167 protein-coding genes, 4 tRNA genes and 3 pseudogenes (2 of these 174 running past the window's edge) are annotated in these 230,686 nt (G+C 41.8%); 93 read left to right on the top strand and 81 right to left on the bottom strand.

What is annotated here, in order from left to right:
- From F8N35_RS01905 to aroA, 4 genes are all read left to right on the top strand, one after another.
- Positions 1–207, top strand: partial view of a radical SAM protein gene (locus F8N35_RS01905; RefSeq protein ID WP_293049656.1) — the 3' portion only. Its footprint begins 570 nt before the window's first position; only the last 207 of its 777 coding nucleotides appear in the window; the start codon falls outside the window, past its left edge; its stop codon occupies positions 205–207.
- 182 nt (positions 208–389) lie between these two features.
- On the top strand, positions 390–2,531 hold the full coding sequence (locus tag F8N35_RS01900) for a peptidylprolyl isomerase (RefSeq protein ID WP_293049655.1): 2,142 nt from the start codon (positions 390–392) through the stop codon (positions 2,529–2,531).
- A gap of 316 nt (positions 2,532–2,847) precedes the next feature.
- Positions 2,848–4,245, top strand: coding sequence for a DUF6242 domain-containing protein (locus F8N35_RS01895; protein WP_293049654.1), 1,398 nt, complete (start codon positions 2,848–2,850; stop codon positions 4,243–4,245).
- A 65-nt stretch (positions 4,246–4,310) separates the two neighbouring features.
- Positions 4,311–5,528 (top strand): 3-phosphoshikimate 1-carboxyvinyltransferase, encoded by a 1,218-nt coding sequence (gene aroA / locus F8N35_RS01890; protein WP_293049653.1) that lies wholly within the window; start codon positions 4,311–4,313, stop codon positions 5,526–5,528.
- 57 nt (positions 5,529–5,585) lie between these two features.
- Here the strand turns inward: aroA and gyrB are convergent, their stop codons facing one another.
- The 3 genes from gyrB to F8N35_RS01875 all read right to left on the bottom strand — a co-directional run bounded on the left by gyrB (position 5,586) and on the right by F8N35_RS01875 (position 9,465).
- On the bottom strand, positions 5,586–7,544 hold the full coding sequence (gene gyrB / locus F8N35_RS01885; RefSeq protein WP_293049652.1) for a DNA topoisomerase (ATP-hydrolyzing) subunit B: 1,959 nt from the start codon (positions 7,542–7,544) through the stop codon (positions 5,586–5,588).
- A 174-nt stretch (positions 7,545–7,718) separates the two neighbouring features.
- The gene (locus F8N35_RS01880) at positions 7,719–8,138 is read right to left on the bottom strand and encodes a SufE family protein (protein ID WP_293049651.1); all 420 of its coding nucleotides are present in this window, start codon (positions 8,136–8,138) and stop codon (positions 7,719–7,721) included.
- A gap of 103 nt (positions 8,139–8,241) precedes the next feature.
- Complete coding sequence (locus F8N35_RS01875; protein ID WP_293049650.1) at positions 8,242–9,465, bottom strand: cysteine desulfurase; 1,224 nt, start codon at positions 9,463–9,465, stop codon at positions 8,242–8,244.
- A gap of 290 nt (positions 9,466–9,755) precedes the next feature.
- On the opposite strand from F8N35_RS01875, the gene F8N35_RS01870 reads away from it, so the two are divergent.
- From F8N35_RS01870 to F8N35_RS01855, 4 genes are all read left to right on the top strand, one after another.
- Entirely contained in the window at positions 9,756–10,655 is a 900-nt protein-coding gene (locus tag F8N35_RS01870) for a DUF4835 family protein (RefSeq protein WP_293049649.1), read from the top strand.
- A gap of 18 nt (positions 10,656–10,673) precedes the next feature.
- The gene (gene recN, locus F8N35_RS01865; RefSeq protein WP_293049648.1) at positions 10,674–12,335 is read left to right on the top strand and encodes a DNA repair protein RecN; all 1,662 of its coding nucleotides are present in this window, start codon (positions 10,674–10,676) and stop codon (positions 12,333–12,335) included.
- 68 nt (positions 12,336–12,403) lie between these two features.
- Positions 12,404–12,712 (top strand): hypothetical protein, encoded by a 309-nt coding sequence (locus F8N35_RS01860; RefSeq protein ID WP_293049647.1) that lies wholly within the window; start codon positions 12,404–12,406, stop codon positions 12,710–12,712.
- A 176-nt stretch (positions 12,713–12,888) separates the two neighbouring features.
- On the top strand, positions 12,889–13,461 hold the full coding sequence (locus F8N35_RS01855) for a YceI family protein (protein WP_293049646.1): 573 nt from the start codon (positions 12,889–12,891) through the stop codon (positions 13,459–13,461).
- 69 nt (positions 13,462–13,530) lie between these two features.
- Here F8N35_RS01855 and F8N35_RS01850 read toward each other — a convergent pair whose 3' ends face one another.
- Positions 13,531–14,775, bottom strand: coding sequence for a DUF1015 domain-containing protein (locus F8N35_RS01850; RefSeq protein ID WP_293049645.1), 1,245 nt, complete (start codon positions 14,773–14,775; stop codon positions 13,531–13,533).
- Between the two features lie 258 nt (positions 14,776–15,033).
- Here F8N35_RS01850 and rplU point away from each other — a divergent pair, with 258 nt between their 5' ends.
- The 3 genes from rplU (at position 15,034) to serS (ending at position 17,147) form a co-directional block, all read left to right on the top strand.
- Entirely contained in the window at positions 15,034–15,348 is a 315-nt protein-coding gene (rplU, locus tag F8N35_RS01845) for a 50S ribosomal protein L21 (RefSeq protein ID WP_068701217.1), read from the top strand.
- Positions 15,349–15,369: 21 nt separating this feature from the next.
- On the top strand, positions 15,370–15,633 hold the full coding sequence (gene rpmA / locus F8N35_RS01840; protein ID WP_068701219.1) for a 50S ribosomal protein L27: 264 nt from the start codon (positions 15,370–15,372) through the stop codon (positions 15,631–15,633).
- A 245-nt stretch (positions 15,634–15,878) separates the two neighbouring features.
- Positions 15,879–17,147, top strand: coding sequence for a serine--tRNA ligase (serS, locus tag F8N35_RS01835; RefSeq protein ID WP_293049644.1), 1,269 nt, complete (start codon positions 15,879–15,881; stop codon positions 17,145–17,147).
- Between the two features lie 647 nt (positions 17,148–17,794).
- Here serS and F8N35_RS01830 read toward each other — a convergent pair.
- The 3 genes from F8N35_RS01830 to F8N35_RS01820 are packed head-to-tail and all read right to left on the bottom strand — an operon-like array spanning position 17,795 to position 22,569.
- A complete protein-coding gene (locus F8N35_RS01830; RefSeq protein ID WP_293049643.1) occupies positions 17,795–18,343 on the bottom strand; it encodes a 3'-5' exonuclease in 549 nt (182 codons plus the stop codon).
- Between the two features lie 54 nt (positions 18,344–18,397).
- Positions 18,398–19,969: a S41 family peptidase gene (locus F8N35_RS01825; RefSeq protein ID WP_293049642.1), complete on the bottom strand. Its 1,572-nt coding sequence runs from the start codon at positions 19,967–19,969 to the stop codon at positions 18,398–18,400.
- Between the two features lie 23 nt (positions 19,970–19,992).
- The gene (locus F8N35_RS01820) at positions 19,993–22,569 is read right to left on the bottom strand and encodes a lamin tail domain-containing protein (protein ID WP_293049641.1); all 2,577 of its coding nucleotides are present in this window, start codon (positions 22,567–22,569) and stop codon (positions 19,993–19,995) included.
- Positions 22,570–22,691: 122 nt separating this feature from the next.
- On the opposite strand from F8N35_RS01820, the gene F8N35_RS01815 reads away from it, so the two are divergent.
- The 3 genes from F8N35_RS01815 to F8N35_RS01805 all read left to right on the top strand — a co-directional run bounded on the left by F8N35_RS01815 (position 22,692) and on the right by F8N35_RS01805 (position 25,296).
- Positions 22,692–23,702 carry an aspartate-semialdehyde dehydrogenase gene (locus F8N35_RS01815; RefSeq protein WP_293049640.1) on the top strand — a complete coding sequence of 337 codons (1,011 nt, stop codon included), beginning with the start codon at positions 22,692–22,694 and terminating at the stop codon, positions 23,700–23,702.
- 170 nt (positions 23,703–23,872) lie between these two features.
- Positions 23,873–24,514 (top strand): 7-cyano-7-deazaguanine synthase QueC, encoded by a 642-nt coding sequence (gene queC / locus F8N35_RS01810; RefSeq protein WP_293049639.1) that lies wholly within the window; start codon positions 23,873–23,875, stop codon positions 24,512–24,514.
- 11 nt (positions 24,515–24,525) lie between these two features.
- Positions 24,526–25,296, top strand: coding sequence for a sulfite exporter TauE/SafE family protein (locus F8N35_RS01805; protein ID WP_293049638.1), 771 nt, complete (start codon positions 24,526–24,528; stop codon positions 25,294–25,296).
- A 56-nt stretch (positions 25,297–25,352) separates the two neighbouring features.
- Here F8N35_RS01805 and tyrS read toward each other — a convergent pair whose 3' ends face one another.
- On the bottom strand, positions 25,353–26,645 hold the full coding sequence (tyrS, locus tag F8N35_RS01800) for a tyrosine--tRNA ligase (RefSeq protein WP_293049637.1): 1,293 nt from the start codon (positions 26,643–26,645) through the stop codon (positions 25,353–25,355).
- Positions 26,646–26,861: 216 nt separating this feature from the next.
- Positions 26,862–27,290: a hypothetical protein gene (locus F8N35_RS01795; RefSeq protein ID WP_293049636.1), complete on the bottom strand. Its 429-nt coding sequence runs from the start codon at positions 27,288–27,290 to the stop codon at positions 26,862–26,864.
- A gap of 438 nt (positions 27,291–27,728) precedes the next feature.
- Here F8N35_RS01795 and F8N35_RS01790 point away from each other — a divergent pair, with 438 nt between their 5' ends.
- From F8N35_RS01790 to F8N35_RS01775, 4 genes are all read left to right on the top strand, one after another.
- Positions 27,729–29,111, top strand: coding sequence for an FAD-dependent oxidoreductase (locus F8N35_RS01790; protein WP_293049635.1), 1,383 nt, complete (start codon positions 27,729–27,731; stop codon positions 29,109–29,111).
- Positions 29,108–29,878, top strand: a complete 771-nt coding sequence (locus tag F8N35_RS01785) for an ATP-binding cassette domain-containing protein (RefSeq protein ID WP_293049634.1) — start codon at positions 29,108–29,110, stop codon at positions 29,876–29,878. The genes F8N35_RS01790 and F8N35_RS01785 overlap by 4 nt, the downstream gene beginning before the upstream one ends.
- Before the next feature lie 110 nt (positions 29,879–29,988).
- Entirely contained in the window at positions 29,989–30,390 is a 402-nt protein-coding gene (locus F8N35_RS01780) for a Fur family transcriptional regulator (RefSeq protein ID WP_293049633.1), read from the top strand.
- Positions 30,391–30,421: 31 nt separating this feature from the next.
- Positions 30,422–30,973, top strand: a complete 552-nt coding sequence (locus F8N35_RS01775) for an NADH peroxidase (RefSeq protein WP_293049632.1) — start codon at positions 30,422–30,424, stop codon at positions 30,971–30,973.
- Positions 30,974–31,043: 70 nt separating this feature from the next.
- On the opposite strand, the gene F8N35_RS01770 is transcribed toward F8N35_RS01775, so the two are convergent.
- Positions 31,044–31,850: an SDR family oxidoreductase gene (locus F8N35_RS01770; RefSeq protein WP_293049631.1), complete on the bottom strand. Its 807-nt coding sequence runs from the start codon at positions 31,848–31,850 to the stop codon at positions 31,044–31,046.
- Between the two features lie 49 nt (positions 31,851–31,899).
- The gene (locus tag F8N35_RS01765) at positions 31,900–33,510 is read right to left on the bottom strand and encodes a S8 family serine peptidase (protein WP_293049630.1); all 1,611 of its coding nucleotides are present in this window, start codon (positions 33,508–33,510) and stop codon (positions 31,900–31,902) included.
- 238 nt (positions 33,511–33,748) lie between these two features.
- Between F8N35_RS01765 and F8N35_RS01760 the strand changes: the two genes are divergently transcribed.
- Entirely contained in the window at positions 33,749–34,948 is a 1,200-nt protein-coding gene (locus F8N35_RS01760) for an FAD-dependent oxidoreductase (protein ID WP_293049629.1), read from the top strand.
- Between the two features lie 126 nt (positions 34,949–35,074).
- The gene (locus tag F8N35_RS01755; RefSeq protein WP_293049628.1) at positions 35,075–35,722 is read left to right on the top strand and encodes a protein-L-isoaspartate(D-aspartate) O-methyltransferase; all 648 of its coding nucleotides are present in this window, start codon (positions 35,075–35,077) and stop codon (positions 35,720–35,722) included.
- Positions 35,723–35,772: 50 nt separating this feature from the next.
- Here F8N35_RS01755 and ahpF read toward each other — a convergent pair whose 3' ends face one another.
- Positions 35,773–37,323 carry an alkyl hydroperoxide reductase subunit F gene (ahpF, locus tag F8N35_RS01750; protein WP_293049627.1) on the bottom strand — a complete coding sequence of 517 codons (1,551 nt, stop codon included), beginning with the start codon at positions 37,321–37,323 and terminating at the stop codon, positions 35,773–35,775.
- Between the two features lie 66 nt (positions 37,324–37,389).
- Complete coding sequence (gene ahpC, locus F8N35_RS01745) at positions 37,390–37,953, bottom strand: alkyl hydroperoxide reductase subunit C (protein ID WP_293049626.1); 564 nt, start codon at positions 37,951–37,953, stop codon at positions 37,390–37,392.
- A gap of 238 nt (positions 37,954–38,191) precedes the next feature.
- On the opposite strand from ahpC, the gene F8N35_RS01740 reads away from it, so the two are divergent.
- Positions 38,192–39,115, top strand: coding sequence for a hydrogen peroxide-inducible genes activator (locus F8N35_RS01740; protein ID WP_293049625.1), 924 nt, complete (start codon positions 38,192–38,194; stop codon positions 39,113–39,115).
- A gap of 97 nt (positions 39,116–39,212) precedes the next feature.
- Here F8N35_RS01740 and F8N35_RS01735 read toward each other — a convergent pair whose 3' ends face one another.
- From F8N35_RS01735 to F8N35_RS01710, 6 genes are all read right to left on the bottom strand, one after another.
- Positions 39,213–39,572 carry a hypothetical protein gene (locus tag F8N35_RS01735; RefSeq protein WP_293049624.1) on the bottom strand — a complete coding sequence of 120 codons (360 nt, stop codon included), beginning with the start codon at positions 39,570–39,572 and terminating at the stop codon, positions 39,213–39,215.
- A gap of 522 nt (positions 39,573–40,094) precedes the next feature.
- The gene (locus F8N35_RS01730; RefSeq protein WP_293049623.1) at positions 40,095–41,384 is read right to left on the bottom strand and encodes a S28 family serine protease; all 1,290 of its coding nucleotides are present in this window, start codon (positions 41,382–41,384) and stop codon (positions 40,095–40,097) included.
- A 188-nt stretch (positions 41,385–41,572) separates the two neighbouring features.
- Positions 41,573–43,291, bottom strand: coding sequence for an acyl-CoA dehydrogenase family protein (locus tag F8N35_RS01725; RefSeq protein ID WP_293049622.1), 1,719 nt, complete (start codon positions 43,289–43,291; stop codon positions 41,573–41,575).
- An 89-nt stretch (positions 43,292–43,380) separates the two neighbouring features.
- Positions 43,381–44,400: an electron transfer flavoprotein subunit alpha/FixB family protein gene (locus F8N35_RS01720; protein ID WP_293049621.1), complete on the bottom strand. Its 1,020-nt coding sequence runs from the start codon at positions 44,398–44,400 to the stop codon at positions 43,381–43,383.
- 67 nt (positions 44,401–44,467) lie between these two features.
- A complete protein-coding gene (locus F8N35_RS01715) occupies positions 44,468–45,340 on the bottom strand; it encodes an electron transfer flavoprotein subunit beta/FixA family protein (RefSeq protein ID WP_293049620.1) in 873 nt (290 codons plus the stop codon).
- 291 nt (positions 45,341–45,631) lie between these two features.
- Positions 45,632–46,156: a GNAT family N-acetyltransferase gene (locus F8N35_RS01710; protein ID WP_293049619.1), complete on the bottom strand. Its 525-nt coding sequence runs from the start codon at positions 46,154–46,156 to the stop codon at positions 45,632–45,634.
- A gap of 259 nt (positions 46,157–46,415) precedes the next feature.
- On the opposite strand from F8N35_RS01710, the gene F8N35_RS01705 reads away from it, so the two are divergent.
- From F8N35_RS01705 to F8N35_RS01670, 8 genes are all read left to right on the top strand, one after another.
- A complete protein-coding gene (locus F8N35_RS01705) occupies positions 46,416–47,330 on the top strand; it encodes an arginine deiminase family protein (protein ID WP_293049618.1) in 915 nt (304 codons plus the stop codon).
- Positions 47,331–47,340: 10 nt separating this feature from the next.
- Positions 47,341–48,294, top strand: coding sequence for a citrulline utilization hydrolase CtlX (ctlX, locus tag F8N35_RS01700; RefSeq protein ID WP_293049617.1), 954 nt, complete (start codon positions 47,341–47,343; stop codon positions 48,292–48,294).
- A gap of 42 nt (positions 48,295–48,336) precedes the next feature.
- Positions 48,337–49,578, top strand: coding sequence for an ornithine--oxo-acid transaminase (rocD, locus tag F8N35_RS01695; protein WP_293049616.1), 1,242 nt, complete (start codon positions 48,337–48,339; stop codon positions 49,576–49,578).
- 263 nt (positions 49,579–49,841) lie between these two features.
- Positions 49,842–51,320, top strand: a complete 1,479-nt coding sequence (proS, locus tag F8N35_RS01690; RefSeq protein WP_293049615.1) for a proline--tRNA ligase — start codon at positions 49,842–49,844, stop codon at positions 51,318–51,320.
- A 206-nt stretch (positions 51,321–51,526) separates the two neighbouring features.
- A tRNA-Phe gene (locus F8N35_RS01685) sits at positions 51,527–51,599 on the top strand.
- A gap of 100 nt (positions 51,600–51,699) precedes the next feature.
- Positions 51,700–51,774, top strand: a tRNA-Arg gene (locus F8N35_RS01680).
- Between the two features lie 149 nt (positions 51,775–51,923).
- The gene (locus tag F8N35_RS01675; RefSeq protein WP_293049614.1) at positions 51,924–52,895 is read left to right on the top strand and encodes a hypothetical protein; all 972 of its coding nucleotides are present in this window, start codon (positions 51,924–51,926) and stop codon (positions 52,893–52,895) included.
- On the top strand, positions 52,877–54,316 hold the full coding sequence (locus F8N35_RS01670; RefSeq protein WP_293049613.1) for a hypothetical protein: 1,440 nt from the start codon (positions 52,877–52,879) through the stop codon (positions 54,314–54,316). The genes F8N35_RS01675 and F8N35_RS01670 overlap by 19 nt, the downstream gene beginning before the upstream one ends.
- A 154-nt stretch (positions 54,317–54,470) precedes the next feature.
- On the opposite strand, the gene F8N35_RS01665 is transcribed toward F8N35_RS01670, so the two are convergent.
- The 3 genes from F8N35_RS01665 to F8N35_RS01655 form a co-directional block, all read right to left on the bottom strand.
- Positions 54,471–54,544, bottom strand: a tRNA-Arg gene (locus F8N35_RS01665).
- 103 nt (positions 54,545–54,647) lie between these two features.
- Positions 54,648–55,364 carry a 4-hydroxy-tetrahydrodipicolinate reductase gene (gene dapB, locus F8N35_RS01660; RefSeq protein ID WP_293049612.1) on the bottom strand — a complete coding sequence of 239 codons (717 nt, stop codon included), beginning with the start codon at positions 55,362–55,364 and terminating at the stop codon, positions 54,648–54,650.
- A 555-nt stretch (positions 55,365–55,919) separates the two neighbouring features.
- Entirely contained in the window at positions 55,920–57,170 is a 1,251-nt protein-coding gene (locus tag F8N35_RS01655; RefSeq protein ID WP_363928358.1) for a HAMP domain-containing sensor histidine kinase, read from the bottom strand.
- Positions 57,171–57,377: 207 nt separating this feature from the next.
- Here F8N35_RS01655 and sulP point away from each other — a divergent pair, with 207 nt between their 5' ends.
- From sulP to F8N35_RS01620, 7 genes are all read left to right on the top strand, one after another.
- Positions 57,378–59,036 carry a sulfate permease gene (sulP, locus tag F8N35_RS01650; RefSeq protein WP_293049611.1) on the top strand — a complete coding sequence of 553 codons (1,659 nt, stop codon included), beginning with the start codon at positions 57,378–57,380 and terminating at the stop codon, positions 59,034–59,036.
- A 125-nt stretch (positions 59,037–59,161) separates the two neighbouring features.
- Positions 59,162–60,703 carry a sugar transferase gene (locus F8N35_RS01645; protein WP_293049610.1) on the top strand — a complete coding sequence of 514 codons (1,542 nt, stop codon included), beginning with the start codon at positions 59,162–59,164 and terminating at the stop codon, positions 60,701–60,703.
- Positions 60,704–60,756: 53 nt separating this feature from the next.
- Positions 60,757–62,517 carry a hypothetical protein gene (locus F8N35_RS01640; RefSeq protein WP_293049609.1) on the top strand — a complete coding sequence of 587 codons (1,761 nt, stop codon included), beginning with the start codon at positions 60,757–60,759 and terminating at the stop codon, positions 62,515–62,517.
- A 20-nt stretch (positions 62,518–62,537) separates the two neighbouring features.
- The gene (locus F8N35_RS01635; protein ID WP_293049608.1) at positions 62,538–63,674 is read left to right on the top strand and encodes a DegT/DnrJ/EryC1/StrS family aminotransferase; all 1,137 of its coding nucleotides are present in this window, start codon (positions 62,538–62,540) and stop codon (positions 63,672–63,674) included.
- Between the two features lie 38 nt (positions 63,675–63,712).
- Positions 63,713–64,288, top strand: coding sequence for an acyltransferase (locus F8N35_RS01630; RefSeq protein WP_293049607.1), 576 nt, complete (start codon positions 63,713–63,715; stop codon positions 64,286–64,288).
- The gene (locus tag F8N35_RS01625; RefSeq protein ID WP_293049606.1) at positions 64,288–65,322 is read left to right on the top strand and encodes a Gfo/Idh/MocA family oxidoreductase; all 1,035 of its coding nucleotides are present in this window, start codon (positions 64,288–64,290) and stop codon (positions 65,320–65,322) included. The genes F8N35_RS01630 and F8N35_RS01625 overlap by 1 nt, the downstream gene beginning before the upstream one ends.
- 19 nt (positions 65,323–65,341) lie before the next feature.
- Positions 65,342–65,806 (top strand): DUF4293 domain-containing protein, encoded by a 465-nt coding sequence (locus tag F8N35_RS01620; RefSeq protein WP_068701281.1) that lies wholly within the window; start codon positions 65,342–65,344, stop codon positions 65,804–65,806.
- 57 nt (positions 65,807–65,863) lie between these two features.
- On the opposite strand, the pseudogene F8N35_RS01615 reads toward F8N35_RS01620, so the two are convergent.
- Positions 65,864–66,544, bottom strand: a pseudogene (locus F8N35_RS01615) (ATP-binding protein); the annotation flags it as partial.
- A gap of 114 nt (positions 66,545–66,658) precedes the next feature.
- Between F8N35_RS01615 and F8N35_RS01610 the strand changes: the two are divergent.
- Genes F8N35_RS01610 through F8N35_RS14555 form a run of 4 tightly spaced genes read left to right on the top strand, consistent with a single transcriptional unit; the run spans position 66,659 to position 71,177 of the window.
- The gene (locus tag F8N35_RS01610) at positions 66,659–67,330 is read left to right on the top strand and encodes a TnsA endonuclease N-terminal domain-containing protein (RefSeq protein WP_293049605.1); all 672 of its coding nucleotides are present in this window, start codon (positions 66,659–66,661) and stop codon (positions 67,328–67,330) included.
- The gene (locus F8N35_RS01605; RefSeq protein WP_293049604.1) at positions 67,327–69,213 is read left to right on the top strand and encodes a Mu transposase C-terminal domain-containing protein; all 1,887 of its coding nucleotides are present in this window, start codon (positions 67,327–67,329) and stop codon (positions 69,211–69,213) included. The genes F8N35_RS01610 and F8N35_RS01605 overlap by 4 nt, the downstream gene beginning before the upstream one ends.
- 1 nt (position 69,214) lies before the next feature.
- A complete protein-coding gene (locus F8N35_RS01600; protein WP_293049603.1) occupies positions 69,215–70,108 on the top strand; it encodes a TniB family NTP-binding protein in 894 nt (297 codons plus the stop codon).
- Positions 70,059–71,177 (top strand): TniQ family protein, encoded by a 1,119-nt coding sequence (locus F8N35_RS14555; protein WP_363928357.1) that lies wholly within the window; start codon positions 70,059–70,061, stop codon positions 71,175–71,177. The genes F8N35_RS01600 and F8N35_RS14555 overlap by 50 nt, the downstream gene beginning before the upstream one ends.
- Positions 71,178–71,445: 268 nt before the next feature.
- On the opposite strand, the gene F8N35_RS01595 is transcribed toward F8N35_RS14555, so the two are convergent.
- The 6 genes and pseudogenes from F8N35_RS01595 to F8N35_RS01570 form a co-directional block, all read right to left on the bottom strand.
- Entirely contained in the window at positions 71,446–71,751 is a 306-nt protein-coding gene (locus F8N35_RS01595; protein WP_293049602.1) for a hypothetical protein, read from the bottom strand.
- Between the two features lie 240 nt (positions 71,752–71,991).
- On the bottom strand, positions 71,992–72,369 hold the full coding sequence (locus F8N35_RS01590) for a hypothetical protein (protein ID WP_293049601.1): 378 nt from the start codon (positions 72,367–72,369) through the stop codon (positions 71,992–71,994).
- 5 nt (positions 72,370–72,374) lie between these two features.
- Complete coding sequence (locus F8N35_RS01585; RefSeq protein WP_293049600.1) at positions 72,375–78,476, bottom strand: RHS repeat-associated core domain-containing protein; 6,102 nt, start codon at positions 78,474–78,476, stop codon at positions 72,375–72,377.
- 482 nt (positions 78,477–78,958) lie between these two features.
- Positions 78,959–79,387, bottom strand: coding sequence for a T9SS type A sorting domain-containing protein (locus F8N35_RS01580; protein ID WP_293049599.1), 429 nt, complete (start codon positions 79,385–79,387; stop codon positions 78,959–78,961).
- Positions 79,388–80,500: 1,113 nt separating this feature from the next.
- On the bottom strand, positions 80,501–82,243 hold the full coding sequence (locus F8N35_RS01575) for a hypothetical protein (protein WP_293049598.1): 1,743 nt from the start codon (positions 82,241–82,243) through the stop codon (positions 80,501–80,503).
- Positions 82,244–82,451: 208 nt separating this feature from the next.
- Positions 82,452–83,249, bottom strand: a pseudogene (locus tag F8N35_RS01570) (magnesium chelatase domain-containing protein); the annotation flags it as partial.
- Positions 83,250–83,448: 199 nt separating this feature from the next.
- Here F8N35_RS01570 and F8N35_RS01565 point away from each other — a divergent pair.
- Both F8N35_RS01565 and F8N35_RS01560 read left to right on the top strand, forming a co-directional pair.
- Positions 83,449–84,423, top strand: coding sequence for a polyprenyl synthetase family protein (locus tag F8N35_RS01565; RefSeq protein WP_293049597.1), 975 nt, complete (start codon positions 83,449–83,451; stop codon positions 84,421–84,423).
- Between the two features lie 38 nt (positions 84,424–84,461).
- Positions 84,462–85,142, top strand: a pseudogene (locus F8N35_RS01560) (hypothetical protein); the annotation flags it as partial.
- Between the two features lie 669 nt (positions 85,143–85,811).
- Here F8N35_RS01560 and trxA read toward each other — a convergent pair.
- The 15 genes from trxA to F8N35_RS01485 form a co-directional block, all read right to left on the bottom strand.
- Positions 85,812–86,126 carry a thioredoxin gene (gene trxA, locus F8N35_RS01555; protein ID WP_293049596.1) on the bottom strand — a complete coding sequence of 105 codons (315 nt, stop codon included), beginning with the start codon at positions 86,124–86,126 and terminating at the stop codon, positions 85,812–85,814.
- Between the two features lie 144 nt (positions 86,127–86,270).
- Positions 86,271–87,725 (bottom strand): NADPH-dependent glutamate synthase, encoded by a 1,455-nt coding sequence (gene gltA / locus F8N35_RS01550; RefSeq protein WP_293049595.1) that lies wholly within the window; start codon positions 87,723–87,725, stop codon positions 86,271–86,273.
- Positions 87,726–87,773: 48 nt separating this feature from the next.
- The gene (locus F8N35_RS01545; protein ID WP_293049594.1) at positions 87,774–88,604 is read right to left on the bottom strand and encodes a sulfide/dihydroorotate dehydrogenase-like FAD/NAD-binding protein; all 831 of its coding nucleotides are present in this window, start codon (positions 88,602–88,604) and stop codon (positions 87,774–87,776) included.
- Positions 88,605–88,942: 338 nt separating this feature from the next.
- On the bottom strand, positions 88,943–90,277 hold the full coding sequence (locus tag F8N35_RS01540; RefSeq protein ID WP_293049593.1) for an outer membrane beta-barrel protein: 1,335 nt from the start codon (positions 90,275–90,277) through the stop codon (positions 88,943–88,945).
- Complete coding sequence (locus tag F8N35_RS01535) at positions 90,258–90,812, bottom strand: sigma-70 family RNA polymerase sigma factor (RefSeq protein ID WP_293049592.1); 555 nt, start codon at positions 90,810–90,812, stop codon at positions 90,258–90,260. Before F8N35_RS01535 ends, F8N35_RS01540 begins: the two co-directional genes overlap by 20 nt.
- Before the next feature lie 128 nt (positions 90,813–90,940).
- The gene (lpxB, locus tag F8N35_RS01530; RefSeq protein ID WP_293049591.1) at positions 90,941–92,083 is read right to left on the bottom strand and encodes a lipid-A-disaccharide synthase; all 1,143 of its coding nucleotides are present in this window, start codon (positions 92,081–92,083) and stop codon (positions 90,941–90,943) included.
- A gap of 35 nt (positions 92,084–92,118) precedes the next feature.
- Complete coding sequence (yidC, locus tag F8N35_RS01525; protein WP_293049590.1) at positions 92,119–94,035, bottom strand: membrane protein insertase YidC; 1,917 nt, start codon at positions 94,033–94,035, stop codon at positions 92,119–92,121.
- A gap of 45 nt (positions 94,036–94,080) precedes the next feature.
- Complete coding sequence (locus tag F8N35_RS01520) at positions 94,081–95,682, bottom strand: CTP synthase (RefSeq protein WP_293049589.1); 1,602 nt, start codon at positions 95,680–95,682, stop codon at positions 94,081–94,083.
- A gap of 238 nt (positions 95,683–95,920) precedes the next feature.
- Entirely contained in the window at positions 95,921–96,832 is a 912-nt protein-coding gene (miaA, locus tag F8N35_RS01515; RefSeq protein ID WP_293049588.1) for a tRNA (adenosine(37)-N6)-dimethylallyltransferase MiaA, read from the bottom strand.
- Positions 96,833–97,465 (bottom strand): MBL fold metallo-hydrolase, encoded by a 633-nt coding sequence (locus F8N35_RS01510; protein WP_293049587.1) that lies wholly within the window; start codon positions 97,463–97,465, stop codon positions 96,833–96,835.
- 21 nt (positions 97,466–97,486) lie between these two features.
- Entirely contained in the window at positions 97,487–100,258 is a 2,772-nt protein-coding gene (locus F8N35_RS01505; protein ID WP_293049586.1) for a tetratricopeptide repeat protein, read from the bottom strand.
- Between the two features lie 143 nt (positions 100,259–100,401).
- Complete coding sequence (locus tag F8N35_RS01500; RefSeq protein ID WP_293049585.1) at positions 100,402–100,956, bottom strand: FKBP-type peptidyl-prolyl cis-trans isomerase; 555 nt, start codon at positions 100,954–100,956, stop codon at positions 100,402–100,404.
- Positions 100,957–100,965: 9 nt separating this feature from the next.
- Positions 100,966–101,382, bottom strand: a complete 417-nt coding sequence (locus tag F8N35_RS01495) for a secondary thiamine-phosphate synthase enzyme YjbQ (protein WP_293049584.1) — start codon at positions 101,380–101,382, stop codon at positions 100,966–100,968.
- Between the two features lie 14 nt (positions 101,383–101,396).
- Complete coding sequence (locus F8N35_RS01490; protein ID WP_293049583.1) at positions 101,397–102,023, bottom strand: DedA family protein; 627 nt, start codon at positions 102,021–102,023, stop codon at positions 101,397–101,399.
- 67 nt (positions 102,024–102,090) lie between these two features.
- Entirely contained in the window at positions 102,091–103,479 is a 1,389-nt protein-coding gene (locus F8N35_RS01485; RefSeq protein WP_293049582.1) for a tetratricopeptide repeat protein, read from the bottom strand.
- Between the two features lie 179 nt (positions 103,480–103,658).
- Between F8N35_RS01485 and F8N35_RS01480 the strand changes: the two genes are divergently transcribed.
- The 6 genes from F8N35_RS01480 (at position 103,659) to F8N35_RS01455 (ending at position 109,438) form a co-directional block, all read left to right on the top strand.
- Positions 103,659–105,077 (top strand): RNase adapter RapZ, encoded by a 1,419-nt coding sequence (locus F8N35_RS01480; RefSeq protein ID WP_293049581.1) that lies wholly within the window; start codon positions 103,659–103,661, stop codon positions 105,075–105,077.
- Positions 105,078–105,080: 3 nt separating this feature from the next.
- Positions 105,081–105,818 carry a nucleotidyltransferase family protein gene (locus F8N35_RS01475; RefSeq protein ID WP_293049580.1) on the top strand — a complete coding sequence of 246 codons (738 nt, stop codon included), beginning with the start codon at positions 105,081–105,083 and terminating at the stop codon, positions 105,816–105,818.
- Positions 105,815–106,762: a PhnD/SsuA/transferrin family substrate-binding protein gene (locus tag F8N35_RS01470; protein ID WP_293049579.1), complete on the top strand. Its 948-nt coding sequence runs from the start codon at positions 105,815–105,817 to the stop codon at positions 106,760–106,762. Before F8N35_RS01475 ends, F8N35_RS01470 begins: the two co-directional genes overlap by 4 nt.
- 17 nt (positions 106,763–106,779) lie before the next feature.
- Positions 106,780–107,355 (top strand): nicotinate (nicotinamide) nucleotide adenylyltransferase, encoded by a 576-nt coding sequence (gene nadD, locus F8N35_RS01465; protein ID WP_293049578.1) that lies wholly within the window; start codon positions 106,780–106,782, stop codon positions 107,353–107,355.
- A gap of 62 nt (positions 107,356–107,417) precedes the next feature.
- A complete protein-coding gene (locus F8N35_RS01460; RefSeq protein WP_293049577.1) occupies positions 107,418–108,242 on the top strand; it encodes an FKBP-type peptidyl-prolyl cis-trans isomerase in 825 nt (274 codons plus the stop codon).
- Between the two features lie 224 nt (positions 108,243–108,466).
- Entirely contained in the window at positions 108,467–109,438 is a 972-nt protein-coding gene (locus F8N35_RS01455; protein WP_293049576.1) for a glycoside hydrolase family 5 protein, read from the top strand.
- A gap of 274 nt (positions 109,439–109,712) precedes the next feature.
- Here the strand turns inward: F8N35_RS01455 and F8N35_RS01450 are convergent, their stop codons facing one another.
- From F8N35_RS01450 to F8N35_RS01430, 5 genes are all read right to left on the bottom strand, one after another.
- Positions 109,713–110,972, bottom strand: a complete 1,260-nt coding sequence (locus F8N35_RS01450; RefSeq protein WP_293049575.1) for a hypothetical protein — start codon at positions 110,970–110,972, stop codon at positions 109,713–109,715.
- 146 nt (positions 110,973–111,118) lie between these two features.
- Positions 111,119–112,186 (bottom strand): endonuclease/exonuclease/phosphatase family protein, encoded by a 1,068-nt coding sequence (locus tag F8N35_RS01445; RefSeq protein ID WP_293049574.1) that lies wholly within the window; start codon positions 112,184–112,186, stop codon positions 111,119–111,121.
- A gap of 112 nt (positions 112,187–112,298) precedes the next feature.
- Positions 112,299–113,216 carry an FKBP-type peptidyl-prolyl cis-trans isomerase gene (locus F8N35_RS01440; RefSeq protein WP_293049573.1) on the bottom strand — a complete coding sequence of 306 codons (918 nt, stop codon included), beginning with the start codon at positions 113,214–113,216 and terminating at the stop codon, positions 112,299–112,301.
- Between the two features lie 153 nt (positions 113,217–113,369).
- Positions 113,370–113,837 carry a C-GCAxxG-C-C family protein gene (locus F8N35_RS01435; protein WP_363928356.1) on the bottom strand — a complete coding sequence of 156 codons (468 nt, stop codon included), beginning with the start codon at positions 113,835–113,837 and terminating at the stop codon, positions 113,370–113,372.
- Between the two features lie 13 nt (positions 113,838–113,850).
- On the bottom strand, positions 113,851–114,987 hold the full coding sequence (locus F8N35_RS01430; protein ID WP_293049572.1) for an ABC transporter substrate-binding protein: 1,137 nt from the start codon (positions 114,985–114,987) through the stop codon (positions 113,851–113,853).
- Positions 114,988–115,191: 204 nt separating this feature from the next.
- Between F8N35_RS01430 and F8N35_RS01425 the strand changes: the two genes are divergently transcribed.
- From F8N35_RS01425 to F8N35_RS01400, 6 genes are all read left to right on the top strand, one after another.
- Positions 115,192–115,986: a thymidylate synthase gene (locus F8N35_RS01425; protein ID WP_293049571.1), complete on the top strand. Its 795-nt coding sequence runs from the start codon at positions 115,192–115,194 to the stop codon at positions 115,984–115,986.
- Positions 115,987–116,037: 51 nt separating this feature from the next.
- Positions 116,038–116,748, top strand: a complete 711-nt coding sequence (gene pssA, locus F8N35_RS01420) for a CDP-diacylglycerol--serine O-phosphatidyltransferase (RefSeq protein ID WP_068701338.1) — start codon at positions 116,038–116,040, stop codon at positions 116,746–116,748.
- A 116-nt stretch (positions 116,749–116,864) separates the two neighbouring features.
- The gene (locus F8N35_RS01415; protein WP_293049570.1) at positions 116,865–118,133 is read left to right on the top strand and encodes an MFS transporter; all 1,269 of its coding nucleotides are present in this window, start codon (positions 116,865–116,867) and stop codon (positions 118,131–118,133) included.
- Between the two features lie 23 nt (positions 118,134–118,156).
- The gene (locus F8N35_RS01410; protein WP_293049569.1) at positions 118,157–119,116 is read left to right on the top strand and encodes an ROK family protein; all 960 of its coding nucleotides are present in this window, start codon (positions 118,157–118,159) and stop codon (positions 119,114–119,116) included.
- Between the two features lie 303 nt (positions 119,117–119,419).
- A complete protein-coding gene (locus tag F8N35_RS01405; RefSeq protein ID WP_293049568.1) occupies positions 119,420–119,743 on the top strand; it encodes a DUF5668 domain-containing protein in 324 nt (107 codons plus the stop codon).
- A gap of 10 nt (positions 119,744–119,753) precedes the next feature.
- Complete coding sequence (locus F8N35_RS01400; protein WP_293049567.1) at positions 119,754–120,512, top strand: Rossmann-like and DUF2520 domain-containing protein; 759 nt, start codon at positions 119,754–119,756, stop codon at positions 120,510–120,512.
- Positions 120,513–120,820: 308 nt separating this feature from the next.
- On the opposite strand, the gene dnaE is transcribed toward F8N35_RS01400, so the two are convergent.
- A complete protein-coding gene (gene dnaE, locus F8N35_RS01395; RefSeq protein ID WP_293049566.1) occupies positions 120,821–124,624 on the bottom strand; it encodes a DNA polymerase III subunit alpha in 3,804 nt (1,267 codons plus the stop codon).
- Between the two features lie 167 nt (positions 124,625–124,791).
- Complete coding sequence (locus tag F8N35_RS01390; protein WP_293049565.1) at positions 124,792–126,981, bottom strand: cation:proton antiporter; 2,190 nt, start codon at positions 126,979–126,981, stop codon at positions 124,792–124,794.
- Between the two features lie 175 nt (positions 126,982–127,156).
- On the opposite strand from F8N35_RS01390, the gene F8N35_RS01385 reads away from it, so the two are divergent.
- Positions 127,157–127,579: an acyl-CoA thioesterase gene (locus tag F8N35_RS01385; RefSeq protein WP_293049564.1), complete on the top strand. Its 423-nt coding sequence runs from the start codon at positions 127,157–127,159 to the stop codon at positions 127,577–127,579.
- Between the two features lie 13 nt (positions 127,580–127,592).
- Here F8N35_RS01385 and F8N35_RS01380 read toward each other — a convergent pair whose 3' ends face one another.
- The gene (locus F8N35_RS01380) at positions 127,593–128,552 is read right to left on the bottom strand and encodes a GNAT family N-acetyltransferase (protein WP_293049563.1); all 960 of its coding nucleotides are present in this window, start codon (positions 128,550–128,552) and stop codon (positions 127,593–127,595) included.
- 334 nt (positions 128,553–128,886) lie between these two features.
- On the opposite strand from F8N35_RS01380, the gene F8N35_RS01375 reads away from it, so the two are divergent.
- From F8N35_RS01375 to murG, 10 genes are all read left to right on the top strand, one after another.
- On the top strand, positions 128,887–129,354 hold the full coding sequence (locus F8N35_RS01375) for a division/cell wall cluster transcriptional repressor MraZ (protein ID WP_068701354.1): 468 nt from the start codon (positions 128,887–128,889) through the stop codon (positions 129,352–129,354).
- A 17-nt stretch (positions 129,355–129,371) separates the two neighbouring features.
- Positions 129,372–130,286 carry a 16S rRNA (cytosine(1402)-N(4))-methyltransferase RsmH gene (rsmH, locus tag F8N35_RS01370; RefSeq protein ID WP_293049562.1) on the top strand — a complete coding sequence of 305 codons (915 nt, stop codon included), beginning with the start codon at positions 129,372–129,374 and terminating at the stop codon, positions 130,284–130,286.
- A gap of 7 nt (positions 130,287–130,293) precedes the next feature.
- On the top strand, positions 130,294–130,662 hold the full coding sequence (locus F8N35_RS01365) for an FtsL-like putative cell division protein (protein ID WP_293049561.1): 369 nt from the start codon (positions 130,294–130,296) through the stop codon (positions 130,660–130,662).
- A complete protein-coding gene (locus tag F8N35_RS01360) occupies positions 130,652–132,793 on the top strand; it encodes a penicillin-binding protein (protein ID WP_293049560.1) in 2,142 nt (713 codons plus the stop codon). Before F8N35_RS01365 ends, F8N35_RS01360 begins: the two co-directional genes overlap by 11 nt.
- A gap of 260 nt (positions 132,794–133,053) precedes the next feature.
- Positions 133,054–134,511 carry a UDP-N-acetylmuramoyl-L-alanyl-D-glutamate--2,6-diaminopimelate ligase gene (locus F8N35_RS01355; RefSeq protein ID WP_293049559.1) on the top strand — a complete coding sequence of 486 codons (1,458 nt, stop codon included), beginning with the start codon at positions 133,054–133,056 and terminating at the stop codon, positions 134,509–134,511.
- Between the two features lie 39 nt (positions 134,512–134,550).
- Positions 134,551–135,813, top strand: a complete 1,263-nt coding sequence (mraY, locus tag F8N35_RS01350; RefSeq protein WP_293049558.1) for a phospho-N-acetylmuramoyl-pentapeptide-transferase — start codon at positions 134,551–134,553, stop codon at positions 135,811–135,813.
- 20 nt (positions 135,814–135,833) lie between these two features.
- A complete protein-coding gene (gene murD / locus F8N35_RS01345) occupies positions 135,834–137,168 on the top strand; it encodes a UDP-N-acetylmuramoyl-L-alanine--D-glutamate ligase (RefSeq protein WP_293049557.1) in 1,335 nt (444 codons plus the stop codon).
- Between the two features lie 19 nt (positions 137,169–137,187).
- Positions 137,188–137,466: a hypothetical protein gene (locus tag F8N35_RS01340; RefSeq protein WP_293049556.1), complete on the top strand. Its 279-nt coding sequence runs from the start codon at positions 137,188–137,190 to the stop codon at positions 137,464–137,466.
- 27 nt (positions 137,467–137,493) lie between these two features.
- A complete protein-coding gene (locus F8N35_RS01335) occupies positions 137,494–138,705 on the top strand; it encodes an FtsW/RodA/SpoVE family cell cycle protein (RefSeq protein ID WP_293049555.1) in 1,212 nt (403 codons plus the stop codon).
- Positions 138,689–139,798 carry an undecaprenyldiphospho-muramoylpentapeptide beta-N-acetylglucosaminyltransferase gene (gene murG, locus F8N35_RS01330; RefSeq protein ID WP_293049554.1) on the top strand — a complete coding sequence of 370 codons (1,110 nt, stop codon included), beginning with the start codon at positions 138,689–138,691 and terminating at the stop codon, positions 139,796–139,798. The genes F8N35_RS01335 and murG overlap by 17 nt, the downstream gene beginning before the upstream one ends.
- Positions 139,799–140,169: 371 nt before the next feature.
- Here the strand turns inward: murG and F8N35_RS01325 are convergent, their stop codons facing one another.
- From F8N35_RS01325 to F8N35_RS01280, 11 genes are all read right to left on the bottom strand, one after another.
- Entirely contained in the window at positions 140,170–140,916 is a 747-nt protein-coding gene (locus F8N35_RS01325; RefSeq protein WP_293049553.1) for a hypothetical protein, read from the bottom strand.
- Positions 140,917–141,082: 166 nt separating this feature from the next.
- A complete protein-coding gene (locus tag F8N35_RS01320) occupies positions 141,083–142,360 on the bottom strand; it encodes a TolC family protein (protein ID WP_293049552.1) in 1,278 nt (425 codons plus the stop codon).
- A 93-nt stretch (positions 142,361–142,453) separates the two neighbouring features.
- Positions 142,454–143,752 (bottom strand): HlyD family efflux transporter periplasmic adaptor subunit, encoded by a 1,299-nt coding sequence (locus F8N35_RS01315; protein ID WP_293049551.1) that lies wholly within the window; start codon positions 143,750–143,752, stop codon positions 142,454–142,456.
- Between the two features lie 10 nt (positions 143,753–143,762).
- Positions 143,763–145,976, bottom strand: coding sequence for a peptidase domain-containing ABC transporter (locus tag F8N35_RS01310; protein ID WP_293049550.1), 2,214 nt, complete (start codon positions 145,974–145,976; stop codon positions 143,763–143,765).
- 60 nt (positions 145,977–146,036) lie between these two features.
- Positions 146,037–147,239, bottom strand: coding sequence for a S41 family peptidase (locus F8N35_RS01305; RefSeq protein ID WP_293049549.1), 1,203 nt, complete (start codon positions 147,237–147,239; stop codon positions 146,037–146,039).
- Positions 147,240–148,095: 856 nt separating this feature from the next.
- Positions 148,096–149,544, bottom strand: coding sequence for a S41 family peptidase (locus F8N35_RS01300; RefSeq protein ID WP_293049548.1), 1,449 nt, complete (start codon positions 149,542–149,544; stop codon positions 148,096–148,098).
- Entirely contained in the window at positions 149,541–150,863 is a 1,323-nt protein-coding gene (locus F8N35_RS01295; protein ID WP_293049547.1) for a radical SAM protein, read from the bottom strand. Before F8N35_RS01295 ends, F8N35_RS01300 begins: the two co-directional genes overlap by 4 nt.
- A 69-nt stretch (positions 150,864–150,932) precedes the next feature.
- Positions 150,933–151,106, bottom strand: coding sequence for a hypothetical protein (locus F8N35_RS01290; protein WP_293049546.1), 174 nt, complete (start codon positions 151,104–151,106; stop codon positions 150,933–150,935).
- A 449-nt stretch (positions 151,107–151,555) separates the two neighbouring features.
- The gene (locus F8N35_RS14550) at positions 151,556–151,912 is read right to left on the bottom strand and encodes a DUF3244 domain-containing protein (RefSeq protein WP_363928355.1); all 357 of its coding nucleotides are present in this window, start codon (positions 151,910–151,912) and stop codon (positions 151,556–151,558) included.
- 251 nt (positions 151,913–152,163) lie between these two features.
- Positions 152,164–153,774 carry a tetratricopeptide repeat protein gene (locus F8N35_RS01285; RefSeq protein ID WP_293049545.1) on the bottom strand — a complete coding sequence of 537 codons (1,611 nt, stop codon included), beginning with the start codon at positions 153,772–153,774 and terminating at the stop codon, positions 152,164–152,166.
- 217 nt (positions 153,775–153,991) lie between these two features.
- Positions 153,992–156,847 carry a triple tyrosine motif-containing protein gene (locus F8N35_RS01280; RefSeq protein ID WP_293049544.1) on the bottom strand — a complete coding sequence of 952 codons (2,856 nt, stop codon included), beginning with the start codon at positions 156,845–156,847 and terminating at the stop codon, positions 153,992–153,994.
- Between the two features lie 590 nt (positions 156,848–157,437).
- On the opposite strand from F8N35_RS01280, the gene F8N35_RS01275 reads away from it, so the two are divergent.
- The 9 genes from F8N35_RS01275 (at position 157,438) to F8N35_RS01235 (ending at position 172,985) form a co-directional block, all read left to right on the top strand.
- Positions 157,438–160,584 (top strand): TonB-dependent receptor, encoded by a 3,147-nt coding sequence (locus F8N35_RS01275; protein WP_293049543.1) that lies wholly within the window; start codon positions 157,438–157,440, stop codon positions 160,582–160,584.
- A 19-nt stretch (positions 160,585–160,603) separates the two neighbouring features.
- Positions 160,604–162,124, top strand: coding sequence for a RagB/SusD family nutrient uptake outer membrane protein (locus F8N35_RS01270; RefSeq protein WP_293049542.1), 1,521 nt, complete (start codon positions 160,604–160,606; stop codon positions 162,122–162,124).
- 18 nt (positions 162,125–162,142) lie between these two features.
- A complete protein-coding gene (locus F8N35_RS01265) occupies positions 162,143–163,042 on the top strand; it encodes a hypothetical protein (RefSeq protein WP_293049541.1) in 900 nt (299 codons plus the stop codon).
- A gap of 227 nt (positions 163,043–163,269) precedes the next feature.
- Positions 163,270–164,730: a glycoside hydrolase family 30 beta sandwich domain-containing protein gene (locus tag F8N35_RS01260; RefSeq protein WP_293049540.1), complete on the top strand. Its 1,461-nt coding sequence runs from the start codon at positions 163,270–163,272 to the stop codon at positions 164,728–164,730.
- Between the two features lie 44 nt (positions 164,731–164,774).
- Positions 164,775–166,229 carry a glycoside hydrolase family 30 protein gene (locus F8N35_RS01255; RefSeq protein WP_293049539.1) on the top strand — a complete coding sequence of 485 codons (1,455 nt, stop codon included), beginning with the start codon at positions 164,775–164,777 and terminating at the stop codon, positions 166,227–166,229.
- A gap of 184 nt (positions 166,230–166,413) precedes the next feature.
- A complete protein-coding gene (locus tag F8N35_RS01250) occupies positions 166,414–167,481 on the top strand; it encodes a family 16 glycosylhydrolase (RefSeq protein WP_293049538.1) in 1,068 nt (355 codons plus the stop codon).
- Between the two features lie 64 nt (positions 167,482–167,545).
- Positions 167,546–169,171: a carboxylesterase family protein gene (locus F8N35_RS01245; RefSeq protein WP_293049537.1), complete on the top strand. Its 1,626-nt coding sequence runs from the start codon at positions 167,546–167,548 to the stop codon at positions 169,169–169,171.
- Between the two features lies 1 nt (position 169,172).
- Positions 169,173–171,536: a glycoside hydrolase family 3 N-terminal domain-containing protein gene (locus tag F8N35_RS01240; RefSeq protein ID WP_293049536.1), complete on the top strand. Its 2,364-nt coding sequence runs from the start codon at positions 169,173–169,175 to the stop codon at positions 171,534–171,536.
- Positions 171,537–171,731: 195 nt separating this feature from the next.
- Complete coding sequence (locus F8N35_RS01235) at positions 171,732–172,985, top strand: cellulase family glycosylhydrolase (RefSeq protein ID WP_293049535.1); 1,254 nt, start codon at positions 171,732–171,734, stop codon at positions 172,983–172,985.
- Positions 172,986–173,045: 60 nt separating this feature from the next.
- Here the strand turns inward: F8N35_RS01235 and F8N35_RS01230 are convergent, their stop codons facing one another.
- Genes F8N35_RS01230 through F8N35_RS01220 form a run of 3 tightly spaced genes read right to left on the bottom strand, consistent with a single transcriptional unit; the run spans position 173,046 to position 175,751 of the window.
- Entirely contained in the window at positions 173,046–174,098 is a 1,053-nt protein-coding gene (locus F8N35_RS01230) for a TerC family protein (protein WP_293049534.1), read from the bottom strand.
- Positions 174,099–174,112: 14 nt separating this feature from the next.
- Positions 174,113–174,481 (bottom strand): DMT family protein, encoded by a 369-nt coding sequence (locus tag F8N35_RS01225; RefSeq protein ID WP_293049533.1) that lies wholly within the window; start codon positions 174,479–174,481, stop codon positions 174,113–174,115.
- Positions 174,482–174,491: 10 nt separating this feature from the next.
- Positions 174,492–175,751, bottom strand: coding sequence for a gliding motility-associated C-terminal domain-containing protein (locus F8N35_RS01220; protein WP_293049532.1), 1,260 nt, complete (start codon positions 175,749–175,751; stop codon positions 174,492–174,494).
- A gap of 257 nt (positions 175,752–176,008) precedes the next feature.
- Here F8N35_RS01220 and F8N35_RS01215 point away from each other — a divergent pair, with 257 nt between their 5' ends.
- The 5 genes from F8N35_RS01215 to F8N35_RS01195 all read left to right on the top strand — a co-directional run bounded on the left by F8N35_RS01215 (position 176,009) and on the right by F8N35_RS01195 (position 182,926).
- Positions 176,009–177,607: a hypothetical protein gene (locus tag F8N35_RS01215; RefSeq protein WP_293049531.1), complete on the top strand. Its 1,599-nt coding sequence runs from the start codon at positions 176,009–176,011 to the stop codon at positions 177,605–177,607.
- Positions 177,608–177,626: 19 nt separating this feature from the next.
- The gene (locus tag F8N35_RS01210) at positions 177,627–177,767 is read left to right on the top strand and encodes a hypothetical protein (RefSeq protein ID WP_293049530.1); all 141 of its coding nucleotides are present in this window, start codon (positions 177,627–177,629) and stop codon (positions 177,765–177,767) included.
- A complete protein-coding gene (locus F8N35_RS01205) occupies positions 177,767–179,266 on the top strand; it encodes a hypothetical protein (protein WP_293049529.1) in 1,500 nt (499 codons plus the stop codon). Before F8N35_RS01210 ends, F8N35_RS01205 begins: the two co-directional genes overlap by 1 nt.
- Positions 179,267–179,295: 29 nt before the next feature.
- Positions 179,296–180,933 carry a hypothetical protein gene (locus tag F8N35_RS01200; RefSeq protein WP_293049528.1) on the top strand — a complete coding sequence of 546 codons (1,638 nt, stop codon included), beginning with the start codon at positions 179,296–179,298 and terminating at the stop codon, positions 180,931–180,933.
- 394 nt (positions 180,934–181,327) lie between these two features.
- Positions 181,328–182,926 (top strand): hypothetical protein, encoded by a 1,599-nt coding sequence (locus F8N35_RS01195; protein ID WP_293049527.1) that lies wholly within the window; start codon positions 181,328–181,330, stop codon positions 182,924–182,926.
- A 1,370-nt stretch (positions 182,927–184,296) separates the two neighbouring features.
- On the opposite strand, the gene F8N35_RS01190 is transcribed toward F8N35_RS01195, so the two are convergent.
- Positions 184,297–185,334, bottom strand: a complete 1,038-nt coding sequence (locus F8N35_RS01190) for an aldose epimerase family protein (protein WP_293049526.1) — start codon at positions 185,332–185,334, stop codon at positions 184,297–184,299.
- An 11-nt stretch (positions 185,335–185,345) separates the two neighbouring features.
- The gene (locus F8N35_RS01185; protein ID WP_293049525.1) at positions 185,346–186,509 is read right to left on the bottom strand and encodes a galactokinase; all 1,164 of its coding nucleotides are present in this window, start codon (positions 186,507–186,509) and stop codon (positions 185,346–185,348) included.
- A gap of 204 nt (positions 186,510–186,713) precedes the next feature.
- Between F8N35_RS01185 and F8N35_RS01180 the strand changes: the two genes are divergently transcribed.
- The 5 genes from F8N35_RS01180 (at position 186,714) to F8N35_RS01160 (ending at position 193,058) form a co-directional block, all read left to right on the top strand.
- Positions 186,714–187,658 (top strand): glycosyltransferase family 4 protein, encoded by a 945-nt coding sequence (locus F8N35_RS01180; RefSeq protein WP_293049524.1) that lies wholly within the window; start codon positions 186,714–186,716, stop codon positions 187,656–187,658.
- Complete coding sequence (locus F8N35_RS01175) at positions 187,636–188,667, top strand: peptidoglycan bridge formation glycyltransferase FemA/FemB family protein (protein ID WP_293049523.1); 1,032 nt, start codon at positions 187,636–187,638, stop codon at positions 188,665–188,667. Before F8N35_RS01180 ends, F8N35_RS01175 begins: the two co-directional genes overlap by 23 nt.
- Positions 188,668–188,678: 11 nt before the next feature.
- Positions 188,679–189,743 carry a DUF354 domain-containing protein gene (locus tag F8N35_RS01170; RefSeq protein ID WP_293049522.1) on the top strand — a complete coding sequence of 355 codons (1,065 nt, stop codon included), beginning with the start codon at positions 188,679–188,681 and terminating at the stop codon, positions 189,741–189,743.
- On the top strand, positions 189,740–191,662 hold the full coding sequence (locus tag F8N35_RS01165; RefSeq protein ID WP_293049521.1) for a DUF354 domain-containing protein: 1,923 nt from the start codon (positions 189,740–189,742) through the stop codon (positions 191,660–191,662). The genes F8N35_RS01170 and F8N35_RS01165 overlap by 4 nt, the downstream gene beginning before the upstream one ends.
- 145 nt (positions 191,663–191,807) lie before the next feature.
- Positions 191,808–193,058, top strand: a complete 1,251-nt coding sequence (locus F8N35_RS01160; protein ID WP_293049520.1) for a glutamate-5-semialdehyde dehydrogenase — start codon at positions 191,808–191,810, stop codon at positions 193,056–193,058.
- A gap of 187 nt (positions 193,059–193,245) precedes the next feature.
- Here the strand turns inward: F8N35_RS01160 and F8N35_RS01155 are convergent, their stop codons facing one another.
- Positions 193,246–196,476, bottom strand: a complete 3,231-nt coding sequence (locus F8N35_RS01155; protein WP_293049519.1) for a DUF2723 domain-containing protein — start codon at positions 196,474–196,476, stop codon at positions 193,246–193,248.
- A 500-nt stretch (positions 196,477–196,976) separates the two neighbouring features.
- Here F8N35_RS01155 and sppA point away from each other — a divergent pair, with 500 nt between their 5' ends.
- The 4 genes from sppA (at position 196,977) to F8N35_RS01135 (ending at position 202,832) form a co-directional block, all read left to right on the top strand.
- Entirely contained in the window at positions 196,977–198,731 is a 1,755-nt protein-coding gene (gene sppA / locus F8N35_RS01150; protein ID WP_293049518.1) for a signal peptide peptidase SppA, read from the top strand.
- Between the two features lie 11 nt (positions 198,732–198,742).
- Positions 198,743–199,876 carry a tetraacyldisaccharide 4'-kinase gene (gene lpxK, locus F8N35_RS01145; RefSeq protein WP_293049517.1) on the top strand — a complete coding sequence of 378 codons (1,134 nt, stop codon included), beginning with the start codon at positions 198,743–198,745 and terminating at the stop codon, positions 199,874–199,876.
- Complete coding sequence (locus F8N35_RS01140; RefSeq protein WP_293049516.1) at positions 199,815–200,627, top strand: purine-nucleoside phosphorylase; 813 nt, start codon at positions 199,815–199,817, stop codon at positions 200,625–200,627. The genes lpxK and F8N35_RS01140 overlap by 62 nt, the downstream gene beginning before the upstream one ends.
- A 114-nt stretch (positions 200,628–200,741) precedes the next feature.
- The gene (locus F8N35_RS01135) at positions 200,742–202,832 is read left to right on the top strand and encodes an outer membrane beta-barrel family protein (protein ID WP_293049515.1); all 2,091 of its coding nucleotides are present in this window, start codon (positions 200,742–200,744) and stop codon (positions 202,830–202,832) included.
- A 150-nt stretch (positions 202,833–202,982) separates the two neighbouring features.
- Here the strand turns inward: F8N35_RS01135 and F8N35_RS01130 are convergent, their stop codons facing one another.
- The 11 genes from F8N35_RS01130 to rpmH form a co-directional block, all read right to left on the bottom strand.
- Positions 202,983–204,905, bottom strand: coding sequence for a hypothetical protein (locus F8N35_RS01130; protein WP_293049514.1), 1,923 nt, complete (start codon positions 204,903–204,905; stop codon positions 202,983–202,985).
- A gap of 425 nt (positions 204,906–205,330) precedes the next feature.
- A tRNA-Val gene (locus F8N35_RS01125) sits at positions 205,331–205,405 on the bottom strand.
- 79 nt (positions 205,406–205,484) lie between these two features.
- The gene (locus F8N35_RS01120; protein ID WP_293049513.1) at positions 205,485–206,741 is read right to left on the bottom strand and encodes a folylpolyglutamate synthase/dihydrofolate synthase family protein; all 1,257 of its coding nucleotides are present in this window, start codon (positions 206,739–206,741) and stop codon (positions 205,485–205,487) included.
- Between the two features lie 297 nt (positions 206,742–207,038).
- Complete coding sequence (locus F8N35_RS01115) at positions 207,039–207,500, bottom strand: V-type ATP synthase subunit K (protein ID WP_293049512.1); 462 nt, start codon at positions 207,498–207,500, stop codon at positions 207,039–207,041.
- Positions 207,501–207,572: 72 nt separating this feature from the next.
- A complete protein-coding gene (locus tag F8N35_RS01110; RefSeq protein ID WP_293049511.1) occupies positions 207,573–209,399 on the bottom strand; it encodes a V-type ATPase 116kDa subunit family protein in 1,827 nt (608 codons plus the stop codon).
- Between the two features lie 128 nt (positions 209,400–209,527).
- The gene (locus tag F8N35_RS01105) at positions 209,528–210,136 is read right to left on the bottom strand and encodes a V-type ATP synthase subunit D (protein ID WP_293049510.1); all 609 of its coding nucleotides are present in this window, start codon (positions 210,134–210,136) and stop codon (positions 209,528–209,530) included.
- A gap of 28 nt (positions 210,137–210,164) precedes the next feature.
- A complete protein-coding gene (locus F8N35_RS01100) occupies positions 210,165–211,484 on the bottom strand; it encodes a V-type ATP synthase subunit B (RefSeq protein ID WP_293049509.1) in 1,320 nt (439 codons plus the stop codon).
- A gap of 53 nt (positions 211,485–211,537) precedes the next feature.
- Complete coding sequence (locus tag F8N35_RS01095) at positions 211,538–213,298, bottom strand: V-type ATP synthase subunit A (protein ID WP_293049508.1); 1,761 nt, start codon at positions 213,296–213,298, stop codon at positions 211,538–211,540.
- 47 nt (positions 213,299–213,345) lie between these two features.
- Positions 213,346–214,185 (bottom strand): DUF2764 family protein, encoded by an 840-nt coding sequence (locus F8N35_RS01090; protein ID WP_293049507.1) that lies wholly within the window; start codon positions 214,183–214,185, stop codon positions 213,346–213,348.
- 44 nt (positions 214,186–214,229) lie between these two features.
- Positions 214,230–214,820 (bottom strand): hypothetical protein, encoded by a 591-nt coding sequence (locus tag F8N35_RS01085; RefSeq protein WP_293049506.1) that lies wholly within the window; start codon positions 214,818–214,820, stop codon positions 214,230–214,232.
- A 434-nt stretch (positions 214,821–215,254) separates the two neighbouring features.
- Positions 215,255–215,410 carry a 50S ribosomal protein L34 gene (gene rpmH / locus F8N35_RS01080; protein ID WP_084252212.1) on the bottom strand — a complete coding sequence of 52 codons (156 nt, stop codon included), beginning with the start codon at positions 215,408–215,410 and terminating at the stop codon, positions 215,255–215,257.
- Between the two features lie 277 nt (positions 215,411–215,687).
- Here rpmH and F8N35_RS01075 point away from each other — a divergent pair, with 277 nt between their 5' ends.
- Positions 215,688–216,629 carry a malate dehydrogenase gene (locus tag F8N35_RS01075; protein ID WP_068701446.1) on the top strand — a complete coding sequence of 314 codons (942 nt, stop codon included), beginning with the start codon at positions 215,688–215,690 and terminating at the stop codon, positions 216,627–216,629.
- A gap of 1,566 nt (positions 216,630–218,195) precedes the next feature.
- On the opposite strand, the gene secDF is transcribed toward F8N35_RS01075, so the two are convergent.
- Complete coding sequence (secDF, locus tag F8N35_RS01070) at positions 218,196–221,222, bottom strand: protein translocase subunit SecDF (protein ID WP_293049505.1); 3,027 nt, start codon at positions 221,220–221,222, stop codon at positions 218,196–218,198.
- Between the two features lie 436 nt (positions 221,223–221,658).
- On the opposite strand from secDF, the gene F8N35_RS01065 reads away from it, so the two are divergent.
- The 4 genes from F8N35_RS01065 to F8N35_RS01050 all read left to right on the top strand — a co-directional run.
- Positions 221,659–223,845: a glutamine synthetase III gene (locus F8N35_RS01065; RefSeq protein ID WP_293049504.1), complete on the top strand. Its 2,187-nt coding sequence runs from the start codon at positions 221,659–221,661 to the stop codon at positions 223,843–223,845.
- Positions 223,846–223,995: 150 nt separating this feature from the next.
- Positions 223,996–224,808: an alpha/beta hydrolase gene (locus F8N35_RS01060; protein WP_293049503.1), complete on the top strand. Its 813-nt coding sequence runs from the start codon at positions 223,996–223,998 to the stop codon at positions 224,806–224,808.
- A gap of 240 nt (positions 224,809–225,048) precedes the next feature.
- Positions 225,049–226,410, top strand: coding sequence for a TrpB-like pyridoxal phosphate-dependent enzyme (locus F8N35_RS01055; RefSeq protein ID WP_293049502.1), 1,362 nt, complete (start codon positions 225,049–225,051; stop codon positions 226,408–226,410).
- 525 nt (positions 226,411–226,935) lie between these two features.
- On the top strand, positions 226,936–230,686 hold the 5' portion of the coding sequence (locus F8N35_RS01050; RefSeq protein ID WP_293049501.1) for an alpha-2-macroglobulin family protein. It continues 2,066 nt past the right edge of the window; the window shows 3,751 of its 5,817 coding nt (coding positions 1–3,751); it begins with the start codon at positions 226,936–226,938; the stop codon falls past the right edge of the window.

Here is a 230,686-nt window from a genome sequence, read left to right as displayed (position 1 = left end):
GAGGGGCAACAGATAGACAACACCACTGAGGAAGAGCTGAGTGCGTGGCTGGATGCCGTGAAAGAAATCAGACCAAAACAGGTTATGATCTACACATTGGCAAGAGACACTCCCGTTCAGGCGCTCAAAAAAACATCACACAAGCAACTCGCTCAAATTGCAGAAAGGATAAAGGCTCTCGGCATCGAAGTTTCTGTTTCTGAATAATACAGTTTTTGACATTTATTCTTTGAGATGGACTTTTTTTTGTATATTCGTGCCCTGATTTTAAAGTTTTAGAAAAGAGCAGCGCCGGCAAGTTCACATCCGCATTGCTACTGAATATAAAACAATTATCGGCCTTAAAATCATAATCAAAACAGAATCATATTTTTAACTGAAACAAATCAATGGCAACATTAGAGAAAATTAGAAGCAAAGGAGTATTCCTGTTGATAGTGGTGGGTTTAGCAATGTTTGCTTTCATTATCGGCGACTTTCTGAATTCAAGTAAAACCTATTTCGGCCAGCAAAAGCAAAAAATTGGGGTTGTTGACGGAGAAACTTTAAAGTATGCTGATTTCATGGAAGCTGTAGAACAATTATCAACAGTTTACAAGATTGAAACCGGACAACAAAATAACGACGAAATGAGCGAACAGATTCGTCAACAGGTTTGGGATAACAAAGTGACTGAAATCCTTTTGGGCAAACAAACCGAAAAAGTAGGCATTGCGGTTTCTAAAGATGAACTAGAAGACTTAACCATTGGTAACCATATCAGCCCCATCATTTACAGCCGTCGTACTTTTACCGATCCGAAAACAGGCACTTTCAGCAAAGAAGCTCTTCTTGGCTTTCTGACATCTCTGGATAAGGCTTCAAAAGGCAAAGACAAACAACATGCTGACGAGGTAAAAGAATACCAGCAATATTGGTCATTCCTCGAAAACATGGTAAAACAAAACACATTACAACAAAAGTACAACGCATTACTTTCAAAAACCATAACAGCCAACTCGCTCGATGCCAAGTTTGCATTTGATCGCAGCCAAACATCTGTAAATATGGTTTACACTATGCAGCCTTACTTCACCGTACCTGACGGAGCTGTAAAAGTATCTGAAAGTGAAATCAGTGATCTCTACAACAAACGCAAAGCCCGTTACAAACAAGAAGCTAATTTCGATCTTAAATATGTTCAATTTGATGTGAAACCATCAAAAGCAGACTACGCAGAAGTTGAAAAGAAAATCAACAGTCTGCAAAACGGATTTAACACAACTACGGACATCAAAGGATTTGTAAATGCCAACTCAGAAGAAAAATATATTGATATTGCTCTGACAAAGAAAGAAGTTCCTCCGTTCCTCCAGGATTTTGCATTCGGTGGTAAAACTGGCGATGTTGTTGGTCCTAAGATGGAAGGAGACACCTACTACATGGCTAAAATTGTTGAAGGTGGCATCAGCGAACCTGACTCTGTAAAAATCCGTCATATTGTTCTTGCAGATAGCGAAAGCAAGCTGGCCGACAGTCTTGTTGCAGCAATCAAAGGTGGTGCTAAATTTGCCGACTTAGCTCAAAAATTCTCTAAATTGCAACAAACCGCAGCAAACGGCGGTGAAATTGGCTGGGTACGCCAAATGAACCTCTTACAAAACGGCTTTAAACAAGATCTCGTTACAAAACTTTTCAGAGGCGGTGTAAACGAAGTTATTCTTGACAAACAAACATCTTCTATCCAGATCATTCAGGTTGAAGAAAAGACCTCAAGCATCAGCAAAGTAAAACTGGCTTTATTGGCACTGAAAGCCGTTCCAAGCGATCAGACAAGAGAAACTGTTTACAATCAGGCTAAAGAATTTGCAGCAGCAGCAACCAGCAGCGACAAATTCGATCAGGCAGCTAAATCAAAAGGTGTTACTGTTCGCCCGATGAACGGTTTAGACCCCAACGCTCCCCGACTGGGTAACGTTAAGAATACCCGTACGGTTTTCCGTTGGGCAAACGATGCGAAAGCAGGTTCTACTTCAGACGTATTTGAATGCGGCGAACGCAACGATGTTCTCATCGTAGCCAACCTGATTGCATCGCATCCGAAAGGATACCGCGATCTGAAAGATGTTACAGCTGAATTGAAAGCAGAACTCATCAACGACAAGAAAGCTGAAGTAATCACCAAAAATATGAACTCAGCAATGGCTTCAGCTAAAACTGTTCAAGCTTTGGCTGCTGCTTTGAAACAAAAAACAGACACTGCTTCTAACCTGAATTTCTTCAGCGCACAAGCCGGATCTCTTGGAATGGAACCTGCCGTTATCGGTGCAGCTTCCGCTTCTAAACCAAATCATCTTTCAGCTCCTGTTAAAGGCAAAGCTGGTGTATTTGTTTTCAGCGTTGTAAGTGAACAAAAAAGAAACGATAAGTTTAACGCCAAGGCTCAGATTGATATGCTGAATTCCCGTTATGCTTATATGCTTCCTTACATGACATTACAAGTTCTGAAAGACAAAGCTGACATAACAGATAACAGAATCAAGTTTTTCTAACTAGTCCTCCTCTCCTAACAAAAAAAAGGTTGCCAAACGGCAGCCTTTTTTTGTTTGTGAGCCTATACTAAACAAGCTTCAACAGCGGTTAAAAAAGCCTGAATCTGTCTAATTATCCTACAATATCAAAATTTGTTACTACATTTGCACTAATATAAAAAACTATCTGATAAGAATAGCCTTTAATACTTTTATTTGCCTGAATATCAGCTCACAGACTTTAATATCCGGTTAAAAGGATAACAACGAGGCAAAAGTAAAAGAAGCAAGTGCCGGCAAAAGGTTAAAAAATTTATTTCAAAAACCAATTTTCTTCATGAAACAGCTTAAATACTTGGTTATTTTTTTGTTCACCTTAGGATTGCTCGTATTTAACTCTTGCCTCAGTAACAGCGTCACAAATTACTCCGACGATGCCCGCGTATACACCTTTGCAATAAAGAGTGACAGCGTACCTGCTTTTGCAAAAGCAAAATTTACCGTTGATCAAACCGGTGGTAATGCATATAAAACCAACGGATTAATCTACAACGTAGACTCCCTCCCTTTCAAAACAAAACTGTACGGTCATTTCAGAGCCATACCTGTCATAAGCACCTATTCTTCAGCTGCCATGTTTTTCGACAAAAAGGCCTATAAGGCAGGAGACTCTATCGATTTCAGAACCAAACAGGTTTTTTTAAATTATGCAGCTAATGGAACCGATACAATGTCATATTATGTAGATGTACGCGTTCACAAAGTAGAGCCGGACTCCATCGCATGGCAATTGAGAACTTATCCTTCCTTTGGTTCTGCGGAAACAGCACAAAAAGCAGTCTATTGCAATGATTTGGTAATGTTATTCCTTAATAACGGCTCAAACATCAGTTTATACACCACAACTGACGCTAAAAGCTGGAACGGGGGCTCAACCATTTCAACCTTACCGGCTTCTGCTTCATTGCAAAACATGATCGTTCTCAACAACGTTATGTATGTGATTGGTGACGGACAAACCATCTATTCCAGTTCAAACGGCACATCCTGGAACAAAATTACGATTTCATCGCCTAACCAGTTAAAATCACTGATCGCAGGCTATGATAACAAGCTGTTTGCCGTCATGTATGACAGCAGCAACAATTACTACGTAGAAACTTCTTCTGACGGTGCCAACTGGTCGTTACAATATGCAATAGCCGATTTCGACAATAGCTATAACAACGGCAATAAGTTTAACAGCTTCCCTGTTTCTGATTTCGCAGCAACCACATTCACACCTCAGACAGGAAGTCCAAAACTGATGCTAATAGGCGGTAAAGATAAAACAGGAAATACGGTAAATTCAGTTTACACTTACATGTCCGGTACCGGACAGTGGATGGACTTCTCTACAGAAATCAAAGCCGACTCATTCCCCGCCAGTAAGAATGCTTCATTGATTTGGTATGATGATCGTTTAATGCTCTGGGGAGGTACAAATGCTTCAGGCGCTATCGCAAAAGACACCTTGCTTTGTTCAAAGACAGAGGGATACATCTGGACAAGACGCGATACACTGATCAACTTCCCCAAAGTCCTTAATTATAAACCCAGGACTAAAGCTTCTGTTGTAGTCGATAAATACAACAGAATATTTATGATTGGAGGAAAAGATGCCAGCGGTAATTTTATCAAAGAAGCCTGGGTAGGACGAAAAAACAAGCTTGGATTCGGTTTACCTGCCATGTAATTGATACCCCATATATTTATAATAAAAACTGTTCTTCCGGGAGCAGTTTTTTGTTTACACACCACATGATTCGACTTTTTCCACCGACGACACAGCCTGTTACAGGATCAATAGATCTGCCGGCCTCAAAAAGCATTAGCAACAGAGCGCTGATCCTTTCAATGCTCAGCAAAAGTACAAAAGAGATAAGCCATCTGGCCGACTGTGACGACACGAAAGTAATGTTGGAAACCCTCAAACTGGACAAAACAACTTTCGATATCGGAGCTGCCGGAACTTCTATGCGATTCCTCACTGCTTATTTATCAAACCTACAGGGGAATTGGATTTTAACTGGCAGTGAACGCATGAAAAACCGACCAATAGGGGTTCTCATTGATGCGCTCAACCACCTTGGTGCCGATATCGAATACATAGAAAAGGAAGGCTATCCCCCTCTCCGCATATCAGGAAAAGCGCTACAAGGCGGCAAAATCAGACTTGCAGGAAATATCAGCAGCCAGTATATATCAGCTTTACTGATGATTGCCCCTACAATGAAGAACGGATTGGAAATGACCTTGGAAGGTAAAATAATCTCTATTCCTTATATCCGGATGACACTTCACATGATGGAGGAATTCGGCGTATCTGCAAAATGGGAAGGCCAAACCATAACGATTCCTCATCAGGAATACCGCCCGATCGCATTTCACGTAGAATCGGACTGGTCGGCAGCTTCCTACTGGTACGCGATCGCAGCTCTTTCCGGGAACAGTTGCTTTAAGTTATACGGACTAAAACAAGACAGCACGCAAGGCGATTCTCAGGTTGCGAAGATTTTCGAATCATTGGGAATAAAAAGCGAGTTTACTCCAGAAGGAGTTATCATATCGAATGATTCCACTCCTGTTTCTGTGTTCAATTACGACTTTATCAATCAACCGGATCTTGCGCAGACGGTAGTAGTCTGCTGCTGTTTGCTTAATATCCCATTTTCTTTTTCAGGTTTACAAACGTTGAAGATTAAGGAAACAGACCGGATTGCTGCCTTAAAAAATGAGATGGTCAAGTTGGGCTATATACTCGAAGAGCCGGAAGACGGTATGTTGTCATGGAACGGACTACGCACTAACCCTGACTACAAACAGGCCATCTGCACCTATGAAGATCATCGTATGGCGATGGCTTTTGCCCCGGCAGCATTGATTCATCCAATCAAAATAGAACACCCGGAAGTAGTTTCCAAGTCTTATCCGGGCTTCTGGCAAGACTTACAAAGCGTCGGTTTCACTATCGAATAAAAAAATGAGAGGCTGTCATCATTGTGATTGACAGCCTCTCATTTTTTCTATCTCTTCTTACGCGTCAATTTTTGCGTAAGTGGCATTTTCTTCGATAAACTGACGACGAGGTCCAACATCGTCTCCCATTAACATGGAGAAAATATGATCTGCATCAGCTGCATTTTCGATGGTTACCTGACGCAGAGTACGGTTTTCCGGGTTCATGGTGGTATCCCACAACTGCTCGGGGTTCATTTCTCCCAAACCTTTGTAGCGCTGTACGTGTACCGAATTTTCATTCCCATCTGCATATCTCTCAATAAAGGCAACGCGTTGTTGTTCATTCCAGCAATACTCTTCCACTTTTCCTTTTTTGCAAAGATAGAGCGGCGGAGTAGCAATATAAAGATGCCCGCCTTCGATCAGTTCTTTCATGTGGCGGAAGAAGAAAGTCATAATAAGGGTGTCGATGTGGCTACCATCGACGTCGGCATCGGTCATCACGATGATCTTGTGGTAACGAAGCTTTGAAACATTCAACTGCTTGCTGTCATCTTCGGTACCGATGGTAACGCCCAATGCAGTGTAAATATTACGAATTTCTTCGCTTTCAAGCACTTTATGTTGCATTGCCTTCTCCACGTTCAGTATCTTACCACGAAGTGGCAGGATAGCCTGTGTGGTACGGTTACGACCCTGTTTGGCCGAGCCACCTGCCGAGTCACCCTCGACGAGGAATATTTCGCAAATTTCAGGATGCTTTTCAGAACAGTCAGCGAGTTTACCGGGCAAACCACCACCTGAAAGTGGAGATTTACGCTGTACCATTTCGCGAGCCTTGCGGGCAGCGTTACGGGCAGTCGCAGCCAAAATCACTTTTTCTACGATCATTTTGGCCTGTTTCGGATTTTCTTCAAGATAATTCCCCAAAGCTTCACCAACAGCCTGATCGACCACGCCCATCGTCTCGTTATTCCCGAGTTTTGTTTTGGTCTGTCCTTCGAATTGAGGTTCTGCTACTTTCACCGAAATGATTGCAGTAAGACCTTCACGGAAGTCGTCCCCACTGATTTCGAGTTTTACCTTTTCAAGCATTTTGCTGTCTTCGGCATATTTTTTCAGCGTACGGGTCAATCCACGACGGAAGCCGGCTACGTGAGTACCGCCTTCAATGGTGTGGATATTGTTTACATACGAGTAAACGTTCTCGTTGTACGAGGTATTGTATGTCAACGCTATTTCGACCGGAGTACCGAATTTTTCGGTAGAAATATGGATAACTTTATCAATCAGGGGTTCGCGTGAGGAGTCAACAAATTCGGCAAACTCTTCCAGCCCGCGTTCCGAATGGAAAACTTCTTTTTTAGGAGTTCCGTCTTCGTTCAACGTACGCAAATCGGTCAGAGAAATAGTAATACCGGCATTCAAATAAGCTAACTCACGCATACGGGCGGCAAGAATATCGTATTTGTAAACGGTATCTGTAAAAATGTCGCCATCGGGATGAAATCTCACCAACGTCCCGTTTTCCGTAGTCGTTCCGATTTCTTTTACCGGGAACTGAGGAGCTCCTTTCTGGTATTCCTGCATGTACACTTTACCTTCGCGGTATACCTCAACATGCAAAAGAGAAGACAGCGCATTCACACAGGATACACCCACCCCGTGAAGACCACCGGACACCTTGTAACTTCCTTTGTCGAATTTACCTCCGGCGTGCAGTACTGTCATTACAACTTCCAGAGCCGATTTTCCTTCTTTTTCGTGCATATCAACAGGAATACCACGCCCGTTATCTCTCACCGATATGGAGTTGTCTTCGTTAATAACGACACTGATGGTATCACAATAGCCTGCAAGCGCTTCGTCAATTGAGTTATCTACAACTTCATACACGAGGTGATGCAAACCTTTGATTCCGATATCGCCAATATACATGGCCGGGCGTTTACGAACTGCCTCAAGCCCTTCAAGGACCTGAATACTACTTGCTCCGTAATCATTGTTCCCGTTCAATTTTTGTTCTTCGGTCATATCTAAATTATAATATTAGAAACACGTCATTCTTTTTCAAAAAGCAAACAAAGTTACTATTTATCATCCATATTAACAAGCAATTTAAGGAGCTTCAAAGTAAAAAATCAACAAAAAAAGGGCATAAATGAAGTGATCCATCCATGCCCTTTTAAGAATAATTTTACAATTAATTCAAGACTTCGCCTTAAAGGCTAAAGCATACAATTTTATCTGTTTTACCATCGACAGGAGCCCATTGGCGCGTGTCGGAGAAAGATGCTCTTTCAACCCGATCTGATCTATAAAATAAAGCTCTGCTTCCAGAATCTCATCGGGAGTATGACCCGACATGACTCTAATGAGCAGCGAGATAATTCCTTTCACAATCACGGCATCACTTTCGGCAGTAAAAACCACCTTACCATCATTTTCTGCAGCATCGAGCCAAACACGGCTCTGGCATCCTTCAATTAAATTCTGCGGTATTTTTGCTTTCTCGTCAATAGGATCGAGCGAGTTTCCGAGATCAATCAGATAGGCATATTTATCCATCCAGTCGGAGAACTCGCTAAACTCTTCGATCACCTGATCTTGCGTTTCGTTTATTGTCATTATTTGATTTACTATTTTCCCGATAGCTATCGGGGTTACAATTTACTATTTTAATCTGCCGGCCACCTGTCTTTCTGGAAAGAAAAATGGTTGATGAAAATTGCTAGAACATTTTTTGCACACGGTCGACGGCTGCTACCAACGCATCAATTTCTTCTTTGGTATTATAAAAAGCGAACGAAGCCCGGATCGTTCCTTCAATGCCTAAGGTGTGCATCAACGGCATGGCACAATGGTGCCCGGTTCGCACCGCGATTCCAAGTTTATCGAGCAAGGTTCCCATGTCAAAATGGTGAATATCACGTACCAGAAAAGATATAACGCTTGCCTTCTCGGCTGCTGTTCCGAAAATACGCATCCCATCGATTTTCATCAACTGTTCGGTGGCATATTGCAGCAACTGGTGTTCGTAGTCTCCGATAGCTTTCAGGCCAAATTTCTGCATATAGCGGATTGCCTCCGCCAACGCGACCGACCCGACATAGTCCGGAGTTCCGGCTTCAAACTTAAACGGAAGTTCTGCATAAGTTGTTTTTTCGTAGGTAACAGTTGCAATCATCTCGCCACCACCGTGGTAAGGAGGAAGTTGTTCCAGCCATTTCTCCTTTCCGTACAATACACCGATTCCGTTAGGTCCGTACATTTTGTGTCCGGAAAAGACATAAAAATCAGCATCCAACGCCTGGACATCGACCGGCATATGCGACACCGCCTGAGCGCCATCGACCAGCACCGGAATATTGTAAGCATGAGCTTCTGCGATAATCTTTGCCACTGGATTTACAGTCCCCATTACATTAGAAATATGTGCAACGGAAACTAATTTTGTTTTAGGGGAAAGCAGTTGGGAGAAAGCCTCCATATCCAGTTCTCCGCGTTCATTAAAAGGAACAACTTTCAGCACAATACCTTTGCGGTCGCGCAGCAGTTGCCAGGGTACGATATTAGCATGGTGTTCCATGCCGGTAATCAGAATCTCGTCACCTTCATTGCAAAAAGTTTCTCCAAAAGATGTTGCAACGAGATTAATGGCTTCGGTAGTTCCGCGGGTAAAGATAATTTCGCGCGACTCGGCAGCATTGATAAAAGCCTGCACCGTTTGACGAGCCTCTTCGTGCGCTTCGGTTGCCACCTGACTCAGGTAATGAACTCCGCGGTGAATATTCGCGTTTTGGTTGTAATAAACCTTCTCGATCGCCTCCACCACACAACGTGGTTTTTGCGACGTCGCCGCATTGTCGAAATAGACCAACGGACGGTCGTAAACAGTGCGGGAAAGTATGGGAAAATCGGCCCGGATGGCCGCAATATCTAAAGTGGTATCCACAAGAAAATGTTTTATGGGTGATTGATTTTGAAACAAAACATTTCAGGTATAGAATTCAGGCAATAATTGAATTAAATGTTTCGTTATCCGTAAAAATTGGATAGTGCAAAGATAACTATTTAACCACAAAACCGGATATTCGAATTGTAAAAACACATGTTCTTAGCCAGATACTCAACGAAGGTATTTATTTTCGGTTTTTTTTTGAGTAATTTTGTGTCGCTTGAACATGAAATCAGGATACCGCAATCCAAACTGTTGCAAATAAAAAACAAGCATAAAACTTCATCATGAAACAAATCATCCTTTCTTTCATAGCTCTGACAATGACATTCTGCATTTCCGCGCAAGAATTGAGATGTCGTGTTCAGGTAAATTCCAGCTTAATTCAGGGAACAAATAAGCAAATCTTCACGACGCTTGAGAAAGAACTGAATGAATTGATGAACAACCGAAAATGGAGTAATGCAACTTACACTTCCAACGAACGCATTGAATGTTCTCTCGTTATCACCATAAAAAACTACTCTGGCGGAGACAGTTTTAACGGAGAATTGCAAGTACAGGCCCGTCGTCCGGTATATAATTCCACTTACTTCACCACATTATTCAATTTCAGAGATCAAAATTTCAATTTCAACTATATTGAATCACAACCTCTTGAAACAAACGAACGACAAACATCCAACAATTTGATTGCGATGCTCTATTTTTACGGGTATATCATTTTAGGATATGATGCCGATTCGTTTTCCCGCTTAGGAGGTTCGCCATTTTTCCATCGGGCGGAAGAGATTGCCAATGCGATGCAAAGTTCATCAGAAACAGGTTGGAAAGCTTTTGAATCGGAGCATAACCGCTACGCCCTGATCAATGGCATTCTGGACGAAAAACTACGCCCCGTCCGGGAGCTTTACTACGATTATCATCGCTTGGGACTTGATATAATGGCCGAAAACGCAGATAATGGCAGGGCAAAAATAGCCTCATCCCTCATGGTTTTGCGCCAGGCAAATAACGACCGGCTCTACAACATTGCCATCACATCGTTTCTTGACACGAAAATTGATGAAATCGCCGACATTTTCAGCAATGGGCAACCCAAGGAGAAAAGTGATGTCTATGCCTTGTTGTTAGACGTAGCGCCATCGATGCAAAAACGCTTTGAAAAAATTCAGAACGGGAAATAAACACGCTCAAACCAGACAATGATAACTTCGCTACACATAGAAAACTACGTCCTGATTTCCAATCTTGACATACAGTTCCAACCCGGATTTTCTGTTATTACCGGAGAAACCGGAGCCGGAAAGTCGATTATTCTGGGAGCTTTGGGGCTTATTCTTGGACAACGAGCCGACTCTAAAACCATAAAGAATGGCGCCTCAAAGTGCATTATTGAAGGATCGTTTCGAATAGGCGACTATAATCTGCAGGAATTTTTCACCCAAAACGATCTGGATTACGACAATGATTGTTTGATTCGCCGCGAAATATCCGGCAACGGAAAATCACGCTCATTCATTAACGACACTCCGGTTGGACTTCAACAACTAAAAGAACTGGGAGACAAACTGATAGACATTCATTCTCAACATCAGAATTTACTGCTATCCAACGACAGTTTTCAACTTCAGGTTGTTGACACCATTGCAAAAAGCGAACCAGAATCAATCACGTACCAAAAGAAATATAACGAGTACAAACGCTGCATACAGGAACTTTCCACACTAAAAGCATCTGCACTGCAACAAAAAGCAGAAAGTGATTTCCTGCAATTTCAGTTCAACCAGCTGAACGAGGCTCAACTCACAGAAGGAGAGCAGGAGCAACAGGAACAGGAATTACAGTTACTTTCTCATGCAGAAGAGATCAAGACAGAATTATCAAAAGCCGCATACCTGATCGATGACGAGAATGGATCCGCCATGCCGCCGCTCAAAGAAGCATTGCTGGCTTTGCGACGCGCAGAAAAACTTTATCCTCAAAGCTCAGAGTGGCTGCAGCGACTGGACTCCTGCATCATAGAACTGAAAGATCTGGCTACAGAAGTCCACAAAACACAGGAAAATTTTGATGTAGATCCGGCAAAAGCAGAACACATCAAACAACGACTGGACTTACTTTACACGTTGGAGCAAAAGCATCGGGTTACTTCGGTGGAAGAGCTCATTGAACTGCGCGAGAAATTTGACGAGCAGCTGCAACAAATAGAGTCACTTGATGATAAAATTGAGCAGCTCCAAAAAGAATCTACCCAACTTTACAACGAAATGCTGGAAGCCGGTGCGAAATTGACTCAAAAACGCAAGGCAGCATTTCCCCAGATTGAAAAACATCTGGTTTCACAGCTCAAGCAACTTGGAATGCCTGAAATCCGGTTCGAAGTCAGACTCACTCCCCGCTCCGATTGGTCGGTAAGCGGTAACGACGATATTCAGTTTTATTTCTCGGCAAACAAAAACAGCCAATTGCAACCTGTCGCTCAGACCGCTTCCGGAGGAGAAATTTCGCGCGTAATGATTAGTCTCAAATCATTAATCGCCAGCGCAAAGTCATTACCAACCATTATTTTCGACGAAATAGACATGGGCATTTCCGGAGAAGTTGCCAATTCGATGTCGCTCATAATGAAAAACCTGGGAACATACATGCAGGTGATCGCCATCACTCACTTACCCCAGATTGCAGCGCAAGGATCATCGCATTATAAGGTATTCAAAAGTAACCAGAATGACTCCACAGAAACGTCGATCAAGCAATTATCAAATGAAGAAAGAATCACTGAAATTGCAGGAATGCTGAGCGGCAATTCCATCTCTCAGGCTGCCATAGAAAACGCAAAACAACTATTATCAACGTTTTCTTAGGTTTTTTTTTACAAAAAGAGCATCAATCCGCGAAAAAGCAATTATTTTTGTAGAAAATACAGGTGCTTATGAGGAAATGCTTTACCATTCTATTCTTGTCATTTTTCCTGTTATCAGCCAGCCATTTAGCTGCACAAACCACCACTTATCCTGACACACAGGAGCAAACTCAACGCATCGGAGTTGTGGTTTCTGAGAAAAAAATGACCGTGTTTAATGCCCCTTACAACACCTCGTTAAAGGTTTTCAGCCTCGTAGGCGTGAAAGTCGCAGAGTTTAAGGTCACGTTAACACGACAGGACTTTTATCTGGATCTCCCAATTGGCTATTACATTGTCAAAGTTGGAGAACAGACGTTCAAAATTGCAATAAGATAAACAAAAAAGGATGCCAATCGGCATCCTTTTTTTGTGCTACTTTGTTAGCTACTACCAAAAAGTACCACTTTTTTTCCTGTTGATATTACCACATCCGGCTTTCTGCATCGTAATTTTGCATCAAAGAAATTATTGTTGTTTCAGCTGAAAGTAACACAAAACTAAAAATTACGATTATGAAAAAGATTGCTTTATCAATAGTTTTAGGCATGTTTGCCTTATTAGGTTCCGCGCAGACATGGGTTTCGGATCCTGCCCACTCCCATTTAACCTTTGCTGTCAGTCACATGACCATTTCGGAAGTAACCGGCAATTTCACTCAATTCGAGGTGAAAGTTACAGCAACAAAACCCGATCATAGCGATGCAAAAGTAGAGGTAACCGTTCAGATTGCCAGTATCAACACTGATGTGGAAGCTCGTAACAACCACCTGAAGACAGCCGACTTTTTCGATGTAGCCACTTATCCGACAATGACATTCAAAAGTACGTCAATTAAAAAAGTACAGGGAAATCATTACAAAATGGCGGGTAATCTGACCATGCACGGAGTAACCAAACCTATTGTTCTTGATGTGTATTACAAAGGCACCGTCACCAATCCGATGAATAAGAAAGAGACTTCCGGATTTTTGCTTAAAGGAAAACTCAACCGTATGGACTACGGCGTTGGCCCGAAATTTCCGGCAGCATTTGTTGGCACTGAAATTGCCATCTCCGGCAGCGTAGAATTTACCGAGAGCAAATAACGTATTACAGATTTAAACGACAAAAGGCAGCCCAAAGACTGCCTTTTGTCGTTTTTATTTATTTCGAAATTAATCCAGTTTATGAATTACCAGACCTGAACGCAATTTCGGTTCGAACCAGGTTGTCTTTGGTGGCATAATATTTCCACTATCGGCAATATCAATCAATTGTTGCATCGAAACAGGGTAAAGTGCCAGAGCAACTTTCATCTCGCCGTTATCCACGCGACGTTTCAATTCGCCCAAGCCACGAATACCGCCCACGAAGTCGATACGTTTATCGGAACGAAGATCTTTAATACCCAGAATCTCGTCCAGAATCAGGTTCGACGAGATAGTTACGTCCAGCACGCCGATAGGGTCGTTATCGTTGTAAGTGCCTGCCTTAGGTGTCAATGAGTACCATTTACCCGAAAGGTAAAGCGCAAAATTGTGTAAAGCTGTCGGTTTGTAAATGTCAGCACCTTTTTCTTCTACAACGAAATCTTTTCCCAAAGCAGACAAAAACTGTTCGTCTGTCAACCCGTTCAGATCTTTCACTACGCGATTGTAATCGATAATATTCAGCTGGTTATCAGGAAAACAAACAGCAAGGAAATAGTTGTATTCTTCGTCGCCGTTGTGATTAGGGTTTTGTTTGCGTTTTTCGTCGCCCACCAAAGCAGCAGCAGCACTACGATGATGACCGTCAGCAATATACATAGCCGGAATAGACGCAAAAATTTCGGTAATGCGGCTAATAGTAGCATCGTCATTAATCACCCAGAAATGGTGACCAAAACCATCGGGAGCCACAAAATCATATTCGGGAGCGTTTTTCGTAACATTGCTGACAATGGCATCCAATTCAGCCTGATGCGGATAGGCAAAAAATACCGGTTCGATGTTGGCATTATTCACGCGAACGTGTTTCATGCGGTCTTCTTCCTTGTCGCGACGTGTCAGCTCGTGCTTTTTGATATTGCCTTTCATGTAATCTTCTACTGCAGCAGCCACGCAAAGTCCGTACTGAGTGCGGCCGTTCATGGTTTGTGCATACACGTAGTAACGATCTTTATCGTCCTGCACCAGCCATCCTTCTTTCTGAAATTTATTGAAGTTTTCTATGGCTTTGGCATACACTTTTTCGTCGTGTTCGTCGGTACCTGCCGGAAAATCAATCTCCGGTTTGATGATATGATAAAGCGATTTTTGATTATCCCCTGCCTCGGCACGGGCTTCTTCGGAGTTCAACACGTCGTAGGGACGCGAAGCTACCTGTTCCACTAATTCTTTCGGTGGACGAACGCCCCGAAACGGTTTTATTATTGCCATAATCAAGTATAAATTTGGGTTTTCAAAGGAGCTGCAAAGGTAGCTACTTTTCCCGACTTATTAAAGCAAAAGCAGGCGATGTTTACTCCTCATTATCAAAGAAGAAAGCCACAATAAAATTTTATAGAACTCTTTGGTTTGAAAGAAAAAAATGATTACTTTTGCATCCTGATTTTCCGAAGAGGTCTTTATAAAGTAGCGCTGTTGCAGAGATGCCGCATCTCACCTCCCGGATGTAATTGAAAAACAATTTATTACATGTACGCAATTGTTGAAATTTTAGGACAACAGTTCAAGGTGGAAGCCGGACAAAAACTGTTTGTTCATCGCATGCAGGAAGCCGAAGCTGGCTCGCAGATCGAATTCGAAAAAGTATTATTGGTAGACAAAGACGGTGCTGTAACCGTTGGCGCGCCAGTTGTTGAAGGTGCTAAAATCGTAGCCGAAGTAAAAGGCCACGTAAAAGGCGACAAAGTTCTTGTTTTCAAAAAGAAAAGAAGAAACGACTATCAAAAAATGAATGGTCACCGTCAGTACTTCACTGAACTGTTTGTAAAAGAAATCGTAGCATAAACTCATTAAAACTTAACAATAATGGCACATAAAAAAGGCGTCGGTAGTTCCAAGAACGGTCGCGAATCGGAAAGTAAACGACTTGGAGTGAAAATCTTTGGCGGCCAGTTTGCTAAGGCAGGCAACATCATCGTTCGTCAACGTGGAACTGTTCACAATCCAGGCGAAAACGTTGGTTTAGGCAAAGACCACACACTGTTTGCTTTGGTTACAGGCAAAGTTGTTTTCCGCAAAAGAAAAGACAACAAATCTTTTGTATCTGTAGAACCGGTAGCTGAAGCGTAAGCTCAGACACTGCAAAACAATATAAAACCTCTCCGTTCGATAGAACGCGGGAGGTTTTTTTGTTAGGATACAGACAAAATGCCAGAAAACGAACAAAAAGACGAGCACCACAATCAATACGCTTCATTTGATTGCGTTTTATTCAAATCCATTTCAATAAACAGCGGATAAATCGTACCTTTGCTTCATCTGTAAAATACAAACCAAATATTTCAATCGAAAATTGTAAATTATAAATATACAACATGTTAACGCTAAAATTCATCACCGAAAACAAAGAAGAGGTGATTCGCCGGTTGGCAAAAAAACACTTTGATGGCGCCGAAATCATCGGGCAAGTTGTAGAACTGGATGCAAAACGCCGTAGTGTGCAAGCATCGCTGGATGCCGAATCCGCTGAAATGAACGCTCTTTCGAAAGCTATCGGAGAACTTTTCAAACAAGGCAAACAGACAGAAGCGTCCGAAGCAAAAGCCAAAACAGCAGAACTGAAAGATGCTATCAAAGCTCAGTCCACCGAATTAGACAGTATCGAAAAACAACTGATTGACATATTGGTAACCATCCCGAATCTTCCTCACGAATCAGTGCCGGAAGGACGCGTCGCCGAAGATAATGTTGTGGAGAAAATGGGAGGCACCATCCCTGAACTACCCGAAGACGCTCTTCCTCACTGGGAATTGGCAAAAAAATATGACCTGATTGATTTTGAACTGGGCGTAAAAATCACCGGAGCAGGCTTCCCGGTTTACAAAGGCAAAGGTGCCCGCTTGCAACGCGCTTTAATCAACTTTTTCCTCGACAACGCACGCGAAGCCGGTTATCTGGAAATACAACCTCCTTACGTGGTAAATCAGGCTTCCGGTTACGGAACAGGCCAGTTGCCCGACAAAGAAGGACAGATGTATCATGCCAACCTGGACGATCTTTACCTGATTCCTACAGCAGAAGTTCCCGTTACCAATATTTACCGTGATGTAATTTTACAGGAAAGCGAACTACCCGTCAAAAACACTGCTTATTCGGCCTGTTTCCGTCGCGAAGCCGGTTCATATGGCAAGGATGTTCGCGGATTGAACCGCCTGCACCAGTTCGACAAAGTAGAAATCGTCCGCATCGATAAACCGGAACATTCATACGATTCATTGAAAGAGATGGTTGCTTACGTTCAAACGTTGGTAGACAAGCTGGAACTCCCCTGGCGCATTCTGCGTCTTTGCGGTGGAGACATGAGTTTTACCTCGGCACTTACATTTGACTTCGAAGTATTTTCGGCAGCTCAAAAACGCTGGTTAGAAGTAAGTTCCGTATCCAACTTTGAGAGCTATCAGGCAAACCGTCTGAAATGCCGTTACAAAGGTGAAGACAAAAAGGCTCAGCTCTGCCATACACTGAACGGAAGTGCTTTGGCTCTGCCGCGTATTGTAGCAGCATTACTCGAAAACAACCAAACTCCTGAGGGTATTCGTATCCCAAAAGCGTTGGTTCCGTACACCGGATTTGAAATGATCTAAGACATTTTTTCCAAGAAAAAACGTCCAACCGCTCTTCCCACGAGGAGCGGTTTTTCTTTTAAATTGAAAATAAAAAGCCGATAAATATTTCAATTTAAAATACAAAGCGTTAATTTAATTGAATACACATCAATTTTTACCAAAACACCCCGTTTTATCAGTTTATTCTTTTTATCTTTGTTGTGCAAACATTCAGGCAAGGACCGGAACATTCACAACGCAACAACAGGCTTAGCCAACCAGTCATTTTCAGCCCGCTTATTCGTCCCCCAAAAGAGACATTTTGTTTGCATCCTGATGAAAGGATAATGCGACTAACCATTCGACAAACGACGGCAAAAAGTTAACTTGCCGTTATCTTTTCTTTTGTGTCAATATCTCTGACTGATGAGTCAGAGCAAGTTATCATTTCAATGATATCCACTTAGGCATACATTCTTACCTGATAAAATATAAACGCTTATGAGTATGCATAGCATCTCATTTTTTTTCTCAATTATTCACTTTTAAGTTACAGAGCGACGTGAGGTCGCTTTGTAACTACAGCAACCCCTCTTCTTAATTTTAAGGACACTTCCCAAACATCATTCACCATTACCATCAGGCGACCGTAGCAAAACAGCCAGTTTAGTTCCTTTTGACCATAGCTACAACGCTTTTACTTTCATGCCTGACAGGGTCAACAAATCCTCCAACGAAGGAGCATCCATCTCTTCCCCGGCTTTCAGCACCAGCTTTGCACACGCTTCGGCATCGGCTCCTGCCCGGTGGTGACGAAACCGAATATCAAACATATCGCACAAGCTGTTTAATTTGTACGAAGGAAGACCTTTCCATGTTTTCTTCGACAAGGAGACACTGCAAACGTAATCACTATGCGGAATCGCCAGATCATAATGACGCAAGGACGCTCGCAGCACGCCCATATCAAAAGCCGCGTTGTGAGCCACCAAAACCGTATCTTCCAACCATGGCCGCAATTCGCCCCACAAATCTTCGAATGTTTCTTCAAACTGCAAATCGGAAGCCGAGATTCCGTGCACTTTTTGACACCATGGATTCATATAGGGAAAACATGCAGGCTTAATGAGCTTCGAAAAAGTTTCCGTAATCTCTCCGTCCTCCACCCGACACAACCCTATCTCACAAGGATATTGTGCATGTGCCGTTTCAAAATCTATTGCAGTAAAAGTCATCGTATATTGAAATTGTCAGTTTTATATTATTGTTGCCTGGACATATTTTCCCAGTCACTTGGCCTGTTTGGCTACATTATCAACCACCCATTGTAACTCCGGATCCACTCCTTTTAACCGGTCATCGAGTGACGGAACAACCGGGACATCCGGCATAATACCCCTCCCATCAGGAGTAGATGCATAAGGTGTCGCGACCTCAAGCAAGCCAAACGACATCCTCAGTTTGCTTCCGGGGAGTGTAAACGATGGCATTTGACCAGCGACACAGCTATTATAAGCTCCACCTGTTTCCTCGCCCACAAACAAAGCCCGACCGGAACCTTTCAGATTGGCAGAAATAACAGACGATGCCGAAAAACTGCAACCATTAATCAGCACAAATACTTTCCCCTTGAAACGGTTGTCCTTTGGATGTTTTTGCCAAATAGGAGGATAATAAAAATAGTAGCGACCATCCTCTTTTTTATGTGTAATGAGCGTCGTCAAAGAGTTATAAACCAACCAGCCGGGAGTTCCCAAAATACGCAATGCAAACTGCGATGGTGAAGAGACATTAAAATAGTCGTCGTGCCACAAACTGGTTTTAGAAGTAACAAGCGCAGGTTTCACAAAGCGAAAATTCTTTTCGGCCAGATATGAATACAGACATTGAATATCAGAAAGGTCCCCACCTGTATTATCACGCAAATCCAGCACCAATACCCGCGACTGAACCGAATCAATCTTCCGAAAACTATCCGCATAAAACCGCTTGTATTTCCCCTTTACAAAATCCTTAACAGTCAGCACAGCGACACTGCTATCCTGCCCCATAAAACGCAGGTTCTTACTGAACTCTCCGGTCAATGCGTCATAACCCTGCACTTTTTTCTGATGTTCAAACACTCGCTTTTTCTGCTTTACTGCATCAGAAGACGATAACAAAGACTTCTCCGGTTTCTTCTTTCGCTGATCCGGAGATTTAAGCCAAACAGATCGCACAACACCACCATCGTTCACCTTGCACAACACACTATCTCTCATCCCTTTTTCGTAATAAAAGTATGATGCGAATTTTTTATTAAAAAGACGATCGTGAAAAGTCGTATTAAAACCATCGGAAGCGAATGTAGGAGCATATTTAGCGAATAATTGCTGCGGAGTAATACTGTCGAGCGATAAGATTTCCGTTCCCGGCTTCAAAGTTGAATCAGAAGCCGTTGTTTTCAATAGATAAAGCCGGTGATCAACCCATCCCAAGTGTAGTTTCATTACCGGAGAAGCGCCGTACTTTCGGGCTTTAATCATTTCATTTTTCGTTAATCGCCGTGTAAGAGGAAAAACGCGTGTGTGCCCCTGACGAACCGATGCGACGACCGGGCTTATTCTAAAAAAGAATTCATTGCTGGTCATCGGCGAAGTGATGGCAGTTTTCAGGCTATCGAATTTACGATCCAGCTCCGGCTTACTTATATATCTGTATAAAGACGGGTGAAGTTTTTCCAGTTTGTGGTGCACAAAATCGACGTCCGATCTCAATGCGCTTACACTTTTAGGAGTACAAAGTTGCCTGTTATAAGTTTCGACCGATACACAACCATACATCACCACAATAAACGAAAGCAAAACAACCCCAATTCTCATCCCCTAAAATCCTATTATTTTATTTATTTCACTGCAACAACACAGGCAATCTTTGCCTTTTCCCGTTTACCTTTGAGAGGCAAAACCGCATCTATAGATACAACATAAACACCGGGATTGGCAAGCCCACCCGCATCCGTCAATCCATTCCAAACCAGAACACCTTCTCCTCCCAGCAATGCATTGTTGGCAATCTGTCTCACCCTGCGCCCCATGGCATCGTAAATCGTCACCGTGGCAGAATACCCGTTATCAGGCATTTTATATCGCAGCAAAAGTATATCCTCCACTCCATCGTTATCCGGCGTAAAGGACTCATTATCGAGCCAAAAACTTTTCACAGCAGTTACACTGTCTGACATTTGCCTAAACTGCGAGTTCTCGTAGCCAGGCGTAGCATATCCGGCATCAGATGAGCAGGAGTGCCAGTTATCGGCATTATTACTTGACCAGTCAGGATTTACCCTCTCGAACGAAACCCCGGAAGGATCTTTAATCGTCACATCGTGCCGTTTTTCATCGTAACTCACAGAGTCGATCACAGCTCCGGCTCGGTTAACCAGCATCACATTGCCCGACACATTGGGCAACGACACAAAATTACTCATTTCGTTCCACTTGCTCTCTGTTTTACAATCATAAAAATCATTCACTCCTTTTTGTGAATCGGTTAATATCAAATAATCTCCCGGCAAGATCTGCCGCCCCTGAGGTGCAATAGGAGAACCAACATCCAAACCACCGCCTGACTTAATCCGGTTTAACCAGAGATTCTTCAGTTCAATGACTTTTTGCGAACGATTGTACAACTCGACAAAAGTAGCACCACCGTTTTTTGGATGAGACAATACTTCATTAATCACCAAATCATTATATTCGCAGCTATCCGGCACTCCAAACTTCACCTTTTCGCTCAAAAGATTTTGATTCACATCTCTCAATCCCTTCAACTGCAACTGGTATAAAGAGCCTGTTTTTGCAACCGACGATAACGCCAATTCCACCCATTTCCCCTGAGGATAATCTACCTTGGCAGATCTCACCTCAAATCCACCCTCAAAAACATAATGAGACAAAACCGACAAATCGGACAACAATATTGATTTATTAAAAACAACCAGCAATGTATCGGGCAAAATGTAAGAAACCGCCGCCACATGCGGATCAAGATTATCTTTTACAATGGCAACCGAAGAATTCTTTCGTCCGGGAGTACCTCCTGAAACATCCAAAGAAGCAACCCAGTTGAGTGATGCACCACTCATATTTTCACTATCCACACACTCAAGAGACCAGCCTCCGGAGGCTTTGAAGTCACTGTTATACCAGCTGTTGCTATAATTTACGAATGAGATCAGAGAATCCTTTTCATTGGTTAGATAGAGCAATTGACCCGTTGATGAAAGCGATGGAAAACTGCTCATTGTTGCCGTAGCGCCATAAGATGACAGGGTTGATACAGAACCGGGAGCACACAAAAGCAGATAACCGTTTGCCGGAATTTTACCTCCAGAAATTTTGTATGGTTTATCTCCATAAAAGAGTTTCCAGCCGGAAAGATCGATCGGGAAATTCTTTCTGTTATAGAGTTCGATATATTCCGTTTCTGGTAGTCCGACTTTTGGAGAAGGATCGCACATAATCTCATTAAAAACAATATCACCAAATGTGGTCGGAAAAAGGGCAAATGACAATTCGCTTTTAGGAAGAAAATTACCGGCTACATCCACGACTTTATCCAGGGTTATTATGAAGGTTTGGTAACGAGGAACCGGTTTATCGAACAGAAAAGTTAGCGTATCACCCGACAAACTTTGAGTATAGCTTCCCAAGGCAGCAGGAACCATTACTGTCGCACCCAACAAAGAGACAGGTTCTGAAAACACAATCTTCAATTTTCGATCTCCCGCAAGATTATACGACATAATAGAAGGTGGCACAGTATCAAGCGCAGCGGAACCCGTCACAACAAAGTCATCAAAAACGAATTTCTGACTATTCTTTGAAGAATATTTACAATAGATTCCGGAGAAGCTACTTTTATCAAACACGGCATCATGAGCTGTTCCTTCAAGCACAAATCCGCTTTCCGATGGCAATTTTGAATAGAGCGCCCAGTTACCGGCTGCATCACGCGTCACCCGAACCGTAATTTCGGTCACACTTCCGGAAGCCGGAAGCCGCTTACTAACCCCGGCAACCAGTTTCGTTTTTGTCGTCCCCGACTGCCGGTACAATGCCACTTCTTTATTGGTATTGCCAACCATCACATAATAACCGTTTAAAGCTTTGGAAAGATCGCTGTTATTAGCAACCAAATAAAAATTCGCATAATTACCGCTTGTCAGCAACAATCCGGCTTTCATGTAGAATTGCCAGGAAGCATTATAAATTGCACCTGACGAGGTAGCCAAATAAGCCGATGAACTCGCCGCTGGAGCCTTCAGTTGAAGTTGTTGAGAAAGGGACACCACGAATTTATCCGCAGTGCCGATCCATGAAGGATTAGAAGCAAACTCCCCGTCCGAGAAATTATCTTTATATTGCCCGAACGAACAAACCGTAAGCCAGAGAAGTGAAAAAGTGATAATCTTTCGCATAAAACAGTGTTATTTGAGTAAAATAGCGTAATTTTGCACAGAATTTCGGATAGTGTGAAAAACTAATCAAAACCGAGATAAAAGTACAAACATTTTTTTAATTTTCAATTTTTAGAAGAAAAATGAAAGTAGCAATTGTCGGCACAAGCGGCGCCGTAGGACAAGAATTCCTGAAAGTGCTTGCTGAGAGAGATTTTCCGATGGACGAACTACTACTGTTCGGCTCATCGCGCAGTGCGGGAACCTCTTACACCTTTAAGGGTAAACAGATCGTCGTCAAAGAGCTTAAACACAATGACGACTTCAAGGGTGTAGATGTTGCTTTCGTATCTGCTGGTGCAGGAATCTCAAAAGATTATGCCGAAACCATCACCAAATTCGGAGCTGTGATGATTGACAATTCAAGTGCTTTCCGTATGGACAACGATGTGCCATTGGTAGTTCCCGAAGTGAACGCCGCCGATGCAAAAGTCCGTCCGAGAGGCATTATTGCCAATCCGAACTGTACAACCATCCAGATGGTTGTCGCGTTGAAACCCCTCAACGACATCTCCAAAATAAAACGGGTGCACGTGGCTACTTATCAGGCTGCAAGCGGTGCAGGTGCTGCTGCCATGGATGAACTTCTTCAACAATACAAAGAAGCTCTCAACGGTGACCCTGTGACTGTAAAGAAATTTGTACATCAGTTGGCATTCAACATGATTCCCCAGGTAGACGTATTCACCGATAACGGCTACACAAAAGAGGAAATGAAAATGTATAACGAAACCCGCAAGATCATGCATACCGACGCTGAAGTAAGCGCCACATGTGTTCGCGTACCTTCTTTAAGAGCCCACTCAGAAGCTGTTTGGGTTGAAACCGAAAAACCGGTTTCAGTAGAAGAAGCCCGCAATGCATGGGCAAATGCCGATGGCGTTATTCTCCAGGACAATCCTGCAGAAAAAGAATACCCGATGCCTCTGTTCATTGCCGGCAAAGACCCTGTGTATGTGGGACGTATCCGAAAAGACCTCTCCAACGAAAAAGGACTCACTTTCTGGTGCGTCAGCGATCAAATCAAAAAAGGAGCGGCTCTTAACGCTGTACAAATTGCAGAATATCTGATAAAAGAAGGCGATTTGAAATAAAATCAACTTTACATCTATACTCACAACGCCGCCTGCGAACAGACGGCGTTGTTTGTTTTTAAAATACAAAATATATGCCGGTTAAAATTTGATTCGTATCTTTGCAACCGAAGCCGGTTCCGGCTTACTCTCATCGACCCTTCATCTTTTACCTCAATATTTTATTTACAATGAACGCATTAATCGTATATTCGGGAGGGTTAGACAGCTCCACTCTCTTACACCAATACAAAGACGACATTCGTTTGGCAGTATCGTTTCACTATGGATCGAAACACAACGATCGTGAAATTTCATATGCTCAGCAAAACTGCGAGGAACTGGGGATTCGCCATATTGTAATCAACCTCGGCTTTATGAATGAATACTTCAGAAGCAACCTTCTCCAGAGCGGCGGCGACATTCCCGAGGGGCATTATGAAGCCGATAATATGAGAAAGACAATCGTTCCATTTCGCAATGGCATTATGTTGAGCATTGCTGTAGGGTTAGCAGAAAGCAATGATCTTGATGCCGTGCTTATCGGCAACCACTTTGGAGATCACACCATTTATCCCGACTGCCGCCGTTCATTTATCGATGCTTTCACAGCAGCAGCCAAAGCCGGCACGGAAGTGGGCATTCAGATTCTCTCTCCGTATTGCGACATCAGCAAAAGAGAAATCGCACTAATCGGACAAACGTTAGGCATCGACTACAGCAAAACCTATTCGTGCTATAAAGGAGGAGAAATGCACTGCGGCAAATGCGGCACCTGCATCGAACGCAAGGAAGCATTGGAAGGCTTTGACCCTACTGAATACGAAGCATAAACCACAAAATAATGGAAATAGGATTCATCATTTTAGGCATAGCCGCCGGCATATTATCCGGATTATTCGGCATTGGTGGAGGAATGGTAATGGTTCCTTCGCTAATAGCAATTTTCGGATTACCCATCCTCGATGCCAACGCCACATCTTTGGCTGCCATGCTGCTACCGGTTGGTATTTTAGGAGTAATAACCTATTATAAAGCCGGATATATAAATATACGTAATTCCTTATGGATTTCCGGCGGCCTGGTCATCGGCTCATACTTTGGAGCCGAATGCGCGGTCCTTGTCAAAGAATCAATTCTGGCAAAATGTTACGCAGTGCTGCTGTTTTACATTGCCTTCAGCTACCTCGACATTCCGGCATATTTCAAGAAAGACAAAACCCCGCTACCACCATCCAACCCTGCAAGACACCTCAATTTGTGGGGCTTGATAGCCGTCGGAATAGCCGCAGGAATCATTGCCGGCCTATTTGGCAAAGGCGGGGGCATTATCATCGTTCCGGCCATGGTAAAATTCTTCAAGTACGATGCCAAAGCGGCTGCCGCAACTTCACTGGCTGCCTTACAACTACCGGTTGGACTACCCAGCGTGTTGGTATATGCCGAGAACGGGCACTTAAACCTTCTCAGTGCCGGACTAATTGCCGGAGGTATTGTTTTCGGAGCCTTTGTCGGCACCAAACTTGCCGTAAAAATGCCAAGCAAGATGTTCAAAAAAGTATATGCTGCCTTTCTGTTGCTGGTGGCATTCTACATGGCTTTCAAATATGCATAAAAAAAGCCTTTGTTCTTCGTAAAGAACAAAGGCTTTGATAAATATCGGGAGAAGAATTACTTTGCAGTAAGCAGGAAGTAGTTCTTCTTTCCTTTTTGTACCAACAGGTAACGCCCATTCAATAACTGATCGACAGTCACGACAGCATCCGGCTGAGCCAGTTTTTCTTTATTAATCGCAACTCCGCCTCCCTGAGTCATTTTGCGCATTTCACCTTTCGATGGGAACACCGCACTTTTTTCGGTTAGCAGATCAATTGCTTTAATACCGTCGTTCAATTCTGCCAGAGAAATCTCAAACTGAGGAACACCTTCAAACACCGCTAAGAATGTCTCTTCATCCAGACTTTTTAACTGATCGGAGGTTGAATTGCCAAACAGAATAGAAGATGCATCAACAGCTGCCAGATAATCAGCTTCCGAGTGAACCATCGTTGTCACCTCTTTCGCCAAAGCTTTCTGCAAAGGACGAAGATGCGGAGCCTGACGTTGTTCTTCAATTAAAGCGTCAATTTCTTCTTTTTCAAGGAAAGTAAAAATCTTAATATATTTTTCTGCATCAGTATCGCTCACATTCAACCAGAACTGATAGAATTTGTAAGGCGACGTATATCGACGATCCAGCCAAACATTACCAGATTCCGTTTTACCAAATTTACCACCATCAGCCTTTGTAATCAACGGACAAGTGAGCGCAAAAGCTTCCCCACCGGTTTTACGGCGGATCAATTCTGTCCCGGTAGTGATATTTCCCCACTGATCGGAACCACCCATCTGAATTCTGCAATTGTGATGCTGATAGAGATAAAGGAAGTCATATCCCTGAACCAACTGATAGGTAAATTCCGTAAACGACATTCCATCCGAAGTTTCTCCGTTCAGACGCTTTTTCACCGAATCCTTCGCCATCATATAGTTAACCGTAATATGCTTACCAATATCGCGAATAAATTCAAGGAATGAAAAGTTTTTCATCCAGTCGTAATTATTCACCATTTCGGCAGCATTAGGAGCATCCGATTCAAAATCAAGAAAACGGGACAACTGCGCCTTGATGCAATCCTGGTTATGACGCAGCGTTTCTTCTGTCAGCAAATTACGTTCCTGCGATTTCCCTGAAGGATCACCGATCATTCCCGTCGCACCACCTACCAACGCAATCGGTTTGTGACCGCAACGTTGGAAATGACGCAAAATCATAACCCCCACAAGGTGACCAATATGCAATGAGTCTGCTGTCGGATCAATACCCAGATAACCGGCAGTCATCTCTTTTTCAAGTTGTTCTTTTGCGCCCGGCATCACATCATGAATCATGCCTCGCCACGTCAGTTCTTCTATAAAATTCATGTTCAGATCTAATTATTTTAAGTGCAGGTTCAGACGTCTTTCCGCCAAACTATTTTCTCTTTGGCCACGCAAACCATCAAACCTCTTAAGTTATTAATTTTCGGACTGCAAAGGTCGCTTTTTTCAGCCGTAATTGCAAGAGTCTTTACCAAATACAAGAGGGCGAATCATCTTAATGATCCGCCCTCTTCGTTAATATTTTATACCTGTCAAGTATTATTTTGCAGCACTCTTCTTTGCTGTTTTTTTTGCAGGAGCCTTTGTCTCTTTGGGTTCAGCAACCTTCTTTACAGGAGCTTTGCGCGTAGCTTTCGGCTTAACTTCTTCAAACAAAGGAACAACAATATTTATCGTCCCCATTTCGTTCCTCACAAAATATGGCTCCAACCCCGCATATAATTCACCATTATCATACACTTCACACCAGCAGTCGTTGGTGTTGTCATACACTTTGAACGAGAGAAAAGTCGAGTCTGCCGGGAGTGACACCTTAACTTCTTTACCACCATTGAGAAAGGCACTTTTCGCATCCTTACTATCCCAATCATTAAAATTACCGGCAATAGTCATTCCAGAAGAATCTACATTCTCGACCGTAAAAACAACTTGCCATTTTGAACCCTTTTTGCTGTAATTTACTTTCATATCAAATATAATTTAGAGATTGATAATGATTCATACTTTTCAAAAAACATTCTTACATTTTAAGGCTATACAAATATAAGAAAAAAATTAAATTTTACTACGCCTGCATTTTTTATCCTCTCCAAAGCTAAAAAACATTTTTGACAATATCTCACTTTACACACATTTACTTAATAATAATTATTTATCCCAATAAAACAACCACAACAAGCTCATTTAATATAATATATGTATTTTTAAAAGTACCGCTCTTCTAAAAATTACGAATTAAATTTGCATTTTTTTATAATGATTAATTTATGCAAAAAAATACACAAACATCTCCTTTAAATATTTTGTCGAAACAACTATTTTCCGTATTTTTGTTAGGCATCAACGCATTTATCCGCAACAAGAAACAGACTTGTTGCTCTCTATCTTATACCAAAACCCATTGAGATGATGTTTGATTTAGCTATTATCGGAGGCGGACCCGCCGGTTTTTTCGCTGCAGAATGCGCCGGAAACCAAGGGCTTAAAGTTATCCTTTTTGAGAAAGATATATTGGGGGGAGTTTGCATAAACGAAGGATGCATACCTGCAAAAACTCTTCTTCACAGCATACAGGCTTACAACATTGTCAAAGATGCAGAAAAATACGGCATTGTCACCGACAAGAATGCCTCGTTTAGCATGGAACTTGCCCTGCAGCAAAAAGAAAAAGTTGTAAGGAACATGCAAAATATTATCAGTGACAAGTTCAACAACGACATAGCAACGCTTGTACAAGGAAAAGCCTATATAAAAGGACGTTCTGCCGATGGCAGCATCACAATTTCCTGCGATCACCAAGAATACCGCTCCAAAAATTTATTAATTTGCACCGGCTCTCGCCCGGACATGCCCGAAATACCGGGAATCGAAAATCCGCTGGTATGCACATACGACACAATGCTTAACAGCACGGAACCACAAAAAAAGCTGGTTATGATTGGTGGTGGACAAGTCAGCATTGAGTTGGCTCATATTTACAATTCTCTCGGAGCTGAGATTATCATCTTGGAAGAGAATGACGAAATATTATTAGACACCGATAATGAAATATGCTCTGTTTTGAGAGAAGAATATGCCAAAAGAGGCATTATTACGCATCTAAATACCAGAATATCAAAAATTGAAGGAAACAAAGTTTTCTTTAGCGTCAAAGGCGTGGAAATGACCGCCGAAGGAGACCGAATTATTTGTGACATTGGCCGACGCCCTAATCTTGAAGGATTTGGACTCGAAAATCTTGATGTTGAATGTTACAGAAAAGGTATCCGCATCAACAATCAAATGCAGACATCGGAACCCAATGTCTTTGCTGCTGGAGATGTCACCGGTTTCTCAAAATCCGCTCATGCCGCATACTGCGAAGCTGCTGTTGCAATCAACACTATATTAGGCATTGAAGATCATATGAATTTCAAAGCCGTGCCTACATGTGTATTCTCCAGTCCTGAAATTGCGCACGTCGGAATCACGGAAGAAACATTGAACCTCGCATGGCGACCCCATAAAATCATCCGGTTACCACTCACTCAGTCAAGCCGGTATGTAATTCAGGACAATAACTTTGAAGGGCTCTGTAAAATCATAGTAGGAGAAGACGAAACCATTTTAGGCGTACATATTATAGGGAACAATTGCAGCGAAGCCATCGTTGCTGCTGTAATGGCAGTAGAATCACAGATGACTATTTCCGAATGGAGAAAAATCGTATTCCCATACCCTACCATTGGAGAAGTGATGAAAGGAGCCTTAATATACGCCAAAATACCCTTTGAACCACGTAAATCATGATAGAAGTAATTCACGTAAATAAGTCATTCGACAACAATCCCGTTCTAAAAGACGTTTCTGCCACATTCCAACCCGGTCAAACCAACATGATCATAGGGAAGAGCGGCTCCGGGAAAACCGTGCTTATGAAATGCATCATCGGCCTGCACACGGTAGACTCGGGTAAGATATTGCTCAATGGGCAAAATCTGACGAAGATGACTTTTCAGGAAGTCAAGATTTTACGCCAAAAAGTCGGAATGCTTTTCCAGGGATCTGCACTTTTCGATTCTTCTACAGTGCTCAAAAACGTTCTCTACCCGCTGGAGATGTTTTCTTCGATGAGCAAAGCCGAGCAAATAGAGCGTGCCAGTTTTTGTTTGCACAGAGTCAATATTGATCCTAAAGCTTTTGATCTATATCCTTCCGAAATCAGCGGCGGTATGCAAAAACGCGTAGCTATTGCCCGTGCAATTTCTATGAACCCGCTATACCTGTTTTGCGATGAGCCCAATTCCGGCCTTGATCCGCAAACTTCTCTAATCATCGACCAGCTGATCCACGAGATCACCGAAGAATTTAAGATCACGACTGTTATAAATTCTCACGACATGAACTCTGTCATGGAAATCGGAGACAACATCATTTTTATCGAAAAGGGAGAAAAATCGTGGCAAGGACACCGAAGCGAAATCTTCGATACCGGCAATAAAGCACTGGAAGATTTTGTATTTGCATCCGATCTCTACAAAAAAGTAAAGCTATCCCACTCACTATTAAATGAGTAGAGTTATTATTTAATTTTAACAACCCAAGCCCTTGCCAAAATCCGTTTGAGGTTGTATATTTGCAATCGAATTACATTTGTAATCATTACAATTTTATTTCATTTTCAAATATGGATGCATTAGATATTTTAGTAAAGCACGACATTAAACCATCACTCCAACGACTGGCAGTAATGGAATACATGCTGACGCACTTTACGCATCCTACAGTTGACGAAATTTTCAGTTCGCTGTCTCCTTCAATTCCTACGCTTTCCAAAACAACTATTTATAACACACTGAGCCTTTTCGAAGAACAAGGCGTAGTTCTGTATCTCGGCATTGATAAGAAAAACGCCCGTTTTGACGGAAACACTTCCCATCATGCTCATTTCCGTTGCAAAAACTGTAACGCAATCATTGATATCTTTAACCAAAAGCCGGAAGATGTTGTTTTAGAAGGCCATCCCGAACTTGTTATTGACGATGTACAAACATATTATACAGGATATTGCAAAAATTGCAAGAAATAACAATTTAACTAACTAATTAAATTACACTATTATGAAAAAGAAATTCATTTGCACCGTTTGTGGTTATGTTCATGAAGGAACCGAAGCTCCTGAAAAATGTCCGGTTTGTAATGCTCCGACAGCAAAATTTCAGGAAGTGGTAGAAAACGAAGGTCTTACATGGGCTGACGAACACCGTATTGGCGTTGCAAAAGGTGTAGATGCAGAAGTTCTGGATGGCTTAAAAGCTCATTTCAACGGCGAATGCGCTGAAGTTGGCATGTATCTGGCAATGTCGCGTCAGGCTGATCGCGAAGGATACCCAGAAGTAGCAGAAGCTTACAAACGTATTGCTTGGGAAGAAGCAGAACATGCTTCAAAATTTGCTGAACTGCTGGGCGAAGTCGTTTGGGATACAAAAACCAACCTCAAAGCACGTATGGATGCCGAAAGCGGAGCCTGCGCCGACAAAAAACGCATTGCGACAAAAGCAAAAGAGCTTGGTTACGATGCAATTCACGATACAGTTCACGAAATGTGCAAAGATGAAGCTCGTCACGGACAAGTATTCCAGGGCTTATACAATCGCTTTTTCAAGAAATAAATATAAACCAGAATCTAGAGAGAAAGAGAGAGAAGAAAGGCGCTCCATTCGTGGAAGCGCCTTTCCCGTTTTATAACATGTTGTAGAAAATCCGAAGCAGAAACTGATAAGCCCGGGATGGAATCCAAGTTTTCGACATTGCGAAACCCACCTGAAGGATATTTCCCACTTTATACCTGAATTTGGGATGTTTACTATTTACAATACGGAATACCACTTTCGCCAAATGTTCCGGTTTCAATCCGTTTTGTTCTTCTTTCTCAATGTTTTTGAGCGTTTTTTCAAATTGCGCGCTATACTCTTTGCTTTTTTGAGTCGGCTCCGACAACATACGACTGGCAGTAAATCCTGTAGCAAAATCACCCGGTTCGATAAGGCACACCTTCACATTGAATGGTTTTACCTCCAGACTCAAAGCTTCGCTGTAACCTTCCACTGCGAATTTTGAAGCTGAATAGTAAGCCTGAAAAGGCAAACCCATTACACCTCCCAAAGAACTTACGTTGATGATCGTTCCACCACCATTTTGACGCATATGAGGCAATACGGCAGAACAAACATGTACAGTTCCCATAAAATTGGTACGCATCTGCAAACGGATTTCATCGACAGAAGCCAGCTCTGCTGCTCCACCAATGCCCATACCTGCATTATTTACAACCACATCGATGTGGCCTTGTTCTGCAATAACTTTTTCGACGGCCTGTTTTACCGAATCCGGATCCGTCACATCCATCTGAAGATGCTTCACCGACCCTGTTTCAGGCATCGCACGTCTCCCTGTGCCGTAAACAATCAAACCCCGTTCCGAAAGATATTCGGCACAGGCTTTTCCCAAACCGGAAGTTGCCCCGGTAATCAAAATGACTTTTCCCATTGTATGAAATTATTTGTTTTTTATATTCGAGATTGCAAGTTTCTTCAAATCAGTGCTTCACAAGCTTGTAAACCTCAGACGACTGAGACCCGACCACGGACAGCAAATAAAAACCGGAAGGAAGAGCTGGCGTTCCGATTTTTGCCGGCAAAGCCTGCAACTGCCATTCGGCGAGCTTCTGCCCCGTTTGCGCATATAGTATTGCTATAGCAGGCATCTTCACTTTGGCAAGACGGTCTATCTTCAGAGCCCCATCTGCAAAATAAGCAATTCCCCTATTTTTGTCAGACAACGGATTTGGACCCGGACTCACAAAATTGTTTTTATAAATAGTATAAACATCAGGAATACCATATCCAAGTATATTATCAGGAGCTGCAAACTGGGATGAATACTGCTTAAACAAATTAATAATCTGCATGTTATTACAGGACGGGAGAGCCTCCCACACGCAAGCAACCAGACCAGCCATAATGGGAGATGCAAAAGAAGTTCCATTGTTGGTTGCAATGGTATTTGCCGAAGTCGCGATCACAGCCTGATACCCTACCGCACACACATCCGGTTTAATTCTTCCATCAGCAGTAGAGCCGTAACCGCTAAAAGAAGCATGAGCCCCGCTTACATCAACAGCCCCTACAGTAAGAATTGAATCCGCATCAGCAGGAACCGAAATGTAATGCCATAATTTATTTCCTTCGTTACCGGCAGAATTCACAACTATCATTCCTTTACGAGCTGCCATGGTTGCCGCAATCGAAGCTCTTGAAGTTTTGCCGTTAAGTGACTGGTAGGTATAATCCATTCCAGAATTATCAAACTGAGTGTACCCTAATGAAGAATTAACCACATCAACGCCAACACTATCGGCAAACTCCAATCCGGCGACCCAGTTATCTGTTTCCACGAGATATTCCGAAGGAGAATATTCTGTACGGATAAGCCAGTAGGATGCATCAGGTGCGGTACCAATCATGATGTCGGGCTGGTCTGCAGCCATAGTAGAGAGAACATTCGTCCCGTGAAATTCAGTGTTTGCAAAAAACGGGACAGACGGATCGGCAAAATCTTTTACGCCCAACAGCCTACCCTGCAATCGCAAACTATCAAACACCGAGATCTGGTCGGTTTTATAGAATCCGGCATCCAGCACACCGATAACCATTCCTTTACCCCTGAATCCTTCGGCATGTAATTTCCGCCCGTTATGCATATCTATTTGCTGACTGGCGGTTCCGTAAACATCGTTGATCATCGATGGCATCTCCGGCATCTTAGAAGGTGGCGGCAATGTATATCCGACCGGAGTAAGCGTCAGTTCCACTTTTTTCACGAAAGGCAACGCCCTGAAAACTGAGAGCAAAGAGGTATCCGGTAAAATTACCGTCATGCCGTTCAACCAACGGCTGGAGGATTTCAGAACAGCTCCTTTTTGCAAAACAGACTGAATATATACGTGACTCACCGGCAAATCAGTGGAGTCTACTTCCAGATGCTGTTTGGTTCGCCGCGCAATCGCCTTAGACGATAAGTAAGCGGAAGGATTGGATAATGAACCGGAGGTCCCTTTCTTATTCGCAAACTGTATCCAGCAATTATATTGAGCTGTTACAGTTAAGAAAAAACCGAATAGCGACATAAATAGAAGAACCCGTTTCATCAGCGGCTGTTTTTGCATTTATTTGCAAAGATACACTCTTTGTGCAAAAACACCACGTCACAATCAATATTCTCTCGCTTTCAACATGCAGATATCGCCTTTCCCTATCATGCTAAATAATGTTAATAGTGATACCAAAACAATTTATGCATGCTATATTTGTTAATAATAAGTCTTTTTTCAGACAGCAATTCCGACACAACAAGACCCCCATCAACAACCATAATAACAACACATTATGCAAACAGCAATCATTGTAGGCGGTAACTTTGCCGGTATCACTACCGCTTTGGAACTAAAACGCAAAGGAGGCAAAGAGTTCAGGGTAATCGTCATTGACCGGAGCCCGGTATTCGTCTTTATGCCTTCATTGATTTGGGTACCCTTCAAACGACGTGAAATCAAAGATATCACCTTGTCGCGCGAAGAAATATTGTCACGACACAATATTGAATTTGTTTTAGCGGAAGCTCAACAAGTGGATCCGAATGCACAAATCGTAAAAACGTCCGCCGGCGACTTCAATTATGACCAGCTGGTAATTTGCACGGGGCCAAAAGTAAATTACAATATTGCGCCGGGCGTTGCTGAATTCACTCATTATATCGGCACCCCTTCGGGAGCAATGAAAACCCGTCAGGCGCTGGAAGAGTTCAAAAAAAGTCCCGGGCCGGTAGTCATTGGAACCACTCAAAGTGCCGGATGTATGGGTGCCGGCTATGAATTTCTTTTCAATTTCGAGAAATGGTGTCGCGAACAAAAAATCCGCGACAAGGTGGATATACGCTGGATCACTCCCGAACATTACCTCGGCCACTTTGGAATGGATGGGATGACCGGTGGCCAAACCATGTTCAAAGCCTTCTTCAAACTCTTCAACATGCACGTCCACACCGAAGTCGCCATTGACAAGGTAGACGCAGAAAACGTTTATCTGAACGACGGGACGGTACTTCCTTACAAATTTTCAATGCTAATGCCTCAGTTTGTAGGCGAAGATTTTGTAAGCAATAGTCCGGAACTGAAAGCGACTCCGACCGGATTCATCCCCGTAGGCAACGATTACCGTCATCCCGACTTTCCGAACATTTGGGCGGCGGGCATTGCGGTTAGCTTCCCCATTCCGTGGCATGCCGGAAAGATTCCGTTTGTTGCCCCAAAAACCGGATTTCCAAGCGACATTACCGGCAAAGTGGTTGCAGAGAATATTATGAGGGCACAAAAAGGGAAAGAGCTCAAACAAAAATACTGGGGCGACATCCCGGCGCTATGTATTATGGATGCCGGTAAAAAAGAGGTTCTCATTGTGGGAAACCGGCTTTTCAAGCCCCGCGCTATTGCCATCATGATGCCCAACCTGCTGTACGATTTCAGCAAGGTTCTGTTTGAAAAATATTTTCTCTGGAAAACAAAAAAAGGATACGCATTTTTTCCATAAAAAAAACTTCTTATGCACAAAAGGCTTCTGTACTGCCACATACAGAAGCCTTTTTCTTTCTTATACCGAAATCAATTGTTTTCAACAGTACTAATTTTGCACAAGAGAGAGAATAATCCAATCGTCATGCAGGCATCCGAAACGCATATCTACAAAGCCCTGAGGCAAATTCTTGTAGAAAGTCTCAGAAATAAAGGCATTACCGACAAACGGGTGCTGGAGGCAATCCGGCAGGTACCGCGCCATGCTTTTATGGACAGCCGTTTTATTCGTTTTGCCTATCAGGACGATGCCTTCCCTATCGCCGCCGGACAAACCATTTCGCAACCTTACACGGTAGCCTTTCAAACTCAACTTTTGGATATACAAAAAGGAGACAAGGTATTGGAAATAGGTACCGGCTCAGGATATCAATGCGCAATTTTACTGGAACTCACATCTTCTGTGTTTTCGATAGAGCGTCAGAAAATATTGTATGAATCGGCCTCCAAACGACTCAAAGAGCTGGGCTATGCGCCTCACCTCTGTTATGGCGATGGACAAGAAGGATGGCCCGAAGAGTCGCCTTTCGATAAGATTTTGATTACCGCGGCAGCTCATGAAATACCGCCACGCCTGCTGGAACAACTGAAAATCGGAGGGAAGCTGGTGATGCCGGTGGGTGGTGCCTATACACAAAAAATGACTCTGGTCGAAAAAATCTCCGACTCAGAGTCTATTTTCAGCGAACACGGAGGATTTGTGTTCGTCCCACTTCTCAAAGGTAAAGTATAAAACACACAATCTTTAACACTTAACAAACTCTCTATTTTTCTCTTTTCACTTCAACGAAGCTTATCTTTCAATTTATCCTCAAAAGCCGACAACGCAGCTTTGGATCCTTCTCCCATAGCAATAACAATCTGCTTAAACGGCACTACCGACACATCACCGGCAGCATAAACGCCCGGAATATTGGTGCGGCAATGAGCGTCCACTTCTATTTCTCCGGTCGCACTCAGCGGCACCAGATCTTTCACAACATCACTGTTCGCTTTCAGACCGATCTGAACAAAAATCCCATCAACAACCAGCGATTCCGTTTCACCGGAACCACGGTGTTTGAACGTCAAACCGGTAACTTTTGTACCATCACCCTCCACGGAGAGCGTCTGTGCTCCGGTAATAATTTTTACATTGGCAATGGCTTTCAATTTTTCCTGTAACACCTCATCGCCTTTCAACTCGTCGGCAAATTCGAGCAAAGTGACTTCTGTCGCAATAGAGGAAAGATCAATGGCCGCTTCGAGTCCGGAATTTCCGCCTCCGATAACGGCGACCTTTTTCCCTTTATAGAACGGTCCGTCGCAATGGGCGCAGAATGCCACCCCCGCGCCGATGTATTGACTCTCGCCCGGTACATTCAGTTTTCTCCAACTGGCTCCGGTAGCAATAATCAACGCCGGTGTTTTTAAAGTTTCGCCGAGGGATGTTTTGATAATTTTTTCTCCATTTTCAACAACAACTTCGGTAATTTTGCGATTCTCCAGTATATCGACCGGATAAGCAAGAAGGTGTTCCTTCAGGTTTGCCGCTAATACGTTTCCGGTTGTTTGCGGTACCGAAATAAGATTCTCAATCCCTACCGTTTCAGTCACCTGACCTCCCATGCGATCGGCAACAACAGCCACCTTCAATCCTTTCCGTGCCGAATAGATGGCTGCTGACACTCCGGCAGGCCCGCCACCGGCTATCACCACATCGTAGTCAACCTCTGCGGATGACGATTCCTGTACAGAACCGACAGCCGCCTCTATTTTCGACAAAAGCTCACCTAAATTGGAACGGCCCACATGCAATAATTCTCCATTCAGATAAACCGAAGGTACTGCCTGTATATTGAGCTTTTCCACTTCGCTTTGATGAATACCTCCGTCAATAATTTCGTGTTTGATTGCCGCATTCAATATTGCCATCACATTGAGCGCCTGCACCACATCGGGACAGTTAGTACAAGTCAACGAGATATAACTCTTTAAGTGGATTTCACCTTTAAGATTCTTAATCCGCTGTTCGATCATGGCATCAGGAAGATTTTTGCCCAAACCATCCAAATTGAGCACCGCCAACAACAACGAACTGAATTCGTGACCGTTCGGAACCGCCCTGAACACAAAAGAGGAGGGTATTCCGTTTTTCACAACGGTAAACTTCAAATCGTCGCCGGGTAGAATGTCACATTTGGTTTTATCCGAGCAGAATGCTACTTCTTCCAACAGATCGACCAGCTCATTGCGTGAAGGATGTGACGGGCTAACCTCAACACGAAAAACGAAATCCGATTTCAGGTTTCCAAAAAGGGAGCGAATCTGATCTTTTAAGCCTTGTTCTAACATAAGAGTTGAAAGTTAACGGGGAGAACCAACAAGCAGCTCTCCCCGGGAAAATATATAAAGGAATTGTCAAATTTTACCCACCAGATCAATGCTGGGCTTTAGTGTTTCATCGCCTTGTTTCCACTTTGCAGGACAAACATCGGCGGGGTGAGCGGCAACAAACTGCAAAGCCTGTAAACGGCGGAGAAGCTCATCTGCATTACGCCCGATATTGCCCGCAACCACTTCGTAAGCCACAATTTCGCCCTGAGGATTCACCACAAAGGTTCCACGCTCGGCAAGGCCAGCCTCTTCAATCATCACATCGAAGCCACGAGCCAGAACTCCGGTCGGATCGGCCAACATCGGGTATTTGATTTTCTTGATGGTTGCCGAGGCATCGTGCCATGCCTTGTGAACGAAATGAGTATCGGTTGATACGGAATAAATTTCAGCACCGGCAGCCTGAAAATCGGCATATTTACCAGCAAGATCTTCCAGTTCGGTAGGACAAACGAAGGTGAAGTCGGCAGGATAGAAGAAGAATACCGACCATTTACCCAAAACATCCTGTTTGGTTACTTCTTTGAAGCTATCGTTTACGTAAGCCTGTACTTTGAAATCTACGATTTGTTTTCCAATTTGTGACATAGTAGTAATTTTTATGTGATTGTAAATTTTGTAATGTTATTCGTTTTTGTTTCTGATGCAAAGTTAGAGCGCCAAAACTCATAAGTCAAACAGATAATTTCTATATATTTATTGATAAATTCTATATATCTTTGTAGTAACAGACAGTGAGATGGCGAGATAGTGAGAAAGCGAGATGAACCGTTGCTACGCAGCCTTACTTCTTTGCTCTTTGTTCTTTAATCTTTATTCTAACTCTATGACCCTACAACAACTTGAGTATATTCTGGCTTTAGACAAGACCCGTCATTTTGTGCGGGCCGCCGAGATGTGTTCGGTTACGCAACCTACGCTGAGCACCATGGTTCAAAAACTGGAAGATGAACTGGGCTGTCTCATTTTCGATCGTTCGGTGCAGCCCATCGAACCGACTGAAGCCGGAAAGCAGATTCTGCAACAGGCACAAATCATTCTTTTCAACATCCGGCAACTGAAAGAGCATGTCGTATCGATCAAAGGAGGATTAGCGGGCTCTCTCTCCTTGGCCATGATTCCGACGGTGGCACCCTACCTATTACCGAAGTTCATCGCTGCGTTCAAGAAAAATTTTCCGGAAATATCACTACAGGTGACTGAACTTCGCACCGAAACAATTATCGAAAAGCTGAATAATGCCGAGATCGACATGGCCATTCTGGCTACGCCCCTCAACAACCCAAAAATACTGGAGGTACCACTCTATTACGAGAAGTTTGTGGCCTACATCTCGCCCGGTGATCCGATTTACTGTAAACAAGAGCTGACACCAACCGATATGCCGACCGAAAACCTTTGGGTATTGGAAGAGGGACACTGTCTGCGCAATCAGGTACTCAACTTCTGCGATAACAAAGTGCACACCTCCACCATTGAGGCCGGCAGTATCGACACGCTGGTGAAAATTGTTGACATCAACTGCGGTTACACCATCATTCCGGAGCTGCACATTGACTTTCTGACGGAAGAGCAAAAGAAGAACCTGCGTCCGATCGTTCGCCCCGAAGCGACCCGCGAAATTTCGATAATTATCCGCCACGACTACGTACGCGAAGGAGTGATGAACGCCGTAGCCGACAGCATCAAGCAGGTAATTCCGACCCACATGCTCGACGAACGGCTGAAGAAATTTGCGATAAAGCTATAAAGCGCAAACCATTAGAATCCTTACAAATCAAGAGGCTGCCTCAAATACTATTTTGAGACAGCCTCTTTGCTCTTTAGATTAGGATTAAATATTCTTCTTATAAAGGAAGTTGATCCTGATATCTGTTTTTGATGGTCGTCCTAACGATTAAACGATACTTTGCATATTGAGACGCTGAAAGTACGTTTGCCGCACCCGCAAAATTGTAGTGCAGTGCCTTGGCATAGGCAACCTGATCTCCCGCCTTTTCGGCACGTTCCAATTGTATTTGCGTTTTTTCAATAACATTCTTCAAATCAGCAGCCTGATCGTCCGACACATTTAGATAGGCAGATAATCGCCCAAATACAGTTTCGTTATTAATCGTCTTAATAACTCCGCTTTCTACTCGGTTAATAGCTTGACTTGAAGCTACACATGCAACCATAATTGCTAAAACTAACACAATCTTTTTCATAATCAATCAAATTATAATTATTACACAATCAAAAAATTAAGTTTCAACTACACATCTTTTTTGCCTCTCTGTGTCATCAGTGCTTTTACCTTAAACATCATAGCAGTTCTGCACCTAACACCATCTTGCAATAAAAAACAATTTTGTGATTCAACACTCAAACCATCCGGAACAGCTCCCCGTTGAATTCGATGTAAAGGTATAGCGATACCTGAAACCTTAAAAATCAAATAGATGAACAGGCAAATAAGATCGACCATCAAGCGATTTGTATCGACGTATGTATTTGGCTATCTGGATTTACAGGCACAAAAACGTCCTCTATTAGCACTATAATTGCAATAAATCTTAGTATAAATCAATGATCGAAAGCCTTAAAAGCAAACTTTTCGAATAGAATAGTTGAACGAATACAACCAGCATGATCGGCTACAAAGCAATAATTTCAAACTATATTGTTCAGAAAGGTCAAAAAAAATGAGGCTACCTCATTTTGTGAGATAGCCTCATTGCTCAAAGTCATTATTTCATTTCGGGATTCGCGACCGGGATTCCCCATCGCTCCAACGTTGCTATAAAACTCTTTTTTTCGTCGGGTGTCATATTTACAAAACGGGCAGTGCGGTGATTCTTACCTTTCAGTATGAACCATTGCGCATCCACCTTATCCGATGGTAAAACTCCTGTTGCACTCCATGTATCGAACGATCCGTTGATGTAGATCATCCGGTTGCCTTCTTTTGCAATCCAATCGTTTGCTTTTTTCAGTAAGGTATCGTCAAAATGCACCGAAATTCGCTTCGGCACAATGGCGGCATAAGGATGTGGCTGCAATGGAAGAGCTTTCAGATCATTTTTAAACGGTTCGGTACGGTAACCGTAATAACCCATCTCGGTCGCTGCCTGATAATAGTGCGATAAATAATAGTCAATATGATCTTCGCTATATGATTTTATATCGCTTGTCTTCAGCAGGTATTGCGTAGCTGCCAGCAGCGAAGAGGATTCCGAAGGTATATCATCACAGGACGTATAATATTGCCAAAAGGCAAATGGAAGTTCCAAGACGCTGTATTCGAAGGCTTGTTCCAGGGTAAGGGTAGAAAACTTCAGACCGGCACCGTCGCTATACATCTGTAACAAAGGAAGAACTTCTTTGCGATGTTTCAGCATCCGTTTCTGAAAAGCAAACAGCTTTTGCCGACAAACTTTGGATCCAATGGTATCAAGAAAAGCATAGAGGCGTTTATCCTCATACTCACGATTAAGCGGCGCCACATACGGAATAGCTACATCTACATCGTTCGGAAAGAAATATTTATAAAAAATCGTTGTTGATCCGCCTTTGCTGATACCGGTACTGATCCATTTACCGGCATAAATCTTTTTGAAAATTTCATTGATATGATGCAAGTCGGCTGTAGCCTGTTCCAGATTCAGATAAGTGTAGTCGAGGCTATCCGGCAGGCTTTTACCAAAGTAGCGATGCTCTATCGATAGTTGGTTTGCATCCAATAATTTTGATAACTCATTTTTATACGGTTTGTCCTGATTATAGCCCGAAAGGTACATTACCATCGGCTTATCAAAGCTTTTATGACTCAGGAACGCCCGTTGATAGAAGTAGCCTTTCTCCGGATGCCGGTGATCCAATGGCTGCTTAATTTTCAACTCAAAAGTATCGGCTTTTCCGATCTCCTTGAAAATCACATCGGGCAAATCGTACAATGCATTTTCAATAGTCACTTTATGCGCCTGTACATTCCAGCAGACACAAAAGATCAACAACAAATTCAATACAATTCTTCTCATTATTCACTTATTAAACGTAACACAAAACGAAAGCCCGACTCAACCGGGCTTTACTGTCACAAAGATAAAGAAAACTCGCCGTTTCTCCAGTCATGACCTAAAACCGGAGAATTCATAATAACACAAAAGAGGTTGTCCGAAAACCGAACAACCTCTTCTCCTCTATTTATTAATTAACGCTCTCTTTTTTATTCCTGATCGCTGTTTTTGTACAAGCCAACGTTATCGATCTGGAAGCCATCTATGAATGCCAGATGTTTGGTGATTTCTGCAGCAGCAAAATTGCTGTAGATTTCAGCCGAACGGGCAAACATATCATCGCGCGAAGCATCGATAATCAACAGGTTGCTCATCACAAGGTGACCTGCAATTTCCACCAAACGGCGAGCCATGAAGTCGTGGTACTCGGCATTTTTAGGCTCAGTTACCTTAGCAATTGCTTTTTCGAGGCTGTCGGTAAAGCTGATCAAACGGTTACGCAATCCTTCGAAAGCAGGGTTGATTGGTTGAGCTTCGTACTGACGCAGTTTGGCTACATAAGCACCGTTGGTTACAAAACGGATAGCAGCCACTACCTGCAACTGCGATGTTCCTTCGTAAATGGTAAGAATACGTGCATCGCGATAGATACGTTCACAAGCATAATCTTTCATAAAGCCGGAACCACCATGCACCTGAATGGAGTCATACGCATTCTGGTTGGCATATTCACTGGCAAACATTTTTACCAACGGAGTCATCATGTCAGCCAATTTCTGGTATTCTTTGGCATCCATACGTTCTTCCTTGGTCAACGGACGTTCGTCGGCAATAGAGCCATATGCTTTGTAAACATCCACAAAACGGGTACATTCGTACAACAAAGCACGGGCAGCATCCACTTTGGCTTTCATGATGGCCAGCATTTCGAATACCGCAGGGAATTCGATGATAGCTTTGCCGAACTGAGCACGGTCTTTAGCATAAGCCAACGCTTCGTCGTAAGCAGCCTGAGCAACACCTACCGACTGAGCACCTACACCCAGACGAGCACCGTTCATCAGCGACATCACGTATTTAATCAAGCCCATTTTGGGTTCACCCACCATTTTGGCAGGAGTATTTGTAAACACGAGTTCGCAGGTTGGAGAACCTTTGATACCGAGTTTATTTTCGATACGACGTACTTTCATTGAGCTGTCGAACGGATTGTCAACAACAAAATAAGAAAGACCGCGACCATCTGATGTACCGGCTTCAGAGCGGGCCAACACCAATTTGATCTGAGCGTCACCGTTGGTAATGAAGCGTTTCACACCGTTGAGCAACCACATCTTTTTCTTTTCGTCGTAAGTAGCTTTCAACATCACGGCCTGAAGGTCGGAACCGGCATCCGGTTCGGTCAGGTCCATCGAACAGGTTTCACCCTGATTGATGCGGGGAAGAAACTCTTCGCGAATCTCTTTCGAAGCAAATTCATGAATCGTTTCGGCACAGTCCTGTAAACCCCAGATGTTAGCAAAACCAGCATCGGCACGCGATACGATTTCACCGGTCATCACGTAAGGCACCATCGGGAAGTTCAAGCCTCCGTATTCGCGGGGCAAAGAGATACCGTAAACGCCGGCTTTCTTCAAAGCTTCGTGATTTTCCTGTGTTCCGCGGGCATATACCACACGGTTGTCAACTACGTGAGGACCTTCATGGTCAACATCTTCGGCATTCGGAGCGATAATGTCGCCACAAATTTCACCGATGATCTCCATCACGTGGTTGTAACTATCGATAGCATCCTCAAAATCCTGAGGAGCATAATCAAATGTATCTTTTTCACGATAGTTCTGCTCTTTGAGCGCCACTATCTTTTCCATCAACGGATGAGTAAGATGGAATTTGAGTTCGGGTTTATCTAAATAGAAATTTGCCATGGCTTAGTGTTTAGCAGTGAGGTGGTAAGGATGTGAAGTTGCGAGTCAACACTCACTTTTTCACAGTCTCGCTTTCTCACCATCTGTTTTTACTTGCTGTTCTGTTTGTAATACTTGATCATTTTCGGCACTACGTCTTCCACGTTAGCAGTAATCACGTAGTCGGAAATTGCATTGATCGGAGCGTTTTCGTCATTGTTGATGGCAATGATGATGGAACTTTCCTGCATACCGGCAATGTGCTGAATCTGACCGGAAATACCACAGGCAATATACAATTTAGGGCGAACGGTAACCCCGGTCTGACCGATTTGCATATCATGTTCAGCGAAACCTGCATCGACAGCAGCACGTGAAGCGCCTACCTCACCACCCAAAACGGAAGCAAGTTCTTCAAGCAATTTGAAATTTTCTTTCGAACCCATACCGTAACCGCCAGCCACGATAATAGGAGACGATTTCAGATTGCTCTTCGATTTTTCCATGTGGCGTTCAATCACGCTGACCACAAAGTCAGAATCGCTTACATATTTTGCCACCTCAAGGTTAACAACTTCACCTTTGTAGTTGGCATCGAAAATTTCTTTTTTCATCACACCTTCACGAACGGTAGCCATCTGTGGACGGCATTCGGGGTTGATGATGGTTGCCACGATGTTACCACCGAAAGCAGGACGGATCTGATAAAGAAGATCGGTATACGATTTACCTTCTTTTTTGTCTTCGTGGTCACCAATTTCAAGCGCTGTACAGTCAGCTGTAAGACCGCTGAACAGAGCTGAAGATACGCGGGGACCGAGGTCACGACCGATGCTGGTAGCACCCATCAGGGCGATTTGCGGTTTTTCTTCCTTGAAAAGATTGACCAATACCGAGGTATGAGGCAATGATGTGTAAGGATAGAGGCGGGCGTCGTCGGCAAGATATAATTTGTCGACGCCATATTGGAAAACCTGAGCACCAATGCCATCCAGTTGAGAACCGACAGCAAGCGCTTCGAGTTTACATTTCAGTTTAGTTGCCAAGGAGCGGGCTTTGGTAAGCAGTTCAAGGCTTACATCAGCAACAACACCCTCTTCAATTTCGAGATAAACTATAATATTGTTCATGTTTTTCGTTTTTGTTTTGTTTATGAGACAGTTATCCGACCCGAAGGTCATCTATCCCGACAATTGATTATCCGATTGTGTGGTTTGCAATAAGTTCTTTCATCAACTCATCGATTTCAGTGTCTTTACCAGCCAGACGTTTGCTTTCTTTGGCCTGAAAAACAACATTTTCGATAGCTTTAACCTTTGTAGGAGAACCTTTAAGACCCAACCAGTTAACATCGGTTTGAATATCATTCACGCTCCATTCTGTAATATTCAGATAAGGACGTTTGTCAAACATGAACATGTAATCATCGTTTTGTTCCTGACGTTCGGTCACTGTTTTGGCGTGGTGGTATTTCATCACTAACTTGGCATGACGCGGACGACAGTCAGGAGCAGAACCGTTGACAGTAATCAGAATTGGCAATTTACCTTCAACCACTTCCACACCTCGTTCGAGGCGACGTTTTACGGTAATTTTACCGTCTTTTACGTCAAGAATTTCTTCTGCATAAGTAATTTGTGGCAAGCCCAGTTTTTCGGCCACCTGAGGACCTACCTGAGCAGTATCACCGTCGATTGCCTGACGACCGCAAACAATCACGTCTACTTCGGGAAGATTTTTGATTGCGCAGGAGAGCGCGTAAGAAGTTGCAAGTGTGTCGGAACCGGCAAAAGCACGGTCTGTAAGAAGGTAACCGTTGTCGGCACCCCGGTAGAGGCTTTCGCGAATAATTTCTGCGGCACGTCCGGGGCCCATGGTCACGATGGTAACGGTGGAACCTTCGAAACGGTCTTTCAATCGCAAAGCTTGCTCGAGAGCATTCAAGTCTTCGGGGTTATAAATCGCAGGCAGAGCTGCACGGTTTACCGTCCCGTCGGCTTTCATGGCGTCCTTACCCACATTGCGGGTATCTGGCACTTGTTTTGCTAATACTACAATTTTTAGACTCATAAGGTTTCTGGTTTGATATATAAATTTATTGTCTTTCAACACAAAAACAGGGCCCGATCATACGCATAAAGCGCATACAAAGGACTCTGCCGCAGACAGCCAAAACTGTCGCATCCAAAAATTTAGGGATTGCAAAAATAGCAAAAGCCTGCCGAAATGGAAAGTTTCAGCGGGCTTTTATTGTTAAAACTCTTTATTATCAACTATTCCCGTGTCAATTTGCACACAAAACCGTCTTTATTCGAAAAGCAGAATATAGCTCAAAAAGCTATAAAACAAACAATTGCACTTTCACCCCAAGGCATCAAGCCTGCACTCTTCTTTGGGCTTGAATGATCGGCGCAAACCTCTTTCCATCAGCTTCAGTTCCATTTTCACGTTCGCACGGTAATTGTGAAAATCGGTTTTAGGAACCATGTAAAACCCGAACCGGATATACATGTTGATTGCGGCATGAAGCCGGGTATTTGAGTACAGCACCAGTTTGCGCATCCTCATTCTTTTAGCTTTGGCAATCACGCTTTTCATCAGCAAAGTACCGATACCAAGTTCCCGGTAAGCTTCTGCCACTGCCATTTTGCCCAGTTCGTACACATACGGATCTACACGCATCAGCGCGCAGGTTCCCACAATCACATTATTCAATCGGGCAAAGAAAATATATCCGCCTTTTGCAATAACGGCCTCGTCCGGACGGTTCAGGACGGCTTCATCTGTCGGCTCAATCCAGAAATATTTCTGTATCCACTCGCAGTTCAATCGCTTAAAATCTTCTTTATAACGATCGGAATATTCTATAATTTCAATTTTACTCATCTTTCCTCCTCATTAAATTACCCCAAAATCTTCACTCTCTGTTCAAGACAAAGATAATTTAGAGAACGATGTACAATATTACACAACAATAAAGGTTTCATTAAGAGAACATTCCAAACCGGTCATTGTTATCGCCATGAAACAACGCAGTATTCCGCCAACAACAATTACAGATATTTATGCACTTCGCATTCGGTTATTGTATATTTGTAAATGAAAGACAGCCAATCTTTGAGTCTCAAACCTTACCACGAGCCGTATGAATCTGAATATCAAAGATGAAACATCTACGTTAAAAACCGTCGTGCTAGGACAACCCGCCTCACTCGGTTCTGCTCCAACCTTGCGTGAAACTTTCGACGCAAGATCTTACGAGTCTGTCTCCATGGGCATTTACCCCACAGAAGAAGCCGTCAAAAAAGAGATCGACGCGTTCGAAGACATCCTGCTCCGGTATAACGTACAGGTATTCCGCCCCGAAACACTGGAAAACTGCAATCAGATTTTTGCCCGGGATGTTGCCATTGTCATCGACGACAAAATCATCAACTCCAACATTATCCCTGATCGTGAAGACGAAAAAGAGGCTTATAAGAATATTTACAACCAAATAGCATTCAATAAAATATATAATCTCCCCGAGAAAGCTCATTTCGAAGGAGGCGATATCATTCAAAAGGGCGACACGATTTTTGTCGGCATTTACACTGCCGCCGACTATCCGCAAACCAAAACTGCGCGGACGAATCTCTACGCACTTCATTTTCTACGGGAACTCTTTCCTGAGAAGGCGTTTATTCCGCTCGAACTGCGCAAACACGACACCGACCCAAGAAAAGGGGTTTTGCATCTTGATTGCACCTTTATGACCGTAGGCAACAACAAAGCCATCATTTACAAAGATGGTTTTGCCAAAGAAGATGACTATCAAATGCTTCTTGAATTTTTTGGCAGACAAAACGTTTTTGAAATCGACACCGAAGAGATGTACCGAATGAACAGCAACGTATTCAGTATTTCACCTTCGGTTGTTGTTTCCGAAACTACTTTCACACGCCTCAACCGTCACATGGAAACAGAATGGAACTTAACCATTGAAAAGATTCCATATCAGGAAATCGCGAAAATGGGAGGCCTGCTCCGCTGTTCCACATTACCTTTAATCAGAGAATAACCCGAACAATATGGAAACAAAAACATCACTCTCGAATCAGCCGGACAGTTCTATTGCAAAATGCGTTTTGATGATAGAACCGGCAGCCTTCGGCTACAATCGACAGACCGCCGTGAATAATTTCTTCCAGAAAGAGCCCGACATCTCACCTGAAGATATTCAACGGGATGCCTTGGAAGAATTTCAGGCCATGACGACGCAACTCCGGGCAAACGATATTGAAGTCATCGTCATCAAAGACACCCTCCATCCTCACAAACCCGACGCAATCTTTCCGAACAACTGGGTTTCGTTTCACGAAGGAGGTCTGGTAGTCATTTATCCGATGTTCGCTCACAATCGGCGGCTGGAAAGGCGGCTGGAAATTTTGGAAGCAATTGAACAACAGGGGAAAATACTGGACAATGTAGATAATATCAGCGTATGGGAGGAAGACAAACATTTTTTGGAAGGCACCGGAAGCCTTGTCCTTGACCGAAAAAACGGGATTGCCTACGCCGCATTGTCGGAACGTACAGATCAGTCGGCCGTGGAACAGTACTGCCGGATTTACAACTACGAGCCAATCCTTTTTACGGCACGCCACACCGTCAATGGCAAACGGAAGAACGTTTATCACACCAACGTCATGATGTGCGTTGCCGACAAATTCGCCGTCGTATGCCTCACCAGTATCGACGATCCGACAGAGCGAAAGATCGTAACGGAATATATCACCCGTTTCGGCAAAGAAATCATTGAAATTTCGGAAGAACAAATGCATCACTTTGCTGGAAATATGCTACAATTGCAAAATGACTCAGGCAAACATTTTTTGGTCATGTCTCAGTCGGCACATGACTCTCTGACTGTAAATCAGATTGACAAATTAAAATCTTTCAACGAACTGATTATCTGCCCTATTCCGACCATCGAGCAAGTTGGAGGAGGAAGTGTTCGTTGCATGATGGCTGAAATCTTTTAGACTTTCTCGGCAAACTTTAGTGGACAAAACAGAGACGACAATATGAATACCTCAAAACTCACTTCAGCCGACCTGATGGCTCTCGAAGACAAATTCGGAGCTCATAACTACCACCCGCTTCCGGTCGTTCTCGAACGTGGCGAAGGCGTTTTTGTCTATGACGTTGAAGGAAACCGATATTACGATTTTCTTTCCGCCTACTCCGCCGTCAATCAGGGACATTGCCACCCGAAAATCATCGACACACTTATCGGACAAGCTCAAAAACTCACCCTTACTTCACGGGCATTTTACAACAGCAAGCTGGGTGAATACGAAGAGTTTGTGACCCGTTATTTCGGTTATGAGAAAGTGCTGCCGATGAATACCGGCGCCGAAGCGGTGGAAACAGCGCTGAAGCTTTGCCGGAAATACGCCTACGAGAAGATGGGCATTCCCTCCAATCAGGCAAAAATCATCGTTTGCGAGAATAATTTTCACGGACGCACCACCACCATTATTTCTTTTTCGGTCGATCCGGATGCTTACACTAACTACGGGCCCTATACTCCCGGTTTTATAGTCATTCCATACAACGATGTTCCCGCGTTGGAGAAAACTATTGCAGAGAATCAAAATATTGTAGGCTTTCTGGTGGAACCGATTCAGGGCGAGGCCGGCGCTTATGTTCCCGACGACGGCTATCTGCGTAGTTGCTATGAGCTTTGCAGAAAAAACAACATCCTTTTTATCGCCGACGAGGTGCAAACAGGCATCGGACGTACCGGCAAACTGCTTGCCTGCGACTACGAAAATGTTCATCCTGACATCCTGATTCTCGGCAAAGCACTGTCGGGAGGCGTTTATCCGGTTTCGGCCGTACTCTCTTCTTCCGAGATCATGGATGTATTCAAACCCGGCCAGCACGGTTCAACTTTTGGCGGCAACCCGATTGCAGACGCCGTAGCCATTGCCGCACTTCAGGTAATTGAAGAGGAGAAGCTGACCGAAAATGCGGCCCGGTTGGGGGTGTTGTTCCGCGACGCGATGCAAAAGCTTTGCCAAAAATCTCACGTAGCCTCTTTTGTACGCGGCAAAGGATTACTAAACGCCTTAATTATCAACAACGATCAAACCAAAAATCTTGCCTGGGAAATTTGCCTCCGGTTAAAAGAGCGCGGACTTCTAGCCAAACCGACCCACACCAACATTATCCGGTTTGCTCCCCCGTTAGTAATAACCGAAAGTCAATTGCTGGAATGCATTGCGATCATTGAGACAACGATTGCAGAATTTGAACAATAATTTTTCACTAACACGCAGGATTACCGGACTGACATTCCTCAATATCAACACTGACTAAGAACGATTTCGCGCGCTCTTAGCTCAGTGCATTTTGATTTTATCACCTACCAAGAAAATCGTATCTTTGCAGTCGCAAAAAAACGACAAGTCACACGACTTGCTTAGCTGATTTTCAATCCAAACACATAAATTAGAGCAACGAAATAATTGACAACTGACTGTTTTGTCTTTGTTTTTTATTCTTTGTTCTTTAATCTAACAACATGGCAGAATTAAAAGAACTCACCTCCCGAAGCGTTGATTATTCGCAATGGTATCAGGATTTGGTAATTAAAGCCGACCTGGCCGAAAGCTCGGCTGTTCGCGGTTGCATGGTCATCAAACCTTACGGCTATGCCATCTGGGAAAAGATGCAGGCCGAACTCGACCGCATGTTCAAGGAAACCGGTCACCAAAACGCTTATTTCCCTCTGTTTATTCCGAAATCATTTTTGAGCAAAGAAGCCGACCACGTGGAAGGTTTTGCCAAAGAATGCGCCGTGGTAACTCACTATCGCCTCAAAAACAGCCCCGATGGCAAAGGCGTGGTAGTTGATCCTGCCGCTAAACTGGAAGAAGAACTGATTGTTCGCCCAACCTCCGAAACCATCATCTGGAATACCTATAAAAACTGGATTCAATCGTACCGAGACCTGCCTATCCTCATCAATCAATGGGCCAACGTGGTTCGCTGGGAAATGCGTACCCGCCTGTTCCTGCGTACAGCAGAATTCCTCTGGCAGGAAGGTCACACCGCCCACGCTACCGAAGCCGAAGCTTTGAAAGAAACCCGCCAGATGCTGGATGTATACGCCACATTTGCCGAACAATTCATGGCTATGCCGGTGGTAAAAGGCATCAAATCGGCTAACGAACGTTTTGCCGGTGCTGTTGAAACTTTCTGTATCGAAGCCTTAATGCAGGATGGTAAAGCTTTACAGGCCGGAACATCGCACTTCCTGGGTCAAAACTTCGCGAAAGCATTCGACGTAACTTTCGCTTCGAAAGAAGGCACACGCGATTACGTATGGGCAACCTCATGGGGTGTTTCTACCCGTCTTATGGGAGCGCTCATCATGTGTCACTCCGACGACAACGGCTTAGTATTGCCTCCGAAACTCGCTCCTTATCAGGTTGTCATCGTTCCAATTTACAAGAACGACGAACAGCTGGCTAAGATCGACGAAAAGGTTGCCGAAATCACCGCTAAACTAAGAGCTCTGGGCGTAAGCGTGAAATACGACAACAACGACGCCAAGAAACCGGGATGGAAGTTTGCCGAATACGAATTGAAGGGAGTTCCCGTACGCCTCGCATTAGGCGCTCGCGACCTCGAAAACGGCACCATCGAAGTAGCTCGTCGCGACACGTTGACAAAAGAGACCCGTTCGGTCGAAAACGTTGAACAATACATCAAAGACTTGCTCGACACCATTCAGGAAAACATTTATACTAAAGCTTTCGATTACCGCACATCGGTAACCCGCGAAGTAAACAGTTACGACGAATTTAAGGTAGAGATCGAAAAAGGAGGCTTGCTCCTGTGTCACTGGGATGGCACCACCGAAACCGAAGAAAAGATCAAAGCCGATACCAAAGCAACCATCCGCTGCATTCCGCTCGAAGGCGACAAAACGCCGGGCGTCTGCATGGTAACAGGCAAACCTTCGGCACAACGTGTAGTATTTGCCAGAGCATATTAAACAGCTGGCGAGTATATGAGATAATGAGATGGTGAAGTTTCAACCAACAGTTACAACTTCACCATCTCTTAAAACCTCACTTCTCAAAGAAATATCTACAATCAACTTTTTGCAAATCTCTGTCCGTCAACAGAGAAGAAAAAAGTTGAAAAATAATTTGGGACGTTCAATTATTTTACCTACCTTTGCATCCGCAAAACAACGATGGTGCCATAGCTCAGTTGGTAGAGCAAAGGACTGAAAATCCTTGTGTCCCCGGTTCGATTCCTGGTGGCACCACAAAAAAAAGCGCAAAGGTCAAAATGACGTTTGCGCTTTTTACATAAAAGAATACTTGAAATTATTACAGAATAATAGTATTTTTGTTCGCCCAATCAGCGGTCCTGTAGTTCAATGGATAGAACGAAAGTTTCCTAAACTTTAAATCCGGGTTCGATTCCCGGCGGGACTACCACCTTCACTTTCAAAAAATATCACTTTATCTTATTACGTTATCATTAAACAGATTGAAGTGAGCGTTTAAATCACAAAACATCCTCAAATACCATTACGTATCTCAAAAACATGGTGTATTTTTGGGAGTCATTTCAAATATAATTCCCAATGAACATCAAAAGAAACATTACATTTGCGTTAAAAACAGGTTCGGCAATAAGCCGGCATGGTAAATGGCCCTTATTAGTCGGTTTTCTTATCATAGACATCTTTTCTGTCTTTTCTCAGGCCGTTTGTCCGTTTGGAGATAAGCTGGCGGAACAGTTGCAAAGCCTTGTCAAAAACAATGCGCCGGAATTGATTTACATTCAGCCAAGCAAAGGTATTTACGAAACATGTGAAGATTTGTGGTTTAAAGCATACCTGCTCGATGCACAGTATTTTACCCCATCTCTTTTGAGCAAAACCCTCTACCTGCAATTGATCCATGAAGACACCTGGAAGATTGTTTGGCAGGAGAAGTACCCCGTTGAGAATGGTTTTTCCCAAGGACATGTGTTTCTTCCCGATTCTCTCCCTGAGGGAAATTACCTGTTAGAGGGATTCTCCCAATACTCCTTCCTTGCCAACGGTGAAGAAATGAAAGCCGTGCGCAGAGTAGAGATCAAAAAACAGGTCAAACCCCAAGCATTGATCGACCTTGCCGCTAAGTCACAAACCGAGACAAAATACCCCATCCAATTTACCACTTTTCCCGAAGGAGGCCATTTAGTGTCCGGCATACCGGGCAAGCTGGCTTTCAAAGCGATAAACGTTAAAGGGCTGTCCGTCGATGCAGCGGGAACCCTGTTGGAAGACGCAGTGCCTTTGGTTAAATTCAAAAGCACTCATGCCGGCATGGGCAGTCTGGTCTTTACCCCAGAGGCAGGCAAGCAATATAGCATCCGTCTTTCCGATCCCGACACTGTGATCTATCTGCCAAAAGTCATGCCGGAAGGCATCACCCTTCAATTGACAGGGAGAAAGAAAGATTACCTTGAGTTTCTTGTCTTGCAAAGTCCGTCACTACCCCAACGCTCCATCTGCCTACGGGCGCAGGTAAGGGGGGGGTGGTTTACTGCATGGCAAAGGCCACTCTGAACCGGGTACTGAAGATAAAGATACCCCTGAAGGAGTTCCCCTGTCAGGGCATCGCAGAGTTCACACTCTTTACCGACAGACTGCTGCCAGTAGCTGAACGGCTGGTGTATATACATCCGGAAAAGAAACTTCATATCGAAGCCCTCCCAGATAAAGACAGGTATGAAACACGGGGTAAAGTTCAATTGAAGATAAAAGTAACCGACGATCAGGGACAGCCGGTAGTAGCCAATCTCGGGATAAATGTGTATGATAAACTCTACCGAAATACCAATGACCCGGTCAATATCTTGTCTCATTGTTTTCTTACCTCGCAACTGAGAGGAAAAATCTACGACCCGGCCTATTATTTCGACGAAAAAAACAACGATCGTGATGAAGCCCTCGACTTACTCCTACTCACCCAGGGGTGGCGGCGGTACGTATGGAGTGAGACAGCCTTACGGGAAAACAGCAATAAAAACCGACCCATTATTTTCGATGGAATTACAGGAGAAGCGCATGTCACCCGGCAACTAAAAAAGAGCAAGGGAATACAGCAGTTTGTCATGGCCTTCAATCCCGGTAGTAATAACAACAAAGACTTTATTGTACCCGATTCGGCAGGTCGGTTCACCGTTACCCCGGAGCATTTACAAGTGTGGCAGGGAGGATATGTTTACCTCAAACCTATGGCTCGGGAAGAGTTCATGCCCCGCATTAGCATCGCCGAACCTTTCGGGAAGATAAATGAAATCACAAAAACAAAAGAGATCAATTATCCCTTTCCTGCTGTATTATCAAAGAAAATAGAGAATACGGGCGATCTCGTTGTGGAAGGGCATGGAACCGTTAAACTAGCAGAGGTTACGGTCAAAGGAACAGGTATCTCAACGTTCAGGGATAAATATTTGGGACATCTGGATAGTATTGCAAAATCGGATTATTGTATGGATTATGTTTGTGTTTCCGGTTACTTAAATTGTCCAATTCACGAAAACGATAAAAAAAACACCAAACCTATTGATGGAAAATCCTACAAACGTTATGAAGGATTTAAGTGGCTTAATGGGAGTGGATCTGGCCCTTATACCTTTTCATCAGAATCTCAGATCACATATTCTTATCCAAAATTTACTGAGGAAGAGCTATTGACAATGAACAACCTTTCCCGTATTAAAGCCTATTATGCCCATCGAGAGTTTTATGAACCTAAATATGACAACTCGGATTCACTCAACGATCCATTGCCAGATTTTCGCAACACTTTGCTTTGGGAACCTATGATAGTAACTAATGAAAAGGGGGAAGCTACTCTGGAGTTCTTCTGCTCCGATATCAATACCCGTTTTGTCGGCAATATTGAAGGAGTTACCGAAGAAGGTTTGCTGGGTAAAAGTAATTTTGAATTTAATGTGTACAATCCCAAATTGTCTAAGTAGATTGATATTTTCTAACGGAAGATTATTCGCAAGATAGAAAATCTGGCATCCCCCTCAACTTTTGTAGGTGAGCCATTTTTATTAGTAATCCGGGATTTTTCAGACATAAAAAAAAGCCAATTCCCTATTTACTAAGAAATTGGCTTAAAGCTTGTGACTCCGACAGGATTCAAACCTGTAACCTTCTGATCCGTAGTCAGATGCTCTATTCAGTTGAGCTACGGAGCCTTGCTTTTGCGTGTGCAAAGGTAGGTCAACTTTTTGGAATGCGCAAGCTTTTTACCTATTATTTTTTCAAATAAATTGCTGTCTAATGAAAATCAATTAATTATCAGAACGGCAAGAGGTCACTCATGGTAATAAAGCCCTTCTTTCCGGCTGTAAATTCAGCCGCAAGAACAGCTCCAAGAGCAAATCCACGGCGTGTTTTGGCATCATGTTTAATGCTAATGACGTCCATTTCCGATTCGTAGATGATTTCATGAATGCCCGGCACTGCCCCTTCTCTCTTGGATACGATAGCCAGATCTTCAGAACAACCTTCTACTTCCTTCACCCATTTGCTTTTGCGGTCGAGTTCGTCCAGAATACCTTCGGCAAGGGTAATGGCCGTCCCGCTGGGAGCATCCAGTTTTTGGGTATGATGCACCTCTACCATGCTTACATTATAGTCAGGGTAACTATTCATGATTTTGGCCAGATAACGGTTTACTGCAGCAAATATATTAACTCCGAGACTAAAGTTGGAAGCCCAGAAGAGTGTGGCGTTTTTATAAGCCATCTCTTTCTTCACTTCTTCCAGATGTGCTGTCCACCCTGTTGTACCACACACCACAGGCACCTGTGCGTCAAAACAACGGGAAAGATTGCTCATGGCCACTTCAGGTCGGGTAAACTCAATTGCAACATCGGCACTGCGAAATGCCTCCGAGTCGAATTCTCCTGTATTGTCCATATCAATGATTGACACAATTTCATGACCTCTGTTCAGGGCAATTTGTTCAATCTCATGCCCCATCTTACCGTATCCGATTAATGCTATTCTCATATGTAAATAATTTATTTTTTCGTATAGAATTATAATTCGCGTTGATTAATTTGTTCTTTGCCTGCGGCAGGCCTTACTTTTTGGCGCAAAAAGTAAGCAAAAACAGTGACGAAAAGAACTCGTTCGCTCGGCCACAAAACATATTCTCACTAACAAGTTTTTGTAGCTGGCCTACTCACTCAAACAGCTTTTCGTCGGTTTGGTATTCTTCGTTTACCCTTCGGGCCTGGCTTCTCAATAGATTATAAAAATAATCTTTCTCTATTCTTACGTATCTTGCCCATGCAGATTGGAGCGGCCTTGTCCTGTGAACCAACCAATGGCCAGCGTAAGCTAAAAAACAAGTGAAGCGGGCATAGCCTTGACTTTTTGTGTTTCCTTTTTGTGTCAAGTGGAACATCCCGGCCGAAGCGACGGGGACAAAAAGTAAAAGAAGTCATAAGACTTAACTTCCACTCAAAAGCCATCATGTTATATTTCGCCAGCAATTAGAATTCATACCTCCACAAACACCTTATTAACAAGCAATCACAAGCTTGTGGAAAATTGAATTTATCAGTTAAACTTTCGGAGTAGAATCCGGAATGTTGTTCCTTTGCCCACCTCCGATTGTTTTACAAAGATACGACCTTCGTGGTATTCTTCCACTATTCTTTTTGCAAGCGACAATCCCAATCCCCAACCGCGTTTTTTGGTAGTAAATCCGGGATGAAAAACCGTTTTATACATCGATTTCGGCATTCCTTTGCCGGTGTCTTGTACATCAACAACATAATATTTTGCCTGCTCACTCATTGTAATGGTTATTGATCCGCTTCCATCCATGGCGTCAATAGCATTTTTACACAAATTTTCGATTACCCATTCAAACAAGGGAAGGTTAAGAGACACCTCCGAATTTTCTTTGGTGGTATTAATAACGTCAATGGTTACTTTACTGGAAATACGCTTGCGCATGTAAGCAATCGCATCCCCCAAAGCGTCATTTAATGGGATTGGAATAAGTTCTGTTTTTGAACCTATTTTTGAAAAACGCTCGGCAATGGTTTTCAGCCGCATGATGTCGTTTTCCATTTCCGGCAGAAGAGTATCTTGCGGATAACGATCTTTCAGCAACTCTGCCCAGGCCATCAATGAAGAAATAGGAGTACCCAACTGATGCGCCGTCTCTTTTGAGAGCCCTACCCAAACCTGATTTTGTTCAGCTCGTTTTGTTCCGGCAAATGCCAGAAACGACAGCAGAATAAAAAGAGCAATCACCCCTAACTGAATGTAAGGAAAATAGGCCAACTCTTTTATCAGGATCGAATCATCATAATAAATGTATTGGCGAATCGTCGGCGATATTGAAATTTCAATCGGAGGATGCTTTTTCTTAAAGCGAGCAATATAAGAATGACGAAATTCGTCCAGATTTTTACTCGGCTCTGTTATGTTACGGGAAGTGATGTAATTGTCGTTCCCATCAACAATAACTACCGGGATAGTGGTATTGCTTTCCAACACACGCATCACCAACGTAAGATCCGACTGATAATCGGCACTTGCCGCCAAACGTGTCGCTTCTGCCCACACAGCAACTTTATTACGCTCTTCATTGGCAAGCTGACTCACCAGTTTATTGGTAAAAAAGAGGGAGATCAAGGCAATAGCAGATGCAACGGCTATAAATGCCAATCTGAAATTCGTTCTGTGGGTAGTATTAAACATAGGCAGAAAGCACAATGCAAGCTTCACATAAAAGAGATGTACATGCCGCAACTTCTTTACCTGTTGCATTTCAGCCAAGAAGAAACGAGATGACAAAAATAGATAATTTTTATGAATTTCCTTTTCTGTTTTCAGAGTCCGTTTGGTTCGTTTGCCATGATTTAAACATGAAAAGGCTAACTTTGTTGTGCGTAAAAACAATTGAAAGTATTTTTTTTACTAATAGAACCAAAGAGGCTTTTATTTTGGTTTCATCCCTGCATATTTTAGCTTAATTTTGCAAGAAAATTCTTTACCTACAATATGGTCTTTTCTCCCAAACTTTTTGGAACTCTGAAGAACTATAATCAGGCTCAGTTCTACAAAGATTTAATGGCTGGCGTCATCGTTGGCATTGTTGCCCTTCCGTTAGCTATCGCGTTTGGTATCGCATCGGGTGTTTCTCCCGAAAAAGGCTTAATTACTGCTATTATTGCCGGCTTCATCATCTCCTTCTTCGGAGGCAGCAAAGTTCAAATTGGCGGCCCTACCGGTGCATTTATTGTCATTGTTTACGGCATCATACAGCAATACGGCATTACCGGTCTTGCCATTGCCACCGTAATGGCAGGTGTCATGCTCATAACAATGGGGGTACTTAAACTCGGGAATGTCATCAAGTTTATTCCTTTTCCTGTCATTGTCGGATTCACCAGCGGTATCGCACTGACTATCTTCACCACACAGGTAAAAGATGCTACCGGAATGCAGCTTGATAAAGTTCCGGCAAGTTTTATAGACAAATGGATTGTCTATTTCGAGCACTTTTCCGGAATTGGCATTTGGTCTGTCCTAACCTGTGCAATCACGATTTTAATCATTGTTTCTTTCACCAAAATCACAAAAAAAATACCGGGCACTCTGATCGCCATCGTTTTGGTGACCTTCGTTGCATGGCTAATTCGTCATCTGGGTTATAATCTGGGCATTGAAACAATAGGTGACAGGTTCACCATACAGGCGAGTATGCCGCAGCCGGTAGGGCTTCATTTCGATTTTGCCACCATACAGCACCTTTTACCTCCGGCTTTCACCATCGCCATGCTGGGAGCCATTGAGTCCCTACTGTCTGCCATGGTTGCCGATGGCGTTATTGGCGACAAACACGACTCGAACACCGAACTGATCGGGCAAGGAATTGCCAATTTAGTTACACCATTATTCGGAGGAATACCCGCCACCGGAGCCATTGCCCGCACAATGACCAACATAAACAACGGAGGTCGCACCCCGGTAGCTGGAATCATACATGCGATTGTTCTTTTGTTGATTTTATTGTTTTTATCGCCTTTGGCTCAACACATTCCCATGTCGTGTCTGGCCGGAGTGTTAATTGTAGTTTCATACAACATGAGTGAATGGAGAACCTTTCGCTCATTACTCAAAAACTCAAAATCTGACGTATCTGTATTACTGGTAACTTTCAGTTTAACAGTCATTTTCGACCTTACCATCGCCATTACCATTGGCTTGTTGTTGGCTATGTTGTTACTCATTAAACGCCTGACTGAAACTTCTCACATTACGGTGTTCACTGACGATGTATCCGCTGCCGTTTATCAGGAATCAACAGCCAGTGACGAAAAACTGGATATTCCGGCTGGTGTAGAGGTGTATGAAATTAACGGACCGTTCTTTTTCGGAATTGCCAATAAATTTGACGAAGTAGTGTCGCAGGTAGCCGAAATGCCTAAGGCGCGTATCATCAGAATGCGCAAGGTGCCGTTTATTGACTCCACCGGCTTGCATAACCTCGACAGTTTTATTCGTTTATCTCGCCATCATAAAATCAAAATAATCCTTTCTGGAGTTAACGAGCAAGTTCACAATTCGTTGAAAAGAGCCGGCATTGCAAATGAAATCGGAGATGAAAATATTTGTTCAAACATTTATGATGCGTTGAAGGTTGCTTCCGGAAAATAAGTGATATATTAGCAAAATGAAAGAGTTTGTTACCTCTCAATATCATGAACCACATAATAACTTTTGAGTTGGCTTCTCTAAATGCCATTTTCATGCGTTCTTAAGCGGGAAGAAACAAGTACAATATGAAATCTATGATAAAAAAACACCACAGCAATCCATTGGTAATCTACATGATTATTAATGTTATTGTTGCTGTTTGTCTTTTTTATTTCACAGTCGGCTTGCTTCCATTTACCAGCCAAAATCCGATTGAAAAATACACGCTTCCTTTTTTCATATTCCTGTTCGGATGGCTCTTCTTTGGCATCTCTTTTAAGAAATACCTAAACTTCCGCAAACGCAAACTAAAACACGTTGCAAAAAGTTGTTTGAAGGCCGACATCTCCGCTCTTGCTGCGGGCCTCATCTTACTTATAATTTTCCCAGAGTTTAATAATTACTCAAAGATTGCGTTTATATCATTTTCGACTTTGCTTTTCGTTGTCGAAACTATCCTCATTTCGGTCTATTTTGGTTTTCACGAAGCTGAAGTACCGACGGAATTACTTCTAGACTCGAAAACAGTCCATTATGAAACCACACTCAACAAGGAGGATCATTTTGTAAATGATGAAGTCAAAGACTTCATGACCAGCTACATCATAAAGCATCAAGGAAAGGAACTCCTGAACTTTCTACAGGATAATGCCGGATTATTTTTATCATCAACCTTACTGATCAATACGATAGAACGCTTCAATATCGAAAAAGTATCCAAAACCCGCTATTCTACCATAATCAATTTACACCAGGTCAACGACATACGAGAAATAAATATATTTTTCGCAACCATCAACGAACGACTGCCATACGGAGGCATGTTTGTCGGTTGCTTTGAAGCGCTACAACAGCGTAAAAGAAGGATTTTGGGCGGCAAAAACAAACTATTCCGCGAAACAATATATTTACGTGATTTTATCATTTTCAGAGTATTACCAAAACTAAACCTTACCCGCGAATTATATTTCTGGATTACAGCAGGAAAAGGCAGGGCATTATCAAAAGCCGAAGTATTTGGAAGAGCTTATTTTTCCGGTTTTGAGATAGCCCACGAAATTCAAATAGGAGGTCTCTCATATTTTATTGCAAGAAAAACGAAAGAACCATTACGAATTGAGTCGGCACATTATAGTTTTTTGCTGGCACTGGAACGGGTTGGAAAAGGCAATGAGCTGTTTAAAGTGTACAAAATAAGGACCATGTACCCTTATTCTTCTTATCTGCAAGGATACTTATACAACAAGAATAATCTGAGTGAAGGAGGGAAATTCCAGCACGATTTCAGAATAACTACATTAGGCCGGTTTTTGAGACGATACTGGCTGGATGAATTGCCGATGCTGGCCAACCTTCTCAAAGGGAATATGAAGCTGGTTGGAGTCCGTCCTTTAAGCAAACAATATTTTTCGTTGTATTCTGAAGAATTACAACAACAACGAGTTCGCCACAAGCCGGGGTTACTGCCCCCATTTTATGCCGATATGCCAAAATCATTAGAGGAAATACAAGCTTCCGAGAAAAAATATTTGGATGCTTGTGAAAAACACGGTCTGTTTTTAACTGATTTGCATTACCTTGCAACTATTCTTTTCAACATTCTTTTCAAAAAAGTACGTAGCAAATAACTACGAAGTTGATTTTGAGCAGTTCCTGAATGTTTAACTTTAAATTATTCTCGATGAAAAGACAACTGATCCTCTTAATCATGGCATTGTTCGCTGCTGGAATATCAGCTCAAAACATTCCTCAACACCAGTCGTATTCCTCCCTTTATGATCTTCTTGACGAGTTGGCCAACGACGGCATCATCCAGATCAATTCTGCGATTAAACCCTATAGCCGCACGTTTATCGCGTCAAAACTGCAAGAGGCTTCTGCTCTGGACTCTCTGCTCTCAAAGCGCCAACGAGCTGATGTTTCTTTTTATCTGAACGACTTCGCTCTTGAAACAGGGAAACTCCCCTTCACCCGCTTTGACGTAGTTGACGAGCCTTCCACGAAAGTATCGTTGTGGCACCCCGGCGTATTTTATCGTTCCGGCGATATGTGGATAAGAATGACTCCTATTTTGGGAGGAGAAATTCTGAAAAATAAAAACGGGTCGATATCGCAACGGACTGTTGGTGCAGAACTGATGACCCAATTGGGAAAGCATTTCACGTTGTATGCCAGCTTGCGGGATAACTCTCAAAGTGGAGAATTGCTTTCAAAAGGAGAGAAATATGCCCAAATGAAAAGTCCGTACACTGCCAAAGACACATTGATGAGGTTGCCTTCCTACCTTACCCAGGCTCCCGGTGCTGCATATAAGGTAGCAAACGGAACCAATGCAGGAGGTGATTTTAGTGAAATGCGTGCGGGAGTGTATTACTCCTGGGACTGGGGAAATATTGGCTATGCCAAAGATCACATCCAGTGGGGCGACAATTATCACGGATCGAATATTTTGTCCGGAAACACACCTTCTTTCCCCTTTCTGGCATTAAATCTTTATCCTTTCAAATGGGTAGAGCTGAACTTCTTCCACGGATGGCTCACTTCCAATGTAATTGACTCTACCGACTACTACGTCCAAAATACAGGCGAAAAATCCTATCGTTACAGGAGTAAATACATAGCAGCCAACATGCTAACATTTAAGCCTATGACAGGACTAAACATCTCGTTCGGGAATTCAATCATTTATGCAGAACGGAACATACAGCTGGCTTATCTGCTTCCTTTGGCTTTTTACAAATCGATAGATCACACGTTGACAATGGGTTCAGAGAACCAAAACTCTCAGATGTTTCTGAATATCAGTTCGCGCAACATCAATCACCTACACCTGTTCTTGTCAATGTATATCGATGAATTTTCCGTTAAGCGACTAAAAGCCTCTAACCCGGAATCTAATCCGATTTCATGGAAACTGGGTGGTCGTTTGAGTAACTACCCCTTTAAAGACTGGTCATTAATCGCCGAATGGACACGCAATAACATTTGCACTTACAAACACTTTATCCCGGCAATCGACTACACATCTGGCGGATACACTCTTGGAAGTTATCTATGGGACAACTCACAGGAAATGTATCTGGCGCTTACATGCCGTCCTGCCCGGGGACTATTTTTGCAAGGGTCATTTTTAACGGCCAGTCATGGCAACGAGTACGATTACATCCACAAGGACATATTGAAAATAATATCCCAGCCGTTCATGAAAGACAAAGTGTGGACGAACAAAACAATCTCATTCAGTGCTAATTACGAAGTGATAAATAATTTATTTCTTCTGTTCAACGTCGATTCGAGTAACATAGAAGGGCACAATGCAACGGGAGCCAAAACATACGGAGAATACAGATCGAACGCAGCAGGTTATCTCTCCATGTATACACCTGAATATCTACAGGGCAAAAACCTCACCTTCACGCTGGGATTAAGAGTTGGCCTGTAAGATAATTTAATCAAATGAATATGAATACCATTCAGATGGTTGACCTTAAAGGTCAATATGAAAAGATCAAAACGGAGGTGAACCATGGAATTCAGGAGGTAATAGACTCTTCTGTATTTATAAAAAGTGGTAAGGTAAATGATTTTCAGCGACAACTGGAAGCTTATCTGGGAGTCAAACATGTGATTCCGGTAGGAAACGGCACCGACGCGTTGCAGATTTCAATGATGGCTCTCGGACTCAAGCCCGGCGATGAAGTTATCGTTCCTTCGTTTACTTTTGTAGCAACCGCTGAGGTGGCTGCATTATTGGGGCTTACTCCAGTTTTTGTAGATGTAGATACTGATTTTTGTATATCCGTCGAGGCCATAAAACAAGCGATTACTCCAAAAACGAAAGCTATTGTTCCGGTACATCTTTTCGGGCAAAATGCAAATATGGAAGCGATTCTGGCTATCGCACAGGAATTTAATCTTTTCATCATCGAAGATGCGTGTCAATCAATAGGATCGGCATATACATTTTCAGACGGACGCAAAATGAGTTCCGGATGTATGGGTGATGTGGGTTGCACCTCTTTCTTCCCGTCAAAGAATTTGGGTTGTTTTGGTGATGGAGGAGCTATTTTTACAAACAACGACGAGTTAGCTGCAAAAATCAGATCAATTGCCAACCATGGCATGACAGTCCGTTATTACCACGACCGGGTAGGAGTCAATTCACGCCTTGATAGTATTCAGGCAGCGGTTCTTGAGGTAAAGCTCAAGCATCTTGACGAATATAATGCTGCGCGACAAGCCGCTGCTGATTTTTATGATCGTGAATTAAAGATGTGCGACGGGGTGACAATCCCCCAAAGAAATCCATCTTCCACACACGTCTTTCACCAGTACACGCTTATTCTCAATGAGATTAACCGGGATGCGCTTCAAAAATGGTTGAACAACGCAGGTATTCCTTCAATGATATATTATCCGGTACCTCTTCATTTGCAAAAAGCCTACAAAAACGAATTTTGCAAGGCGGGGAATTGCCCTGTGACGGAAATGCTTTCATCATGCGTTCTTTCTCTCCCGATGCATACAGAACTGGACGAAAAACAACTCACATTCATTACAAAGATGGTAAAAGAGGGTCTGTCTGCAAACAGAACATAAAAAATCACCGGAGAATTTGATAACTAAAACCAAGACCAATGAGTTATTTTGCACATGAAACAGCTATAATAGATGAAGGTTGCCAGATCGGCAATGGAACAAAAATATGGCACTTTTCGCACATAATGTCTGGTGCCATCGTCGGAAGTAATTGTAATATTGGACAAAATGTGGTAATTTCGCCCCTTGTTGTGCTTGGCAATAATGTAAAGGTGCAAAATAACGTATCGGTCTATACTGGTGTAACTTGCGAAGACGATGTTTTTCTGGGACCCTCAGTTGTATTTACCAATGTGATCAATCCCCGTAGTGCCGTTAACCGAAAAAATCAGTATCTTGCGACCAAAGTCTGCAAAGGCGCAAGTATTGGTGCTAACGCGACAGTGGTATGCGGAATCACGATCGGGACATTTGCCATGATTGGAGCCGGCTCTGTTATCACCAAAGACATTCAACCCTACGCGCTGGTAATGGGCAATCCTGCGCGTCAAACCGGATGGGTGAGTGAATATGGGCATAAATTACATTTTGATACGAATGGAGAGGCTTTATGCTCTGAAAGTGGTGAAAAATATATCCTTCGAAAGAATAGCGTGATTAAAACTAACCAATAATGTCTGAAAAAATTAAGTTTGCTGTCGTGGGACAAGGGCATATCGGCAAACGACACGCGGAAATGATCCGACGTGACGATAGAGCCGAGCTGGTCGCCCTATGCGATGTTCTTCCGAAGGAAACATTACAACTGAAGAATTCACCGGAACCTTTTTTTTCATCCATAGATGATCTTTTGTATTCAGGGCTTGATATAGATGTAGTAAACATCTGTACTCCTAACGGTTATCACGCCGATTACGCCATCAAAGCTCTGAACACTCATCGCCATGTGGTAATTGAAAAACCGGTTGCATTAACCAGAAACGATGCAGAAATCATTCTGAATAAATCACAAGAAGTGTCCCGAGACGTGTTTTGCGTAATGCAAAATCGTTATTCACCTCCTTCTGTGTGGCTAAAACAAATGGTTGAAGAGAAAGTCCTTGGAGACATATATCTTGTTCAACTGAATTGCTTCTGGAACAGAGACGATCGTTATTACCGTCCGGACGACTGGCATGGTGATGCGCGATTAGACGGAGGAACTCTATTCACCCAGTTCTCTCATTTTATCGACATAATGTATTGGCTGTTCGGAGACATCACCAACATAAAGGGAAATTTTCACGATTTCAATCATCAATTGCTTACCGACTTTGAAGATAGCGGCGTCGTTCTTTTCGATTTCTTAAGAGGTGGAATGGGAGTGCTCAACTATTCGACTGCCATTTGGGACAACAATTTCGAAAGCAGTATTACCATCATAGGATCAAACGGAACCGTAAAAGTAGCTGGTCAATACATGAACGAGGTGGTTTACTGTCATGTTAAGGATTACACTATGCCTCAGCTCAGTCCTTGCAATCCGCCAAACGATTACGGCCTATACAAAGGTTCAGCGCAAAACCATCACTACGTTATAGGAAATGTTGTTGATACGCTGACAGGGAACGATACCATAACAACCAGCCTTCATGAAGGGCTAAAAATTGTGGAAATTATAGAGCGCATTTACAAAGTGCGTGATTTGAACTGGAAAAAACAACGCTAATCAAATAATTAACAATCAAATGATTCAACGTATTCAAACTGTATATTTGCTTCTTGTTGCCATTTTATCGACAATCGTAGTTTTTTCTCCGGTGTCGTTCATTGCAACTTCAGCAAATGTTTTCGACCTGTCTTATAAAGGCTTTTCCGCAACTCCTCCTATCGATGCTTTACACATCAATACGTGGCCGTTGACTTTAATCGCAGCTCTTATTCCTTTGGTTGCATTTGCTTCCATATTTCTGTACAAAAAACGGAAACTTCAAATAAGACTGAACATCGTCAATTTTCTTTTGATCGATGTTTATTACGTGACAATGCTTGCTTTCATGTGGTTTGCCGACGCAAGACTTGGCCTGCCATCACGATGGGGCTACCATTTAGCAGCATCGCTTCCGGCCATTAATATGGTATTCACTTTCCTGGCTATCCGGGGAATCCAAAACGATGAGAAGCTGGTACGATCGCTTGATCGTCTGCGTTAACAGATACTTTTCCAAACAAAGAAGCGGGTTGCCTATATTGACAATCCGCTTCTTTGTTTATCCGCCCCATCCGTCCCTGTCAAGATTGCGATAATTGATAGCTTCAGCAATATGCTGCACCTCTACCTTCTCACAGGCTCCGAGATCAGCAATTGTACGCGACACTTTCAAGATTCGATCGTATGCCCTGGCTGAAAGGTTAAGCCTTTGCATTGCGTTCTTGAGCAATGCCGATCCTGCCACATCGGGTGTTGCGTAAGTTCGCAGCTGTTTTGAACTCATTTGGGCATTACAGTAAACACCCTGACTTTCCTTAAACCGCTCTTCCTGTATCAAACGGGCATTGATCACACGTTCACGAATAGCAGAACTAGATTCGGGCGTTGATTCTTCTGCCAGTTTATCGAAGGGAACTGGAACAATCTCTATGTGAATATCAATTCTATCAAGCAGAGGGCCTGAGATACGACCAAGGTATTTCTGCACCATTCCGGGAGAACAAACACATTCCCGTTCCGGGTGGTTATGATATCCGCAAGGACAAGGGTTCATTGAAGAAACCAGCATAAAACTGGCCGGATATTCGATGGCGAACTTTGCACGGGAGATGCATATTTTTCTATCTTCCAAGGGCTGTCTCATCACCTCCAGAACCGTTCTTTTAAACTCCGGAAGCTCATCAAGAAACAACACACCGTTATGTGCTAACGATATCTCTCCGGGCTGAGGAAACGTTCCTGTATATTTGCAAAGTAAATGCGAATATTGATTGTCAAAACCTATTTTATTTACAAAAGAATATGAGATATGAACAATATTAGGCGAGAAAATCCGTAAATAAAACAAAAGTAAATGCGAGAAATTAACACCCCCATTCGAAAAATAGGAAAAGGATCGTCCTCTCTCCATGGACTTGTTTACAGTAAAAAAAATCAAACCCATAGAGCCTTTGAATCTACTTTGGAAAGAGATTTTATAGAGACACTGGAATTTGATTTTAATGTTGATTATTATTGTGAACAACCAATGGAGATCCAGTATTGGATAAATGATGAATTGCACACTTATATCCCTGATGTATTTGTGTCTTTCAGAACTGATCTGCCTCAATGCAAATCCATGAAATCAATGATCTGTGAAGTTAAATACCGTTCTACTCTTAAAGAACGATGGTCTGAGTTCAAACCTAAATTTAAGGCTGCAAAACAATATGCAGAAAACAATGGCTGGATTTTTAGGATACTAACTGAACATGAAATCCGAACTCCTTATCTTGACAATGTCAAATTCTTATTGAATTATAGAGACTCTGAATTTGTTAATGCAAATGGATGCGCCGTTGTTTTGGATGTGTTAACCCAGCTACAAAACACATGCCCGGAAGAATTAATTTTATGTTCCGCACGGGATAAAAAAATGCAAGCGGAATCGCTTTACAGCCTCTGGCATTTGGTTGCGATTGGGATGATTGGTTGCGATTTGACATCTCCACTAAATATGCGTTCTGAACTATGGGTAGTATGAATAAACTCAAAATAATTCCAGGGGAACAAGTTCTTTATCAAGGAGGTGTGTTTTTCATTAAGCGGATTCTTGATTTGAAGAACCTTTTGTTAGAACCCATAAAGAAAAATGGGAGCTTTGTTCGAGCTGAGATTAAAGATATTTCCCCAGTTACAGAGGCAGAATCAGAATCAACTCGCAGTATTGCTATAGAATCTGTACCTGAGGAAGATTGGGAGATTGCGCAGAAACGATATGCTATTATTCGCCCAATTTTAGCTGGTGAATTAAACTCCACACAGATACAGTATCTTGCTGCTGAAAATCACATACATGTTAGTACTATTTATAGATGGATTCAACGGTATCATCAAACAGGCAATACATCTTCCTTAGTTCCCTCCCCAAAAAATGGAGGACGTGGGAGGAGTAGACTGAATGAAGATATTGAATCAATCGTTAATTCTGTGATTGAACAAACCTATTTAAATCGACAACGCAAAAGTATACAACGAACCGTCAAGGAAATTGAAGAACACTGCAGGAATAATAAGCTAAAGCCGCCACATCCTAACACGATCCGGAACCGTATACGTTGCTTATCAGATGAATTAAAAATTAAACAACGGTATGGCTTGAAAGCTGCAAAGTTAGAGTTTTATCCTAAGACTGGTAAATATAGTGAGGCTTCTTTTCCTTTGTCTGTAGTTCAAATAGATCACACCAAAGTGGATATTATTCTTGTTGATGAAAAATTCAGACACCCCATAGGCCGCCCTTGGATCACGCTTGCAATTGATGTCTTTAGCCGGATGGTAGCTGGGTTCTATATTTCATTTGATCCTCCAGGAGCTATCGGCACTGGTATGTGTATTGCCAATGCTATTCTACCGAAAGAATTATTACTTGCCAAGCATGATATTGCCGGGGATTGGCCATGCTGGGGGGTGATGAAAACAATACATGCGGATAATGCTAAGGAATTTCGTGGTAATATGTTGAAGAAAGCGTCAGAAGAATATGGAATAAACTTGGAATGGAGACCTGTAAAACAGCCCAATTGGGGTGGTCATATAGAAAGATTGTTAGGAACGTTACTAAAGGAAGTCCACGATCTTCCAGGAACAACCTTTTCTAACCCGACAGAGAGGAACAATTATAATTCAGAAAAAAATGCATCTCTAACCCTAAAGGAATTTGAGAATTGGCTAACTTCTTTTATCGTGAACATTTATCATAATCGATTCCATCAAGGTATTGGAACCACACCTTTGGCTAAATATAACGAAGGTATTTTTGGAAGTGTGATGCAAGTCGGATGTGGATTGCCAGAAAGAATATACGATGAAAGGAAATTACGACTCGATTTCTTGCCGTATGTTGAACGAACCGTACAAGATTACGGTATCCAGATTGATCATATCCAATATTATCATGATGTGTTAAGAAAATGGATTAATTCTATTGAAATGGGAAGCGGAAAGTCCCGAACACGACGGAAATTTATTTTCAAAAGAGATCCCAGAGATATAAGCTCTGTGTATTTTTTAGACCCCGATTTACATGAATATTTTATTATTCCTTATCGGAACACTTCTCACCCGCCTATAACAATATGGGAATATCGTGAAGCTGAAAGATACTTGACAGAATTAGGAAAAAAGCACATCGATGAAAATGCGATTTTTGAAGGATACAAAAAGATTCGTGAAATTGAATCTCAGGCCGTTGAAAAGACAAAAAAGGTTCACCGACTTAGAAAATTGAACAGGCGAGAGTTTGCAATGACAAATAGTGTAAGCACATTGAACGACAACAAAATATCTGGTAATGAAACGATAGACAATGTGGTTCTTATGGATATTAAACCGTTCGATGATTTAGAAATCTCAAATGAATTATAAAATGATGGAAATTAAACATCTTCATCCTAGCTTACATGCTATATTGTTACTTGAGGAAGAAGCCAGAATAAATAAAATACAACAAGATTCTTGGATTGGTTATTCGCGGGCTCAATGTATTATTGCCAAACTAGAAGATCTTCTAATATATCCACGCGTCATTCGTATGCCCAATTTGCTAATAGTCGGGGATACCAATAATGGCAAAACAATCCTTGCTAATCGATTTTTTGTAAGTCACAAACCTTATCTTCGAGAAGCAGATCAATCTTTCATCGCTCCAATTGTTTATTGTCAGGCACCGCCGAAGCCAGATGAAAAACGATTTTATAATAATTTACTTGATAGTCTCTTTGTTCCCTATAGAGTTAGTGATCGGGTGGAGCATAAACAGCAGCAATTATTGAATGTTTTACGCCGAATGGAAACCAAGATGTTAATTATAGATGAAATACATCATATTCTGGCAGGAAATCTTGCTGCTCAAAGGATATTCCTTAATGTAATAAAATACCTTGCAAATGAATTGCGGATTGTAATAGTAGGAGTTGGAACGAAAGATGCCCTAGCTGCAATTAATACAGACCCTCAGTTGTCAAACCGATTTGAGCCTGTAATTTTACCCAAATGGACAATGAATGAGGAATACCTACGGTTATTGGCAAGCATGGAGTATCTTACCCCATTGAAAAAACCTTCTAATCTTGTTGAATATAACATGTCTCAGTGTATTTTAGGAATGAGTGAAGGTACTATCGGTGAAATTTCAACAGTAATAAAGAAGGCTGCGATATTAGCAATCAAACAAGGAACAGAACAGATCTCCAGAAAGATTTTGGACTCCATTGATTATATACCTCCTTCGGAAAGAAAAAAGCATTTTGAATCATATTGAACTACAATTCCGTCATTGCCCCGAAGGTTATTTGAAGTATTTGCCAGCCGTACGACCTCCGAAACCGGGAGAGCTATTTTCAAGCTGGTTGGTACGCACTGCGCATCAACATGGTTTGAAGATACATAGTTTTACGAAAATTCTTTGGCCTGAAGTTGAATTTTGGAATCGAGATATTGATTTTAATCCCAATTTTTCCGTATTAAAATCATTATCAGAAATAACATGTGCATCAATAGAACAAATATTGGAAACTACATTACGGTCTTATCAAGATATTTTATATCAAGCCAAAACAAATAGCACCTCTTGTGCTCACTGGATATTACCCATGTCGAAGTATCATAGGTTTATTCATAACAAAGCGATCCTTTTTTGCCCTGAATGTTTATCAAAAGACAGAGAAGATCCCTTTTTCAGGAAGACTTGGAGGCTTGCTTTCTCGACATGTTGTCCGGAATGTAATATTCAATTATTAGATCAGTGTCCTGAGTGCGGGAAGCCAATTATGTTCTTTCGAAATGAGCTCGGAAAGAAAACTAGTCAGTCTGATCGTCCAATCTCGTTTTGCTATAATTGTGGATTTAATCTGACCACATCTGAACGCATAGTGGCTTCTGCGCAAGAGCTAAGCATCCAGCAGAGACTATACAGCATAATGAAAGAGGGATATTGTAGCAATGTAATTTATCCTATTCTATTTTTTGACGTGCTTCATTTTTTAGTGAAATTATTAGCCGGAAATCTCACTTTAAGTCAAAATATTCGGGATGTAATTACAGAAAAAACATATTGTAATCTAATTGATTTTAGTTTTGAAAGAAGGATACGATTTGAGGCCCTCCCTTTACATGTACGAAGGCTAGTCATTACTATGGCATTCTGGCTCTTAGACGATTGGCCTCACAGATTTATATCAGTTTTCACATCTCGAATCAAGCACGGGTCTGAATTATTGAGAGACTTAAAAAATCCACCCTATTGGTATAAGAAAGTAGTGGCTGATCACTTTTATCAGCTAACTGCTAGCCAGAGATCAAAGTGTGAGATTGGACATATTGATTTGTGATGTTTAACGATTACACTTGAGAAGTTCTCATAATTTAGTCTCAAACGTGGATTCATTACGACAAACTTTCTTCTTTTAAGACTGACGAAAAACTAAGCGAATACCTAGAATATTCAGTACGTTAACCCAGCGTATTTGCAAACTATAGGATCAGCCAGAAATGTCACATATCGCCTCTATGTTCATATAATGCTTCAAAAAATTAAGGCAGCAATCCAATAGGATTGCTGCCTTAGCATGAATTTTGTCTGCAATATTAGCGGTACCACTACAAATACTCTTTATACACTCCATTTTCCTCTGAGCATGCTGCAACACCGCCGTTCCCATAATCATAAACTAGAAAATAATTAATTCCGCATTCCATAATAATTTTTTTGACTTTCTCCGATTTGCTAATTATTTGATTAAATGTTTCCTTCATTTTATCTAGTTCTTCATGAATGTGTTCTTTAGGGATAGATGAAATCGTATTATATTTATGATATGGCAAATATCCATTTACTTCTATGTTGCCATGTTCCAATCGTGTAATTACAAAATTTCCAAATTTTTGTGATTTGTTATTTCTCAATGTGAGTAACAATTCTTCAAAATTATATTCAATTTGTGATGCCGTTATTTAATTCTATTGATATAATCTGTAGAAACACCTCCTTTATATAAAATTTCAATTCCAGTGCCATTTATGACTGGACGTGGTCCAATAGCAGGAAGTATTCCATCTTTGCAATTGTAGTAGCTTATGGAAATATGTACTGTCAGCCGATTTTTTATCCGCTAATGCCGGGATATTTCCCTTAGATCTCAGACTTCAACCCTGTATCACTAAGACTATATAACAACTGTAGCCTAATTTTATTGCTACTTTATTAGCGTTCTCAATAGCAGCTTTTGCTATTTCATAACTTCTAATACAATAGGCGTTCCCATTTTCGTCATCCAGCTTTTCACAGTACCAGTTTAGACAATGATATTCCGAACCCCAAAGTTGATACGCATAACCAAATATCCCTTGCTTTTCTGATAGAATATCACCTCCTAAGATGGGACACATACAATCTTTTAGCAATTCTACTGCTTTTAAGGCATCTTTATAATTTAGAGATAGTTCTTTACTTCCTGGATTTATATCCTTTAAAGGATTCCCCTTTGCTTTAATAAAATCAAAATATTGAGATACATTTGCCATATTTCTTATTTATTAATATTAAAATATCGATGGTTTATTATTCCGTTAGAATCCTGAATATATTCAAAAGTACCTGTTTTGTTACCATAACTTCCATTCATTTCTAACCATTGATAAGCATTTCCATCTGCTCCAATCTTAGTAGACCACTGTCCATACTTAGTTGCAAATCCATCAACACTTTGAGGGAAGGAATGAACCATATCTTCTGGGTTAGACATCTGTTGTTGAACTTTGGATGAATATTTTGAATTTTCAAAGAATGTTTCAGCTCCATCAGGCCTTTTTGCTCCTCCCGTCCAAGGATTTTCATTATACGTATCCGCGATTCTGATTCCTGCAGCAACCCCATTGATTACACCAATACCGAAACCAGAAAGGGCTCCTCGTCCTCCTTTGCCAAGCGCAACAGAAAGTTTATCTCCATTTAACAAAGAAAAACCGGTTCCGATTGAAAAACCTGATGCAGCATTGGTTATACTTTGAGTAAAGGCTTGCTGGAATACCGGACTGTCTGTTAAGGAAACAGCAAATTTCCCGACAAATGGAGTGACCGATTTGCTAATGTATTGACCGAATCCAGCAGTCATCCCGCCCATTGTTGCAGAGAACATCAATTCACTTCCATTTATATTATCCCATCCTTTGGTAGAAACCTGATTAATAAGGTTATTCATTCCTCCCAAAAAGGCTCCTCCTAAGGCAGGAGAGGCATAAAGAGATACTTCGCCAGCTACAGCTCCGGTTAAGAAATAACTCAGTCCTTGTCCCAAAGAATGTATATTGCCCGCATTAGTGATTGTATTGGTTACAGCTCCCACTACCATTGTAATTGCGTCATCAAGTAAAGCCCACTTACCATTTGGATCTGTGTACTTTAGCGGATTGTTTACGCAATAGCTATACCGGTTAAAGCTTTGCGAAAAGTCCGGTGCCTGAATATATGGATCTGGGCTCAAGAACCTGCCCAAAACAGGATCATAGCACCGCCCATTCATGTTGACAAGTCCAAACTCATTCAGGTGCTCATGTCCTGTAAAACCACGGGAGAAAATCAGTTTTCCTTCAGTAATGGTACGCAATCCCCATGGATCATAAGCTGCCCTCTCCTTTACATTTCCCTGAGCATCGGTTACCACCGCATAGCTACCCAAATGATCGGGATGCACGTAATACAGGGAATCAGTTCCTGCATTTCTTACCATTACGGCAAACACACCATTGCCCAGCGCAATATAGTGCAGGTTACGCACAGTGCCGCTTGCAAAAGCTTCTCTCTCGAAATCACCGTCAAAGATAACGGTTTTTTGAGCAACCCCTGATTGGAATAGGATGTTTTTTGCTCTTTCTTCATCTGGAGTGTAACTGATATTTAGTTGGTTTACCCCCTCATTAATACCCGACACTTTGTCGAACGAATTGTAGGTAATACTCTGAGCTATTGCCGGGATAAGATTGCTGTAATTTTGCACTTTTGTTACGGCATGCGGTAACCCTGCGTCATACAGGTAAGTGCCGGCATTACTTTTGACGGTTATGTTACCGTTGGAATCGTATATTATGCTTTGCGGATTGGATCCTGTGACGGAGGTAAGGCGTTCAAGGTTGTCGTATACGAAACTGTCGGATATTCCTTTCACCCCGTCGTTACGTGAACTAAGATTGCTCGTTGACGCACTGAAATCATAGACAAAATTACGCAGATTGGAACTACCTTTCTGAGAATTGAGCACTTGTAGACGTCCATCGGATACCCTCTGAGTATAAATAGTCATTGCCCCGTCGGCCAATGTGCCGTTTGAGCTGGTTCCTAAATAGTCTCCTTGCTTCCAAAGGATAGTTCCAACTGACGATACATTATCCAGGAAACCGTAACTGTCATATGCGCGGCTTATTACGTACCCAGTGGGGTACGTAGTGGTTGTCTGGTTGCCGGAAGCGTCGTAACCGTAGCTAAAGGAAAAGCTTTCCTTATCGATCTGGCGTGCTTCGGTAATCAGGCGGTCATACAGGTCATAGGTGTAACTGATCTGGTAACCGTTAGGGCCAGTCACGTTTTGCAACAGCCCTTTGCCGTTTCCGGAGGGCACGTACGAGTAAGAAGTGGATTCCGACCCGTTGCGAATCTTAGACTGTATGCGATCATAAGTGTCGTAAGCGATTACCGTACTGTTTCTGGGCGTAACCTGCCCGGTAAGCTGACCAAGTGCGTTATACTGGTAAGTGATATTGCCAGCATTAGGGTCTGTGAGCTGTGTTTGGTTTCCAACCTTGTCATAGACCATGCTCCACTGGGCATTACCGGGAGCCGTCACCGTATGCGGTTTTCCGCAAGAGTAATAAGTATAGCTTATCGTGTTACCGGCAGGATCAGTCACAGTTACGGGATTACCCCACGCATCCACTGTCTTGGTTGTGGTTTTATTATCTTTGGTCACAGAGTTGGTACGGTTGCCGTAAGCATATACTGTTGTCCCAGTGCTGTTATTGCAGTCCTGAATTACCCTTCCCTGAGCATCATACTGGTATACATCTACTCCGCTAAGATTGCCTTTTGACCAGTTTTTGCTTGTAACCTGTCCCTTGTTATTATATCCCTGAGAAGTTGTGACTGACACACCTTTCATTCCCACGCTTTCAGTTTTGGTCTCTCTACCAAGATTATCATACCATGTTTTTGTCCAAGGAGAACCTGTGAGCTGTGTTAGTCGGTACCAGCACAGATTGGTATCGGTTCCCCAACCAAAAGTCATTGTCTTGACACGTCCATCGGGATAGGTAATGGAAGCTATCCGCCCCAGCCCGTCATAGCTGCTGGTAGTCGTACGATTAAGATCATCAGTTGTACTAAGAGTATTGCCCCACAGGTCATATGTGGTCGTTATGGAACTTAGCAGCGTCGAATGCTTTGTAACAAAACGCCCGGTAGCGTCATACTGGAAAGTTTCCGTATTTGCAGACAAACCAGCTGGCGCTATGGTAACGGACTGAGGGTTTCCCCACCCGTCAAAGTTACTATATTTTGTTACCACCTGCTTGTCGGAAGCCTGTGCATTATCCGTTTTTCCGGTTACATACCCATGTGAGGCATCATAGGTATAAGTTGTTTGGGTAACAAAGGTATTCGCATCATCGGGATGTTTCGATGTGATTGTTATCTGCTGCGGCTTATTAGGCATATAGCTTCCCGCTGCTGTGTAGTTTGCATAAGATGTCTGTTTGTAAAAACCACCACCGAAGGATGCATTTTCTGAAGACAGGTTACCATTCCCATCGTATATATAGCTCGTCGAAACCGTATTGCCATAAATATCCTGGTCGGTTTTAGTGGCTGGCAATTGCAGGTAGCGTTTACTCCCAAGGTCGGTATAATTAAACGAAGAGGTGCTTGATGCTACTGTGCCGTCCGTGTAGACCGTCTGTCCGGTAACCGTTGCCGGCACATACCATGTTGTGTTAAGGGAGGTGGCGGTCTTGGTGGAAACTCCCATTTCCACCTGACTTGCGCAAGTGGATGCAAAGCCCAAGAAACCTTTCTGCAAGTGCATGCGGGCTCCGCCATAACTAAATTGAGTAGTGGCAGTCGAGATCCCTGAAACCACAGCACTGCTGACTGCCATCAGAGCCGGTGAAATATCCACCACAGGGTAAACACTTCCGCTTCCCTTGGTATAAATGGAAGGATCGCTCAGGGAGGTGTAACTGAAAGAGGTGACGGCATTCAAACCGTTCGTTACGGAGGAAAGGGGACGCGTATTGATTTTCATGTTGTCATATATCCTGTTATCAAGAGTGCCTGAACCTGAAAACAAATCATATCCCCTCGCAAATAGTTCCTGCCTACCATCACCGTTAAAGTCCCCCATTGTAATTAGGTTACTCCATGTATTATCCTGACTGGTAGAAGTGGATTGTTGTAATACAAAATCAGTTCCGGTAGATGTAAACCAATCTGTGGTAAATTTAATAAAATAATCATTGGGATAGCCGTATGAAGCACTTGTAACTATGACATCCGACTTCCCATCCCCATCAATATCGTTCACATAGAAGTTGAATTTATCATCATCTTTTGTGGTTGTTAAGTCATTTTTGCGTCCCTGTAAATTGACAGTTTTTACTGAAAATTTTCCTTGTCCGTCATTAAGTGCAAGATACCAAGTAGAAGACGCATATTTATAAAGGAGAAAATCAGGAAAGCCATCACCGTTAAAATCGCCCATCCGTACCATATAATCACCAGCATTAAAAGTACTATATGCTATTTGTGGAGAGGTGGGATATAATGCAGTAAGGGATGCCCCTCCCTGGTTCAACAAGATGGCATAGCATCCTCCGATACGGGTTCCGCTTGAAGCCCCTCCCAGTACGCAAATATCAGGAAACCCGTCTCCATTAAAATCCGCCACATACAGTTGGGATGGTTGGCTGGTCCAGACAAAAGATTGCTTGACCCACTGCGTCCCGTTATAAAATGCCAATTGATAGGTATATTTTCCACCGCTGGCTCTATCTGTCGTTCCGTCTTTTTCTAAAAATATCAGTTCATCTTTGCCGTCCTGATTGATATCAGCTATCGCCATCAATGGACACTGAGAGCCGCATGAAATGTTATACTGCCCGTTATTGTCAGAGGTAATGGCATTGGAGCTAATCCAGTACTGATTGACATAGTTTATTCCTGAACTGGATACAAACATCGGGAAGAAAAGTCGTTTTATTCCTGTCCCCGTTAAATCGCCCGTCAGGGGTGACCCTTGTGAAGACCGAAGAATGGATGAGTTTGCGGTAGCCAGTAGTTTGATACTGGCCGTAAGGTTGAAGGTGACATTCCCGTTACTCAGGTTGGCCGTATGTACACACCCATTTGAACGGGTAACCCCTGAATTATCCGTAACATTTTGTACCGTTACCAGGTCATCCAGTCCGTCCCCATTTAAGTCTGCAGAAAAAAAAGTAACATCTCCGCTGATGTTGGATGAAGAAAGAGCAACTGATTTATCCTGGATACTGGACATGTCTCCGGTGGTATTCCAGTTGAACAGTACCGGGTAATACTGTGCTCCTCCTATTCCTTTCTCGCTGACTGCTGCAAGCCGCGAGTATGCATCATAGGTGTATTGGCATTCATATGTGCGTAAAATATTACCGTTACCCGATATAACACATTTTGTAAGCAAGCTGGTTATATTGCATGGAAGATTATAATTGTAATAGTATGATGATGTTCTTGTGGAGCTTGGCGTGGCTGCGTGATAACCTATCGACTGAAAATGTGTTTTTACGGTATCTTGACGTGTGTCATATGTAAACTGCACGCAAAATGGAGAGGATACTCCCGTATTAACATTACCCCCATAAGATATGTTATTCAGGTAAAGCACATTTCCGTTACGCTGGTAATTGTATTGCATATAATTACCGTTGGCATCCTGGACGTAGTCCAAGTACCAAGCAACTATAACATTAGGATTGGTGGGATCATTTAACGTTCCGCTTCCGCTTCCGTATCGATAGGTGACGCCTTCCTTTGTTGTCAATTCAAACCATTTGGCACCATAGGAAGTCACATCCTTGATAGTGACCCTTGAAAAAGTCTCTGATGCCGTAGAGTAAACAGCACCAGTCGTACCTGCGCTTCCTGAAGTAAGCAGTAATCGGGTACCGTCAATAGCATAGTTATCAGATGTTGAAACCTGTATGGGTTTAGCCTGTCCATCATAGTAAACCGTCGACGGAGCTCTGGTAATAACAGAGATCCCCGTAAGATTCATTCCCATACCCAGCAATCCGTTACGGGCTTGGCTATTGTAAGTAATAGCCAACGAAGGTTGTAATCCGCCGGGACCGGGCGGAACAGTAATAGGTACAGTATAAGTCGCTCCGCCAGTGGCTGAGATATTAAACGATCCAGCTGTGGTTCCCACCTGCGGGTTAGATGTATTTTGACGTAAGGAAGACACCTGGTTGTTTGTTAAATAATTGGTGCCATTGACATAACTCACCGATATATATGGTAACAACAGCACAAAGCTCAGAATGATCCAAAACTTGTTATTGTTTGCCAAAATATAAAAGAAAGAAGTATTGGGTATAGATTGTTTCATGTTTAGTAGTTTTTAGTATCCCTTTAATATAAATTCAAAGATATTGAAGCCGAGGATTGCATCTCATTGACAATCACTGCCGTTATTGAAGACCAGAGTTATCTATTCTATTATCATAATATAATTGCAGATTAAACACATAACCCTCTATGGATTGCTGATCAACAAAAGTCACAGATTGATAACTTTGGATGTAGATGTATAAGCTCAGACTCCCACTATTAAAGAACACCGAGAAAAATTAAGATTTTTAAGATCGTAATAATTGTTTATAATGAAAGTATTCAGCAGATTATACATTTGTATCTGGGAGGTGATTATTATCGCTTGGTTTACCTTGATGGAAAATCCCGAATATATCTCTGGCAATTTGTTAAAATTGCCATCCGTTTAGGATTGATTGTCTGCGCATCCACATAGGATTATCAACAAAAAAGAGAGGAATAATAGCCCTGAATAAAAAAATCTCCTTTTCATATGTATTATTGTTTTACGATTTTCCAATGACTGCTAACTCCCCCCAAATATATATCCAGCAGGTACATTCCTACAGAATTCCAAGTTATATCAACAGAAGTACGTTCAGCAATGATAAGCTGGCGCTTGAGCTGCTTTCCCTGCATATCATAAAGCACCAAATAGTTTTCTTTTGATTTGTCCAGATTAGCAATTCCTATGGCAAAGATTCCGTTGGTAGGATTCGGATAAATGGAAATGGTTTGCAAACCCTCGTTCACTTGAGCTACAGGCTGTTCGGAGCTTCCGTTAAAAGCTGAAACATGGGATCCTATAGAGACAACGTACCGAGAAGTACGGTTGCCTCCGGCATCATACGTGTACCCGATTGTGGGCGTTTGGGCATATCCATAAAGACCCGCGAATAAAAACATGGATAACAAGATTGTCTTCATAAATAACATTTTATAAATATTTACAATTCAACAAGTGCAATTTATACGCTAAAAGGCACCTTTCGCTTTATTTATAATCCTTTGACGGGACTAAAATTAACATTCTATCGATTATTTGGGGAGATTTGACACAAAAGACATGCCCGGGAACGAACAATAACTCTTGATACTGTAGATTTTGGATAAGAACAATGACTAAAACTAACCAAGATCGTCATTTTTCGAGGACAAATTTAACTCATTTTGTTCACTTAACAAAACAATGCAAAATAAGAATAGTCAACAAAAAACAAATTTTTAAAATAATACATCTTAAATAAAAAAAGAAAAAGTCTCACAAAGAGGAGAGTATAGATAAATTCCATACTAAAATAATCAACTTAAATTTAGCATAGACGAACTATTGTAATAGTACTCGTATAGCACACACAAACCGTAGAAATTAGCTGGTTTAAGAAAACGAATGTGCTATCTTAATATCACAAATTGCGACCTTAAACGCGTACTTGAAACCATTAGTCATCCACAAGCATATTCTCTTATCTCAATTTAGACAGGCGATGATTACTGGAAATATCACTGGGGTAACCTTAGGTTAATCAGATGAATTTCACAAATTGGAGCATCCAATAAGATCGCAATTTGCGATCTTGAACTGAGCTCATACAAAACGCAAGAATAGCTCATTTAGTAGTGTAAAATTGATAAATGCACCGTTTAGTACAGACGAAATGGGGGAATTGTAGCTTAGTCCACACTATTTATTTGAGAGATTCACGTTATCTCTACAAATTTTCTGTTTAGATAACTTTGAAATTACCATGATTATATTGTTGCCTGATTTCTTCAATTAAGGCAACAGACTCTGAGTCATCCTGCTTCTCGGCTTTAACTTCAAATTTGGTTCTCTGTTTATCTAAAAAAATCAAATGCTATTAAAACCAACAGTGTTTTATCCAATAACAAACAGACTGTTAGATATTACAGCAAATGACTCATTACAATTCTGATACGACAATTAGATTCGATAGAGATTATTAAACCTCAATTCTTTCATCTATTCCAAAGGTCATCAGTTTTTCTTGATAAAATGAAGTTTGACATTCGCTACAGTTACTGTTCTTTTTTTATCAAGTTGAGAATTGTAGTTTCAATTTTATCCGTAGAGTCATTAAATGTTTCATTTTGGTGATTAAAACGTTTCATCTTTAAATGGGGAACAAGACCGATTGGTGGGGTTTTCCCAAAATTAGCTTTACATAATAACGTTTTATCAATTAACAATTCGACGTGATACAACTTAAGTGGTTGGAAATTTGACCTATAAAACATTGTGGTAAGTCTCACAAAACCCAGTTCCATAAAATAAGATTCAAACAAGTAGAAGCATAATTTTTCTTGTATTTGTATACCTACAATACACAATTGCATTTCATTGTTTGCTATATAATGCCATGTATTTGAGAAAGTTTTTGATCGATCATCAAAGTACACGACTTTCCAGCCATCCTTATTCGATAAATTAGATGCAATCTTCTTAATATATTCTAAACCGTTCCAATTGCATACAGGTGAAAAGTCAAGATCTTTACGAGCTGTTTTACAATGCCCCGTTGTGGTTGAGACATTATCCCTTCCGAGATTTGAATACTGCATGTAAACTGACTGATCTAAGATTATCTGTGAAGAATGGTACTGATTGTATTGTTTTTCCTTTTCCCTACGGTGTACTTGTGGAATGTTTGAATGAATTAGTCCTAATCCTTTCGATTCTTTTTCGAAATACCGAGAAAGTGAACCTATACTGGCTTTTGAATTTGAGCAGATTGTTTTTGGACTTCCGACTTTATTATAACTGCATTTTTTCTGATAACTAATTGCAGAAAGATCCTCAATTTGACTCTTATCCCGAATAGATGATTTATCGCTAAGTGCCAAATATAAAACGTCATCAAATGCCCAAGAGTATGATGCCGCATGAATTTGACAGACAACAAAGGGGGATGTAGGCGAGTTTGTAATATGGTATCCAGAAACTTCAAGTGTGATCGCTGACGAAACTGGTATTTTCGTTTTCAAATTCCAATACTTTTTGGGCTGATAACGATATAGATCATTATTCCTATTTGACACAAGAGTTTTAAAGCTATAGGCAAAATATTTTTGATATAATAATTGTGCTATACATAAAATTTCACTGTCAAAGTACCCCTCTTCAATTACAAACTCTGCAATTCGCTTACCATTCCTGGTTTCGGGCGTTAATAAAGATGACAAATAGCATGTAAGCTTTTCATTTAACAAATTCTCACTAAGCTTCTGACCTTTTAAAAAAAAGAACCTAGCAATTTCAGCACAAGATATTATGATTGGAAAATCATATCCAATATCTTTCTTTGGGATCTTAATCGCATAAGAGAAATTAAGATATCGATAAGGTTGTGATTTTATATCAAACTGATAGTCTGGTAATTCTGAAGAAATAATATCAGAAAACTTTAAGTAATTATAATTCTGTGGATTTTCTATTTCGACTCGGAATGCGGCAAAATTTCTGGGTAAATTTTGCTTTTGTTTTTCTATATATGAAATTGCAAAATCATAGTTCCTCCTTATCGTCCCATCTTCAAAATAGACAGTTCCAATTTCAACCAAGTGAAGCAATTTAAAATCAATTAGGTATCTTGTAAAATCAGTCGATAGCAATGGTTTGTTTGTTTCGATATGGTCTCGAAAGCTCGCATAATTAATAAATTGAAGGGACACAATATCTCTATTGTTATCTGAAATCTCTATACTCCCAATACCAATTAATATCCAATCCCCTTTTTGAGGTATTTTAATGCCCAGATTCATTTCATTGTATCATTAACACATTTATTTAATAAAAAAGTATACATTTATCTCTACGCCTCATTAGAAGCTGAGCGACATGATCTCCAATAATTCTTTATAAATATTTAAACTTCTACAATTACATTGATATGCCATTGAATAAGCTGCTGATATATTTTTGCATTATCTTCTAAATTTTCGCATTTACTTTTGTAATTGACATTTGAGCCAAAAGCGAGGTATTGCCTGACATTTTACCTGCCACCGAATGAATTTTGGTGGTTTCGAGCGCCTCGTGCAAGGTAAGAGGTGGAAGTATTGACGGAATACGCTTTGCCATCATGGATTTACCTGCGCCCGGAGGTCCAACCATAATCAGATTGTGCCCACCGGCTGCCGCAACTTCTATCGCCCGCTTCACACTCTCCTGCCCTTTCACATCCGAAAAATCAGCTTCAAAATGGCCGATATTATCGAAAAACTCCTGTCGTGTATCAACCGTAACAAGTTCCAAATGCTTATTCCCGTTGAAGAAATCAATCACTTCGGTAATGTTTTCTGCTCCATACACGTCCAGATTATTGACAACCGCAGCTTCACGGGCATTCGCTTTTGGAACAATCATTCCTTTAAAACCTTCTTCACGGGCTTTGATCGCAATGGGAAGTATTCCCTTTACGGGTTGGACCGTTCCGTCAAGCGATAGTTCACCCATGATGAGATATTTTTCCAACTCGTCACTCTGAATTGTTTTTGCAGCAGCCAGTATCCCTATTGCAAGCGGAAGATCATATGCTGAACCTTCTTTGCGTATATCGGCAGGCGCCATGTTAATCACAATTTGGTAACGGGGGAACTCAATGTTGTTTACCTGCAGAGCTGAAATAATTCGTTGTTGACTCTCTTTCACCGCATTATCAGGCAGTCCAACCAAAAAGAAACGTATACCACGAGACACATTTACCTCAATAGTTACAATAGTGGCATTGATACCATGCACGGCAGCTCCGAAGGTTTTTACTAACATTTTCTTCTCTTTTAGATTAAAGTTAACAAGAACAAATATACACATTGTTTGCAAAAAGAGGAAACTATTTTTTTTATTGTAGACGGAAACTTTCCAGATTTTAAAAAACCTGCTAAAGAAAATGTTATTTTTTCTTCTTTTTCTGATGTATTTTTCATTTTTTTCTTGTACATTCGCTTTATCAATTTGTTATTTTGGAATGCTACAAGTTAACGAAGCTCAAGACATTATTAACAAGCGCATTAGCGAACTGCACTATCCGGGCTCTCCGGAGAGGTTATATGAGCCTATCCGGTATGTATTGGCTCTTGGAGGAAAAAGGATTCGTCCTGCATTTGCACTTTTGGCTTGTAATCTCTTCTCAGAAGATATTGAATCGGCAGTTGAACCTGCCATTGGCTTGGAAGTTTTTCACAATTTCACTTTGTTGCATGACGATATAATGGACAAAGCGGATATGCGCCGGGGACATCAGACTGTCCATAAAAAATGGTGCGATAATGTCGCTATTCTTTCCGGCGACGCCATGCAAATTGATGCTTACCGACACGTAGCCCAGGCTCCGCAGTCCAAATTAAAAGAGATATTGGACTTGTTCTCTCAAACCGCCATTGAAGTGTGCGAAGGACAGCAATTTGACATGGATTTCGAACAACGCGATAATGTCTCTTTGCCGGAATACATCGAGATGATACGTCTGAAGACAGCAGTATTACTCGCATGTAGTCTTAAAATGGGAGCACTTGTCGGAAATGCCAATAATACTGATGCTTCTCTCTTATACGAATTCGGAATCAATCTCGGCTTAGCCTTTCAGCTACAAGACGATTTTTTGGACGTATACGGTGATGTGGAAAAATTCGGGAAAAACATTGGAGGAGACATCCTTTGCAACAAAAAAACATTTCTGTTGATTTCAGCCTTAAAGGTTGCAGATGATTCCAAAAAAAAAGAGCTCGAAAAATGGTTAAACGCTCCGGATACAAATCCGCAGGAAAAAATCAAAGCTGTTACTGATATTTATAATCGGTTAAACATAAAACAAATTTGTCAGGAAGAAATGGACAACTATTACCAGAAAGCTCTCCAAGCGCTTAGGTCGGTCAGTTGCCCCGAACAAAGGAAAGAAGTCCTGCAAAATTACTCCAACCGGTTAATGCAACGAGAATCCTAACATGCACTGTAGCTTGAACTATATATATACTTTTGACTATGCCTTACAGAAGATTGCCTAACACAGACCAAGCCAGAGTACGCGCTCTACGTACAGCGCTTGAAGAGTCAGATCGACAGCATTTGCAGCTTGTCATCTCGTACAAGACTCAGCATGAAGCTAAAGTGTTATTGCAAAAATTTGAACAGGCAATGGGTTTGTATAAGCAAACCTATGACAATCAGGTCAATTCAAACAAAGATTTTCAGCAGATATTTCGCAATGCCCGCCTTTACATTTCGCATTTCATTCAGGTTCTTAATCTTGCTGTTCAGCGAAGCGAAATCAAAAAAGAATACAAGAAACTGTATCACCTCGAACCGGAAGACTTTTCCGTTCCCGACATGGTCAGTTCTGAATCATTGATTGAATGGGGACAAAATATTATCGAAGGCGAAGCGCAACGAATGAAAGCAGGAGGAGTTCCTCTTTACAACCCGGCAATTGCCAAAGTTAAAGTTCACTACGACATATTCAAAGAATATCGGGACAACCAGCTGTTCTTACAGCAAAACACTGCCCGTTATGCCGACAAAGTAAACGCATTACGCCAGCCGGTTGACGATCTTATTGTCGATGTATGGAATCAGATAGAGGGATTTTTCAATGAATTGCCTCCTTTTTCGCGCATGGAAAGTTGCAAAGCATTCGGCGTGATTTACTACTATCGAAGAGGCGAGGCCGAACTTACCCCAGCTGACGATCTGCCTAAGCCAATTGAAATTATCGAAGAAGCACCTGTGGTTGAAGCTATCAGCGAATCTCCGGTTGAAGCAGCTATAACAGAAGAACCGATAATTGAAATGGAGATTATCGCTGAAACTGAAGAACAAACAGTTTTGGCAGAAGAATTAACACCCGCCATTGAGGCTGCCGTTGAAGAAGAATCGGTTATTGAAAGCACAGTTGAAGCAGAACCTGTACAGATGGCAGAAGAAGAAGCGCCGGTGGTAATGGAAACCGAAAATATTCTTTCTGTAGAGACTGAAATTCAGCCTGTCGTATCGGTAGACAAATCGGTTGAGATTATTCTGGAAACCATAGAAGAACCTCAGGCTGTAACAGAAGCGGCTCCACTTCTATTCGAACCCGAAACACCTGAAGTTACGCTGTTTGACGAAAAAGAAATTGTTGCTGAAGTAGCAGACGCAGAACCTGAATTGAAGCTGAATGGTGCTATTCCGAAGAAGAGGAAAAAGCGCAATGCAAAGCAAGACGAGTTATTATCTCTCTTCTTTCAGTAAAAACATAGAAGCGTTCGTCAAACGAACGCTTTTTTTATGCCTAAATAAATAAAGAGCGTATTGAAACAAGTCCAATACGCTCTTTTTACATAATAATAAATGCAATTATAATAAAGCTTCGATTTTGGTCTGTAATGCTTGTTTTGGCAATGCACCCACTATCTTATCAGCTAATTCGCCATCCTTAAACAAAAGAATTGTAGGAATATTGCGAATCAGGAATTTTTCAGGACTGTCAGGATTATCATCCACATTCAATTTTCCAATAAAGGCTTTTTCTTTGAATTGTTCTGCCAGTTCTTCAACAATAGGAGCAACCATGCGGCAGGGACCACACCATTCTGCCCAAAAATCTACTACTACTACTTTATTTGATTTGAGGATTTCCTCAAAGTTGCCGTCTGTAATCTCGTGCGCCATAATTATTATGAGTTTTTAGTTGAATCTAATTTACAAGAAAGATTGTTTGTCAGAAGCTTACCGATCGGTAACATCTTCTCTTTTTTCTATGGCAAAAATACATCCTTATTTGTAGATTCGGATACAAAAAGTCAAATAAATTTATCAACACGATTTCAGATACTCATCCATTGCAGCTGCAGCTCTTCTGCCATCGCCCATTGCAAGTATCACGGTAGCCCCGCCTCTAACAATGTCGCCTCCGGCAAAAATAGTCGGGATAGAAGATTGCATTCCGTCATTAACGGTAATCGTCCCCCATTTCGACACTTCCAGATCTTTTATAGAACTTGGCACCAAAGGATTAGGAGATACTCCAATACTTACAATCACGGTATCAACATCAATTGTTTCAATGGCACCCGGAATTTCAACAGGACTTCTCCGGCCTGATGCATCCGGTTCTCCAAGTTCCATTTTCTGAAGGCGCATTTGTTTTACGCGTCCTTTTTCATCGCCTATATATTCAATCGGATTGTGCAGCGGCATAAATTCCACACCTTCTTCTTTGGCATGTTTGATTTCTTCTACACGAGCCGGCATTTCCGCTTCTGAACGTCTGTAAACGATCATCGCATGTTCGGCTCCCAGTCGTTTGGCCGTACGAACAGCATCCATAGCCGTATTACCACCACCGATAATCGCAACATTCTTTCCTGACAGCACAGGAGTATCTCCGTCACGTAAAGCGCCCATCAGATTAATACGGGTAAGGTATTCGTTGGATGACATGACGCCGATGAGATTTTCGCCGGGAATATGCATAAAACGGGGCAATCCGGCTCCGCTGCCCACGAACAAAGCTTTGTATCCCTGTGCCTGCAAATCTTCAAATGTGATGGTTTTCCCAACGATGCAGTTGGTAACAATTTCCACGCCCAGTTTCTTGAGCATTTCAATTTCCACATCGATAATAGAATTTGGAAGACGGAACTCAGGGATTCCATACTTAAGTACACCTCCAATTTCGTGCAAAGCCTCAAATACGGTCACAGAATAGCCTCTTTTGGCCATATCGCTGGCAAAGGCTAACCCGGCAGGACCGGAACCGACAGCGGCAACCTTTATACCGTTAGAAGGAGCACATTCAGGCACCGCCATTTGGCCGCTTTCACGTTCATAATCGGCAGCAAAACGTTCGAGATAACCAATTGCGACAGCTTCTTTGCCCATTTTCTGCGCATAGATACATTCGGCTTCACATTGTTTTTCCTGAGGGCACACACGACTACAAACGGCAGGCAAGGCACTAGTCTGTTTTATTATTTTGGCCGCTTCAAGAATTTCGCCTCTCTCAATATTTTTTATAAATTGAGGGATATCAATCCCTACAGGGCAGCCGTTTGTGCATGATGGAGCGGGACAGTCAAGGCAACGTTTTGCTTCATTCAGAGCCTCTTCCTTTGTTAACCCGCAGTTTACCTCTTCATTGTTTTTATTTCTGTAGTCAGCAGGGAGCTCGCGCATGTGAACGCGAGACTTGTCTGCACGTTCTTTATTCTTTATAGATTTCCGCAGCTCTTCACGCCACGGTTCATTTCTTTTTGTATTATTGTCCATATTCAATGGGATTGAAAGTTGAGTTAATAAGAGATAGACATCACCGGATCAAATGGCTGCGGTTTCGATGTAATGTTTCATTGCTTCGGTCTCGATTTCTTTATAGGAACTGAGTCTCATTTGCATTTCATCAAAATCCACTTCATGAGCATCGAATTCAGGACCATCCACACAAACGAATTTTATTTTTCCGCCAACAGTAATACGACAAGCGCCACACATACCAGTACCGTCTACCATAATAGTATTGAGCGAAGCCATAGTAGGCACGTTATATTTCTTGGTGAGTAATGCTACAAATTTCATCATGATAGCAGGACCAACCGTCACACACATATCCACTTTCTCACGGAGTAACACCTCTTCAATACCGGCGGTAACCAAACCTTGTTTTCCATAGCTACCATCGTCTGTCATGACAATTACTTCATCAGAATTTGCGCGCATCTGTTCTTCGAGAATTACAAGATCTTTTGAACGTGCAGCGAGAACTGTTATAACACGATTCCCTGCCTTTTTCATAGCTTCAACTATTGGCAACAGAGGTGCAACACCAACTCCCCCACCAGCACAAACTACAGTACCGTAATTTTCGATATGAGTAGCTTTTCCCAACGGACCAACAAGATCGGTTATGTAGTCACCTTCATTCAAATCACATAATTTAGCCGAAGAGACACCAACACGTTGCACAACCAACGATATACTTCCTTTTACAGGATCAGACGCAGCAATGGTCAATGGTATGCGTTCTCCCTTCTCTCCAACTTTTACCAGTACAAAATGACCGGCTTTGCGTGTTTTGGCAATTTGAGGAGCTTCCACTTCAAAATGCAATACATTGGGTGAAAAATGCTCCTTCTTTAAGATTCTGTTCATATTTGATAATTTGATATTGATTTGTCTGAGGTGTGTTGCTATGTGCTATGTTTGTGGGGCCTAGCGCTCGCAAATGTACTTATTTATTGGGAAAATCGCAATCAAACCGGAAAGGAAGATGAATGTGAAATGTTAAAATTACACCCTAAAAAGTAGAAAAAATCTATCAAAACATGTTGTAAAGCATACGAAAACATTTGGCTAGTATTCCAAAAAGGACGAAATTTGTCATCGTTAAAACTACACAATCTTTTTTGCCTTAAAAAAACTAATACCTATTAGCAATAAAAAATGGGACTTTGTGAAAAGTCCCATTTTTTGCATTTAAAGCATTTCTTCTATTTAATCAGGGAAAATCTTAAACCGGTTTTAAGAGCGGCATTCAGAGGGTGCTCCGTCCGCGAGCTCTCCGGTTGGTTGCTGGGAACATACCATGCACCGCCAATTTCGGCATACCAGCTAATAAAGCGATACAAACGGTAGCTTGCTCCGATTCCGGCCTCCAGGGCAAATTGAACGCCATTAATGGAGTAATGATAGCGTTCTTGTTCTGTTGGTATATTTTGCGAGTTATAAGTATAAATTTTTTCAACGAGAGAGATCCCTTTTTCAATTCGTCCCCCGCCCGTCAGATATACAGAGAAAGATGGTTGCTTAATAAACGCATAGGCTAAAGAAACCGGCACACCGATGTAATGTTGCTCTATGCGCCCGGTAGCCTTCACGTTAGAAGAAGACTGAAGTTCTCCTGTAGTTATCAGAAGTGTATATACTATCCCGCTTTGCAATTCCCATCTGTTGCCAATCGGCATTCCGGCCGTCAGCCCAAAAGACATTGGCACATAATACGTTTTCTTATCTGAGAAGCTGATAAGCGTCGGAGTAGATGACGCCAGTAACGCGTCAGCTTGTGACACCCGGGAGAAAAGGTGCGAACTAATAGATTCACTTGATGTCAGATCACTTCCTGCTCCCGACGACAACCCCAAATTGCCCTGAAAGTTTCCTGCAAGCCAGTGAACCAGATTGTCCGATCCTGTCGACTGCTTTTTGCCGGTTGTAGATGCATCCTTCGAGTTCTCAATCGGCAAACTTGGCAACTCAGCATACTGTTTTACGGGATGCGTAATGTAGCCGGAAGTATCAATATCATTTACAGCTGGTTTGACAGCAACAACTGCTACAGGCTGAGCGTTATCGGCATTCTTACCTGCAACGGATATATTTTCGGCCGGCGATTCTGAAGATGACATCGACGCCACTTGTGATTGTGCTTGAGTTTTACCGTCTACACTCTTCGTAACTGGAGCAGTAGTGGGCTTAGAAGCGAGAGCTAACGTTTTCTGTTGCGAGCCGTCTTCTTTTTCATTTACCACGGCACGGACAGCTGATTTTGCTGAATTAAGTCCTGCTTTGTGATTTGAAAATTGTACCGCAAGCTTATCTCCGGTTGACATCTTGTCGTTGGACAGATATGAGACTCCGACAAACAAGACACCGATAATTGAAGCGGCAGCTGCTACGTAATACCACACAAAACGACGACGTTTGGGTTGCGCTTCAGCCAGCTTCTGACTAAAAACATCCCAATCATCAGACGGCAGCTCAACCTCATAATTGTCGAACTTCTGCCGGATTAATGTGTCGTTTTCTTTATACTTGTGAGTATCCATAGATTTCTACCATTTTTTGTTGCAACAAAGCCCGTGCTCTGGCAAACTGCGATCGTGACGTGCTTTCGGCAATACCGAGCATATCACCAATTTCCTTGTGACTATAACCTTCTATAGCATACAAGTTGAATACCGACCGAAAACCAGCCGGCAGGTCTGCAATAATTTCGCGTAATTCATCAGCCGAGATCCGCTCAATAACCGTTTCATCATCTCCCTGCACTTCGTATGATGTAGCCAAATCGTAACTTTCACGCAAGATATCGTTCTTACGAAGAAACTCCAGCGCTGTAGTTACAAAGATCCGCCGCATCCAACCCTCGAAAGATCCTTCGTGGGCAAATGAACCTATATTCAGGAAAATCTTGATAAACCCATCGTGCATCAAATCCCTGGCTGTCTCGTAATTATTGACATACCGCATGCACACACCCATCATCTTGCGTGAATATTGCTCATAGAGCTGCCGTTGTGCAGCAGCAATCCCCTTTTGGCAATCTTCAATTAATTGTGATTCTTCCCGGGCAATGTACATTCACTGTTGATATAGATGGTTTTGGATAGTAAAACGTTGCATGAGGATGCAATAAAGTGCCAAATATAGCCATTTTTTGATTACTACAGGCGCTTTTTCATATTTTAGGGAAGCAAAATAAGGTTGCCTTAGTCAACCTTTGTGGAGAGTAGCTGAACCATAGCTTCAGCAGCGGTTTTAGAAGCACCGGCACTGCCCAGCTGTTTGTGCAAAAGCTGGTATTCATGCAGCATTTGTTTTCTGTATGAAATATTGTAGAGTAAGCTTTTTAATTCATCTTTCAACGCTTGTTGGGTCACTTGCGAACCAAGTAATTCTTTCACAACCGGCTTTCCTGTGATGATATTAACCAGCGAAAAGTAAGGCGTATGAATGAGAATCTTATAAAGGAAAAGAATGATACGGCCAAATTTCACATTGTAAGTCACCACCTGAGGAATATTCAAAAGAGCCGTCTCAAGAGTCGCAGTTCCGGAGGTTACCAAGGCTGCTGACGCTTGCTGAAGCAACGCGTAAGTTTGCCCAAAGACAATTTTCACATTGTGACCGGCAATAAATTGCGTATAATAGGAGGTTGCAATCCCCGGAGCACCGGCAACAACGAACTGGCACTCTGGAAATTCATTCATAATAGAGGCCATAACGGGCAGGTTATCTGCAATCTCCTTTTTTCGACTGCCTGCCAAAAGTGCTACAATCGGTTTTTGTTCCAGTTTATTGCGACGCACAAATGCAGAAAATGGCTCTCCTTTTTCCGGGCGGGTATCAATGGCATCCATCAAAGGATTACCCACATACAAAGTCTTCGTGTAATCGTGCTTTTTATAAAATTCTATCTCGAAAGGAAAGATGCAAAACATATTATCCACCAAAGCCTTAATATGTTTGATACGATATTCTTTCCAGGCCCACAATTTAGGAGAGATGTAATAAAAGACTTTCACCCCCAGCTTCTGCTTGGCATATTTTGCAATACGCAGGTTAAAGCTCGGATAATCAATCAAAATTAAAACATCGGGAGAGAAAGTGCGAAGGTTTTTTTTACAGACATACAAATTACGTAATACGGTTCTCAAATGAAGAATCACCGATACGACCCCCATAAAAGCCATCTGTCTGTAATGAATAAGAGGTTTTCCACCTATCAGCGACATCATATCACCTCCCAGGAAGCAAAACTCAGCTTCCCGGTCGGTGTTTTTGATTTCCCGCATCAGATTGGACCCGTGTAGGTCGCCCGATGCTTCGCCGGCAATAATGAAATACCTCATGTGCAATTTTTGTTTGCGAAGTAAGTCTGACCGATTTATTTTTTCTTGGAAGACGCAGCTTTCTGGCGTTGAGCCTGTTCGCGCTGCATTTGTTCCAAACGATCCATAAAGCCACCTTTTTTCTTTTTTGAAGGCTTTTTCTTGTTTGCTTCCAATTGCATTAAAAGCTTATCTTCATTCACAAAGCTGCGAATTGCATAAGTCTGCGCGATCGTAATCAAAGTTGACAAGAAATAATAGTAGCTCAAACCGGAAGCATAGTCGTTAAACCAGAACCACATCATAATCGGAGTGAAATACATGATGATATTCATTCCCGGCATTTGTTGGTTCGTAGCCATCTGCGACTGCATATTGATCTTTGTATAAATAAAGCTGACGATTGTCATCAATAAACAGAAGAGACTGATATGGTTTCCGAAATAAGTTGTGATAAATGGAATGGTTGCGTTCCATGTTATTACCGCATCATAAGACGAAAGGTCTTTTGCCCAAAGGAAACTCTGGTGACGCAACTCTATAGACGCAGGGAAGAAGTTGAACATCGCGATCAAAATCGGCAGCTGGAGCAGCATTGGTAAACAACCGCTCATAGGACTCACGCCCACTTTTCGATAAAGATCCATTGTCGCCTTCTGACGTTCCATTGCCTTTTCGGAAGGAATCTTGGCATTAATTTCGTCTATCTGCGGTTTCAGTACACGCATCTTGGCCGAAGACATATATGATTTATAGGTCATCGGGAAGAGTACAAATTTGATAACAACCGTCATCAAAAGAATAATCAACCCAAAACTACCGATAAAGCTTCCGAAGAAGTTAAACATCGGAATGATGGCATATTGGTTAATCCATCCGAAAATACCCCAGCCGAGCGGAACCAGTTTGGTCAGGCGCATCTTCTTGTCATTATCGACGCCTTTATCGTACTTGGCAAGCAGGTTAAATTTGTTCGGAACGAAATAGAAACGGAAGCTTGTTGCTGCTGTGCTTTTAGGGTCAAAGCCTACGCTCATTTTCGCTTTACATTCGCTGATATATTTCGAATTGATATTATCGTCGAATGAGCTTTCGAGAGTGCTCGAGGTAAATGCCTTGTCTGCTACAAGTACGCTACTAAAGAACTGATCTTTAAATGCGACCCATTGCAGCTGATTCGGAAGGTTTTGTTCATCATGTCCGCTTTGTTTCAGGTTGTTTACATTTTCGGCAATGTATTTATAGAACAAACCTGTGTAACGGGCTTCAAACTTACGGCCTTTTTCCTGCTGACGGATTTTTGCGTTCCAGTTCAATTCCAGACGGTCGGTGTTAGGAGCCAATACAGATTCCATTCCCTTGCCTTTAACTTCAAGTTTAACCATGTAGTCGTCAGGAGCGAGGGTATACACAAAATCAAGAAATGCACCGTTTGTGGCTTTCAGACGAAAAGTGTACGCTTTTGGAGCATCGGTAACTGTTTGGTTTTGTGAAATACCAATCGGTTCGAAATAAAGGTTCTGTGTACTAAGAACTCGGTTATTGTTGGTTGCGAAGGTAAACCCGAAATTGCTTTCGTTTTTATCAAACAAAATCAAAGGCAACGAATCATGTGTTTGGTAGTTTTTCAGTTGTACTGAATAGAGACGACCACCTTTGTTAGAGAATGTAATTTTAACCACTTTATTCTCTACCGTGAATAGCTGTTCTGTACCCGTTCCTGCTGGAGCCAAGGGGCCAAACGCCGCATTGATAGAGGCTGTATCGTTCTTTGCGATCAGAGAATCGGAGGCAACCTGAGCTGCATTTTTAGCTGCCACTGCGGCTTGCTCCTGTGCTGTTTTTTGTACAGCAGCAATGGAGTCCTGTGCCCGTTGAGCTGCCACCTGCTCTTTTGAAGGGCGGTTAAGCACAGAGAAACCGACAAGAATCAGAATAATTAAGACAAATCCGAGAATCGTATTTTTATCCATAAGGTTGTTTTAATTGCGATTGGGATAAGGTTTTTAGTTGTTATCTTATTTATTAATAGCTGCTTTAATGAACTGAATGAACAATGGATGTGGATTCACAACCGTACTGCTGTATTCAGGATGGAACTGTGTTCCGATAAACCATTTTTTAGATGGAATTTCAACAATTTCCACCAGATTTGATTCCGGATTAATACCGCTACATTTAATACCGGCCTGTTCATATTGTTCGCGGTAGTCGTTGTTAAATTCGTAGCGATGACGGTGACGTTCTTTGATGGTGTCCTTGCCATAAACTTTATATGCCAACGAATCCGGTTCTAAATGACAGGGGTAAGCGCCCAAACGCATTGTACCACCCATATTGAGGATAGTTTTCTGTTCTTCCATCATGTCAATGACATTATGGCGGGTATTCATGTCAAATTCCGTAGAGTTGGCATCGGCAAAACCTAAAACGTTACGGCCAAATTCGATGACCATACATTGCATTCCCAAGCAAATACCCAGGCAAGGAATATCATTTTCGCGGGCAAAGCGGATTGCTTCGATCTTACCTTCTATTCCACGGTTACCAAAACCCGGTGCAATAAGTATGCCATCGAGTTCTCCGAGCAAATCCATTGCATTTTCAGCATTCAGTTTTTCCGAATGGATCATTTCCAGTTTGAGCTTACGGTCATTGTAAGCAGAAGCATGGATCAACGATTCATTGATGGATTTGTATGCATCCGGCAATTCGACATATTTACCAACCAACCCGATTCTGACAGGTTCGGTGGCGTTTTTCATTTTGTCCACAATGTAAATCCATTGCTTCATATCGGGTTTTGGTTCTGTCGGGCAGCCCAGTTTGCGCAGCACGATTTCGTCCAACCCTTCTTCTTCCATTTTCAAAGGAACTTCGTAAATGATGGGAACGTCCACAGACTGAACCACAGCGTCGGGAGCTACATTACAGAAAAGTGCAACCTTGCGACGAACATCAGCAGACAACGGGCGTTCTGTTCTCAAAACCAAAACATCAGGCTGAACTCCGGCTTGTTGCAGCTCTTTTACAGAGTGTTGAGTCGGCTTCGTTTTCACTTCCTTGGCCGCAGCAATGTAAGGCACGTAAGTGAGGTGAATGTTGAGACATTTGTTTCCAAGTTCCCACTTCAGCTGACGAACGCTTTCGATATAAGGTAATGACTCGATATCACCTACAGTACCACCAATTTCGGTAATTACAAAGTCATATTCACCTGTTTTGCCAAGTTTCAGAATATTATCTTTGATTTCGTCTGTAATATGAGGGATAATCTGGACGGTTTTTCCAAGATAGTCGCCATGACGTTCTTTGTTGATTACCTTTTGATAAATGTAACCGGTAGTAACGTTGTTGGCACGGTGCATCGGTTCATTTACAAATCGTTCGTAGTGCCCGAGGTCAAGGTCGGCCTCATGCCCGTCAACGGTTACATAACATTCCCCGTGTTCGTACGGATTGAGGGTTCCGGGGTCAACGTTGATATAAGGGTCCAGTTTTTGGTTGGTCACTTTGAAGCCGCGTGCCTGCAGCAGCTTCCCTAACGATGCGGCTATGATTCCTTTTCCCAATGATGAAATCACGCCTCCCGTAACGAAAATGTACTTAGTCTCTTTCACTACAAAAAATAATTGTGGTTTGTTCTGCAAGAAAGGTTTTTGTTAATGATAACAAAAACCTTTCTCCTTGAAATATTGCGAGTTAATTGTTTCTTTGCCCTATTCCGTTTCCTACAAAAACGAAAGCACAAAGGTAGTAATTATTTGCCACATTTTTGCAGTAAAATATTCGTTGTGGTATTTCGAAACCCAATTGTCATAAAAATGCAACCTTTCGACAAAGTTGACAGTGAGAATATTACCACAAATTCCGGATAGCCTGAATTTTATCCGACAATGGCAGCGAAGCATCTATCCAATGAATAGAGAGCCCCCGTCTTTCCATCCCACGAAACCAGGTCATTTGCCGTTTTGCAAAACGATGAATCTCCATTTCGAGCTGGGAAAACATTTCCTCAAATGTAAGACGTCCGGTAACGTATAGCGTAAGGTATTTGTATTCCAATCCGTAATAAATAAGGTCGTCGGGGGCAATACCGCTATCGAGAAGGCGGCGTACTTCGTCGACCATACCTTCCTCCAGACGGGTTTTGAGTCGACTGGTAATCCGGGCACGTCGTTCGTCACGCGAAATATCAAGTCCGACAATCAGAGGACAAATATCAGGATAATCGGTTTTTATTTCAGGGTGGTGCTGGTAATATTCTGCAATTTCGATAGCACGGATAGCCCGTTTTACGGTATCGACATCGGTGGTATTATGCAGCGATTTGTAGGCACTTAATATTTGTGTCAGTTCTTCAAGCGTTTTACCCTCGAACTGTTTGCGAAATTCCAGATTGTCGGGCACCTGGATAAGCCGGTAACCTTTTAGAATAGCCTCAATATAAAGACCTGTTCCTCCGCAAAGAACCGGAATTTTATTGCGATTGTTTATGTCGGCAAAAGCTTGCAGAAAATCACGCTGATACTCAAAAACGTTGTACTTATAACCGGCATCCACAATATCAATAAGATGGTAAGGAACCGGTTGCCCGTCAATAATATACTCTGACAGATCTTTTCCCGTACCGAGATCCATACCACGGTAAATCTGGCGGGAATCGGCACTGATTATTTCCCCGTCAATGGCACGAGCCAAATGCGTAGCGACGGTAGTTTTTCCCGTAGCCGTTGGGCCAAGAATGGTAATGAGATTATATGCAGACATTTACAGATACGGATTATTCATCTTCTCGTAACCGATTGTAGTAGTCGGACCATGGCCGCAATAAACAGTGGTTTCTTCGGGCAGTACCAATAATTTGTCGGTAATGCCGTCAATCAATTGTTCGTAATTGCCTTTGGGAAGATCGGTGCGCCCAATACTGCCCTGAAACAACACATCGCCGGCAAAAAGCGTTGCCGAAGAAGCATCATAAAAACAAAGGCTTCCGGGTGAGTGACCCGGGACATGAATCGCCGTAAGCGTAACATTTCCAAAGGGAACCGTATCTCCCTCAGTCAGGTATTCTTTTAACTCAGGTTGTTCGTTATAAACCATCCCGAACATTTCGGCTTGTGAGCGAATTTGTTGAAGCAGAAATTCATCTGCCCTGTGAGCTTTTGCCAGAACCCCGTATGTTCGTTCCACAAAAAGGTTGCCAAAAGTATGATCGAGATGAAGATGGGTATTTATCAGATGCTTAACGGATAGTTGATTATCGGTAATAAATTGTTGTAATGCTTTTTGCTCCGATTCGGTAACGCAACCCGGGTCAATGATTATACACTCTTTGGTTTCGTCATATGCCACGTAGGTGTTTTCCATGAACGGACTAAACACGAATGTCTTTATAGTCATGATAACAATGTCTGTTTGAGATTATTTATTAGCTTTTTCTTCGGCAGCCTGCGCAGGAATCAATGTATTCTGATAAAAGTTCAGATAATCATTGAAGTTTTGTCCAACCTGAAGCGCTTTCAGATTTTCTTCCGAAATAACTACCGGGTGGACTCCTGCGGCTGTGAGCACTTTTTGCAAAGACGCCTCTTCAGAAAGAGAACGTTGATAGAAATGAGCATCGCCGAACGACGGAAAATCGGAGATAACAATTAACCGAAGGTTATTTCCCAGCGACCGTACATCCAAATCGAAATCTTTCAGCACGAAGTAATTGAAGTTATAACTTGCAACTTTATAGAGCAAACGATTGACATCTATCGAGTCAGACGTAACCGGGAGCAACAATAAATGTCTGTTATTGAGAGTCGATGTAAATTTGGGAGCCGGCTGATTCTCTTGTTTGGCAAGCTCTTCCTGCTGTTTGGTAATAAGGTTGCCGTACGAGCTACCCTTAGTAACCGCTTTTCCCTGTCCTATCAGCGCCAACATATCTTTCACCGTACTGACAACGTCGCTTTGCGGATATTTTTTAACCAATTCTTCCATAGCAGTTTTCATACCCTGTTGATCTCCGCTTTTACCGAGGCTCAACGCATTAAGCAAACTAAACTTCGGCATCAGTTCTGCAAACGGATAGGTAGCGTTGGCTTGCTTGTAATTGTTCATCACCGTTTGGAAATCGTTTCGGGTATAAGCTTCAAAAGTGGCTTCATAAAGCGTTTCCTGTTGCTGCAGAATTTGTTGTTGCTGTTGCGTATACTCCGGATGAGCCAGCATCAAAGCATACTTTGACGATGGGAAATTATTCGTAATAATCGCTTTGTATTGTTCTGCCTCGGCAGTTTTTCCGGCCTTTTTATTGAGAGCATAAAGAGAATAATATGCGTCAATCCAGGTCGAATCTGCGCCAAAACGACGATGCAACTCTTCGTATGTGGCAATGGCCATCGGTTCGTCTTCCAGCTTGCGTTCATAGAGCTGTCCCATATTGAACAACGCCTTGCTTATCATACCGTTTGACTTGGCAATATCGGCCGGTGTCTTTGGAAGTTGAGCAAGATAAAATTCAGGATTGTATTTATCGTCCTCTTTTTTGGCGTTGCTTTTATCCTGATTGCCAGCCAATGATGGCTGCGCTATGGATTGTAAATCGTTGGTAATATTTGATTTATCTGTACGACGCCAGTCATCTTCCAGCTTGCGATTGCCCCACAATTGCTGAAACTGAGTTATTCCACTCTGTACCGTCATACGGTTGTAGAAGTACCAGTTGTTGCTATTTGATGGTGTTCCTGCCGATGCAGCTGCGTTGTGCTGTCCGAAAGTGCCAATATCCGAAAACCCATTATTTTGAACCTGTTGCATGAGCAGTTGTTGCTGCTGTTGCGCTGCCAGTTGAGCTTTCAACGCATCCTGCTCCGCTTTTCTGATAGTTGAAATGATATTATTAATGGCATCCAATCTTTCTTTCTCGGGTAATTTGGCAAGATGTTGCAGACTATCCTGCATATGAACAGTACTACTGTATCCGGCAAGTTCATTGAGCACCTCTGCCCGTTTGGTTACCCTCTCAAAATCCTCATTATCAATTTTAATCTGCTTTGCAGCCGAAGCATAACAAGGCTGAGCTTTCAGATAAGCCTTGTCGTTGTAATAAAGATCTCCCAACTTAATGTTTGCCGTCATCTTATCGGGATTGTCAGGATTTTTGGAATTAATCGCGGTCAGATAATTCTCGATTGCTTTATCTTTTTTATTGTCATTGAGATAAATATTTCCCATCACAACATAAATCTGATCGGCATATTCTTTATTGCGAGGAGATTTTGCCATTTTCCGAAGTTCAGCCAGCACCTTGTCTGTTTTCTCTCCGGCTACCTGCGCACGTTGCAAGCGGGCAGCCAGTTCCATGTCGTAAGATGTGCTTGCTTTAATGGCCGCGGTAAAAGCGTCGTAAGCTGTTGCCTTATCATTGAAGCGGGAACTTAATTGTCCCAGAATAAAATTGAAGCGGGCGCTCAAAAAATGGTTACCTTCGTATTCGGCCGCAGTTTTCAGAAAAGGAATGGCATCGGCATAGCGTTTTTCTTTCAACAAAAGATCTGCGCTGGCTGCAGCATAAAGACCATTGATTCTTTTATTTAGCGAATTTTTCGTACTGACTTTATTCAGAGCATCTTCTGCTTCATAACTCCACCCCATTTCGGAAAAACAACGAGCTCTGCCTATTTGGGCTTCGTCGGCCACATCTGCGTCTGTTCCAAAATGTTTAATGATGTATGCATAAGTACCCATTGCTCCGAGAAAATCAGCCTTATGGAACTCAGCCTGCGCCAGCAATAACCAGGAGCGTACCACCATCGGATTATACTCCTCTTTACTCATAAATGCAATGTATGCAGGATCTTTTTTCTTCGAGAAATTCTTTTTGGGCTTTACTTTTATCGAGCGTTGTTTAATCGCCTTACGACACTTTTCAATCGTCACATCCATTTTTGATTTGCCGGCTTCCGCATTGGAATGCTGACTTATAGGATACATCGAAAGCAATTGCGAATAGTTGTCTCTCTGAGCTTTATTAATGGCATCTATCCCTTCTTTATAGCTCTGATAACCATTGAAATAAATATTGTATCGCGTGGTAAACGCGTTCATGTTGCGGGTCAACCATGTATTTTTGGACGTTGTACAACCAAAAAACACAAAAACGGCTGATGTGTATATGAATATGTTGCGTAGTCGTTGCTTCATACGAGGCAAAAGTGGTATTGAATTGCAAATGTACTATTAATAACGCTGTTTGCCTAAAAATGTTGCCTGTTTTTCTTTAATTACGTTATAACATCTTAAGCTCAAACCGACCATTAAAATCAAGGAAAAAGACAGAGAAAGAATTAGTTATTTGCGCTACCAATCAACTTAACAGTGCAAAACAATGCTGAATAAGGAGGAATATGGTGTCCGTCACCACTCACCCCATAGGCAAGAATAGAAGGAAAAATAAAATCAAATTGCTCCCCCGGGTTCATCTTGCGCAGAGCCATATCCAGGCCGGTAAAACTTTCGCCTTTACCAAGGCGGATGGTGGTTTTGCGGGGAGAATTGAGATTAGAGTAACAAAACTTTCCATCAAGCAGCGTGATGGAATATTGGTAAGTAACCGTTTGTTGCGATTTGGCAACCGCTTTCCTGTTTTTCAACGAACCGGCACACCAAAATCCAAGACTGTCTTTTTCGAGATGTAAATGCCTGTCGACGATATACTTTTCAATTTGGTGTTCTTCGTTGCTGAGAATTGCTTTATTCAGCGTGATGAGATTTTCTTTTTCTTCGTCGGGAACGGGGATATTGGATGGAACCTGTGGCTGCTGCCTGCATGAACCCAAGACCAGAACAAACAAGCAAAATGCGGATATAAATCCAAGACGAACAAATGAAAATAATCTCATAGTAGAAATTTATTCTCCGATAATTTTAACTAAAACCCGTTTTTTGCGCTTGCCATCGAATTCTCCGTAAAAGATCTGCTCCCACGGTCCAAAATCGAGTTTCCCTTTGGTGACAGCCACAACAACTTCCCGACCCATAACCTGACGTTTGAGATGTGCATCTGCATTATCCTCATAACCGTTGTGTTGATACTGACTATAAGGTTTTTCGGGAGCCAGTTTTTCGAGCCACACTTCCATATCGTGATGCAATCCGCCCTCGTCATCATTAATGAATACGCTGGCCGTAATGTGCATGGCGTTAACAAGTATCAAACCTTCGCTGATACCACTTTCGCGAAGGCAAGCTTCCACATGTGATGTAATATTGACGAACTGACGTCTTTGAGTAGTCTCGAACCAAAGCTCTTTGCGATATGATTTCATGGCTGACAAAAACGTTAATTTTCAGACTTCTTACTGGTGAGACTTTTGTAAATTTTGTAGATATAATAACCCAGGGCAACAACCAATACGACCAGGACTCCGGTATCAATGTAATGGCTGTAATGCATCACTGTTTCCCAGTTTTGCTTGAGTTTATATCCCAAAAAAGTAAGGAAGGCATTCCAGATACCGGCGCCTAAAACAGTATAGATACAGAATTTCAGGAAATTCATTTTGCCAGCACCGGCAGGAATGCTGATAAAATGGCGAACAACCGGAATAAAACGGGCGGCAAAGATTGTGATTTGGCCGTGTTTGGTAAAGAAACGTTCCGACATTTCAAGATGCTTTTCCTTAAGCAGGAAGAACTTTCCGAATTTGGTAATAAACGTTTTTCCGCCATAATATCCAATGGCATAAGAGATTCCTGAACCGACCAAACTGCCGAGAGTTGCAAAAAATATGGTACCTGTCCACGTCAGGGTGCCGTCAACAATGAGAAAGCCCGCGAATGGCATTACTGCTTCACTCGGCACAGGAAAGAACATGCTTTCGAGCATCATTAAAACAAAAATGCCAGGATAGGCACTTGCACTGATAATTGATACGGCCGCAATGGCAATTTGTTCGGTAATTCCCATGAAAAGAAGTCTTTGTTAATGCACACTCTTAACCTCGGCGGGTTATTTGCGCGTTGTAAATAGTATGTTATTGTTTTTTATCCTTGTTGATAATTTCTCTCGCTTCGGGACAAATGTCCAGAAATATAGTGGATGCTTCGGGATTTAGCTCTAGCGCTTTTTCCAAAAGAGGAATTGCTTTTTTGAATTCGCTCAGTTTGTAGTATGCAATGGCCAGAAACAGGTTGATGTTTTCCAGCGAACTGTCTTGCTTATAGGCTTCCAGATAACAATCCAGAGCCGACTGGTAAAGTGCGATGTCGATATAAATATTGCCAAGCGCAATCCAGGTATCAGGTTGGTGTTGTTCCAGTTTCAGCGATTTTTTGTACGCTCTTTCAGCTTCTTTTATTTTGTTGGTATTAACGTATGCTTCGGCAAGATATACCCACGTTTCAAAATTTTCGGAGTCAAGTTCCAGTGCTTTGTGAAGGTATTCAATGCTCTCTTCCGGGGCCTCAAGCTCAAGGCAACAAATACCAAGGCCTGTCCAGGCATCGGGATTTTTGTCGTTAATTTCAAGGGCACGTTTATAGCATGTTTTTGCATTGTTGTACTCATCCAGCTTTTCATAACATTCGCCCATAAATACCTGCAACAAGTCAGGGTATGCCACTTTTTCCTCACAACGGCGATAGCATTCGAGCGATTCTTCAAAACGATTGAGATGGAAAAGCGTATTTCCTTTTTGCAACCATCCGCCAAAATCATCTTCGTCAATGACAGTGACATAATCGAAAGCCTCAAGTGCCTGAGGATAATTGGCCTGATTGAAATATACCAGTCCAAGGTTGAACCAGGCTTCCAACGAATAAGCATCGGCATCAATTATCCTGTTGTAGTAATCGATAGCTGTTTGTGCCTGATCAAGCTGCTCGTAGCAAAACGCTGCGTCCTGAAGCAGATCTGTATCTGTTGGATCTTCGGCAAGACCTTTTTCAAGATAAATCAATGCCCGTTTGTAAAATCCGTTTGAAATATACACGTGAGCAATATCCAGACTGAGATTCGGGATATCGGAATGTGCGTTATCAGCCAGTCTTGAAAAAACGAGGTGAGCTTCCGATTCGTGATTAAGGCGAAGCAGGGCTTCTCCTTTCAATAATTCGGTTTCAGCGTCATTGGTTGTATGGATACGTTCGAGGATTTGGAGCGCTTTACGTGCATCTCCGGAGGCGAGGTAAACTTTTGCCCGTTTGGTTTGCAAAACAGTACTGCCCGGATGCAGGGTCATACCCAGATCAATGGCTTTGGAGGACTCTTTCGGCTTGCCACAGTTGAGATAGTAATCTACGATAACTTCCAACTCTTCAACATCGAAATAGCCTACCGTACGGTTCTGCACTGCCTGTTCATAGCGACGCACCACCTCTTGCGATTCTTCGTCGAAGATGAATTCCTGATTGTAGCCCTTCATTTATACTCCTTATTAATACGCTGCAAAGTTACGACAATATCGCGAAATCTCTTCTTTTTCGGCTTCTAAAAGTTATTAACAAATTGGTTTTCAGCTAAAGAAAGGTTTGAGTGTTTGGAGGCTTAAATCCGTTGAACATCCAAGCTTTTTGTTTACTTTTGCAGGATAAATTTAACGAAATGGAAACCTTGAAATCTCTTTTTGCGCAGACCACCGGCGAAGCGCTGGAAGATATATATGAATTGCCCTCATCGGGCAGTAACCGCCGCTATTTCAGGTTGACGGGCAAAAAACAGGTACTGATAGGAGTGTTGGGCACTTCTGTTGAAGAAAACAAAGCTTTCTGGCTGTTGGATACTCATTTCCGCACAAAAGGATTGCCTGTACCAAAAGTGCTGGCTCATTCCGAAGATTTTCACTGTTACTTACAGGAAGATCTTGGAGACACATTGCTCTTTGATGCCATCTCCAAAGGCCGTAGTTGCGGAAGTTTTGACGATAACGAAAAAGCATTACTTCATAAAGTGATTGCCCAACTTCCCGGATTTCAGGTATTGGGCGCACAGGGACTCGATTTTTCGCATTGCTATCCGCGTCCCGAGTTTGACAAGCGAATGATCCTGTGGGATTTGAACTATTTCAAATATTGTTTTCTGAAAGCTACCGGTTTGGAATTCAACGAAAGCCGCATGGAAGATGATTTTGAAAAAATGGCAGCTACCCTGCTCCGGGATCAGGCAGATACATTTTTATACCGCGATTTTCAATCCCGCAATGTGATGATAGTGGATAACAACCCCTACTTCATCGACTTTCAGGGCGGACGGAAAGGGCCTGTTTACTATGACGTTGCATCCTTTTTGTGGCAGGCAAAGGCACAATATTCGGATGAACTGAGAGAAGAATTGCTGCAAACGTATCTGGAAGCTTTGCGCAAACTGACTCCGGTTGATGAAGCCGATTTCAGAATGCAATTGCGCCATTTTGTGATTTTCAGAACAATGCAGGTTTTGGGAGCATACGGATTCCGAGGCTATTTTGAAAAGAAACCTCATTTTATGCAAAGCGTACCGTATGCAATTGACAATCTGCGCCGCATTCTTTCCGAAGGCGAAATTGAAGAATATCCATACCTCAGTCGTGTACTGCATCAGCTAACCAAAATGAAACAGTTCGCTGACCTGAGCGGAGCACGAAAACTGGAGGTAACCATCTACAGCTTTGCGTATAAAAAAGGAATTCCCGATGATATTTCCGGCAACGGTGGCGGTTATGTATTCGATTGCCGTTCCATCAACAATCCGGGCAAATACGAGCACTACAAGCACTTTACCGGACTCGACAAAGAAGTGATCGATTTTTTGGAAGAAGACGGAGGTATAACAACGTTCCTGGATCACATCTATCCTTTGGCAGATGCACATGTGCAGCGTTATATCGAACGGAAATTCTCGCACCTGATGTTCTCGTTCGGATGCACCGGCGGGCAGCACCGTTCGGTTTATTGCGCCCAACATCTGGCAGAACACATTGCCAAGAAATTTGACGTAAAAGTATCGCTGTTTCACCGCGAACAAAATATTGAAAAGACGTTCTAACGAATGAAAGCGCTTATATTTGCAGCCGGACTGGGCACCCGCCTCAAACCATTGACCGACACCATACCCAAAGCTCTGGTGCCCATCAATGGCACACCGCTATTGGAGCTTGTGCTGCGAAAATTGATTGCAAACGGATTTGATAAGATTATCATTAATGTTCATCATTTTGCAGATCAAATTATTGACTTTGTAAAGCAAAACAACAGCTTCGGAGTTCGCATTGAAATTTCGGACGAACGGAATGCGCTGCTTGAAACCGGTGGCGGCATTAAAAAGGCTTCCTGGTTTTTCGATGACGGCGAACCTTTTTTGGTGCACAACGTTGATATTCTTTCCAATATCGATCTGAAAGAATTATACGACTACCATCGTTCGAACAACGGCATTGCCACGGTTGTGGTAAGCAATAGAGACACTGCCCGTTATTTACTATTCGACAGCAATTTACGTTTAAATGGCTGGACAAACATAAAAACCGGAGACGTAAAATCTCCTTTTGAGGCACTGGACGTTTCATCTTGTCAACGACTTGCGTTTTCGGGCATTCATGTTATTTCTCCTAAAGTTTTTGACCTGATGAGTGGTTGGGACGGAAAGTTCTCCGTGATCGACTTCTATCTGGACATTGCAGCCAAAGAAACAATTACAGGCTTTGTGCCTGAAAATCTGAAAATGATAGATGTGGGAAAAATAGATTCGTTACACGACGCGGAATTGTTTTTAACTAACAGTTTATGAGAAAAATCCTCTTTTTGTTCTGTATTGTTTTGCTGACGGCCTGTCACACTAAGCATGACGGCACTTTGACTATCGGCGTTCTGAAAGGACCGTCGGCTATCAGTGTATCTCAATGGCTTGATAAAGCACCTGTTATTGACGGCAAAAAGCTTCGCATAGAGATATTCGAAGAGCCTGCTGACTTACAGGCAAAAATGATCCAGGGCAAAGTTGATTTTGCAGTCTTACCAACCACGATTGCTGCAATATTATACAACAAAGGCGTTGACTATCTTATGATTGCATGTCCTGTGCAGGGATCGGTAAGCGTTGTTTCCTCCGATTCCATATCCTCCTTCAACGACCTAAAAAACAAAACAGTCTCTGTTTCCGGCCAGGGAACTACCCCCGACGTTTTATTTACATTGCTGGCCTCCAAGTATGGATTCCGCAACAAAGAATTACTCATTGACTATAAAATAGGCAGCCATCCCGATTTGGCACAGGCCATTATTATGGGCAAGATCACAACAGCCTTATTGCCGGAACCATTTGCCACGATGGCTTGCTCGAAGAACCGGTCCGTAAAAAACGTGATTAGCCTGAGCAATGAATTGACAAAAGTGGATAGCACACTGTTATTTGCCATGACTGCTTTTGTTGCCCGAAAAGAGCTGGTAGAGAAGAATTCCGTGATGATCGATTCAATTTCAGACCGTTACCAATCGGCTTTAGTATGGTTACGCGCCAATACCGCCAAAGCGGCCGATGTGACTGTGGCTGCCGGAATTTTGCCAAACAAAGAAATTGCACTTCGAAGTATTCCCAAATGCAATATGCGCTATCTGAAAGCTTCGGATAACTGGCAACGTATAGAGAAGTACCTTGATATATACTTCCATTTTGACCCAAAGACCGTTGGAGGCAAACTTCCGGACAAGGGATTTTATTACGGCATTCATTAATCCTACGGATGTAGCTCATGATAAAGACAGCAGTTTTTTCAGGCACTTTCAATCCGATTCACGTCGGTCATCTTGTACTTGCAAATTATTTGTGCGAGTTTACAGATGTAGAAGAGGTATGGTTGATGGTAAGCCCGCTCAATCCGTTGAAAGAGCCAAACACAGCCCTTGAGAGCAAGCTGCGGTATGAAATGGTAAAACTTGCGTTAGATGACGACACTCGTTTATCGGCATCCGACTTCGAACTCCATTTACCTCAACCAACCTATTCCATAAAAACGCTGACAGCTCTTCGCGATAGTTATCCTGATCGTGAATTTTCGCTTTTAATTGGAGCTGATAACTGGTTGGTATTTGACCAATGGAAAGACTATCAACAAATTATTAATGAATTCCCTATATGGATTTATCCCCGCGCCGGGTTTGATGTAAAGATTCCGGATTTTATGCCTTCGGTTAAACTTTTGTCTGCTCCTCTGGTCGAAATCTCGTCGACATTTATTCGCCAGTCGATAGCCGAAGGTCACGACATGCGTCGTTTTGTGCCTGAGGATGTATGGAAGTATATCAAAGACAGTCAATTGTATCGTTAGTTTTATTTGAAATAGAAACACCAAATACTTTTACTAATTAATTAAATATTAAAATTTCACAGATGAAAAAAACATTTTTGATGATTGCGGCATTTGCACTGGTTTTTACTGCCGCCGAAGCTAAGAGCCCAAAAAAAACAGAGGTAAAAGCAGCACCTCAGGAAAAGATCTTTACCAATAGCGTTGACTCTATGAGTTATGCTCTCGGTTTGAACCTCGGAGCTGATTTTGCAAAAAACATCAAAACCATTCCCGGAGGTCAATGCAATGTCGATTTGCTTATCAAAGCCTTTTCCACCGCAATGAAAGGTGATTCTGCATTAATGGCAAAAGAATTTGCCAACACCTATTTCCGTTCATACATGATGGCAGCTCAGACAAAAGATGCCGCAGCTAAAAAAGAAGCAGGCGAGAAATTTCTTGCAGAAAACAAAACCAAAGAAGGTGTAAAAACGACTGCCAGTGGATTGCAATATATCGTTTTGAAAGAAGGCACCGGTGTAAAACCGAAAGATGTGGACACCGTTGTGGTACACTATACCGGAACTTTGATCGATGGCACAAAATTTGACAGCTCGGTAGATCGTGGCGAACCGATTACATTCCCATTGAATGGGGTAATTAAAGGCTGGACTGAAGGTGTTCAACTGATGACCGTTGGTTCTAAATACAAATTCTTTATTCCTTACTCATTGGGATATGGCGAACAAGGTGCCGGCAATGGCGTAATACCTCCGTATGCTACTTTGGTTTTCGAAGTAGAACTGTTGAATGTAAAACCGTACAAAGAACCTGTAAAAGTAGAAGAACCAGCAAAACCGGCAGAAGATGTTAAGGCAGCCAAACCGGCAGCAAAGAAAGCACCAGCTGCAAAAGCTAAGAAGTAATTTCTTCTTCCAACATAACATTTAATGACAAAGAGAGTTGCCGGGTCTGCCTGACAACTCTCTTTTCTTTTTATAGCGCGAATGATGATTACAAAACAACACTATAGCGATATACTATTGAACAGCAGCAATTAGTATCAGAATTAGCTAATAAAATATCAGCGTTTTTTTCAAAACATTCCATATTTTTGTACCTAACATACACCTTAAAACAATCAAACACCATGAAAAGACATCTCGTCTTCCCGCTATTATTGATTGCAACGCTATCTCTATCATCGTTCAAAGCCCCGAAAGGCTCACCTGTGGCTCTGAACGGGAAGTTGCATACTACAGGCTCACAGTTGTGCAATCAAAACAATTCGCCTTTAGTTTTAGCCGGGGCCAGCTTAGGATGGCATAATCTTTGGCCTCGATTTTACAATGCCGATGCCGTTAAATGGTTGGCAAACGACTGGAAGTGCAATGTTATCAGAGCTTCCATGGGAGTAGGACTTGATGACAGCTACCTTGAAAATCCTTCGTATGCCCTGCAATGTATGACAAAAGTGATTGATGGTGCCATCAAAAACGGCATCTACGTAATCATTGATTTTCATAGCCATAAACTCCACACACAAGAAGCCAAAACATTCTTTGCTCAAATGGCCGCAAAGTACTCCCGCAGCCCGAATGTGATTTATGAGATATGGAATGAACCCGATTACTACACATGGAAAGATGTAAAACAATACTCGGAAGAAGTCATCTCGACGATTCGGGCAATTGATACGGACAATCTGATATTAGTCGGATCGCCTCACTGGGATCAGGACCTTGATTCGGTAGCCGCAAATCCGATTTTGGGCCAGAAAAACATCATGTACACCATGCATTTCTATGCCGGAACTCACAAAAAATGGCTGCGCGATCGCACCGACGCGGTAATGGCAAAAGGAATTCCCATCTTTATTTCGGAATGTGCCGGCATGGAGGCTTCCGGTGACGGTCCGATCGACAAAGCGGAATGGGCTGCTTACCAGGATTGGATGAAAGAACGAAAACTCAGTTGGATTGCATGGTCGGTATCCGACAAAAACGAAACCTGTTCCATGCTTTTGCCCAGAGCTTCAGAAAAAGGAAACTGGACCGGAGATTTATTGAAGACATGGGGAAAAACGGCCAGAGAAAGTATCCGAAACGCCAACATAAAGTAATTGGTTAACAATCCAATTCATCGTAAAAAACAAGAAGCGGGATTGTCTGAAAAGGCAATGTTGCTATTAATAAACTTATAAACAGTAAGACACTCTCATTTTGTCACCCCTAAATCCCCTAAAGGGGACTTTTGCGCCAATAAAAATAGCAGATTCATAGCCCTTTCAGGGATTTGGGGTATAAGAATAAAGATCCACTTTCGATTCGTAAGTTATTATAAAATCAATATCTCTTTTGAGACAACCCCGCTTCTTATTTTAATTTATCTTCGGATTAGAAAAACATCGTTGCGCTCAGTAAGGTTCTGAGGTTTGATACCATGTGGGCATCTTTCACCTTGCCTTTATCAGTAGGATCGTAAGTACCATATGCCGCACCAGTTAATTCCTCTTCCAAAGCGAATTGAAAACGACCGGCTGTATAAATAAACGAAGGAGCAACCCGGTACAAAGCACCGATATTATTTCCGTAGCCATAATAAGCTCCTACCGCATTATCTTTCAAACCGAGATTTTTTACATATCCGAGAAATAATCCGGCCTGATATTTTTTCCCGTAAGTAAAATTTGCCCAGGCATTGAGCGACTGAGACGGAGTATATTCAACGTCACCGTTAGTTTTAACCGCTTTCACAGCATACCCGCCCTGCAGAAGAGCTTCACTCATATTCTGGATATACAACCCCTGAGCTTTGGCGGTAAACAAACCACACTGTTTCTGTGCAAATACCGCTGCCGAAACCGTAGTCAGCTTCTCATCTGTTTTATAAGTTGCGCTTCCAACAGTATACGAAGTACGCGGGCAAAGACTTTTGAGGTCGACACTGGCACCAAACACGGTGCTTCCTTTTGCATAATACGCAAGCCCGGTCAGCTCCGGCATATCAGAATTGCGTTGATACAGGTTGGACTTACCGTTGGGACCGTATGAAGGGAAAGCACTCTGCATGAAAGCCGCTGCCGAAAGGCGTAACCATCCTGACGAGTAGTTGTAACGAATTTGTTCCCCTCTTGAAAAAGGCTGAAAAGGAGCTCCCCATGCAGCCCCGACAACTGTCGGAGTTACCGGTCCTAGAAACGGATGCCATGAACGACCGATCAGCCATTCGCTGTTTTTCCCGCTAAATTTCAACCAGGCATGGCGAAACAATACCGTTTTTGTATCGACATTCGAAAAATCGAATTCAAAGAATGATGACAATTGAAAGTTCCCGAGTTTCGGTCCGGTAAAGGTTGCATTGAAACGGGTTAAAGCAGCGGAGAAGTTCATGTTAGCATCGGCATTGATATCTTTGCCGTTAGCATCCGGATTTTTAGCCGAAGGCATCACAAAAATGAGACCGTCAATCAATGAGTAGTTATTATTACGTGTATCGAGGAAAGCATCGGTTCTGAAATAACCGCCAAACTTAAGGCTCATACCATCTCCCAGGCTAACAGATATTTTTTTTACCTGATCGTTTTCCTGCGCGGACAAATTTGTAACAGAGAACACAACCACCAACAATACCAACAGAATGTTTTTTCGCTTCATTTAATGCAAATTAGAGGATTAATAAATCGGCTGCAAAAATACAACCAAGTATTGAATCCCGCACTATTCTATTGACTTTTTATATTAAAAAAGAGTATATCTTTTGTATTTTAGATTCAAATCGTACGCTTTTTCGAGGAATCAGGCTATTTATCAGAATGCAATTCCAAGCTCTTCCGAATAAAAAGGTCTACATAAACAGGAAGGTGATCGCTAAAGCCGCCGTGGTACTTCATCCCCACGTATGTTCGGAAAGGCTGTTTTCCGAACCATTTCAAATCATCTTCGAGCAAAAAAGGAGCATCAAAGACATGCAGCATGGAACCAGAAGTGAAAACTGAAGCTTTTGGTTCAAACAGATGAGAAGAGACAACGATTTGATCCAACATTCCCCATTCACCTGCATGTTTGTACGATCCGATTCGCGCGGCTTTATTGGTAGTATAACACAAATTGAACAAGCTCTTTTCGGCTATCGGAGCATCGTCGGGCAGAGCACCCAATACGCGGGTCATGCTGTCGTTATCCGGGTAGTCATTAAAATCGCCCATGATAATAATGTTTGCCCTCGCATTGAGGATAAAAAGGCTATCAACCTGCCGGCGAAGAACAGCAGCAACCTGAAGCCGCGCATCTTGAGATTCCAGTTCACCACCAAGTCGTGAAGGAAAATGATTCACAAACACATGCAACGTGTCGTCATTGCGCAACTTACCAGCCACATATAAAATATCGCGGGTATGTCGGTGTGGATTATCCGCAAAACGAATGCGAACCGGCTTTTCCAGATAGGGCTTAAAGAATTTCGGCTGATAGAGCAATGCTACGTCAATTCCTCTGGGGTCGGGCGACTCAAAATGAGAAACCTTATAATGCAGATTACGCAAAGCAGAGTATCTGGTCAGATCATCCAACACCCTTTGGTTCTGTATTTCGCACAAACCCACTAAAACAGGAGGATTCCAACCTCCCACAGCAGTAATAACCCTCGCGATATTGTCACGTTTTTGATAATAGCGAGAGGCACTCCAACCTTTTATATTTATTGTATCAGGCGTGGACAAAAGCGAATCGTGCCGATAATCCAGAAAATTCTCCACATTATAGCTCATCACCCGAACAACCTCTACCGAGTCATTGCTCTGCGCAAATACAGGAATGGTAAAAATCAGATAGCTAAACAAGATTAGCACAATCTCTCTCAGTCGCATCATTATCTGTTTTTTGGATTAGATTTTACAAAGAAACGATATTTGAGCAGAGATACAAAAAAAAGCGTTCTGCAAATTTGCAGAACGCTTCTGGATAAGTTATAGTGTCAACTGATTAGCGACCCTGTGGAGCACCTTGAGGAGCACCAGGACCTTGAGGACCTTGAGGACCTTGTTGTTGAGCAGGAGCTTTTTCGATGCTTAACAGTTCAACTTCGAATACCAGAGTTGAGAAAGGTTTGATAGCACCCATTTCACGTTCCATATAACCAAGTTCTGCAGGAACATAAATTTTCCATTTTGAACCAACAGGCATCATGGTCAATGCTTCTGACCAGCCTTTGATAACCTGACCAACACCAAATGTTACAGGAGCTTTACCTTCGTTAGTATCAAAAACAGTTCCGTTGATCAAAGTTCCTTTGTAGTTAACTTTTACCTGGTCGTTGGCTGTCGGTTTCGGACCGTTACCAGCTTTAATCACTTCGTATTGTAAGCCGTCAGGAGTTGTTACCACGCCTGCTTTCTTTTTATTGGCTTCGAGGAATTTTTTTCCTTCTTCGATGTTTTTACCGTAAAGTTTTTTAGATTTTTCAGCCTGCAATTTCTGCATAGTGGTACGGAAGAACATTTCAGCTACTTCAGGACGAATTTTCATTCCTTTATTTTTCATTCCGGCAACCAAACCTGCTTTGATCAATTCAACATTCATTTTCAATGTGCTGTCGCCCATCAAACCACCTTTTGATTGTTTTTTCAAAGATGCGCCGATGTTAAGACCGGTAGCATATTGAGCAATATATTTATCGTCAGAACCGATACCTTTTTCGAAACCTTTGATAAAAGCATCTACTGCTTTAGCTGTGGTATCACCACCCAACGAATAAGCTTTTACTTGCGGGCCGTTCAAAACGCCAAACGCATAGTTCAGACTATCCAGCTGAGTTTTCATTTTTACAGAGCTTTGGCTGCATGAGGAAAAACCAACCATCAATGCTAAACCTGCTACAACAAGAACACTTAATTTTTTCATCTTTCGTTTTTATTAGATTAAACAATATCACATATTTTTCGGTACCATATTGGGCAAAAATGCGTTGCAAATATAATGATTTTTATCCAAGCCATTAACACTTGCCTCTTTTTATAAAATAATGACAAAAAGAGACTTCCTTTTCGCGAGCAATCAATCGTTTATACGCATCATTTCCCGACCGACAATCTCAGCCGCTTCTACCACAAATCGCGCACATGGTCGTTTGGCATAATACTCAGCATTGCGATCGGAAGGCTCGGGTGATTCTCTCTGCCGCTTTACATCCAGCAACTCGCGGCATATAATAGTTTCAAAACGTGATTTAAAATCGTCGGCCACCCTTTGTGCCGAAGCATAATTATCGGTTTTGGCTTTTTTATCGTTCGGATCTGATGCCGGATATCGCAAACCCAACAGCAAAAATGAACCGGTCAAGGCGCCACAAACTTCGCGCAACCGCCCCATTCCTCCGCCAAACGACGAAGTCAATCGCCGGGCAAGCTCCTGATCTAATTCAAACACATCCGCATAAGCACAAAATACCGACTGCGAACAATTATACCCTTCATTAAATAACGCCAACGCTTTTTCTTTACGTTGCTCAATGTCTATCTGCATAATTCAATTTTTATCATTTAAGTTGTGTAACATAAACCATCTTATAATCAGGCAACAATTCCGGATGAACCGCCTTAATAAAGTCCTGAAGAATCAACTCCGGATGAAGCACTCCGTCTTCCCAAAAATCATTCCCGCCCAATTCATTGATTCTGTTGTACAACGAATATACTCTTTTGTCTTTACATGCTTTGAAAAGTCCATAACGGGCATCGCTCTGCATCAGGCTGTTCAGGTTTTTCGCATCGCAATTGAGCCACACCTGCGCATTTACGAAGTTTTGAAGTGCCTGTTCAAAATTCACAGGAATACTGCCAGCGGTAGTGTCATTGGCAAAATGATATTTCACCTTTGCATCGGCAAGCAGGTTGCCCATAAAACCTTTTCCGCTTGGCATGTACCAGGTTCCCTTAAAACTGCTTCCTATCATAACTTCGGGAGTTCCTTTTGCCTTCGAAGCCAGCGCTTTCGCCGCCAGATATTTTTGTTCCGTTTGCCGGAAAATAGAATCGGCAAGCTTTTCTTTATTGTAAAGCACGGCTACAAATTTTATCCATTCGGCCCGACCTAAAGGAGAGGTTTCCATCCATTCGTTATTAAATATCACGGGGATCCCGGCCTGTGATATCCTTTCAGCCGCGGCATCCGTCTGGTTATAACTGCTCATCATCACAGACTGAGGCTTCAACGACATCGTCTTTTCCACGTTGAGGCTAAACGCATCACCCAAATCGACTGTTTTTCCGTCCCTGCATTGACGAATCAGGGTGGAATTATAGACTAATTTGGGAGAAGCAATGCCTGTTATGGAAGGTAATTCATTCAGAACGGCGATAAACGCGTAATGAGTGGCAGAAGTTGCTGCAATAGAATGCAAAGGAGCCACAACCGTTTTCCGCTTATCGGGAGTATTGACACCGTTTCGCGTCACAATGTAATATTTTGCCTGCACAGCTCCTTTTTTCCATGGATTATATACAAGCAGGCATTTGTACCCGGGATAGTATTCGATCACAAACCCGGTGGCATACTTCGGCTTTACAACCGAGTCGGGAGTCACGTTTGCATTCGAACTGCCTTTCTGACTGCATGAAGAGAGCATGGCAACCGACAGGCATAATGCTAAAAACCAGCTAAATCGCGTAAACATCGTGAGTGGAATAAGTTTTCCGCAAAAGTACGCATAATTCTCCAACCTCTTCAACAACCTTATTTCAAAAACATTTCAGTTTGAGTGCTATAGCTATTGGAAATTTGTGTACCTTCGTATCAAATTTGCAAATAAATCAGAACCACAGTAACCATCTGATATATTTACAATTGCATTAACAACACTACTATAGTTTATTGCTTTATGCAACAATATCTTGACTTGCTGCAACGGGTTCTGGATGAAGGCGTCCACAAGGAAGACCGCACCGGAACAGGTACGATAAGTGTTTTCGGCCATCAAATGCGTTTTCGCCTTGAAGACGGATTCCCGCTCCTGACTACCAAAAAACTCCATCTGAAATCCATCATTTACGAATTACTCTGGTTTCTGAAAGGCGATACGAATGTAAAATACCTGCAGGACAACGGAGTGCGGATATGGAATGAGTGGGCGGATGAAAACGGTGAGCTCGGTCCCGTCTATGGTTCTCAATGGCGGTCATGGCCGGATTACAAAGGAGGTCATATCGATCAGATCAGCGAAGCGGTAGAAACCATCAAAAACAATCCGGATTCACGACGCATCATCGTCAGTGCCTGGAATGTCGGAGCACTGCCCGAAATGCATCTTCCCCCCTGCCATGCTTTTTTCCAGTTTTATGTTGCAAACGGCAGGTTAAGCCTGCAACTATACCAACGCAGCGCTGACATCTTTCTGGGAGTTCCATTCAACATTGCTTCTTACGCGCTCTTGCTGCAAATGATGGCGCAGGCCACCGGACTGAAAGCCGGCGATTTTGTTCATACGTTGGGAGATGCTCATATTTACACCAACCACCTCGAACAGGTGCACCTGCAGCTCTCTCGCGAACCACGGGCTTTACCTCAGATGATAATCAACCCCGAAAAGAAAAATATATTCGACTTCGAATACAGCGATTTCGTGCTCGAAGGGTACGATCCGCATCCGCATATTAAAGGCGCAGTGGCCGTTTAATGAAACGTTCACCTCGCACAACACAAATAAAGAATCTCAAATACGACAAAAATGATTTCTATTGATTTACGCAAGCTGATCAAGCATGTTCCCAATACAATTACATGTTGTAATTTATTCTCGGGTTGTATCGCCATTTCAGCGGGTTTTGACGGCCAATACCTGTTGGCTCTTATTTTCATCTTACTGGCAGCTGTTTTTGACTTTTTCGACGGATTTGCAGCACGTATGCTACACGCTTACTCGCCCATGGGCAAAGAGCTCGACTCCCTGGCAGATATAGTAAGCTTTGGAGTAGCTCCTTCGGCCATGGTCTTTTCTATTTTGTACGATTGTTTGCCTCTCGACTGGCACATTCTCAGTTATCTGGCCTTTCTGATCGCCATTTTCTCGTGCCTCCGCCTCGCTAAATTCAACATCGACACGCGACAGACAACATCGTTCATCGGATTACCGGTACCGGCGAATGCTATTTTCTGGGCTTCATTCGTCTACACCTCCAATAATCTCTTTGCATCTATTTATTGGGAGTACTACATCATTCTGATAGCTATTTTCTGCTATTTGCTGGTATCCGAATGGCCCATGTTTTCGTTGAAAATGAAAAACTTAAAGTGGGAAGACAACAAAATACAGTTTAGCTTTCTGATAACATCTGCCCTCATTGTTCTCGTGTCCCGTTTCAGTCCCGGATCGCTTGCCATGGTCATTGCCGTATATGTACTATTTTCGATCGGGAGTTACATTTCTAAAAAACAGTAAAAAATACAGGAAGGCACGTGTTTGCGTTGTATAGCTTCAAAAAAAATTGCTACTTTTAACGCCTGATTTATCAAACACAAATTAATTATTAACATCTAACAAAATCAACCTATCAAATGAACACAAATCAAAAAAGCTACGCATTGCCAATTGCAATGATGTTTGCATTGTTTTTTATGATTGCCTTCGTAACCGGGCTGCCAAGTCCTATGGGGGTAATCGTTGCCAAACAGTTTGGCGCTACCAATTTTGAATCTCAGTTAGGATTCCTCGGCAACTTCCTTGCCTATGCTTTTATGGGTATCCCGGCAGGTATGATGCTAAAGAAAATCGGGTATAAAAAAACAGCTCTTTCTGCCATTATAGTAGGATTTGTAGGGGTCTCCGTACAATTTCTTTCGGGTCAGGTCGGCAGTTTTTCTGTTTATCTGATCGGTGCATTTATTTCCGGTTTTTCAATGTGTATGCTCAACACGGTAGTTAATCCAATGCTTAACACTCTCGGAGGCGGTGGAAACAAAGGAAATCAGTTAATCCAGTTCGGAGGTTCAATCAACTCTATCGGTGCAACAATCACCCCAATGCTTGTAGGCTGGTTAATGGGTGATGTAGCCGGAAGAACCATTGAGAAAGCTAATCCTGCGTTATTCCTTGCCTTAGGTATTTTCGCTTTGGCATTTGTTGTTCTTCTTTTTGTTGACATACCAGAACCTCACATGGAAAAGGCAGAAGACAAAAAAGTAAAAGACACTCACAGTCCTCTTTCATTCCGCCACTTCATCTTCGGAGCTGTTGCTATCTTCATCTATGTTGGTATCGAAATCGGTATCCCAAGTACAGCAAACCTTTATATGACAGCACAATCATCAGCAGCCAACCCCGGCCTTGGCATTGATGCTACCATTGCAGGAAGTATCGTAGGTCTTTACTGGTTGCTTATGTTAGTAGGCCGTTTGACCGGTGCGTCTATCGGTGCTAAAGTTTCAAGTAAAACTATGTTGACAGCTGTAGCTTCAACCGGTCTTATCCTGATTCTTCTTGCTATTTTCAGTCCTAAATCACTGGTTGTTACCGTTCCATTCATCGGCACAGTAGTCCCTATCAGTGTCATCTTCATCGTACTGTGCGGACTTTGCACCTCCATTATGTGGGGTGGAATTTTCAATCTGGCAGTAGAAGGTCTGGGCAAATACACAGCTGCTGCTTCCGGTATCTTTATGGTGATGGTTTGCGGTGGTGGTATCGTTCCCCTCATTCAGGGATGGGTTTCAGACCATTTCGGCTATATCAGCAGCTATTGGGTAATGTTTGCATGTCTGGCTTATATGCTTTGGTATGCATTGGTAGGCTGCAAAAACGTGAACAAAGATATTCCAGTAGAATAACCACATAATCTTTTACCAAAACTATGGAAAGTCCTTATGTAATTGGCATTGATATGGGTGGCACAAATACCGCTTTCGGTATTGTTGACATGCGCGGCGAAGTATTGCGCAGAGGTGCCATCAAAACTCAGAAACACACAGACGTAAATCTCTATATCGATGAATTGTATACCGCTTTAATGGAAATCATCGAAGAAGTAGGCGGTATCGAAAAAATTAAAGGCATCGGAATGGGAGCGCCCAACGGCAACTACTATACCGGCAACGTGGAATTTGCACCTAACCTCCCATGGAAAGGCGTTATCCCATTCGCAAACATGCTAAAAGAAAAGTTCGGTGTTCCGGCGGCTCTGACCAACGACGCCAATGCAGCTGCTATCGGCGAAATGACCTATGGTGCAGCCCGCGGCATGAAAAATTTCATCATGATTACGCTGGGAACAGGAGTTGGCAGCGGTATCGTTATCAATGGTCAGTTGGTTTACGGTCATGACGGCTTTGCCGGTGAACTCGGCCACACCACTATTGTTCGCAACAACGGACGTGTATGCGGTTGCGGAAAAACCGGTTGCCTCGAAACCTATACTTCGGCTACCGGTGTTGCACGTACAGCAAGAGAATTGCTCGAGATGCGCAAAGATGACAGCCTGTTACGCAACATTCCTCTCGAAAGCATCACCTCTAAAGATGTTTTTGATGCGGCTGTGAAAGGAGATGCAATTGCCCTTGAAATTTTTGACTATACCGGCAAACTGCTGGGTGAAGCTTTTGCTGACTTTGTTGCATTCAGTGCACCTGAAGCTATTGTAATCTTCGGTGGCTTGGCAAAATCGGGCGATCTGATTATGAAGCCCGTACGCGACAACATGGAGAAAAACCTGTTGCCCATTTGGCAAGGCAAAGTCAAATTGCTGTTCTCCGCCCTCAACGAAGCCGATGCAGCCGTTCTTGGCGCAAGTGCTTTAGCCTGGGAATTGAAATAAGATTTCACTATTTTGTCTGATAAAACAGCCTGCGGGATCTCCCGTGGGCTGTTATCATAAACACAAGATTATAAGTTTCACACCGGTTGAATCTATGTTTAACTTGAGCATTTGACCTCTCCCCAACCCCTCTCCCGAGGAGAGGGGCTTTATACCTGATGAATGAGTTTCATCTTGCATTGCTACGGCTGTGTTCCTCCTCGCCTTCGGAGAGGAGGTTAGGAGGAGAGGTCTGAACAACAATCTATCAGCCAATTTCTTAATAATCTAGCCGATACAAATTCTATTATAAATTTCACACCAATGAAAAAAGACAACCGTTTATCGTGGGGTATCACTCTTATCTTTTTTGGGGTGCTTTTTCTGCTGGACCACCTGCATTTCATTCCCGAAAGTGCTGCTCAATACATTTTTGAGTTCCGCAACTACCCAATCTATGCCGGCATCATCTTCCTGTTAACCAACAAGAACCTGACCATTGGGATTGTTTTGCTGGTTATCGGACTTTTCCTGCGCCTTTCGGACATCATTCAGATGACCCGTAACTTTTCCGAATACGTTTGGCCTTTGCTTTTGATCGTTGCCGGGGCGGTTCTACTGTTTGGTTCAAAAAAAGGGAAACGCTAATCTATCGTTTATGAAAGTGGTTTGTATCGGATCAGGCAATGTGGCGACTCATTTGGCAAAAGCGATTCACGAAGCCGGATTTACTGTTTCTCAGATAGTGAGCCGAACCGAAGAAAACGCAAAAAAACTAGCTCTGTCGGTAAATGCCGAATGGACGACCTCTCCTGACGACATTGAAGAAGCTGATATTTATATCTATTCTGTCAGCGACTCCGCATTGTGTGAGATTATTCGCCTGAATCCGCACAAAGAAGGACTACACGTACATACAGCCGGAAGCATGTCGCTATCTCTGTTTGCCGACATAAAAGAACGGGGTGGCGTGTTGTATCCGTTACAAACTTTTTCAAAAGGGAAAGCGGTTGACTTCAAGGATATTCCTCTTTTCATAGAGGCATCCAATGCTAACGACCTGAATATTCTCAGAGAACTGGCTTCTGCCATCAGCAATAAAGTATACGAAGCAAGCTCTGCACAGCGCCAACAGCTACATCTAGCGGCCGTATTTGCCTGCAACTTCACCAACCATCTGTTTGCCATCGCAGAATCCATTTTGCACGAAGCTGACATCCCATTTGAAGTGCTTCGCCCGTTGATTCAGGAAACCATTGACAAAACAGCAACGCTTTCGCCTCGCGAAGGTCAGACAGGACCTGCTGTCAGGAAAGATTTCAACGTAATGAACAAACACCTTGACAAGCTAACGGATCATCCGCGATGGCAAGAAATATATCGGTTACTGTCAGAAAGCATTATTGACAACCACTGACATTTAAGACAACCCAGGACAATAGGGTCTACATCAAGCAAGCCATCATCAAACGACCATAACTCCGTCCTTTAGGGCGGAGTAACGAACGAGTTCTTAATAATGGGCTTTAGCCCTGAGGTATTTATTCCTATGTTTTTCAGGGCTAAAGCCCGTAGAATATTCGTCTGTTTTTGCCTCCGCCCTGAAGGACGGAGTTATGAAAACCGCACACCTGTACAACAATTACTATTTCTAACAAATCCGCAGAATAACCAATATCATAAAGAAAATGCGGAATCAAAACGGATTCCGCATTTTCTTTATTGCTATTTATTCACGTCGAATTCAAGCACTTCTTCCAGCTTTTGTTCTTCCAGATAATGGATTAACGGTCGGGATACGTTAATTGATTTGCTTCGGGCAAACATCTTAATATTCACATTGTTTATCTCATCTTTCACATTAAAGAAAAGAGAGGTTCGTCCGGTTACAGACTGTTCAAAAGCCAAAGCCTTCAGGTCGCTGATCAATTCGTCGGTCAGCTGGTTCAAATCGATTCCGATGTTCAGCGACTTGATCAGAGTTCCCTTCACGTTGTGCAGCTCTTCAATTTTTGAGATTTTGAATTCCCACACAATCGGTTCGTCCGGACTACGTTCTTTCTTGAATTTCCAGTCCGAACCCCGTTCTTTGACGTTTCCGCGGAGGCAAACAAACAAATCCTTAATCATATACTTGTTATACTCTATATAATCGTTGCCGAAAAGCATAAACTCATACGATCCGGAATAATCCTCAATCATCAGCGAACCGAAAGGCCGTCCGGTTTTGGTCGTCCCCTGACGGAACCCGGTAACAATTCCACCGGCAACCACTTCCCTACCCTTCAACGCTTCAATTTCCTTGAAGTCGATCATGTGGGTATTACAGCCATATTTCAACTCTAACTCAAATTCATCCAGCGGGTGAGCCGAGAGGTAAATACCTACATAATCCCGCTCCTTATTAAGCCGCTCAAGTGTAGACCATTCTTCTGCAGGAGGCATTACCGGTTTGGCTATTTCTACCTCCTCAAATCCCCCGAAAAGAGAATTGGTGATGGTTGCTTTATCGTTTTGCACTTTGTTTCCATAGCGAATCAACGAATCAAGCGCCAGCTCGTCTTTGCCATTTGAAGCAAAGTATTGTTCGCGTTTCACATCGCTAAACGTATCAAAAGCACCTGCAAGAATAAGACTTTCAACTGTTTTTCGGTTACAGGCATTGAGATTAACCCGTTCCATAAAATCGAACACGCTCTGGTACGGCCCGTTTTTCTCCCGTTCACTTACAATCGCCTCAACGGCACCTTCGCCCACACCTTTAATTCCACCTAAACCAAAACGAATTTCACCCTTACTGTTAGATACAAAAGTCAAGCGACTTTCGTTCACATCAGGTCCAAGCACCGGAATTCCCATCGCCTTACACTCATCCATAAACTTGGAAATTTCAGTGATGTCATCCTTATTTCGGGTTAAGTTGGCAGCCATAAACTCTGCCGGATAGTTAGCCTTGAGGTATGCAGTCTGGTAAGCAATCCAGGAATAGCAGGTAGCATGAGATTTGTTGAACGCATAAGACGCGAACTTTTCCCAGTCGCCCCATATTTTCAACACCACCTCTTCCGCATAACCGTTTTTCTTACAGCCTTCGACAAATTTCACCTTCAGGTGAGCCATTTTATCTTTCAGCTTCTTACCCATGGCCTTACGCAATGTATCACTCTCGCCTCGTGTAAAGTCGGCCAACAAACGCGAGAGTAACATCACCTGTTCCTGATAGACTGTAATCCCATAAGTGTCTTTCAGATACCGCTCCATGATAGGAATATCGTACACAATAGGCTTTCGGCCGTGCTTACGATCGATAAAATCAGGAATGTATTCCATTGGCCCCGGGCGATAAAGGGCATTCATCGCAATCAAGTCCTCAAACTGAGTGGGACGAAGTTCGCGAAGGTATTTTTGCATCCCGGCCGATTCAAACTGGAATGTTCCGGTGGTGCGACCAATACTATAAAGTTCGTACGTTTTCTTATCGTCGATGGGAATTTTGTCAATGTCAAGATCTATGCCCCGTGACTGCTTGATATTCTTCAACGCTTCCTTAATGATCGAAAGTGTCTTCAGACCAAGAAAGTCCATCTTTATAAGACCCACATTCTCAATAACAGACCCTTCATATTGAGTAACAAGGACATCCTCATCGCTTCCTTTTTCCTTGGCGGTACTTAGAGGCACAAACTTTGTCAGGTCGTCAGAACCAATAATAACACCACAAGCGTGAACACCCGTCTGCCGAATGGTGCCTTCAAGCATTTCCGCATATTTCAGGGTATCGGAAAGATTCCTGTCACTCGAATTGAGAGCTGCCTTCAGTTCCGGAACATATTTCAGACAGGTCTTCATGTTCACCTTCACCGGCTTATCGTCCACATCGGGCAAGCGGTCGGGTATCAGTTTGGTAAGTTGAATCGCCTCCTGAAGCGGAAGATTCTGCACACGGGCAACGTCCTTGATGCTCGACTTGGTGGCCATTGTACCATAGGTGATAATGTGCGCCACCTTCTCTTTTCCGTATTTATCAGTTACCCAGCGCAATACTTCACCACGCCCGTCATCATCGAAGTCAATATCGATATCAGGCATCGAAATACGGTCAGGGTTAAGAAAACGCTCAAACAGCAAGTCGTATTTAATTGGGTCGATGTCTGTAATTTTGAGACAGTAGGCAACTGCAGAACCCGCCGCAGATCCACGGCCGGGACCAACAGAGACGCCCATCCCCCTGGCTGCCTGAATAAAGTCCTGCACAATAAGGAAGTACCCGGGAAAACCCATTGTCTTCATCACGTCCAGCTCAAATTCGATACGTTCGAGCGTTTCGGCCGGCAATGGATCTCCATAACGTTCCTTTGCCCCGATAAAAGTCAGTTCGCGCAGGTAATCGGATTCAAACTTAATACGGACAACCTTATCGTATCCACCCAGCTTATCAAACCTGTCGCCAAATTCTTTTCTCAGGTCGTCCTCCGAGAAACGTTCTCTATACGCCTGGTCGGATCCAAAACTTTCCGGAATCGGGAACATCGGCATCAACGCGTCCGAGTCGATGCTGTAACGTTCTACTTTATCGGCAATTTCAAGAGTATTAGCAAGAGCCTGAGGCACATCCGCAAAAAGCTCCGCCATTTCTTCCGGTGTTTTCAACCACTCTTGTTTGGTATAGCGCATTCGGTTCGGATCGCTAAAATCCTTACCCGTGCTCAAACAGATAAGGCGATCATGGCCTTCCGCATGTTCCTGATTTACAAAGTGAACATCATTGGCTGCTATTACTTTTGTATTGGTCTTTTCTGCCAGTTCAAGCAACTTCGCGTTCACTATCTGCTGCTTTTCGTATACATTGAAATCAGCCTGTGGCACAGCCGCTTTATGACGTTGTAATTCAAGGTAAAAATCTTCGCCAAAACGTTCCTTAAACCACATGATCGCCTGTTCGGCACCTTCTATATCACCAGACAGAATTTTGCTCGGGATTTCGCCCCCCAGGCAAGCTGTTGTAACGATCAACCCCTCTTTGTATTTATCCAGAATATCTTTGTCAATACGCGGACGGTAATAATATCCGTCAATCCATGCAGCAGAAATCAGCTTACAGAGATTCTGGTAGCCTTTTTTGTTTTTGGCCAACAGAATAAGGTGATGACCACTACCATCTTCTTTTATCGATTTATCGAAACGGGTACGGCGTGCAACATACGTCTCACATCCAAGAATCGGTTTGAAAAGGTGAGACTCTGCTTCTTTGAGCTTCTCCTGCAACCCGGCAATGTCAGTTTCAGCGCCTCCGTTTGTTTTGAGCTCTTCAATCTGCGCCTTCAGTTGCTTTATTTCGTCTTTAACCTTACCATTCTTTTTATTCGCATAATCGCAGAGTTCCTTGATACCAAACATAGAGCCATGGTCAGTCAGGGCAAGAGCGTTCATGCCGGTAGCCACCGCTTTATCAATCAGGTCGTTCACTTTCGACATTCCGTCAAGAATGGAATAATGCGAGTGAACATGCAAATGCACGAATTTATTCATATTTTTGATAATAAACTATTTACGATTACAAAAACCAAAAAATACATTGTCGGTTTTTCTGGTTCAAAGTTACAAAAAAGGAAGGTTGTCTTTCGCTGCTGTTGAATAAAATTCGACCAACATCAGTGTTAAAACAATAATAAGGTGTAAACAACGGGTTAACGGAGCTATCTGCGAAAGATGGTTTTCACGAAGCGGTACCACACTCTCTGAACCTGAACAAAAAGCCATCTTTCAGATCTGTGAAGGCGTTCGAATTTATAATGTGGCTGATGAAGAGTACTGAAACGTTCGTCGGTATTATCAGGTTTCTCATATTGTTCCGGATACACCACCAAAACATTGTGCGCCGTATCCGACAGAACAGAGTTTTCTACCAGTTTATCGAAAGTTTCATCATACGAGATGGCATTAGGACGAGCTGCAAAAAACACGCACATATCGGCATCTGTTATATTCCCTGACAACGGATGCAGCTCCTCCACGGCATGATAAAGGAAAAACTCAAGAGAAACGCCATGATGCATTTGTTTGTGATGCATCACAACAGCCCGTGTTTCAGGCGTTGAATAGACCATAATTTCCACATGCAGCTTTCTTGCAATATTGCTCACATGCGCAAAACAACGTCCGAAACCCACCTCCAGTTCTGCTCTTCCCGGCAGGAACACAATCAGACGGGATGTCTGTTTCAGATGAAAGACCGGTTTGTAAATAAACAACGAACAACTGACGCCTTTCAACAACATTTCCGTCATCAATCCGAAAAGCGTATCGCGCGATTTTAGTTTCTGGTGCAAACCAATCACCACATCTGTAATTGCATATTCTTTAGCCGAATAGAGAATACCGCTTGCCACATTCACATCATAGCGGGAAATTCGTTCCACCCACTGATCGGCGACCGACGCCACCTTAGCTGCCTGCAACAACAAGCGATCGCCTTGCTCTTTATGAGCCTCGTCGTTATCGTTCACTACCCTGAGCGCATATAAATCTTCTTTCGACCTCGGGTTTTTAATGGCAATGGAGAATTCCACGAGATGATCCAGGGTATGAGGGTTAGCAACGGTAAACATGATTCGTTCACGTCTTTTCTCTTCCGGCACCGAATCATCCGCTACACGTCCGGCCGACAACATTTGCCGTGCAGCATTCTCTGTCACAAGCATACTTATCGTTCCCGATACCAGAATCATAATTACTGCACCGGTCATCACACTGTCCGGCAGCAAATGTGACCCGTCGGGCAACGTGATGGCATAGCCAATCATTACCGTAACCAACGTGATACCCGCCTGACCGTTACTCAGTCCGAAAATCATCTGCCGTTCGTATCGGTTCATCGAGAATGTTTTCTGCGTCAGCAATGCTACAATCCATTTGGAGCAAACAGGCACCAAAACCATGACCAACGCCACCAAAATAGCATCAAATCCGGAAGCCAACACACGAAAATTGATTATCATTCCCAAAGAGATAAGGAAAAAGGGCACAAACAGCGCGCTTCCCACGAATTCCAGCCGATTCATAAGTGGCGATATCTTGGGAATTAAGCGATTGAGCGATATGCCCACCATGAAAGCCCCTAAAACACTTTCTAAGCCGGCTACCTGTGCAAAGAAAGCTCCAAAGAAGACAAGTGCCAGTACAAAAATATATTGCAACACACTGTCTTCAAATCTCTTAAAGAACGAATGCGCTATTTTGGGATATAACCACAAGACGATAACACCGAACAAAATCATCTTGGCACTTTCCAGCAACCAGGAGGTATTTGATCTCAGCAACGAAAACTGATCGGACACAAGAGTGAGAATAACCAGGGATGCGGTAACCGTGATAATGCTACTGACTGTAGCAATCTTTACCGGACGCCTTGCTCCCAGACAAAAACGGCTCACCACGGGATAAGCCACCAAAGTATGAGTGGCGTACATGCTGGCAAGCAGTACAGAAGTTGCAAAACTGAAATGAAGGAGATACATGCCGGACAAAAGACCTAGCGTCATTGCCACAACAAACGAGTAAAAACCAAACACGCCGCCTTTAATCCGGTTTTTGCGCAAATCGTTGATTTCAATCGAAACTCCCGACATGAACACGACATAGAGCATCCCCACATTCCCAAAAAGATGGAAACTATCATCGTTTGAAAGCACGTTAAACCCGAACGGGCCAAGAGCTATTCCCGCCAACACCAGACCCACCAATGGCGGAACTCTCAACCTGTTGAGTAACAACGGAGAGAACAGGATAACCAGCAAAACGACTGCAAAAATCAACGTCGGATTTGCCAGTGGCAATATAAAAGGAGAAGCGGAATGCATCAATGGTAAAAGAGTAATTCTATGCAAGAAGCTGTTTTAACAGGCTCTTGTGGCAAATATACGAAAAGTTTGAAACAATCGGGGAAGAATCGGGAATTGATAACACCTGATTTTGAACGAATATTTTCCTTAACTTTGCACTTCGAAAACAGATAACCACGTTGCCTGCTAACAATCTAACAGGCAAGCAAAAACAGAGCACATGCCTGCACAACCATACATTTACGAGCTTAAAATGAAGGTGCGCGACTACGAATGCGACCTTCAGGGTATTGTAAACAATGCCAACTACCAGCACTATTTCGAACATACACGTCACGAATTTTTGCTAACCAAAGGGGTTAGTTTCGCCGAATTACATAATAAGGGGATTGATGCGGTGGTAGTTCGCCTGGAAATGGCATTCAAGTCATCCTTACGTCCGACCGAAGAGTTTGTTTCCAAGCTTTACCTAAAAAAAGAAGGATTGCGTTACGTTTTTTATCAGGCTATTTATCGCCTTGCCGACAACAGACTGTGCATTACCGCCAAAGTAGATAATGCAGTATTAATCAACGGAAAATTGGGACATTGCGAAGCACTTGACAAAATCGTGGAAGAGTGCGAAAAGAGCATTCCGCAATAAAACGATTCGGTTATTAAAACGGACTACCAAAGAAGTGTGCTTTATATTTGAGGTAGGGTTCTATGTGACGACGACGTTTTTCCTCAAAAATATCGGCAACCGTAATCATAATCCCTGTGTCAAAAATATTGGCAAATTCCTGATTGATACCGGTACCAAAGGTTCTCATTGTAGGTGATAAACCGATATAAGCATTGATAAGTGCCGGAATATTAACCCCAAGCGTGCGGACTTCGAGATTGAGTTTGCGATAATTATCCTTAAACGTCTTTTCGTTAAAGAAGGCATCGTAATGTTTCATTTTTTCTTCTGAGGGACGAAAATCATGCTCCTTTAACGTTACCAGCGATTCGTCATCATTGAAGTAACGATACATGAAATAGAGAATCATGTCGCGTGCTTCGGCATTGAAATCGGGATAAATAGTCACCTTACCGATCAGATATTCAGTATGTTCGTCGGTAGCCAACGCTCCCAAACCATCCCAAAGATTGTCAAGAGCAAAAAGACTTTTAGCGCCTTTATGAGAAGATTGATAAGCAGGGGGAACAAAAGCGCGTCCGAGATCAATAGTTTTGGGAAGATATTCGTCAATGAATTTCGGAGAGAAATGAAACATGTGAGAAGTAACCGCCACCGGCTGGCCTTCGGAGTCAAACTTCATGTCGCGTCCGTGAAGGAAACGGTAGCCACCCATGATTTCTCGTTCCTCCTCGTTCCATACGATCAGTTGCTTATATGGCTCGTCCATCGTATCAAACTCGTCCACGTCGGTTTCCTGCCCGGTACCACCGCCGGAAGCCCGAAACGAGAGTTCACGCAGTCGGCCTATCTCCCTCATCACATTGGGTGAATCGTGAGACGTAATGACATAAATATGATTATTTGCCTTATTCGTGGGACGTAAGAGTTTGTCTGCCGTCAGCTCGCTTAAAAGTAAATTTGTATCTACGGGAGGAATAATATCAATCATAAGTTTAATAAAAAAACCGGACAAAAGTAAACATAATTATCGAACAATCAGACAGAGAGAACAGATTAATTTTTTATTACAGATAAAAACAAAAAGCTGCAGCAACAATCCGACCACCCCAAAGAACCTTCAAATCTCTATAAAACAAGCCAATATAAAAAATACACTGACTTTCAGATAATTATATAAATTTTACCACGAATAAAATTTTAAGAAACCGGATAAAAGCTGTTGAAAACATGTTGGAAAATATTCAATGTGTTTTAAAGTGGGGAATTGTGGGGCGATGAAAAATTGTATATCTTTACACCATCTTATGCAGTTTTGAAACAACATGTCTGTTTTTATTGGAAATAGTGACGCAAAGGCCGATGCAAAGGGCAGAATCTTCATTCCGGCCCATTATCGCAAGGCGCTTCAGGAGGGCGAAAGCAGCCGCCTCGTGATGCGAAAAGATCCTTACAGCAATAGCCTCATGCTTTATCCGGAAACGATATGGAATCAAAAACTCACTACCCTGAAAAACGGACTTGACGAATGGAATCCGACCCATCAGATCGTTCTCATGCAATATGTATCTGAAGCCGAATGGCTGGACATGGACTCACAAGGCCGGGTACTCATTCCCAAAAAATATTTACAGCTGATTGGCGCCGAATCTGAAGTTCAGTTTGTCGGAATGCTCGACACGTTTTCTTTGTGGGCAAAAGGCAATTTTGAAAAAGCCAAGCTGCCGGCCGACGAATTCACCAGTCTTTTGCAACAAATCATGTCTAAGCCCAAAAACACGCAAGAACAATAACATCAATCTCCATTACTATGAGTGAATATCACGTACCTGCCCTGTTAAACGAAACCATCGACGGATTAAACATCCGCCCGGACGGGGTGTATGTTGACGTCACCTTCGGAGGCGGAGGGCATTCAAAAGAAATTCTCAACCATCTTGGCAAAAATGGCAAGCTCCTGGGTTTCGATCAGGATGAAGCAGCTTATAACAACCGGCTGGATGATGAACGCTTTATCTTTGTCCGCAGCAATTTCCGCTATATCACCAATTTCCTGAAATATCACGGCATCGAAAAAGTCGACGGTGTTTTAGCCGACCTTGGCGTTTCGTCGCATCACTTCGACAGTGCCGATCGTGGCTTCTCTTTCCGCTTTGACGGCAACCTCGACATGCGGATGAATAAAAAATCCACGCTCAGCGCCGAACAAATAATCAACACCTATCCGGAAGAAAAGCTGGCCAATCTCTTCTATAATTACGGAGAGTTGAACAACTCCCGCAAACTTGCCTCGGCAATTGTCAAAGCGCGGTCTCAAAACAAAATTACCACAATCAATGAATTGCTGGAGATTCTGCAACCTTTCTTTCGGTTTGAACGGGAAAAGAAGGATTTGGCAAAAGCATTTCAGGCTATCCGTATTGAGGTAAATAACGAAATGGGAACCCTGAAGGAATTGCTGACCCAGATTCCCGACTTACTGAACCCGGGTGGCAGATTGGCCGTTATCACTTATCATTCGCTCGAAGACCGTCTGGTAAAGAATTTTATTCGCAGTGGAAACATGGAGGGAAAAATCGAAAAGGATTTCTACGGCAACGTACAAACACCCCTCAAAGCGATTAACAACAAACCGATTATTCCTACAGACGAAGAAGTAACAACCAACCCGAGAGCACGAAGCGCGAAATTACGCGTAGCAGAAAAGGTTAGTGAACGAAAATAGCACGAACATGGACTCGACAGAACAAACCACACAACCCAAAGAAACAGGGAAAGCAAAACAATGGAGCTTCCGTCAATGGATGAGCGGAGACATTCTGACCACTGATTTTTTCAGAGGACAGATTTTTCTCTTTCTTTTGCTTTGTGTTATCGCCATATTCTATATTGACAACCGTTTTGCCTGCGAACAACAAATCGTGAAGATCAACCGGCTAAAAGAACAACTCACCAATGCCAAATACGAATCACTAACCACCTCGTCAATACTGATGCAAATCAGCAGACAATCGCAGGTTAGTGTCGAAGTGACCAATAAAGGCATTGACCTTCAACCATCTTCAGAACCCGCTATAAAAATAGATGACAATGAACAATGACCGCCGCGACATATTGCTCCGATTTGGTATTGTGTATGTAATAATACTGGCAGTAGCCGCCGCAATTGTTTTCAAAATAATTGACATACAATATCTTGAACGACCAATATGGATGAAGTTAGCCTCCAGGCTGACGCAGGCCGACAGAGAAGCGCCGGCCAACCGCGGTAATATTTTTGCTGCCGACGGAGAACTTTTGGCAAGTACATTGCCGAAATACTACCTCTACATGGACATGCGCTCTGACGCGCTTCACGACACACTGAAGAATCACACTAAACCACTCTTTTACGAAAAAGTCGATTCTTTAGCCATGTCTCTTTCCCGAAAACTGGGAGACAAGTCAAAAGACGAGTATAAAAGAAGCCTCATTAGCGCCTACAAACGGGTCGATAAACGCTTTTTGCTCTACCCTTACCTGGTGTCATTCTCCGATATGCAGCAAATCAGGAAATTTCCGCTGTTCAATTTAGGGAAAATAAAAAGCGGTTTGTGTGAAGAGGTTTATGCACGTCGTGTACGTCCTTTTGGCGATTTGGGATCAAGAACCATCGGCGATATTTACGGAGACGGAGCCCGTGGTGGAAAAAACGGTATCGAACTTGCATTCGATTCATTGCTAAGAGGCAAACCGGGAGTATTCTCCCGTCAGCGAATCGCAGGAAGATGGGAAAACGTGGTGGCCGTTCCACCTGAAAACGGAGCCGATATTTTCACCACTCTCGATGTATCCATTCAGGATATTACCGAGAGTTCGCTTCTGAAAGAGATGACAGCACTGCAGGCAAATGAAGGCTGCGCTGTTGTAATGGAAGTGGGAACCGGTGAGATTAAAGCAGTGGCAAATCTTGGCCGCTTACCGGACGGGAGCTATGCAGAACGCAGGAATGAGGCTTTTGCCGATCAGGGAGAACCTGGCTCTACATTTAAAGTGGCGTCCATCATGGCTGCTCTTGATGACGGCTTGATTTCTGAAAACGACACAGTGGATACCGGAAACGGACTTTATTCATTCTTTGGTCAGGTGATGAAAGACCATAATGCAGACAGAGGCGGGTATCACAAAATATCTGTTGCTCAGGCTATCTGGTATTCTTCCAACGTAGGTGTTTCCAAAGCGATTTACAATGCCTACAAAAACAATCCGGGGGCTTTTGTCGACAAGTTGTACAGCATGAAGTTGAATCAACGCATGCATTTCGACATTCCGGGAGCAGGAAGACCGCATATTAAACACCCGAACGACAAGAATTCAATTTGGTCGAACACATCTCTCCCGTGGATGTCAATCGGATATGAAGTCGGCATGCCTCCCATTTACACGTTGGCATTCTACAACGCGATTGCCAATGGAGGCAAGATGATCCGTCCTTACTTAGTAAGATCAGTGCAACGGGATGGCAAACTTATCAAATCGTTTACGACTGAAACCATAAACGAAGCCATCTGTAAACCGACAACCCTGACCAAGATTAAAGCAATGCTCGAAGGCGTTGTCACCAACGGAACCGGTAAGAGTGTTGCTTCTCCGTATGTGAAAATTGCTGGTAAATCGGGAACAGCGCAGATTTCGAAAGGAAGCGCCGGTTACAAATCGAACGGCGTTACCCACCAGGTATCGTTCTGTGGTTATTTTCCGGCTGACAATCCCCGCTATACAGTTATTTGCGTGATTCGTCAACCACAAATTGGTATCGCATCCGGCGGGCACATGGCAGGAGCTGTTGTCAAAGATATTGCGGAACTTGTTTATGCCAAGAAAATCACCGTAACACCTAAAGAGATTGCTAAAACCAATAACTCTCCGAAAATTCCGGTTGTGAAAGGCGGCAATTACAACGAAGTGCAAACCGTACTTTCGCGCCTGGCAATCAACTTCATGGGTGATAAAGGCAACTATAAATGGATTCAGACCGTGTCTGATGCAAGCAGCGTTCAGGTACGCCCAATGGAAAACAGACGAAATTCGGTTCCCAATGTTGTAGGATTAGGGGCTAAAGATGCCGTATATTTACTGGAAAACATTGGCTTACGGACACAACTGGTTGGCCGCGGAAAGGTGGTGGCACAATCGCTCGCTGCCGGAGCCTATCCACAGAAAGGTCAAACGGTTATTCTCTCGTTGCAATAAAGACTAAATCAGAAACTCAACTATTAGAAACTATATCTATTGACTGATTAATATATTATCATATAACGTTTTGCAGGCCATGACCTCTCCCCTACCCCCTCTCCCTAAGAGAGGGGAAGGATCTGCAAAACGAACTGAACTCTAAACATTTCACTACCTTGCTCCTCCTCCCCTCGGGGGAGGAGGCCGGGTGGAGAGGTCTGAAATTGAGATTTATATACACCTAACCTGTATAATATTCATTAGAAAAAGGACTTAAAATGCAGTTATCATCATTACTCCAAACCATAGATATCATCAAGACGATCGGCAGCGCCGACGTTGAGATTGCCAATGTACAATTCGACTCGCGAAAAGTCACCGAAGGATCTCTGTTTATTGCAACCAGAGGTACAGCTACAGACGGACACCAATATATATCCAAAGCAATTGAACAGGGAGCCATTGCTATTGTTTGCGAAGAATTGCCTAAAACGCTCAACGAGAAAATCACTTATATTCTTACTGACAGCAGTTCTGAAGCGTTGGGAATAATCGCCCACACCTGGTTTGGTAAGCCTTCTACAAAACTAACACTGGTTGGGGTTACCGGCACAAACGGAAAAACCACCACTGCCACCCTTCTATACCAATTGTTCCGCAAATTCGGACACAAAAGCGGACTACTTTCGACGGTTTGCAATTATATTGACGAACGTCCGGTAGAGGCAACACATACCACGCCCGACCCTCTTGAACTGAACCAATTGTTGGCCGAAATGGTTTATGAAGGTTGTGAATGCGCTTTTATGGAAGTAAGCTCCCACTCTATCGATCAACGGCGTATTGCAGGATTGCAATTTGCGGGCGGAATTTTCAGTAACATCACCCGTGACCATATTGATTATCACAAAACTTTCGACGCATACCTGAAAGCGAAAAAACGTTTCTTTGACGATTTGCCCGAAACCGCATTTGCGCTCACCAATCTGGACGACAAAAACGGCATGGTGATGCTGCAAAACACCAAAGCCACAAAGAAGACCTATTCTACACGTACACTGGCCGACTTCAGAGGCAAGATCATCGAAGAAAACTTCGACGGCATGGTGCTTCACATGAACGACATAGAGGTTGCAGTTCCGTTTATCGGACGTTTCAACGTTTCCAACCTTTTGGCTGTATTTGGCACCGCCGTACTTTTGGGCTGTCCCGAACACGACGTATTGGTTCATCTGAGCAGCCTTCAACCCGTTTCCGGCCGTTTTGAGGCATTGCGTTCTCCCAATGGATTTACCGCCATTGTTGATTATGCTCACACCCCTGATGCCCTGAAGAATGTACTCGGCACCATCAACGATATTGTCAATGGCAAAAGTCAGGTGATTACTGTGGTGGGGTGCGGTGGAAATCGCGACAAAGGGAAGCGCCCGATGATGGCTCGCGAAGCAGTCGGCGCGAGCAACAAAGTTATTTTCACCTCGGATAATCCACGCGACGAAGAACCCATGGACATTCTGAATGATATGCTTGCCGGACTTAACGACGAAGAAAAACGCGGCACGCTTACCATTCCCGACAGAGAGCAGGCTATTAAAACTGCTTGCATGTTGGCTCAAAAAGGAGATGTCGTCCTCATTGCCGGCAAAGGCCACGAAGATTATCAGATCATTAAAGGAGTAAAACATCACTTCGACGATAAGGAAGTTGTTCGTTCGTATTTTGTCTCAATGCAGTAAATCCATCAACCAAAATATCCATTTCAAAACAAAGATCAAATGCTTTATTATCTTTTCCAATATCTTCACGATTTGCACGTTCCGGGTTCGGGTATGTTCAGCTTTATATCGTTTCGTGCCGGTATGGCCTTCATATTCGCCTTGTTGATTGCGACTCTGATCGGACGGAAGATCATTAATTACATGCAGAAAAAACAAATCGGAGAAACCATCCGCGACATGGGATTGGAAGGGCAGCTCTCTAAAAAAGGCACCCCTACCATGGGAGGTGTCATCATCATCATCTCCATTCTGGTTCCGGTTTTATTATTCGGCATCCTGCACAACATCTACACCGTACTGATGATAGTTTCTACCATCTGGCTCGGATGTATCGGTTTTCTGGATGACTATATAAAGGTATTCCGCAAAAACAAGGAAGGGCTTCAGGGACGATTCAAAATTGTCGGACAAATCGGACTTGGCCTTATTGTCGGCCTGACGCTTTACCTGAGTCCTCAGGTGGTAATGCGCGAAAACGTAGGCGTGAAATACACCGGCAACGATCAGGAAGTGGTCATGTACCGCAATTACGATTTCAAATCGACCCAAACTACAATTCCTTTCGTCAAAAATCACAACTTCGATTATGCAGATGTTTTCTCATTCCTCGGAGAAAATGCTCAAACCTGGGGATGGGTTCTTTTTGTGCTGGTAACTATTTTCATCGTCACAGCAGTATCAAACGGATCAAATATGACCGACGGACTCGACGGACTGGCGACAGGCTCTTCGGCGATTATCGGGGTAACGCTCGGTATACTCGCCTACCTATCGAGTAATATCAATTACGCGTCCTACCTCAACATTATGTACATACCCGACGCTGGCGAACTCGTGGTATTTGCCGCGGCATTTATCGGGGCAACAGTAGGATTTCTTTGGTACAATGCCTTTCCTGCTCAGGTATTTATGGGCGACACCGGCAGTCTGACACTGGGAGGTATCATTGCCGTCTTTGCAATTATCATTCACAAAGAATTATTGATCCCGATTTTGTGCGGTATTTTCTTTGTTGAAAATCTGTCGGTAATGATACAGGTGGCACACTTCAAACGGACAAAAAGAAAATACGGAGAAGGACGCCGGATATTTAAGATGGCACCACTCCACCATCATTTCCAAAAACCCGGAAATTCCGGCATACAGGCGCTCATTCAACGTCCGTACCAGCCTATTCCCGAATCAAAGATCGTTATCCGTTTCTGGATGGTTGGGCTGATGCTCGCCGCATTGACCATCATCACACTAAAAATGCGTTAAATCTATAACTATACAGCGTTATGGCAACAAAAATTGTAGTACTGGGAGCCGCTGAAAGTGGAATTGGAGCAGCAGTTCTTGCCCTAAAAGAAGGTTTTGAAGTTTTTGTATCTGACTTCGGAGCCATCAAGCCGGAATACAAAGAGATGCTCGAGAAATATAACATCCCCTGGGAAGAAGGAAAACACACAGAAGAAATAGTGCTTGCTGCATCCGAAATTATCAAAAGCCCGGGCATTCCCGAAAAAGCTCCTATCATCAAAAAGCTCCGTGAACAGGGAACTTCCATTATCTCGGAAATAGAATTTGCCAAACGCTACACCAACGCTAAAATGATTTGTATCACAGGAAGCAATGGAAAAACCACTACCACTTCACTGATATATCACACCCTTAAAAATGCCGGTCTCAATGTAGGTCTGGCGGGCAACATTGGAAAAAGCCTTGCTTGGCAGGTTGCTGAATGCAACTTCGATTGTTACGTGGTGGAACTAAGTAGCTTCCAACTCGACGGCATGTACGATTTCAAGGCCGACGTAGCTATCTTGCTTAACATTACACCGGATCATCTGGATCGTTACGACTATAAATTTCAGAATTACATCGACTCAAAATTTCGTATCATTCAGAACCAAACAGCGGAGGATGCCTTTATTTACTGGAATGACGATCCAATAATTACCGCCGAACTCGAAAAAAGGAACATAGCATCCAACCGTTTGCCTTTTGCTCTCGAAAAGAACAAAGATGAAAAGGCATACCTTGAAGGCAGCAATATCGTATTCAACATCAATGATCCGTTTTCCATTCCACAGGGTGAATTGGCAATTCAGGGAATACACAACCTTTACAATACGATGGCAGCCGGTCTGGCAGCGAAAACCATCAACGTAAAGAACGAAGCAATCCGCCAGTCATTCAGTAATTTCCAGGGCGTGGAGCACCGGCTCGAATATGTTGCCACTGTACGTGGAGTTCGTTACATCAACGATTCAAAAGCGACCAATGTAAACTCATGCTGGTATGCCCTGCAAAGCATGAAAACACCAGTGGTACTCATTTTGGGCGGAACCGACAAAGGAAACGATTACACCGAAATAGAAGAACTTGTACAACAAAAAGTTCACACACTCATTTTCATGGGGTTGGACAACCACAAACTACATGATTTCTTCGATAAAATGGGCAAAAAAACGTTCGATGTTCAATCGATGGAAGCCGCGATCAAAACAGCCTACGACAACAGCGTAAAAGGCGACACCGTTTTGCTCTCGCCTTGCTGCGCAAGCTTTGACCTGTTCCAGAATTACGAAGACAGAGGTGTTCAATTCAAAGAACATGTCAAACAATTATAATTACTAAATCCCGACGTTCATGTTAATGTTTTATTCAAATAAAAGAATTTCCAAATGGGGATTCTGGCACAAAAAGGGCAAGTGGCCATTCTGCATAACCGTAGGAGTAAGCATTGGATTGGTCATTTATGCCATATTCCTCACTCTTTTTATCATTTCGGGCAGCTATCTGTCCGTTGCGCGAATGATTGGAGCCACACTAGCCATCGCTCTTGGCGGTACCGTCATCGGTTGGATGGCATGGTACGAAAACGAAGAAAAATACGATCACTGGCTTAAATCTCAAAAAAAGAAGTAAAAACAAACGACTCATAAACTATCAGGTATGCGCGATTTCTTCAAAAAATATTTCCAGGGCGATTCGGTTATATGGACAGTCTTCTTTCTGCTCTGTATGATCTCTATCGTGGAGCTTTACAGTGCCAGTAGTTCTCTGGCATTCAGAGCTTCCAACCATGCTGCCCCGATGCTGCGCCATGCCATGTTTCTGGCGCTGGGAGCTGCCATCGTAGCAGGCGTACACATGATCAACTACAAGAGCATCAACAAGTTTGCATACATCTTACTGGTCATATCGGTACTGGCCCTGATATATGCGCTACTGAGAGGGGTCAACGCCAACGATGCAAAACGTTGGATCGGAGTAGCCGGCATTCAGTTCCAGCCATCGGAATTTGCCAAAATCTCGTTGCTGGTTGTGGTCGCAGATCTTATTTCAAAAGCAAAGAATGCTGAAGAACTCAACAAATCGTTCATCAAAATAGTTGCCGTTACGCTTGTTATTTGCGGCTTAATCTGCTTAGAAAACTTATCTACAGCATGTATCCTTTTTGGAGTTGTTTTTCTGATGATGATTATCGGACGAATTCCATTCAAGAAATTAGGCATGTTATTGGGTGGAATTGCCGTTGCTATTTTGCTTCTGATTGCCTGCATGCACATTGTCCCGGAAAATCACCGGCCCAAAGCATTCAATCGTTATTATACATGGGAGAATCGTATTGCCAGGTTTATGAAGCACGACAAAACCGAAAAAGATAAATACGTAATCACCGACGAAAACTATCAGGTGATGCATGGACAAATTGCCATTGCTCGGGGCGGTGTAATTGGTGTATTCCCCGGCAACAGTCTTGAACGCAATTATCTGCCACAGGCTTACGCCGACTATATTTATGCTATTGTTGTGGAGGAAACCGGACTCCTTGGAGGTATATTCGTCATGGCGCTCTATCTTTTCCTACTGTTCCGAGCGGGACAAATAGCGTGGCGATGTAACGAGCCCTATCCTTCACTGCTGGTTATAGGCCTTACGCTTATGATTGTCATCCAGGCCATGGTAAGCATGGGTGTGACAGTGCATTTAGGTCCGGTTACAGGGCAACCTTTGCCCATTATCAGTCGTGGCGGAACATCTATTCTGGTAACCAGCGTCTATTTTGGCATCATCCTCAGCGTAACCCGCTATTTCAAAAAAGGGAAACAAAAAACGGAGTCTCCCGATACTAATACGACAGCAAATGAATCAGCCGAATAAATTTATTATCAGCGGAGGAGGAACCGGAGGGCATATCTTCCCAGCTATCGCAATCGCTAATGCCTTAAAGGCAAAAGTCGAAAATGCAGAGATTCTCTTTATCGGAGCTGAAGGCCGCATGGAAATGGAGAAAGTCCCTGCCGCAGGCTACAAAATCATCGGGTTACCGATCCGTGGCTTCGATCGCACGAACATGCTTCGCAATGTAAAAACATTGTTTCTGCTTGCTAAATCAATGTATAAAGCGAAGAAAATCGTGAAAGCCTTCGAACCCAACGCGGTAATTGGTGTTGGCGGATATGCCAGTGGCCCCACCTTAAAGGTAGCTTCTCAGCTCGGCATTCCCGTAATTGTTCAGGAACAAAATTCTTTTGCCGGCGTCACCAACAAACTTCTGTCCGATAAAGCAGCCTGTTTCTGCGTTGCTTATGAGGGAATGGAGCGCTTTTTCCCAAAAGAAAAGATTATACTTACCGGTAATCCCATCCGGCAAGACCTTCAGCTCGATCCGGCAAGAAAAGAAGAGGCATATCGGTTCTTCAATCTTGATCCGGCCAAAAAGACGCTTTTGTTAATCGGTGGTAGTCTCGGAGCACGCACTCTAAATCAAAGCCTCTTGGCGCATCTTGAAACATTGGCACAATCTGGCATACAGGTAATCTGGCAAGCCGGAAAAATCTATATTGAGAACCTGCGCAAAGAAAGTGCCTCATCAATTACGAAAGACATTATCCTGACCGATTTCGTAGCCCGCATGGATTACGCGTATGCAATCGCCGACTTAGTCATCTCACGCGCCGGAGCAAGCTCCATTTCCGAATTATGCCTGCTTGGGAAACCGTCTATTCTGGTTCCGTCACCCAACGTAGCGGAAGATCACCAAACGCATAATGCAATGGCTCTTGTACATAAAGATGCTGCCGTGATGATTAAGGATGGGGACGCAAAAGAACAATTAGTCCCTGCCGCATTGAAGCTAATAGAAGACAATCAGCAGTTATCGCTGCTTGCAGCCAACTGCCTGAAACTGGCAGAAAAAGATTCGGCCGCTCGAATAGCCGATGAGATCTTGAAAAGAGCGAAAATCAACTGAGTTTATGCTTTGGCCGCGGACAGGAATTGCTAATTTCCAGTTCACGGCTTGTATTTGCCAGTTGCTTACTCAACCTTACCAGTTCAACATTCAATCCCCCAAGTGCAGAGTCCGGACTTTGCAGTTCGTAATTTGTTAATACCAGTTAGCTATCTGTTAACGGCAGTAACGGGTTCAAACTATCCAGTTCATTATTGCCCTTGTCCAGCTTCTTGTTTGATGTTGCCAGTTCAAAGGTTATAAATCACAGTTCGGAGTTCGGATTTCTAAGTTGGCAATTAATCGGCAGAAGTTATATATTCAAGAAATCTACAGAATTGATCGTCATAGTGAGGGAGTCACTTAGAGTGACACCCCACTAGTCCGGATAATTACGATTTTACCACATTGAATTCCAGTTTCGACACCTGCTTGAACTGCGCTGCAGAGGCACCAAATACCGATTTGACATAGGTTTTAACGTCGGCTGAAATGTCGACCAGTCCGCTAAGGCTTTTGTAAAGCACCTCGTTGCGGGCAATACGTGCGTTGTCGAGTGTCTTTTCGGCTGTCACCACGGCAGAATTCAGCGTACTCATGTCGTTGTATAATTGCCGGAGAGTAGCGACCTGCAATTCCGGTTCGTTGGGCTTGTACTCGGGTATCGAGCCGAGTTGTAATACCAGTTTGTTAAGATTCTCCAACCGACTGTCATAACTCATTTGCGACACCGATATTTCTTTTGTTGACTTGCCTTCGGCTGCAAGTGTAGTCTTTTCTTCCTCTGTCAGTTTCGGTGTAGCTTTTGCTCCCTGTATTTTATGTACCAATGCCTGCACGTTGTCGTCTACCGCTTCAGTAGTAGAAGTCGACTTTACGGCATTCAGCAAACGGGTGGCCAGCTTGCTAAGCGGTTCGAATTTTACTTCGCGTGCCGCAACGGCATTTTTGAATGCCGGCAGCGCTGCATCGACTTTGTTGAGCGATGTCCGTGCCGAAGTGGCAAGCGTTTGCAAAGCCGGGATCTGAAGCTCAGGCCGGGAGGGTTTGTACAGAGTTCCGAACGAAGCTACCGATGTAATCATCTGGTCAAAATTGGCCACATTCTTGGCGTGGCCGGTTTCCGAAATGCTAGTCATAAAATGTCGATTAAGAGGTTAATAAATTTGGATAATATTTAGTCTGTCAGGACTTTTGCTTTTCAAAAAAATTTCAGAGCGACATCACGTCACCCTGAAATTATAACTAAAATGTTTAAGCAAAGTATCATTGCTTTACTTGCAATGATATGGGATAAATATGTTTTCATTTCACATACAATTCAAGTGTCTTACAAGCAAATAGGTAATCATATTTTGCCTGAATCCGTTCAGAGACAGCTTTAGCAAGAGCCGTTTGCTTTTCGTTTACTTCAAATGCATTGGCTTTTCCAACTTCAAATTTTTCCAGAACGGCTTCATAAGCGATCTGCGACGCTTCTTCTTCCTTCTGTAGAGAATGCAGCCTTCCCTTGGCTGCAACAGCACGGCAGCAGATCTGTTGAATTGTCTTATAGAATGTAAGTTTTGCTGTTTCCAATGCTAATTCTTGCTGTTGCATATTCAGCGTGGCTGTTTGCACTTTGTGTTTAACATCCAACCTACTGAAAATCGGAACTGAAAGAGTTGCGCCTATAACTTGTTGTTGGTTCTGATAGAATTGTTTTGAAAAGGAGGTGTTTTTTGCTCCGTCCTCAAGATTATAATAAAAATAATACCCGTTGTAGTATCCTGCCAAAAGGTCTATTGTAGGCCAATATCCGGCACGCGCCACACCGATATCTGCTTTGGCTTTGTCAATACGGTATTGTGCAGAACGAATAGCCGGATAACCATTCAAAGCCGTACTATAAAGTATATCTGCATTATCGGGAAGAACGCATACCGTATCTATTCCGGAAGCAGAGATATCAAAATCAGTACTGCGTTCAAACTGTAACAATTGAGTTAAGTCTATTACAGCCAGCTGTTGATCGGTTTGCAATTTGATTAGCGAAGCGGAGTCTTTGGCAAGCTGCGCCTGACTGTCATATAGTTCTGAACGGGATAGCTTTCCTACCTGAATCATGCGCTGCGCTTTATCGGCTTGTTTAGAAGAAAGCCTTACCTGCTCCTGTGCCGAACGGGTTAACTCTTTATCGAGTAAAACCTGAAGGTAAGCCGCCATCACATCTATTACCATATCTTGCAGAGCCTGTTCCTTGTCGGCTTTTGAGGCATTCAAATCGCATTTTGCGGATATTATACCGTTGCGAATGCGAAACCCTGTAAAAAGAGGCAGAGAGAGTGAAACACTCAAATTTGCTGCAGAGGCATTGCTTTGCGAATAAACTCCGGATACAGAAGGCGACAAACCCATATTGTATCCTTCATGTACCGATCCCGACAAGGAAGGTAATCGTTGACATTGCGCTGTTTTTAAGGCAATATTCGCTTGTTGGATAGCGAGCTGTTTCTGCCGGATGGTAAGGTTGGCTGTTTTTGCTCTATCGATGCACTCTTGCAGTGTCCAAGGTTGATTTGCAAAAACAAATTGTGCTTGCATCAAAAAACATAAACTTATTAAGATATTCACTCTAACATTTGGCATTATTACCATAAGAAAATAACTATAAAGTATTTACGGCTTGTTCTCCTACTAAATTGAGGTATTTGAAAGTAAATATCTCAAAGGTGTTATCATTCTTTGCATTAAACTTCTGTTTTCTGTAATTATCTCTGCGGCTCCGTTCATTTCTCCTGTAATTTTCAAATATTTATGCGTAGTTGAATACAGACCATGTGGAAAAGCTACTTCTACAGTATAGTTATTACCATTAGGAATTAAAGACATATTAGTAACATATCCCTGTAAAATACCATATTCCAAATAGGGATATCCAGACAATTTAACATTCGCCAGTTGTCCGAGTTTAATTTTTGCAGAACCAGATAAGGGAATTGCCACTTTTCCAACTAATCGTCCGGGATGTTGCAAAACAATTGCAAAGACTTTGTTGCCGGAATTGATAAACTGATTCTTTTGCCAAAAGGAACTAAATGTTACTATTCCTTTTTGTGGGGAAATCAACAAATAATTCTGCTGCCAATTCTCTGTCGCTGTAATCAACTCTCTGTAAGCCGACTTTAATTCGAAAAATAATTGATTTCTTTCCTGCTGATATTGAACCGAAAGTTTACCTGTAGTCCCCTGTATTTGTGTAGATTGCACTTTCTCAAGTGAAATGGAAGTCTGTAATTGTTGTAACTCTTGTTGTTTATTTAGAAGTTTCTGGACTGTCGCTTCCCATTCCGATTCGGACACCACTTTATCTTCATACAATTTCCGAGTTCGATCGTAGTCTGACCTGACAATCATCAACTCTTTTTGTTTTAGCTCTAATTGTTTCCGAAGATTTTTTGTATAAACTGAACGATCTGACATTTGACGATGCAATGATTCTTTTTCTTGTAAGATCAGGTTCAATGCCAGATAATTGCTATAATTTGTAGCTGCTTTGGTAAATGCAGAAAAAGCGGATTGTATTTCCCCAAGATTATAAGCATCTGTCATCATTTTACTGGGAAGATAATATGCAGAGTCGGAAATGCGAACCGAGTCTAATAATTGTCGCATTACCAATACGTCGTTGATCGACGCCGCATTATCAATTACAGCTAATATATCACCTTGGTTTACGTTTTGTTTGTCATAACAACGAAGCTCTTTGATTTTTCCAGTAGAGCGAGCAATAATCCAAACCGGAGGATTCTCCGTTGTAATAACTATGTTTCCCGAATTCACATCCGGATAACTAAAAAAGAAACTTCCGATAAATAAAACAATCAATACACCACAAATAACCGAAATGCCATACCGGATCAATGCATGAGGTGGCCTGGTAAGTATCTCTTGCACTTCATCGCTCCGCAATTCTATATTGTTTGATCCTTTCAAAATATTCAATTTATAGTTCCAGTTGATTTTTAACGAGTCTATAATATGCTCCCTGTTGTTGTATCAATTGATTGTGCGTTCCTATCTCTGCAATTTCACCCTTTTCAAGAACAACAATCTGATCCGCATTTTTTACAGTACTCAATCGATGTGCTACAACCACAGATGTCCTGCCTTTAAAAAAATTCTGCAAGTTGCTCATAATCACGCTCTCATTATTAGTATCTAAAGCATTGGTTGCTTCATCAAGAAAAACAAATGCAGGATCCTTATAAACTGAACGTGCAATCAGAATTCGCTGCTTTTGTCCCTGACTTAAACCATGACCTTCATTCCCGATTTTTGTATTATAACCTAACGGCAATGATTCCACAAAGTCTCTTATATTTGCAGTTACTACAGCATTAAGAAGTTTTTCCTTATCAATTACTTCTACGCCTGGGGCTATATTACGGGCAATTGTGTCCGAAAATATAAACCCATCCTGCATCACCACACCACATTGCTTTCTCCATGCGCGTAGATTGAAGTTAGTCAGATTGTTGTTTCCCAATAATATTTCACCTTTTTGTAGTGGATAAAAGCCCAGTAACAATTTTACCAAGGTCGTTTTGCCGCTTCCACTTGTTCCTACAATGGCTGTCTGTTTCCCCGAGGGGATAATCAGGCTAACATCGTTTACCACAGGCTCTCCTACAGAAGTACCATCGTAAGAAAACCTCACATTGCGCAAAGTGAGTGCTTGATTCGAAGGTATTTCAGCAATCCGATTTTCATCTTTTGATTCTTCATCCTCTTTACTATGAATTTCGCTTAATCGATTTATACTTAATTGAGCGTCTTGTGTGTCTCTGATAAATGAGATCAAATGGTCAATTGGACTGTTCAGTTGCCCAATAATGTATTGTACTGCCAGCATCATCCCCAATGTAAGTTGACCATCAATAACCAATTTTGCCACCAAAGCTGTAATGATAATATTTTTAGTTTGATTTATCAAAACGCCACCGGAATCTTGATATTGAGATAAAGCCAATCCCCTGATCCTCAATCGAAATAGCTTTGCTTGAATTCGTTCCCATTCCCAACGTTTTTGCTGTTCACAGCCATTGAGTTTTATTTCCTGCATGCCTGTAATCAACTGCACAACGTTGCTTTGGTTTGCCGATTGCTGAGCGAAGTTTTTATTATCGAGTTCAGCACGCCGTTTCATAAAAATCCAAACCCATCCAAAATAAAGCGCACTTCCCACAAAGAATATTGAAAAAATGAGTGGATTGTACAACAACAATACAATAGAGAAAATCACAATAGTAACTGCTGAGAAAAGAACACTCAAACTTGAATTGGTAAGATAATCTTTAATGCGAGTGTGGTCATTAATGCGCTGCAGAATATCTCCAACCATTTTGGTATCAAAATAGCCCATTGGCAAGCGCATTAATTTTATCAGAAAATCAGAAATAAGAGATATATTGATACGGACACCCAAATGTAGCAATATCCATCCACGAATAAATTCTACAGCCGCACTACTAAACGTAAGCATCAGTTGAGCGGCAAGCACTAAATAGATGTACCCTACATTATGAGTATTAATCCCAAAATCAACAATCGATTGGGTAAGAAATGGCAAAACCAACTGTAACAGGCTACCAAAAGCCAATCCAAGAAACAATTGAAGAATAAGGCTTCGATATGGCCGAAGATAGGAGAATAAAAAGTGAAAACCCTTTCGTTGAATTATTTCTTCATCTTTCTTATAGAAATCGGGAGTAGGTTCCAGTAGCAGTGCCGTCCCCACCTCCTCTCCATCCACTTTAGAACTATACCAACACCTACAAAATTCCTGCTGTGTATATTTTACCTTACCCGCAGCTGGGTCAGCGACATAAATACAGACTTCCTTACTTTTATTTCCGAATAAACCAACAAGTTCTTTTATCTTATATACTACGACAAAATGCTGTTGATTCCAATGGACTATACAAGGCAACGGAGCATCTTTTAACATACCAAATGGCACTATGATGCCCGTGGTTCGAAAGCCAATCTGCTCAGCAGCCTCACTAACTCCAAGCATAGATACTCCTTCTCGCGTAAGGCGTGATTTTTCTCTCAGACCTTCTAACGAATAGCTACGACCATAATAAGCCGCTATCATGCGCAGACAGGTAGGTCCGCAGTCCATGGTATCGTGCTGGAGAAAGAGAGGAAACCTCATACATTAATTGTCTTTAATAGAAGGAAAAACTTTCCCGCCTTCAAAATATTGGAATTGTGTCTATTTCTTTATTTGGGATAGTTCATTAACATATTCCTCTACTTTCCGAAACCAATCAACAGGCTTTCCTATTTTATAAATATCCGAAAAATCCCGCTCATAATCCGGCGTAATGCCGGAAGAAACATCTCTCCCTCTATAATCAAAAGTTTTGCAAGTATTTATCAAAACTTCTATACCTGAGGGAAGACGTACAACTAATGGTTGCCCATTTGCGCCGGCAGTTCTTTTACCAAGAATTCTTGTTTTCGGATTTATTGTAAGCACAATGGCAAAAAATTCTGCTGCCGAAGCGGTGTTAGGGGCGGTTATCACATAAATATTCCCTTTATACCGTTCTGCCGATGGCAGACGATTTGCAAAAACAGAATATGGTACATCTTCAAAAGCTGTATCATAAAAATAAGGATAAAACAAATCTTTATCTTGTTGACTTACATCATTTGCTTTATAATAATAAAGTCGACTGCTTGCTTTTGCCCTGTAATTTGCTTTGTTAATTCGGGTTTTATATTTATTCCACTGTAAGCTATCATTGTCAACCAAGAAAGAGATAGCATTTGTAACAGCATTGCCATCTCCGCCACTATTATCTGTAATGTCAACTATCAGATTATCATATTTTTTAATCACACCTTGATGCTTTTGAAAAAAGGCATCAAATTCTTTATCGCATTTCGTAAAACGGATATAAGCAAAACTATTGACAGAATCAACCAATAGTATATTCTCTCTATTTAGCTGTAAATTTCTTTTTTTGATATAATCCAGTTTGTTTTGTCTTGCTGAATCGCTTGGTAAAGGGTTAATATCTATATCATACGGAATTTGAACCTTTTTTATTCCATCGGCTGTTTTCACTTCTAGTTTAAGTCTCTTTTTATATGCCTTAGGTGCAAAAGAAACTAACGTCAGGCTCGGATTAAACATAGAGTAGGTCATTTTCGAAATATCCGGATTTGATTCCGAATCATACACTGAACCATTCTCATTAATATATTTCATTGCCGGCATCCCATCTATTGTGAGAATTTCATCACCCACAGTCACTTTCTTAGAATAATGAGAACCGATGTTTTCAATATATAGTTTACCTTCATTGTAAGATGTAACCAGTAGCGGATATGACAACTGGTTATTCAGATAATCCGGCATAGAAGCACTGGTATGCCCGTTATGAAAGCAAGCCAAAAACTTTTGCATGGATTTATAATATTCAAAATCATTCTTCGAGTCTTGAATGATAGGAATATATGCCCTGTAAAGGCTATCCATATTTAACCCAGGGCAATTGTCCATATTCGCAAAATTGTACGAAAGTTCTTTCCATACCATTGAAAGCTCATACAGTTTCTGCTCTTTACTGATTTTATGAAGGCTCTTCTGTGGGACTACGAGACAGGTTATGCTCAAAAAAGCAACTGATAATAAACACGTCTTTTTTATACTATCCATGATATATTATATTCCAAATTTTTATTTACCTTATCTTTCACGTAATTAATGAAAGTTATCTCAGAATAATCATCTACGCATCGGAAATTGGTTTTCCCAATTTTAGCCTCATAATATCGTTGAATACACGGGCCATAGCACAATGGCAATCTTTTGCAATTCAAACATTTTTTATTATTAAAAGTCGGCTCTGCAAACATTTTTAACACAACGTTCATACGAAAATTCATAGAGCCATCTTCTATCGTCACAATAAATAGATCATAATTGTAATCTCGTGGGTTATATTTTCAAACCTTTAAAGCATAAATTCAAATACAAAATTCTTTCTGTTTATATCTTTTCACTCACTGAAAATATACACACCATGGTTTTATTTCCGAACAAACTAACAGCATGAGTTATCTCATATACTACTACAAAATGTCTTTGATTCCAATACCAATACAAGGGAGCAAATCTTCTACTAGTTGTTAATATGTGGTTTTTCACGTTAATTATCCAATGAATAGTGGTTTCGATAAAATGCAGCCACCATCCGCAGACAGGTAGATCCACAGTCCATAGCATCTTGCTACACCTCAGAAAAACTCATCCCCTGAGATTATTGTATAGGCAACGTTCTAATATATTTGTAAACATTTTTGAACCAACCATTTGACTTCCCAACTTGATATAGGTCTGAAAAATTGTATTCATAATCAGGAGTAATACCGGATGAAATATCCCTTCCTTGATAATCATAACTTTTACACGTATTTATACGGACTTCTATTCCTGAAGGAAGGCGAACAACCAATGGCTGAGCTGTCGCACCAGCAGTTTTAGTTCCGATAAGTAATGTTTTTGAATTTTTTTTCAGGGATGCAGCAAAATATTCTGCCGCCGAAGCGGTGAAAGAGCTTGTTAATACGTAAATATTACCTCTATACCTATCGACAGGAGACACTGGATTTGCATATACAGGAAACGGAACCTCCATAAATGCGGTATCAAAAAAATAAGGATCATACAAATCCTTTTCTTTTTGAGAAATCTTTTCTTCGTTATAATAATGATCAAAACTTGCCCTTGCCCTATAATAAGCATTACTCACACGGGTTTTATTTGCACTCCATTGTATGCTGTCAGTATTGACCAGACAGAAAATAGCATCTATCAAAGCATTGCCATCGCCTCCTCCATTTCCAGTTATATCAATAATCAGATTATCGTATTTTTTAATAGTTTCGTATCGTTGCTGAAAAAATGAATGAAACTCATTATCACAATGAGTAATCCGTAAATAAGCGACACTGTTCAGTGTGTCTGTCAATAAAACATTTGCTTCCTCCTTTGAAGAATTTCTCTTTTTGATAAAAGTTCTTGTAGCCTGCTTGGCGGTATCCTTAGGTGCAGGTATCATTTCTATATCAAATGGAATTTTTACCCGTTCAATCCCATGATGCGTTTTTACTTCCAGTCTGATTTTCTTTTTGTATTCCTTGGGAGCATATGTAATCAATGTATTTAAATCGGGATTGAACATAGAATATTTTATCAGAGTTTCATCTTCATTGGAACTCGACACATATGCAGAACCAAATTTTTTGATATACTCCATAGCCTGCATGTCGTCAATTTTCAATATCTCATCATCTACAGTAATCTTTTTTGAGTAATGCGAACCTATATTATCAATCAGCAGCTTTCCATTCCTATATGTTGTTATCAGAAAAGGTAAGGCTAAATGATCCCAAAAGTAATCTGGCATCTCACAACGCGTATGTCCATTGTGAAAATGAGCTAAAAACTGCTGAAGAGATTTATAGTACTCAAAATCATTTTTTGTATTTTGTACAATCGGTATGTATACACGATAAAGGCTATCCATGTTTAAGCCGGGACAGTGGTTCACATTCGCAAAATTGTACGAAAGCTCTTTCCAGACAACCGACAGTTCGTATAATTTTTGATTTTTACTTATTTTCCGCAAACCATTTTGTGAAAACGCAACAACACTAATCATTAACCCACCTATCACAAAGAAGATCTTTCTGTTACAACTCCTCATACTTTCACACTATTTAAGTTTTTGTTCACTTTTTCATTTACGTATTCTTTTAAAGAAATCTCAGCGGAATCATGCAAACATTGAAATGTTGACTTTCCTATTTTAGTTTCGTAATACTTTTGAATACAAGGACCATAACACAAAGGTAGTCGTTTACAATTCAGACATTGTTCATTATCAAAGGTTGGATTTGAAAACATTTTTGCTATGATATTTATTTTGAAAGACATAGAACCATCATCTTTTATCGTACCAATACAAAGATCTTCACTATAATCCCTAGCAGAACATTTATACACTTTACCGTCATAATTAATTACTCTATGATAAAAGCTATCAGCATAGCAGCATTTATAATTTTTAGATTGATAAGCAAAATACATAGTTTTAAATCCAGCTTTTTCAAATTCTTTTTTTATGTCTAAAAGCAACTGATTATTCCCATTTTCATCAATATTTAAATCAACCTGCCATACTCGCTGAAAATCAACAAATATTTTACTTCTATTCTCTAGCTTTATGTCATGTATCACTGTTGATACATTTTTCAATGTCTGCTTATCATAATTAATCCTCATAATAACACATACATTATTTACATGCGCACAGATGTCATTCAGAGTTTGCAATATTTTAATATAATGACCCTCACCGTTATGGTTTTTTACTGCATTGTGCTTTTTACTATCTCCATCAATAGGTATCTGAAAACTATTAAGTTGTATATCATTAAAAGCACAAATCATTCGCATATCAATATAATAAGCATTAGTAGTTACATGATTGCGAAAAGGAATGTTGCAGTTTTTACATAATTCAATAGCATACAACGAGATAGGATAAACTACTTCATAGAAATACATCAAAGCCTCTCCTCCAAACCAATCGAGCTTTAGTTCTGATATATGCTCTTTTTCAATCATATATTTGATATGCATCTTGATTCTTTCAACGATCTTATCATCCATTCTGCATTTTTCAGGAATGGAGGCTTGATCTTCAAAACAATACCAACATTTGTAGTTGCATTCTAGAGTAGGATTAATAGTTAGCTGATATGCCCTTTTGCAAAGTGTAACATTTCTGTTTTGAAATAAAATATATTCTAATTCATTAAAATACAGATCTTTTACAAACCCAAGGTCAATAAAACAATCGAATATCTGAAAATAATCTAATCTGAAATTATCCAAATGTTCAAGATAATATTTTATATCATCTATTTCTGAATCTTCGAAACAAATAGCTTTATCTGTAAACGAATTATATAATATATTGTCTATCCATATATTATACCGACTTTGTTCATATGTAACCATATCTATTTCTGATAAACATAGAGAAGAGGAGACTATAAGTACCTCTTCTCTACAAATAAAGTATTATTGTTATTTACAAGGATATGACACTTTCGGTTTAGGCTTCGGAGAGTTATCACAAATAGATGCTACTGCGGCTGTATAGTCTTCTTCACAGTCATCACATTCTTGACCTCCTCGAAGCATATTCATATTTTCTATTTGAAGCATTGTCTTTTCACTTAAAACTAAGTTTCTTTTCATTATTGTGGAATTTAAATTCATTTTCCTACTCGTAAAGCTTTTCGGAATTCGCTCTTTTTTTAACACAACCATCCCGTATTTAACGAAACAGACATGCCCAAGTCCTACAATACAAGGATAATTGGGGAAAATTACTACTTTTGTTGCGGCCTTTCTGTGTTAGTTTAACCTCAAATTTTGCAAGATTTTATGGTTTGGCGCTCACGGGAGGCCATTTTTGTAGCCTTATGGGAGCAAACCACAAGGACAAAATATTAATTTGAAAATTAGTCAATTTGAAAATGTGCTAATTAAATTTGAGAACGCGAATGAATGTTAGTCCTCTCCCATTTTTTTATCCGTAGCTAATTCTTGTCGCGTTGTAGTCGCTGTTGTTTAAAAGCCTTTGGTTAGAAGCAAGGGCAGCATCATACCGCCCCTACCTCAACTAACCAAAAAAAATAAACCAATTATGGGATATCTATATTTGTTAGATAGATCACTCCTATATCATTTGTCACCGTTAGTGTATAGATACCTCTCGCCCATCCTGTGGTATCTATTGTGAGAGAAGAACCGGACATTGTAGTGATATAAGTGTCGTAAAGCAGATTATCAGTCATATCTTCAACGGATACTGTAACAGTACTTAAATTCAAGTTAAAATAAAGGGTAACATTGTCAGTCGACAACTGAACAGAACAAGCCGAAATAGATTTGGATTTCAGAGGTGGATTAGGGTTTTCCGGACTTTCCCCATTAATGAATTGAACAGGAACACAAATGACAATTACACCCCACAGCAAAATGAACTTTCTTAATCTCATGATACTTTTATATTAAAGATAAAAATCAATAAGTCATATCGAAGAATTGAGATGTCTTCAGATCTGCTAATTGCGAAGTGAAATTACAGAGATTAAATTACTTCAAAAGAATTTTTGATATAAAAACACATACTAATTTAAACACAGTTAACATCTACATATCAAACTGTCTATCTGTAATATGTAGCACAAAATGTCATTTTAGCATACTAATGGACAAAAATGACAGTTAAAAGAATGGGGAAATATTGTCAGAATTTGGAGAGAAAATCGGTTAAATTAGTCCCGTGTTGCAATTTGAGTTTTCTCCTCAAATTGGTTCGTTTTACATTGTAGGAGGCTGGTTGAAAATTGAGAGTAGTGTAAATAGTAACATTATCAAACCCCGCTAATAAAAAACAGCAAATCGTAATTTCATTTTCTATCAAATCGGGGAAGGCGACTTTTAATCGTGTGGAAAAATTATCATAAAGTAAATCCACATTTTCGATAACATGAATTACTATCTGATCAATAGTTTCTCTACTGTCTTTTTTCTGAGCACCTCTCTGGGTTGTTGTAAGATTAGCTAAATTATTTCTAAGCATATTCAGCGTACTGAGGGCTCCTTGTTGTCTGGAAAGTTGTTTTTGTAGTATAATGATCTTTTCTTCCTCACTTTGCAACAACGCCCTTTCTTTTTCCATCAATAATTGTTGATGGGCCAAGAGATGTTTTTTCTGTTGATCTCGAAAAATCGTAAATATTATGCCTCCTAAACTAAGCAGCAATAACAAAAACAGGATTACAATCTTGCTATCCTGATCTTTTATTGTTAAAGATATATTCTGCGATGCAATTTCTTCGTATTTATATTTTTTTTCAAGACCTGCAAAGCTCTCTGAAAGAGAGTGGTTATATATAGAATCTTTTGCATTAATCAATTTTTCCGTATAATAACAGACTCCATTGCAATTTTTGTTTTTTGCGCTAACTTCCAACCAAACTCTATAAAAACTTGGTGCCATATCGCGAGGATTAACACATTTTCGTAAGTAAAATATAGCAGAATCGGCATTGTTTAGTTTGTTAAATATCAAAGCCATATTAACATATTTCGCATAATCGTAAACATCTGAACTAACAAATGAGAGACGTGCGTATCTGAGAGCACTATCGTATTTTGCAAGCTTATAATAAACTAAACATTGTTGTCTACGAAATGAAGACTTTAATAAAGACTCCATATGTGGATTCTCATTAATCGCCTTTGCATAATATTGTAAAGCTTCGTGATATTTCTGATTTCTATACAACGAGTATCCTAGTTCTAACAAACACACAGAACTGTTTCTAGAATCACCAGCTTTTTTTAGATAGTAATAGCCCTTCCTATAACAATGTAACGCACTATCAAGTTGATTCTGTTTTTGATACAACTTCGCTTCGTCTCCATATACAAATCCAAGTAATTTATGATTTTTACTTTGGAGTGCATAGGTTTCTGCTTTTAGAAGAGATGTCGCCCTACCCCGAACGTTACCTTGATTATTCTCGCATCTGGCACGATAAAACCAGGCATATCCTGCTCTTACTGGCTCCTTACTATTAAAATAATCCGTAGCAATTCGTATCAGTGTATCTGAAGCCACTACGCTATCGCATTTATCCAACGCTTGTGTTATTAGTAATGCATACAGGGCACGGTCGGAAGAGGCAAGGTGGTGAAAGTTGCCTACCTTTTTAAGCAGATGTAGGGCACGGTCGGGGTGTACAGATATGATACTGTCGGCATGAGACAGCAATGCCTTCTGCTCCGGAGTGGTGTGGTGGCAGGCTGTGAACAAAAGGAATGCAAAAGCCAAGAATAATAATTGACGCATTAACAAATATCAATTTAATAATTGCTTTTGCAAAGATAAAAAATATCAGCATTTGAGGCTCCCCTTAGTAGATTAAAATCGAATTCAAATACAAAAATTTCCAACACAAAGACTCCAAGACACAAATAAGATTGATCATCCGCAAAATGGGATCTACATCCTCAGTGGCTTGGTGCCTTCGTGTTGGAATTAGGCTTTTCGGAGTGTACTTACTTATTTACAACCCCATCAAGAACTCTGTCAGGTTTTGTTCATGTGAAAGATTCAGCTTCTTTCTTAGCCTGTACCGCGCCATTTCTATACTCTTCGAAGAAATATTCATCAGGCCGGCTATTTCCTTCGAGCTGATATTCATCCGTATATATGCTGCCAATTTCAAATCTGATGTCGTAAGTCCAGGAAACTGGGTACTCAGCTTGACCAAATAGTTATCGTGCGTCTTATTGAAGCTCATCTCAAAGACTTTCCATTCTTCATCCGGATTTTTATTCTTTTCAACAATATGCTTTAGACCTCTCAACTCCGTAGATGGAATTGTTCTATTCAAAACAAGTTTTGCAATTTCGGCATCCAGTTTACTCATGAGCTTATTCTTGTGCAACATTGATTTAGTGACACGCGAAAGCTCATCGATTTGAGACTTTACCTGTTCCTGCAACACCCTATTTTCCATTTTTGCCATCTCTTTTTCATGCTCGTTTTCAATACGTTTTTGCTCTTTCTGCCATCGGCTTTGCAAATATTTATAATAGAGCATAGCAAGACCGGTAACCAACAAAAGAAACAAACACAAGCCAATCCATCCCATGTACCAGGGTGGCAAAATAGTAATCCGGAGTTCCTGCGAATAATAAACTTCATTTGTACCAACAATGGTTGCCTTGACCTGAAAAACGTAATCACCGGCTGGCAAATTAGTAAACGTTGCAATGTTGCTTGATGATGAGATAGAAAAGTTTTCCGAGTTTCCCTTCAGGCGATAACTATACCGTATGTTTCCTTCATTTTCATAATCAGGCAGAGTAAACCGTATAAAAATCGTATTATGCTTATACGGGAATTTTATAGCATGGCTTGTGTAATAATCGAGAGAATTAGGCAAAGACAAAGGCTTCAATACATTGGTGAATGTTCCGATATCGCGGAGATAAACCATATTCTGCTTTGTTTTGGGAGAATAGTTTGCATTCATCACGGCAAAACTATTCGACGTACAAACCATATAAGATCCATCGGATATCTTCTCTACGTCTTCATATGTTTTGATCAGTTGTTTGTAGAGCGATTCCATATTCCGTTTCTCGAGAGTAGGTTTTTGCGTAAGGTACGCTTTTATACAGAAGAACTGATCGGCAGCATAGCACCACATCCGGTCGGCATCCAATTGCAAACGATGAATATTAGCCTTTTTCGGCATCAAATGATTGATAAGTGGATCAGGAGTAAATCTGTTCAACGTATAGTCGTACTTAAGAATACCTCTTACCGCATCAAGAGCAAATACGTTGCCATTATAAGAATAAATTCCTCTGGTAGTGGCATGATTAATGCCAATATCAGTCAACTGGTTGCTACTGGACACAACATTTTCAAATTTTGAATCAAACTTTACCTTACAAAAGCCGGCTGAAACACTTCCAACATAGATATTATTATCCCTGTCCTTCGCCAAAGTTGATCCATCGTAGGGAAAAACGGCCTGCGCTTTGAAGGTATACCGGCTGCCATTTATATGCATAACGCAAAGCCCGTCGTATGTAAGAAACAAAACTGTGTTATCATCAATTTTCAACAGGTGAGAAGCCCCGCTCTTAGCATAAATAAAATCGCCCTTTGATCCACCTACGGCATAAATACCCTTATTATGAGCACATAACAATTTATTCCCAACTACCTGTAATGCCCAAACCTGTCCCTGAGATTTAGGCATAAGAGTCAAAGGTAATTCACGTTCCGGATAAGAAAGGTCGGCAACCGCACAGCTAAATAAACCCTGATTAGTTGCGAAGTAAAGTCTCCCATTAAACTCTTGCGCCTGATACACTGACCCAAGAACTCCCTTCGGATCAGGAAAAGTACGGATAGGACTATTTAACTGAATGTGTGCAATTCCCCTGTCTAAACCCAGCCACAAGTTGTTTGTCTGATCGGAAAAGATGCTCAAGACGGTATTATTGGGCATTCCTTTTGGCTTGTTGATGGTTGACAACATATTACCATTGTGATCTGTAATAAGCAGGCCATTCAGAATGGTTCCAAAGGCAAATTTCCCTCCGGGGAGAGAAATCATGCTGAATATCTGGTTTTTTATAAGAAATTCGTTGCACGGAAAATTACATTTGGAGATACGTCCGTTTTCCATCATATAAAGACCTTTGTCAATCGTTGCGATTAAAATAGAATTAGCAGAATACGCTTCCATACCATACACACAATCTCCGGTAAAGATTTCTCCACCGGTAACACCAACAAGCCTGTCATCTTTCAGTTCCATCAGCCCAAGTACTTTTTCCTGTGCAAACAAGCGATCGTTTACACAAAAAAGAAACTGAAACCGATTGGGAGCCGGTATTATTGAAATTGATTTAGTTTGGGTGTTGTATTTATAAATATTCTTGAAGCTATGAAAATAAACAGAATTGTGAAACGGCACAATTTTCCAGATTTCTTCATCGGCAAAATGGAGGTTCGATGCTTGGGTTAGCGACGTATACTTAAGTTTACGGGTAGAAATATCTTCGGTCCAATACCCGAACTCATTTCGCTGTCCGGTATAAATTCTCTGGTCATCAGTTATCGCAACACTTCTTACGTTGGAGGTGTTGTAGGGTAAATAGTAAGTAGTCCATTGGCTTCCGTCATACTCCAGTAAACCGGCAGAATTTGCAAAATACATGTACCCTTTCTTGTTTTGAGCAATCGCCCATGTTTGATTCGCGGCATTGTACACATTTTTGTCAAAATAGGTAATTTTAGGGACACAAACATTCTCTATCTTTTCAATGCCTGCAACTGCGTGTACGGTTGACAATAAAAAAATGCAAAAGACTGTGATATAAACACATTGTTTCATAAAGCATTTGAATAATAAGGTTAAAGTGCCATTTTTGACCAAAATGATACAGAACAAAGATATGATATAATTTGATACAACTCAAAATATAGATTTTTTTATTTTTTTATTTCTGATTTTTAAATATTTAATGCGATCATTGTAGAGATAAAATAGAGGCGTTTTTCTATCTCTATATAGTTTTTGTAGAGGTAATAAAATTGTCAAAAGTGGAATTTGAAGCATACTTTTGTCCTAAAATTTATTTAACAACAAATCGGGATGACGGAAAAGCAACCTCAAAAGTTGTTTTTCCCGTTAAAAGTGATCGTTGTCAATGAACCCATGAGAACACAAGAGATACTTATTGTATTTTTTCAATCTATCTTCTTTTAAAAAATACAACCACACCTCCAAGTTTCTCTGATTCATTCTTCCCACGAAAAAACCAGACTTGAAAAATTCTATGTTCAAACTTAAATTTTATCAGCAGATTGAACTGATTATTGTTTATCTCAAGAGAAAAGTAGTTCATTTATCAATAAATAGTAATTAAATCCAAGTTTAACCCGCTTAGTCCGTTTATATGGACGAAGCATAAATCTCAACCTATGAAGAAACGAGTGATTTTTGTTTTGATTATTTTGTTCTGTATGGGCAAAATAATGGCACAAAACATTTCGGGAGTGGTTTATGACTCTAAGAACGAGCCATTACCCGGAGTTGCAGTAGTGGTGAAAGGCATGGCCAAAGGCAGCACTACGGACACTAACGGCAAATTCATCATTAGTAATGTGCCAGACGCATCAAAAAAATCTCTGGTATTTAGCTACGTCGGTTTCGAAACCGTTGAAAAAGCGATTGGAAATCAGTCTAATTTCAAGATCATCCTGAACGAATCCGCAAAAGCCATGGATGAAGTTGTAGTTGTTGGTTACGGTGTTCAAAAGAAAAGTGTTGTAACCGCAGCAATTTCAAAAGTATCATCCGATGATCTTAGCAAGGTAGCTCCGGTTCGAATTGATGATGCTTTGAAGGGAATGACTTCCGGAGTAACGGTAACAACGGCTTCCGGACAACCGGGTGCAGGCTCCCAAATTCGAATCCGGGGTATTGGAACTATCAACAACTCCGATCCTCTCTACATTGTAGACGGAATGCCCATTGATGGAGGCATTGACTACCTCAACCCTAATGACATTCAATCCATTGAAGTCTTAAAAGATGCTGCATCCGGAGCTATTTACGGAGCTCGTGCAGCCAACGGTGTTATTTTGGTAACGACCAAAAGCGGTAAAACAGGCAACATTAAGGTAACGTATGACTTCTCTTATGGCATGCAAAATCCATGGAAACACCGTTCTGTTTTAAATGCCACTCAATATGCCATCATGATGAATGAGGCATCTGTAAACAACGGAGGATCTGTTCTGTATTCTGATCCTTATTCATTAGGAACAGGCACAGACTGGCAAAAAGAAGTATTTGACAAAAATGCTCCGAAGGTACAACATCAGGTAAGTATAAGTGGTGGAAACGACCGCACAAACTATTTTCTGTCATTCGGTTATTTCTCCGAAGATGGTATCGTAGGAGGTAATTTCAATCGTTCTAACTACAAACGTTATACGATTCGTTCTAACTCGCAACAAGTATTGTTAGACACAAAAGACCGTAGTTTTCTCAATCGTTTTGTGATAACTCAGAATTTATCTTTTGCAAACACGAAGTCTACTGGCATCAGTACCAACTCCGAATATGGCTCCCCGCTGGGTAGTGCTTTGGTAATGACTCCTTTGATGGACCCTTATGCCGACACTCCTGCTGAAATAGCAGCCGTAAAAGCCAAAACAAACACTCCTGTATATGATAGCAGAACCGGCACCCTCTTAAACATTGCCGGCGACTCATTCAATGAAATCACAAACCCTATAGGGCAACTTTCTTTACCTGGTGGTATTGGATCATCCAATAAAATTGTTGCAAACTTTACCGGCGAACTGACCTTATGGGATAATCTGAAATTCAAATCGTCTTTCGGGAACGATCTGTCATTCTGGGAATCAAACGGATACAACATTGCCTATTATCTTGGCAAATCAACCAGCAATACTCGTAGCTATGTTTACAGCCAGATGAACCGGTCATGGGTATGGCAGCTTGAAAACACCCTCTCTTACGATAAGAAATTTGACAAACATACCATAGGGATTGTTGTTGGTCAATCTGCTAAAAAAACTACTGGCCGTTACTTGTGGGGGCAACGCTATCTGATGACTTCAGAAGATCCTTCCAAAGCAAATATTGACTTCTGCACCGGCTTAGCATCTGATGGCAACCAGTTAGTTAGTGGAAGTGCTTACAGCCCATCAACTTTAGCTTCTTATTTCGGTCGTTTAAGTTACAACTATGACGAACGTTACATGGCACAGTTTACCATTCGTAAAGATGGATCTTCCAACTTCGGAACAAATAACAGATGGGCAATATTCCCCTCAGTTTCTTTAGGATGGAATCTTACGAATGAAAAATTTATCAACGACAATAAGCCTAGCTGGCTATATAACACAAAACTGAGAGCTTCTTGGGGTAAAAACGGGAACTCTAACATTGACGCTTTCAAATATGTAGCATTAACAAGCGGAGGAAACAACTATGCATTCGGTGCCGGTGAATCTGCCACTATGGTGAACGGTGTAAAACCAACAGGGCTTGCCAATCCTGATTTGAAATGGGAACAATCTGAACAAACTGACATCGGTATTGATTTGGGTTTCTTCAAAAACACTTTGACTTTTACAGCTGATTATTACACTAAAAAGACCGAAGGTATGCTGATCACCATGCCTGTTCCGGCTTATTCAGGAGACGCTGCTCCATTAGGAAATGTAGGTTCAATGACAAACAACGGGGTTGAATTGGAAGCTAGCTACCGCTTCAAAGTATCCAAATTGAATTTCCGTATAGGCGCCAATGCATCTTACCTGCACAATAAACTGACCAACCTTGGAAACTCAACTGGCTATAACAATTTGGACAGTTATGCCAATGTGGGCACCATTTCTCGTGAAGAAAACGGCTATTGCTATCCTTTCTTCTACGGATACAAAACTGCAGGTATTTTCCAAACTATGGCAGAAGTCAATGCCTATAAAAATGCAAGCGGTGGATTGATTCAGCCTAACGCTAAACCGGGAGACGTTCGGTTTGTTGACTATAATGGTGATGGTAAAATTGACGACAGCGATCGTACAAAAATTGGCAAAGGAATGCCAGATTGGACATATGGCTTTAACGTTGGCGTAACGTATGGCAATTTGGACTTCAACATGGTATTTCAGGGAACTATCGGCAATGATATCTACGATGCTACACGCCGCACAGACCTTCAGTACGTTAACCTTCCCTCCTACATGTGGAGCAGATGGACAGGCCCCGGCACATCAAACACTATTCCTCGCTTTACATGGACTGATACCAATGGCAACTGGAAATCTTCAGATCTCTTTGTGAAAAATGGTTCTTACATGCGTTTGAAAAATGCCCAGATTGGTTATACTTTGCCAAAATCAATTACAAGAAAAGTATTAATCAATAGTCTTCGCCTCTATGTAGCAGCAGAAAACCTGCTTACTTTCACCAAATACGAAGGCTTCGATCCTGAAGTTGGAACATCAGGTGGTACATCAATTGGCATTGACCGTGGTTGTTATCCTCAGGCACGCACCTTTACTTTTGGAGTAAACGTAAACCTTTAATCTTAAAACAATGGAAATTATGAAAAAACTAACAATTATAAGTTGCATTGCTCTGGCGGTTCTCGGGATGAGCTCCTGTACTGAAAATTTTCTGACAGTTGAGTCTGCCAGTAAATTATTAGCAGATGGAACTTACTACAATTCTAAAACACACCTGACTGAAGCTCTGGTTGCTTCATACGACCCTTTGAAATGGTATGACTATTTCTACAGCTACGAAAGCCTTCCCTTTGTTTCGGACCTTATGAGTGAAGACGTGATGGCTGGCGGTGGCGGCGTAACCGACTGTCTTTATCTGCACAATATTGCCAATTTCAGCGCTCTACCCACGTCTGTTTGCAACCAGTCCTGGACTATCAGTTATTCCGGCGTAAACCGTTGCAACATTGTTCTTCAATATATTAACAATGCAACCGACATGACCGATGCAGAAAAGAAAGAATATATTGCCGAAGCTACCGTATTGCGTGAATGGTACTATACAATACTTTGGAAATATTGGGGGAATGTTCCTTATTATGAGACCAATCTTTCATCTCCCTACATCTGTGAACAAAGTGGACATGATGCGGTTTATGAAAAAATAGCCTCTACGCTCGAAGGTATCATAAACAGCAATAGTTTGCCAATGAAGTCTGCATCCGGAAATGAAGGACATGTCACTCAGGCTATGGCAGAAATGCTCTACGCAGATGTAGTTATGTATCAGAGTGATAAAAACCGTTATGCAACGGCTCTGAAATATATGAAGGATATTATCGGCTCGGGGAAATATGATTTGGTAGCTGATTTTGCATCCATGTGGGAAAGCACCGGTGAATGGGGTAAAGAATCCATTTTTGAAATCAACTATACTTCTACAAGTGGTTCTCGCTCATGGGGCTCCCCTATCGCAACCGGAGGTTCTGTATATCCGAAATTAATTGGAATCAACAGTTTAAGCGGAAGCCCGGACTACAATGGCGGTTGGGGATTTGAACCTGTAAGTGCAAAAGCCTATACGATGTTTGATGCAGCCGACAAACGCCGTGATGCCAGCGTCCTCAACTTTACCTCATACGCCGCTTCTACCGGAGCTTCTTATTCTCCTCGCTATGAAGATACCGGGTATTTTCTCAGAAAATATCTTCCCCGCGTAAACGGAAACAAAGGATATACCGGTGATGCCGATATGAATTACAATAATAATGTTCGTTGGTATCGTTATGCAGAAACATTATTGAACGCTGCTGAACTCCTGTTGCAAACAGGTGGCTCTACTTCTGAAGCTCAGGGTTATTTAGACAAGGTTCGTACACGTGCAGGTCTTCCATCAGTTACTGTCTCCATTGACAACATTCTTGATGAGCGCCATAAAGAGTTCGTAGGTGAAGGCAAACGCTACTGGGACTTAGTTCGTAGCGGAAAGGCTGCCAGTGTACTAACTGCAGGTTCTACTCTTACACGTACTGTAGGGTGGAATACAAACAAAAAATATTTGCCTATTCCTCAAACAGAAATAGATGCTGCTCAGGGAACCTTAAAACAAAACAGTTATTAATGCCTAAAAAAACAAATCATGAATAAGACAATAGTAAAAATATTATTCGCTATTCTGCTACCGATATTTATTAACTCTTGTAGCGAAAAAGATTACGGAGGAGCAGATAGCAGTCTGATTCCCAATATAGACAATTATAAAAATATGTTTAGCATTAATGTTGTGTCAGACTCTAATTATGTCACCTTTAATCTGAATGCTCCCGATGTATATCCAATATGGTCATACAATGATGGCACGTCCAATGTAGTTTCTACCATCAACGGACTGTCCCAGATTGTACACCCGGCAGGGACTTACACTGTAACCGCAAAGGTTGCCAATAAATATGGGATCAGCTCTGGTTCGGTTACCCTTACCTACACTTTGACCAAAGACTTTATTGATAAAAATCTGTTCAAATACCTCTGTGGCAGTACTGGGTCAAGTACTAAGCAATGGGTTTGGAATTCTACAGTTGATGGTCACTTTGGCTGTGGACCCGACGCTTCCAATCCGACAGGATGGTGGAGCTGCGGTGCAAACGGCAAAGCAGGTGTTGGCATGTATGATGACATTTTTACATTTGGGTATGCCGGCAGTGGATTATCTGGAGCCTATACGTATGATCCGGGAGTAGGAGGTACAATTTATGTCAATGCTGGGTGTTCTTTTAATCCATTTAATGCATTTAACCCTCATAACAATAATGACTACCAAGCTACAGTGGCTCTACAAAACACCACCTGGGCTTTCAAATATGAAGGAAAAGACTTGTATTTGACATTTCCGGCAAACACGCTTGTAGGGTATGTTCCAAACATTGAAACTTACAACACGCCTAAATTCAAAATCTTGTCATTAACGGACAACAAACTGTCTATGGCATGTTATAATGGAAGCATTGCATGGAAATATGAATTCACTCCTAAAAAGTAAACGTATAACTTTTAGTAGCTACAACACGACATGTTGTAGCTACTAAATTCCATCCCAAAAATAACCCGGAGAGACACACATCTCCTCTCTTCGGGTTATTTAATGGCAAATTGAAAAACTCAATAAATAGAAGGTCTTCTTCTATCCATATCCATCACAATTACAAAAATCCAAAATTTTGCCCGGAAAGCAACAATGCATAGTGCAAAATTTGAAATAAGCCAGCTATGAAATTTCACCACCACACTCTTTCTACCCTAGCAATGTCAGCCATAAGTATCTTGCTATTAACGAGCTGCAAAACAAGTTCCGGAGAAGAGATCGGCACTACGACAACAACGACAACGCCTACAGGCACAAAATCTGATGTCGCATTCTGGCTTACTAATTCTGACAAAACAGTTCTTTTTCAGAAACAAAATTCATCATTAAATTTTAGCAATGATGCCCAAGGCATTAGCACCATTACCGTAGACACCACACAAACTTATCAAACCATTGATGGTTTTGGATTTGCACTCACAGGCGGAAGTGCAACACTACTCAACAGTTTGGACGAAACACCCAAAACGGAATTATTGAAAGAATTGTTTCTGACAGACTCCACACACATTGGTATCAGTTATTTACGCATCAGCATAGGAGCTTCTGATCTCAGCGCAGAACCTTTTACCTACGACGAAGTTGCCTCTGGACAACGCGATGACAATTTGCTATCGTTTTCCATTGCCAGAGAAAACACCGACCTGATTCCTGTTCTGCAAAAAATAGTAGTTCTCAATCCGAATATCAAAATTATTGCTACACCATGGACTGCCCCTACCTGGATGAAAACCAACAACAGTTATGTGGGTGGGAGTCTTCGAGCTGATTGCTATGATGTGTATGCTCGCTATTTTGTAAAATATTTGTTGGCAATGAAAAATGCGGGAATTCCAATTGAAGCTATTACCCCGCAAAATGAGCCCCTGAACGCCTACAACAATCCGGCCATGATGATGATGGCTGACGAACAAACAAACTTTATCAAGAATTATTTAGGCCCTCAACTCCGGGCAAATAATCTATCTACTAAAATCATCGTTTACGATCACAATCTGGATCATCCCGAATATCCTATTAATGTATTAGACGATGCAGGAGCTGCTGCGTATATTGACGGATCTGCATTCCATCTTTACGCCGGCAATATCGAAACCATGTCGACCGTTCACACCTCCCACCCAACCAAAAACCTTTATTTCACAGAGCAATACACTGCATCCACAGGCACATTCAATGGCGACTTACAGTGGCATATTCAAAATCTCATAATTGGGGCTACCAGAAACTGGAGCCGAAATGTAATTGAATGGAACCTGGCATCAAACCCTTCTTTAGGACCTCACACATCAGGAGGCTGCACCACCTGTTTGGGAGCGCTTACCATCGGGTCAACCGTAAGTCGCAATGTAAGTTATTATGTAATTGCCCACGCTGCCAAATATATCCGACCGGGATCTGTCCGCATTAATAGCAGTGTAATAAGCGACCTTCCGAATGTAGCCTTTAAAACCCCCGACGGATACAAAGTTCTTATAGTACTTAATACAAAATCAGTTCCATCGGTATTCAATATCAGTTTCAAAAACAAAACCGTATCGCCCACATTGGCGGCAGGAGGGGTAGGTACATTCGTTTGGAAATAAGCAAATAACGCAACTTTACATCTAACTAAAACCACTCTAATAAAATGCAGAAATTTTTGTTAAGCATAACTCTTGTAGTACTTTCTCTGTATTCTGGCACTGCAATTACATTCGCGCAGAAAAAAGTTGAAAAAGAATGGAAATCTACAGTGTATACCACTGCCGAAAACACAGCCCTGCGCATTAGCCAAACAGAAAATTTACAGTTTCATAAAGCACAACAACCCGTCGAGAAAGAAATATGGGTATTTGTTGATCCAACAAAAGCGTTCCAGTCTGTTATAGGAATCGGAGGAGCTATTACCGATGCATCTGCAGAAACATTTGCAAAACTTCCCGTGGAGAAGCAAAATGAAATTCTGAAGGCATTCTTCGATCCTAAAAATGGCATAGGATATTCTATGATCCGTACAAATATCGGAAGTTGCGATTTTTCGAGCGATAGCTATTCTTACGTAGACTCTCATGATACGCAATTAAAAACGTTCAATGTTTCTCACGATGAAAAGTACAAAATTCCGCTCATCAAAAAAGCAACTACCACTGGCGGCGGGAAACTACCGTTGTTTGTCAGTCCGTGGTCGCCCCCTGCATGGATGAAAGACAACAACAGCTTAATTCATGGAGGCAAATTGCTTCCGGAATATGCACAAAGCTGGGCAAATTATCTTGTGAAATTTATCCGCACTTATGAATCGAAAGGCATTCCGGTATGGGGCATTTCTGTTCAAAACGAACCTATGGCCATTCAAACCTGGGAATCCTGCATTTTCACCGCCGACGAAGAGCGTGATTTCATCAAAAATCATCTTGGTCCGACGTTAGTAAAGACCGGACTGGGCAGTAAAAAACTCATTGCATGGGATCATAATCGTGATCTTTTTTATCAACGTGCAAGCGGAATCATGTCCGATCCAGAGGCAGCCAAATACGTATGGGGATTTGGATACCATTGGTATGAAACCTGGAGCGGAAGCGGCATGCAATTTGAAAACCTCAAAAGAGTAAAAGAGGCGTTTCCATCAAAACATATCTTTTTTAGCGAAGGTTGTATTGAAAAATATGACGCTTCAAAAGTAAATGAATGGTGGCTGGGTGAACGTTATGGCAAATCAATGATTATCGATTTCAACAACGGATCGGAAGGTTGGATTGACTGGAATATCTTGCTTGATCAAACCGGAGGCCCCAATCATGCTGGAAATTTCTGTTACGCACCAGTTCATGCAGACACTAACACCGGAGCCCTAACTTACACTAACATTTTTTATTATCAGGGACATTTTTCCAAATTTGTAAAGCCCGGAGCAAAACGCATTGCTTGTTCAACAACTCGTGATCAACTCCTTGCAACCGCATTCCGCAATCAGGATGGAATAATTGACGTAATAGTTATGAATCCGACCGACAACTCAATGAACTATAATCTTCTGATAAAAGGAGTCACCTCCCCTGTAAAATGTTTACCACACTCAATTTCCACAATAGTAATAAAATGATGCTAAACGGTATTTACGGGTAATTTATGATTGTGTTGTGCTCTCTTTAAGTTGGTATAAGCCGACGGTTAATCAATAATTTGTCGGCTTACCAACTTTCAAAGATGTTTTTAATCTTGAATGTTTTATATTTGTCTCTTTTACCGACTCTTTTATGTCCTTTGATTATAAAATTTCAAATATCATGAAATCTTTCATTGTAATCTTGCTATCGATTTTTCTGTTTTCATCTTGTAGCAAATCAGAGCCAACCGTACCGAATTCGCCAAATGCTTTTAGTGCCGACATTACTTACGCGTCAGTAAACAAAACCGACAGTGTAAACTATATAGTTTTCAGGGCAAAAACGAAAGGAGTTTTTAGTTCTATAAGCTGGGATTTTGGTGACGGGGAAACATTACAAAGCGACACTGTTGTTACTCACTATTTTCCTCAAAAGGGCACATACACAGTCAAGTTTACAGCATTGGATGTTCTTGGAACAGCAGCGTTGTCAACAAAAGATGTTGTTATTGCTGCCGACGATCCCGCCTACGTTCCTCATAAACTGATCTGGAGTGACGAATTTGACGGCACAACACTCAACACATCGAACTGGGTCAACGAGACCAATATCGACGTCAACAACGAATGGCAGAAATACACCAACGGAGATAACCTGACGATAAAAGACGGTATCCTTACCATAACAGCCAAAAAAGTGGGAACCGGACAGAAAAAAGGAGATTACACTTCAGGTCGCATCAATTCTAACGGTTTAAGAACATTCCTGTACGGGCGTATGGAAATCAGGGCAAAACTACCCGCGGGAAGAGGAACCTGGCCTGCCACATGGATGTTAGGTGCCAATATAGCCACGGCAGGATGGCCTGCCTGCGGTGAGCTCGATATAATGGAACATGTAGGCTACAACCCTCTGTGGGTCAAAGGATCCATCCATACACCATCCAGCTATGGCAATACGGTGAATAATGCCGATTACAAACTGACTGATTGCGAGTCGGCTTTCCACACTTACGGGATGACCTGGACTCCTTCCAAAATTGAATATTACATTGACGATCCTGACCATCCTTATTACACATACAGTCCGGCGGTAAAAAATGCCTCCAACTGGCCTTTCAACAAACCCTGTTTCTTCATTCTCAACCTCGCCATCGGAGGAGATTGGGGCGGTGCACAAGGAGTAGACGATAGCATCTTCCCTTGTTCTATGCAGATTGACTATGTGAGGGTTTACAACTACAAATAAAAGGGGCTTATGAAGTAAACTGAGAAATTAGATCGCTCTCAACAATATCTCTAATACTATTTCCATGAAACGCTCACTGCTGTTAACCACTATTTTGATTGCAGGCCTGTCTCCGGCATTTTCACAAACCGGAACTAATGAGACAGCAATCGTTTCAGGCACCAGTAAAGCGGTAGTTCAGACCGATTGTGGCAAAGTAAGAGGATTCATACACAAAAGCACTTTTATCTTCAAAGGCATACCTTACGCCGAAGCTGAGCGTTTTATGCCTCCTGTCAGGGTCAAAAACTGGGATGGAATACGCAGCTCCATGACCTACGGCCCGGTTTGTCCGCTTGAAACGATGAACAGTGTAAACGATGAAAGCGAGTTTATTTTTCATCATGACTGGGGCTATCAAAACGAAGATTGCCTGCGCTTGAACATCTGGACTCAGGGTATAAATGATGCCAAAAAACGTCCGGTGATGGTGTGGCTTCATGGAGGAGGTTATAGTGCAGGCTCATCGCAGGAATTACCTTCCTATGATGGCGAAAACCTGAGCAAAAAAGGCGATGTTGTTCTCGTATCCATTAATCACAGACTGAATGTTCTCGGATTTCTTGACCTCTCAGCCTACGGAGAAAAATACCATCAATCCGCCAATGTCGGCATGATGGATATTGTAGCAGCACTGCAATGGATTAAAAACAACATTTCTCAATTCGGAGGAAATCCGGACAACGTTACTATTTTCGGACAATCGGGCGGTGGCGGCAAGGTTATTACACTGATGAATGCTCCATCTGCAAAGGGATTGTTTCACAAAGCCATTTCTCAAAGTGGAGTTGTATCCAATTTCAGAGACCCTGCCATCACAAAACAAATTAGCGCAGAACTACTAACTGAGCTCAAACTGATCCCTTCCCAAGTCGATTCACTTCAGAAAATACCGTATAATATACTCATTGCCGCGTCGAAAAAAGCAATTGCCAAAGTTCAGCAGAAGTTGGCATCCGAAGGAAAAATCAGTGGCAGCATCAACATCGGATGGAGTCCTGTGCTTGATGGCTCTTTCCTCCCCTACCAGCCTTCCGATGCGAAGGCAACCTCCATTTCGAAGGACATTCCGCTACTTATAGGATCGACGAAAAACGAGTTTATTCTTTCGTTGAGTAACCCCAAATTACGACACGGCAATATTGCGGATATTACATCTTATATCAACAATGTCTATAAGGACAAAGCCGAAGCCTACATTGACGCAGTAAAACAAGCTTATCCGGGAGACACTCGTCCGTCTGACCTCATCGACATTGACCTTCGGTTCAGAGCCGGAGTGTTATCTGAAGCCGCATTAAAATCAACTACAGGGTCGGCTCCTGTTTACATGTACCTTTTCGGATGGCAATCGCCTGTGATGGATGGAGATTATAAAGCCATGCACTGTTTCGAGCTTCCATTCGTATTCAACAACATTAGCCGCTGCGAAGAAATGACTGGCGGAGGGAAAGCTGCCTATGAGCTTGCCGATAAAATCAGTCAGGCATGGATCAATTTTGCGCGAACAGGAAATCCCAATCACAAAGGGTTGCCCGAATGGCCGGTTTATTCCGTTGAAAACGGCGCTTTAATGTATTTCGATAACAAATGCGTAGTAAAAAACCATCACGACGAATGCATAATGAATCTAACGACCAAAAAACAATAACATGACAACCTTAAAAAATGCGCTTATTGCAACATCTGTGGCCGTGCTATCCATTGGCATAGCCCCTTTAACTAAAGCTCAACAGATCTTTGATGTAAAGAAAGTAGTCTCAGCTATGACCTTAGAAGAAAAAGCCTCTCTGGTTGTGGGCAAAGGAATGCAAATGGATCCCTCTGCGAAGCAAATAGCACCTGTTGTCGGCTATACGGATCAACTAGTACCAGGGGCGGCCGGGATCTCAGCCTCATTCCCTAAATATGGTATCACCCCGATGGTACTGGCTGACGGACCTGCCGGACTGCGCATTGAGCCTAAACGCAAGAATGACAAAGCCACTTATTACTGCACAGCATTTCCGGTGGCAACTGTTCTGGCCTCTTCTTGGGACATTGATTTAGTTAAACGTGTCGGCATGGCTATGGGCAACGAGGTACACGAGTACGGCGCGGATATTTTGCTAGCCCCGGCACTCAATATACACCGTAATCCATTGTGCGGTCGCAATTTTGAATATTACTCCGAAGATCCTGTAGTGGCCGGAAATATCGCCGCTGCAATGGTAAATGGAGTGCAATCGCAAGGTGTGGGAACCTCCATCAAGCATTTTGCCGCGAACAATCAGGAGACCAACCGTAACACCGTGAATAACCTCATGAGTGAACGTGCAATACGTGAAATCTACCTCGAAGGATTCAGAATTGCGGTACAAAAATCGCAACCATGGACAGTAATGTCTTCCTACAATTTAATCAACGGCACTTACACCTCCGAACGATACGACCTGCTCACTACTATTCTGCGTGACGAATGGGGATTCAAGGGATTTGTAATGACAGACTGGTTTGGAGGCTTAGATCCTGTAGCACAGATGAAAGCCGGTAACGACATGATTATGCCAGGTATGCCAAAACAATCAACGGCTATTATCGAAGCTGTAAAAGCAGGCAAATTATCGATGCAGGAGCTGGATCGAAATTGTGAACGCATACTGAACGTCATGCTACTATCCCCGCATTTCCAAAATTACAAGTTCTCAAACCATCCGGATCTGAACGCTCATGCATTGGTCACACGCCAAGCCGCAACCGACGGTATGGTATTACTCAAGAATGAGAAAGAGACATTGCCAATTGCCGGTTCTATCAAAAAAATAGCACTATTAGGAAACACTTCTTACGCCATTATCAAAGGAGGAACCGGTAGCGGAAATGTAAATGCAGCTTATAGTGTGGACCTGTTACAGGGGCTTGACAACGCTGGCTATAAAATTAGTCCGTCGTTAAAAGAGAATTATCTGAACTATCTCAAGGCCGAAAAAGCAAAGTTACCCAAATTGAGTGCAAATGACATGATGTTCGGGCACATAACACACATTGATGAAATGCCCGTTAATCAGGCTAAAGCATCTGTTTTAGCTGCAGAAAACGACATTGCATTGATAACCATCGGTCGTAACTCGGGTGAAGGCATCGACCGAAAAGTTGATGGTGATTTTAACCTGACAAAGAAAGAAATGAGCCTTTTGACCGAAATATCGGCAGCATTCCATGCCAAAGGCAAAAAGGTGATTGTTGTTCTCAACATTGGTGGTGTCATTGAAGTTGCCAGTTGGAGAAACTTAGCCGATGCGATCTTACTGGCATGGCAACCGGGTCAGGAAGCCGGCAACTCTATTGCTGATGTTTTGAGTGGCAAAGTAAACCCGTCGGGTAAACTGACATCAACCTTTCCTATGTTATACAAGGATGTCCCCTCTGCTAAAAGTTTCCCGGGCATTGAATTACCCAATCCACATCCGAAAGCAGCCGTAAGTGATTTTCTATCGGCAAAACCAGCTGAATCCACTTACGATGACGGAATTTACGTCGGGTATCGCTACTACAACACCTTCAAAGTACCTGTTGCGTACGAATTCGGCTACGGATTATCATATACCACATTTAGTTACAGCTACCTCACGCTCAGCAGCAATACATTCAACAATTCCATTACAGCCACCGTCACGATCAAAAACACCGGCAATGTAGCTGGTCGCGAAGTGGTACAATTATACCTGAGCGCACCCTCTTCATCACTCGACAAACCTAATGAAGAGCTGAAGAGCTTCACCAAAACATCTATGCTAAAACCGGGAGAAACACAACAAATTACGTTTACTATTTCTCCACGCGATCTTGCCTCGTTCAATACGGCAGCTTCTTCCTGGATAGCTGATGCCGGAACTTACGCCGTCAAGATCGGAGCTTCGTCCAGAGACTTCCGTCAAACAGCTACATTTTCACTGCCAACGGAGATAGTAGCAGAAAAAGCCCACAAAGCGCTGGCTCCTTCACGTATTTTCAATGAACTAAAGCCTCAAAAATAGAGGATCATCTAAAGAGAATATTCCTATCATTTTTCAAACTTTTTGCTGTATTGTCCGGTCTCCTTTCAGAGGAGCCGGGCATTCGGCAAAAGATCTATTGCAAGACAGTTTTACCGGCTTGTACAGCTCGTTTTGTGCCTTTATAATTCACACGTAACAATTACATTTTTTCAATATCATCAAATTTAAGGAATCATGTCCAAAAGTAATTTATTCCGTTTCGTCCTATTCTTTACCCTGTTTTCTTGCTGCATTTTGGTTATGGCAACGACGCAAAAACAGAGCAATTCCAGATTTTTCAGAGTCGACGGACAACAGTTGAAGGCTCCCAACGGCAAACCTTTCCTCATTCAGGGTATCAATCTTGGCAACTGGGTGAATCCTGAAGGGTATATGTTTCTATTTAATAACGTAAGCTCTTTTCGTCTGATTGATCAAGCGCTTAAAGAACTGGTAGGTGCCGATGAAACGAACCGTTTCTGGCAACAGTTTCAGGAAAATTATATCACAAAAGCCGACATTCATTATATTCGCCAGACGGGCATGAACTCCATCCGGCTGCCGTTTCACTACAAACTCTTCACCAGAGAAGATTACATGGGAGCCAACAATGAGAATCGCGGCTTTGAGCTGATTGACCGTGTAATCGGGTGGTGTAAAGCCGAAGGTTTGTCGGTGATTTTGGACATGCACGATGCTCCCGGCGGACAAACCGGAGACAATATCGACGACAGCTATGGTTATCCGTATTTATTTGAAAACAACAACGACCAGGCGCTGTTCTGTTCCATTTGGAAACGCATCGCCAAACACTACGCCAAAGAAACAGCAATAATTGGATATGACCTACTGAACGAACCCATCGCACCATATTTCCCAAATAAAGATGAGCTTAACAAGCTTTTAGAGCCTGGTTACAAGATGGCCACGGCTTCAATTCGTGAAGTCGACAAAAACCACATTGTCATTTTAGGCGGTGCACAATGGGATGGAAATTTTACGGTATTCAACGACTGGAAATTTGACGATCAAATGATGTACACTTGCCATCGTTACTGGTGCGATACATTACAGGCAAATGTTCAGGATTTCGTGGATTTTCGGAATAAAACCAATCGACCGATTTACATGGGAGAAACCGGTGAAAACACAGATACGTGGGTTAATGCTTATCGGAAACTGCTCGAATCGAATAATATTGGATGGCACTTCTGGCCCTACAAAAAGCTTGAGAAAACAAGTTGTATGGTATCTGTAAAAGCTCCGGTGGGATGGGATAAAATTGTAGAATTTACAAAGAAAGACCGGAGTAGTTTTGAGAAGATAAGAGAAGCAAAACCGTCAGCAACAGAAACAAGGGCAATTCTGAAACAGCTACTTGAAAATATTAAGTTCGAAAACTGTTTAAAGAATGACGGATATATTAAAGCACTAGGCAAACAGCCCTAAATCGCTTCCAAAAAGTAACTGAGGATGCCCTGAATTAGCAAAGGACATCCTCTGTTATCTTTATGCGTTTTCTTCTTTCTGAGGAAAAATGACAGACGCCAAAATACTTATTCCCAAAATACCTACCACAGCCAGAAGAGACGGAACCGTTTCTATGTGAACATGGAAAATACTTCCCAACAACATTTTAACACCTATAAAGGTAAGCAAGACGGCCAATCCGATTTTCAGATAATGGAAAAGATTCATAACATTGGAAATGAGAAAGAATAAGGATCTCAGCCCAAGAATTGCACAAATATTAGAAGCAAACACAATGTATGGATCTTTCGTGATTGAGAAAATTGCCGGAACCGAATCGACTGCAAATAAAACATCCGAAAATTCAACAACAAAAACCACCAAAAGTAACGGTGTAATCATCCGTTTTCCATCTATTTTTGTAAAGAAATTATCCTTGACAAAATGAGGATGCACTGCAAAGTATTTAGAGGCAAACCGCACAATCGGATGCTTTGACACGTTGATTTTTTCTTCTTTGTCTTTATCGACATACATCTTAATTCCCGTAAACACCAATAGCGCTCCAAAAATCCACATCACCCATTCGAAGCGTTGGATCAGAGCTGCACTCAGGAATATAAAGATAAACCTCATGACAATTGCACCCAAAATGCCCCAAAACAAAACTCTGTGATAATACGCTTTCGGCACACTAAAGCTCATAAATATCATGATAATCACAAAGATATTATCAACTGACAGAGCATATTCAATAAGATAACCTGTCAGAAATTCCAACGAAAGCGCCTTTCTGTAAATTCCCAGATTGGTATCCAAATCCAACGCCGGGTTTAAATTCAATCCGTGACCATGGAGCTGATTGAGTTCCTGTAGCCGGGCAAACGAATCGACACTGTGAATCATATCTCCGTACGCTCCTATAAAGAGATAAATGCAGAACGACAACAGTGTCCAAACTATCGTCCAAATAGTTGCCTCTTTAAAGGAGACCTCATGACTGTGCCGGTTAAACAACCCCAAATCAATTGCTAAGACGACAAATATAAGAGAAAGGAATCCTCCGAAAAAGATAAATTCGTGACCGTTCATTATAAATTAGCTATTTATTTTTTGAAGACAAGATACACGGCAGCAACCATTAGCAACATGGCAAGTATGTGATTCCAGCACACATCAATTTTAAATACAATAACTGAGAATACGATAAAAACAGAGAGAGTTATAACTTCCTGAATCACTTTTAGCTGCATCAAAGAAAATGCACCACCGTTACCCTGAAAACCAATCCGGTTGGCAGGAACCTGCAGACAGTACTCAAAGAAAGCGATGCCCCAACTAATCAGAATAATGGCAAATAAAGGCAGGGAACTAAACCAGGAAAAATCGCGCATACGAAGATGGCCATACCATGCAATCGTCATAAATACATTGGCAACAACAAGCAAACCAATGGTTGTCAAACTATTATACATCAAGAAACTATTATTTCACATTTTTACCTCTGAGGAGATTTACATTTCCCTTCAGTTTAAACTTTTTACCATCCGTACCTGTTGCTGAAATAAGGTAATAATAAACACCCGGAGGAGCCAACTTCCCTCCCACTCTGCCATCCCAGCCCTGAGCCGGATCTGTCGACGTGTATACGCGTCCCGCCCAGGATGAGTAAAGCAATATCTTATAGTCAGCTATCGATCGGTAAGACACACGAAACTGATCATTTTGGCCGTCTCCATTGGGTGTAAACACGTTGGGCACATTGATAAAAGAGGAACTAACTTTCACTGTCAACGAATCAGAGTGCGAACAAGAACCTGAACTGTTGGTTACGATCAGAGTTACCTTATAGTCTCCTGTTTCACTGAAGACATAACGAAGATCTGCATCAGTGTACCTCAAATAATTGCTTGTATTAGCAAGATTGCAAATCCTCCATTCATAAAACTGCGTCACCGGAAGGTTGGCATTACTCTTGAATGAAACATTTAATGGCCCCGACCCTTCGAGCGTCCCGGTTTTTCGTCCCGACTCATTGGCTGCATCTCTCTCAACAATACTGCCGGTGGGATGACATTCCACCCGGATTGCCTTGTAAATATCAGAAGTTACAGTGGATGCGATCCCAAATAACGTTGCATACTGATCTCCCGAAAGGGTAAAAGATGTATCCTTATATGGTGCATTCAACACAATGGTTGTGAACGGATATGTCTCGATCAGGCTTCTGGTAGTCGCGGACCACTGACCCGAAGCATATTCCTGATCGGGATAAGATACTGTAAACTGACGGCTGAGAAGTTGCTTGGTGCTATTTTTGTCGTAATACACCAAATCAGGTATTTTTCCGGAAAAATTTAATGAGATATTACTGCATTTATCAATACTTTCTGAAACAGTGAGAGCAGTTAACGATGTCAAATATTTTTGATAGTCAATCACCCAGATATAATATTGAACACCATTTGCAGTTAACACATAGCCCGTTCCGTCTTCCACCGAAATGGCAGACGAATTACTTACAAATGAGCCGTCATATTTTTTCCAAAGATAGCTCGGAGCTGATCCGGCGAACTGAATTTGATTATCCGCGGTAATCCCGTTGAACAGAAAAACTGCATCAATATTTTTCACAGCACTACCAGTCAGCTGTATTGAACGACCTGAACCGGATGAAATGAACTGAGAAAACACACTTGTTGTGATAAAACACAGCAGCATACTAAGGGCAATCTTTTTTATCATACGTCGCTATTAAGTAAAAATCGGCTTAAATCACTCATTCGAACTTTATCTGATTAGAAAAAGCAAATTGATAAAAAGGCAATTACAACATGCAAAATTACTATTTAATTTACATGTTGACAAAATTCAAATTTTATTACTCTTGTAAACGAACCGGGATGAATAATATTACATTTTCCCTGAAGGAATGACCTGATTAGCATTCAAATTCGGCGTTCAACAACATTTTACTATCTTTGCGATAACCGACCAAAATCATGCGTAAATACCTATTGTTTATAGTAACATTAATCGTATTTGCCAGCTGCAAGCATACGCGCCCCCATGATAAAGAACTGCTTGCTACAGCTGACAGCTTGGTAGAAGTTTATCCGGACAGTGCTATCCAAAAGCTAAAACAGTTATCTCCAATCCAGTTATCTTCATATGATCATGCATTATACGCCCTTTTAACATGCAAAGCTCTTGACAAATGCGGACAATTGGGAGAATCTGATTCTCTAATCAAAATTGCCTCGTCGTATTTTCCTCAGGTCAACGACAACGAAAAATCAGCATACGCTTTTCTTTATCAGTCAAGGTGTGCCCGCTACAGGGAAGATATATCCTCCAGAACCGAAAACCTTAATAAAGCCATCAAGTTTGGGCTGGCAAGCAACAACAGCAAGCTAATTGGAATCCTCTATTACGAAAAAGCCACGCTATACAAAGTTCAACGACAACCTGACAGTGTAATTCATTATGGAGTTTTAGCCTACAAAACACTACAAAAAGAGGGAGACCCCCGCAGTATTTTCAATTCTCTTTTGGCAATTGGAGATGGCTTTTATATAAAAGCCAATTTCCATGAGGCATTGCGTTATTACAGGCTAGCTGAACACGAATCATTAAAAACAAAAGAAGTCAATCTTCAAACGACAGCTTATCATCTTATTAGCCGCTCATATTGCAATTTACAGCAATATGACTCAGCCATTTTTTATGGCAGACTATCTCTTAAAGCCAAAGATACGTCTGAAGCGGGAAAACACATGAATATTGGAATCGCTTTTTTAAAAAAAGGCGTTATAGATTCTGCTAAATACCATCTCCGACAATGTTTACACTCAAAGAATCTTTTATCTGCTTGCTACCTGCGATTGCAAGAGGCTGAAGAAAAGCAGGGAAACATAAAAGCGGCGATCGAATATTCTAAGCTAATTGAAGCTGCAAAAGATTCAGACTATCAAAGATCATTGGCTACCAGTTCCGTTGTTATGAAAAAAAAATATAACTCAGAGAAAGCACAGGTTGAATACAAAAGACTATTAATCCATAATCAGCAATTTACAATTCTGGCAATTCTGTCAGTCCTGCTATGCTTCGTGGTTTCGACTTTCGTTTTAATAGAGAAAAATCGGAAACGGAAGTTAGAACTTCAAAATGAAGCTGCTCAGAATATTATTTGCCAACAACAGCTTCAATTACAATCTGAGCAAATCAAAAAGATTGAAATACTACAGAAAATGATCCAGCTCAAGCATATTCCAGAAAGTAATCTAACACAAATAGGGGCTCAATATCTTAAATTATTTGGAGAAGACAGCCACGTGATTCCTACTAACATTGAAGAAATGACAGAGGTTATTGACAATGCGTTTAATGGGCTATCTAAAAGAATCAAAGAAAGGTACCCTCATTTCACTCCAAGAGAAATCCAGATCAGTTGCTGCCTTAGAGCAGGATTTGACCATGGTGCGATCCTTACCATTTTTGACATAAAAAGTGAGACCTACTATCGTTATCGTTCTAATATCAGAAAAAAGATGAATGCCGGTCTGGATGACAAAATTGAGAAGATTCTTTCTGAAATATAATAACGACCTAATTCTTACGATGAAATGGGCAGATATTCCAACATTACCTTCCGGCAAATTCTACAAATATTCTCACTTTTTTATTGCTGTTGCATTCTATCTGGATGTCGGCACTCGTCCTCACGAGACCTTATATTATTACACCGAGCAGACAGCCTAATGGAGGACCAACCTGCTAGTGCTATCGCATCATTAAAAAAAATCAGTCACCCACAGCACCTTAAACAAAAAGATTATGCACTATATGCACTGTTAATGTGTCAGGGCATGGATAAATGTGGAATAGACATTAAATCTGACAGTTTGATAAAAGAAGCTGTTAATTACTACAAAAACAATAATGAATTTACTAGAGCTGGCTATTCTTTCTTTTATTTATCAAGATGTGAGCGCAACAAAAACGACACACAAAAACAAGCAGAAGCTCTATTAAAAGCAATCCCTTGTGCCAAGAAAAGTGACAACCATAAACTACTGGGGTTTGTTTATAGTGAGACTGCTTCTATTTATAGGAGCCAGAATCAAATTGACAGTATGATTAAGTTCAATAAACTCGCATATTATTCGCTAAAACAAGCAAATGACATAAGAAACTGTATTGTTTGTCTAATTGGAATTGGATATGGATATTATCAAAAACAAAACTTTCAAGAGTCTCTAGTTTACTACAAAAGAGCAGAAAAAGAAGCCAAAAACATAAAAGACAACAGTTTAACTTCTCCATTATACAAATTCACCAGTCTAACCCTATTCTATCTTCACGATTATTCTGCAGCTTTAGCATATGCACGAAAAAGTATAGAAACCAAACAGGCAGAAGATCCGACCAATTGGTTCAACCTTGCGGCAATATTTGAGGCAAAAAACAATCTTGACTCTGCTAAAATATATTTATCCCAATGTCTTAAATACAAATATAATTCTCCTGATTGTTTTGAACTACTACAAAAAATTTCCGAAAGAGAAGGCAATTATCAAGATGCATTCAGATGGGCAAAATTGAAAAATGCAGCCAAAGATTCAATAAATGAAGATAATTTAAAACTAAGTTTAGAAGGACTGGAAAAGAAGGTAAACTTTGAAAAAATTGAAGCTGACAATCAAAAATTAATAATCAAAAATCAACGCTTTACCATAATCATTGCTTTGATCGCAATCCTTTGCTTGATAATTGTGGTTATAATCCTGATAGAGCAAATCAAAAAGAACAAATTAGCGTTAAAGCACGAAACTGATATCAAAATCATTAACCGACAAAAAATCAAATTGCAAGCCGAACGAATATCAAAAATCAAAATTCTACAGAATCTGATACAACTTAAACTTATCCCGAAAAAAAATTTATCACAAATAGGAGCTCAGTATCTTAAGCTTTTTGGAGAAGTTGATCACTCACTATCTGCACACAATAACGATATAATTAAGGACATAGACTCTGTATTTCATAATTTCTCCCAAAAGTTAACTGCCCGATTTCCGACTCTAACCCCAAAAGAAATATTGGTATGTTGCTACTTAAAAGCCGGAGTTAAGCAAGAATCAATACTATCATTGCTCAATATAAAAAGCGAAACATATTATCATTACCGTTCAAATATCAGAAAAAAGATGAATGCCGGACAAGACGATAAAGTCGAACATATATTATCTGATATATAAGCTCAAAAACCGACAAATTCTTCGTTGAGATGGATCAATCTTCATTCAGAAATCTTAAAATCACGCAGCTATCTATCCTACTATTTAGCTGTAGCTTTCTGTTTGTTGCTTGTAAACGAACGCCCTCTCACGATGGCATACTCATAACCAGGGCAGAAGCAATAATGAAAACTCACCCTGACAGCGCACTCAAGCTTTTAAAGTCCATTCCTTTTCCGAATAAACTAAGCAAAGAAGACGATGCGGCCTACTCCTTATTATTAAGCCAGGCTTTTGACAAATGTGACATTTATATTGAATCAGATTCTATAATCAATACCGCCGTCTCATTTTATTCCAAATCAAACGATTCACATAAAGCCGCATATGCATACTTCTACTTTTCGCGATGTGCAAAAAACAGGAATGAACAACAATTAAGAGCAAATAGATTAATTAAAGCCTTTCCCTATGCTGTCAAAAGCAAAGATTACCAATTAATCGGCTTTTTAAATGCCGACAAAGCAGATATTTTCAGGGAACAAAGAATGCTTGACAGTGTAATAAAATACGACAAGAAGGCTCTGCAATATTTATCAATGGCCCATGACCAGAGGAATATTGCTCTTTCATATTTAGGATTAGCTTATGATTACTACCAGAAAGAACAGTATTCATTAGCATTATCATATATGCATAAGGCATTACAAGATTCTTACAATTTAAAGGATTCACTATTAATATCATCCTGCTACAGAAATAGCTCTCTCATTTACTACTATCAAAAGCAATATTACAGAGCATTAAACGCGATTAGATTAGCTTCTGCATATAACACCCAATATAACTATGCGCAATGGATGACTTTGGGTGCTGTTTTAATCAAAACCGGCAAATTAGACTCGGCTGAATTCTATCTCAAGAAAGCGATTCAAACCAAGAAGGCTCTTCCTGATTGTTATATGTTACTACAAGAAATCTATGAAAAAAAGAATATGAATACAGATGCCTTGCTATATTCAAAACAATATCTAGCAGCTAAAGACTCAAATTACAGGCAAACTCTCACATCAAGCTTCTCCGGATTAGAAAGAAAGATTAATTACGAAGAAGTTTCTAAAGAGAATCAGAAACTAACAATAAAGAATCAACAATATATTATGCTGATTGCAATAAGTTCTCTGCTAATCTTCGCTATTATCACAATTGTGCTTGTAGAAAGAAATAAGAAAAAAAAGCAACAAATAAAAAATGTATCTGCCCAAAACATCATCAATCTGCAAAAAATCCGCTTACGATCAGAACAGATTTCCAAAATTGCCATCATCCAGAAATTGATTCAGCTTCAGCTAATCCCCAAAACCAACTTATCACAAATCGGAGCACAATATCTCAAAATATTCAATAAAGAACATAACAAGTTAACATCAGAACATAACGCAATAAGCCAAAATATAGATCCTTCTTTTGAATCATTCCTACTTGAGTTAAAACGCAGATTCCCCACTCTCACAAACAAAGAGTTACTAATTTGCTATTATCTTAAAGCAGGATTCAATATTGAATTAATTCTGGCATCTCTCAATATCAAAAATGAAACTTATTATAAATACAGATCAAATATCAGAAAGAAGATATGCCCACGTGAGGATGTCAAAATCGAACAAATACTTACTTCAATACCTTAACCAAAAAACAAACTTTTCCATCTAAGACTCCTTTATACATATAAATCACTCTCTCAACAAAATACAAACTACTGACAACATGCAAATTACACATATCCAAAATTGACGTTATACATATAATTTTTCCATTAAAAATCAGAATATATATTTCTGTTTTCTGTAATTTTACAGAATTGAACAGTCTTCTGATCCTTTTATTAGAATTCGAAGGCTTGTAGTGGAAAATAGAGTGGAATTATAATAATAATTACCAATCCATTTATTCCCTATTAGATTTTGGTTAGTAAGAAAGGGAACGACGTGAAGTCGTTCCCTTTTTCTTTTTCCCAATATGATTAATGCGTTATATTGCGCTTTATTTTATTGCGTATCTTTGCTATCAAATTTCACATTTATGCGCCGGATCATCTTCATATTTTCCATTATTCTCTTAACAACAGCTTGTCATCATTCCTCTCCAAATGACATAGCTTTATTAAACAAGGCTAATGATTTGATGGAAAACCAGCCGCATAAAGCATTAGAAACACTGAAACTAATAAAAAATCCCAGCCAGTTATCCACGAAAGAACATGCCTTTTTTGCATTATTAATGAGTCAAGCATTAGATAAAAATGCCATTGACGTCGAATCTGACTCTCTGATTCAAATTGCCACAGAATATTACACAAACAGAAATGACTATAAAAAAGCGGGATATGCTTATTTATATTTATCTCGATGCGCCCGTAACAGACAAGATGCAAAAAAACAAGCAGAAGCATTATTACATGCTACACCATATGCCATTGAATGCAAAGACAATAAACTACTAGGATACATATATTCCGACAAGGCGCTGGTTTATCAGAATCAAAATTTGATTGACAGCATGCTTAATTACAACAAAATGGCATTGAAAGCCTTCCTAAAATCAAACGACAAACGAAATAGCGTTGTTATGATGTTTGAAATTGGTTACGCCCATTTTCAGAAAAATCAGCTAGATAGCGCAATTTATTATTATAAAAAAGCAGAATATGAAGCACAATCCTTAGACGAGGGATTACTTTCATCCTCAATTTATAGATTATTGGGGTTAGCTTATTATGAAAAAGAAGAATATGCATTGTCTCTTTATTACATAAGGCTTTCCACGAAAATATCTGATGTTTATGATTATCACAAATATATCCTCCTTGCTCGCATTTATTCTAAGATTGGCAGTTTAGATTCTGCATCAATATATTTGGAAAAGTCTAAAAAAATATCCTCTTCAACTGATTACTATTCCGTAGCATTAGATATAGCCGAAAAAAGAAATAACATCCCTGATGCTTTAAAAAAAGCCAAAGATTTGATTTTGGCAAAAGACTCTGATTTTCAAAGAACACTTACTACCAGCTTTGCCGGCATGGAAAAAAAATATAATTATGAACGCATTGCGGCTGAGAACAAAACTCTGATCATAGCAAATCAACGAAATAAAATTGCGGTATTGTTTCTATTACTCGGATTAAGTGGCATCATCGTAATTGTTTTATTATGGAGATACAGACACAAACAAATCCAGCTTAAACAGCACCAACTGCTTGTTGAGAAAGAAAAAGAAAACAATCAGTTACTACAGCAACAAATTAATATGCAAAATGCATTGATCAAAAATGTAGAACATCATAAGAAGACTGCTATTAAAAGATTAGTTCCGAGCAAGAGCTCCTATTCAATATCAGAAGAAGAATCAATTGATTCTATGGCACTCTACGATGAATTAATTTCAAGTATAGACGGATTGTACAACGGCTTCTCCAAACGACTTAAAAATAAATACCCCCAACTGACCACCACCGACATTCTAATCTGTTGTCTACTGCGGGCTGGCTTTGAATCCGGCATGATCGCCTCTGTTTTGGACACTCAGACTGATTCTTTTAATGTTCGTAGAGCCAGATTACGCAAGAAATTAGAAATTGAACACGGCGTAAATTTCTCTAATTTTCTTGCCGAATTTTGACCTCTTTTTCCCCTCTTTTACTTCTTCAAATTATATTGTTAATAGTCTTTCAAATTATAATCAATGTATAAATCTGGTTATCTTACAATTAAAACATGCCACTTTATCTTGTGTTAATATAATTTTGGAGGACAAAAGAGCACATTAAACTGATTTTATTTGTTTCTTTGTAATGTTAACCAACGCAAAACAGAGACTGTTATCAATGCATTTGAAAGAGATAACTCCAACAATTATCATAAAATGGACATCCATCTCATCGGTTGACAAACGAACATGAATACATTCAAAATATTTGATTATTTTTCTCTTTAGATTTTGGTTTAGAAACAGGGCGACGAGATGTCGCTCTGCTTCTGGTTTTCAAAATCAATTAGAACAAATCTGAATTAAAATATCAACTCAAAATTAATGACGAAATAAAATGCAAGTTCTTCGTAATAATATCGAAGAGATCTGTTTTTTAGGTCTAAATTTTGGGGTGTTTATGTATAAAATTTTAGCTATATCAGAATATGTTAATGTTGAACATATTTAAACCTGTTACAAATAATAGATTTTCAATTTTTTAGCATCTAGTTTCGAGTCTGATGTTAATATAATTTTTCGAATAAAAATAACACAAGTGGGGTTTTTTGTATGTTTCTTTGTAATGCTAACCAACACAAAAAATTACAAAGATGAAAAATTTCAAATTATCCCTAAGAGTTGCAATCTCTATCGCATTATTTACAAGTTCTTTGATTTATGCAAGCGCTTACGTTCCTCTACCCCCTACTAGATTCGTTCCGCTACCTCCTACAAGAATTGAATCCTTGAGTGTAGTAGAAAAAACAACTCTAATACAGACAAGTGCTTACGTTCCGCTACCTCCTACAAGGTTCGTTCCGCTACCTCCTACAAGAATTGAATCCTTGAGTGTAGTTGACAAACAACTCTAAACTCTTCAAACATCGACAATTCGATATATAACCGACATCAGAGTCGATGGCAAATATAACAATAGGCAACGTAGCATACACAATATACGCTACTTGAAGTATAGTAGTATTGCATATAGCGCAACTGAGACAAACAGCAAAGACATAGTGTTCTCTACGAGACATTGATTATGATATTCTAATAGGCAATAACAACATAAAGCCTATATGGCTTAAAATATTTGATTATTTTTCTCTTTAGATTTTGGTTTAGAAACAGAGCGACGTGATGTCGCTCTGCTTCTGGTTTCAAAATCTAAATAATCAAATAGCGACTATGAAATAATCAAACATTTGAATGCTTACAAAATATACTTGTATTTACTATACAAAATAAGCCCCGAAAAGAAAATTCTTTTCGGGGCTTATTTTGTATTATAGGATGTTAGCTTATCTGACACTGAATTTATACACGCAGATCTCATCGTAATTTTCTCCCGGACGAAGGACCGGAGAAGGGAACTGCGGATAATTCGGAGAGCAAGGAAATCCCTGAGCTTCGAGACAAATAGCGTATCTCACATCGTACTTTTTACCATATTTACCGGTAAAATTTTCAACCCAGTTGCCTGAATATACCTGTATACCGGGCTGTGTCGTGTAGACCTCCAAAGTGCGTCCGCTTACTGGCTCATATAGCGTTGCTGCATGAGCCATTTCATGCATCTGTCCTTTTTTTACAACCCAGTTATTATCAATTCCTCTACCAACAGTAAATTGATCAAAATCGGCATTTATACGATCTGAAACAAGCACCGGACTCCTAAAATCCATCAATGTTCCGTCCACAAACCGTACCTCGCCCACAGGAGCCTGTGTTTCGTCGAGCGGAGTATAAAAATCGGCATTAACCGTAAGATAATGGTCTTCAATATTACCATTTCCGGCTCCTTTCAAATTAAAGAACGAGTGCTGGCAAAAATTGAGAATTGTCGTTTTATCCGTAATGGCCTGATAATGAACTTTCAACTCATTATCATCTGTCACCTGATAAGTGACTGTCGTTTTAAGATTGCCGGGATAACCCTCTTCTCCATCTTTGGCAAGATAGAACAAAACCAATTTATTATCTGAGAAAGATTCCACGTCCCAAACAACCGCATTAAAGCCTTTTATCCCACCGTGAAGATGATTTGCGCCATTATTAACAACCAAATCGTATGCTTTACCTTCGAGTTCAAAATGACCTTTTTTAATACGGTTGGCAAAACGACCACAAACTGCACCAAAAAAAGGTTCTTTTGTCAAATAATCATCCAGATTATCAAAACCGAGCACTATATCTTCGGTTTTTCCATTTTTATCAGGCGCTTTGAGAGTCACAATCTTAGCACCGTAATTGGTGATTGCGACTTCGAGTTTACCTCCTTTTAGGACAAACAAGCTAACCTGTTTGCCATCAACTATTTTATTGAAATTTTCCTGCATAACTCTGCTTTTTATCCTATTTTACAAGCTCCATCACCAATTTCGGCGACATAAAAGTCCGGTGTGATGCCTGTTTTTTCCTTATAAGCAGCGCCCACCTTTTCGATAAATGTATCGATAGCCTCTTCCTTGACCAAACTTACGGTGCAACCACCAAAACCACCTCCAGTCATACGAGAGCCAATCACTCCCGGGATTTTCCAGGCTTCTTCTGCCATTGTATCAAGTTCAAGTCCGGTAACTTCATAATCATCACGCAACGAAACGTGAGAAGCGTTCATCATCTGGCCAAATTTATCGATTTCACCGGCTTTTAGAGCCTTTACAGCATCGGATGTACGCTGAACTTCAGTTACTACGTGGCGAGCCCGTTTGTGAGCTACAGGATCACTATCGAGAGCAGATTCCACCTTTTTGAAGTCTTCTTCTGTCAATTCGGCCAGGTTTTTAATCGGACGCACTTTTGAAATCAGCTCTACCGCTTTTTTACATTCAGCAACGCGTTGATTGTATGCGCCTGAGTCAAGTTTATGAGGACTGTGTGTATTCGAAATAAGAATTTTTACGCCTTCCAGTTTTACCGGCACCAGTTCAAACTCGAGTGTATCGCAATTCAAGTGAATAGCATGATCTTTTGCTCCATTAGCCGAGGCAAACTGATCCATAATGCCACAATTTACAAATGCAAATTCGTGTTCTGCCTTTTGGCCAATCTGTGCAAGTACGGTACGATTAAAACCGGTTCCTAATTGATCGTTCAGAGCGTAAGCTGTAACAACTTCCAGCGCTGCTGACGATGACAAGCCCGCTCCGTTGGGAACATTACCCCAAATCAGGATATCAAAACCTTCGTTGATCGCAACACCTCGCTTAATAAACTGAGCAAAAACTCCAAGAGGATAATTTACCCAAATTTTTTCGAGAGGAGTGGTTAACTGATCCACCGACAATTCGGTAATTTCCGGTTGATTCAAAGATTTGAACTTTACCGTCTTTCCACCGTTTTTCCGCAGCAACAAATAAGTTCCAAAACTCAATGCACACGGGAATACAGAACCACCGTTATAATCAGTATGTTCACCAATTAAATTAACCCGCCCCGGTGAAAAGTAGACAGCATCGGGAACTACGCCATAAGCTTCCACAAATGCCTGCTTTAATTCTTCTATTTTCATAATCAATAGTTTATTTGTATAAATGTGTTGTGAATGAAGAGATACAAATTTACGGATTTATTTTAGCCTGTCAGGAGACAAAACATGTTATACAGCAGGTTTTATCTCCTCTAAAAATAGATTCTGTCATAAACCGAGAAAGAGTAACAAATTGGCTTAATTTTGTTATTTTTGTAAAATCATTATTCTTACCTCCATCTTTTTATGAAAATCCTGATTGTTTGCAGCGCCACAAATCGACAAATTGCACCTTTCATTCAGGAGCAGGTAGATAGTCTGAAAAAATTCGGTGAGATGGTCGATTTTTTTCTTATCAGGCAAAAAGGAATCATGGGTTATTTACAAGCTTTACCCAAGCTAAAAACAAAAATAAGAGATTTCAAGCCTGATATAATACATGCTCACTACGGACTTTCAGGCCTTTTAGCAAATCTTCAGCGGAAGATTCCCGTAGTAACAACATTTCATGGCAGTGATATTAATGATCCCAAAGTACTCAGATGGTCTAAATGGGCAATCAGATTATCTGCACATTCCATTTTTGTGTCCCAGAAAATAATAGATATTTCCAATGTCCGGAAGCAATACACTCTTTTGCCCTGCGGAATTGAAACAGAGAGATTCTTCCCAATGAAAAAGATGGACGCGCGTCAACAATTAGGATGGGATACCAAAGCCTCATACATACTCTTTGCCGGCTCACAGGATAATACCGTCAAGAATTACTCATTGGCTAGAAAAGCTGTCGATTTGATCGGAAAAACAAAGCTTATTGAACTAAAAGGGTTCAACCGAAACGAAGTAAATCTGGCGCTAAACGCAACAGACGTGGCTCTTATGACATCGTTTTCGGAAGGATCTCCGCAATTTATCAAAGAAGCAATGGCATGTAATTGCCCGATTGTCTCAACCAACGTCGGCGACGTTAAAGAGTTAATAGATGACACGAATGGCTGCTATATAACAACTTTCGAAGTTAATTCAGTTGTTGAAACCCTGCAAAAAGCGCTCAATTTTGCAGCAAAAGAAGGAAGAACCAATGGTAGATCACGATTAGAAGCGACAGGGATGACAGACAAGCAAATAGCAACCAAATTGATTGAAATATATACACATTGCATTCAGAATGAATCCGAAAATCAACAATAAATACCATATAATCAGTGGATATGACAATATCGACCGAAAGCAATGGGCTGCTTTTGTTGAAGGGCATTCCAACGGCACAATCTTCCAGACCCCCGAATACTACGAAATCCACAACAATATACCTGGATTTCAACCATATGTATTAGCTATCTGCGACAATACAAAGCAGATAACAGGTGTAATGGTTATTATCATCCATCAGGTTTACAACGGCATGATAGGTCGTTTTACTGCTCGAGCTATAATCGCAGGTGGTCCATTAGTCAAAGATAATGATGCTGAGCTTGCACGTTTCATGCTAAAGGAATATCTCGTCGACAAAAAAGTCAGAGTCATTTATTCTCAATTCCGTAACCTTTTTGAGTTGGGCGATATAAAAAAAGCGTTTGAAGCAATTGGAGCAAAGTATGAAGACCATTTGAATATTTTGATTGACCTGACAAAAAGCGAAGATGATTTATGGAAAGACGTAAAAAGCCGCAAACGTAACAACATCCGGCAAGCACAGCGCAAAGGACTTTTAGTCAGGAGATTGACAACCCCAAAAGAAGCTGAAGCAGCATATCCTATCCTAGAAGAAGTATACAAAAGAGCGAAACTACCCTTAGCAGACAAATCTCTGTTTATGAATGCATTTAATCAAATGTATTCCAACGGAATGTTACGAATATACGGAACTTTTTTTCAGAATGAACTTGCAGGCATCATGTATATTTTTTCATACAACGGGCGTTTCTACGACTGGTATGCCGGCAGTTTGAAGCAATATTACCATTTTAACCCAAACGATATTCTTCCCTGGGAAATATTCAAAATAGCACAGTCAGAAAAAGTTCCTTTATTTGATTTCGGAGGAGCAGGCAAACCTGATGTACCTTATGGAGTTAGAAATTATAAAATTCAGTTTGGAGGAGAACTCGTCAATTACGGACGGTACGAATTACCTCACAACCGGGTAGTATTCTTTATTATGCGAATCGCCTTCAAAGCTTGGCAATTCCTTCACTAAACAGCGATAAAATGAATATACTTTTCGATATAAATCATCCGGCTCACGTTCACCTGTTCAAGCACACGATCCGAACGCTCAGGCAACATGGGCATAATGTGATTGTCACAGTCAAAGATATCCCCGCGGCCAAACAGCTATTAAAGTCCGAGAACATCGAATATATTTCTCTGACCGGTAAAAAACGTGACTCTTTGATCGGGAAGGCCTTCATGCAATTGCACTACAACTTTCTCCTATGGAGATTAGTAGTAAGAAAGAACATTCATCTTGGTGTAGGGTCTTCTGTTACTATTGCACAGGTATGCCGGTTCTGCAAAATGAAGTCTATTTTTCTGGACGATGATGACGACAAAGTGGAACCTTTAATAGTAAAACATGTTCACCCGTTTTGCAATGCCATATTGTCTCCGGTAGCCTTAACAGGAAAACGCAAAGCCAAAAATGTTATATTTTACAAAGGAACTCACGAACTTGCATACCTGCATCCTGCACGTTTTACACCGAATATCCAAACACTGGAATTAATAGGAGTCAATCCATCGGACAGTTATTTTGTTCTTCGTTTTAATGCCTTCAAAGCGCATCACGACGGCAACGTTTACGGGCTTTCGCTTGAACAGAAGCTTAAGTTAGTGCAACTACTCACCGGGTACGGCAAAGTGTTCATCACCGCTGAAAGAGAAATCGAACCGGCTCTGGAATCATTCCGACTTTCTGTTTCTCCAGAAAAAATACATGATCTTTTGGCTTTCGCTAAACTATTTGTCGGGGACAGCCAGACCATGACTTCCGAAGCAGCAATATTAGGGACTCCTGCTTTCCGTTGCAACTCGTTAGCTGGCGAATTGAGTTGCATTGAAGATCTTGAACATAATTTCGGACTGGCATTCGGATATAAACCGGAGGAATTTGAAAATATGCTGGAAGATATCAAGAATCTATTAAGCAATCCGAATAGCAAGAAAGAATGGCAAATCAAAAGAGCGAAATTTCTAAAAGAAAGAATCGACACAACCGGTTTTTTAGTCGATTTCATCGAAAATTATCCATATAAAAAGAACCCAACAAAGTGAGAATTGCATTATACATATCGCACCCGGCTCAATATCTTTTTTTTAGGAATCCTATCCGGTTATGGAAAGAACACGGGCATGAAATCAAGATATTCATCCGCACTAAAGACGTATTGGCTCAATTGATGCAATATGACAATGTAACATTTGAAAATGTAATGCCTCATGGACGAAAGCCCAATGTATTCGACATAACCAAAGCCTTCATTTACAGAACCTCTAAGCTGTTTTTTAAAATTCTCATATTCAAACCTGACATTCTACTGGGAACCGACGCCTCGGTTGCTCATATCGCAGTCGTTCTCCGAAGGCCCTGCATCACAACACTTGAAGACGACTACAATGTAATCAAACGACTGGCTTTACTCACCTACCCCTTCACAAAAACGATATTGACTCCCGAATGTTGTAATGTTGGCAGATGGAAATCCAAAAAAATTGGCTATAACGGCCTCATGAAGTTATCATACCTGCATCCCAGCCGCTTCAAGCCGGACAACAACATCATCATAAAATATGCAGGAGAACGACCTTATTGTCTCATCCGGTTATCACGCCTTACGGCCTACCACGACATGGGGATTGTCGGCTTATCTCAGCCTCTCATAAAAAAAGAGATTGAAATTTGCCAAAAGCAAGGCAGAAAGGTATTTGTCAGCGCAGAAGGTGAATTAAACCCGGAGTTTGAACCATACAGACTTACAATCAACCCTTCAGACATACATCATGTATTGGCAGGAGCCGACTTATTAGTATCTGACAGTCAAAGCATGTCTGTTGAAGCCGCCATTTTAGGCGTTCCTAGTATCCGGTTTAGTGATTTTTCGGGTCGTATCAGTGTTTTAGAAGAGCTGGAGCACAAATACCACTTAACTTACGGCATTCCCACATCCGAACCTGAAAGATTATTGACCCTAACAGGTAAAATCTTATCCATAGACAACAGAAAAGAACTATATCAGGAAAGGAAAAATCAGCTAATAGCTGATAAAATAGATGTTGCTCCGTTTATCACATGGTTTGTTGAGAACTATCCCAAAAGCAAGAATTTGATGCTATCAAATCCAGACATTCAGTATTCAGTTGGGAAAGACCCGGGACATCTCACCTATCAGACCAAAAAAGTCAAAGACGATCTCCTCTCCAAGTCATCGGATTTTACTTTTCACAAATATATCGATCTGCTACATGTACTCAAACATCAGGGATTCGAATTCAGAACATTTGAGGAATTTTGTCAGGGGCAAAATGAAGGAAAGTTCGTCATCTTACGGCACGACATCGACGCAAGGCCGTATCACGCGTTGCAATGCGCCGAAATTGAGCACCAAGAAGGCATTCCTGCCTCTTATTACTTCCGTATAGTACGAAACAGCAATCGCCCCGAAATAATACAAAAAATAGCTGATTTAGGCCATGAAATCGGGTATCATTATGAAGAGATGAGTCTGACAAAAGGAGATACAAAAAAATCAATCGTGTTATTTGAGAAAAACCTCGCGTATTTCCGTCAATTCTATCCGATCAAAACTATTTGTATGCATGGTAGCCCTACCTCATCTTTCAGTAATATTGACCTTTGGAAACATTACAATTACCGGCAATCGGGCATTATCGGCGAACCTTATTTCGACATAGACTTCAATAAATTCATGTATCTCACCGATACCGGCAGATGCTGGGACGGACAATCAGTCAGCATACGTGACAAGGTAAAAGGGAAAATATACGACAGGTTTCATTCCACTAATGATATAATTGCAGCAGCTATAAGCGGTCAACTACCTAACAAAATAATGATTACCACACACCCACAACGATGGACCGATAACCAGTGGAAGTGGGTATTCGAATTCGTCAGCCAAGGATTAAAAAATCAGATCAAACGTATTGTGATCCACTACAAGAAAACAAAATAATTTGCAAAGAATATGGATTTTGGTGCTGAAAACAACTCAAATAGTATTAGTTTTGTAATCAAGCACCATCAGAATCGGACACCCACATGCAGCTTTATCTCTGTTTCTATGTAATTTAATTTTACTCACACAAATACACACGACAATGAACTCATTAGCAACTATTTTCGAAAATGCACATCTGGCTAAAAAAGAATTAGCCGCCATTACAGATGCTACGATCAATCGTGTTCTCAATGCCATTGCAGACGAAGCCGTTGCTCAAACGAGCATAATTCTGAAAGAAAACAGTAAAGATTTAAGCCGCATGGATCCGGCAGATCCAAAATACGACCGTCTGAAACTGACAGCGGAACGTATTGAAGCCATTGCTCAGGATCTGCGAAGCGTTGCTCTTTTACCTTCTCCGCTTGGGCATGTATTATCGGATATTGTCCGCCCCAACGAATTAAACATCAAAAGAATCACCGTTCCGTTTGGCATCATTGGAGTTATTTACGAAGCACGTCCAAATGTGAGTTTTGACGTATTTTCACTCTGCCTGAAATCAGGCAACGTCTGTCTGTTAAAAGGAGGCAGCGACGCGCAGGATTCAAATGTTGCAATTGTTGGATTAATCAAAAGTATATTGCAAAAATTTGAAATCAATCCTGATATTGTAACGCTGTTGCCGCCTGATCGTGAAGCCACCACCGAGTTGCTGAATGCCGTTGGCAAGGTGGATTTGATTATTCCACGCGGAAGTCAAAGCCTCATCGAATATGTGCGCGACAATGCCCGGGTACCTGTGATAGAAACCGGAGCTGGTATTTGCCACACTTATTTTGATGAATTTGCCGACCTAAAGAAAGGCGCTGCCATTGTAAACAATGCCAAGACACGTCGTATAAGCGTATGCAATGCTCTTGATTGTCTTATCATTCACGCAAGCCGCATTCATGATCTTTCGATGCTTTGCGCCCCACTGATCGACTCTAACGTGATTATATATGCCGATGAACAAGCCTATAATTCATTGAAAGGCTTCTACCCCGACAAATTATTAAAAAGGGCCACAGAGCAAGAATTCGGCACCGAATTTCTGGACTATAAAATGGCTATCAAGACCGTCGGCACATTTGCCGAAGCACTTGACCATATCGCAAAATACGGTTCAAAACACAGTGAAGCCATTGTCAGCGAGAACAAGCTGCGCATTGCCACTTTTCAACAACAAGTAGATGCAGCCTGTGTTTACGCCAACGCATCAACAGCCTTTACAGATGGATCTCAGTTCGGATTGGGAGCCGAGATTGGCATCAGCACCCAAAAGCTTCATGCCCGCGGGCCTATGGCTCTTCAGGAGATGACAACCTACAAATGGGTTATCACCGGAAACGGACAAATCAGGCAATAAACAATCAAATTCTCTTATAACGAAAAACCTTCGGCTATTGAAACAGTCGAAGGTTTTTTGTTATAAGTCCAAGGCGTACGACAGGGTCATGTTTTGCGTTCGACGCCATTTCAAGACCATAACATCATAAAAAAACAGCCACCCGTCATTAGACAGATGGCTGTTTTTTTATGTTTCCACCGGGCTTTTACTGCATGTGAAATACTTTTGCGAAAACCTGGAACTGAGCCGAATACTGACTCACAATTTGTTTACGCTTATATTTATCAGCAAAGAAAAGCAGGTTACTCAGGGTAGCCATATTGTTTTGAATACGTTCACTGGCACTACGCATCTGTTTCGGAGTAAGACCGGCATACCATGTCAGGCTCTTAATGGACTGTTTAGCCACAGCATTCATTATTTCATCACCTTTCGCGGTTTTACCCAGTTCATAATAGAACCGGCCCATATTCATCGTGAAATAGTCGTGAGGCAAGGTTGTAGGCGGAACGACCTTCATGCCGTAATCCAGCACTTTGAGAGCCGAGTCTTTTTTATTTTCAAGAATCAGGGCTTCAGCCAGGCCTGCAAATTGCATCCGGAACATCGATACCATCCGAACTATATTCTCATCAAGATATACTTTCGGATTTTCCATACCGCCCCATTTATATTTGTGCATGAGGTTATCATACATCACGGCAGTATTGGTATTTGCACCTTCTTCCGTCTTAACAGGCACTATACGGTTTACAATACCCTCACGTTGAAAATAATCACTCAGGCGAACATTGTACATACTGTTTCCAACGGTAGCAGCTATATAAACCGGGCGTTTCCAGTTGTTTGTTTTCAGAATATCCATCAGTATCAAATCCGACTTGGTAATCTGAGAACCGACCTTTAATTCCATCACCGGCAAAACCTTATCTGCAAGATGAGCTGGCACTACTTTATTATTCAGAACCGATTGTTTGTCAACCGGTAACAACACTGTCGATGTCGGGAAAATATCCTGACCAAACTGATCTTTCGTTCTTGGATCATTACTCAACACGAACGACATTGCTGTCTTGATATCGACTTTGGTGGAATCTTTAGTATCATAGACTCGAGCCACTTCATGACTACCCGACATGTACTGAGAAGCATTCCAGGATATTGGTAGCGGAGCAGATGTATATGCCTGACGTTTCATCTGGTCAATATACCAGTCGGTTTGCAAATAACTTAAATTACAAACACGCACATCAGGACGGAACTGTTCTACTTCATTACAATACCAGAGAGGGAACGTATCATTGTCACCGCAAGTGAATATGATAGAGTTCGGAGGAAGACCGACAAGGTAGTTCTTTCCGAAATCACGGCAGGTATAACGTCCTGAACGATCGTGATCATCCCAGTTCTGAGCGCAAAGAATACCCGGAACAATCAAGCCGAGAATCGATGCTACTACCGCGCTGATTTTTGCATTGAAACGCTTTTCGAGGAAGCGATAGATAGCCAGAACACCGAGACCAATCCAGATAGCAAATGCATAAAATGAACCAAGATAAGCATAATCCCGCTCACGGGGCTGTGCCGGAGTTTGATTCAGGTAGATGACAATTGCGATACCCATCATAAAGAACAGGACAAGAATAATCCAGAAGGCATGCATACCCTCCTTCCCCCGGTAAACGAGGAAGAACAACCCTAAAAGCCCCAATAACAATGGAAGGAGGAAGTATCGGTTGTGTCCTTTATTTTGCGACAATTCATCCGGCAGGTTCGACTGATCTCCTACCATCAGGTTGTCTATAAAGTTTATACCCGTTATCCAGTTACCGCGATCCACTTCGCCCATCGATTGCATATCATTCTGGCGTCCGCTAAAGTTCCACATGAAATAACGCCAGTACATAAAGTTGACCTGATAACTAAAGAAAAAGCCAATATTTTGTATAAACGAAGGAGCCTGTGCTGATTGCTGTTGGCCGCAAGGCTCATAATCGACCGTATTTTCAGGTTCACCAGCCCACTCTTTATACGCCTGAACATGACTTGGCTGCTGACTGTACATACGTGGGAACAATGTACAGAATGCATCATCATAAACAATATCTTTTTTATAACCGGTAATGACATACTGATCTTTTTCGTTCGGATTAGCCTTTGGCTTTTTAGCATAGCGCGGAGCTCCTATTTTTTCTTCGGGGAGACAGGTTCCTCCTTCGGCAGGTTTCCATTTATATTCGGCCGTATACAGAGGTCCATAAAGCAAAGAAGGCTGGTCGCCATACTGGTCTCGACTCAGGTAACTCATCAAAGAGAACACATTGTCAGGTCCGTTTTGATCCATCGGAGGAGTCGCATTTGAGCGAATGACGATAACGGCAAATGTAGAATAGCCGATAAGTAACATAGTAACAACCGTCACAATCAGGTGCATCGCATGATTAGACAACGCTTTCTTAAAGTAGAAGAAAAGCACTGCCGTCGCTGCAAGAATAACGATTCCCAACCATAAGCGCGATCCTAAAAAAGGAACACCCGACAATGCAATGGCAACAAGGAATGCGATTTTAGCTCTGGTATCGTTCTTCTGAGTGCGGGTTTCATACAATGCCCAGCCCAAAGCAATGGCAGATATAACGATATACGTCAAAAGCCCGCTATTAAATGGCATTGAAAGAGTATTCACAAAGAAGAGTTCTACATAGCTTGCAAGCCAGAAATAAGACGGCATCAAACCATATAAAAGTCCGGCCAAAATTGCTATCGAGACCAACATAGCGATCGCAAGACCCTTTTTATTGACCTGATATTTTTTGAAATAATAAATTAGCACCAAAGCCGGAATGGCAAGCAGGTTCAGGATGTGTACCCCGATAGAAAGCCCCATTACGTAAGCCAGCAAAATTATCCAACGTTCGGCACGAGGTTCGTCAGAGACTTCCTCCCATTTGCACATAGCCCAAATTACAACAGCAGTACACAACGTTGAGAAACCGTAAACTTCAGCTTCTTCGGCCGACCACCAGAATGAATCGGAGAACATGAAAGCCCATGCCCCTACAAAACCGGCACCTAACACCGCGATTGCACGTCCTGTTGTAAGCTCTTCGCCCTTGCTCACAATCACCTTGCGGGCAAAATAAGTAATGGTCCAGAACAAGAATAAAATGGTGAGCGCGCTATAGATAGCAGTTGCGACATTCACGCAATAAGCAATTTGCGATTTATCGGAAGCAAACAAAGAGAAGAAGTGCCCTATTAATGCATGTAGCGGACTTCCGGGAGGGTGACCTACTTCCAGCTTCGCAGCGACGGTAATAAACTCGGGGCAATCCCAAAAACTGGCTGTCGGTTCCAGCGTAATAATGTATACGATGGCAGCAGCAGCAAAGGCAACCCATCCGGAGATGGTGTTAATCAGCTTGAAATTCTTCATATTATGAATTATGGATTACAATCACAACAGGCTTCTGATTGAAGTGCCAAAGATACAAATATTTTCGGTTAACGAAAATCAGCTTTCAGCCTCATTAAGAGCAAGAAAGTGATAATTTTCAGCTCTGTTGAGCCATCGTTCCAATCCCGACATATTAGGTTATCACTAACAAACAAACCATTATCTATCAAAACACAATAAGATTTTGACCACAATCAGAAAAAAAGCATTACTTTTGTTCTCCAAACTTAAACTGCGAATTGAGTCAATTTTTCAATTATTTGGAAAAAAGAAATAGAAACAATAAGCGATTTAGGTTTTATTCTAATCTAAAGCCTGTTGAAAAATGAATTTTAAGAGTGCAATTTCAGAATCTAAATTCTCACACTTCAGAAACTCAACAACACACAGGACACAAACTCCTTACACACTAATACCTCTCGCAAACTCTATCATTGGAGTTATTGCAAAACACCTTCAAACAAATAATTTTTGAGCAAATGAAAAGCTTTTTAAAAATCGTTTTGGCAACGTTTGTAGCGATTATACTTGCTACTGTTTTCTTCTTCTTCATTTCACTCGGCATAATCGGAGGCATTGCAGCCTCTTCGTCGGAAGAGACTACGATAAAGCCGAACAGTGTTTTTTCAATTGACCTGAACGGGCAAATAATTGAGCGATCGGAAGACAATCCTTTTGCCTCCCTTTTAGGAGAATACTCCAATCAGGTACAGGAAATAGGGCTAAATGATCTACTCTCGGCGATTCACAAAGCAAAAAGCAACGATAATATTAAAGGTATATATATCGAAGCTGGAGCCCTTATGGCATCTCCGGCTTCCATCCGCGAAGTACGGCAGGCTTTGAGCGATTTCAAAACATCGGGCAAATTCATTTATTCTTACGGATCGACCTACAGCCAGGGAGCTTACTATATTGCAAGCGTTGCCGACAAAGTGTTTTTAAGTCCGCAGGGGATGGTGAACTGGCACGGGGTAGCTGTTCAGGAAGCTTTTTACAAGGGCACTCTCGACAAATTGGGTGTAGAAATGCAGGTTATCCGGGTTGGAACGTACAAATCGGCTGTTGAACCATATATTACCACAAAAATGAGTGACGCCAACCGCGAACAGATTACCGCATTTACCGGATCAATCTGGAAAACAACGGTGAACGATGTAGCTGCGTCAAGAAAACTCACGGCTGAACAACTAAATCAACTCGCTGATCAGGGAATTGCATTCAAACCGGCCGAAGAATCTGTAAAGGGACATTTGGTTGACTCTCTGCTTTATGACGACGGAATTCAAAACTACATCAAGAAAAAAATCGGCATTAAAGAAGATGACGATCTATCGCTTGTAAAACTCGATGCAATGAAAAATGCAGCTTCGGACGAAAAAGTGTCAGCAAACAAAATTGCCGTGGTATATGCTTACGGAGGGATAGATACCGGCGGTTCTGATGGCATTTCCTCAAAAGAACTGGTCAAAACGCTTGCCAAAGTTCGCAAAGACGACAAGATAAAGGCTGTGATATTTCGCGTAAATTCGCCGGGTGGAAGCGCCCTGGGATCTGAATTGATATGGAGAGAAGTAAGCCTGATAAAAGGCAAGAAACCCATTTATGTTTCAATGGGAGACTATGCTGCATCAGGAGGTTATTATATTTCGACACCGGCAGATATGATTATTGCTCAGCCAAACACACTGACCGGCTCTATCGGGGTATTCGGATTGATTCCGAATGTAAACGGCCTGACTAAGAAAATAGGAGTCAGTTTCGATGAAGTCAAAACAAATAAATTCAGTACGCTACCAAGTATACAACAAGGCATGAGTGCGGAAGAAAAAGACCTTATGCAGGCATACGTCAACCACACTTACGAGGTTTTTGTTGACCATTGTGCAAAAGGACGTAAAATGAGCCCTGAGTCAATTAAAAAGATCGCCGAAGGCCGAGTCTGGACCGGAGAACAAGCCAAACAAATCGGATTGGTGGATGCGCTGGGCAATTTAAACGATGCGATTACGTTAATTGCAAAGAAGGCTCATCTCGACAAATACAATGTGGTAGAATATCCCAAGCAAAAAACATTTCTGGAAAAATTCATGAGCAGTCTCGATGCAAAAGTGGAAGAACGGGTGCAAAAAGCCCAACTGGGTGAGTATTATCCTTATCTGAAACAAATCAGAGAGGTTTCCTCTCTACAGGGAATCCAGGCTTTGATGCCCTTTTATTTAACCGTAAAATAAATTCATTTGTCATGAACAAACGACTGTTTCTCGTCGACTTAGTGTTGTGGATGCTTTCGGGAATCTACGCAGTCATCGTACGTACACGAAACTGGATGTTCGACAGTAAGATTTTACGCAGTAAAGCCTTCGATTTTCCGATTATCTCAGTTGGAAACCTGACGGTAGGTGGAACAGGAAAAACGCCTCACACAGAATATATTATATCCCTTTTAAGCCAATCGATGAAAGTAGCAACGCTGAGCAGAGGCTACAAGCGCAAAACTTCAGGATTTGTTCTGGCTAATGCTTCGGCAACAGGAACTACCATCGGAGATGAATCGTACCAGATAAAAAGAAAATTTCCGGAAGTTGCGGTTGCGGTTGACGGTAACCGAAGACGGGGCATTTCAAAACTACTCGCAAATAAAGACCTGCAACCACTGTCAGCTATTGTGCTCGATGATGCATTTCAGCACCGCTATGTAACTCCGGGCCTCAACATCCTGATTACGGACTTCAATCGTCTCTTCACAGACGATCATATATTGCCGTATGGACGTTTACGCGAACCAATACACAGCAAAAGCAGAGCCAACATCATCATCGTATCAAAATGTCCCGAAACGCTCCATCCGATGGACTTTAGGGTCATCTCCAAAAAAATCAATATTTTCCCGTATCAGTCGCTCTATTTTACCACTTATCAATACGGAGAAATATATCCTTTATTCAATAGTCTGGCCAGCTCACAACCAATCACAGTGGCCGATATTAAAGCAGAGAAGATGCATGTATTGATTGTGACCGGAATTGTATCTCCACAGGGAATCTATGAACACATTGAGAAATTTACGCCAAACTACGACAAGATTACATTCTCCGACCATCATAATTTCACGCAAAAAGATTATCGTTCCATCGATAAAAAATTCAACGAAGCAAAGAATCCTAAGATACTGCTCGTAACAGAAAAAGACGCAGCACGAATAGTAAACGACAACACACTGCCCGAAGAACTGAAGCCTAGTATTTATGTATTACCTATCAAAATCAAATTTTTATCCGGGCAAGAACCAAAATTCAATCAACAACTAACCACTTATGTTAAAGAAAATTCAAGAAACATCCGACTTTCTAAAAAAGAAAATCAGCCGTCGTCCTGAAGTAGGTATTGTACTGGGAACCGGATTAGGAAATCTGGCCAGCCAAATTACAGAAAAAGAAGAAATCGCATATGAAGATATTCCCAACTTTCCCGTATCAACGGTAGAAGGACACAAGGGAAAACTTATAATCGGCAAACTGGGAGATAACCTTGTAATGGCCATGCAGGGCCGATTCCATTACTATGAAGGGTATGACATGAAGGAGGTAACTTTTCCGGTACGTGTTATGCATGCTTTGGGAATCAAAACGCTCTTTTTGTCGAATGCCGCCGGAGGAATGAATCCCGATTTCGAGATTGGCGATCTGATGATAATATCCGACCATATCAATCTGTTCCCGGAACATCCGCTGCGTGGTAAAAACTATAACGAATTAGGCCCCCGCTTCCCCGATATGAGCGAGGCTTATGACAAGTCACTCATTGCCAAAGCCGAAGAAATTGCTCTGGAAAACAACATTAAAGTCAAAAAGGGCGTTTACGTAGGCACACAGGGCCCAACCTTTGAGACCCCGGCAGAATACAACTATTTTCATATCATCGGTGGAGATGCCGTTGGCATGTCTACCGTACCGGAAGTGATTGTTGCTCACCATTGCGGCATAAAAACCTTCGCCATTTCCATCATTACGGACCTGGGTGTTGCCAATAAAATTGTTGAAGTCAGCCACGAGGAAGTACAGCAAATTGCGAACAACGTACAGCCTTACATGACATTGATAATGAAAGAATTAATCAACCGCATCTAATATTATTCCTCATAGATCAAAAGAGGGTATCTTCGAAGATTCCCTCTTTTATTATATTCGCACTTGACCTAACCAGGATGGAATAATAGCATTGTTCAACTTAATCCACCTCTTATGCAAAAAAATATCGTTTTCATTATATTTCTTCTACTTGGCATTCATTCGCTTGAAGCTCAAGAGATAACTTATACCGACTCCACCACGACCACAATAGAAAGACAACTCAACGAAGTTGAAATAGCCGAAAAGAAAAGTGCCCGTTCTCTGTCTGTATTCAAAGCACTGAACATTAACAGTATTCCGGCTGTAACAACATTTTCCGCCGCAGCGGCACTGCAACAAATCCCTTCGCTCAGTTCCGACATAGAGGGAAACCTGCGCCTCCGGGGAAGCAATAAAGTAACGCTTCTTTTTGAAGGAGTGCCTATTACGCTCTTTGAAGAAAACCGCAGCGACTTGCTGATTCAAATGCCGGTCGGACTTTTCTCCTCCGTCCTTTTGTTTAACATGCTTCCTACCGCAAGCATCTGCGAGGGAGAAGCCGGAGCTGTAGATTTCATTTTTTCTCCCGATTTTACGGATAAATCAGTCCTAAAAGCAACTCTTGCGAAAGGATCTGACAACAGATACAACGCATCGGTACTTGCCGGTTCAAAAACGGGGAAATTCAGGTGGCAGGCTGGTTACGATTTCAGGCAAGAGTACCGCTACCGTACTTACGACAAAACAACCGTAGACAAAACCGGAACGGCGCGGATGAATAATAACGCAGCTGCAAAACCCCGCACACATTTAGCCATGTTCAATGCTCAATACCTGCTTAGTCCTTCCGATTTCATTACTTTCAATGCTCTTTTTCAAACGATGAATTATAGCCGGCTTGGCAATATCAACAACACAAAAACCAATACCTCCGGGGTTGTCGTGGCCAACGTTTTGCGCCAGCGTAACAACACGGAAAAGCAAACAGGTAATTCGGAAGGTCTGAACTGGAAACACATCTGGAAAGAACAGAAAGCATCTTTTGAAGCCTCTGTTAACTACGATGATTTCAATTACGATCAGGGCAACAATTTTACCAACAAGAACCCCAAGACAGGCGCTGTGCTTGCTCAGGACAGACTCTTTATTAACCAGGACAAACGCCAATGGTTCGGATCGGCCAAACTAACAAAAATGTGGGATAACGGACTTTCAGGACAGCTCGGGTATATCGGACAATGGCACAAAGACAACTATTCTGCTTCGGACGATGATCTGATTAGTTCCGCATGGGTCCATAACATGTCAAAGAGCAACGATTACGAGCTCACAAAGAATCTTCAGACCGGTTTTGCCGAATTGACTTACCAGAAAAAACAATGGAAATATCTTTTGGGCGTTCAGCTTCAAGTCGACAACCGCAACGGAGGAAAAACTCAGGATGCAAACCTGACCAACGAAACAAATTCGTATCTGTTGCCCCGCGTTGAAATCAACTGGCAACAATCACCTTTTTCATCCTGGGCTATTCGTTATCAGGAACGGGTAAACCGTCCTCTGATAAATGATCTGAATCCTTTTACCGACAATAGCGATGCGACCTACATTCACCAGGGCAATCCCACTCTGGAGAATGAACTTGCACATGTAGCCGAAATCTCAAACACCTGTCGTGTCCGGAATCTCACTCTGAATCCTGTTTTCTTTTACAGATACCGCTATCATCAGATCACAGACATCGCAACCTTGCAAAATGGCACTACTGTCTGGACGAAAGAAAATGCCAATCATGCTCAGGATTTAGGGCTTGAAATGAATCTTACATGGAAACTTTTTAATTTCATCACGGCAGATGCATCAGCCACCGGCTATCATTATGAAATTGACGGTACCAGACAAGGATATGGCATAAAAGGAAAATCTTCTGTAGATGCAAAAGGGAGTATCAAGGTAAAACTTCCTCTCGCTTTGGAATGGGAAGTATATGGCTATTATACCGACCGTCAGCTGACCGTACAAGGCGAAATTGCAGCCTTAGGTTCGGTAGGCAACGCACTGTCGTATTCATGCCTCAAAAAGCATTTAGACATCGCCTTAACCATCGACAACATCTTCAACTCTCTCGAAGAAAAAACTACATTCAACACGATGGGTACTCAACAAACCATCTACCGTAACAGGGATGCCCGTACATTATGGCTCAATGTTAGCTATAAAATATAATTTACAGACATGAAAAGGGCGGCTATGAGAAAATCGGGTACAAAAAGAAGAGTTTACAATCGCTTTAATGATGGGGTAAAAGTAGTTATTCTATTTGTATTTTCAAAGTTGTATATTTTCTTTCTGTAGTACACCGATTATTTGACGCATTTACTTCTTTTCGGATCCAAAATCCATTGGCGGATAAAAATCCTTTGCATATTCCTCATCAATATCCCTAGATCCGCCAATGATCATCATTAGCTTATTTGGCATTACCTTATCAGCCAGATCCTCATTGAGAAATTGACTCAACAAATCAAGTTCATCATGAAATGTACTCTGATTTGTATTAATAATCTTTCGCATGTCAAGATAGGATAAAAATTCATCTTCTGATTCAACAAAGTCAGCAACGACCATCAAGTCAAACAATGACACAACCCATGTATCACGGAAGCGTTCCTCCATCAAACAGGCAGCCACAAGTTTATCCATCTGTCCCAGCAGTGAAGAATAATGCTGGAAGGTTACAGCTATCTTGTATATTGGCTTCGTCCTGTCAATCAAAACCGTACCTTGCTGTGTACCAAATGCAGGTTCTGTTGAACCATTGATAAAATCAACTGATCTGCAACATTGTTTACATGCCTCAGCAACAGATGCTTTGAATTTATACTTGGCTCCATCTAGTCTAACTCTGTCCTTATAAGAAAGTTCATGGGCTTTTACTTCTATAATATAGACAGCCTTATCTGAAACACCAAGAATATCTAGTTCTGGATCCTTTCTTAGACCGCCCTCCACTATCTTATAATGTACAGAAGAATAGAATGTGACATCTGGCAGAAATGACTTCATGACAGACTTTACTTTACTCTCAATATAAGCGTCTCGGCTAATCGGATTCGTGTTCTGCTGGAAGTTCCTTTGATAATAGGCTTCATTGCGCATCATAAGCTTTTCTGCAATCAAGAACAGATTTCTATGAGGAATCATAGGAGTAAAGCAATAATATTTATCACCATCTTTAACGAACGGCTTCTCAAAAATACTATGACCGTTCATAATACTGCCTTTAAATTCACCTTCTGCAAGAAATGCAGAATTATCACCAAATTCCATAGATAATGAATCTAGGATTCTTGTCTCCACCTCACTTTGAGGATAGACCCAAAATATCATATCAGAACGCCCATAATCATCTGGTTGATACATCAATAGTTTCATGCCATCTTCCGTATGCGATACATCTGGGTTTGCTTCAAAGAATTCGCCAAACAAACCTTTTGAGAAATCTCTATTCTCTAATGTGGCTTCATCGTCAACAGGGCCAAAAGTCTTTTCTTCCCATTTCACCCACCGATCATGCATCTTTGTTGCACCATAGATAGTATCTTGACTACCGATCTTGCATATTATCCTATCTTCCAGATCCATAAAGAAATCAAATAGCTGTTCAACACTATAGCCGAATTGCTGTTGGTAAAAGGTCGTATGTGGGAAGAACATTTCTTTAAATACCTCATAAACATGATTTTGATAGCCATCGCCACGAACAGCTATGGTATCCATATGAATCATCCAATCAATGGACTGCATAGGATCATCAACTAAAGGCATATCTTGATAGATATATGCCATGAACAAAGCTTTCAATCTATTTCTCAAATCTTCAACCACTTCATCTGTGGGATTATCTCTGCCATCGTTTGGCATTGAAAGGCCAAAGTTCATTGCATATTCCGCTATCACTTCAGCATTTTCGTCCAGATGCATATCTGTGCCATTCATCTGAGCCATAAAATGTTTTTCAAAATTGGGAAGGTTATCTAATAAATATAATCCAATGCTTCCAAGCAACTGCACAGAATCATATCTCCTGAAATAGCCCTCAATCGTCTCAATATATTCTCTTAGAGTTGCATTTACAGCATTTTGATCCTTAAAGATCTGAAGCAAGCGCTTACTCATAGCACGCATTTGCGATTCAAATGGATTAGAACTATTGATGGATTGCTTAGCCACAGCCTTTTGCTTCTTAGTCTTAGGCTGCTGTCTTTTCTTCTTGATATGTTTTTTCTTTTTAGTCATAACCGTTTGCTATAAAACATTAATACTTCCTTGCCGCCACAGGCAAATCCTTTTTTGTTACACAGCCCTACTGCATTGCATTTCAGGATTTGGATTCCAACACTTTATAAATCTCTTCAAATGTAACGATATTTTTTTCAATCAAAAAAGCGACAGCTTATTGCTATCGCTTTTCTATTCTTTTGCAGTGCCTTTCTGGTTCGACGTAGGCAGAGACATACGCCGAACTCCAATCTGCCTTACACGCTACGATGAACGGTGTAACAGGCTATATCCATCTTTTAGCATCTCTCTTTTTTATCGCAAAGATAGAAAATCTAATATTTCCCCTCAAGTTTTGTTGGTGAGCCCAAATTTGTATGTGACCCTTCAAAACACGGCACAAAAAAAAATCGAACCTTATTTCTAAGATTCGATTTTGAAAGTGGGCGTTGACGGATTCGAACCGCCGACCCTCTGCTTGTAAGGCAGATGCTCTGAACCAGCTGAGCTAAACGCCCTTTCCTTAAATGCGTTGCAAAGATACGTGCTTATTTTGATTCCTGCAAGACCCCTCGCAATATTTTTGCAACATTTCTTCTAAATTGCCTCTGCCACCACAAAAGTACTGCCTCCGATATAGATCAAATCATCCTCATTTGCAGCCTGTTTTGCCGCATCAACAGCAACTATCACAGACGTGAAAATTTTTCCATGAAGATTGTATTTTTGTGCCAAATCACGCAGTTTTGAAGCCTCCAGCGCCCTTGGAATGGCTGCCTGAGTGAAATAATAAATCGCGTTTTGGGGCAAAAGGGACAAAACCGTACTAATATCCTTATCGTTTACCATACCGAAAACGATATGAAGACGGTCATATTTTTGTTCGGACAGTTGCTGTACTATAAACCGGATTCCGGCTTCGTTGTGACCGGTATCACAAACCACCATGGGATTTTCCTGTAATATTTGCCATCTCCCCATCAATCCGGTCAGATCGACAACATGTTTTAATCCGTTTCGCAATGCATTGTCCGGAAGATTGCATCCTCTTTCACGAAGCCGGTCTACGGCAGTCAAAACAGCAGCAACATTCTTTTGCTGATACAGGCCTTTTAACTGCACTTCCAGGCTGGAATACTGATTGCAGGCAAAACCTCCGGATATAGGGATCAAACGATACGTATCTTCGGCAAAAAACAAAGAAGCACCTACTTCTTCCGCTCTGTGCACAAAAACATCTTTGACGTCGCCTTCTGCTTCTCCAATTACGACCGGGACACCCGTTTTTATGATTCCTGCCTTTTCGGAGGCAATCCTGGGTAAAGTATCTCCCAAAAACTGCATATGATCAAAGCTAATATTCGTAATTACGCCTAATTCAGGAGAAATTATATTGGTACTGTCCAACCGGCCTCCCAAACCGACTTCAATTACTGCCACGTCCACACCGGAGGTTGCGAACCAGTCAAATGCCATTTCCATGGTCAGCTCAAAAAAAGAAGGCTGAATGGGTTCAAAGAAAGCACGATGATTCTCCACAAAATCAATCACAGCCTGCTCCGGAATCATTTCACCGTTGACTCTTATTCTCTCCCGGAAGTCTTTCAAATGAGGCGAAGTATAAAGTCCTGTTTTGTAACCCGCCGACTGAAGAATTGCTGCCAGAAAGTGAGAAACGGATCCCTTCCCATTAGTTCCGGCCACATGAATCGTTTTATACTTTCGATGCGGATTTCCGAGATAATCATCCAGCTGAATAGTACGTTCAAGACCCGGCTTGTATGCAGAAGCCCCCTGATGCTGAAACACCGGCAGACAGTTATAAAGGTAATGTATGGTTTCCTGATAATTCATCACTAAGAAAGTTGTAAAACAGCACACAAAGTTCGCCATTTTACCCAAATTCCGCAATAGCGGAATTTGCCCGAAGGGCTGACGAAAAATAATATTTTTGTCAGGGTTAACCCCGACATTTTTGCAGGCAATCTGCAAAAATCGTCGATTAATCAACACAAAGTTCTCTATTGATTAATTTGGGGTTAAATGGAAAACAAACTTCCCTGTGGCCGATAAAACAAAAGAGCCGGAATTATTTGACATTCCGACTCTTCTACAAGTATAAAATATTGGGATTCTCTTTTGGCAGCTCTGTTATACAGCAGGAACACCTAAAGATGTACTTACCAAGAAAGCTGCAGCAACAGCAATAATTGAATACAATTCAGGGAATACAGCCAGAATCAACGTATTGTTGAATACATCGTGGCCGTTACCCATAGCGCTTGCACCGTTTGCACAAACCTGACCCTGACGAATTGAAGTAAGCAACTCAACTGCGCCTACAGCAATACCGGTAAAACAGATTGCTACCCCCTGAAACATTGTAATGTGTTCAACGAGGAACGGTTTTAGCAAGAAGTAACCCAAGAAGCCAAACAAACCCTGAGAACCAGGCAAGGCTGTCAACACCATAGCCTTACCGAAAATATCGGGATTCTTCTTCAAAGCGCCAATAACGGAATTACCGGCAATGGAAGTACCGTAGGCACTACCGACTCCTGATAATCCTAACAGAAAGGCAATTCCGATGTAAGCAAATAAAATTGGTTCCATAATAATAAAAGTAATTTAGTGATTAATAATTTGTTATATTTCTATTCGTATTTAGATCGGCGAACTGCCTGATCATAGTATTTTAAATTCTTCTTTATACCGTGCAAACGGTTTATATGATTTTCCGCCTCCCACAAAGCCTGCATTCTTGTAAAACTCTACGAATGTCAAACGAAGAGGGTGAACGAACGACGCCAATATAGCCATAAAGATATTGATAAAGTGACCGAAAGCAAGAATCAGTATCATCACAATCTGGCTTACAACCGGAGTATTGCCGCTTAAGCTGGTGGCCAGACTATTGAACACAATAGCAAGAACCGCTCCTGCAATACAAATAGCAAACAAACGGATATAAGAAAGCAAGTCACTCAGCCAGCCGGTCGCTTTTTCGTAAGTATCCCAGATACCTTCTCCGATATTGGCAAGAATGTTGTGTCCCGGATGATTCAGCAGGAAAATACAAATACCGGCTACAGCGAAGATCACGTAAGAAACCGTTTTTGCGATTTCAGGAGCAAGCAAACCACCTTTTTGCAGCCCAAAAACAGATCCGCCCCCTACAACCAACAGCAACCAGCCCCAGGTCGAAATTGTTGAAGCAAAACCATCTGTTTTCCAGCGGGTAATTGCCCGAACAAACTGTCCGAAAATAATCTGAACAGCCCCCAAAATAAGAGATGCATAGAACAGACGGTCGGCTGTAAGAATATAGTGTTTCAGGTGTTCATACCAAGGCCAGTTGGTCTCGATCTTTTCCAGAGCAATACCACCGACGTTTCCGGTCAGGATGCCCATAAAAAATGCGGTAATTCCCAGATAAGTCAGCAATCGCATTACGGGCTCCAGTTCTTCTCTCACTTTTTTACGGAAATAGATACCTACTGCCGCAAGAATGACACCGTAAACGACATCGGCAAAGCAAAAGCCGAAAAAGAGCATGTAAAACGGTGCAAAATAAGGAGTCATGTCCGATTTGTGGTAGTTGGGTAACTCATACAACCCGCCAATAAATTCGAACACACTGCTAAACTTGTTATTCTTGAGCTTTACAGGCACAGCATCATCCGACTTGCGCGGCACCTCTGCCATATAGTAGACACCTGACTTTTTGAGCATCTTGTTAAGTGACTCCTCGTTTTCCTCAGGGCAATACCCTTCAAGAATCATCACGGTATCTTCAGCACCCGCCTTGGTATTAAGCTGCACACGGCGCAAATCAACTCTTTCAGACACTTCTGCCCGTGCTTTTTTCAAAGCATCGTAGCCAGAAGTTGCTTGTTTAAGGCGTTCTTCAATTGCCAGAATATCAGCATCAATTTCTTTTGCTTCCTCCTGCAATTCGGCTTCTGTTTTTGCCCCAAGTCGTAAAAGATCGGCATCCAGTTCAAAATCGGTTCCTTTGGGAGTAACCGTCACAAAATAGATGGTAGAGTTGAAACAGTCCACCTCGATGGCATTATATTGCGATTCCCATTCCGGGTTGAATCTGCTGGAATTGCAGGCAAAGAAACGGAGTTCAAGACCTGCTTTCTCCAGTTGATGGATTCTTTCCCAGCTAAAATCTCCCCACGGAGCCATCCTGTCCATGTCTTTGTCAACGGATTGGCGTCTTGTCTGCAATTGTTCTTTTTCCTGAATGCACGTTTCAATATCAGTCAATAGCTGAAACCCGTCCATTTCAGGATTTTGAGGCAGAGGATTCTCGCCATCCGTGTGACGCTCCAGAATTTCGGAGGCCGCCTTGAACCGTTGCAACAGTTGAAGATTACCCCGCAATTCGTCGTCATCGATAGTTCCTCCCTGCTTTTCAGCCACATGAACGACGCCCTGTTCCCTCAACTTTTCGAGGAAACCGGCATACTCCTTGTGGTAAACCAGGAAGGCATATTTTTTCATTTTAACGATCATATATCTATTTACAATTTAGTCATTTACGATTTACAATTGAAATCTGTTTATATCACAAAGGAATGCAACGAAAAGCCTATGTACTTTGGGGTTAATCAAATTCTATTTACAAATCTTCAAATTTCCACATTGGCTTTTTCGGCTTCCTGTCTTGATTTGACAATCTTTTGTGCCGATTTCGACAGGTTTTCTTCGTCTTCCATAAATCGTTTGATCTTACGGATAGCATCTTCGTAGCCAGGGATCTGTACCTTTTCAAAAAGATTCACCTTTTGGGTGGTTTTCTTTCTGGCATGTTCCAACAGGTTGAGTTTTTGTGTCATAAACTCCTGTTCGATCCCGATCTGAGCCAACTCCTTAAGCTGCTCAATACCATCAGCAAACCATTTTGGACTGCTGAAAAGGCTGAAAGGACGTACAGAATAATCAACACCTTCAAGCACAGGAATACGCACGCCGGCAATCTTTTTGATCGTCATCTTCACGTCGTCTACGTGAAGCAGCGAAGTATCGAATTCGCCCCAAAGAGCCAGCATCTGATCGTATGCATTGATACGCAGCTCGAGTTTTTCCTCCAGCTCCTTAGCATCGTCTTTGGCTCTTTTCACCTCCAAACGCAGAGCACTCTCCTTGTTCTTAATGGTAGGCAAAGCGCGCACACGTATTTTAAGCTGCTTTTCAAGCCCCTGAAGCGACGTTTTGTTATATTGAAATGTTATTGCCATAACTTATTTTCAAGCTCTTTATTCAGGCTTATTTCGCCCAGTATCTATCAACCAGCTCCTGTTTGATGTTCACCTCTTCCGGTTTGAAGTAGTTGGAGAACAAGCCCCAGGTAACGTTCAACATCTCTTCGGTGCCAATATTAACGTCGATAGCCAGAATTTTTTCCGAATAGTCTTTAGCAAACGAAAGGGTACGTTCGTCGTAATTCGTCAGGTCGAAACCGTTTTCAAGTTTTGTTTTAGCATTGGCAGCATCGGCATACAGACGTACGGCAGCATTCATTACCTGCGGATGATCTTCGCGGGTCTTTTTCCCGATCACCAGCTGTTTCAAACGGGACAGTGAGCGGAACGGGTCAACAATAACCTTACCGACATCAGAGTCGCGACGAAGGAACAACTGACCTTCTGTGATATAACCCGTATTATCTGGAATAGCGTGTGTAATATCGCCGCCCGAAAGCGTTGTCACGGCAATAATCGTGATAGAACCTCCAGCGGGGAATTGTACCGCTTTTTCGTAGATCTTTGCCAAATCGGAGTAAAGCGAACCCGGCATAGAGTCTTTTGACGGAATCTGATCCATACGGTTCGACACGATTGAAAGGGCATCGGCGTAAAGCGTCATATCGGTCAACAGCACCAACACCTTTTCATTGTGGTCTACCGCAAAATATTCTGCAGCGGTCAATGCCTGGTCTGGAATAAGAAGTCGTTCTACCGGAGGATTTTCGGTGGTATTCACGAAACTCACGATACGGTCGAGCACGCCTGCATTATTGAACACATTCTTAAAGTAGAGGTAGTCGTCGTTGGTCAGACCCATACCACCAAGAATGATTTTGTCAGCTTTTGCACGCAAAGCCACACTCGCCATTACCTGGTTGAACGGTTGGTCCGGGTCGGCAAAGAAAGGAATCTTCTGTCCGGATACCAGTGAGTTGTTCAGGTCGATACCGGCAATACCGGTCGCAATCAGCTCGGACGGTTGGCGACGACGAACAGGATTCACCGACGGACCGCCAATTTCACGTTCTTCCCCTTCGATCTCGGGACCGCCGTCGATAGGATCACCGAAAGCATTGAAGAAACGACCTGCAAGTTGATTGCTCACTTTCAGGGTTGGAGCTTTACCCAGGAATATTACTTCTGCATTCGTCGGAATACCTTCGGTACCTTCAAATACCTGCAAAGTAACATCTTCACCCATAATTTTTACCACCTGAGCCAGTTTTCCGTTCACGGTAGCCAGCTCATCGTACCCTACCCCGGTAGCTTTCAGCGAACAGGTAGCCTTCGTTATCTGAGTGATTTTTGTGTATATTTTTTGAAATGCTTTTGTAGCCATGATATCTAAAATTACAATTTTGCTATTTACAATTTATGATTTCTCCGGAACCATCATTTCTGAGCTGTTTCCAGTGTCAGCATCTCATTCAGTTCTTTCAGATATCCGTTAAAGGCTTCCGATTGATACTCTGAATAATTCATCTGTTTGCAGATATTGATCAATCGTTTGAAGTAATCCATTACATCTGTAAAGCTGCTAAAATCGAACTTGGTGCGGCAAATATCCATCACCAGATTCAGCATAAACTGTTGACGATCGATCGGACAAACTGAGTCGATTTTATCAAAAGCATCCTGCTGAAGGATTACAAAGTCAATCACTTCCGATTTCCAGAAGGTAACGTGATAATCTACAGGCACGCCGTCATCACCCAAAATATTGATTTGTTCCTGAACCTCTTTTCCACGCTGGAGAAGTGTCTTCATTTCGTTGACATTCTTTGTCCAGTCGGGCGAAATACGTTTTGCAATGTATTCTTCAAACTCAGGATATTCAATGTATTTTGAGTAACTATCAATCGGATTCACAGCCGGGTAACGTTTACGGTCGGCACGTGCCTGTTCGAGAGCGAAGAAGCAACGGGCAGCCTTTTTGGTCGATTCCGTCACCGGCTCTTTCAGGTTACCACCGGCAGGCGACACAGTCCCGATAAAGGTAATTGACCCTGTTGCGCCATTTTTGAGGTGAACATATCCTGCACGACCGTAGAAGTTGGCGATGATAGCCGGCAAGTCCATCGGGAATGCATCCTGACCGGGAAGCTCTTCCAAACGGTTTGACATTTCACGCAGAGCCTGTGCCCAACGCGAAGTAGAGTCAGCCATCAACAACACTTTCAACCCCATCGAACGGTAATACTCGGCAATGGTCATCGCTGTGTAAACGGAAGCTTCACGGGCAGCCACCGGCATGTTGGATGTATTCGCAATAATGATGGTACGTTCCATCAGCTTGCGACCGGTGTGCGGGTCTGTCAACTCGGGGAATTCGACGAAAATTTCCACCACCTCGTTGGCACGTTCACCGCAGGCAGCCATAATCACGATATTGGCATCGGCCTGTTTTGAGATAGCGTGCTGAAGCACAGTCTTGCCGGTTCCGAACGGACCGGGAATAAAGCCGGTACCTCCTTCAACAATAGGATTGGCAGTATCGATGGTTCTAACCCCGGTTTCCAGCAAACGGAAAGGACGCGGTTTTTCAGTATAACAGGTCAACGCCTTCTTTACCGGCCATTTTTGAGTCATGTTAAGTTCAATATCCTTGCCTTCGCTATCGGTAACGACTGCAATTTTATCGAAGATGCGGTATTGCCCTTCCGTCACTACCGACTTAACAGTATATTGTCCCTGAAAAGTGAAAGGAACCATGATTTTGTGAGGCTGGAAGTTTTCGTCCACTTCGCCCAGCCAGCTACCGGCTTCAACCACATCACCGGCCTTAGCCAAGGGTTTGAAGTCCCACAGCTTTTCCTCATCAAGGGGGAATGTATATTCACCGCGTTTCAGGAACACGCCCAACATCTTATCGAGGTCATTTTGCAAACCGTCGTAGTTACGCGACAGCAAACCAGGACCAAGAGTCACTTCCAGCATGTGTCCCATGAATTCAGCCTCGGCTCCCACCTGCAGGCCGCGAGTACTCTCAAACACCTGCACATAAGCATTATCGCCGATAATTTTGATGACCTCTGCCATCAGTTTTGTATTTCCTGTTTCGATGTAACAAATTTCGTTTTGAGCCACAGGCCCGTCAACAGTCACTATTACAAGGTTGGAAATAATGCCTTTAACTTTTCCTTTTGTTGACATATTATGCTATTGTTATTATTTTTTCGTTAATAGGATTCCCGGGCAGCTCACTTTTCGCTGGGAAATTTCACACCACTTTTCAGGTTGCGGATAAGCTCGCGGAAAATTGCAGAACCGGCTTCCTTATTGAGAGGTAACCATCGTTCAATAATTTCGAGCTTCATCAGATAAGCAGCTACAGCCTCGATCGTAAAATATTCGAAAACCGTATTTTCATCAATCCACGCCCATTTCAACAGGTCAATTTTACGTTCGCGTTCCAGCAAATCGGTCTCTTCAGCAATACGTAATACCGATTCGGCCTGAGGGAAAAAGTCGCTTACGCCAAAATCGCGCGAATGACTGGCTTTCAGGATACGCGCAACGTTGTTGTCGCCCACAATAGAAGAATGAACGTCGAAACCATGCTTACGACAAGTGTGAGCTGTCAGCAGGTTATTGATATTGAGGCAAAATTCAAACCACCGGTTCACGAAACCGTTACTGCACTTCAGCGCCGACTTATAGAACATGGCCATAAGCTGGTCATCCCACGAAAGATTATCGAACAACGGTTTGTCTTCCCAGTATGCATAGGCAAACATTGGGAAATAGGAAGGAACAGTCGATATTTTAGGATTCTCCGTCTCTTTCAGTTGCGTCACCACTTCTTCAAAATCTTCTGACGAAGAAATTCCGAGCGGATGCAATGCCGCATCCCTGTCTTTGAGGAATGCAAACCAGTTTTTCGCTTCATATTGCTGAAAAATCAGATCGGCAATTTCGCGATCTTTTTTTGTAAGAGTTTCCTGCAACGTCTGTTGCAACTCCTGCAATTTAAGGGAAAGTTTGGTATCGTCCGGCTGGATTTCGGGTAATCCGGCTATCAGGTAGTAATATTTGCTCATTATGTTACAAATTATAGTTTTGGTTGCTGATTGGGAAGCGCAACTTAAAACAACAATTCTACCAGTTTCGGACGTAAAAATTCTTTGAAGTATTCTACAAATTCGGCCTCACCGAAAGTGATTTTATATCCACCCGATGCAGGCTGAACTGCGAAGTCGGTTTTTGCACCGTTCACTTCTTTTATTATAACACCATTATTGAGGAGTTCTTTTGCATTCGAAGCAAAATAAGCAGTCAAAGCCTCTGCATCTTTGGTTTCAATTACAATTTGTTCTTTTTTTGCCCATTCCTGAGTAAAAGAAAGAATTACCTTTTGCATAAAAGCTTTATCAACCACTGCGGCCTTCACTGAGTCGTCGGTAATCTTACCGTTTATCAGATTCACCACCTCTGTCTTCAGAGCTTCCACGGATTGTTGCGCAAACAATTTAAGCTCCGAACGCGTATTTTTATCGAGTTCTTCTGCTTGTTTTTTAGCTTGGGCTACTATGGCAGCAGCATCGGCCTCTGCCTTTTGCAGAATTGCAGCTGCCTCATCCTGAGCTTTAGATACAATTGTGGCGGCTTCACTTTTTCCTTTTTCAACGCCTTCTAAATAGATTTTGTCGGTAAGTTCTTGCAGTGTTGAGTTCATATTGCTGATTTAATTTTTTTTTTACTTAGACTGCAAATGTAATGGAATTATCAATAGGGTGTTCAACCGAATTTAAATTGGGATTCCAATTTAACGTTATTTTTAATTGTATAAAACAACAGAAACATTATAACACAAAGTCACAAAAACAAAACTAGAACAAAACAAATGAAACAATAAGCCATTTTTTAGCGACATATTGAAACATTTTACAGCAAAAACGCAAACCTGCGGGCGATCAAAGATAATTTTTAAAAAACCAGGCCAATTTAAAACAACATATAATTTTCAGGGAAAGAGCATTAATTCTTATCAGATTTCACAAAACAGGACAAATACAATTCATTTTTTTTATACTGAGACATGTTTAAAAAAAGAATGCGCGGCCTTCTCTGATGCAGAGAAGGCCGCGCATTCTTATAAGAAAGAAAATTTTATTTCTTGTTAAATTCAGATGAAACTGTCAACACTTTTCTTCCTTTTGCACGACGAGCTGCCAATACGCGACGGCCATTGGCAGTAGCCATACGTTCGCGGAAACCGTGTTTGTTTCTCCGTTTTGTGTTCGATGGTTGGAATGTTCTTTTCATTGCCGTAATGTTTTATATGTTGTTTTTTATTCCTGTTTTCGGGGCGACAAAGATACGGATTTTTTTCTATAAACAAACTATTCTTCTGATTTTTATCACAGAATGTATTTCAGGTTAATTTTCCACCTCAATTTTCATTCGAAAGAGATTAAGTCTTTAGTTTTTTTATAGAAAAGAATTACAGAATTTTTTCCTTAATACAAGGATAATCAGCTACCTTTGCTGTTCTAAAACAGAGGTTATTCTAACTATTCATTAATCTATAAACTAAACAGTTATGTCTAAAGTAACAGTAGTCGGAGCCGGTAACGTAGGTGCTACCTGTGCTAACGTTCTGACGGTAAACCAAGTTGCGAGCGAAGTGGTTTTGCTCGATATTAAAGAAGGTGTTGCTGAAGGTAAAGCAATGGACATCATGCAAACTCAGCCTACTCTGGGTTTTGCCACCAAAGTTATCGGTGTAACCAGCGATTACAGCAAAACAGCTAATTCTGACGTTGTTGTTATCACTTCAGGTCTTCCCCGCAAACCGGGTATGACACGCGAAGAACTGATCGGCGTTAACGCTGGTATCGTTAACTCGGTAGTTGCAAGCATCATCAAAGAATCTCCCAACGCTATCCTCGTTATCGTAAGCAACCCAATGGATACAATGACTTACCTGACATTCAAAACAGCAGGTCTTCCTAAAAACCGCGTAATCGGTATGGGTGGCGCATTGGACAGCTCTCGTTTCACTTACTACCTGAGCCAGGCGCTTAACACCAATGGCAACAACATCGAAGCTATGGTTATCGGTGGTCACGGCGACACAACCATGATTCCTTTGAAACGTCTTGCTAACTGCAAAGGTGTTGCTGTAAGCGACATTCTTTCTGCTGAAGTTTTGGACAAGGTAGTTGCCGACACAATGGTTGGTGGTGCTACTCTTACAAAATTACTGGGCACTTCTGCATGGATGGCTCCGGGCGCTTCTGCTGCATTCCTCGTTAAATCTATCCTTAACGACGAAAAACGCGTACTCCCTTGCTGCGTTTACCTCGAAGGCGAATACAAACATAATGATATCTGCATCGGTGTTCCTACCGTAATCGGCAAAAACGGCGTTGAAGCTATTCTCGACGTTAAACTGAACGCTGAAGAACAAGAATTGTTCGATAAGAGCGCTGCTGCTGTTCAGGTAATGAACGACGTATTGAAAGAAATGAAACTGGTTTAATCTCCGGTTGATACTTTACTTTTCAACAGTAAAAAGGACAATCCTCATACAGGGTTGTCCTTTTTTAGTTTTTGAGGCCGATTACGAGCACTAATCTGCCTGATTAAGAGTTTCGCTCCAAGCGAAGCACTTAATTCAATACAAGAATAAGAGCAAAGAGCAAATCCGTAGGCCAGCTCTTTCTGTTTGTCAACAATCTGATACACGGTTTTCACACACGGGTCATGAGACCCGCGCGAGCGAATCTGACAGATCTGCACCATCAAAGGGCTACTCCGTCCTGCTTTCCACTTATATCATCAAAGAAAATCACTAAAAGACAATATTTTTTTCTTATTGTTTTTCAAACTCACTATTACCCGATTACTATCAACTGTGATATACTTAATATCTTGTGAATTGATTGAACAATGTTTCTTATATAATCGAACAAATGTCTCATTCTTTCTGTTGACAACCACAACTGCTGGCTTATCTTTATATAAAAAGAAGATTCTCTCAGATTCATCATTTGAACTCCCAAGCATTAGTTCATTCTCATAACAATTAACCATTACTTTATCTCCCTCAAGATGGAACAGTGTTAGTAACCTATAGTGTTGATGTGTACCACTAATAAAGATGAAGCTATCCTTATACTTATAGATAAAATATGGAATAAAGTTACATGATTCTGAATCTTTCAAATAATAATATTCTTTTTGAATACTACAATTGTTGATCGTTGCAGAAATAACGGCAGTAGTATCATTTTGAAGATGGTACTCCACTTTATTCGACATATCTAATGTAGTATCTACTCTACAAGTTAACCTTTGAGCGGCGACGCCCAAAGGAAATATAGACAAAAAAAGTAATAAGATCTGATATCTCATCTCCATAAAAATTGTTTATCCGCCAATTACGACTCGAGGGGTCAAATTTGCAATCCGATACATTCCACCCCCCTCAAATGTTACAATATTTCTTCCAAACATAAAAAGCGACGGCTTATTATGCCATCGCCAATTCTAACACAATACCATATCTTATAAAAGGTTGGAGAGACCTTTTATAAATAAAAAGAGGCCTATAATAATTAGCCCAATTTCACCAGAATAAATACTAATATAGTTGCCATAGGTATCAACGAAGTCTTTCTTCTTCATCTTCTTAGTTCTTACAAGAAACACTACTCCAGCAACAAAAAGAATAAAGCCCCATACGCAACTCCAAAAATTTTCCATAGAATTATCAATTACTTCCGATCTCTAATACATCCCGTCCCGTCGGATTTGCAAATCCGACGACGGAATAGAGTATTAGGATTTGCAATCCGATACTTTACAAAACCCTTCAAATATACCAACTTTTCTTTCAAACAGAAAAAGAGACAGCTATTAGCGTCACGCTTTTATGCTTTTGCAGTCCGTGAGCCGTGCTTTTGTGCCCGACATAGGTCTAACCATACATCGAATCCAAACTTGTCTTACACGCCACGAGAGAGAATCAATACCATACACCAACAAGCACAAAAAAGCCGCTCTCGAAAATCGAAAGCGGCTTTTTTGCATTTATAGAACAGGCTTATGCCAGTTTCTTTTTTTGTTGTCTTTTAGCGTGCCAAACCTGTACGTCGTAAGCGATGGTAGAAGCCACCAGAATGGATGAGTAGGTACCGGTTACAACACCGATCAGCAACGCGAATACAAAGCCCCGGATCACATCACCACCGAAGATGAAGATTGCCAACAATACCAGGATCACACTCACCGTAGTATTGATAGTACGGCGCAGGGTGTGGTTCATAGCATCATCCATCAACGAGCTGATCTCACGTTTCGGGTACAGCTTGATAAATTCACGAATACGGTCGAAGATTACCACCGTATCGTTGATGGAGAACCCGATAACCGTCAGAATCGCCGCAATAAATGCCTGGTCGATTTCGAGCGAGAATGGCATAATACTGTATAGCAAAGAATAAAGCCCCAGTACCACCACCACGTCGTGAATCAACGAAACCAAAGCACCGATGGAGAAGGTGTAGCTTGGGAAACGGAGGAAAATGTAAAGAGCAATACCCAACACAGCGAGAACGATCGCCCAGATAGCAGCTACTTTAATATCTTCAGCCACAGCAGGTCCTACCTTCTGAGAACTTACGATATGTTTTTTCACAAACTGATCTCTTGTGATATTGCCACCCAACATCGGTTTCAAGCTGGTGTATAGTTTTGTTTCGATTTCATCGTCCACCGAAGCCGAGCGGTTAGCAATTTCATAGTTAGTAGAAACACGAACTTCTTTGCCGCTGGTACCAATGGCAATTACATTTACATTACCGCCAAATGCACCTTTCAGTACAGTACGAAGATTTTCGGCATCAACCTGCTGATTGAATGCAATCTGATAGTTACGTCCACCACTAAAGTCGATACCCTGACTTAAACCGCGGGTAGCCAATGAACCTACACAGATCAAAAGAACAATACCGGAAACAACATACCATGTTTTACGCATTCCGATAAAGTCGATATTCGGGTGCAATAACCAATGTTTGGTCAAACGGGTAGTAAACGATATGTCTTCTCTTCCTTCTTTTTCCAAGAATAGTTCAAAGAAGATGTGTGTAAGGAACACCATACAGAAGAAAGAGGTGATAATACCAATAATCAACGTAGTGGCAAAACCTTTGATAGGTCCGGATCCGAATGAGAAGAGGATAATACCAACCAACAAGTGAGTAGCATTTGAGTCGACAATTGCAGACAAAGCATGTTTGTAACCATCGGCAACCGCTTTCCGCAGATTTTTGCCGGCTTCTTTTTCTTCACGGATACGTTCGTTGATCAACACGTTGGCATCGACCGCAAACCCAAGCGTCAGCACGATACCGGCAATACCCGGCATAGTCAATACCGCTTTGAAGGAAGCAAGAATACCCATAATGAAGAGCACGTTCAGAATCAATGCTCCATTAGCAACTAAGCCTGGTATCCATCCATAATAGAATATCATAAAGATTAGGATCAGGACAAACGCAATCACAAACGAGATAAGACCCGAGTTGATTGATTTTTGACCCAATGACGGACCAACGTTGTCGGCTTGTACGATGTGTGCAGGAGCAGGCATTCGACCTGATTTCAGCACGTTTGCCAAGTCCTTGGCTTCTTCAACTGTAAAGTGACCTGAAATCTGGCTACGACCGCCGGTGATTTCCTGGTTAACAACCGGAGCTGAATAAACATAGTTATCGAGAACGATAGCCACACATTTACCTACGTTTTGTTTTGTAAGGATTGCCCATGTGTTAGCTCCTTTAGAGTTCATGGTCATATCCACGATAGCGTTTGAACCGTATTGACCGTAGTCATCTTTTGCGTCGGTTACAACGTCACCCTGAAGTGCAGGACCTTGTTTGGTAGTGCTCTTCAAAGCATACAGTTCAAAATACTGACCTTGTTTGTCAATTGCCTTAACACCCCATTTCAAAGCGAGATCTGAAGGAAATTTGCTACGAATTTGAGGATTGCGCAAATATGATCCGATAGTTGATGTATCTGCAGCAAGAGCTACGCCTACACGGGGAGATGCTCCCTGAGGATCGACACCCTGCAAAAGACCAAACAACGGATTTTTCTTTTTGAATTCGGCAATATTTTGTTGATTACCTTTATCGGCTGTCGGTTTTTCTTTTTTCTTGATCAAAGCAGCAAGCGAATCTTCTTTTGAAGTACCGGCTGGTTTCTGAGCTTTAGCTTCGGCTGTTGCCTTCGCCGGAGTGCCAACTGCAGGAACTGTGTCGGTTTTAGCTTTACCACCGTTTTCAAGGATTGCAGGCAATGCACTATTTGCATCTGCCAATGCGCTGTAGATTTCAGCCACATTATAAGTTTCCCAGAATTCGAGGTTTGCTGTTCCCTGAAGAAGTTTGCGAACACGTTCCGGATCTTTCACACCCGGAAGTTCAACAAGGATACGGCCTGATTTTTCCAGTTTCTGAATGTTCGGTTGAACCACCCCAAAACGGTCGATACGGGTACGGAGTACGTTGAATGAGTTGTTGATTGCACTTTCAACATCTTTTCTCAACACAACCATAACCTGATCGTTGGTTGCGCTCAAAGGAATTTGATCTTTTTTATCGTATGTGCTGAATATGGTAGACAGCTTAGCATTAGGATCAAGTTCGAGGTATGCGTTTTTGAACAACGTCAGAAAGTCTGTCTGGCTGCTAGCCTGACGTTGAATTGTCATATCGATGGCTTTGTTGAAATTTTGCGGAGGATTAGGAACTGTAAGAGAGCGGAGAATATCGGCCTGCGATACTTCCAATACTACGTTCATACCACCTTTCAAGTCAAGACCAAGGTTAATTTCCTTGTCCATACACTCTTTGTAGGTATACCCAAACCACACCTTAGTGGGTGCGATAGAATCGAGATACCTTTTGTAAAGCGCGCTATCGACTTCGTTTGTCCCCGGTTTCGTCGCAAATGCCAAAGCAGCTTTATTGTAATGATTTGTCACAAAGCTGAATGACAAATAGAAGAAACAGACAAGCAAAAGCAACACGGCTAGAACCTGAACAAATCCTTTGTTTTGCATGTTTAACTATTTTAAATACATATAACTAATTGATAGAATTTCCAAATTATTTTGAGCCTGCAAATATAGCGATTTTTTAATAAGCCCAAAATGAGTTAAAAAAGAAATTTTAGCGCCCACTAAGTTACCCTTTTTGACGAAAAGCAAGAACTTTTGTGTGTGTTAAACTACAATGGCTCGTTCTAAAATATATTTCTCGCACAAAACTTGTCCCGGAATGCGGGAACCCCAAAGAAAAACCTTCGGCTTTCCTTTATAACATTTTAAGCCATAATATATGTAATTCAATCATTTATGAGCACATTGCGCCTCTGAGACTTTGCGTGAGAAAATAACCTACAGGAACTCAAAAACTGTAATTAACCGTAGTTTTATCCGCTTTTATCGTTACATTTGTCTATCTGTTTTTGTCAACTTAACCTTATTATATACACTTATGTCTAAATTACGTTTTGCAGCGTTGCAGGAATTTGCTGCCCGTACTCCTCTGCATGTGGACGTTCCGTCCAAACTCTCTGAATATTACGGAATCAATGTTTTTGATCGAAAGAAAATGCAGGCTTATTTGCCGGAAGAAGCATACAAAGCTGTGCGTGAAGCAGTTGAAGACGGCACCCAGATAAACCGCAAAGTAGCCGACCAGATTGCAAACGGCATGTGCCGCTGGGCAAAAGAACGGGGAGCCACCCACTACACCCACTGGTTTCAGCCTCTTAACGATGCCACTGCCGAAAAACACGAACGTTTGTTTGATTTTGGAGAAAACGGAGAAGTGCTGGAACGTTTTTCCGGCAAACTGCTCATTCAACAGGAACCCGACGCATCATCATTTCCCAGCGGAGGCATCCGCAATACCTTCGAGGCTCGCGGATATACAGCCTGGGACGTTTCTTCTCCCGCATTTATAGTTGACGAAACACTTTGTATACCTACCATTTTCATAGCATACACCGGCGAAGCGCTTGATTATAAAACTCCATTATTGTGCGCTTTGAGTTCCGTAGATAAAGCGGCAGTTCGCGTTTGTCAGTATTTCGACAAGGAAGTAACCAAGGTAACGGCCAATTTAGGCTGGGAGCAGGAATACTTTCTGATAGACAAAGCGCTGTTCGATGCCCGCCCCGACCTTTGCCTCACCGGACGTACGTTGATGGGACACGCTTCTGCCAAAGACCAACAACTGGAAGATCACTATTTTGCAGCCATTCCTCCCCGCGTAATGGCCTTTATGAGCGAACTAGAGCTTGAGTGTCACAAGCTGGGCATTCCGGTCAAAACCCGTCATAACGAAGTAGCACCCAACCAATTCGAATGTGCCCCTATTTTTGAAGAAGCCAACCTCGCCAACGACCACAATCAGCTGGTAATGGATTTGATGAAACACATTGCCCGCAAACATAACTTTGCTGTATTGCTGCACGAAAAACCGTTTGCCGGCGTAAATGGCTCAGGAAAACACAACAACTGGTCACTCTGCACCGACACCGGCGTCAATCTTTTTAGTCCGGCAAAGAACCCGAAAGGAAACATGCTCTTCCTTACATATATCGTCAATACGTTGATGGCAGTACAAAACCATCAGGACTTGCTTCGTGCATCGATCATGAGCGCCGAAAACTCCCACCGCCTGGGCGCCAACGAAGCACCACCGGCTATTGTCTCTGTATTTCTAGGAACTTACCTCACCAATATGCTGGACAATCTGGCCGAAAAGGTATCGGATTCGCGCATGTCGCCCGAAGAAAAAACGGCGCTGAAGCTTGGCATCGCACGCATTCCCGACATTGTTCTGGACAGTACCGATCGCAACCGTACGTCTCCGTTCGCCTTTACCGGCAACCGTTTCGAATTCAGAGCCGTTGGATCTTCCGCTAACTGTGGCGCTGCGATGACAGTTCTGAATGCGGTAGTGGCCGATCAGCTCAATCGCTTTGCGGATGAAGTAGATGCTCAGATTGCAAAAGGGAAAAACAAGGACGAGGTTATTTTCCAGATTTTGAAACGGATGATTATCGAAACCCGTCCGATACGCTTCGAAGGCGACGGCTATTCTCCCGAATGGGTTGAAGAAGCTGCGAAACGTGGGTTGACCAACATCACATCGGCTCCTGACGCAATAGAGAAATATCTTGATAAAAAGGCCGTGGAGCTTTTTTCAAAGCAAGGCATTTTGTCGGAAACCGAGATACACAGCCGCGTAGAGGTAGAATTTGAAAAATTCACAAAGAAAATTCAAATCGAAGCACGCGTTCTGGGAGATCTGGCCATCAACCACATTGTACCGACAGCTATTGCTTACCAAAATCGTTTGATTGAAAATATCAGAGGACTAAAAGAGGTATTCGATAAGGATGAATTTGAGACGCTTGCCGCAGACAACAAAAGTCTCGTTCGCGAAATCGGGGAACGCGTTGTTGCTATTAAAACAATGGTGCACGAAATGATTGAAGCCCGTAAAGTGGCCAACAACATAGAAGATATGCACGCCAAAACGTATGAGTACAGCACTAAGGTTCGTCCGTATCTCGATCAGATCCGTTATCACATCGACAAGCTGGAGGAAGTGGTAGATGATGAAATATGGACTTTGCCCAAATACCGGGAACTTCTTTTTGCAAAATAAACACAACAGTTGCCCCGGAAATTCCGGGGCATTTTTTCTTTATGAAACGAACATGTTGCTTCACAACATCCAAAGGTTCCCTATAGTTATCAGGAAATAATTCCAGCAACATGGAGTTCCATACGACCTTTAAAAATAAATTATTATCGTATGAAACCATCTTCCTTTTGGCTAATTCTCTGTTTGTGCGTGCTGCCACTTTCCGTTTCGGCACAAATCAATTATGGCAACAATCCGACTGCCGGTAAATATCTACACACCAGAGGCATCGATTTATATTACGAAGTATATGGAGAAGGAGATCCCCTGCTACTGACTCACGGCAACGGTGGCTCTATTTCCGGTTTTTCAAATCAGATTCCATATTTCGCCCAGAAGTATAAGGTGATTGCAGTTGATAGTCGTGCACAGGGCAAATCTGTAGATGCACGCGATTCTCTTAGTTTTGAGATGATGGCCGACGATTTCAACGCCCTGCTCGACTCCATGCATATTTCAGCATGCCGCGTGTTGGGCTGGAGCGACGGTGGAATTAATGGCCTGCTATTGGCAATCCGGCATCCTGAAAAAGTAACAATGCTGGCCGCAACAGGAGCAAATCTTGTTCCCGATTCTTCCGTCTTCGTCCCTCACGCCTATCGGGAGTGGATGAATGATTACCTACGTTCAGGCAAAGATGTCCAAACGCCCAAACTGAAGAATCAATGCAAACTGATGGCGCTTGACCTCTTCCAACCGTATATTACAACGGCACAATTGCAAACTATTAAATGCCCGTCGTTAATTATAGGCGGAGATCACGACCTTATTTTGCCATCGCATACGCTGAAGATAGCCAACGGAATTCCCAACGCTTTTTGCTGGATTATACCCGACAGCGGGCACAGCACCCTGATACAGCACCAAAAACAGTTCAATGAAATTGTCGATTCTTTCTTCAGTGGATCATTGCACAGCAAATAATTAACAAGTTGGTTTTACAGCTAAAAAAATTGCAGGTTATCATTTTTTGTTGTTACTTTGTGTCAAAATAAAAGAGAATGAATATTACTAATCAACATAACTGGTGGCGTTTCTGTTCCTGATTTCAAGATGGGGAATGCGAATCGCTATTGCTAAATTCTAACCGCAGGAACCCATACCTGCGGTTTTTTTTGTTACAGAAAGAACTAAATCAAATACTTATAAAAAAATTTCTCATTCATGAAGACAACGAAAAAGATTCAATTACCGGAAAGCGAAATGCCCAAGGCTTGGTATAACATTATCGCCGACATGAAAAACCAACCGCTTCCGATGCTTAATCCGGGCACAAAACAGCCTCTTAAACCGGAAGAAATGGAAGGTCTTTTTGCGAAAGGACTGGTTGAACAGGAATTCTCGAAAGAACGCTACATCGAAATTCCGGATGAAGTATGGCAACTTTACAAAATCTACCGCCCTTCACCATTAGTTCGTGCTTCGGGTCTCGAAAAAGCATTGGACACTCCGGCAAAAATCTATTTCAAAAATGAAAGCGTAAGCCCTGTCGGTTCTCACAAGCTGAACTCTGCTATTCCGCAGGCTTATTACAACAAAATACAGGGAATCAAGCATATCACCACCGAAACAGGCGCAGGCCAATGGGGAAGTGCTATGAGTATTGCCTGTAAGCATTTCGGACTCGATTTGCAGGTTTACATGGTAAAAGTCAGCTATGACCAAAAGCCTTACCGTAAATTTGTTATGCAGACATATGGCGCCGAAGTAATTCCGTCGCCAAGTACACGTACAGCTGCCGGCCGCTCTTATCTCGAAAAACATCCCAACAGTCCTGGCAGCCTTGGTGTTGCTATTTCTGAAGCCGTAGAAGCTGCCGTAACTCACCCCGACACACGTTACACCTTGGGTAGCGTATTGAATCACGTTATTCTGCACCAGACCATCATCGGACTTGAAGCCGAAAAACAGCTGGAAATGGCAGGCGATTATCCCGATGTAGTAATCGGATGTTTCGGTGGTGGTTCCAACTTTTCCGGAATTACCTTCCCGTTCCTTCGCCACAATCTTGTCGATGGAAAAACGACCCGTTTTATCGCAGCAGAACCGGCTTCCTGCCCAAAACTGACACGCGGTAAATTCGAATACGATTTTGGTGATACCATCGGTATGACTCCGCTGATCCCGATGTTTACCCTCGGTCACGACTTCGAACCGGCAGCTATTCATGCCGGAGGTTTACGTTACCACGGCGCAGGTTCTATTGTAAGTCAATTACTTAAAGACGGTTTAATCGAAGCGCAGGCAGTCAAACAACTCGACACCTTTGATGCCGGGGTTTTGTTTGCACGTTCGGAAGGTATTATTCCGGCTCCGGAATCAACTCACGCAATTGCCGTTGCAATTCGTGAAGCGTTGAAAGCCAAAGAAGAAGGCAAAGAAAAAACCATTCTTTTCAACCTTTCAGGCCACGGGTTGATAGACATGGCTGCATACGACAATTACTTTGCAGGAAAGCTCACCAACTTTGAAGTTCCCGATGCAAGCATTGAGGACAACATTGCTAAACTTGAAAAGCTTGCCTGATAAATAAGGCTCTAATAAATTCCACGAAAAACAGGTAGTCGACCGAACGGTTGGCTACCTGTTTTGTTTTCGCCCGTTGAGATACACAAACGCATATAATAATATAAGGGTTTCCACCCCTTGACCCCGACTTCCTTTTTGCCTTGAAGCAAAAAGGAAGCAAAAAATTCAAGGCTATGCCCGCTTCGCTCAAAAAACTGGCGTTCGGAAGCGGAAATCGTCCAAACTCGTTTCCTCCTCTCGTCGGAAACTTCAAACAATAACGATTCTTCCCGCTCCCTTCCTTGTTTTTTGGCTCACCGGACAAGGCCGCTCAATCTGCATGAACAAGATAGATAAAAATAGAACCGGATTATTTTTTATTCAGAAATCTAACATAAGCAGACTAAAAATATCCGCCAAAGCTAACTGAAGAAGCATTTCTGTCTATTTCTTTAAAGCACTAATATCTATGCCGCACAGACTACCACATCGAAGGTTTTAATAAAATAATTACCTTTGTTCAACATAATTAATCAGGCCATTATGAAACAGATTCGTTTTTCCTTCATCCTGATCGGATGTTTCATCTTTTTGTCAGTTACGGCAAATTCGTTCAACTATGCAAAACAATGGGAAAGAATAGCTGCTTTCGAATCAAAAAGCCGCCCGCAATCGGCATTGCAGGCTGTCGATTCGTTGATGAATGCCGCCAAAATCGAGAAAAACAGTCCTCAGTTTCTTAAAGGCTGGCTCTACCGGTTCCGTTTCCTGATGGAAAAAGTTCCGGATAGTTTTTCATCTGAACTTCAGGCAATGGAAGCCTACACGGCAAAAACAAAAAACAATACCGAACAGGCCGTTTTGCACAGTTTGCTGGCAAAACTCTACACACAGTATTACCAACAGCACAGCTACACCATCAATCGGAGAACGAAACTAACGAAAGAAATCCCGACCGACATAAAAGAATGGAGCGCTAACATCTTTGCCGACACCATCGCTTATCATGTAAAAGCATCGCTGGCAAATGCATCTCTTTTACAATCCACCAACGCTCTCATCTACGAAGCCATAATGGAGATCGGGGCCGACAGCCGCACGTTACAACCCACGCTTTTTGATTTTCTGTGTGCCCGCTCAATCGAGACGCTTTCCGCTTTTGCCGATAATCCTCAAATTGACAATCAACAATTAAACGACCGAAAATTATTTGAACCGGCATCCACATTCATTCTCCAGACAGATACCGGCAGTTCTTACAAAGGAAAAATACTTAACATTTACCGACAATGGCTTACCTTCCGGTTGAAAAACAACAATGAAGCCGCATTGATCTACACGGATCTCGAACGCCTCAACTACATTTACCAAAATACTTCTTTAGTTCAGAAGGACGATTTATATCTCAACGCTTTACAACAATTACGTCAGGAACATTCCACCTCAGAGAACATTGTCGAAGTAATGGCAGCCATTGCCAACTATTACCTTCAGCACGATGAATATGACAAAGAAAGAGCCAACGAGACAGCTCGTTTTCTGGACTACAAAAAACGTGCTTTTGACATTTGTGCAGAGGGCATACAACGCTTCCCGAAGTATAAGCGCATCAACGTTCTGAAAGCTATTCAACAGCAAATTACCGAAAGAACGATAAAAGCAGAAAATCCGGAAGTGATCGCTTCGAAAAGTCCCCTGAAAATAAAACTTTCTTCGGCGAACGTATCTCAGATTGAAATCCGTCTGTACAGGATAGATATGAATACCGTGGACTACTACAAGAGTCAGCAACGGGCATCCAGGAATCAAATTACTAAGGGAGCTGTTTTGATGGAGACACAAAAGATAAGTCTCAAACCATCGTCTTTTTTCCGGGAAACAGACACAACAATTGTCGTCAAGACTCCGTCTTATGGCATCTATGAATACTGTGTATCAGAACCTGGCAGCTCAAATCCGGACAAGCAGGTATGCGGAAAATTTGCGGTATCGGATCTGGCATATTTTACCCGCACAAAACAAGAGGGGATGACCGACATGTATGTTGTTGACAGAGTTTCGGGGCATCCTCTGGAAGGAGTATCTATCAGCGCATTCACACAAAACGGATATGGAGAAAAAATGCTATTCTCTCAAACCGGAACCTTCATGTCAGACTCAAACGGCCATTGTGAATTTGCTTCTCCGGAACGGTACGGAACTTTTATCCAATTAGCCAATGCTAATGACAAATATTTTCCGGTTAACAGCGTCTCTTCCTATTTTTATGCCGGAGAACAGCCGGAGAACAAAGAGCCCCGCATTTCTCTCTTCACCGATCGTGCGATTTACCGTCCGGGACAAACCATTTATTTCAAAGGAATAGTATGGCTTGCCACCCGGGATTCGTCGCAGGTAATCCCCGGGAAGAATTACAGTATCGCTCTTCGCGATGCCAACCGACAGGAAGTAAGCACACAAGCCGTCAAAACAAACGATTTTGGGTCTTTCTCCGGCAGTTTCACGCTACCGAAAGGCCGTCTGAATGGCGATTTCTCTCTTAATATAGAAAACAAAGCCTCCATTTCATTTGCAGTAGAAGAGTATAAACGGCCTACTTTCGAAATTACATTTGACACCATCAAAGGAACACCGGCTTTTGGCGACAAAGTAACCATCAGAGGAAATGTCAGAAGCTATGCCGATTTCCCGATAGAGAAGGCCTCCGTCAAATACCGTGTTGTTCGCCGGCCTCACTGGTTAATGCACTGGCTGAGAATGCAGGATCAGGAAATATTAAACGGGGAACTCAAGAGTAACGAAAAAGGTCAGTTTGACATCTCGTTTATTCCACAAAAACAAGATGAAACTCCGGCAGGATACAAGCAATTTTACACCTATTCTGTAGCCACAGAAATTACCGACACCAACGGAGAAACTCAAAAAAATGAAATGTCATTTTCTGTAGGGGATATATCCATGTACCTTACTGCCGACACGAAAGAAATCGTCGATAAGGCCAAGCCTTTTGACATTGGAATAGCGGCTTTTAATCTGAATGACGCTCCCGTAAAAACAACAGTATCGTACACATTATCACGATTGAAACCCGATACTGAATATACCGAAAAAGCGCACAACGAGGATCTGACAAATATTGAACAGCAACTTTTAAGCGGCAATATCGACACCGGGAACGAGAAGAAAATCAGCATTGCTCATCCCGAAAAATGGGAATCCGGCAAATATCTTATTAAACTATCGGCAAAAGACGAGCAAGGACGTCTGACGGAAGTCACAAAAACCTTTATCCTTTATTCACCCGATGACAAAAAACTGCCGATAAAAAGATATTGCTGGATTCAGGAATTAAAAACAAGCTGTGAGCCCGGCGAAACTGCCGATATTCTTTTTGGCACATCGGCTCCCGATGCCAGAGTGCTGTACGAATTGATGGATGGTAACAAAATCCTCGAAAGCAAATGGATGACATTTGACAACGAGATGCGGCACTTAAAAATCCCATTCAAAAAAGAATACGATAGAGGAATAACAATGGTAATTTCATTGATCAGAGATGAAAAAAACTTCTCCGAAATAATTCCCATACGCAGAGCGCAACGCAACACAAAGTTAGAACCTAAATTCTCAATTTTTCGCAGCAAATTGACTCCAAACACAAAGGAAGAATGGAAGATTATTATACCAAAATACGAAGACAAATACAGGCAAGCAGAATGTATGATAAGCATGTATGATGCGTCTCTCGATATTTTCCGTGAAAATTCCTGGCGTTTTTTTCCTAAATATTATTATAGTGTTCCTCAAACTCCCAGATGGAGTTATTTAACCGGCAATACTTTTATAGACTACATTAATTATCAACACGCTATAAACCAGATCACTCCCCCCACAATAATTTTAGACAACTATGCAACGACTGATATCGCATTATCTCCACGTCAAAGGAAGCTAAAAAGCTCTGCAAAATCAGAAGAGGTATTCACTATAGTAGAAGAAATGCCTCAATTCAAGGGTATCGCAAATAGCTCCGCTGAAAAAAAGCAAGATATCACTCCCCGCAAAAATTTTGCAGAAACAGCTTTCTTCTATCCGCAGCTGCGAACGGATGAAAACGGCGAGGTATCATTCTCTTTCACGGTTCCCGAGTCGTTGACAAGGTGGAAGGTGATGGGACTGGCACACACCAAAGACCTCTATTTCGGGCAATGGTCGGCACAGACCGTAACTCAAAAACAGTTTATGGTGCAACCCAACATGCCCCGTTTTGTCCGCGAAAGCGACACTCTGACCA

Source organism: Paludibacter sp., from assembly GCF_009712605.1.
Classification (GTDB): Bacteria; Bacteroidota; Bacteroidia; order Bacteroidales; family Paludibacteraceae; genus Microbacter.
The sequence above is the reverse complement of the archived record's forward strand: the minus strand, read 5'-3'. Positions and strand labels throughout refer to the sequence as shown.

Excerpts from the sequence above, each read along its gene's own strand:
- gltA (WP_293049595.1), bottom strand. The coding sequence starts at position 87,725 with ATGGACAATAATACAAAAAGAAATGAACCGTGGCGTGAAGAGCTGCGG.
- F8N35_RS01105 (WP_293049510.1), bottom strand. The coding sequence starts at position 210,136 with ATGGCAATAACATTTCAATATAACAAAACGTCGCTTCAGGGGCTTGAA.
- F8N35_RS01245 (WP_293049537.1), top strand. The coding sequence starts at position 167,546 with ATGAAACGCTCACTGCTGTTAACCACTATTTTGATTGCAGGCCTGTCT.
- F8N35_RS01355 (WP_293049559.1), top strand. The coding sequence starts at position 133,054 with ATGCAGTTATCATCATTACTCCAAACCATAGATATCATCAAGACGATC.
- F8N35_RS01220 (WP_293049532.1), bottom strand. The coding sequence starts at position 175,751 with ATGATAAAAAAGATTGCCCTTAGTATGCTGCTGTGTTTTATCACAACA.
- F8N35_RS01140 (WP_293049516.1), top strand. The coding sequence starts at position 199,815 with ATGTTAAAGAAAATTCAAGAAACATCCGACTTTCTAAAAAAGAAAATC.
- F8N35_RS01225 (WP_293049533.1), bottom strand. The coding sequence starts at position 174,481 with ATGTATAATAGTTTGACAACCATTGGTTTGCTTGTTGTTGCCAATGTA.
- F8N35_RS01460 (WP_293049577.1), top strand. The coding sequence starts at position 107,418 with ATGAAAAAAACATTTTTGATGATTGCGGCATTTGCACTGGTTTTTACT.
- F8N35_RS01610 (WP_293049605.1), top strand. The coding sequence starts at position 66,659 with ATGCGAGAAATTAACACCCCCATTCGAAAAATAGGAAAAGGATCGTCC.
- F8N35_RS01295 (WP_293049547.1), bottom strand. The coding sequence starts at position 150,863 with ATGGTTACATATGAACAAAGTCGGTATAATATATGGATAGACAATATA.
- F8N35_RS01405 (WP_293049568.1), top strand. The coding sequence starts at position 119,420 with ATGAAAAAAGACAACCGTTTATCGTGGGGTATCACTCTTATCTTTTTT.
- F8N35_RS01435 (WP_363928356.1), bottom strand. The coding sequence starts at position 113,837 with ATGCAGATAGACATTGAGCAACGTAAAGAAAAAGCGTTGGCGTTATTT.
- F8N35_RS01195 (WP_293049527.1), top strand. The coding sequence starts at position 181,328 with ATGCGCCGGATCATCTTCATATTTTCCATTATTCTCTTAACAACAGCT.
- F8N35_RS01725 (WP_293049622.1), bottom strand. The coding sequence starts at position 43,291 with ATGGCAAATTTCTATTTAGATAAACCCGAACTCAAATTCCATCTTACT.
- F8N35_RS01335 (WP_293049555.1), top strand. The coding sequence starts at position 137,494 with ATGCGCGATTTCTTCAAAAAATATTTCCAGGGCGATTCGGTTATATGG.
- lpxB (WP_293049591.1), bottom strand. The coding sequence starts at position 92,083 with ATGAGGTATTTCATTATTGCCGGCGAAGCATCGGGCGACCTACACGGG.
- F8N35_RS01880 (WP_293049651.1), bottom strand. The coding sequence starts at position 8,138 with ATGACAATAAACGAAACGCAAGATCAGGTGATCGAAGAGTTTAGCGAG.
- F8N35_RS01265 (WP_293049541.1), top strand. The coding sequence starts at position 162,143 with ATGAATAAGACAATAGTAAAAATATTATTCGCTATTCTGCTACCGATA.
- F8N35_RS01215 (WP_293049531.1), top strand. The coding sequence starts at position 176,009 with ATGCGTAAATACCTATTGTTTATAGTAACATTAATCGTATTTGCCAGC.
- F8N35_RS01310 (WP_293049550.1), bottom strand. The coding sequence starts at position 145,976 with ATGAGGTTTCCTCTCTTTCTCCAGCACGATACCATGGACTGCGGACCT.
- F8N35_RS01780 (WP_293049633.1), top strand. The coding sequence starts at position 29,989 with ATGGATGCATTAGATATTTTAGTAAAGCACGACATTAAACCATCACTC.
- F8N35_RS01275 (WP_293049543.1), top strand. The coding sequence starts at position 157,438 with ATGAAGAAACGAGTGATTTTTGTTTTGATTATTTTGTTCTGTATGGGC.
- F8N35_RS01860 (WP_293049647.1), top strand. The coding sequence starts at position 12,404 with ATGAGGAAATGCTTTACCATTCTATTCTTGTCATTTTTCCTGTTATCA.
- F8N35_RS01740 (WP_293049625.1), top strand. The coding sequence starts at position 38,192 with ATGACCCTACAACAACTTGAGTATATTCTGGCTTTAGACAAGACCCGT.
- trxA (WP_293049596.1), bottom strand. The coding sequence starts at position 86,126 with ATGGCGCACGAGATTACAGACGGCAACTTTGAGGAAATCCTCAAATCA.
- F8N35_RS01545 (WP_293049594.1), bottom strand. The coding sequence starts at position 88,604 with ATGAACAGAATCTTAAAGAAGGAGCATTTTTCACCCAATGTATTGCAT.
- ahpC (WP_293049626.1), bottom strand. The coding sequence starts at position 37,953 with ATGTCACAAATTGGAAAACAAATCGTAGATTTCAAAGTACAGGCTTAC.
- F8N35_RS01675 (WP_293049614.1), top strand. The coding sequence starts at position 51,924 with ATGAACATCAAAAGAAACATTACATTTGCGTTAAAAACAGGTTCGGCA.
- F8N35_RS01280 (WP_293049544.1), bottom strand. The coding sequence starts at position 156,847 with ATGAAACAATGTGTTTATATCACAGTCTTTTGCATTTTTTTATTGTCA.
- murG (WP_293049554.1), top strand. The coding sequence starts at position 138,689 with ATGAATCAGCCGAATAAATTTATTATCAGCGGAGGAGGAACCGGAGGG.
- F8N35_RS01230 (WP_293049534.1), bottom strand. The coding sequence starts at position 174,098 with ATGAACGGTCACGAATTTATCTTTTTCGGAGGATTCCTTTCTCTTATA.
- F8N35_RS01475 (WP_293049580.1), top strand. The coding sequence starts at position 105,081 with ATGAAAGCGCTTATATTTGCAGCCGGACTGGGCACCCGCCTCAAACCA.
- rpmA (WP_068701219.1), top strand. The coding sequence starts at position 15,370 with ATGGCACATAAAAAAGGCGTCGGTAGTTCCAAGAACGGTCGCGAATCG.
- F8N35_RS01580 (WP_293049599.1), bottom strand. The coding sequence starts at position 79,387 with ATGAAGACAATCTTGTTATCCATGTTTTTATTCGCGGGTCTTTATGGA.
- F8N35_RS01200 (WP_293049528.1), top strand. The coding sequence starts at position 179,296 with ATGGATCAATCTTCATTCAGAAATCTTAAAATCACGCAGCTATCTATC.
- miaA (WP_293049588.1), bottom strand. The coding sequence starts at position 96,832 with ATGTCTGCATATAATCTCATTACCATTCTTGGCCCAACGGCTACGGGA.
- F8N35_RS01210 (WP_293049530.1), top strand. The coding sequence starts at position 177,627 with ATGAAATGGGCAGATATTCCAACATTACCTTCCGGCAAATTCTACAAA.
- F8N35_RS01320 (WP_293049552.1), bottom strand. The coding sequence starts at position 142,360 with ATGCAAGCACAATTTGTTTTTGCAAATCAACCTTGGACACTGCAAGAG.
- F8N35_RS01600 (WP_293049603.1), top strand. The coding sequence starts at position 69,215 with ATGATGGAAATTAAACATCTTCATCCTAGCTTACATGCTATATTGTTA.
- yidC (WP_293049590.1), bottom strand. The coding sequence starts at position 94,035 with ATGGATAAAAATACGATTCTCGGATTTGTCTTAATTATTCTGATTCTT.
- F8N35_RS01255 (WP_293049539.1), top strand. The coding sequence starts at position 164,775 with ATGCAGAAATTTTTGTTAAGCATAACTCTTGTAGTACTTTCTCTGTAT.
- F8N35_RS01360 (WP_293049560.1), top strand. The coding sequence starts at position 130,652 with ATGAACAATGACCGCCGCGACATATTGCTCCGATTTGGTATTGTGTAT.
- F8N35_RS01535 (WP_293049592.1), bottom strand. The coding sequence starts at position 90,812 with ATGTACATTGCCCGGGAAGAATCACAATTAATTGAAGATTGCCAAAAG.
- F8N35_RS01160 (WP_293049520.1), top strand. The coding sequence starts at position 191,808 with ATGAACTCATTAGCAACTATTTTCGAAAATGCACATCTGGCTAAAAAA.
- rocD (WP_293049616.1), top strand. The coding sequence starts at position 48,337 with ATGAATACCTCAAAACTCACTTCAGCCGACCTGATGGCTCTCGAAGAC.
- F8N35_RS01590 (WP_293049601.1), bottom strand. The coding sequence starts at position 72,369 with ATGGCAAATGTATCTCAATATTTTGATTTTATTAAAGCAAAGGGGAAT.
- F8N35_RS01135 (WP_293049515.1), top strand. The coding sequence starts at position 200,742 with ATGCAAAAAAATATCGTTTTCATTATATTTCTTCTACTTGGCATTCAT.
- F8N35_RS01430 (WP_293049572.1), bottom strand. The coding sequence starts at position 114,987 with ATGTTTACGCGATTTAGCTGGTTTTTAGCATTATGCCTGTCGGTTGCC.
- F8N35_RS01235 (WP_293049535.1), top strand. The coding sequence starts at position 171,732 with ATGTCCAAAAGTAATTTATTCCGTTTCGTCCTATTCTTTACCCTGTTT.
- F8N35_RS01620 (WP_068701281.1), top strand. The coding sequence starts at position 65,342 with ATGATTCAACGTATTCAAACTGTATATTTGCTTCTTGTTGCCATTTTA.
- F8N35_RS01300 (WP_293049548.1), bottom strand. The coding sequence starts at position 149,544 with ATGAGGAGTTGTAACAGAAAGATCTTCTTTGTGATAGGTGGGTTAATG.
- F8N35_RS01445 (WP_293049574.1), bottom strand. The coding sequence starts at position 112,186 with ATGATGCGACTGAGAGAGATTGTGCTAATCTTGTTTAGCTATCTGATT.
- F8N35_RS01415 (WP_293049570.1), top strand. The coding sequence starts at position 116,865 with ATGAACACAAATCAAAAAAGCTACGCATTGCCAATTGCAATGATGTTT.
- F8N35_RS01060 (WP_293049503.1), top strand. The coding sequence starts at position 223,996 with ATGAAACCATCTTCCTTTTGGCTAATTCTCTGTTTGTGCGTGCTGCCA.
- murD (WP_293049557.1), top strand. The coding sequence starts at position 135,834 with ATGGCAACAAAAATTGTAGTACTGGGAGCCGCTGAAAGTGGAATTGGA.
- dnaE (WP_293049566.1), bottom strand. The coding sequence starts at position 124,624 with ATGAATAAATTCGTGCATTTGCATGTTCACTCGCATTATTCCATTCTT.
- F8N35_RS01095 (WP_293049508.1), bottom strand. The coding sequence starts at position 213,298 with ATGTCAACAAAAGGAAAAGTTAAAGGCATTATTTCCAACCTTGTAATA.
- F8N35_RS01170 (WP_293049522.1), top strand. The coding sequence starts at position 188,679 with ATGAATATACTTTTCGATATAAATCATCCGGCTCACGTTCACCTGTTC.
- aroA (WP_293049653.1), top strand. The coding sequence starts at position 4,311 with ATGATTCGACTTTTTCCACCGACGACACAGCCTGTTACAGGATCAATA.
- F8N35_RS01340 (WP_293049556.1), top strand. The coding sequence starts at position 137,188 with ATGTTAATGTTTTATTCAAATAAAAGAATTTCCAAATGGGGATTCTGG.
- F8N35_RS01900 (WP_293049655.1), top strand. The coding sequence starts at position 390 with ATGGCAACATTAGAGAAAATTAGAAGCAAAGGAGTATTCCTGTTGATA.
- F8N35_RS01855 (WP_293049646.1), top strand. The coding sequence starts at position 12,889 with ATGAAAAAGATTGCTTTATCAATAGTTTTAGGCATGTTTGCCTTATTA.
- queC (WP_293049639.1), top strand. The coding sequence starts at position 23,873 with ATGAACGCATTAATCGTATATTCGGGAGGGTTAGACAGCTCCACTCTC.
- F8N35_RS01325 (WP_293049553.1), bottom strand. The coding sequence starts at position 140,916 with ATGACTAGCATTTCGGAAACCGGCCACGCCAAGAATGTGGCCAATTTT.
- F8N35_RS01815 (WP_293049640.1), top strand. The coding sequence starts at position 22,692 with ATGAAAGTAGCAATTGTCGGCACAAGCGGCGCCGTAGGACAAGAATTC.
- F8N35_RS01720 (WP_293049621.1), bottom strand. The coding sequence starts at position 44,400 with ATGAACAATATTATAGTTTATCTCGAAATTGAAGAGGGTGTTGTTGCT.
- F8N35_RS01630 (WP_293049607.1), top strand. The coding sequence starts at position 63,713 with ATGAGTTATTTTGCACATGAAACAGCTATAATAGATGAAGGTTGCCAG.
- F8N35_RS01670 (WP_293049613.1), top strand. The coding sequence starts at position 52,877 with ATGGCAAAGGCCACTCTGAACCGGGTACTGAAGATAAAGATACCCCTG.
- F8N35_RS01730 (WP_293049623.1), bottom strand. The coding sequence starts at position 41,384 with ATGAGAAGAATTGTATTGAATTTGTTGTTGATCTTTTGTGTCTGCTGG.
- F8N35_RS01380 (WP_293049563.1), bottom strand. The coding sequence starts at position 128,552 with ATGATTGATATTATTCCTCCCGTAGATACAAATTTACTTTTAAGCGAG.
- F8N35_RS01625 (WP_293049606.1), top strand. The coding sequence starts at position 64,288 with ATGTCTGAAAAAATTAAGTTTGCTGTCGTGGGACAAGGGCATATCGGC.
- rpmH (WP_084252212.1), bottom strand. The coding sequence starts at position 215,410 with ATGAAAAGAACATTCCAACCATCGAACACAAAACGGAGAAACAAACAC.
- F8N35_RS01770 (WP_293049631.1), bottom strand. The coding sequence starts at position 31,850 with ATGGGAAAAGTCATTTTGATTACCGGGGCAACTTCCGGTTTGGGAAAA.
- F8N35_RS01090 (WP_293049507.1), bottom strand. The coding sequence starts at position 214,185 with ATGAGCAAATATTACTACCTGATAGCCGGATTACCCGAAATCCAGCCG.
- F8N35_RS01110 (WP_293049511.1), bottom strand. The coding sequence starts at position 209,399 with ATGAAAAAATATGCCTTCCTGGTTTACCACAAGGAGTATGCCGGTTTC.
- F8N35_RS01075 (WP_068701446.1), top strand. The coding sequence starts at position 215,688 with ATGTCTAAAGTAACAGTAGTCGGAGCCGGTAACGTAGGTGCTACCTGT.
- F8N35_RS01180 (WP_293049524.1), top strand. The coding sequence starts at position 186,714 with ATGAAAATCCTGATTGTTTGCAGCGCCACAAATCGACAAATTGCACCT.
- F8N35_RS01260 (WP_293049540.1), top strand. The coding sequence starts at position 163,270 with ATGAAATTTCACCACCACACTCTTTCTACCCTAGCAATGTCAGCCATA.
- F8N35_RS01470 (WP_293049579.1), top strand. The coding sequence starts at position 105,815 with ATGAGAAAAATCCTCTTTTTGTTCTGTATTGTTTTGCTGACGGCCTGT.
- F8N35_RS01645 (WP_293049610.1), top strand. The coding sequence starts at position 59,162 with ATGAAATCTATGATAAAAAAACACCACAGCAATCCATTGGTAATCTAC.
- ahpF (WP_293049627.1), bottom strand. The coding sequence starts at position 37,323 with ATGTTAGAACAAGGCTTAAAAGATCAGATTCGCTCCCTTTTTGGAAAC.
- F8N35_RS01190 (WP_293049526.1), bottom strand. The coding sequence starts at position 185,334 with ATGCAGGAAAATTTCAATAAAATAGTTGATGGCAAACAGGTTAGCTTG.
- F8N35_RS01205 (WP_293049529.1), top strand. The coding sequence starts at position 177,767 with ATGGAGGACCAACCTGCTAGTGCTATCGCATCATTAAAAAAAATCAGT.
- rsmH (WP_293049562.1), top strand. The coding sequence starts at position 129,372 with ATGAGTGAATATCACGTACCTGCCCTGTTAAACGAAACCATCGACGGA.
- F8N35_RS01055 (WP_293049502.1), top strand. The coding sequence starts at position 225,049 with ATGAAGACAACGAAAAAGATTCAATTACCGGAAAGCGAAATGCCCAAG.
- F8N35_RS01485 (WP_293049582.1), bottom strand. The coding sequence starts at position 103,479 with ATGAAGGGCTACAATCAGGAATTCATCTTCGACGAAGAATCGCAAGAG.
- ctlX (WP_293049617.1), top strand. The coding sequence starts at position 47,341 with ATGGAAACAAAAACATCACTCTCGAATCAGCCGGACAGTTCTATTGCA.
- F8N35_RS01375 (WP_068701354.1), top strand. The coding sequence starts at position 128,887 with ATGTCTGTTTTTATTGGAAATAGTGACGCAAAGGCCGATGCAAAGGGC.
- F8N35_RS01455 (WP_293049576.1), top strand. The coding sequence starts at position 108,467 with ATGAAAAGACATCTCGTCTTCCCGCTATTATTGATTGCAACGCTATCT.
- serS (WP_293049644.1), top strand. The coding sequence starts at position 15,879 with ATGTTAACGCTAAAATTCATCACCGAAAACAAAGAAGAGGTGATTCGC.
- F8N35_RS01115 (WP_293049512.1), bottom strand. The coding sequence starts at position 207,500 with ATGGAACCAATTTTATTTGCTTACATCGGAATTGCCTTTCTGTTAGGA.
- F8N35_RS01870 (WP_293049649.1), top strand. The coding sequence starts at position 9,756 with ATGAAACAAATCATCCTTTCTTTCATAGCTCTGACAATGACATTCTGC.
- tyrS (WP_293049637.1), bottom strand. The coding sequence starts at position 26,645 with ATGAATTTTATAGAAGAACTGACGTGGCGAGGCATGATTCATGATGTG.
- proS (WP_293049615.1), top strand. The coding sequence starts at position 49,842 with ATGGCAGAATTAAAAGAACTCACCTCCCGAAGCGTTGATTATTCGCAA.
- F8N35_RS01240 (WP_293049536.1), top strand. The coding sequence starts at position 169,173 with ATGACAACCTTAAAAAATGCGCTTATTGCAACATCTGTGGCCGTGCTA.
- F8N35_RS01755 (WP_293049628.1), top strand. The coding sequence starts at position 35,075 with ATGCAGGCATCCGAAACGCATATCTACAAAGCCCTGAGGCAAATTCTT.
- F8N35_RS01790 (WP_293049635.1), top strand. The coding sequence starts at position 27,729 with ATGATGTTTGATTTAGCTATTATCGGAGGCGGACCCGCCGGTTTTTTC.
- F8N35_RS01185 (WP_293049525.1), bottom strand. The coding sequence starts at position 186,509 with ATGAAAATAGAAGAATTAAAGCAGGCATTTGTGGAAGCTTATGGCGTA.
- F8N35_RS01585 (WP_293049600.1), bottom strand. The coding sequence starts at position 78,476 with ATGAAACAATCTATACCCAATACTTCTTTCTTTTATATTTTGGCAAAC.
- F8N35_RS01175 (WP_293049523.1), top strand. The coding sequence starts at position 187,636 with ATGAATCCGAAAATCAACAATAAATACCATATAATCAGTGGATATGAC.
- F8N35_RS01565 (WP_293049597.1), top strand. The coding sequence starts at position 83,449 with ATGCTACAAGTTAACGAAGCTCAAGACATTATTAACAAGCGCATTAGC.
- F8N35_RS01130 (WP_293049514.1), bottom strand. The coding sequence starts at position 204,905 with ATGACTAAAAAGAAAAAACATATCAAGAAGAAAAGACAGCAGCCTAAG.
- F8N35_RS01635 (WP_293049608.1), top strand. The coding sequence starts at position 62,538 with ATGAATACCATTCAGATGGTTGACCTTAAAGGTCAATATGAAAAGATC.
- F8N35_RS01120 (WP_293049513.1), bottom strand. The coding sequence starts at position 206,741 with ATGAATTATCAGGAAACCATACATTACCTTTATAACTGTCTGCCGGTG.
- F8N35_RS01850 (WP_293049645.1), bottom strand. The coding sequence starts at position 14,775 with ATGGCAATAATAAAACCGTTTCGGGGCGTTCGTCCACCGAAAGAATTA.
- F8N35_RS01250 (WP_293049538.1), top strand. The coding sequence starts at position 166,414 with ATGAAATCTTTCATTGTAATCTTGCTATCGATTTTTCTGTTTTCATCT.
- F8N35_RS01270 (WP_293049542.1), top strand. The coding sequence starts at position 160,604 with ATGAAAAAACTAACAATTATAAGTTGCATTGCTCTGGCGGTTCTCGGG.
- pssA (WP_068701338.1), top strand. The coding sequence starts at position 116,038 with ATGATTTCTATTGATTTACGCAAGCTGATCAAGCATGTTCCCAATACA.
- F8N35_RS01760 (WP_293049629.1), top strand. The coding sequence starts at position 33,749 with ATGCAAACAGCAATCATTGTAGGCGGTAACTTTGCCGGTATCACTACC.
- F8N35_RS01705 (WP_293049618.1), top strand. The coding sequence starts at position 46,416 with ATGAATCTGAATATCAAAGATGAAACATCTACGTTAAAAACCGTCGTG.
- F8N35_RS01385 (WP_293049564.1), top strand. The coding sequence starts at position 127,157 with ATGCCTGCACAACCATACATTTACGAGCTTAAAATGAAGGTGCGCGAC.
- F8N35_RS01575 (WP_293049598.1), bottom strand. The coding sequence starts at position 82,243 with ATGAATCTGGGCATTAAAATACCTCAAAAAGGGGATTGGATATTAATT.
- F8N35_RS01795 (WP_293049636.1), bottom strand. The coding sequence starts at position 27,290 with ATGAAAGTAAATTACAGCAAAAAGGGTTCAAAATGGCAAGTTGTTTTT.
- nadD (WP_293049578.1), top strand. The coding sequence starts at position 106,780 with ATGATAAAGACAGCAGTTTTTTCAGGCACTTTCAATCCGATTCACGTC.
- F8N35_RS01895 (WP_293049654.1), top strand. The coding sequence starts at position 2,848 with ATGAAACAGCTTAAATACTTGGTTATTTTTTTGTTCACCTTAGGATTG.
- F8N35_RS01065 (WP_293049504.1), top strand. The coding sequence starts at position 221,659 with ATGTCTAAATTACGTTTTGCAGCGTTGCAGGAATTTGCTGCCCGTACT.
- F8N35_RS01425 (WP_293049571.1), top strand. The coding sequence starts at position 115,192 with ATGCAACAATATCTTGACTTGCTGCAACGGGTTCTGGATGAAGGCGTC.
- F8N35_RS01715 (WP_293049620.1), bottom strand. The coding sequence starts at position 45,340 with ATGAGTCTAAAAATTGTAGTATTAGCAAAACAAGTGCCAGATACCCGC.
- F8N35_RS01785 (WP_293049634.1), top strand. The coding sequence starts at position 29,108 with ATGATAGAAGTAATTCACGTAAATAAGTCATTCGACAACAATCCCGTT.
- F8N35_RS01450 (WP_293049575.1), bottom strand. The coding sequence starts at position 110,972 with ATGAAGCGAAAAAACATTCTGTTGGTATTGTTGGTGGTTGTGTTCTCT.
- F8N35_RS01085 (WP_293049506.1), bottom strand. The coding sequence starts at position 214,820 with ATGAACTCAACACTGCAAGAACTTACCGACAAAATCTATTTAGAAGGC.
- dapB (WP_293049612.1), bottom strand. The coding sequence starts at position 55,364 with ATGAGAATAGCATTAATCGGATACGGTAAGATGGGGCATGAGATTGAA.
- F8N35_RS01490 (WP_293049583.1), bottom strand. The coding sequence starts at position 102,023 with ATGGGAATTACCGAACAAATTGCCATTGCGGCCGTATCAATTATCAGT.
- sulP (WP_293049611.1), top strand. The coding sequence starts at position 57,378 with ATGGTCTTTTCTCCCAAACTTTTTGGAACTCTGAAGAACTATAATCAG.
- F8N35_RS01305 (WP_293049549.1), bottom strand. The coding sequence starts at position 147,239 with ATGCAAAAGTTTTTGGCTTGCTTTCATAACGGGCATACCAGTGCTTCT.
- F8N35_RS01285 (WP_293049545.1), bottom strand. The coding sequence starts at position 153,774 with ATGCGTCAATTATTATTCTTGGCTTTTGCATTCCTTTTGTTCACAGCC.
- secDF (WP_293049505.1), bottom strand. The coding sequence starts at position 221,222 with ATGCAAAACAAAGGATTTGTTCAGGTTCTAGCCGTGTTGCTTTTGCTT.
- F8N35_RS01500 (WP_293049585.1), bottom strand. The coding sequence starts at position 100,956 with ATGAGATTATTTTCATTTGTTCGTCTTGGATTTATATCCGCATTTTGC.
- F8N35_RS01775 (WP_293049632.1), top strand. The coding sequence starts at position 30,422 with ATGAAAAAGAAATTCATTTGCACCGTTTGTGGTTATGTTCATGAAGGA.
- F8N35_RS01805 (WP_293049638.1), top strand. The coding sequence starts at position 24,526 with ATGGAAATAGGATTCATCATTTTAGGCATAGCCGCCGGCATATTATCC.
- lpxK (WP_293049517.1), top strand. The coding sequence starts at position 198,743 with ATGAACAAACGACTGTTTCTCGTCGACTTAGTGTTGTGGATGCTTTCG.
- F8N35_RS01480 (WP_293049581.1), top strand. The coding sequence starts at position 103,659 with ATGGAAACCTTGAAATCTCTTTTTGCGCAGACCACCGGCGAAGCGCTG.
- F8N35_RS14550 (WP_363928355.1), bottom strand. The coding sequence starts at position 151,912 with ATGAGATTAAGAAAGTTCATTTTGCTGTGGGGTGTAATTGTCATTTGT.
- F8N35_RS01505 (WP_293049586.1), bottom strand. The coding sequence starts at position 100,258 with ATGAAGCAACGACTACGCAACATATTCATATACACATCAGCCGTTTTT.
- F8N35_RS01400 (WP_293049567.1), top strand. The coding sequence starts at position 119,754 with ATGAAAGTGGTTTGTATCGGATCAGGCAATGTGGCGACTCATTTGGCA.
- F8N35_RS01640 (WP_293049609.1), top strand. The coding sequence starts at position 60,757 with ATGAAAAGACAACTGATCCTCTTAATCATGGCATTGTTCGCTGCTGGA.
- mraY (WP_293049558.1), top strand. The coding sequence starts at position 134,551 with ATGCTTTATTATCTTTTCCAATATCTTCACGATTTGCACGTTCCGGGT.
- F8N35_RS01410 (WP_293049569.1), top strand. The coding sequence starts at position 118,157 with ATGGAAAGTCCTTATGTAATTGGCATTGATATGGGTGGCACAAATACC.
- rplU (WP_068701217.1), top strand. The coding sequence starts at position 15,034 with ATGTACGCAATTGTTGAAATTTTAGGACAACAGTTCAAGGTGGAAGCC.
- gyrB (WP_293049652.1), bottom strand. The coding sequence starts at position 7,544 with ATGACCGAAGAACAAAAATTGAACGGGAACAATGATTACGGAGCAAGT.
- F8N35_RS01440 (WP_293049573.1), bottom strand. The coding sequence starts at position 113,216 with ATGAAAAAATTAAGTGTTCTTGTTGTAGCAGGTTTAGCATTGATGGTT.
- F8N35_RS01710 (WP_293049619.1), bottom strand. The coding sequence starts at position 46,156 with ATGAGTAAAATTGAAATTATAGAATATTCCGATCGTTATAAAGAAGAT.
- F8N35_RS01155 (WP_293049519.1), bottom strand. The coding sequence starts at position 196,476 with ATGAAGAATTTCAAGCTGATTAACACCATCTCCGGATGGGTTGCCTTT.
- F8N35_RS01540 (WP_293049593.1), bottom strand. The coding sequence starts at position 90,277 with ATGGATACTCACAAGTATAAAGAAAACGACACATTAATCCGGCAGAAG.
- F8N35_RS01495 (WP_293049584.1), bottom strand. The coding sequence starts at position 101,382 with ATGAAATCATATCGCAAAGAGCTTTGGTTCGAGACTACTCAAAGACGT.
- F8N35_RS01765 (WP_293049630.1), bottom strand. The coding sequence starts at position 33,510 with ATGAAACGGGTTCTTCTATTTATGTCGCTATTCGGTTTTTTCTTAACT.
- recN (WP_293049648.1), top strand. The coding sequence starts at position 10,674 with ATGATAACTTCGCTACACATAGAAAACTACGTCCTGATTTCCAATCTT.
- F8N35_RS01510 (WP_293049587.1), bottom strand. The coding sequence starts at position 97,465 with ATGACTATAAAGACATTCGTGTTTAGTCCGTTCATGGAAAACACCTAC.
- F8N35_RS01605 (WP_293049604.1), top strand. The coding sequence starts at position 67,327 with ATGAATAAACTCAAAATAATTCCAGGGGAACAAGTTCTTTATCAAGGA.
- F8N35_RS01100 (WP_293049509.1), bottom strand. The coding sequence starts at position 211,484 with ATGGCTACAAAAGCATTTCAAAAAATATACACAAAAATCACTCAGATA.
- F8N35_RS01820 (WP_293049641.1), bottom strand. The coding sequence starts at position 22,569 with ATGCGAAAGATTATCACTTTTTCACTTCTCTGGCTTACGGTTTGTTCG.
- F8N35_RS01290 (WP_293049546.1), bottom strand. The coding sequence starts at position 151,106 with ATGAAAAGAAACTTAGTTTTAAGTGAAAAGACAATGCTTCAAATAGAA.
- F8N35_RS01825 (WP_293049642.1), bottom strand. The coding sequence starts at position 19,969 with ATGAGAATTGGGGTTGTTTTGCTTTCGTTTATTGTGGTGATGTATGGT.
- F8N35_RS01365 (WP_293049561.1), top strand. The coding sequence starts at position 130,294 with ATGGACTCGACAGAACAAACCACACAACCCAAAGAAACAGGGAAAGCA.
- F8N35_RS01830 (WP_293049643.1), bottom strand. The coding sequence starts at position 18,343 with ATGACTTTTACTGCAATAGATTTTGAAACGGCACATGCACAATATCCT.
- F8N35_RS01735 (WP_293049624.1), bottom strand. The coding sequence starts at position 39,572 with ATGAAAAAGATTGTGTTAGTTTTAGCAATTATGGTTGCATGTGTAGCT.
- sppA (WP_293049518.1), top strand. The coding sequence starts at position 196,977 with ATGAAAAGCTTTTTAAAAATCGTTTTGGCAACGTTTGTAGCGATTATA.